This window comes from Blastopirellula sp. SH421 (assembly GCF_057808535.1).
Genome location: NZ_CM173712.1, coordinates 692,060 through 922,745, shown reverse-complemented (window position 1 = coordinate 922,745; position 230,686 = coordinate 692,060). Strand labels below are relative to the sequence as shown.

The 230,686-nt window shown below is 55.7% G+C and carries 197 protein-coding genes (2 of these 197 cut by a window edge); 105 read left to right on the top strand and 92 right to left on the bottom strand.

What is annotated here, in order from left to right; genetic code table 11:
- The 7 genes from SH421x_RS03750 to SH421x_RS03720 all read right to left on the bottom strand — a co-directional run.
- Positions 1 to 580, bottom strand: partial view of a DUF1501 domain-containing protein gene (locus tag SH421x_RS03750; RefSeq protein ID WP_488854057.1) — the 5' portion only. Its footprint begins 878 nt before the window's first position; 580 of the gene's 1,458 nt are visible here — the first part of the coding sequence; the start codon lies at positions 578 to 580; its stop codon lies off the left edge, out of view.
- Between the two features lie 11 nt (positions 581 to 591).
- Complete coding sequence (locus tag SH421x_RS03745; RefSeq protein ID WP_488854056.1) at positions 592 to 2,829, bottom strand: PSD1 and planctomycete cytochrome C domain-containing protein; 2,238 nt, start codon at positions 2,827 to 2,829, stop codon at positions 592 to 594.
- A gap of 231 nt (positions 2,830 to 3,060) precedes the next feature.
- Positions 3,061 to 5,382: a methyl-accepting chemotaxis protein gene (locus SH421x_RS03740; RefSeq protein ID WP_488854055.1), complete on the bottom strand. Its 2,322-nt coding sequence runs from the start codon at positions 5,380 to 5,382 to the stop codon at positions 3,061 to 3,063.
- Positions 5,383 to 5,463: 81 nt separating this feature from the next.
- Positions 5,464 to 6,576, bottom strand: coding sequence for a vWA domain-containing protein (locus SH421x_RS03735; protein WP_488854054.1), 1,113 nt, complete (start codon positions 6,574 to 6,576; stop codon positions 5,464 to 5,466).
- A gap of 8 nt (positions 6,577 to 6,584) precedes the next feature.
- On the bottom strand, positions 6,585 to 7,124 hold the full coding sequence (locus SH421x_RS03730) for a TadE/TadG family type IV pilus assembly protein (RefSeq protein WP_488854053.1): 540 nt from the start codon (positions 7,122 to 7,124) through the stop codon (positions 6,585 to 6,587).
- 8 nt (positions 7,125 to 7,132) lie between these two features.
- The gene (locus SH421x_RS03725; RefSeq protein WP_488854052.1) at positions 7,133 to 7,522 is read right to left on the bottom strand and encodes a TadE family protein; all 390 of its coding nucleotides are present in this window, start codon (positions 7,520 to 7,522) and stop codon (positions 7,133 to 7,135) included.
- A gap of 13 nt (positions 7,523 to 7,535) precedes the next feature.
- Entirely contained in the window at positions 7,536 to 7,958 is a 423-nt protein-coding gene (locus SH421x_RS03720; protein WP_488854051.1) for a hypothetical protein, read from the bottom strand.
- Positions 7,959 to 8,183: 225 nt separating this feature from the next.
- On the opposite strand from SH421x_RS03720, the gene SH421x_RS03715 reads away from it, so the two are divergent.
- The 3 genes from SH421x_RS03715 (at position 8,184) to SH421x_RS03705 (ending at position 11,149) form a co-directional block, all read left to right on the top strand.
- Positions 8,184 to 9,389, top strand: a complete 1,206-nt coding sequence (locus SH421x_RS03715; RefSeq protein WP_488854050.1) for a hypothetical protein — start codon at positions 8,184 to 8,186, stop codon at positions 9,387 to 9,389.
- A 72-nt stretch (positions 9,390 to 9,461) separates the two neighbouring features.
- A complete protein-coding gene (locus tag SH421x_RS03710) occupies positions 9,462 to 10,568 on the top strand; it encodes a pyridoxal phosphate-dependent aminotransferase (RefSeq protein WP_488854049.1) in 1,107 nt (368 codons plus the stop codon).
- A gap of 71 nt (positions 10,569 to 10,639) precedes the next feature.
- Entirely contained in the window at positions 10,640 to 11,149 is a 510-nt protein-coding gene (locus tag SH421x_RS03705) for a hypothetical protein (RefSeq protein ID WP_488854048.1), read from the top strand.
- Between the two features lie 27 nt (positions 11,150 to 11,176).
- Here SH421x_RS03705 and SH421x_RS03700 read toward each other — a convergent pair whose 3' ends face one another.
- Both SH421x_RS03700 and SH421x_RS03695 read right to left on the bottom strand, forming a co-directional pair.
- Positions 11,177 to 11,830, bottom strand: coding sequence for a hypothetical protein (locus SH421x_RS03700; protein WP_488854047.1), 654 nt, complete (start codon positions 11,828 to 11,830; stop codon positions 11,177 to 11,179).
- A 201-nt stretch (positions 11,831 to 12,031) separates the two neighbouring features.
- Positions 12,032 to 12,724, bottom strand: a complete 693-nt coding sequence (locus tag SH421x_RS03695) for a hypothetical protein (RefSeq protein ID WP_488854046.1) — start codon at positions 12,722 to 12,724, stop codon at positions 12,032 to 12,034.
- Positions 12,725 to 13,173: 449 nt separating this feature from the next.
- Here SH421x_RS03695 and SH421x_RS03690 point away from each other — a divergent pair, with 449 nt between their 5' ends.
- On the top strand, positions 13,174 to 14,784 hold the full coding sequence (locus SH421x_RS03690) for a transglutaminase-like domain-containing protein (RefSeq protein ID WP_488854045.1): 1,611 nt from the start codon (positions 13,174 to 13,176) through the stop codon (positions 14,782 to 14,784).
- Between the two features lie 93 nt (positions 14,785 to 14,877).
- Positions 14,878 to 15,690: an RING finger protein gene (locus SH421x_RS03685; protein ID WP_488854044.1), complete on the top strand. Its 813-nt coding sequence runs from the start codon at positions 14,878 to 14,880 to the stop codon at positions 15,688 to 15,690.
- Here SH421x_RS03685 and SH421x_RS03680 read toward each other — a convergent pair.
- Positions 15,680 to 16,123, bottom strand: coding sequence for a bis(5'-nucleosyl)-tetraphosphatase (locus SH421x_RS03680; RefSeq protein WP_488854043.1), 444 nt, complete (start codon positions 16,121 to 16,123; stop codon positions 15,680 to 15,682). The genes SH421x_RS03685 and SH421x_RS03680 overlap by 11 nt on opposite strands.
- Positions 16,123 to 17,178 carry a TolB family protein gene (locus tag SH421x_RS03675; protein ID WP_488854042.1) on the bottom strand — a complete coding sequence of 352 codons (1,056 nt, stop codon included), beginning with the start codon at positions 17,176 to 17,178 and terminating at the stop codon, positions 16,123 to 16,125. The genes SH421x_RS03680 and SH421x_RS03675 overlap by 1 nt, the downstream gene beginning before the upstream one ends.
- 91 nt (positions 17,179 to 17,269) lie before the next feature.
- Here SH421x_RS03675 and SH421x_RS03670 point away from each other — a divergent pair, with 91 nt between their 5' ends.
- Entirely contained in the window at positions 17,270 to 17,848 is a 579-nt protein-coding gene (locus tag SH421x_RS03670; RefSeq protein ID WP_488854041.1) for a cob(I)yrinic acid a,c-diamide adenosyltransferase, read from the top strand.
- A 94-nt stretch (positions 17,849 to 17,942) separates the two neighbouring features.
- Here SH421x_RS03670 and SH421x_RS03665 read toward each other — a convergent pair whose 3' ends face one another.
- The 5 genes from SH421x_RS03665 to mnmG form a co-directional block, all read right to left on the bottom strand.
- Positions 17,943 to 18,686, bottom strand: a complete 744-nt coding sequence (locus SH421x_RS03665) for a hypothetical protein (protein WP_488854040.1) — start codon at positions 18,684 to 18,686, stop codon at positions 17,943 to 17,945.
- Between the two features lie 248 nt (positions 18,687 to 18,934).
- Entirely contained in the window at positions 18,935 to 20,551 is a 1,617-nt protein-coding gene (locus SH421x_RS03660; protein WP_488854039.1) for a Na+/H+ antiporter NhaC family protein, read from the bottom strand.
- A complete protein-coding gene (locus SH421x_RS03655; RefSeq protein WP_488854038.1) occupies positions 20,551 to 21,390 on the bottom strand; it encodes a sensor histidine kinase in 840 nt (279 codons plus the stop codon). Before SH421x_RS03655 ends, SH421x_RS03660 begins: the two co-directional genes overlap by 1 nt.
- A gap of 112 nt (positions 21,391 to 21,502) precedes the next feature.
- Positions 21,503 to 22,084, bottom strand: a complete 582-nt coding sequence (locus tag SH421x_RS03650; protein ID WP_488854037.1) for a response regulator — start codon at positions 22,082 to 22,084, stop codon at positions 21,503 to 21,505.
- 566 nt (positions 22,085 to 22,650) lie between these two features.
- Positions 22,651 to 24,483: a tRNA uridine-5-carboxymethylaminomethyl(34) synthesis enzyme MnmG gene (gene mnmG, locus SH421x_RS03645; protein ID WP_488854036.1), complete on the bottom strand. Its 1,833-nt coding sequence runs from the start codon at positions 24,481 to 24,483 to the stop codon at positions 22,651 to 22,653.
- On the opposite strand from mnmG, the gene SH421x_RS03640 reads away from it, so the two are divergent.
- Together SH421x_RS03640 and SH421x_RS03635 are read left to right on the top strand one after the other, a co-directional pair.
- Entirely contained in the window at positions 24,470 to 25,462 is a 993-nt protein-coding gene (locus SH421x_RS03640; protein WP_488854035.1) for a phosphorylase family protein, read from the top strand. The two genes, mnmG and SH421x_RS03640, sit on opposite strands and share 14 nt — an antisense overlap.
- Positions 25,463 to 25,547: 85 nt before the next feature.
- Positions 25,548 to 26,525: a tetratricopeptide repeat protein gene (locus SH421x_RS03635; RefSeq protein ID WP_488854034.1), complete on the top strand. Its 978-nt coding sequence runs from the start codon at positions 25,548 to 25,550 to the stop codon at positions 26,523 to 26,525.
- A gap of 38 nt (positions 26,526 to 26,563) precedes the next feature.
- Here the strand turns inward: SH421x_RS03635 and SH421x_RS03630 are convergent, their stop codons facing one another.
- The 7 genes from SH421x_RS03630 to SH421x_RS03600 form a co-directional block, all read right to left on the bottom strand.
- Complete coding sequence (locus SH421x_RS03630) at positions 26,564 to 26,977, bottom strand: hypothetical protein (protein ID WP_488854033.1); 414 nt, start codon at positions 26,975 to 26,977, stop codon at positions 26,564 to 26,566.
- A 112-nt stretch (positions 26,978 to 27,089) separates the two neighbouring features.
- On the bottom strand, positions 27,090 to 28,025 hold the full coding sequence (locus SH421x_RS03625) for a DUF1559 family PulG-like putative transporter (protein WP_488854032.1): 936 nt from the start codon (positions 28,023 to 28,025) through the stop codon (positions 27,090 to 27,092).
- A 485-nt stretch (positions 28,026 to 28,510) separates the two neighbouring features.
- Positions 28,511 to 29,167, bottom strand: coding sequence for a methyltransferase family protein (locus SH421x_RS03620; protein WP_488854030.1), 657 nt, complete (start codon positions 29,165 to 29,167; stop codon positions 28,511 to 28,513).
- Positions 29,164 to 30,231, bottom strand: coding sequence for a hypothetical protein (locus SH421x_RS03615; RefSeq protein WP_488854029.1), 1,068 nt, complete (start codon positions 30,229 to 30,231; stop codon positions 29,164 to 29,166). The genes SH421x_RS03620 and SH421x_RS03615 overlap by 4 nt, the downstream gene beginning before the upstream one ends.
- Positions 30,232 to 30,414: 183 nt before the next feature.
- The gene (locus SH421x_RS03610) at positions 30,415 to 30,753 is read right to left on the bottom strand and encodes a P-II family nitrogen regulator (protein WP_488854028.1); all 339 of its coding nucleotides are present in this window, start codon (positions 30,751 to 30,753) and stop codon (positions 30,415 to 30,417) included.
- 76 nt (positions 30,754 to 30,829) lie between these two features.
- The gene (locus SH421x_RS03605; RefSeq protein WP_488854027.1) at positions 30,830 to 32,269 is read right to left on the bottom strand and encodes an ammonium transporter; all 1,440 of its coding nucleotides are present in this window, start codon (positions 32,267 to 32,269) and stop codon (positions 30,830 to 30,832) included.
- Between the two features lie 275 nt (positions 32,270 to 32,544).
- Positions 32,545 to 33,738 (bottom strand): sulfotransferase family protein, encoded by a 1,194-nt coding sequence (locus SH421x_RS03600; RefSeq protein WP_488854026.1) that lies wholly within the window; start codon positions 33,736 to 33,738, stop codon positions 32,545 to 32,547.
- Between the two features lie 263 nt (positions 33,739 to 34,001).
- Here SH421x_RS03600 and flhA point away from each other — a divergent pair, with 263 nt between their 5' ends.
- The 9 genes from flhA (at position 34,002) to SH421x_RS03555 (ending at position 43,766) form a co-directional block, all read left to right on the top strand.
- Positions 34,002 to 36,089, top strand: coding sequence for a flagellar biosynthesis protein FlhA (flhA, locus tag SH421x_RS03595; RefSeq protein WP_488854025.1), 2,088 nt, complete (start codon positions 34,002 to 34,004; stop codon positions 36,087 to 36,089).
- An 8-nt stretch (positions 36,090 to 36,097) separates the two neighbouring features.
- Complete coding sequence (gene flhF, locus SH421x_RS03590; protein WP_488854024.1) at positions 36,098 to 37,273, top strand: flagellar biosynthesis GTPase FlhF; 1,176 nt, start codon at positions 36,098 to 36,100, stop codon at positions 37,271 to 37,273.
- A 32-nt stretch (positions 37,274 to 37,305) separates the two neighbouring features.
- Positions 37,306 to 38,163, top strand: coding sequence for a MinD/ParA family ATP-binding protein (locus SH421x_RS03585; RefSeq protein WP_488854023.1), 858 nt, complete (start codon positions 37,306 to 37,308; stop codon positions 38,161 to 38,163).
- 184 nt (positions 38,164 to 38,347) lie between these two features.
- Positions 38,348 to 38,614 carry a hypothetical protein gene (locus tag SH421x_RS03580; protein WP_488854022.1) on the top strand — a complete coding sequence of 89 codons (267 nt, stop codon included), beginning with the start codon at positions 38,348 to 38,350 and terminating at the stop codon, positions 38,612 to 38,614.
- Positions 38,615 to 38,798: 184 nt separating this feature from the next.
- Complete coding sequence (locus tag SH421x_RS03575; RefSeq protein ID WP_488854021.1) at positions 38,799 to 39,584, top strand: FliA/WhiG family RNA polymerase sigma factor; 786 nt, start codon at positions 38,799 to 38,801, stop codon at positions 39,582 to 39,584.
- A gap of 217 nt (positions 39,585 to 39,801) precedes the next feature.
- Complete coding sequence (locus SH421x_RS03570) at positions 39,802 to 41,397, top strand: sensor histidine kinase (RefSeq protein WP_488854020.1); 1,596 nt, start codon at positions 39,802 to 39,804, stop codon at positions 41,395 to 41,397.
- 490 nt (positions 41,398 to 41,887) lie between these two features.
- Positions 41,888 to 42,178: a hypothetical protein gene (locus tag SH421x_RS03565; RefSeq protein WP_488854019.1), complete on the top strand. Its 291-nt coding sequence runs from the start codon at positions 41,888 to 41,890 to the stop codon at positions 42,176 to 42,178.
- A 67-nt stretch (positions 42,179 to 42,245) separates the two neighbouring features.
- The gene (locus SH421x_RS03560; RefSeq protein WP_488854018.1) at positions 42,246 to 42,653 is read left to right on the top strand and encodes a hypothetical protein; all 408 of its coding nucleotides are present in this window, start codon (positions 42,246 to 42,248) and stop codon (positions 42,651 to 42,653) included.
- Positions 42,654 to 42,770: 117 nt separating this feature from the next.
- A complete protein-coding gene (locus tag SH421x_RS03555) occupies positions 42,771 to 43,766 on the top strand; it encodes a hypothetical protein (protein ID WP_488854017.1) in 996 nt (331 codons plus the stop codon).
- A gap of 27 nt (positions 43,767 to 43,793) precedes the next feature.
- Here SH421x_RS03555 and SH421x_RS03550 read toward each other — a convergent pair whose 3' ends face one another.
- Complete coding sequence (locus SH421x_RS03550; RefSeq protein ID WP_488854016.1) at positions 43,794 to 44,501, bottom strand: metallopeptidase; 708 nt, start codon at positions 44,499 to 44,501, stop codon at positions 43,794 to 43,796.
- Between the two features lie 149 nt (positions 44,502 to 44,650).
- On the opposite strand from SH421x_RS03550, the gene pyrE reads away from it, so the two are divergent.
- Together pyrE and SH421x_RS03540 are read left to right on the top strand one after the other, a co-directional pair.
- On the top strand, positions 44,651 to 45,208 hold the full coding sequence (gene pyrE / locus SH421x_RS03545) for an orotate phosphoribosyltransferase (protein ID WP_488854015.1): 558 nt from the start codon (positions 44,651 to 44,653) through the stop codon (positions 45,206 to 45,208).
- Positions 45,209 to 45,220: 12 nt separating this feature from the next.
- On the top strand, positions 45,221 to 45,499 hold the full coding sequence (locus SH421x_RS03540; RefSeq protein ID WP_488854014.1) for a (2Fe-2S)-binding protein: 279 nt from the start codon (positions 45,221 to 45,223) through the stop codon (positions 45,497 to 45,499).
- A gap of 3 nt (positions 45,500 to 45,502) precedes the next feature.
- Here SH421x_RS03540 and SH421x_RS03535 read toward each other — a convergent pair whose 3' ends face one another.
- Complete coding sequence (locus SH421x_RS03535) at positions 45,503 to 45,862, bottom strand: STAS domain-containing protein (RefSeq protein WP_488854013.1); 360 nt, start codon at positions 45,860 to 45,862, stop codon at positions 45,503 to 45,505.
- Between the two features lie 393 nt (positions 45,863 to 46,255).
- Here SH421x_RS03535 and SH421x_RS03530 point away from each other — a divergent pair, with 393 nt between their 5' ends.
- On the top strand, positions 46,256 to 47,332 hold the full coding sequence (locus tag SH421x_RS03530) for an LOG family protein (RefSeq protein WP_488854012.1): 1,077 nt from the start codon (positions 46,256 to 46,258) through the stop codon (positions 47,330 to 47,332).
- A gap of 5 nt (positions 47,333 to 47,337) precedes the next feature.
- Here SH421x_RS03530 and SH421x_RS03525 read toward each other — a convergent pair whose 3' ends face one another.
- Both SH421x_RS03525 and SH421x_RS03520 read right to left on the bottom strand, forming a co-directional pair.
- On the bottom strand, positions 47,338 to 47,874 hold the full coding sequence (locus SH421x_RS03525) for a DUF2617 family protein (RefSeq protein ID WP_488854011.1): 537 nt from the start codon (positions 47,872 to 47,874) through the stop codon (positions 47,338 to 47,340).
- Positions 47,875 to 48,118: 244 nt separating this feature from the next.
- Positions 48,119 to 48,856 (bottom strand): CPBP family intramembrane glutamic endopeptidase, encoded by a 738-nt coding sequence (locus SH421x_RS03520; RefSeq protein ID WP_488854010.1) that lies wholly within the window; start codon positions 48,854 to 48,856, stop codon positions 48,119 to 48,121.
- Positions 48,857 to 48,958: 102 nt separating this feature from the next.
- On the opposite strand from SH421x_RS03520, the gene SH421x_RS03515 reads away from it, so the two are divergent.
- The gene (locus tag SH421x_RS03515) at positions 48,959 to 49,624 is read left to right on the top strand and encodes an endonuclease III domain-containing protein (RefSeq protein WP_488854009.1); all 666 of its coding nucleotides are present in this window, start codon (positions 48,959 to 48,961) and stop codon (positions 49,622 to 49,624) included.
- A 95-nt stretch (positions 49,625 to 49,719) separates the two neighbouring features.
- Here the strand turns inward: SH421x_RS03515 and lpxB are convergent, their stop codons facing one another.
- The 5 genes from lpxB to trpB form a co-directional block, all read right to left on the bottom strand.
- Complete coding sequence (gene lpxB / locus SH421x_RS03510) at positions 49,720 to 50,937, bottom strand: lipid-A-disaccharide synthase (protein ID WP_488854008.1); 1,218 nt, start codon at positions 50,935 to 50,937, stop codon at positions 49,720 to 49,722.
- 21 nt (positions 50,938 to 50,958) lie between these two features.
- The gene (locus tag SH421x_RS03505; RefSeq protein WP_488854007.1) at positions 50,959 to 51,723 is read right to left on the bottom strand and encodes a glycosyltransferase family 2 protein; all 765 of its coding nucleotides are present in this window, start codon (positions 51,721 to 51,723) and stop codon (positions 50,959 to 50,961) included.
- Between the two features lie 159 nt (positions 51,724 to 51,882).
- Complete coding sequence (locus tag SH421x_RS03500; protein ID WP_488854006.1) at positions 51,883 to 53,538, bottom strand: formylmethanofuran dehydrogenase subunit A; 1,656 nt, start codon at positions 53,536 to 53,538, stop codon at positions 51,883 to 51,885.
- A 31-nt stretch (positions 53,539 to 53,569) separates the two neighbouring features.
- The gene (gene trpA, locus SH421x_RS03495; RefSeq protein ID WP_488854005.1) at positions 53,570 to 54,376 is read right to left on the bottom strand and encodes a tryptophan synthase subunit alpha; all 807 of its coding nucleotides are present in this window, start codon (positions 54,374 to 54,376) and stop codon (positions 53,570 to 53,572) included.
- Positions 54,377 to 54,676: 300 nt separating this feature from the next.
- A complete protein-coding gene (trpB, locus tag SH421x_RS03490; RefSeq protein ID WP_488854003.1) occupies positions 54,677 to 55,903 on the bottom strand; it encodes a tryptophan synthase subunit beta in 1,227 nt (408 codons plus the stop codon).
- 178 nt (positions 55,904 to 56,081) lie between these two features.
- On the opposite strand from trpB, the gene SH421x_RS03485 reads away from it, so the two are divergent.
- A complete protein-coding gene (locus SH421x_RS03485) occupies positions 56,082 to 56,936 on the top strand; it encodes an Fpg/Nei family DNA glycosylase (protein ID WP_488854002.1) in 855 nt (284 codons plus the stop codon).
- Positions 56,937 to 57,118: 182 nt separating this feature from the next.
- Here SH421x_RS03485 and SH421x_RS03480 read toward each other — a convergent pair whose 3' ends face one another.
- The 4 genes from SH421x_RS03480 to SH421x_RS03465 all read right to left on the bottom strand — a co-directional run bounded on the left by SH421x_RS03480 (position 57,119) and on the right by SH421x_RS03465 (position 63,505).
- Positions 57,119 to 58,582 (bottom strand): AAA family ATPase, encoded by a 1,464-nt coding sequence (locus tag SH421x_RS03480; RefSeq protein ID WP_488854001.1) that lies wholly within the window; start codon positions 58,580 to 58,582, stop codon positions 57,119 to 57,121.
- Positions 58,583 to 59,437: 855 nt separating this feature from the next.
- Entirely contained in the window at positions 59,438 to 60,184 is a 747-nt protein-coding gene (locus SH421x_RS03475; RefSeq protein ID WP_488854000.1) for an RHS repeat-associated core domain-containing protein, read from the bottom strand.
- Positions 60,177 to 61,217 carry a transglutaminase family protein gene (locus tag SH421x_RS03470; protein ID WP_488853999.1) on the bottom strand — a complete coding sequence of 347 codons (1,041 nt, stop codon included), beginning with the start codon at positions 61,215 to 61,217 and terminating at the stop codon, positions 60,177 to 60,179. The genes SH421x_RS03475 and SH421x_RS03470 overlap by 8 nt, the downstream gene beginning before the upstream one ends.
- A 206-nt stretch (positions 61,218 to 61,423) precedes the next feature.
- Positions 61,424 to 63,505 (bottom strand): carboxy terminal-processing peptidase, encoded by a 2,082-nt coding sequence (locus SH421x_RS03465; protein ID WP_488853998.1) that lies wholly within the window; start codon positions 63,503 to 63,505, stop codon positions 61,424 to 61,426.
- A 302-nt stretch (positions 63,506 to 63,807) separates the two neighbouring features.
- On the opposite strand from SH421x_RS03465, the gene SH421x_RS03460 reads away from it, so the two are divergent.
- The 3 genes from SH421x_RS03460 (at position 63,808) to SH421x_RS03450 (ending at position 68,421) form a co-directional block, all read left to right on the top strand.
- Positions 63,808 to 65,691, top strand: a complete 1,884-nt coding sequence (locus SH421x_RS03460) for a sigma 54-interacting transcriptional regulator (RefSeq protein WP_488853997.1) — start codon at positions 63,808 to 63,810, stop codon at positions 65,689 to 65,691.
- Entirely contained in the window at positions 65,688 to 66,743 is a 1,056-nt protein-coding gene (locus SH421x_RS03455; RefSeq protein ID WP_488853996.1) for a YheT family hydrolase, read from the top strand. Before SH421x_RS03460 ends, SH421x_RS03455 begins: the two co-directional genes overlap by 4 nt.
- 523 nt (positions 66,744 to 67,266) lie before the next feature.
- The gene (locus SH421x_RS03450; protein WP_488853995.1) at positions 67,267 to 68,421 is read left to right on the top strand and encodes a sodium:calcium antiporter; all 1,155 of its coding nucleotides are present in this window, start codon (positions 67,267 to 67,269) and stop codon (positions 68,419 to 68,421) included.
- A 68-nt stretch (positions 68,422 to 68,489) separates the two neighbouring features.
- Here the strand turns inward: SH421x_RS03450 and SH421x_RS03445 are convergent, their stop codons facing one another.
- Positions 68,490 to 69,470, bottom strand: a complete 981-nt coding sequence (locus SH421x_RS03445) for an aldo/keto reductase (protein WP_488853994.1) — start codon at positions 69,468 to 69,470, stop codon at positions 68,490 to 68,492.
- Between the two features lie 66 nt (positions 69,471 to 69,536).
- Entirely contained in the window at positions 69,537 to 70,610 is a 1,074-nt protein-coding gene (locus tag SH421x_RS03440; RefSeq protein ID WP_488853993.1) for a PDZ domain-containing protein, read from the bottom strand.
- 262 nt (positions 70,611 to 70,872) lie between these two features.
- Between SH421x_RS03440 and SH421x_RS03435 the strand changes: the two genes are divergently transcribed.
- The 3 genes from SH421x_RS03435 (at position 70,873) to SH421x_RS03425 (ending at position 75,160) form a co-directional block, all read left to right on the top strand.
- Positions 70,873 to 71,730: a class I SAM-dependent methyltransferase gene (locus SH421x_RS03435; protein ID WP_488853992.1), complete on the top strand. Its 858-nt coding sequence runs from the start codon at positions 70,873 to 70,875 to the stop codon at positions 71,728 to 71,730.
- 17 nt (positions 71,731 to 71,747) lie between these two features.
- Entirely contained in the window at positions 71,748 to 72,557 is an 810-nt protein-coding gene (locus SH421x_RS03430; RefSeq protein WP_488853991.1) for a TrmH family RNA methyltransferase, read from the top strand.
- A 206-nt stretch (positions 72,558 to 72,763) separates the two neighbouring features.
- Positions 72,764 to 75,160, top strand: coding sequence for an autotransporter outer membrane beta-barrel domain-containing protein (locus SH421x_RS03425; protein WP_488853990.1), 2,397 nt, complete (start codon positions 72,764 to 72,766; stop codon positions 75,158 to 75,160).
- A gap of 119 nt (positions 75,161 to 75,279) precedes the next feature.
- Here the strand turns inward: SH421x_RS03425 and folD are convergent, their stop codons facing one another.
- Positions 75,280 to 76,164: a bifunctional methylenetetrahydrofolate dehydrogenase/methenyltetrahydrofolate cyclohydrolase FolD gene (folD, locus tag SH421x_RS03420; protein ID WP_488853989.1), complete on the bottom strand. Its 885-nt coding sequence runs from the start codon at positions 76,162 to 76,164 to the stop codon at positions 75,280 to 75,282.
- Between the two features lie 282 nt (positions 76,165 to 76,446).
- Here folD and SH421x_RS03415 point away from each other — a divergent pair, with 282 nt between their 5' ends.
- From SH421x_RS03415 to SH421x_RS03385, 7 genes are all read left to right on the top strand, one after another.
- Positions 76,447 to 78,144, top strand: coding sequence for an NADPH-dependent assimilatory sulfite reductase hemoprotein subunit (locus tag SH421x_RS03415; RefSeq protein ID WP_488853988.1), 1,698 nt, complete (start codon positions 76,447 to 76,449; stop codon positions 78,142 to 78,144).
- A gap of 40 nt (positions 78,145 to 78,184) precedes the next feature.
- On the top strand, positions 78,185 to 78,628 hold the full coding sequence (locus SH421x_RS03410) for an MgtC/SapB family protein (protein WP_488853987.1): 444 nt from the start codon (positions 78,185 to 78,187) through the stop codon (positions 78,626 to 78,628).
- Positions 78,629 to 78,866: 238 nt separating this feature from the next.
- Complete coding sequence (locus SH421x_RS03405; RefSeq protein ID WP_488853986.1) at positions 78,867 to 79,340, top strand: PA2169 family four-helix-bundle protein; 474 nt, start codon at positions 78,867 to 78,869, stop codon at positions 79,338 to 79,340.
- A 104-nt stretch (positions 79,341 to 79,444) separates the two neighbouring features.
- Complete coding sequence (locus SH421x_RS03400; protein ID WP_488853985.1) at positions 79,445 to 79,600, top strand: DUF3309 family protein; 156 nt, start codon at positions 79,445 to 79,447, stop codon at positions 79,598 to 79,600.
- A gap of 35 nt (positions 79,601 to 79,635) precedes the next feature.
- A complete protein-coding gene (locus tag SH421x_RS03395; protein ID WP_488853984.1) occupies positions 79,636 to 79,830 on the top strand; it encodes a hypothetical protein in 195 nt (64 codons plus the stop codon).
- Between the two features lie 344 nt (positions 79,831 to 80,174).
- A complete protein-coding gene (locus SH421x_RS03390) occupies positions 80,175 to 80,678 on the top strand; it encodes a YciE/YciF ferroxidase family protein (RefSeq protein ID WP_488853983.1) in 504 nt (167 codons plus the stop codon).
- Between the two features lie 164 nt (positions 80,679 to 80,842).
- Positions 80,843 to 81,139, top strand: a complete 297-nt coding sequence (locus tag SH421x_RS03385; RefSeq protein WP_488853982.1) for a Rho termination factor N-terminal domain-containing protein — start codon at positions 80,843 to 80,845, stop codon at positions 81,137 to 81,139.
- Between the two features lie 102 nt (positions 81,140 to 81,241).
- Here SH421x_RS03385 and SH421x_RS03380 read toward each other — a convergent pair whose 3' ends face one another.
- Positions 81,242 to 82,000 (bottom strand): formylmethanofuran dehydrogenase subunit C, encoded by a 759-nt coding sequence (locus SH421x_RS03380; protein ID WP_488853981.1) that lies wholly within the window; start codon positions 81,998 to 82,000, stop codon positions 81,242 to 81,244.
- 77 nt (positions 82,001 to 82,077) lie between these two features.
- Between SH421x_RS03380 and mobA the strand changes: the two genes are divergently transcribed.
- Together mobA and SH421x_RS03370 are read left to right on the top strand one after the other, a co-directional pair.
- Complete coding sequence (mobA, locus tag SH421x_RS03375; protein ID WP_488853980.1) at positions 82,078 to 82,716, top strand: molybdenum cofactor guanylyltransferase; 639 nt, start codon at positions 82,078 to 82,080, stop codon at positions 82,714 to 82,716.
- 19 nt (positions 82,717 to 82,735) lie between these two features.
- A complete protein-coding gene (locus SH421x_RS03370; protein ID WP_488853979.1) occupies positions 82,736 to 83,239 on the top strand; it encodes a DinB family protein in 504 nt (167 codons plus the stop codon).
- Between the two features lie 193 nt (positions 83,240 to 83,432).
- Here the strand turns inward: SH421x_RS03370 and SH421x_RS03365 are convergent, their stop codons facing one another.
- Positions 83,433 to 84,623 (bottom strand): amino acid aminotransferase, encoded by a 1,191-nt coding sequence (locus SH421x_RS03365; RefSeq protein ID WP_488853978.1) that lies wholly within the window; start codon positions 84,621 to 84,623, stop codon positions 83,433 to 83,435.
- 331 nt (positions 84,624 to 84,954) lie between these two features.
- On the opposite strand from SH421x_RS03365, the gene SH421x_RS03360 reads away from it, so the two are divergent.
- The 6 genes from SH421x_RS03360 to SH421x_RS03335 all read left to right on the top strand — a co-directional run bounded on the left by SH421x_RS03360 (position 84,955) and on the right by SH421x_RS03335 (position 89,317).
- Positions 84,955 to 86,148 (top strand): inositol-3-phosphate synthase, encoded by a 1,194-nt coding sequence (locus SH421x_RS03360; protein ID WP_488853977.1) that lies wholly within the window; start codon positions 84,955 to 84,957, stop codon positions 86,146 to 86,148.
- Positions 86,149 to 86,299: 151 nt separating this feature from the next.
- Complete coding sequence (locus SH421x_RS03355; RefSeq protein ID WP_488853976.1) at positions 86,300 to 86,692, top strand: hypothetical protein; 393 nt, start codon at positions 86,300 to 86,302, stop codon at positions 86,690 to 86,692.
- A gap of 235 nt (positions 86,693 to 86,927) precedes the next feature.
- Positions 86,928 to 87,458 carry a hypothetical protein gene (locus tag SH421x_RS03350; RefSeq protein ID WP_488853975.1) on the top strand — a complete coding sequence of 177 codons (531 nt, stop codon included), beginning with the start codon at positions 86,928 to 86,930 and terminating at the stop codon, positions 87,456 to 87,458.
- Between the two features lie 262 nt (positions 87,459 to 87,720).
- A complete protein-coding gene (locus SH421x_RS03345; protein ID WP_488853974.1) occupies positions 87,721 to 88,662 on the top strand; it encodes a sugar phosphate isomerase/epimerase family protein in 942 nt (313 codons plus the stop codon).
- 95 nt (positions 88,663 to 88,757) lie between these two features.
- The gene (locus tag SH421x_RS03340; protein WP_488853973.1) at positions 88,758 to 88,961 is read left to right on the top strand and encodes a hypothetical protein; all 204 of its coding nucleotides are present in this window, start codon (positions 88,758 to 88,760) and stop codon (positions 88,959 to 88,961) included.
- A 119-nt stretch (positions 88,962 to 89,080) separates the two neighbouring features.
- Positions 89,081 to 89,317 carry an ExbD/TolR family protein gene (locus tag SH421x_RS03335; protein ID WP_488853972.1) on the top strand — a complete coding sequence of 79 codons (237 nt, stop codon included), beginning with the start codon at positions 89,081 to 89,083 and terminating at the stop codon, positions 89,315 to 89,317.
- Between the two features lie 122 nt (positions 89,318 to 89,439).
- On the opposite strand, the gene SH421x_RS03330 is transcribed toward SH421x_RS03335, so the two are convergent.
- A complete protein-coding gene (locus SH421x_RS03330) occupies positions 89,440 to 90,453 on the bottom strand; it encodes a GGDEF domain-containing protein (protein WP_488853971.1) in 1,014 nt (337 codons plus the stop codon).
- Between the two features lie 334 nt (positions 90,454 to 90,787).
- Between SH421x_RS03330 and SH421x_RS03325 the strand changes: the two genes are divergently transcribed.
- Together SH421x_RS03325 and metF are read left to right on the top strand one after the other, a co-directional pair.
- A complete protein-coding gene (locus SH421x_RS03325) occupies positions 90,788 to 92,035 on the top strand; it encodes a putative sugar nucleotidyl transferase (RefSeq protein WP_488853970.1) in 1,248 nt (415 codons plus the stop codon).
- 13 nt (positions 92,036 to 92,048) lie between these two features.
- Positions 92,049 to 92,930: a methylenetetrahydrofolate reductase [NAD(P)H] gene (gene metF / locus SH421x_RS03320; RefSeq protein WP_488853969.1), complete on the top strand. Its 882-nt coding sequence runs from the start codon at positions 92,049 to 92,051 to the stop codon at positions 92,928 to 92,930.
- A gap of 108 nt (positions 92,931 to 93,038) precedes the next feature.
- On the opposite strand, the gene SH421x_RS03315 is transcribed toward metF, so the two are convergent.
- Together SH421x_RS03315 and SH421x_RS03310 are read right to left on the bottom strand one after the other, a co-directional pair.
- A complete protein-coding gene (locus SH421x_RS03315) occupies positions 93,039 to 93,404 on the bottom strand; it encodes a hypothetical protein (RefSeq protein WP_488853968.1) in 366 nt (121 codons plus the stop codon).
- Positions 93,405 to 93,508: 104 nt separating this feature from the next.
- Entirely contained in the window at positions 93,509 to 94,282 is a 774-nt protein-coding gene (locus SH421x_RS03310; RefSeq protein ID WP_488853967.1) for a YceH family protein, read from the bottom strand.
- A 150-nt stretch (positions 94,283 to 94,432) separates the two neighbouring features.
- On the opposite strand from SH421x_RS03310, the gene SH421x_RS03305 reads away from it, so the two are divergent.
- From SH421x_RS03305 to SH421x_RS03295, 3 genes are all read left to right on the top strand, one after another.
- Entirely contained in the window at positions 94,433 to 94,975 is a 543-nt protein-coding gene (locus SH421x_RS03305; protein WP_488856409.1) for a type 1 glutamine amidotransferase domain-containing protein, read from the top strand.
- Complete coding sequence (locus tag SH421x_RS03300; protein WP_488853966.1) at positions 94,972 to 95,355, top strand: VOC family protein; 384 nt, start codon at positions 94,972 to 94,974, stop codon at positions 95,353 to 95,355. Before SH421x_RS03305 ends, SH421x_RS03300 begins: the two co-directional genes overlap by 4 nt.
- A gap of 144 nt (positions 95,356 to 95,499) precedes the next feature.
- Positions 95,500 to 97,074: an NAD(P)/FAD-dependent oxidoreductase gene (locus tag SH421x_RS03295; protein WP_488853965.1), complete on the top strand. Its 1,575-nt coding sequence runs from the start codon at positions 95,500 to 95,502 to the stop codon at positions 97,072 to 97,074.
- Positions 97,075 to 97,107: 33 nt separating this feature from the next.
- Here the strand turns inward: SH421x_RS03295 and SH421x_RS03290 are convergent, their stop codons facing one another.
- Together SH421x_RS03290 and SH421x_RS03285 are read right to left on the bottom strand one after the other, a co-directional pair.
- Positions 97,108 to 97,932 carry a purine-nucleoside phosphorylase gene (locus SH421x_RS03290; RefSeq protein WP_488853964.1) on the bottom strand — a complete coding sequence of 275 codons (825 nt, stop codon included), beginning with the start codon at positions 97,930 to 97,932 and terminating at the stop codon, positions 97,108 to 97,110.
- A 204-nt stretch (positions 97,933 to 98,136) separates the two neighbouring features.
- Positions 98,137 to 98,970, bottom strand: a complete 834-nt coding sequence (locus SH421x_RS03285; protein ID WP_488853963.1) for a purine-nucleoside phosphorylase — start codon at positions 98,968 to 98,970, stop codon at positions 98,137 to 98,139.
- Between the two features lie 266 nt (positions 98,971 to 99,236).
- On the opposite strand from SH421x_RS03285, the gene SH421x_RS03280 reads away from it, so the two are divergent.
- The 4 genes from SH421x_RS03280 to SH421x_RS03265 all read left to right on the top strand — a co-directional run bounded on the left by SH421x_RS03280 (position 99,237) and on the right by SH421x_RS03265 (position 104,173).
- Positions 99,237 to 99,980 (top strand): SDR family oxidoreductase, encoded by a 744-nt coding sequence (locus SH421x_RS03280; RefSeq protein ID WP_488853962.1) that lies wholly within the window; start codon positions 99,237 to 99,239, stop codon positions 99,978 to 99,980.
- A 473-nt stretch (positions 99,981 to 100,453) separates the two neighbouring features.
- Positions 100,454 to 101,506: a DUF1559 family PulG-like putative transporter gene (locus SH421x_RS03275; RefSeq protein ID WP_488853961.1), complete on the top strand. Its 1,053-nt coding sequence runs from the start codon at positions 100,454 to 100,456 to the stop codon at positions 101,504 to 101,506.
- Positions 101,507 to 101,611: 105 nt separating this feature from the next.
- Positions 101,612 to 101,932: a hypothetical protein gene (locus SH421x_RS03270; RefSeq protein WP_488853960.1), complete on the top strand. Its 321-nt coding sequence runs from the start codon at positions 101,612 to 101,614 to the stop codon at positions 101,930 to 101,932.
- A gap of 111 nt (positions 101,933 to 102,043) precedes the next feature.
- Complete coding sequence (locus SH421x_RS03265) at positions 102,044 to 104,173, top strand: hypothetical protein (RefSeq protein ID WP_488853959.1); 2,130 nt, start codon at positions 102,044 to 102,046, stop codon at positions 104,171 to 104,173.
- A 150-nt stretch (positions 104,174 to 104,323) separates the two neighbouring features.
- Here SH421x_RS03265 and SH421x_RS03260 read toward each other — a convergent pair whose 3' ends face one another.
- The 4 genes from SH421x_RS03260 to SH421x_RS03245 form a co-directional block, all read right to left on the bottom strand.
- Entirely contained in the window at positions 104,324 to 105,787 is a 1,464-nt protein-coding gene (locus tag SH421x_RS03260; RefSeq protein ID WP_488853958.1) for a glutamate synthase subunit beta, read from the bottom strand.
- A complete protein-coding gene (gene gltB, locus SH421x_RS03255; RefSeq protein WP_488853957.1) occupies positions 105,780 to 110,387 on the bottom strand; it encodes a glutamate synthase large subunit in 4,608 nt (1,535 codons plus the stop codon). The genes SH421x_RS03260 and gltB overlap by 8 nt, the downstream gene beginning before the upstream one ends.
- A gap of 132 nt (positions 110,388 to 110,519) precedes the next feature.
- Positions 110,520 to 111,536 carry a LysR family transcriptional regulator gene (locus SH421x_RS03250; RefSeq protein WP_488853956.1) on the bottom strand — a complete coding sequence of 339 codons (1,017 nt, stop codon included), beginning with the start codon at positions 111,534 to 111,536 and terminating at the stop codon, positions 110,520 to 110,522.
- A gap of 389 nt (positions 111,537 to 111,925) precedes the next feature.
- Positions 111,926 to 113,278: a peptidylprolyl isomerase gene (locus SH421x_RS03245; protein WP_488853955.1), complete on the bottom strand. Its 1,353-nt coding sequence runs from the start codon at positions 113,276 to 113,278 to the stop codon at positions 111,926 to 111,928.
- Between the two features lie 163 nt (positions 113,279 to 113,441).
- Here SH421x_RS03245 and SH421x_RS03240 point away from each other — a divergent pair, with 163 nt between their 5' ends.
- Genes SH421x_RS03240 through SH421x_RS03230 form a run of 3 tightly spaced genes read left to right on the top strand, consistent with a single transcriptional unit; the run spans position 113,442 to position 116,477 of the window.
- On the top strand, positions 113,442 to 113,780 hold the full coding sequence (locus tag SH421x_RS03240) for an ArsR/SmtB family transcription factor (RefSeq protein WP_488853954.1): 339 nt from the start codon (positions 113,442 to 113,444) through the stop codon (positions 113,778 to 113,780).
- Positions 113,777 to 116,029, top strand: coding sequence for a heavy metal translocating P-type ATPase (locus tag SH421x_RS03235; protein ID WP_488853953.1), 2,253 nt, complete (start codon positions 113,777 to 113,779; stop codon positions 116,027 to 116,029). The genes SH421x_RS03240 and SH421x_RS03235 overlap by 4 nt, the downstream gene beginning before the upstream one ends.
- Positions 116,030 to 116,042: 13 nt before the next feature.
- Positions 116,043 to 116,477, top strand: a complete 435-nt coding sequence (locus SH421x_RS03230) for a Fur family transcriptional regulator (RefSeq protein WP_488853952.1) — start codon at positions 116,043 to 116,045, stop codon at positions 116,475 to 116,477.
- A gap of 235 nt (positions 116,478 to 116,712) precedes the next feature.
- On the opposite strand, the gene SH421x_RS03225 is transcribed toward SH421x_RS03230, so the two are convergent.
- Together SH421x_RS03225 and SH421x_RS03220 are read right to left on the bottom strand one after the other, a co-directional pair.
- A complete protein-coding gene (locus SH421x_RS03225; protein WP_488853951.1) occupies positions 116,713 to 117,447 on the bottom strand; it encodes a hypothetical protein in 735 nt (244 codons plus the stop codon).
- Between the two features lie 287 nt (positions 117,448 to 117,734).
- Complete coding sequence (locus SH421x_RS03220; RefSeq protein ID WP_488853950.1) at positions 117,735 to 118,463, bottom strand: hypothetical protein; 729 nt, start codon at positions 118,461 to 118,463, stop codon at positions 117,735 to 117,737.
- A 587-nt stretch (positions 118,464 to 119,050) separates the two neighbouring features.
- Between SH421x_RS03220 and SH421x_RS03215 the strand changes: the two genes are divergently transcribed.
- The 7 genes from SH421x_RS03215 (at position 119,051) to SH421x_RS03185 (ending at position 128,790) form a co-directional block, all read left to right on the top strand.
- A complete protein-coding gene (locus SH421x_RS03215) occupies positions 119,051 to 119,515 on the top strand; it encodes a peptidase associated/transthyretin-like domain-containing protein (RefSeq protein WP_488853949.1) in 465 nt (154 codons plus the stop codon).
- Between the two features lie 99 nt (positions 119,516 to 119,614).
- A complete protein-coding gene (locus SH421x_RS03210; RefSeq protein WP_488853948.1) occupies positions 119,615 to 120,667 on the top strand; it encodes a DUF1559 family PulG-like putative transporter in 1,053 nt (350 codons plus the stop codon).
- A gap of 1,132 nt (positions 120,668 to 121,799) precedes the next feature.
- Positions 121,800 to 122,795, top strand: a complete 996-nt coding sequence (locus SH421x_RS03205) for a TolB family protein (RefSeq protein WP_488853947.1) — start codon at positions 121,800 to 121,802, stop codon at positions 122,793 to 122,795.
- 1,098 nt (positions 122,796 to 123,893) lie between these two features.
- Positions 123,894 to 125,081 (top strand): phosphoglycerate kinase, encoded by a 1,188-nt coding sequence (locus SH421x_RS03200; RefSeq protein WP_488853946.1) that lies wholly within the window; start codon positions 123,894 to 123,896, stop codon positions 125,079 to 125,081.
- A 146-nt stretch (positions 125,082 to 125,227) separates the two neighbouring features.
- Positions 125,228 to 126,118: a metallophosphoesterase family protein gene (locus SH421x_RS03195; protein ID WP_488853945.1), complete on the top strand. Its 891-nt coding sequence runs from the start codon at positions 125,228 to 125,230 to the stop codon at positions 126,116 to 126,118.
- Between the two features lie 507 nt (positions 126,119 to 126,625).
- Positions 126,626 to 126,913: a DUF4212 domain-containing protein gene (locus SH421x_RS03190; protein WP_488853944.1), complete on the top strand. Its 288-nt coding sequence runs from the start codon at positions 126,626 to 126,628 to the stop codon at positions 126,911 to 126,913.
- Positions 126,914 to 126,921: 8 nt separating this feature from the next.
- Complete coding sequence (locus SH421x_RS03185; RefSeq protein WP_488853943.1) at positions 126,922 to 128,790, top strand: sodium:solute symporter family protein; 1,869 nt, start codon at positions 126,922 to 126,924, stop codon at positions 128,788 to 128,790.
- 142 nt (positions 128,791 to 128,932) lie between these two features.
- Here the strand turns inward: SH421x_RS03185 and SH421x_RS03180 are convergent, their stop codons facing one another.
- The 10 genes from SH421x_RS03180 to SH421x_RS03135 form a co-directional block, all read right to left on the bottom strand.
- On the bottom strand, positions 128,933 to 129,199 hold the full coding sequence (locus SH421x_RS03180; protein WP_488853942.1) for a hypothetical protein: 267 nt from the start codon (positions 129,197 to 129,199) through the stop codon (positions 128,933 to 128,935).
- Positions 129,200 to 129,573: 374 nt separating this feature from the next.
- Positions 129,574 to 130,287, bottom strand: a complete 714-nt coding sequence (locus tag SH421x_RS03175; RefSeq protein WP_488853941.1) for a response regulator transcription factor — start codon at positions 130,285 to 130,287, stop codon at positions 129,574 to 129,576.
- A gap of 74 nt (positions 130,288 to 130,361) precedes the next feature.
- Positions 130,362 to 131,030 (bottom strand): phosphate signaling complex protein PhoU, encoded by a 669-nt coding sequence (gene phoU, locus SH421x_RS03170; protein ID WP_488853940.1) that lies wholly within the window; start codon positions 131,028 to 131,030, stop codon positions 130,362 to 130,364.
- A gap of 135 nt (positions 131,031 to 131,165) precedes the next feature.
- Positions 131,166 to 132,080 carry a phosphate ABC transporter ATP-binding protein PstB gene (pstB, locus tag SH421x_RS03165; RefSeq protein ID WP_488853939.1) on the bottom strand — a complete coding sequence of 305 codons (915 nt, stop codon included), beginning with the start codon at positions 132,078 to 132,080 and terminating at the stop codon, positions 131,166 to 131,168.
- A 27-nt stretch (positions 132,081 to 132,107) separates the two neighbouring features.
- On the bottom strand, positions 132,108 to 134,648 hold the full coding sequence (locus tag SH421x_RS03160) for a phosphate ABC transporter permease PstA (RefSeq protein ID WP_488853938.1): 2,541 nt from the start codon (positions 134,646 to 134,648) through the stop codon (positions 132,108 to 132,110).
- Positions 134,645 to 137,341: an ABC transporter permease subunit gene (locus SH421x_RS03155; RefSeq protein ID WP_488853937.1), complete on the bottom strand. Its 2,697-nt coding sequence runs from the start codon at positions 137,339 to 137,341 to the stop codon at positions 134,645 to 134,647. Before SH421x_RS03155 ends, SH421x_RS03160 begins: the two co-directional genes overlap by 4 nt.
- 120 nt (positions 137,342 to 137,461) lie before the next feature.
- Complete coding sequence (locus tag SH421x_RS03150; RefSeq protein ID WP_488853936.1) at positions 137,462 to 138,433, bottom strand: PstS family phosphate ABC transporter substrate-binding protein; 972 nt, start codon at positions 138,431 to 138,433, stop codon at positions 137,462 to 137,464.
- Between the two features lie 304 nt (positions 138,434 to 138,737).
- Positions 138,738 to 140,513, bottom strand: coding sequence for a hypothetical protein (locus SH421x_RS03145; protein ID WP_488853935.1), 1,776 nt, complete (start codon positions 140,511 to 140,513; stop codon positions 138,738 to 138,740).
- A complete protein-coding gene (locus SH421x_RS03140; RefSeq protein ID WP_488853933.1) occupies positions 140,497 to 141,813 on the bottom strand; it encodes a DUF1501 domain-containing protein in 1,317 nt (438 codons plus the stop codon). Before SH421x_RS03140 ends, SH421x_RS03145 begins: the two co-directional genes overlap by 17 nt.
- A gap of 15 nt (positions 141,814 to 141,828) precedes the next feature.
- Positions 141,829 to 143,376, bottom strand: coding sequence for a DUF1549 and DUF1553 domain-containing protein (locus SH421x_RS03135; RefSeq protein ID WP_488853932.1), 1,548 nt, complete (start codon positions 143,374 to 143,376; stop codon positions 141,829 to 141,831).
- A 181-nt stretch (positions 143,377 to 143,557) separates the two neighbouring features.
- Here SH421x_RS03135 and SH421x_RS03130 point away from each other — a divergent pair, with 181 nt between their 5' ends.
- Both SH421x_RS03130 and SH421x_RS03125 read left to right on the top strand, forming a co-directional pair.
- A complete protein-coding gene (locus SH421x_RS03130) occupies positions 143,558 to 145,453 on the top strand; it encodes a heavy metal translocating P-type ATPase (protein ID WP_488856407.1) in 1,896 nt (631 codons plus the stop codon).
- Positions 145,454 to 145,499: 46 nt separating this feature from the next.
- Positions 145,500 to 146,072, top strand: coding sequence for a hypothetical protein (locus SH421x_RS03125; RefSeq protein WP_488853931.1), 573 nt, complete (start codon positions 145,500 to 145,502; stop codon positions 146,070 to 146,072).
- Here SH421x_RS03125 and SH421x_RS03120 read toward each other — a convergent pair.
- The 5 genes from SH421x_RS03120 to SH421x_RS03100 all read right to left on the bottom strand — a co-directional run bounded on the left by SH421x_RS03120 (position 146,044) and on the right by SH421x_RS03100 (position 151,028).
- Positions 146,044 to 146,589: a hypothetical protein gene (locus SH421x_RS03120; protein WP_488853930.1), complete on the bottom strand. Its 546-nt coding sequence runs from the start codon at positions 146,587 to 146,589 to the stop codon at positions 146,044 to 146,046. The genes SH421x_RS03125 and SH421x_RS03120 overlap by 29 nt on opposite strands.
- Positions 146,590 to 146,636: 47 nt before the next feature.
- A complete protein-coding gene (locus tag SH421x_RS03115) occupies positions 146,637 to 147,167 on the bottom strand; it encodes a hypothetical protein (RefSeq protein WP_488853929.1) in 531 nt (176 codons plus the stop codon).
- Between the two features lie 483 nt (positions 147,168 to 147,650).
- Positions 147,651 to 148,298 carry a hypothetical protein gene (locus SH421x_RS03110; RefSeq protein ID WP_488853928.1) on the bottom strand — a complete coding sequence of 216 codons (648 nt, stop codon included), beginning with the start codon at positions 148,296 to 148,298 and terminating at the stop codon, positions 147,651 to 147,653.
- A gap of 28 nt (positions 148,299 to 148,326) precedes the next feature.
- Positions 148,327 to 149,397, bottom strand: a complete 1,071-nt coding sequence (gene rlmN, locus SH421x_RS03105) for a 23S rRNA (adenine(2503)-C(2))-methyltransferase RlmN (protein WP_488853927.1) — start codon at positions 149,395 to 149,397, stop codon at positions 148,327 to 148,329.
- A gap of 221 nt (positions 149,398 to 149,618) precedes the next feature.
- Positions 149,619 to 151,028, bottom strand: coding sequence for a sulfatase family protein (locus SH421x_RS03100; RefSeq protein WP_488853926.1), 1,410 nt, complete (start codon positions 151,026 to 151,028; stop codon positions 149,619 to 149,621).
- A gap of 335 nt (positions 151,029 to 151,363) precedes the next feature.
- On the opposite strand from SH421x_RS03100, the gene SH421x_RS03095 reads away from it, so the two are divergent.
- The 3 genes from SH421x_RS03095 (at position 151,364) to SH421x_RS03085 (ending at position 153,650) form a co-directional block, all read left to right on the top strand.
- Positions 151,364 to 151,936: a DUF2179 domain-containing protein gene (locus SH421x_RS03095; protein ID WP_488853925.1), complete on the top strand. Its 573-nt coding sequence runs from the start codon at positions 151,364 to 151,366 to the stop codon at positions 151,934 to 151,936.
- Between the two features lie 175 nt (positions 151,937 to 152,111).
- Complete coding sequence (locus tag SH421x_RS03090; protein ID WP_488853924.1) at positions 152,112 to 152,546, top strand: hypothetical protein; 435 nt, start codon at positions 152,112 to 152,114, stop codon at positions 152,544 to 152,546.
- A gap of 147 nt (positions 152,547 to 152,693) precedes the next feature.
- Positions 152,694 to 153,650 carry a DUF1559 family PulG-like putative transporter gene (locus tag SH421x_RS03085; protein WP_488853923.1) on the top strand — a complete coding sequence of 319 codons (957 nt, stop codon included), beginning with the start codon at positions 152,694 to 152,696 and terminating at the stop codon, positions 153,648 to 153,650.
- Positions 153,651 to 153,671: 21 nt separating this feature from the next.
- Here the strand turns inward: SH421x_RS03085 and SH421x_RS03080 are convergent, their stop codons facing one another.
- The 3 genes from SH421x_RS03080 to SH421x_RS03070 all read right to left on the bottom strand — a co-directional run bounded on the left by SH421x_RS03080 (position 153,672) and on the right by SH421x_RS03070 (position 156,906).
- Positions 153,672 to 155,381 carry a DUF5722 domain-containing protein gene (locus SH421x_RS03080; protein ID WP_488853922.1) on the bottom strand — a complete coding sequence of 570 codons (1,710 nt, stop codon included), beginning with the start codon at positions 155,379 to 155,381 and terminating at the stop codon, positions 153,672 to 153,674.
- Between the two features lie 65 nt (positions 155,382 to 155,446).
- Positions 155,447 to 155,998, bottom strand: a complete 552-nt coding sequence (locus SH421x_RS03075; RefSeq protein ID WP_488853921.1) for a hypothetical protein — start codon at positions 155,996 to 155,998, stop codon at positions 155,447 to 155,449.
- Between the two features lie 11 nt (positions 155,999 to 156,009).
- Positions 156,010 to 156,906: a metallophosphoesterase gene (locus SH421x_RS03070; RefSeq protein WP_488853920.1), complete on the bottom strand. Its 897-nt coding sequence runs from the start codon at positions 156,904 to 156,906 to the stop codon at positions 156,010 to 156,012.
- Positions 156,907 to 157,162: 256 nt separating this feature from the next.
- On the opposite strand from SH421x_RS03070, the gene SH421x_RS03065 reads away from it, so the two are divergent.
- Positions 157,163 to 158,053 carry a hypothetical protein gene (locus SH421x_RS03065; protein ID WP_488853919.1) on the top strand — a complete coding sequence of 297 codons (891 nt, stop codon included), beginning with the start codon at positions 157,163 to 157,165 and terminating at the stop codon, positions 158,051 to 158,053.
- Positions 158,054 to 158,240: 187 nt separating this feature from the next.
- Entirely contained in the window at positions 158,241 to 158,477 is a 237-nt protein-coding gene (locus SH421x_RS03060; protein ID WP_488853918.1) for a hypothetical protein, read from the top strand.
- 204 nt (positions 158,478 to 158,681) lie between these two features.
- Here SH421x_RS03060 and SH421x_RS03055 read toward each other — a convergent pair whose 3' ends face one another.
- Positions 158,682 to 159,026, bottom strand: a complete 345-nt coding sequence (locus SH421x_RS03055; RefSeq protein ID WP_488853917.1) for a hypothetical protein — start codon at positions 159,024 to 159,026, stop codon at positions 158,682 to 158,684.
- Between the two features lie 412 nt (positions 159,027 to 159,438).
- Between SH421x_RS03055 and SH421x_RS03050 the strand changes: the two genes are divergently transcribed.
- The 7 genes from SH421x_RS03050 (at position 159,439) to SH421x_RS03020 (ending at position 172,110) form a co-directional block, all read left to right on the top strand.
- Entirely contained in the window at positions 159,439 to 162,510 is a 3,072-nt protein-coding gene (locus SH421x_RS03050) for a Tex-like N-terminal domain-containing protein (RefSeq protein WP_488853916.1), read from the top strand.
- A 128-nt stretch (positions 162,511 to 162,638) separates the two neighbouring features.
- Positions 162,639 to 163,127: a hypothetical protein gene (locus tag SH421x_RS03045; protein WP_488853915.1), complete on the top strand. Its 489-nt coding sequence runs from the start codon at positions 162,639 to 162,641 to the stop codon at positions 163,125 to 163,127.
- A 109-nt stretch (positions 163,128 to 163,236) separates the two neighbouring features.
- Positions 163,237 to 164,394, top strand: coding sequence for a DNA cytosine methyltransferase (locus SH421x_RS03040; RefSeq protein ID WP_488853914.1), 1,158 nt, complete (start codon positions 163,237 to 163,239; stop codon positions 164,392 to 164,394).
- The gene (locus tag SH421x_RS03035; protein WP_488853913.1) at positions 164,355 to 164,828 is read left to right on the top strand and encodes a very short patch repair endonuclease; all 474 of its coding nucleotides are present in this window, start codon (positions 164,355 to 164,357) and stop codon (positions 164,826 to 164,828) included. Before SH421x_RS03040 ends, SH421x_RS03035 begins: the two co-directional genes overlap by 40 nt.
- Positions 164,829 to 165,023: 195 nt before the next feature.
- Positions 165,024 to 165,659, top strand: coding sequence for a hypothetical protein (locus SH421x_RS03030; protein ID WP_488853912.1), 636 nt, complete (start codon positions 165,024 to 165,026; stop codon positions 165,657 to 165,659).
- An 87-nt stretch (positions 165,660 to 165,746) separates the two neighbouring features.
- Positions 165,747 to 167,471: a HEAT repeat domain-containing protein gene (locus SH421x_RS03025; protein ID WP_488853911.1), complete on the top strand. Its 1,725-nt coding sequence runs from the start codon at positions 165,747 to 165,749 to the stop codon at positions 167,469 to 167,471.
- Positions 167,472 to 167,685: 214 nt separating this feature from the next.
- Positions 167,686 to 172,110: a PAS domain S-box protein gene (locus tag SH421x_RS03020; RefSeq protein ID WP_488853910.1), complete on the top strand. Its 4,425-nt coding sequence runs from the start codon at positions 167,686 to 167,688 to the stop codon at positions 172,108 to 172,110.
- A 25-nt stretch (positions 172,111 to 172,135) separates the two neighbouring features.
- On the opposite strand, the gene SH421x_RS03015 is transcribed toward SH421x_RS03020, so the two are convergent.
- From SH421x_RS03015 to SH421x_RS03005, 3 genes are all read right to left on the bottom strand, one after another.
- Positions 172,136 to 173,062, bottom strand: a complete 927-nt coding sequence (locus SH421x_RS03015) for a malate dehydrogenase (RefSeq protein ID WP_488853909.1) — start codon at positions 173,060 to 173,062, stop codon at positions 172,136 to 172,138.
- Positions 173,063 to 173,560: 498 nt separating this feature from the next.
- A complete protein-coding gene (locus SH421x_RS03010; protein WP_488853908.1) occupies positions 173,561 to 174,820 on the bottom strand; it encodes an NAD(P)/FAD-dependent oxidoreductase in 1,260 nt (419 codons plus the stop codon).
- 67 nt (positions 174,821 to 174,887) lie between these two features.
- Positions 174,888 to 175,394, bottom strand: a complete 507-nt coding sequence (locus SH421x_RS03005) for a MarR family winged helix-turn-helix transcriptional regulator (protein WP_488853907.1) — start codon at positions 175,392 to 175,394, stop codon at positions 174,888 to 174,890.
- Positions 175,395 to 175,567: 173 nt separating this feature from the next.
- On the opposite strand from SH421x_RS03005, the gene SH421x_RS03000 reads away from it, so the two are divergent.
- Complete coding sequence (locus SH421x_RS03000) at positions 175,568 to 176,839, top strand: exo-alpha-sialidase (RefSeq protein ID WP_488853906.1); 1,272 nt, start codon at positions 175,568 to 175,570, stop codon at positions 176,837 to 176,839.
- 44 nt (positions 176,840 to 176,883) lie between these two features.
- On the top strand, positions 176,884 to 178,374 hold the full coding sequence (locus tag SH421x_RS02995) for an SAM-dependent methyltransferase (protein WP_488853905.1): 1,491 nt from the start codon (positions 176,884 to 176,886) through the stop codon (positions 178,372 to 178,374).
- 7 nt (positions 178,375 to 178,381) lie between these two features.
- Here the strand turns inward: SH421x_RS02995 and SH421x_RS02990 are convergent, their stop codons facing one another.
- The 4 genes from SH421x_RS02990 to SH421x_RS02975 form a co-directional block, all read right to left on the bottom strand.
- Positions 178,382 to 178,639, bottom strand: a complete 258-nt coding sequence (locus SH421x_RS02990) for a hypothetical protein (RefSeq protein WP_488853903.1) — start codon at positions 178,637 to 178,639, stop codon at positions 178,382 to 178,384.
- A gap of 306 nt (positions 178,640 to 178,945) precedes the next feature.
- On the bottom strand, positions 178,946 to 180,226 hold the full coding sequence (locus tag SH421x_RS02985; protein WP_488853901.1) for a hypothetical protein: 1,281 nt from the start codon (positions 180,224 to 180,226) through the stop codon (positions 178,946 to 178,948).
- A gap of 170 nt (positions 180,227 to 180,396) precedes the next feature.
- Positions 180,397 to 183,066: a protein kinase domain-containing protein gene (locus SH421x_RS02980; RefSeq protein WP_488853899.1), complete on the bottom strand. Its 2,670-nt coding sequence runs from the start codon at positions 183,064 to 183,066 to the stop codon at positions 180,397 to 180,399.
- A 20-nt stretch (positions 183,067 to 183,086) separates the two neighbouring features.
- The gene (locus tag SH421x_RS02975; RefSeq protein WP_488853897.1) at positions 183,087 to 183,683 is read right to left on the bottom strand and encodes an RNA polymerase sigma factor; all 597 of its coding nucleotides are present in this window, start codon (positions 183,681 to 183,683) and stop codon (positions 183,087 to 183,089) included.
- A gap of 335 nt (positions 183,684 to 184,018) precedes the next feature.
- Here SH421x_RS02975 and SH421x_RS02970 point away from each other — a divergent pair, with 335 nt between their 5' ends.
- From SH421x_RS02970 to SH421x_RS02960, 3 genes are all read left to right on the top strand, one after another.
- Entirely contained in the window at positions 184,019 to 184,651 is a 633-nt protein-coding gene (locus SH421x_RS02970) for a hypothetical protein (protein ID WP_488853895.1), read from the top strand.
- A gap of 70 nt (positions 184,652 to 184,721) precedes the next feature.
- Complete coding sequence (locus SH421x_RS02965; RefSeq protein ID WP_488853893.1) at positions 184,722 to 185,528, top strand: hypothetical protein; 807 nt, start codon at positions 184,722 to 184,724, stop codon at positions 185,526 to 185,528.
- A complete protein-coding gene (locus SH421x_RS02960) occupies positions 185,525 to 186,538 on the top strand; it encodes an HTTM domain-containing protein (RefSeq protein ID WP_488853891.1) in 1,014 nt (337 codons plus the stop codon). The genes SH421x_RS02965 and SH421x_RS02960 overlap by 4 nt, the downstream gene beginning before the upstream one ends.
- 166 nt (positions 186,539 to 186,704) lie before the next feature.
- Here the strand turns inward: SH421x_RS02960 and SH421x_RS02955 are convergent, their stop codons facing one another.
- Positions 186,705 to 187,844 (bottom strand): GNAT family N-acetyltransferase, encoded by a 1,140-nt coding sequence (locus SH421x_RS02955; RefSeq protein ID WP_488853889.1) that lies wholly within the window; start codon positions 187,842 to 187,844, stop codon positions 186,705 to 186,707.
- A gap of 454 nt (positions 187,845 to 188,298) precedes the next feature.
- Here SH421x_RS02955 and SH421x_RS02950 point away from each other — a divergent pair, with 454 nt between their 5' ends.
- Genes SH421x_RS02950 through SH421x_RS02920 form a run of 7 tightly spaced genes read left to right on the top strand, consistent with a single transcriptional unit; the run spans position 188,299 to position 195,059 of the window.
- Positions 188,299 to 189,444, top strand: coding sequence for a CpaE/TadZ family protein (locus SH421x_RS02950; RefSeq protein ID WP_488853887.1), 1,146 nt, complete (start codon positions 188,299 to 188,301; stop codon positions 189,442 to 189,444).
- A gap of 37 nt (positions 189,445 to 189,481) precedes the next feature.
- The gene (locus tag SH421x_RS02945) at positions 189,482 to 190,744 is read left to right on the top strand and encodes a TadA family conjugal transfer-associated ATPase (protein WP_488853885.1); all 1,263 of its coding nucleotides are present in this window, start codon (positions 189,482 to 189,484) and stop codon (positions 190,742 to 190,744) included.
- Between the two features lie 24 nt (positions 190,745 to 190,768).
- Positions 190,769 to 191,722: a type II secretion system F family protein gene (locus SH421x_RS02940; protein WP_488853883.1), complete on the top strand. Its 954-nt coding sequence runs from the start codon at positions 190,769 to 190,771 to the stop codon at positions 191,720 to 191,722.
- Between the two features lie 13 nt (positions 191,723 to 191,735).
- The gene (locus SH421x_RS02935; RefSeq protein ID WP_488853881.1) at positions 191,736 to 192,701 is read left to right on the top strand and encodes a type II secretion system F family protein; all 966 of its coding nucleotides are present in this window, start codon (positions 191,736 to 191,738) and stop codon (positions 192,699 to 192,701) included.
- Entirely contained in the window at positions 192,698 to 193,108 is a 411-nt protein-coding gene (locus tag SH421x_RS02930; protein WP_488853879.1) for a TadE family protein, read from the top strand. Before SH421x_RS02935 ends, SH421x_RS02930 begins: the two co-directional genes overlap by 4 nt.
- 11 nt (positions 193,109 to 193,119) lie before the next feature.
- The gene (locus tag SH421x_RS02925) at positions 193,120 to 193,563 is read left to right on the top strand and encodes a TadE/TadG family type IV pilus assembly protein (RefSeq protein WP_488853877.1); all 444 of its coding nucleotides are present in this window, start codon (positions 193,120 to 193,122) and stop codon (positions 193,561 to 193,563) included.
- Positions 193,564 to 193,571: 8 nt separating this feature from the next.
- Positions 193,572 to 195,059 (top strand): pilus assembly protein TadG-related protein, encoded by a 1,488-nt coding sequence (locus tag SH421x_RS02920; RefSeq protein WP_488853876.1) that lies wholly within the window; start codon positions 193,572 to 193,574, stop codon positions 195,057 to 195,059.
- Between the two features lie 23 nt (positions 195,060 to 195,082).
- Here the strand turns inward: SH421x_RS02920 and SH421x_RS02915 are convergent, their stop codons facing one another.
- On the bottom strand, positions 195,083 to 195,904 hold the full coding sequence (locus SH421x_RS02915; RefSeq protein ID WP_488853874.1) for a class I SAM-dependent methyltransferase: 822 nt from the start codon (positions 195,902 to 195,904) through the stop codon (positions 195,083 to 195,085).
- Positions 195,905 to 196,222: 318 nt separating this feature from the next.
- On the opposite strand from SH421x_RS02915, the gene SH421x_RS02910 reads away from it, so the two are divergent.
- The 3 genes from SH421x_RS02910 to SH421x_RS02900 all read left to right on the top strand — a co-directional run bounded on the left by SH421x_RS02910 (position 196,223) and on the right by SH421x_RS02900 (position 200,571).
- The gene (locus SH421x_RS02910) at positions 196,223 to 197,542 is read left to right on the top strand and encodes a sulfatase family protein (protein ID WP_488853872.1); all 1,320 of its coding nucleotides are present in this window, start codon (positions 196,223 to 196,225) and stop codon (positions 197,540 to 197,542) included.
- 125 nt (positions 197,543 to 197,667) lie between these two features.
- On the top strand, positions 197,668 to 198,408 hold the full coding sequence (locus tag SH421x_RS02905) for a peroxiredoxin-like family protein (RefSeq protein ID WP_488853870.1): 741 nt from the start codon (positions 197,668 to 197,670) through the stop codon (positions 198,406 to 198,408).
- 246 nt (positions 198,409 to 198,654) lie between these two features.
- Entirely contained in the window at positions 198,655 to 200,571 is a 1,917-nt protein-coding gene (locus SH421x_RS02900; protein WP_488853868.1) for a DUF5060 domain-containing protein, read from the top strand.
- Positions 200,572 to 200,578: 7 nt separating this feature from the next.
- Here the strand turns inward: SH421x_RS02900 and SH421x_RS02895 are convergent, their stop codons facing one another.
- The 5 genes from SH421x_RS02895 to SH421x_RS02875 all read right to left on the bottom strand — a co-directional run bounded on the left by SH421x_RS02895 (position 200,579) and on the right by SH421x_RS02875 (position 204,568).
- Positions 200,579 to 201,445 (bottom strand): GntR family transcriptional regulator, encoded by an 867-nt coding sequence (locus tag SH421x_RS02895; RefSeq protein ID WP_488853866.1) that lies wholly within the window; start codon positions 201,443 to 201,445, stop codon positions 200,579 to 200,581.
- 13 nt (positions 201,446 to 201,458) lie between these two features.
- Positions 201,459 to 201,839: a hypothetical protein gene (locus tag SH421x_RS02890; RefSeq protein ID WP_488853864.1), complete on the bottom strand. Its 381-nt coding sequence runs from the start codon at positions 201,837 to 201,839 to the stop codon at positions 201,459 to 201,461.
- 90 nt (positions 201,840 to 201,929) lie between these two features.
- Positions 201,930 to 202,901, bottom strand: coding sequence for a DUF1559 family PulG-like putative transporter (locus tag SH421x_RS02885; RefSeq protein ID WP_488853862.1), 972 nt, complete (start codon positions 202,899 to 202,901; stop codon positions 201,930 to 201,932).
- 167 nt (positions 202,902 to 203,068) lie between these two features.
- A complete protein-coding gene (locus SH421x_RS02880) occupies positions 203,069 to 203,515 on the bottom strand; it encodes a hypothetical protein (RefSeq protein ID WP_488853860.1) in 447 nt (148 codons plus the stop codon).
- 60 nt (positions 203,516 to 203,575) lie between these two features.
- Positions 203,576 to 204,568, bottom strand: a complete 993-nt coding sequence (locus SH421x_RS02875; protein WP_488853858.1) for a DUF1559 domain-containing protein — start codon at positions 204,566 to 204,568, stop codon at positions 203,576 to 203,578.
- A gap of 248 nt (positions 204,569 to 204,816) precedes the next feature.
- Here SH421x_RS02875 and SH421x_RS02870 point away from each other — a divergent pair, with 248 nt between their 5' ends.
- The 6 genes from SH421x_RS02870 to SH421x_RS02845 all read left to right on the top strand — a co-directional run bounded on the left by SH421x_RS02870 (position 204,817) and on the right by SH421x_RS02845 (position 212,995).
- Positions 204,817 to 206,079 (top strand): Gfo/Idh/MocA family protein, encoded by a 1,263-nt coding sequence (locus SH421x_RS02870; protein ID WP_488853856.1) that lies wholly within the window; start codon positions 204,817 to 204,819, stop codon positions 206,077 to 206,079.
- A gap of 99 nt (positions 206,080 to 206,178) precedes the next feature.
- Positions 206,179 to 207,903 (top strand): SLC5 family protein, encoded by a 1,725-nt coding sequence (locus SH421x_RS02865; protein WP_488853854.1) that lies wholly within the window; start codon positions 206,179 to 206,181, stop codon positions 207,901 to 207,903.
- 5 nt (positions 207,904 to 207,908) lie between these two features.
- Positions 207,909 to 209,087: a galactonate dehydratase gene (dgoD, locus tag SH421x_RS02860; RefSeq protein WP_488853852.1), complete on the top strand. Its 1,179-nt coding sequence runs from the start codon at positions 207,909 to 207,911 to the stop codon at positions 209,085 to 209,087.
- A 37-nt stretch (positions 209,088 to 209,124) separates the two neighbouring features.
- On the top strand, positions 209,125 to 210,552 hold the full coding sequence (locus tag SH421x_RS02855; protein WP_488853850.1) for a neutral/alkaline non-lysosomal ceramidase N-terminal domain-containing protein: 1,428 nt from the start codon (positions 209,125 to 209,127) through the stop codon (positions 210,550 to 210,552).
- 57 nt (positions 210,553 to 210,609) lie between these two features.
- Entirely contained in the window at positions 210,610 to 211,539 is a 930-nt protein-coding gene (locus SH421x_RS02850; protein WP_488853848.1) for a dihydrodipicolinate synthase family protein, read from the top strand.
- Between the two features lie 250 nt (positions 211,540 to 211,789).
- On the top strand, positions 211,790 to 212,995 hold the full coding sequence (locus SH421x_RS02845) for a hypothetical protein (protein WP_488853846.1): 1,206 nt from the start codon (positions 211,790 to 211,792) through the stop codon (positions 212,993 to 212,995).
- A 32-nt stretch (positions 212,996 to 213,027) separates the two neighbouring features.
- Here SH421x_RS02845 and SH421x_RS02840 read toward each other — a convergent pair whose 3' ends face one another.
- From SH421x_RS02840 to SH421x_RS02830, 3 genes are all read right to left on the bottom strand, one after another.
- Entirely contained in the window at positions 213,028 to 214,938 is a 1,911-nt protein-coding gene (locus SH421x_RS02840) for a potassium transporter Kup (protein WP_488853844.1), read from the bottom strand.
- A gap of 227 nt (positions 214,939 to 215,165) precedes the next feature.
- On the bottom strand, positions 215,166 to 215,774 hold the full coding sequence (locus tag SH421x_RS02835) for an RNA polymerase sigma factor (protein ID WP_488853842.1): 609 nt from the start codon (positions 215,772 to 215,774) through the stop codon (positions 215,166 to 215,168).
- A gap of 151 nt (positions 215,775 to 215,925) precedes the next feature.
- Positions 215,926 to 216,627 carry an RNA polymerase sigma factor gene (locus tag SH421x_RS02830; RefSeq protein WP_488853840.1) on the bottom strand — a complete coding sequence of 234 codons (702 nt, stop codon included), beginning with the start codon at positions 216,625 to 216,627 and terminating at the stop codon, positions 215,926 to 215,928.
- 171 nt (positions 216,628 to 216,798) lie between these two features.
- Between SH421x_RS02830 and SH421x_RS02825 the strand changes: the two genes are divergently transcribed.
- The 7 genes from SH421x_RS02825 to SH421x_RS02795 all read left to right on the top strand — a co-directional run bounded on the left by SH421x_RS02825 (position 216,799) and on the right by SH421x_RS02795 (position 225,461).
- Entirely contained in the window at positions 216,799 to 218,448 is a 1,650-nt protein-coding gene (locus SH421x_RS02825) for a protein kinase domain-containing protein (protein ID WP_488853838.1), read from the top strand.
- Positions 218,445 to 220,076: an FHA domain-containing protein gene (locus tag SH421x_RS02820; RefSeq protein ID WP_488853836.1), complete on the top strand. Its 1,632-nt coding sequence runs from the start codon at positions 218,445 to 218,447 to the stop codon at positions 220,074 to 220,076. The genes SH421x_RS02825 and SH421x_RS02820 overlap by 4 nt, the downstream gene beginning before the upstream one ends.
- Positions 220,073 to 221,167 (top strand): hypothetical protein, encoded by a 1,095-nt coding sequence (locus SH421x_RS02815; protein ID WP_488853834.1) that lies wholly within the window; start codon positions 220,073 to 220,075, stop codon positions 221,165 to 221,167. The genes SH421x_RS02820 and SH421x_RS02815 overlap by 4 nt, the downstream gene beginning before the upstream one ends.
- A 454-nt stretch (positions 221,168 to 221,621) precedes the next feature.
- Positions 221,622 to 222,680: a DUF1559 family PulG-like putative transporter gene (locus tag SH421x_RS02810; RefSeq protein WP_488853832.1), complete on the top strand. Its 1,059-nt coding sequence runs from the start codon at positions 221,622 to 221,624 to the stop codon at positions 222,678 to 222,680.
- A 130-nt stretch (positions 222,681 to 222,810) separates the two neighbouring features.
- On the top strand, positions 222,811 to 223,119 hold the full coding sequence (locus tag SH421x_RS02805) for a hypothetical protein (RefSeq protein WP_488853830.1): 309 nt from the start codon (positions 222,811 to 222,813) through the stop codon (positions 223,117 to 223,119).
- A gap of 174 nt (positions 223,120 to 223,293) precedes the next feature.
- Positions 223,294 to 223,812 carry a sigma-70 family RNA polymerase sigma factor gene (locus SH421x_RS02800; RefSeq protein WP_488853828.1) on the top strand — a complete coding sequence of 173 codons (519 nt, stop codon included), beginning with the start codon at positions 223,294 to 223,296 and terminating at the stop codon, positions 223,810 to 223,812.
- Entirely contained in the window at positions 223,809 to 225,461 is a 1,653-nt protein-coding gene (locus tag SH421x_RS02795) for a LamG-like jellyroll fold domain-containing protein (protein WP_488853826.1), read from the top strand. Before SH421x_RS02800 ends, SH421x_RS02795 begins: the two co-directional genes overlap by 4 nt.
- Before the next feature lie 93 nt (positions 225,462 to 225,554).
- Here the strand turns inward: SH421x_RS02795 and SH421x_RS02790 are convergent, their stop codons facing one another.
- The 3 genes from SH421x_RS02790 to SH421x_RS02780 all read right to left on the bottom strand — a co-directional run bounded on the left by SH421x_RS02790 (position 225,555) and on the right by SH421x_RS02780 (position 228,557).
- A complete protein-coding gene (locus SH421x_RS02790; protein ID WP_488853824.1) occupies positions 225,555 to 226,811 on the bottom strand; it encodes an esterase-like activity of phytase family protein in 1,257 nt (418 codons plus the stop codon).
- Positions 226,812 to 226,952: 141 nt separating this feature from the next.
- Complete coding sequence (locus tag SH421x_RS02785) at positions 226,953 to 227,927, bottom strand: DUF1559 family PulG-like putative transporter (protein WP_488853822.1); 975 nt, start codon at positions 227,925 to 227,927, stop codon at positions 226,953 to 226,955.
- Positions 227,928 to 228,023: 96 nt separating this feature from the next.
- Complete coding sequence (locus tag SH421x_RS02780; RefSeq protein WP_488853820.1) at positions 228,024 to 228,557, bottom strand: hypothetical protein; 534 nt, start codon at positions 228,555 to 228,557, stop codon at positions 228,024 to 228,026.
- A gap of 421 nt (positions 228,558 to 228,978) precedes the next feature.
- Here SH421x_RS02780 and SH421x_RS02775 point away from each other — a divergent pair, with 421 nt between their 5' ends.
- Positions 228,979 to 230,358 carry a PQQ-binding-like beta-propeller repeat protein gene (locus SH421x_RS02775; protein WP_488853818.1) on the top strand — a complete coding sequence of 460 codons (1,380 nt, stop codon included), beginning with the start codon at positions 228,979 to 228,981 and terminating at the stop codon, positions 230,356 to 230,358.
- A gap of 168 nt (positions 230,359 to 230,526) precedes the next feature.
- On the opposite strand, the gene SH421x_RS02770 is transcribed toward SH421x_RS02775, so the two are convergent.
- Positions 230,527 to 230,686, bottom strand: the final stretch of a protein-coding gene (locus SH421x_RS02770; RefSeq protein WP_488853816.1) for a type III polyketide synthase. Its footprint extends 926 nt past the window's final position; 160 of the gene's 1,086 nt are visible here — the last part of the coding sequence; the start codon falls outside the window, past its right edge; the stop codon is at positions 230,527 to 230,529.

The window sequence follows — 230,686 nt, the reverse complement described above, 5'->3', positions numbered from 1 at the left end:
CCACAAAGCCAGGCAAGTCGAGATTTTCGCTTCCTAATCCATAAGTAACCCACGAACCGACGCCGGGAAATCCCATCCGGGCCATGCCGGTGTTCATCATAAACAGCGCCGGGCTATGATTGTTTGATTCGGTGTAGCCAGAATGAATGAAGGCCATCTTGTCGACATGCTCACCCAGTTTCGGGAAGATCTCCGAAACCATCTTGCCGCACTCGCCGCGCGGAGTGAACTTGAAAGGTGATGGCATTAGCTTGCCAACCTGGTGCTGAAAAAAACCGGTCGTATTCTCAAACGTACCGTCAAACTCTTTCAGCGATTTGCCGGCCCATTTGTCCAGCCCCGGCTTGTAGTCCCACGTATCGACTTGGCTCGGTCCGCCGTTGACAAAGATCCAGATTACCCGCTTAGCTTTGGCCGGAAAGTGCGACTGTTTCGGCGCCAGCGGATTGAGCGCAGCGTCTGGCTCTGCCGCTAACAGACCTTGGTCTTGCAGCAGTGTCGCTAAGCCCAACAGGCCAGCTCCTCCACCGCAGCGAGCCAACCATTGGCGACGAGTTTGCATCGCAGATAAATCATACATAGGGATTACTCTTAATCGATGTAAATAAACTGGTTCAAACCAAATAACGCCTGACACAAGTCGACCAACGCCGCTTGTTCGCCAGGCATCCCGTCGCGATCGGCCTGAGCCGCAATAAACGCGGCGGCCGTTTTCAATTCTTGTGCGGTAGGATCACGTTGAATCGCTTTTTGGTAGGCGGCTGTAATCCGCACTTCGCTGGTTCCACTTGGCAAAGAAGCAGCAAAGCTTTCCGCATAACGACGCGTGTAGGGGCTGTTCATGATTGACAACGCTTGAGGCGCGGTGGTCGTCTCACTACGACTGCCGATGCTGACCAGATGCTCGGGCCAATCAAACAGCATCATCGTTGGGATCAATTGGCTCCGTTTGATGAAAAAATAGAGACTGCGGCGTTTCATCCCTTCATCCAACGTGCCGGGTCCAAACATCGTCCGATCAAGCTCACCGGAGACTGACAACATCGTGTCGCGGACTGCTTCCGCTTCTAAACGCTGCGGAGCATGTCTCCAGAGCAATACGTTCTGAGGATCAGCGGTCAATTGCGCAGCGTTTGCGGCTGCCGATTGTCGGTAGGTCTGGCTGGTCATGATTTGCTTGTGCATTCGCTTTAGCTGCCAGCCGTTGTGGATCAAATCAACGGCCAGCCATTCCAGTAATTCAGGATGACTAGGGGGATCTCCTTGCACGCCAAAGTCACTGGGGGTCGCGACTATCCCGCGACCAAAATGATGATGCCACAGCCGATTGACCATCACGCGGGCCAGCAGGCCGCCGGCGCCGTCCGCGGGATCAGTCATCCAGTTGACTAGCGCCGTGCGCCGATAGCTAAGCGATGATTCGCTGGGGATTTCTTCCGCTTTCCAATAGTCGCGTGGATGTCCACTGCTTAACACGGTCGGAAAACCGAACTCGGCGACTTCTCCCTTTTGCGTAGCGTCACCACGCGTCAAATAATGGGTCGTCGTGTAGAAATGAGGAAACCCCCGACCGTCGGCTAGATGCGGAATCTTTTTGCCACCTTCGGTCTCGACTTGCACGGTAACCGGTTCCGTTGCCGCGTCGGTCGGCACGTCGATCTCGGCCAAAGCTCGTGTTGTCGTCGTAAAGGTCGACGCCATGCGGTAATAGTCGGCGCTGGTGATCGGATCGAATTTATGATCATGGCAACGAGCACAACCAATCGTTAGGCCAAGAAACGCCGTGCCGGTCGTCGCGACGATATCATCCAGTTCGTCGTAGCGGGCTTGCTCAAATTCGGTTTCGGTTAATTGCGTCGGAAAGGCTCCCGCGCCGAGAAAACCGGTCGCCATCTGTGCCAGCGGATTGTGTGGAGCTATCTCGTCACCGGCCAACTGCCAGGCGACAAATTGATTGTAGGGGAGATCGTCGTTCAGCGCCTGGATTAAAAAGTCACGATAGTGATAGGCATGCGGACGATCGGTGTCTTGCTCATAGCCGAACGACTCTGCAAACCGAGCGACATCCATCCAGTGCCGCGCCCAGCGTTCGCCATACTGGGGCGAAGCGAGTAAGCGGTCAAGTAGTTTCTCGTAAGCCGCTGGATCTTCGTCCGCAAGAAACGCAGCGACTTCTTCTGGTGTCGGCGGCAAGCCGATTAAGTCAAAATAAGCGCGACGAATCAGCGTGCGTCGATCCGCAGTAGGATTGGGCGCGATCCCTTGCGCGGCTAATTTCTCCCACACAAATTGATCGATGGGAGACTTCACCCAGTCTGAAACAACTGTTGGGGGAGCAATGGTCGCGAGCGGTTGCAGCGACCAAAAGGCGCTCGCTTGGCCTGGACTAGTTTCTCTCTGCGCTTCGGCGCCAATCAGCGGTTTGTCGTAGGGAGCCCCCAGGTCGATCCACTTGGCGATCAAAGCGATCGTTTCATCCGAGAGCTTATCGGCGCGCAACGGCATGTGCGGCTCTTCGTCATGACGCAGCAGCGAGAGTAAATAGCTGTCAGCGGCGTTCCCTAATTCGACGTAGCCTGAGGCAAGCAGTTTGTCACGCGTCGAGAGATCAAAGTCCGCTTTTATCGTTTCACCGCCGTGACATTCCAGGCAACTGGTCGTCAGAATTTTTCCGACGCTTGACTTGAACAGTTCCAGCCCTGCTTTCATCTCGGTCGCATGTTGCGGAGAAACCTTGGTCGGCGGCCTCGCTTCGTCAGCGCCAAGCGGCGAAACGCAGGCAAGCGTGATCATTGCGCAGAAACATTGGTTGGCAAAGCGCAGATACATGAAAGTGCCTGGGGGAGCAAAGGAGGGAGCGACCGGCGGGAACGTCGACTGACTGACTTTAGTTTCGGTGAAACCCAGACGCTCGTCTAGTCATTTTTCATGCATTTTATGCTATGCCGGATCGATACGCCCCCTTATTTACGTGCGCAACGTCGTCAACTTGCCATAAAAAAAGACGACTGCACAAGTGCAGGCGTCTCTTCTAAGCCTCAATCCAAATCACGCATCGCGTTATTTGTTGCTGACATCGAAGTTTTCAACCAGATCGCGAAGTGCGGTCGCCTGGGCGCCCAATTGTTCGCTGCTGGCGGCAAGCTCTTCACTAGCGGCCGTCGCTTGTTCGGTCACATCGGCCACTTGTTGAATCGCGCCATAGACCTCGTTGGCCATATTCATCTGCTCATCAGCAGCCGTCGCGATCTCGGTAATCTTGCTCGAGGTCGATTCGACCGCGGCGACAATCTTCCGCAGCGCGCCGCCGGCTTGCGAGCTTAGCTCGACGCCGTTGTTGACGCGAGCGGTCGACTCTTTGATCAGCGACGAGATTTCTTTCGCGGCGTCGCTTGAGCGTTCGGCCAATTTGCGAACTTCGTCCGCAACCACCGCAAAGCCCAAACCATGCTCGCCAGCGCGAGCCGCTTCGATCGCCGCATTCAACGCGAGCAGATTCGTTTGGCTAGCGATCTCCGAAATCACCTGAATGATCTCGCTGATCTGTTCTGACGAAGCTTTGATCAGGTCCATCGCTTCCCCCGACTTGGTGACCGCGTTGCCCCCTTCGACCGCAATCTCACTCGTCTCCGCAGCTAGGCGATTCGTTTCGGCCGATCGATCGCGGATCCCGCCGATCGAAGTGATCAGTTCCTGCGTCGACGCACTGATCTGTTCCACTGCGGCACTTTGCGTTTGCGCGCCTTGTGCCAGCGAGTTTGAAGTTTCGCTGACCGAACCGGCACTGGACGAAAATTGGTTCGCGTTTTCGATCACGTCGGCGATCAAGATCGCCATGTCATTCCGCAAGTTGACCTGACGTGTGATATCGGTCGCGTACTTGACCACTTTAAACGGTTTGCCGTTGAGGTCGAGAATCGGGTTATAGGAAGCCTGAATCCAGATTTCTTTGCCGCCCTTACCAATTCGCTTGTATTCCGCAGCGTCGTATTCACCCCGGTTCAAGCGATTCCAAAATTCCTGATACTCACGCGTCCGAGCGTACGATTCCTCGACAAACATTCGATGATGCTGACCGACGATTTCTTTCGCGGTGTAACCCACGGCCGCCAAAAAGTTTTCGTTGGCGCCGATGATCGTGCCGTCCATGTTGAACTCGATCACCGCTTGCGATTTGCCGATCGCATTGATTTGACCTGCGTAGTTGGCGTTGGCCAGTTTCTGTTCGGTGATATCGGTCGCGTACTTGACCACTTTAAACGGCTTGCCGTTCAGGTCGCAAATCGGGTTGTAGGAAGCCTGAATCCAGATCTCTTGGCCCCCTTTGCCGATCCGCTTGTATTCCGCAGCGTCGTATTCGCCCCGGTTCAAGCGATTCCAAAATTCCTGATACTCACGCGTCCGAGCGTACGATTCCTCGACAAACATTCGATGATGCTGACCGACGATTTCTTTCGCGGTGTAACCCAATGCCGCCAAAAAGTTTTCGTTGGCGCCGATGACCGTGCCGTCCATGTTGAACTCGATCACCGCTTGCGATTTGCCAATCGCATTGATCTGGCCTGAGAAGTTGGCGTTCTCCAGCTTCTGGCGAGTAATATCAGAGGCGTACTTCACCACTTTGAACGGCTTGCCGTTCAGGTCGCAAATTGGATTGTAAGAGGCCTGAATCCAGATCTCTTGGCCCCCTTTGCCAATCCGCTTGTATTCGCCGGAATCGTACTCGCCACGATTCAAACGGCTCCAAAATTCTTCATATTCGCGACTGCGACCATAGTCGGCGGAAACGAACATGCGATGATGCTTGCCTTCGATTTCGCTCAGCGAATAACCGACCGCCGCGAGGAAGTTGTCGTTCGCTTTAATGATCGTGCCGTCCATATTGAACTCGATCACCGCCTGCGACTTGTCGATCGCTTTGATCTGGCCCGCGAAGTCGGCGTTTCGCATCTTCTGATCGGTCACGTCCGACGCGTACTTGATAACCTTCAGCACACGTCCATTGTCGTCCAGAATTGGATTATACGAAGCTTGGATCCAAATCTCTTTGCCATCCTTGCCAACCCGTCTGTACTGCCCGGAGTCAAACTGACCACGATTCAAGCGGCTCCAAAACTCTTGGTATTCGCGGCTGCGAGCATCTTCAGCGGTGACGAACATCTGGTGATGTTGTCCTTGAATTTCGTCGAGCGTATAGCCAATCGCATTGCAGAAATTTTCGTTGGCCCACAGGATGACGCCGTCCGGCGAAAATTCGATGACCGCTTGCGATTTCCCAATCGCCGCGACATGTGCTTTCAGCAAGTCCAACTCTTGCTGCAGCGCATCGCTGTTCGGCTTCTTGGTTGTCTTAGGTTTCGCTAAAGTTGCTGCGCTGACCATAGAATTGATCCTACTCAAAAAAAATGTGTAAAATGTGTGCGTGTGTGAAACAGCGATTCAATCGCAAACGGCGAAAGAGCTTTAGTACGTCAACAACGTTGGCGCGTTACGAGCAATCTCGCGAAAAATCTCCTCTAGTTCATCTCCGCCCGGCGCGTGCCAGTGTTGGCCGCCGCCGATCCTCGCAACCTCTCTCATCAAGTATTGATTCGCATCGTTACTGTAAGTGATCGTATGGACGACAATGTCGTCATCTGCCGCATCGTAAGCGGCGGTTGTTGGGCTGGTGCCGTAGTTATGGTTTCCGTCGGTCATCACCACCATCGTTTTTGAAGCGTAAGGTCGGGCATACCGTTTGTTTTGCAACGTCTCAATTCCATCCTGCATCCCAGCAGTGATATTCGTCGAACCATCAGGATATTTTTTAGAGTATCTGTCGATCACCTGAGAGATCTTGTTGTACTGATCAGTCAGTTGCTGATTGATCGTCGCGCTGCTGTTGTAGGTAGAAAGCGAAACCAACTCCAACTGCGGCGTCGACTCCAGTTCGTTTAGAAAACCATCCACCGAAGTGACCAGCGCCCACCAGCGTGCAGTCGCTGGCACCGGGTCGTTACTTCTCCAGCCCGATTCATAATTCGATCGGTTAATCCGAAACGTCATTGATCCCGAACGATCGACAACCAACGCAATATCGCGATCAATTTGTGAAGCTGTCGCATTGGCGACCGGCTGAAATATTTCGTGTCCAAAAATCGCCGCCAAATACAATCGCACTGCTCCATCCGGCGAGGCTTGCGTACGGCGACCTGTCACGTTTACCGAGTTAAGCAGCTTACCTCCGCTGGAAAACTCAAAGCGGCCTTCGTCATTGGTGCGGACCGACAATCCAATCTGCACGTCGCTATCCGCCAATGTCAAAGTGTTGCCGGCGACATTGTTTTTGGCGGCATAGGTGATCGCTGAAGCGTGCGCCAGTGCGGAGTCTTGCTCAAGACTCAAAGTCCGTGCACCGGCTCTAGCGGCTGAGTCAGTAGCAATTCGCAGTTCGGTACGCGTCAGCTGCATGTACGCGACGTCAACGCAAAACGCAGCCATCCATAAGATGACCGGCAGCAGGATCGCGATCAGGATCAACACGGCTCCGCGGCGACGTGGATTGCGGCGTTTTTTTTGCTGGAGCAATTTTGACATCGTGATCACTATTCGGGGTTATAGCGTTCGGTGGCCAAATGCGACTTGGCTTCGATCGCCGAATTGCTAAAGTACTTCGGCACAACCCAGCTGTTGCCGGTGATCGGCACGCGGACGGTTACCGTAATAAACTTAGTCTCTGGCGCAAGCACCGAGGGATTCACATCCACTTCAACGTTTCGAGCGCCGACCGTCGCCAACAACTGCGTCGCTTTCGCTTTGGCTTCAGACGCCGTTGCGCCCGGCACCATCGCATACCGAGCAGCCTCGTAAGCGGCGTTGTCCGCCGTATGACGAATCATCGTCAAACGTCCAAACTCCATGCAGGCGAGTATGAACATAAACAGAATCGGGGCGGCGAAGGCAAATTCAATAATTGCGGCGCCGCTACGTTGCGTCAGGCGAGCTCGCTTGGTTGTCTGAATCTTGCGTCCTTCGGTTGGCTGCAATTTCCGGCAGCCCGATTCACTGCCCAAGCAGCTACGCAGGCCTTGTCGGCAGCGTTCGGCCAAGCGGCAAAGGACAAATGATTGGCTAGTGTGCGACATATAACCTCTCAATACTCCTTCATCATCGTGACTGAGGAGGTAATTGTAGGAGGCGAAAACATCCAACCTCGCAGCGTCGAGTTACGCGCGACAGGGATCGTGATCGAGATCGTCACATCGCTGCCAACTTTGGCTTTCGGGAAGTTGGACGGGTCAATGGCAGCGCCTTGGATGTTGCGATCAGCCAATATCGTCGAAGCGGCAGTTGTCGCAGCCGCCGTTGTGGCGTTTGGTTGCAACGCAGCGCGACATCCTTCGTAGGCGGCGATTGCGACCGATTGTTTCAAAAACATCATTTCTGCGCCTTGAATCGCGGCCATCAAAATCAGGACCACCACCGGTAGGCAGATCCCTAATTCGGCGACGGCCATCCCGCGACGTGATCGATGTTGCAACATTCTCCGCATCGTTCTATTTCTCCTGCGGCGTGTTGTGGTCACGCATGCGATCGAACAAACGATTTAAATCGTTCGCAAATTCTTTCCAGTAGTCTTTGTCCCGCAGATGAAACGGCGCCGGGACTTCCCCTTCGACCGCCTCGCTGACGACGCTGCGAAACCGGACGATCGGTCCGACAAAGCGGTGACTAAATCGAATCAGGTCGTAGGCGAAAATCGGTAGCAAACAAAACGCCGCTAGAATGAACGGCCCTTGGTTTTGCCAAACGTTCGCCAAATGGGTTCCGAGTGGTTCGAGCGGGTTCGACAGCACCTGAACGGAGAAGGCGATTAGCAGCCCCACCAGAAAGAAGGCGATCCAGTAAAACAGCATCCGTAGGACGATTCCCCCTTGGACTGAGGGATCGACGTATCGGACTCCGCGACGTTGGTTCATAGAATTTCTCACGATAAAATCGAGCGCGCAAGTCATGCGCTAGACCAGCAAACGTAGGTCGCGGCGAATGACAATCCGCCCCAACGCCAATTTTCTAGCCAAGATTCCCGCAGATTTTTCTTTCCTGCGATCCGCATAGGTGCTGCAATCAGCATTTCCGTTACTGATTTCCAGGGCTGATTCCGTTGACCTAGAGAGACCGATCAGGGTAGAGTTCCCGTCACAATGAGCGACAAACTCGACATTTTGAACTTCCACTGTCCCGGCCAGACCGCCCCGATCGACCGGGCGACCCACTTATCTCGCTTAGCTCAGTTCTATCCTGGGTGCCGAAACTGTCCTCAGCGAGCCGATCAGGCCGGACTGCCGCAGCGAATCGTAGAAGCCTGGAACCTGCTTCCCCCCCAGCCGCCGCTCGAACAGCGGTTTCATCACGAGGGGCTAACGGCCGACTTGTCCGACGGCTTCACCACGGACGATGCACAGCGTGTCGCCTCGGCGTTTGTCCGCAGCCAACAGACTACGATCACCGCTCCGCTGCTGCTGGGGATGGCCCAGTCGGCGGCGATTGATCAAGCCGAAGCGATCATCGCAACCTGGAGACGCGCCGGAATCGCCGTCGAATTACTGAACGACGCGACTGCCGCGCTGGTCGCTTGGACCATCGACCAGCGAAACCTCGCAGGCGGAATCTTGCTCAGCACGCCATCCGGGGATTTGCGACAGCTCGAACTCTCACTGTTCGGTCCCCACGGAGCGCCGATCGCGGGCGACGGCCTCGCGAAGATCCAGCGCCGGCTGCAGCCGTGCGACCGGCTTCCCCCGGCTCGTCGTCAGGGTACGCTCACCGAGATCGAGATGTCGTCTCCCTATCTCCAACAATTTGCTCCGTTTCATCGGGCGCTGCGTCCGTTACGCCTGGTTGTGCAATCTCCGGCCCGTGGTTCGGTGAACTTGTTGCGTGAGTTGATTGCGCGTTCGGTTTGTGAACTCTTGGTGATTCCCAGCGGGGGAGATCCCAACGCTCGGCTGGCCGCCGCTATTGGGCAGCATCAGGCCGATTTCGGCGTCTGGATTGACGGCAGCGGCGAAACCATCGAGGTCTTTGAAGAACGGGGCTATCCGGTCCTGCAACCGCAATTGACCAGACTGCTGATCCAGGAAGCGGCGTATTGGGAAACTGGACCGCTGCGCATCGCTTGCGGAGCACCGCTTGAACTGCCGACCGGCGCAATCCAGGTACGCTGCTCGGCCGGTCGCGGCGAAATGGCCGCGGCGATTCGGATGCACCAGTGCCAGCTGGGGATCGAATCCAACGGTCGCTATTGGTGGCGAAATCAATTGCCAGCGGCGGACGGATTGGGGGTCGTGACCCTACTATTAACCAGCCTTAACCGCAGCAATCGCAGCTTGTCGAGCCTGTTGATCTAAGTCATACTGCGGGTCGCTGTTTGTTTCTTTCGCCGGCGCCGCAAAGCGGCTTCTTTTTTTGCTTGATGCCCCATGACTCACCCTTGGATCGCCGATCGTACCGCCGCTTTTGACTCCAGCGGCATTCGCAAAGTTTTTGATCTTGCGGCAAAGATGACCGACCCGATCAATCTATCGATTGGGCAGCCTGACTTCGACGTTCCGGAAGAGGTCAAAGAGTCCGCGATTGCTGCGATTCGAGCAGGAAAAAATGGCTATGCGTTAACCCAAGGGATGCCGGTCCTGCGCGACAAGCTGCAAGCGTCGATCGAAGCCGAGTTCGGCCACAGTGATCGCACAACATTCATCTGCTCTGGCACCAGCGGCGGTTTGGTGCTGTCGATGTTGGCCTTGGTCAATCCCGGTGACGAAGTGATCATCTTTGATCCTTACTTTGTCATGTACGAATCTTTGGTGAAGCTGGTTGGCGGCGTGCCGGTGGTCATCAACACCTATCCCGACTTTCGCATCGATCTCGAGAAAGTTCGCGCCGCGATCACACCCCAGACCAAGCTAATCCTGCTCAATAGCCCGGCCAATCCAACCGGCGTCGTCGCAAGCGAAGCCGAAGTCAAAGGGCTAGCCCAGCTGGCGGCCGAAAAGAACATCGCGTTGATCTCTGACGAGATCTATCGCACGTTCACCTACGGCGACTTCGTGTCGCCTGCCAAATACAACGCTCAAACTATTGTGATTGATGGATTCTCAAAAAGTTACGGCATGACCGGCTGGCGGGTTGGCTATGTGCATGGCCCGGCGGCGGTGATCGAGACCATGATCAAACTTCAACAATATACGTTTGTCTGCGCACCGCAGCCGGCGCAGTGGGCCAGCGCAGCGGCCCTGGATGTCGACATGAGTGAGCACGTCGCCGCGTACGCACGCAAACGAGACCTAATGCTGGCCGGGATCGGCGACCTGTACGAAGTTTCTCAACCAGACGGCGCCTTCTATATTTTTCCCAAAGCGCCCTGGGGAACAGGCAGCGAGTTTGTCGCCAAAGCGATTGAGAACAATCTGTTGATTATCCCCGGCAAGATTTTCAGCAAGCAAGATACGCACTTTCGAATTTCCTACGCAGCACCCGACGCGACGCTCCAACGTGGGGTCGATACGCTGCGTAAACTGGCGAAAGGTTAATTCGATTCGCCTATCCAGCTCGATATCGCTACACTAGAAGGACGAACTGTTTCTTCGACGGAGCGATCCGAATGAGTCTTGAGCTACGCTTACTGTCGCGACACTGGAGTTGCGCAGCGATGGAGCGAATCGATGCAACTACGGGTCTATCCGTAATCGAGCGCCCCCATCTACCGATGACGCCTGCCGAACAAGCAGCGGTCAAAACATTGCTGGATGAAGCGGCTGGCCAGCCAATTGAACAAGCCCAGGGAATCGTTCGCCTGAGTGATGGCGGCGATTTTCAAGTCTCCTGCGGTGGTCAACCCTCAGGGTTTATCGAAGAATTCACCCTCCGTGTCGAGCATGATCTGACGCCTCATCTGCTTGGCTTTCTGATCTGCCTACTGGATGCCGGCAACTTGATTTTGCGTACGCCAGGCGATGGCGCGGCGATCAGTTTGAATGAAGCGAATTTTGAAGACGCACCAGCAGAGATGCAGCCCCGTGCGATTTGCCATAGCCCAGAAGAGCTAAAAGTGCTGCTGCAAAACGGCGTCTCTTCGCAGGACTTGCTCTCGGATCGCGAGATTCGACTGTAAACGGCCTGACCCGTTGAAGGCGTTCAGCTACTCGACCGGAGGCAATCGCAACGGCATGCGTTCTTGCGGCGGAGCGCCACAGGCAGCCAAGCGAGCACGAATATCATGAAGTAGACGCTGCTCTAGCTCCAGATCTCGTCCGATCGGAATCCAGCCGAGCGTGACCGTATCTTGCTTGATGCCGCTATCTTCACGCCGGATCGTCCCATCATGTCGCAGCAAATCGAGATCGCCAAGATCGTTGCGCTGGCCACGCATGTCTTCCAGCTCTTTGCGAACTTCGACCTCGATCAAAAAGCCCCCCTGCTCTGGCAAGACCCGGACCAAGACGATGCGGCGAATCGTTTGCAAAGTGCTTTCTAGCTTCTCGTAGCCGCGCGTCGAGTCGGTGCGCCAGGGTTCGAGCAAGGTCGATCCAATCGCAGGGTAAGTCTCCAAGCGTCCTTCGGTTAGTTGCCCGGCGATGACGCGAACGCGCTGCTCGTCTTTGATTTTAAAATTATCGTCGATCGAATCGACAATTTGCTCCCACAACACCTCGTAGTCGCCAAACTGCACAAAGGTCGGATTCTCCACAATCGTCGCCGCCGGCTTCCCGGCGCCAAACCAAGCAGGTAACCGCAGCGCATGGCACCCCACGGCGATTGTCAGAATCAGAGAGAATATTGCGAGTCGCACCACGCCGTATGCGCCCTTTTGGGAAGTTTAGCCAGTTGCACAGTAGGCCCCGAGAGATCCGCGGGGCGGAGAAGTGTCGCGAAAAGCGCCGGCGGCGACAAGAGCAGCTTCACCCGGTGCTAGCATAAAAAAGCTTTCGGCGGCGGCCGAAAGCTAAAACCTGAGCAACTGTGGGTCGAAGGTTGTGGGTCTGCGAGCTGCGTACTAACAGTAGTGTCCGTCCATGCCGAGACGCATTTTCAGCTCTTCAAACTGTTGTTGATACTTTTCGCTGGAAGAGTGAACGTGTTCTGCTTCGGTGATGAAGCGAATTTCGTCGCTATTGCGGACGCAGCGATCGTCTAGGATCTCCGCAAACGAATTCAGCTCATTCCCGTACACAATCAATAGTTTGTGTTCATCAAACTGAACTTCCAACGGAATGTTCGGATTGAGGACCGCGATTCCCGTGCAGCCGTCATTCAGCAGCAGGTCTTCGTATTCCCACAAAATGCTTTTCAGCACCGGCATATCGATATGTTCACGATACAAATCAACATGCCCTACGTCATCGCGCGTGTGACTCGTTTCGAGTACGACATCCACTTCGCTGCCGAGTGGCTCGAGCAAGTCCATAAAGACTTCGAACAACATCGACTTGGTGGCTGCCGCCATCAGCACCGGCACGCTGGCACGGGTCTCTTCGTCGTGATAGACGTCGCGACGATAGCCTTGGCTCGGCACGACTTTCAGGTCGTACGAAGGGCGCACCGCATCTGTCAGTTCAAAACTGTTATAGCGATTGACGCCCAGGTGGGCTTCGATCTGCTCTTCCGACAAATGCTCAAAGCTATTGCCGGTCGGAGCTGTGGCGCCGTCGTGAAAGACGTTTTTGAAAAATCGTTTTAAGAAGCCCATGTTGACCTCTACCGCCTCTTCCGGTGATGTCGAGAAGTGAAACGCCGTTGTTTCAAATCCACGAAATCTGGTTGATAGGAAAAACTTAGAGCGACCGTTGTTAGCTTGCCCGTGAAATCAATGAACTCGAAGCTGGATTTGTAATAACCGCATCCAACAATCCGAGTGATCGCGCTATTCGACAACGAGCTGGCCTCCCAGCAATCGACTAATTAGTAATCAGTCGCCAACTGCAAAAGGGAACGTTTCCGATGTCGTATCTGTAGAGATCATAGCACCGTGAATGGAACCTACTTGAGCCTTCTTACGAACAATTTGAAAAAGATCGACGTCAATTGGCTGACTCCAGCGATGCGGTGAAGTTTTCCTACAACCAAGTTGTTGAAGTGCCTCAACTCGTAGTTTGATATACTGCCGGATGTCCCGTTTGTAACGAAGGAGCCGCCTTGGTGAGTACGATCCTACGCCCCACGCAACTGGTAATGGTTGTTCTGCTGATAACGTTTCTAACGATCGGCTGCACGACAGAAGTCGCTCAGTCAGATCGAGTCCCTAAGCTCGAACGAAATCAGCTCCAACAACCCCCAAAAAAGCAGCCTGCTTTCCTAGCCGAAGACCAGGCATCCGAAACTATTGAAGAGCATTGGTCAGCGATCATTCAACAAGGACGCAAGATCGGCGATTCGCACGAAGTCGTCCGTCGCGTTCAGCAAGCCGGCCGAGAGCTGATCGAGACCATCTCAACCGAGAAAATTGCGCTGCGACGCCAGGATCAGACAATCGAAATGAAGGTCGTTAATCGCTTCCTGGAAACTCCCGACGGCGGACTTGTCGCTTACGAAACCACGATCGAACAAGGAGACAGTCGCTCTGCATTCGCCGGCGAGGTCTCTGCAGAAGGGACGCAACTGACCATCACAACCACCACCGCAGGACGCAGCATTGTTGCGCCGTCGATCCCTTGGAAACCAGAGTGGGGCGGCGTCTACGCTGCGTCGCAGTTGTTGCAAAATCCGCCGATCCAGCCCGGCCAAACCCGGGAAACAACGGCTCTGGTTCCCACCATCAATCAGGCGTGTCAAATCCGATATGTCGCCGGCAACCTGGAGCCGGTCAAGTTGCTGGACGGTAGCGAAGTCGAGCTGCTGCGCGTCACCAATGCGATCTCCCTGCGAGACATGACCGTGCTAGAGATCCCATTGTGGGTCGATCTCGATGGCAACACGGTTAAGATGGCGCCGCCGGGCCCCGATATGGTGATCTATCGCTGTACGCAAGCATTCGCCGAGTCACCGATCGAAGCGATTCAATTTGATCTCGCCGCCGAAACGATTGTGCCAATGCCGCAGCCGCTGGTCGGCGTCCATACCGACAAAACGTCAGCGGATTATTTAATCACGCTGCAGAAAAACATCTCCCCTACTCTCTTTCCCAGCAGCGGCGGCCAATGGACCAGCGACCTCACCGAGACGACGCTCCATCTGCACCGGATCGCCGTTCGCCCTGAGACCAAATTACCGCCGCAACTTGCCCAGCCAACTCCACCGACCGACACCGACCTTGCGGCCAGCAGTCTGGTGCAAGTCGACGATCCGCTTGTGCAACAAATGGCCGCACTAGCCAAGACGCCGCAAAGCGAAACCTGGAAGCTGGCGGTTGAGCTGGAAGGACTTGTCAACCGCTCGATCCAACAGAAAGACTTCTCTCAGGCATTTGCATCCGCCGCCGATGTCGCTCGGTCGAAAACAGGCGACTGCACCGAACATGCGGTCTTGCTGATCGCTTTGCTTCGCGCCCACAAGATTCCGGCTCGTGCGGCGGTCGGTCTGGTGTATTACGACGGCAAGTCGGGCCGCGGCTTCGCCTATCACATGTGGACCGAGGCCTGGATCGATGGTCGCTGGATTCCGCTTGACGCAACCTTGGGCCGCGGAGGGATCGGAGTCGGACATATCAAAATTGCCGATTCTGACCTAGCCGGAGGAGGCGCACTGGCCGCATTTTTACCGGTGACGCAAGTCATTGGCAACATTGAGATTAAGCAGCTAAGCATCGAATAGTGACCAAATTTCGCCAAGAGGAGGTCGTCGCGAACGAATTACTTCTAGCGGCGATGATCGTGCTGCCTCGACCATACGAAGGAGCGAAATTCAATGACGATCTTCATTCTGATTTTGATCACGATTTGCCTGGCGATCGCAGTCGCCTGGTGGTCTGGTCTCCGTTTTCGCGCTGACCCGATCCAAGCGATGCGAGCCGTCGCCCAAGCATACGACGGGAAGTTCACCCAAACCAAAAACCCCGCTCAAACGGCGGTCTCTTTTGACCTACATGGTCAGCAAGCGATGCTGCGAATCAAGCCGCCGGTCGGATACGCTGGACAATCTTTGACCGAGTTTCGCACCACCTGGCCCGAGCCGCGTCTGCGTCTGCAGATTCAGCCGCGCAAGACGTTGCGGCCCGACTTCTTTTATGACGAGTCGCCGACCATCGAGTCAGGCGACGCACACTTTGACGCTAACTATCGGCTCTACGCCGAACAACCAGAGACGGCTCGCAATCTAATTGCCGCGGGGCTCTTCTCGGCGCTGGATGAACTGAACCAAATGACTCGGCCAGGCTCCGCCTACATCGAGATCCATGACGGCTTTTTGTTTGTGACGCTCGAGAAGACGTTCGGCTCTAGCGAGCAGTTGGAAGTTCTGGTCGCCAGGTGCTGTGAGATTCGGATCCCCTCCACGACCATCACCGCTAGCGACAACCAAGCGAAGTCCGCCGCGACTTCGCCAGTATCCGACGCACTGCGAACGATTTGTAACGCCTGTGGTGACATCGTAAAAGAAGATGGGGTGGCGTGTACCGACTGCGGCGCGATCTATCACCGCCGCTGCTGGGACCCCAAAGTTGGCTGCGTTCTTTACTCGTGCGAAGGAACCCAAGCGAGCGAAGCGGCGCTTACTTCTTGAGGTGCTGTGCAACCGCCGCTAACAGTGGATCAATCGTCTGCTGCTGGATTGCATGCGGCGGATTCCAGGGAAACCACTCAGCGCCTTGATGCTCGGTCAATTTCAACTTAACTTCTTTGGTCAACGTCGCCAGAAAATAGACGGCAGTTTTGAGCGCGGTGACACCGTCCATTCGCTTTTTGTAATGCACCACGTACTGCAATGTGAAGCGAAAGTCAGAGTCGACCGTGATCTCATTGGACTGAATGCCAGTCTCTTCTTCCAACTCACGCAATGCGCAGGTCATCTCATCCTCGCCAGGGTCGACATGCCCTTTGGGCAAGTCCCAGCGATCCTTGTGCCGCATTAGCAGAAACGACTTGATTGGATCGCCTTGCACGATCAAAAAGCCGCAAGCCTTGGTTTCTGGCAGATCGGCATGGGAATCCTGCATTACGGTTGATCTTCCTGCGGCAGCGTGAAATCGGCGATAAACAACTGGCTGCTATGATCGTCGGTTCGCGTGCTGGTCCACATCAGTTGTTTTCCATCCGGCGAAAAAACCGGCAATACGTCGGCCGCATCCGAATCGGTGATTCGCCAAATCTTGCCTGGCTTGATCCCGTCGGCCGTTTCTTCATACTTCATCAGCCACAGGTCATAGTTGGGACGTCCCGGCTTGGAATGATCGGCGCCGGCCCAAATTATGTACGGCTGAGTCGGATGCCAATAAGGAGCCCAGTTCACGCCGACATTGTCGGTCAGCAACGTCTCGTGCTGACCATCCATACCGATCGCATACAACTGGAGGAAGCCTTCTTCTTTGCGATCACTGCGAAAGACAACCCACTTGCCGTTGGGCGAAATGAATGGCCCGCCATCGTAGCGGACGGCGTCGGTCAATTGCTTCACGTTGGATCCGTCGGCATCCATGATGTAGATATCAGGGTCGCCGTCGCGATCGCTGCAAAACGCGATCTGCGTTCCCGCTTTGTTGTAGGCGCCTTCGGCGTCATAACCTTTTTCGGTCGTCAGCGGAGTTAGCTCGCCGGTCTTCAAATCTTTGACGAAGATGTCGGTGTAGGGATCAAAGTCCCACGAGTAGCGGCGCCGCGCCCCTGATTTGCGATCTGCTTCCTGCTGAGCGATTTCGGCCTGCTCGGTCTCCGTCATCATCGGATCGAGATGGCTGCTGGCGAACATGATTTGCTTTCCGTCGGGCGAAAAGTAAGCGCAAGTCGTTCGCCCTCGGCCGGTGCTAATCAGCGTCGGCTCGCCCCCGGTCAGAGGCTGCGTGTAAATCTGGTAGAATGGGTACTGCGGCGGGACGGCTTGATAAACAATCGTCTTGCCGTCAGGCGAAAAATAGCCTTCGCCTGCTTTGACCATGCCGCTGGTTACCTGGCGAACATTCGTCAGGAAATGGCCTTCGATCGAAGCCGGCTCTGCAGCTTGGCCGCAGGATATCATCGATAGGGCCAATACCAAACTTCCGCTGATCCAACGCATATTGCTAACCTCGCAGGGGTCAAGTCGCGTACTGTGGGTCGATAAACCAATTCTTTTATTATAGTAGCCCGGCAGGCCGGGATTCGATGCCATGAAGATTTATACGAAAACCGGCGATGCCGGAGAAACGGGGCTCTATCGCGGGGGTCGCGTCCGCAAAGATGATAGCCGAATTGTCGCGATCGGCGATGTGGACGAGCTTAACGCATTGCTGGGCCTCGTGCTGTCGATGGCCGCGTCGCCCGAAATTGCCGAGCCGATTGGACTGATCCAAAACGATTTGTTTGCTTTAGGCGCACAGCTTGCATCGCCCGACCCAGCGGCGGCCGGCACAGCGCTTCTTACGGACGAAAACATCACACGGCTTGAGCAGACGATCGATCTGGCCGAATCGCATCTTACGCCGCTGACCTCTTTCATTTTGCCTGGCGGTTCGACACTGGGCGCCCATCTGCATCAGGCCCGAGCTGTCTGTCGCCGCGCCGAACGTCATCTCGTAACGCTCTACAACGGTCAATTCGACACGGCCGCGCATGTGGCGCTGCGCTATGTCAATCGACTGGCCGACTTGCTGTTTGTGCTGGCTCGCTGGGCGAATCAGTTAAGCGGGCACCATGAAACAGAATGGCATCCCGCCGTAGCTGCTCCCGAGCTTCCTAGCAATTCTTAGCCACCGACAAACCGCTGCACCAAGAAATGATCGAAGCCGATGGACCGGAGAAATCCATCGGCTTCGCCCTCCTGGGAACTGGGGGAATGTTGCGTTACGGCAGCATGTAGCGAAAGAAGTTTCTCACCGGCTGATTGTCAACGTAAACCCGGGGCTGGCCGTACAACCCCTGGCCAACGCTAAAATCAGCAGGAATACCGGCAACCGGTAGCATCGGTCGGTAAGTTGTATTGAATCGTACCGGCGGAGGCGAAACCACCGTTGGACCAGTCACGATCGGCGACTGCGTCACAATGGGGGATTGAGTCGTAATGATCGGAGCAGGCGCCGAATAGGTGACCGGCGCGACGCTGGGCGCCGGCGAATAGCAAACCGCGGGGCGAACGCCAGAGGTGGATGGCGCCGGAGCCGAGTAAGCCGGGGCTGAGTAAGTTGTCGACGGCAGCGGCGCGGCATAGCTAGTCGACGGAGCTTGCGAGACTACCCGCGGCGGCAGATAGTTGGGCGGAGCTTGTTGATTTTGCGGGTTGGGTGCGAGAGATGGAGCATAGTCGGCTGCATCGGCGTTACCCGTGGATGACTGGCTGGTCGAGAAAACCGTTCGCTGGACTTCGCTAGGGGCCGAGTTGGACGTTTGCAGCGGTCCTTGTTCGTACCACGGCGCCGCCGTCGAACCGAGCGAAGTTCCGACCGGTTTGGCTGTCACAATGTTCTGGGCGATCGGCTGCACATATTGCGGGGCCACCTGATGAAAACGATCAGGCCGCGACGCCTGAGCGTTTGCGATCGCGGGGATCATGACAGCGGCAGAAAGTGCAAGCAATATCGAGCGTCGCATTTTGGTTCTCCGTGGCGAAGGCCTTTTCAGATTTCATTGTCGGCAGAAACATAGTGCAACGTTCATGCCGACGGTCAAGCAACTCTTGTTGCTATCTAGATACGCGGCAAACATCATCGCCGCGGTTAATCACCGATAAAGGCAACGCCGCGTTAGGGTTGTCCACGCTATCGCCCAGAGCTAGCGATCCGTGAAAAAAATTTATCCCACGTAAAGTTGGTCACTTGCAACGATGATGACGCGCGTAACTATTTCAAACTTGCACTTCTGCCAAGGAAATAAACGACCATGACGAGCGCTGCGCCGCCAACCAAATGGCAGATCCAAACCGACGCCCCCAACGCAACCGGCAAAGTCCCGCACAAGATGCTAGCCCCACCGACCGTCAAAGCGTACGGCATCTGGGTATTCACATGGGCGATGTGATTGCACCCGCAGGATTGCGACGACAGGATGGTCGTGTCAGAGAGCGGCGAACAATGATCGCCAAAGATAGCGCCAGCTAGCACGGTGCCGACCACCGCCGACAACAGCGGCGAGGTCTCTAGCGTAAGCCCTGCGTCAATCATCAAGTCATAAGTCAAGGGAATCGCCAGCGGCAAGATAATCGCCATGGTCCCCCAACTTGTTCCGGTCGAGAAAGCCATCGCTGCAGCCAAAGCAAAGGTCACGGTCGGCAGCAGCCACAGCGGAATCGAACCGCTGGTAAGCTCTGCGAGATAGGTCCCTGTACCTAGTCCCGGCACATTTGGATCGCTGCTGGTGGTTGTCGCCAACGCGCCTGAGAACCACAAGATCGCCAGCGCCGGCGTCATCGCCCAAGCCCCCTTCAGCATTCCCCAACCCATCGTCCTCAGAGGAACAATTCGCTGCGGTATCACCATCAGCAGCGCCAGCGAGATGCCGGCCAACGCCCCCAACACCAGCGAGTCGTAAGAAGCCGCGTTTCCAAAAATATTGATCAGCGTTGGCTCTAGCGGCGGATTCATGGCATTGACCGCCTGCAAACCAGAAGCGTACAGCCAATAAGAGACGACGGCGACCGTGGTCAAAATCGGCAAAGCGGCGTTCAGCCAATGGCTGGTGACGTCTGCAATATTGGTGGGCACGTCAAACAAAGGATCGCGTTCCGCTTCATCATTCAGACTCTTCCGTTCGGCGGTCAGCATCGGACCAAAGTCTCGTTCTAAACTGGCGATCAAAAACACAAATAAGAGGGCCCAGATTGGATAAAAGCGATAAGGCATACTCGCTAAAAAGAGCTCAATTCCACTCATTTGCACGGCGTTCGGCAAGCTGTCAATGCCGCTGATGATGTACTGAATTTCAACTGCGACCCACGTCGAAACCAGCGCCATGCCTGCGACCGGAGCAGCCGTCGAATCGATCAAAAACGCCAGCTTCTCGCGAGAGATTTTTAAGCGGTCGGCCAAGGGACGCGTGGTCCCCCCTAGCAGCAGCATGTTGGCGTAGTCGTCAAAAAAGATCGCCAGACCAAGCAGCGAGATTAAGACTTGTCCGCGGCGGCGCGAACTAGCCCAGGGCAAAACCCGTTCGACCAATCCTCGCATGCCGCCTGTCACGGTGATCAATCCGACCATCGCTCCCATCGACAGCGTAAAGCAAAAGGCCTTCAGCTTGCTAAAGTCCTTGTCGGCAAAATTGGGGGTCTTAAAGTCGTAGAGGTTGGCCAATAGATAGTCGACGAAAAATGTATGCACCGCGGCCAGCGGCTGACCCTGATTGTAGAGCAGCGCACCGATCGCGACCCCGATCAATAACGAGAGCAGAATCCGCCGAGTCGTTAGCGCCAAGACAATCGCCGTCAGCGGTGGAAGCAAGCTGACCCAACCGAAATGTTCCATCAATCCGCTTTCTCATGACCATCGGCCGACAAAGTCCAAGGGATTTGCAGACAAAGCTGCGCCCCCTGCTTGTCGTAATTTTGGAAAGTTACCGTGCCATGATGGGATTGGGCGATTGTCCAGCATTTGGTCAGACCGAAGCCGAGGCCACGGCCTGCTTCGCGCCCCGAATAAAAGGGGTCGAATGCTTGACTGCGAACTTCGGCCGGGGCGCCGGGTCCAGTGTCAGCGATCGTGATTGCGCAGTACTCGCTTTGGGCCGTGACGCTGACGATGATTTCTCCGTCATGACCGACCGCTTCTAAACTATTTTGAATCGCCGCAGCGACAGCTGCCGAGATCTGAACTCGATCGGCGACTAGCGTGAGCGCAGCCGGCACGTGACAGCAAATCGCCGTCGACTGCTTTTGGGCAGCTGCGGCCAAAGAGCCCAGCACCTCGTCGACCGCCGCGACCACGTCAAACGGCGCTACCTGCGGGGCGGCAGGTCGCGCAAACAGCATTAGGTCGGCGATCATCGCGTGCCCGCGCATCGCCTGAGCGTAGATGGTCGCCAACTGACGTCGCCGCTCGGGGTCGGCTTCGTGCAGTAGCAGCGACTGAGCGCGGCTGGCGATATTGGCCAGCGGGTTGTTGATTTCGTGGCTCGCGCCATACGCGAGCTGCTTGACGGCAGCCAATTTGGCGTCGCGAAACAGGGTAGACCAAGCGGCAGCCAGCGTGGCGTTCTCCTGCAATTGCTGCGAGACTTGCAATCGCAAATCAGGCGATAGCTCGGCTAGGACGGCTTCGAGCAAACGGCCGACTAACGGATCATCATCGCAGGCGAATTGCAACATCGTGCTGCCAAATCATCGTATTAACAAAAACGCGTATGCCGAGTTGAAACTCGGCATACGCGCGAAGAATTTGGTCATCGGCCCGGTAAAGCATGGGCTTTGGACAGTTGCGTTACAAGGAAGTAACCGACTCTAGATCCAACATGCCGCAAGCGCGATCGAGCAAAGCTTCGACCGAGAACGGCTTTTGGATAAAATCGTTGGCGCCGGCATCTTTGAGGTCCGCGACCTTGTCTTGCTCAACCATGCCGCTGATGCAAAGGATTTTGACATCCTCCATCGTGCGGTCTCCCCGAACTCGCTGGCAAACTTCTTTGCCGTTGATATCAGGCAGCATAATGTCGAGCACGACAATGTCAGGGTGGAACTCTTTGACCAGCATTCCGGCGTCAAAACCATTATTGGCGGTTTTAATGTCGAAACGACCGTCCCGTTCAAAAGCGTCAACCATCAATTCGACCAGATCTTGGTCATCGTCGACGATCAGCACTTTGCGTTTACCGCTTTCCAACGCGTCAGTTGGAATGCCGTTTTCTCTCATAAAACTGAAAAGTTGATCACGCGGGATACGGCGGAAACGACTGCCGGGAACGCGGAATCCTTTCAATTGGCCCGAATCAAAGCATCGAATGATGGTTTGTTGGCTGACTTTGCAAATTTTGGCTGCTTCGCCAGTCGTAAAAACAGTCTTCATCAGATAACACCCTCTCCCTAGCCACAGCCGGTACGGTACCGAAGAGACCTCCCGCCCAGTGTGTATGAGCTTGTGATGCAGCTCCGTCGTCCGTGTAAATCGAGCTGGAAGCTCGCTGATCGCTTTGTTCTTTGAAAGGTGTGTATTCGCCACACCCTTCAGGTTTCGTTTATTTCCGCTGACCATCCGGTTGTACCGAAACTACCGAATTTGCCAACTGACGGAATTATATCGTTCCAAAACAACGCGTCAAGATTGATCTTTGAATCGCAAGCTCTTGCCTTTTAACGACTTGCGAGACGGCTTCAGAATTCGTCCCAAACTTTCTGCCAGCGACTGCTCGTCAGACGACCAGCAATGACAGCGCTAGCACGCATCCGTCTAGAGTGCCATTTTTAGGCTGTAAATCCTGTCGTCCGCGTAAGTTTCGTCGATCAGGAGGTTAGGGCGAAACAGATCCGATGGCGTGGGAAAAGCAGGCCCGGCAAGTGGCGCTTTCCCTGCCGTATAAAGGAACCACCGCAAGCCAAGAAAGTTAGAAATCGCGCTTGGACCACCGCTGGAAGCTACGCCGCCGGCATCCGGCCATCTAAATAAACCAGCAGCAAAGCGATGTCCGCCGGGGTGATGCCGCTGATCCGTTCGGCCTGCGCCAGCGTGCCGGGGCGATGCTTGGCCAGCTTCTCCCTGGCCTCGGCTCGCATTTGCGACAGCGCAGCATAGTTAAACGTATCGGGAATGCGCTTGCCTGCCAGCCGCTTTTGCCGCGCGACCTCGGTTTGCTGCCGGACAACATATCCGGCGTATTTAATGTCATAGGTCACTTGCTCGGCGACTGTCGAGCTGAACTGGGCAAGTTGCGGTTCGGCGGCGACCATCATTTCCCAGGTCGCCTCGGGACGCTTTAGGTACTTCTCAAGCGGGGCCCCTTCAATGCGTCCTTTGTCCAACAGCTTTCGGGCCAATTGAATGTCGGCTTCTTTTTGCTCCAGTCGCTGCCAGCGTGCGGTCTCGATCAGCCCGCACTCTTGCGCCAGCGGCGTCAACCGACGATCGGCGTTGTCTTGGCGGAGCATCAAACGGAACTCGGCGCGGCTGGTAAACATGCGATACGGCTCGTCCACGCCGCAGGTCACCAGATCGTCAATCAGCACGCCGATATAGGCTTGATCGCGCGACAGGATCAGCGGCGGCTTGTTTGCCGCGGCCAATGCGGCGTTGGCCCCAGCGATCAAACCTTGCGCGGCAGCTTCTTCGTAGCCGGTGGTGCCGTTGATCTGACCGGCGAAATAAAGTCCGTCCACATCCTTGGTTTCCAGCGTCGGCCGCAACTGGTCAGGCGAGCAATAGTCGTACTCTACCGCGTAGCCGTAACGCATGATTTCGGCCTTCTCTAGGCCGGAAATCAGTTTCAGCATTCCGTCTTGAACATCGCGCGGCAGACTGGTCGAGATGCCGTTGACGTACACTTCGCGCGTTTGTCGACCCTCTGGCTCTAGAAACAGTTGATGCTGCGTCTTTTCACTGAAGCGAACGACTTTGTCTTCGATCGAAGGGCAATAGCGAGGGCCGCTCCCTTGAATCTGTCCAGAGTACATCGGCGCCCGTTGCAAATTGGCCCGGATCAACGCATGGACCGCTTCGTTGGTGTGCGTGATGTGACACGGCATCTGCTCGAGCGACAGATTGTCAGTCAAATACGAGAACGGCTGCGGATCGTCATCACCAGGCTGAACCTCGACGGCCGCATAGTCAATCGTATTTGCGTTCAACCGTGCCGGCGTGCCCGTCTTAAAACGCTCGACCCGGAAGTTAAGTCGTTTTAGCGCCTGACTGATGCCGGACGAGGTACCTTCTCCACCGCGACCGCCAGGCGTTTTCGCTTCACCGGTATGCATAATCGCTGACAGAAACGTCCCGGTCGTCAGCACCACGCGCGAAGCACGATAGATCACGCCGCCGTGGACCAAAACGCCGGTCACCTGCTGGCGACCGTTGATTTCTTCGGTCAGCAAGTCCGCAACGATCTCTTGCCGCAGCGAGAGATTCGGCTGGTCTTCGACCATCAGCTTGACCAGATTTTGATACGCTTTCTTATCGGCCTGCGCCCTGGGGCCATGCATCGCCGGGCCTTTGCGGCGATTGAGCAGCCGAAACTGGATGCCGGTCTGGTCAATCGCGCGTCCCATGGCGCCCCCCAGCGCGTCGACTTCGCGGACAATTTGTCCTTTGGCGACGCCGCCGATCGCCGGATTACAGCTCATCTGGGCGACGGTATCCAGATTGGTCGTCAGCAGCGCCGTTTTGGCTCCCAAACGGGCTGCGGCAAGCGCCGCTTCGGTCCCCGCATGTCCGGCGCCGATGATCAAAACGTCGTAGTGATAGATGATTTCGGTCATCGTTGCCCAGTTTACGATAGGTCGCAGCCGCGAAACGGGTTATTTTAGCTGGAGAGAGCGTGCCGCAACAGGTTCGCCTTGGTGCGGTTTCACCGCGTCCTCTGACTCTGTCTTTCAAGCGAACGAGAATTACATGCTGTTGCGGTGGTTGGTCGGCAATTGGATTCAAACCCAGGGACGCGGCCTGATTCAAGAGAAATTAAAGGCCCGCGTCGCCGGAGAGGGAGAACCGATCCATACCCCCGAGACGATCACTGTCGCCTGCTTTTTCGCGTTGGGGATCGAATCTGGCGGGCTCTACGACCTGCTGGAGACGCCCGAGACGATCCAACATGACGGTTTTGTCGAGCATCTCGGCCTGCTCGACGGCCGCCTGATCGCATTGGTTGAAACCGGGGTCGGGAGCAAAAAGGCGCGGCAAACGACCGAAAATTACATCGCACTGCGAAAGCCCCAGTGGATTGTCTCCAGCGGGTTTGCTGGCGGATTAGCCGACTCGGTAAAAAAGGGCCAAATCGTCATGGCCAATTCGGTGCTACGAGCCGAACGGGACGAACTATTGATTCCGTTCTCCATGACCGAAGAACAAGCAGCCAGCCAACCGGGCCTGCACATCGGACGTTTGTTGACGGTCGACAAGATCATCCGTACCCCCAACCAAAAGCGTGAATTGGGAACAGCGCATGCGGCGATCGCCGTCGATATGGAGACCTACGCCATTGCCGCCGCCTGCGCCGAACTTAAGACCCGCTTCCTGTCGGTTCGGGTTATTACCGACGCGGTCGATGACGAGCTACCTAAGAACCTAGAGCGACTTGTCGAACAGACCAGCACCGCCAAAATGATCGGCGCTGCCGCAGCGGCTATCATCAACCGCCCTTCTAGCGTGCAAGATATGTGGCGCCTGCGCGAAACCGCGATGAAGGCGAGCGACCGGTTATCACGGTTCCTTCAGGGGGCCGTGCAACAACTGAGGTAGGGTTTATGGCTTTAACGTTTGCTCATGCTTCCTTAGCCTGATATCTTCGAGTCGTTCTTTTTCATTGCGCGCGGATAAGACTACTATGGATGCTCAGCAAGCGGTTGATGCAGGTCTTGCTTTATTGGACCAAGGACGACGCGATGAGGCGCTCGAAAAGTTTGAGCATGCACTTGGTTTAGAGCCCAAACATGGCCAGGCATGGTTCGTCAAAGGCTGCGTAATGAGCGAAGCAGGCCGCGTTCGCGACGCCGCCGAGTGCTACTTACAGGCGCTGCAATATGCTCCCGCCTATGCGGCGTTGATCCTGTTCAATCTCGGCAACTGCTTCCGCGATCTGGGGGAAGCTGAGCGAGCCTTGGAATGCTTTGAGTCCGTGACCGAGCTTGAGCCAGATCACGCCGATGGCTGGATCAACCAGGGAGTGGTGCTTGATAAGTTAGGCCGAGCCGAAGAAGCGATCGCTTGCTATGACAATGCAATCCGTCTTGCTCCCGACGATGTCGACGCGTGGGCGAATCGCGGAAATTGCCTGCGCGCGTTACAGGAGTTTGCCGAAGCGATCGAGTGCTACGAAAAAGCGCTGGAGTTAAATCCCAAAAGCCGAGCCGCGTTGGCCGGTCGTGGAATCTGCGTCGCCGAGCTGGGCGAACCAGAACGCGGCTTGAAATTACTCGATCAATGTCAGAGCGATCCCCCCTTTCCACCGTTGTTGATCGAACGGGCGATGATCCTCTCCAAGCTTGATCGCTTTGAAGAAGCGATTGCCGACATCGATGAAGCTGTCCGACTGGGGGCCAATTTTCCCGAAGCTTGGAGCAACCGCGGCGAATGCCTGGTCCGATTGGGTCAATTTCCCGAAGCGGTTGTTTCGTTTGAGACGGCGCTGGCTCGTAGCTCGATGTTTGTGCCGGCGCTTTACGGCAAAGCTCGAGCGCTCTGTCTGTGTCAACAAATGGACGCCGCGCGCGAAACGTTAGAAATTTACTTCACCGTCGCCGACGAAGAAGACCGCCGCTGGCAAGCAGCCCAGCAGCTACGCGAATTTTGTGTCGAGGAGTAAAGCAGTCGGCAGCACAGCTTGTCGTTTGGTCGCACTGGTTACGGTGAAGTCAACGGGAAATCGATCTGATTGGCCCCTGGCTTTACGGTTTTGTTCAATTTGGTTTGCTCTACCACTTGAACGCCGGCCGGCAATCGCAAGTCTTTTCTAGTCGCCGCGCTCATATCTTCGGCAGGCCGGATTGTTACTTTGTATTCGCCGATTCTGACCCCCTGTTGGCCGCGACCTTGGATTAAGACGTAACTGCCATCCTCTTTTGTATAGCCAGCCGCAGTTCCCTGCGTACCGTCCTCGGAGGAAAACATCACTTCCAGTCCTTCGACCGGGTCGCCGTTGACCGTGACGACGCCGCTGACTTCCCCTCTTCCTCCTGAGAAGCAACCGAGAGAGGATATCAGCAGGGCGAATGCGATCCCCTGCAAGCAGCGAGTTGGGATGTGTTTACAAATCATTGCTCACTCGACATACAGTTGGATGATAGAAACAAGACCAAGATGCGTGCTCATCGCTATTGAGTAGCACGCGATTGGAATGCCGATCACGATCGGATTTGAGCGACCAACATTAGGGCAGCTCGAATACGATTCCGTCGGCACGTTTACCTAGGGGGATGATTACATTGGTACGATCAGCCGTGTCGGGCAAAAACCGCACCGAGGCGTCGCATAACAGAATGTTAACGCCGCCGGGGTGTAAGCTTGACATCCCTTTTCCTCGGTTGACGTTATCTCCGTAATCATGGTTGATAATAAATCCAACTCGAGCTCCCGTTCGGCTGACGCCATTTTCCGAGCCGCTACCGCTGCGACCGACGCCGGCCCAGACAGCTGCACCAAAGGGATAGTTGGAGTCACTCATCGACGGGCCGCCATCTCGCTCTCCGACCAGCAGCGTATTGCTTGTGCCGTCTAGGACGTCACGAAGGCCTAAATAACTACTGCCGTAAAACATGCCGTCGCCGGGAGTGGAATTGGTTACAGCGTCGAAGCCCAAATTGCAGACGTAGTTGGAGGTGGCGACGTCAAAATGATCGTTCACTCCGAAATCCACGCGATCGTTTAGGTCGCCGGTAACATCACTGGGGCAGCGGTAGCCTTTAATGGTCGTTTGCAGCAGCGCTTTATCGGTGTCGCTCGCCGAGGAAGTGTAACGTGTCGCCAGGCGAATCGATCCGGGCGAAAGTTGGTCATAGAGTGCGCCTTGTTCCATCTGAGGCAAGATGTTGGTCGCCCAGCCATACTGGGGACTGTTGACGTCGCCGCGTCGAAGCCAGCCCGGTGGAAGACTGTTGTAAGTGTCGTGATAGTTGTGCATCGACAACCCAATTTGCTTTAGGTTGTTAATGCATTGCATGCGACGAGCCGCTTCGCGCGCTTGTTGCACGGCCGGTAAGAGCAGCGCGATTAACACGCCGATGATCGCGATCACGACCAGTAGTTCAACCAGGGTGAATCCGCGCCGTTGCTCCGGTGGCCAACGTAAAGCGAAGTTACTTTGCATGATATGCCTCAGATTATAGGGCAACAAATGAAAATGATTTGAAACAGCCAGGCACGATAACGACAACATTTGCCGCCTATTTTGTCGGGCGATCCAGACCTCACCGCTCCCGGAGCATATCAAAGAATTCGCAAAAAAACAATGTTTTCTTGTGAGCTATGGCGAATTAATCGCCAAGAACAGGCGATAAGGGACGTTTACTGATGCGTTGAGAAGAATGCCCCAGCGGTCATCTCATCCACAGAGGGCAAGCAGATGTCGCCGAGAACGAGCGAATCGTATCCCGCTGCCCTAGCAATCTGCTTTGAAATCAAAACTCTCTCGAAAGCGCGCCGCGGCTTCGCTTTGATCCTAGAGCGGATACATGTTGCATATAGCGGACCGAGTCCGCTCGTATTAGGCTTCTCACCCGAATTGTAGGGATCGAATTCGCCGCAAGCGACGCGACACAATCGTGTAACCGCTCTAAAGAGTCGGTCAGGCAGCTAAACCAACCCCGGGATCAGCTTCCAACGAACTCGTCCGGCATACTCGCGATAGCCTGCGTCTTGCGTCAGCAATCGTTCTTCGGCCAGGATCCGCAACATCCACAGCAGCACGGCGCCACAATAGACGGCGGCGTTCCAGTAGCTGAATTGATTAATTAGGTAACCGCCAAAAGCAACAACATAACTGAGGTAAAGCGGGTGTCGCACCCAGCGATACATGCCGCCGGTTTTGATCCCACGATTGGCCGCGACCACGCCGATGCTTCGATTGAGCGACGCCATTGCAAAGATCTGTAGCCCCAATCCCAAGCATTGCACGATCTGGCCAAACAACGTGTCATGACTGCCGCTGGCCGGCAAGAACAGGATCACCGAATAGGTGCCCATCAGCGCGACCGTCCAGTCATAAAGCGACATCGACACTTTCTCTGGCGGCTTGCGGATCAAATAAAAGAAGACGTCACTTGATACTTTTATCAGCAACAAAAAAGTGCTTAAGCGATACCAAGTAAAAAAGGCTTCCCCTTGAACCCACGCGAACCGAAAGAAAAATGCGGCCAACACGACGTTGGTGCACATTTCCCACACCAAGCGCTTGAAACGCGGCAGATCGGATTCCAGCGGCGAGAATGAAGTGGTAGCGTTGGTGGTCACTGGGCAATCTCCATCGGCGCCTGAACCTGCTTCTTGCGAGCTTTCCAGATCAGGCTATCGACAACGTAATGGTGAAAATTAATCGTTTGGTAGATCACCATCGCCACTAAGGGGATCGCGGCGAGGATGCTCATGTTGGTCAGCATATAGATCACGCCGTAGACGAAACTGGTCAGTCCCAAGCAGACGGCAAAGTAACAAACAACGTTAAACGGATGCGTTTGACTAATCGCTGACAACAGCATGTGCTTGGGATCGGTCCCTTGCTTGAAGCGATTCGCGTTGAACATCCAAACGATCAAGATGTACTGCGCGTTGTGCCAGACATTTAGCACGAGCCAGCCATGATCGATGTCTCGCACAAGCACGTAGCCGACGGTAAAGATCGTCAGATGCGTAAACATGTACAGCACCAGCCCCAGCGAAGTCTTCCCGGCGCGATAGGCGATCGCCTGACGGACCATCCAGACGGCGGTCACAATCGCCGCGATAACTCCCGTAGCGACGACCAGCCAATAAGGAGTCGGCAGGTACATCACTTCTGAACCGAGAAACCGCGGTGAAGCCTGATACGAGCGATACAAAATTCCCCACAACGGCACCAGATAAAGCGACCAGGTGGTCAATCGTTCGTCGATCGGCAACAGCCCGCCTGCTTTGCGGCTGTAGAATCGCGAGATTCCATAGCTCTGCCGCGTGTAATGAAACCATTGCCAGTAGAGATAGATCGTCGCCAGCGCCCACATGCCCAGCGTCAGGCCAATCACGGCGGTAGCCGCCAAGACGACCCACGGAAGCACCGTCAGCAAGCGCCGGTTCTCGCGGACGCTGTCGGCGTCAAAGGCGAGCCGCGTAAAGGTGGCGACCACATGGTGATAGCCGAGCAGCCACAAGTCGAGAATCAGAATGATCGGAAACCATTCAGGGCGAATGGTCACGATCGCACCAGAACCCAAAGCCAAGATCGCGACGCCAAAGATCAGCGTCATATCGAACTTCGCGTTACGAAGCCAACCGTATCGTACTTCCGCGACGGCGCTGTCGGTCAGGGCGGCGGTGCTCATGATCACTCATTCAAATTAGGGCCTGCATTACGAGAAAAGGTAGGTTGCAGTTTCCAAGACGGAAATCAAAACGAGTTTTTGACGATCGAATACAGCAACCGTTCGCAGGGATGAAAACGATTGTGACGATTGTGCGTCTTCGTAGCCGTAGGGTCCACACAGCGGACCCTACCCCTCAGGCAGTCACACAGCATCTTCTCCCATTTCGCCGGTGCGAATGCGGATCGCCTGTTTGACGTCGTAGATAAATAGCTTGCCGTCGCCGATCTGGCCGGTTTGGGCCGACTTCAAAATCGTATCGATCACCAACTGCAGGTTGCCGTCGCTACAGATAATCTCAATCTTGTGCTTCGGCACAAAGTCGACCGAGTACTCGGCGCCGCGGTAGTTCTCGGTGTGACCTTTCTGGCGGCCGTAACCTTGCACTTCACTGACGGTCATGCCGTGAACGCCCATGTCGTTGAGCGCCGTTTTGACATCTTCCAGCTTGTGGTGCCGAATAATCGCTTCCACTTTTTTCATATCGATCCGATCTCCTGCAAGCGAGCGCCCGGCGTTACTTGGCCGGGCGCATCTTGATGTAGTCTAAAAAGGGAGCTTAATAGAAGATATAGCCCTCTTCTCCATGTTCGGCCAAGTCGAGTCCGCGAATTTCGCTTTCTTGCGGCACCCGCAGGCCAATCGTAAAGTCAATTAGCTTCAGCAAAACGAAAGTCACCACCACCGAAAAGAGGATGGTAATCCCTACGGCCGCGATTTGGCCAATCAGAAGCGAAATTCCGCCCCCTTCGTACAAACCAATCGGCTCGCCTTCGGCGCCAGCAAAGACATTTCGCGTGGCGAACACGCCGGTCAAGATTGCTCCCAAAGTTCCGCCAACTCCGTGGACGCCAAACGCATCCAGCGAATCGTCGTAACGCAATTTGTGCTTCAGATGAATCACGGCCCAGTAGCAAACGGCGCCAGCGATTGCTCCCATCGCCAATGCCGGCATCGGCAGCACAAAGCCGGCGGCCGGCGTGATGCAGACCAATCCGGCGACCGCGCCCGACGCACAACCCAAGACGCTCGCTTTGCCGTGATTGATCCATTCCATCACCGCCCAGGCGACCGCGCCGGCCGCGGCCGAGAAGTGGGTGACGGCAAACGCATTGGCGGCCAGACTATTCGCCGATAAGGCGCTGCCGGCGTTAAAGCCAAACCAGCCAAACCACAACAGACCGGCTCCGAGCGTCGTGTAGGTCAAATTGTGCGGCCGCATGTCATCGTTGCCATATCCCAGCCGATTGCCGATCAGCAACGCGCACATCAGCGCCGAGATGCCAGAACTGATATGAACGACCGTCCCCCCGGCAAAATCGAGTGCGCCCCCGAGGATCGCCGTATCACCACCGTAAAACAAGATCCCTTCGTCCCACACCCAATGGCACAGCGGGCAATAAACAAAGGTTCCCCACAGCACCGAGAAGAGCGCCATGCTGCTGAACTTCATACGCTCGGCAAAGGCGCCGCAAATCAGCGCCGGCGTGATAATAAAGAACATCCCCTGAAACAGCATGTGCGTATATCGGGGAATCGTTCCTTCCATCGGCGTGACAATCTGGCTTGCGCCGACGTCATAGTGCGATTGCACATTATTCATGAACAAGTAATCAACGTTGCCAAAATAGGGATCATTGCCGCCGAAGGCGAGCGAATAGCCCCACAACGCCCAGACGATGGTCATTAGCCCCATCAGAAACATGCACTGCATCATCACGCTCAGCACATTCTTTTTACGAACCAGCCCGCTATAGAACATCGCCAAGCCGGGCGCGGTCATCAGCAGCACCAGAGCACTGCTCATCAACATCCAGGCATTATCGCCGGTATCGAGGTCAACCCCGGCCGCAGCGTCCTGTTCAATCATCTCCGCCACATCGGGAGAACCGACGGGCAAATCATCCGCAACCGGCGAGCCGTCTTGGGCATAAACCGCGGCAGTAAAAATCAGTAAGAGCGCGCATAGGCTGAGCGCGCTGCGAACATGGGTGCGCATCGAAATACCTCGTATAGGAGTGCCTGGGCCATGAATAGGAAATAAGAGCGCCGCCTAACGTCCGCCAGGATCGTATTTTCGCTCAGCTTTCCAAATCAGGAAGTCGGAACAATCGCCGCCCTCGCCCACCGGGCCCAGACGTGCCTATGCAATCACTCCAAACTCGAAGCTACCCAAGCTATTTCTCCCCTCAACCCGTGTAAAGGGTGGAATATGCACAACCCAGAAAAATTCCACGGTTCCCCGGGGCACTCCCTCCACTGTTCTTCCCGCTTTCAGCTTTCCGCTTTCCGCTCTTCTTCCCGCTCTGTCCCCCCCACCGTTCCATCCGCCGCATAGCCGTACCGCTGAAAATAATGGCTCCAACGCCGCTGGATTTCAGCAGCCAAGTCATCTTCCATCTGGTGCTTGTTCCGCTCAAACGAACGGCTCTCAGCGGTCGCGGCTTCCAATGCGGGGCGAACTTTTTCAAAGTTTCCCAGCCCCAGAGCGGCGTAAATCTTTTCTAGCTCACCCACCGGATCGGCCACGATATCTTCATACCGCGTTTCCACCAGCTGATCAGGGCCCAACTTGTCGGCATCCCGAAAATAGCCGCCGTACATTCGGTCGAAGCAGTCAAAAATGTACTGCCGGTACTTGGGATTTTTCGGATGCTGCAGCGACTGCACTTCATCCATGGTTTGCCACAACCGCTCGGTCGACGCAAAAATCTCCAGCGGGTTGCGGGCAATATGTATGAACTTGGCGCCGGGATACATCTCTGACAGCAGCCCAATCCGCCCGGTGTGCGTCGGCGACTTCAGGATGATCGGTTTGCCGCGTTGCACGGTGACCATCCGGATGAACAGATCCAAGGTCTCGCGCCACTTGGCCACGTCGGCCTCGTCGAGCCCTTCCATGTCCAGGAACTCAGTCCCTTCGGCCGGATGATGGTCGGGAAACGCCATACGATAGTAAGGCGACGAGGCTCCCAGGGCGACCAACGCAAACTCATCTTCCTGGGGCTTGCTCCAGCCGACCTTCATATTATCCATCGGCCGCTTGCTAGGCATCAAAAAGTTGAACCAGCGACTGACAAAGTCCCCCATCAACAGAAACTGACATGGTCCCATGCACTGGATGGTGGTCGGCGACGTATACGCTTCGTCCAGCGACATCAGCTCGTGCAGAAAAGTCGTACCGCTGCGCCAATGCCCTACGATAAAGACCATCGGCATCTGCGGGTCCACGGCCGCGATCTGCTTGCCATACAGTGCTAGCTGCAGCCGGTAGGACAGGCTATTGAATACGGTGAACGGCGTGACCAACAGGGCCATCGTCACGCGCAGCGGATGCAGCGCAAAGCGATTCCGAGCTAGCAACCGCATCCACGGACGAAATCGCATCCCGTGCCAGATGCGAGGGCTGTACCAAGGATAGGCGTTCGCCTTCTGTTTGCGATGCGGTTTCGCGGCGGGATCGGTCACGGGTCAGTCCTAAGCAGCAAGCGGAAGCGGAAGCGGGAGACAGAAACAACCTATGGTAGCTGAAATTTTTGCTTTCGCGCTGGGGGCAATTCTGAGCGACCCTGTCAATTTCTCGGACAAGTCGCCATTGACACGATAAACATAGCAACGTCAACGACTTTGCTCGCTTGATCGGCCTGGACTCGAAGTTCTGATTTCAGTAGTTTTCGCCCCGCATGACACGGAGAGGGTTCTCCGCGGCGTTCCTTTCGTCTCTTTACTGAATGACTTACGTGCTGCCAGCGTTGGAACGAATTCGAGATCTAATTTTGCCTGTCGGCATTATCGCCAGTGTTCTGGTGATCTTGGTGCCGTTGCCGAATTGGCTCATGAACTTGTTACTAACGGCCAATATCACGGCCGGCGTGATCATTCTATTGACGACGATCTATGTGCAAACGCCGCTGGAGTTCAACGTTTTCCCGTCGCTGCTGTTGGCCACAACGCTAGCTCGACTGGTGTTGAACGTCGCGACTACACGCTTGATTTTGACCAAAGCGGCCGAAGACGGCATGGATGCGGCCGGCGGCGTGATCGAAAGCTTCGGCGAGTTTGTCGCTGGAGATAAAATAGCGGTCGGCATCATCATCTTTGTGATCATTATCGTGATTCAGTTCATGGTAATTACCAAAGGTGCTACGCGTATTAGTGAAGTCGCCGCCCGCTTTGCGTTGGACGGCATGCCAGGTCGCCAGATGGCGATCGACGCCGACTTGAACGCCGGGATTATTGACGAACACGAAGCCCAAGCACGCCGCAGCGAGATCACGCAGCAGGCCGACTTCTTTGGGGCGATGGACGGCGCCAGCAAGTTTGTGCGCGGCGACGCGATCGCCGGCATCATCATTACCTTGATCAATATCGTCGGCGGTTTCATCATCGGCATGCAAGCCGGCATGAGTCTGAGCGAAGCGGCCGAAGTTTATACCAAGCTGACCATCGGCGACGGTCTGGTGAGCCAGGTTCCGGCCTTTTTGATTTCGTTAGCGGCTGGTTTGTTGGTGACGCGTAGCAGTCAAAAGACCAACTTGCCGCTTGAGTTCGTCCAACAGCTCTTGTCTCGACCGCCGGCCTTGATCGTCTCCGGCGCCTTCCTGGGGTTGCTGGTTTTCACTGGATTACCGACGCTACCGCTCTTAACCTTGGGGGGCGGGTGCTTAGGTATCGCCTTCTTCATCAAGAGGCAAGACAAGCAGGATATCGTCGACAAAAAAACGGCGGAGCATAAACAGCAGGAACAAGAAAAAGCAGCCAAAAAAGAAGATCGTATCGAGGACTATCTCTCGATCGATCCCATGGAAATGGAATTGGGAGTCGGCCTGGTTCGGCTCGCGGCGCCAGATCGCGGCGGAGATCTGCTGCATCGCGTAACCGGCGTTCGTCAAAACATCGCGACCGAAGTCGGCATCATTCTGCCGAAGGTCCGGATTCGCGACAACATGCGACTTACCGAAAACCAATACCGCATCAAGATCACCAACAACACCGTCGCCGAAAATACGATCTATCCCGATCGCTTGCTCGCGATCAGCAGCCCCAACTCGCAAGGCAATCTGCCGGGCGAGCAGACGCGTGACCCCGCCTACAACCAACCAGCCGTTTGGATCGAAGCCGGCCTGCGTCCGCAAGCCGAGATGCTGGGCTATACGATTGTTGAGCCGTCGTCCGTATTGGCCACCCACCTGCAACGCGTCGCCAAGAAGCATGCCGACGAATTGCTGACACGCGACGCCACCAAGCATTTGCTCGACGATTTGAAAGAAGATTCGCCGGCAGTCGTCGACGAATTGATCCCCGGCGTCATGAAGCTGGGGGATGTTCAAGCCGTGCTGCAAAATCTACTGCGAGAAGAAGTCCCGATTCGGCAGCTGGCGATCATTTTGGAAACCCTCGGCGATCATGCCGGACGCACCAAAGACCCGATCTGGTTGACCGAGTTCGTTCGCCACCGCTTGGCCCGCACCATCTGCACCAAGTATCGCGACCGAGAAAACAAGCTGTTTGTCATTCCGCTCGATCCGGCGATGCAAGATCGCATCGCCGCCGGCATCGACACCGAACGTGGCCCCTACGCTCGCATGTCGCCGCAAGCAATCGAGCTGACTTGCCGCGCGGTCGCCGCCGGTATCGAAAAACTGTTGGCGGTTGGTAAGCCGCCGATCGTGCTGGTGAACCCACAAATTCGCCCAGCGCTCAAACAACTCACCATGAATCACATCCCTGACTTGATCGTGCTTAGTCACAACGAAATCACCCGCGATACGCTGATCGAATCGGTCGGTATCATCAGCGACATCGTACCGGGTAAATAAATATCACCATGGACATCAAAACATTTCGCGCCAAATCGATGCCCGAAGCGCTGGAGCTCATTCGCAAAGAATTGGGCCCCGACGCCGCCGTTTTGCACACCCGGATGATGCCGCGACGCGGGCTGGCGGGACTGCTGGGATGTCGAGAATTCGAGTTAGCCGCATCGACCAGCGTGCCGGTAAAGAGCCGCTTCCAGATCGAACCGCCAACCGCAGAGCCAACCCCAGCGACGCATGCTGAGTTTGTCGCGCGACGCTTTGAAGTGGACCTTCCCACCGCCAAGCCAGCCCAGACCAAGCAGCGAGCCGATGCCGAAGATCATTCGCAACGTCTGGCCGAAGGGCTGGTCGATGATCAAGGAGAATCCATCCTGGACGCATTGGCCAACTACGCCGGCGGCTCGCACCGCAACTATTCGCCGATCGTCGCTCGCTTACATGACGAACTGCTTGCGGCCGAAGTCGCGCCGCAGATTGCCGCACAACTAGCCAATCAGCTAGAGGAACTCGCCCCCGTCACGCACGAACGTGATTTGCGTCAACATCTGCACCAATGGATCGCCGCAACTTTTCGGACCGGCAGCGACCTTGAGGATGCGCGTCGCGGACCGCTGCGGATCGCGTTGGTCGGACCAACCGGCGTCGGCAAGACGACCACGATCGCCAAGCTGGCGGCTCGCGCTAAGTTCACCCAAAAGCTGCGTGTCGGTCTGATCACGATTGACACCTATCGCATGGCTGCCGTCGATCAACTACGAGCCTACGCCGAGATCATGGATCTGCCGATGCAGGTCGTCTCGTCTCCCAGCGAGATGCGCGACGCCGTCGATCACCTGGCCGGCTGCGATCGAATTTTTATTGATACCGCCGGACGTAGCCCGCGTGACGCCGTGCAATTGCAACAGTTGCAATCGGTGCTCAAAGCGGCCGAAACCGACGCCCGCTATTTACTGTTGTCGGCGACCACCGGCAATCGTTCGATCCAAGACGCGGAACGCCGTTTCGCGTCGATCACCCCCACCGCGTTGATCGCCACCAAACTGGATGAAGTCGAAACGCTCGGAGCGATGTTTAACCTGATGCATCGTACGACGCTGCCGATCAGTTACGCCACGCACGGACAAGACGTGCCGCATTCGATCGCAGTCGCATCGGCGGATGAACTCGCCAAACAGTTGATTTAATCTCCGAGCCCCTTCCCCCAACTACAGCTATTATGGACCGTCCTTTCCCTGACCAAGCATCGTTATTACGAATGCTCGCGCGTCAGAACTCCAACTCGAACGCTTCACCCAAGGTACCGCTCGCCGTGTTCTACGGCGCCGAGCGTCGCGTTGGCGTGACGACGCTCTGTTTGAACATGGGCGCCGCAATCGCTGAATCAGGACATCGCGTCGTCATCGTCGATCTCGATTTCGAGAGCGCCGGACTAGCGGAATTATGCGGGCGGAAGACGACTGCTTCAATTGGCGATCTCGCCAATGCACGCGTCGATCTGCACGAATCCCTTTTGCCAGGCGTCCATGGCGCTTTGTTGCTGCCGACAATGGCCGAAACCGGCTCGCTGCATGCAATTCAGCCGCCTGCTCTGCAGCATTTAATCGATCAATTGCAACGGCTCGGCCGGCATGCGGACGTCGTGTTGATCGACGCCGGCAGTCGTCCGACTCCGCTGGCCGAAATCCTCTGGCGCCGAGCCGAACATTTCATCCTGACTGCTTGCTCGGCTCGCAGCTCGCTGACCGCCGGATATGCGGCGGTGCGACACCTGCTAGAGTCAGCGCCGCGTAAAAACTTTGGCCTGTTGCTAAACCGCGTCTCGGCTGCGCAGCCCGAAGAACCAATCATTGACGGTTTTGATCGGGTCTGCCAGCGTCATGCTGGCGCCGCCGCTATCGGAGTTGGCGCCGTGCGTCAAGCTTTGGAAGTTGGCGCGGCGCAAGCTGCTTGCGATGCGTTCAGCGTTCGCTATCCGCAATCGGCGGTTGCAGGCGATCTGGCCAACGTCGCTCAACGATTGTCGTCGTTAGTATTCGACGCACCCACCACACAACTTTATCGCCACGCGGCGTAAGAAAGGCTAGCACTGATATGAATGCACGCCTTGCCGCGACGCGAGTTTTTTTGACGACTTCGCTCCAATCGGAAAATTCGGCTGAACATCAAAGTGATCGACGTCGATACCTAGATGTAACGCCGCGTACGCCTGCGGCGGATTGGAATCGCGAATCACGTCAACTTAATAGACCGAACGCAAGATGGCGCGCAACTACGCGGGCGTCCTGGGCCTTATCGCTTTCATCACAGTCATGGTGCGTGGATACCTTGATTTTGGTGGGATCGAATCGACCCTTCAAATCGCGTGTGTTGCGATGGCATTATTTGCGGCCACAGGCTGGTTCATCGGCGGCGCTGCGGAGCGTATCGTTGACGAATCGGTTCGCGAGAGAGTCAACCAAGAGCTGGACAAACTGCAACGCGAGTTGCAAGCAGAGAGTACCAGTTCTGGAAAGGCGGCGGCGTAAATTCGCCTCCACGTCCACTGCGGAGGGGACGCGGCGAAGTTGCGCCAACCGACGGATTATGAGTAATCATGCCGGCGGAGGTTTTGCGGCGAGACCGCTGTAAAACGCGGGTCCTGAAGGATTCAGGCGAAACGAGAAGGATCTCACGAAACGTAGCCATAGACGGCGTTTCACGGAGGATTGCATGGCGACAACCACAGCAGTCGACGACATTGCGGAAGTCTGGAAGTCCTACAAGGAAGATCAGACGCGTAAGGAATTACGCAACCGTCTTGTTGAGCGATATCTGCCGCTGGTCAAATACAACGGCGAAAGAATTTGGGCTCGCTTACCGGAAGGGGTCGAACTAGACGACCTGATTTCGGCGGGAGTCTTTGGTTTGATGGACGCGATCGACGCGTTCGACATGACGCGCGGCGTCAAGTTCGAAACGTATTGCGTACCGCGTATTCGCGGCGCAATGCTCGACGAACTTCGTACGATGGACTGGGTCCCTCGGTTGGTGCGCTCGAAAGCGAGCAAGCTGAACGAAGCGAACAAACAGCTCGAAGCGAAGTTCGGTAGACAGCCGACCGAAATTGAATTGTCCGCCCATATGGGCATGAGCGTGAAAGAACTGGAGAAAATGATCTCCGACGCGAATGCCGTAGGGCTCATCAGTCTCAACAAAAAATGGTATGAGACTGACAGCTACAAGGATGTCCGCGAGATTGATATTCTCGAAGACATCAAAGGGGAAGATCCTACGCGGCGGATCCAGAAAAACGATCTGATGCGTCTGGTCACCAAAGGCTTGAATCGCAATGAGCGCTTGATCATCATTCTCTACTATTATGAAGAGTTGACGATGAAGGAAATCGGCGCGACGCTCGACCTCAGCGAAAGCCGCGTGAGCCAGATGCACAGCAGCATCGTGCAACGTCTGCAATCGCAGCTAGGACGTCGTCGCCCTGAGTTTGGCGCCGTTTAAAACGTCCCCCCCTCAGACTGGCAAACCAAGTAAACGCTTCCGGCGACGGAAGCGTTTTTTTCTGCGCTATCGAACTACCTCGATTGGCCCTACAATACCCTATTGTTGGGGCATAGCCGTCGGCTGCGCTCGCAGCGCTCTTCCTGGTTGGCTTGAGTTCTCTTCGATGGACCAAAAGTCAGAGCAATCTATAAATTCAGCGACTCCCAGATTACGATTGGCTCCTTCTGGCTGGGGCGTATTCGCCGGCTTCCTCGGACTGGCCCTACTCGCGGCCTGGTTCACGTGGCGCTACCAAGAGAGTCGCCGCACCATCCTCTTTCTCGAATACGAACGCTCGATCGAAAACGCCATCGAGGGCCAGTTCAATGACATTCGCAGTGCCGCTGATCGCGCACAAACTTTGTTTGTTTCGAGCGAAACCGTCGAGAAAAGCGAATGGGATATCTTCGTCACCCGCATGCGCCAATCCGAAAAATACGACGTGGTGGATGAACTTCTCTTCGTCGATCGAGATCCCCAAGCTCCGGCGGGAGATTGGCGCATTGTCCTCGCCGAACCGAACGGCAAACTGGCGGGGATCGAAGGAAAATCGATTGCCCGCAATCAGTCGTTCGCGCGTACGCTGGATACCGCCATCCAGACAGGTGAACTGACGATTGACGTGATCTCCAGCGACGCCCCATTTCCTCTGTCAGGGGCAGGCTTGATCGCCTGCTTTCCGGTTTCCATGGTCGGCAGCGACAGTGACACTCACCTAACCGGATGTGTTGTCGCATTTTCGTCTGAACATTCCATCGAACGGAAGATCGCCGCTAAACTACCGCCTCATTTTGGCGTGCATGTCATCGCCCGCAGCAAGACGGCGGCCGGACTCGAGATTCTTCGCTTGCCCAAAGGCCCCAGCGGCCATATCCAAAATTGTGCTCGTCATTTCGACGCGACGATTAAATTTGATGACCTCCCGATGACTGTGACCTTTGAAGCGAGCCAAGACTTCGCCGCCCAAGGGCTCTACTTCTGGCCCGCAATCCTCTTTGCCTTGCTGACTTTGCTGGGGTTGGTCGGCGGCGTAACGATCTCGTACATCTTTGATAGTCGCCGCGCGGTCGAATCGCTGCTGAAAGAAGTCGAAAGTCGTAACGCCGAACTCGAACGCTTCACCTATACCGTTTCGCACGACCTCAAGAGTCCGCTGATTACGATCCGCGGATTTGTCGGCGCGCTGCAAGAAGACCTGTTGCGCGGAGATGAAAAGGCGATCCGTGAAGACATGGATTTTATCGCCAGCGGATGCTCTTCGATGAACAGTTTGCTCGATGATTTGCTGGAGCTCTCCCGCGTGGGACGCGTCGTAAATCCGACCGAAAAATGTCAGCTGCAAGACCTGATCCAGGATGCGATTCGCTCTCTGGGCCTGCTGTCGCCCCAGCGCGGACTCGATCTCCAAATCAGCGGCGACCCGACCATGCTCGAAGGGGATCGCATCCGGCTGGTCGAAGCGTTTCAAAACGTACTGGATAACGCCGCCAAATTCGCCAATCCCCAAGCGCCACAGATTCGCATCACTTGGAGCACGGCCGGCAACCAGCTACGGATCATTTTTACCGATAACGGACCCGGCGTCCCGCCAGCGTTTCATGAAAAGATCTTTGGACTATTTGAAAAACTCGATCCCAAATCTGATGGTACCGGCATCGGTTTGGCCATTGTCCGCAGAATTATCGACCATCACCACGGCCGAATCGTGATGGAACCATCCAGCACCGGCGCCCGTTTTGTGGTCGAACTGCCGCTCCGCCAACCCAGCTAAGGCGCGCCATCATCCGCGACGCGACGAGCACCCAGGACTCGACTGAGACGGCCGCTTCGGACCTAAGTCACTGAGAGCGTGACAGGGATTCCTACCCCGTTTTTCCGCTCTTTCTCTGTGGCCCGGCCGGGTTCCCTTCTTTCTTTGTCCTCAAAGAGCGCAACCTCAAGACTGGCGCTGTGGGCAAGTGTTCAATCGGTTCGAAATAGTGCAACGGCAACACTTGTAGTCAGCGACGAAGGAAATGTACTCGCCTGATTGAAGTCGTGAAGAATTTGCGGATCTTAACCAAAACTAGCGGCAAACTAAACCTAATTCATGATTTCGTCACGTATTCTGAGCAGCTTTCCAAGTCTGCTGAATCGATGGGTGAAAAATAAGTGGACGACTATTCCTGATCGATGGCGAAATAGCTTGGTTATTTGGCGACATTTCTTCAGCAGTGATGGATTGGCTGGTTGAACCACATCCGAGGGAGAGGAGCGAAATCATGGTGAAAAAAAACAGCAAAGCAAAAACGAATCCGAAAGGAGAGGATGGGGGGGAGCGTGTCCGCCGAAAAGAGCCTTATTCTAGTGAGAGAATTGCCCGGATCGTTGATCGCCTGCGTGAACAAGCGGCCCGCTTGTCGAGCCTGGTCCGCTCGATGGAAGAGAGCGAAGTGGAGGATGTCATCGTCGATGGGCACGCAATGTTGCTGCGAGGGTTGAATCAGGTCGACAATTTCGCCGACAATACGGCTAGAGCGGTGCGCGAGGCGCGAACCGCCAAATTCGAGTAATCTCAACTTGCCTGTCTCCGCTTTCGGCGGCTAGGCGAGTCGATTGGCGAGGCCGCGTCGCTTTTCTATGACCAAGATCACCCCTTCGGATCGTACCAGCGGTTCTCGATTTCAGGTTTGGCTGGCGCGGCTGCTGTTGCTGTTGCTAGCGCTGCTGATTGTCATTCCGCTAGCAATGTTGGCGATCGCGCGAGCCAGTGAAGCGGCTCAACCCACATTCTCGCTGTTGGTAGGGGGCGCGATCGGCTTCGGGGTTTGCTATGCGATATGGTCGTGGGGGTTTGACTCTTCGATGCAAATTCTCTCGCTGATCTTTGGCGTGGTCGTCGCCGCAATGTGGTTTGCCGACAACTTCTTTGTCTATGTGGTGGGGCTGATTATTGGGGTGACCGGCTACTACCGGAGTGAGTGGTTTTGGGTCGGCGCCAATGTGACGGCGCGGTTTGTCTCAGAACGAATTTTCCGCAGAGAGTAGGCGTCATGGGGCATATCGGGGGATTTTCTCTAGAACCATTGCTCCGCAGTCGATCAAAATGAATACGTTGCGCTCGCGGCGGAAAATCGTGTTCACTGCTCAACGAGCTTTACCCTCTTGCATCCTGACACTCTGACTCGCGATCGGCTTCTGCACGGGCTCTGCCTGCCGATCGCTCCGATCGCGATGACCGAGGGGCGATTTGAGCCGCAGCGGCAGCAGTTGCTATGGCGATATTATGCGACCGCCGGAGCCGGAGGCGCCGTCCTCGACTTGTTGCATCAGCCGGCGGCATTGCGTCGAGAGCTGTTGGAGTCATTCCGCAGCGCACCTGAGGTTGTCAACGGCGAGCTATTTTTGCGGATCGCGCTGGTCCGCGAAGCAGACTCGCTGCAACTTGCCGGCGAGTTGCGCTCAGGCGGGATTCAGGCGATCGCCGTCGCACTGGATGAAACCGCGACGGGATCGCGTGATGATCTGCTGGGGCTGCTGAACGCGGTGGGAGAATCGCTGCCGTTGATCCTTTACCCACAAGCGACCAGTTTCCTGCGGTTAGCGGAGGTCGCCCACTGGCGGCGCCTGTTGGAACTGCCGCAAGTAATGACTGTTTGCTTACCGGCCCCGCGACAAACAACGATTGCAGTCGTACGCGCCTTGGCCGAAACACGCCGCAAAGATCTCGGCGTGTATACCTCCAACGAGATCAATCCGGTCGTCGATTTGGTGACCCCGTTTCGTTACTCGCAGGGGAACAAGTCGCTAGAACGCCGCGTGGTCGGAGGAATGCTGCGATTGTGGGGCGTCTTTACCGCGCGCGCGGTTGAGTTGCTGGAACGCTGCCATGTGGTCGCCCAACGGGGCGCGATTCCAGACGAGTTGCTGCAAGTTTCGGTCGAAGTCTCGGAGCTATCGATAGCGCTGGCCGAAGAGAACTATGCCGGAGTTAGAGAAGTATTGGCGCGGCAAAAGTTTTTGCTCGACAATCGTGACGCCGAGGGAAAACGCCCTACTCCCGCGGTGCTGGAGAGAGTCGCCAGTACGATCGAAAGTCATCCGCATCTGACCGACTTCGCCTATGTCGCCGCGCGGCTAGCGCAATGGTCCGAAACGTAACCTGCTGTTGGCGTTGTTCGCCGCCGATTACTTGCTCCAAATCTCGCCAAGCAACTTGTGCAATTGCGGGTCGTGCTTTTGCAGCTCGACTTTGACAAACGGGTAGAAGTCGTTGGCGCCGAAATAGGCTTCTGTCCCTTCGGCGAAATATTCCATTGGGTTGTTCATGGCGTAATGCTTTTCTTCTTTGCCGTTAGCGCGGAGCACTTTTTCATACTCGCCGCTTTGCTGGGCCCGCTCGTAGGCTGCTTGGATTACCGCATCGTCATAGCCCAGGACGCGATCATGGTAACTGTGCGCCAGCTCGTGCAGGATCATATATGGTTGTTCTTTGGACCAGTTAAGAAACGTCTGCGCGTTGGAGATCTCGACGCATTTTTCTTTCTTTTCGAGAAAGCCATTGTTGCGTAGCCAGTCGGCCGACACGTGGTAGCAAGCACAGGGGTTCGCTTTGTCGTTATCGACTTCTAACCAGATCGGCGTCTTTTGCAGTTCGGCCAACGCACGCTTCGGGATGAGGCGGCAAATCTCGCGCAGCTTGTCTTGCAGCAATTGCGTCGCTTCGTCTCCCAGTTGTTTCTCTTCGCGGAGCAGACGTTTGTTGACGTAAACGTCCCACCCTTCAAAGTTGGTCAGATGGTAGGCGGTGACCGGCTCGAAGGCAGGCTGTTTCTCGGCCGAGTTTTCAGCCGGGTCAGCGGCGCAGATCGCACAAATGACAAGGGAGACGAGCATGGCGCGTGGGGGGACAAGGGAGCAGGAAATGGTTAAAAAAGGCCCTGCGGCAAAATTGGTCGCTGTTCCAGTGTAGCGTACTACGGCGGCGCGGCGTCGCTTGATAACATAGGGACTTGATCTTCTTCGCGACGACGGATACCAAAATCATGAAATACGATAAATCACGACTGATCGAAATTGTACGCGAAAAAGGGCTCCAGTTTGGCGATTTTACGCTGGCGTCAGGCAAGAAAGGAACCTACTACCTAGACTGCCGTAAAGTCACGCTGAGCAGCGAAGGAGCATTGCAGGTCGCGCTGGGGATTCTCGAAATGTTGGAAGGCCAACTGCCGGACGCGGTCGGCGGCATGGCGATTGGCGCCGATCCGATTTCGGCGGCGGTCATCACGATGGCGGCGGTTCAGCAAAAGTCGCTGGCGGGATTTATCGTCCGCAAAGAAGCGAAAGCGCACGGAACGGGACGAGACGTCGAAGGTCCGGTCACGGCGGGACAGTCGTGCGTGATCGTCGAGGATGTAGTCACGACCGGCGGCAGCTCGCTGCAAGCGATCGAAAAAGTGAAAGCGGCCGGCTTAGAAGTGCGGGAAGTGATCGCGATTGTCGACCGCTTAGAGGGGGGCAGCGCCGCCTTTGCCGCCGCTGGTTATAAGCTGCGGACGTTGCTGACGATCGAAGACTTCGGAATCAAGCCGCCGCAAGCCTAAGCGAGTGAAGCGATGGAACCCGACGACGAACTTTGCCTCTGCTTTCATGTGACCAAACGCAAGGTCGTGAACTATCTCCGTGTTGAGAAACCGCGTCGCGTCGGGCAATTGAGCGACTGTTTTGGCGCAGGGACCGGCTGTGGTTGGTGCCGTCCCTTTTTGCAGCGACTGTTTGACCAAGCGGTCGCCGCCGGAGCAACGTCGGACGAATTACCGACGCCGGAAGAGTATGCGTTGCTGCGAGCGAGTTACATTCGCGAAGGAAAGGGGAAACCTCCTAGCGATCGGTAACCATTACGCCGCTGGTTCGTCGAGCAGCGCAGTGACTGCTAGATCGGCTGTCTCAAATCGATCCCAGAGCGAGTCAATCTTCGACTTCCGCAAAACGCTCAAGCAGGGCTCGTCGATTCCGGCCAAGACCAACCGGCCGTTTCGCTTCTTGACCAGTTTCCAGGTGCGAATCAAGAACTGAATGAAGTACGAACCAAATAGCTTGGTGTACGTGAGGTCAAAGACGACGAAGGGTGGATCGGCGTGCTTGGCTACCTCGATCAGCTGTTGAGCGGTTTTACCGAGGTTGGATTCGTCCAGTGTGTCGTATTCACGGCCGAATTCAATCACCGTGACATCGCGCTTCCTCAGGATGTTAACCATGCTGTCTTCGATGCACTACTCTCGCACATAGGAGCGATTGGATTAGGTTGATAGCGAAAACGAGGGGTGTGATTAGGCAGGCCGCTTCTTGTCGAGTCGTTTTCCGTAAGAATTCGAAAAACGCTAATCGACTCAGTCTACATGTGGTTGTCTCGATTTACAACCCCTTAAAAACAAAGCAGTTGCGCTAATATTTTGTCTCTAAATGGGTAGTGTAATGACCGCAATCAGAGGTGGCTCCCAAAGAGGTGTCAGCGAGTCCTGCCGGTTGGAGTAGCTCACAAGAGGGTAGATCGGCTACCAAAGTGCTGGCAACCGAGGAAAGCTCGATTTTGTAGGAATCAATAAGGCAAGCTTGCCCTCTCGGCTATGATTGTGGTGGGAGATTATCACATGACAGACATCGATGAAGAATCGTTGGATCCAGTTAAAAGCAAGCAGGTTCCGGCTGCACGGCGCGCGGCGCTGACCGCCGAACACCTGATTCAGCATATTCACGACACCGCCGACAAATTGGCTGCCGACGAATCGTCTCGCGGCGATCTCAAATTATTGAGCCGCTCGTTGCGTGAGCTGCGATATGCGTTCAAAGTTTTCGCGCCTTATCGCGATCGTCGCAAAGTGACCGTCTTTGGGTCGGCGCGGACGCCGGAAGGGGATCCCAGCTTTCAGCAGGCGCTGGAGTTTGGTCAGAAAATCGCCGCCCAAAATTGGTTGGTGATTACCGGCGCCGCCAGCGGAATCATGGAAGCAGGGCATTTGGGCGCTGGACGCGAGAACTCGATGGGGCTGAATATCATGCTCCCCTTTGAGCAAGACGCGAATGACGTGATCCTGGGGGACGAGAAGCTCGTCAACATGAAGTACTTCTTCACGCGGAAGTTGATGTTCGTCAAAGAGTGCGACGCCGTCGCCTGTTTCGCAGGCGGGTTCGGCACATTGGACGAAGCGTTTGAGGTGCTCACCCTGCTGCAAACCGGCAAACGGGACATGTGCCCTGTGGTCCTGGTCGACGAGCCAGGCGGATATTACTGGAAACGATTCCACGAGTTCATCCTGGATCCGCTGCTCAAGCAAAAGCTAATCTCGCCTGACGATCTGGCGATCTACAAGGTGACCGACAACTGTGACGAGGCGATTGCCGAAACGGTCGGTTTCTATCGCAACTATCACAGCATGCGATACGTGCGCAACAAGTTAGTGCTGCGGATGCAACAGGCGCCTTCCTTAGAACTTTTTGCGGCAATTCAGGAAGAGTTTCAAGACATCTTGGCGCGCGGCAAGTTCAAATTGAGTGATCCGCTGCCACATGAAAGCGATCAACCAGAGCTGGCGCCGCTGCCGCGATTGGTGTTTGAATTCAATCGTCGCAGCTTAGGGCGGTTTCGGATGTTAATCGATTGTTTGAACCAACAATCGATTGAGCCAGCCCGACGCGATTTTTTGGCTGGCTTGGATGCCGTAGACTGATGGCGCTACGGCAGCTGAAAATAGGATTCGGTTTTGACGATCGCGTTGTCGTCTGGGAAGGTATGAAACGCTTGCACAAATACGCTGCGACTGCGGGTCTCGGCGTTGATATAGCTGAGAGCGCCAAAGTTCATGCGTCCGCTTGACTGAAATTGATGGACGAGCCCTTGCTTGGGATCGTACGAGAGCTCGCGTTGGCACATGCGGAAGAGCTTGGTCGAGACCGGCTCTAGTTCAAACTCGGCTTTGTAGCCGACGCCGCCGCGGCAATCGAGCTGATCGACGCGTCGCCCTTTCAGTTGGTAGGCCATCACGCGGCGACGTTGCGGGAGCGGCTGATGAGCGCTGGCGCAAACTTCAGTCAACGTCATCCCTTCGTACCGCCAGGTGATGATGTGGCCGACGCTGGTGATATCGAGCTTCAAAGTGTAGCCGCCGCGCTGGATCGTGCGAGACTTGTAGATCTCGAACAACTCCGGGTGGAGCGAACGACTGTAGAGCTGGAAAACCAGCTCAGCAACTTTGGGACGAATCGATAGCACGCGGTGAGCTTCCTCTTCTGAGAGCATTGCAAGCCAAGCAAAGTGCTGGCTAACAATCCTACGGTTGAGTGAGACTGTCGAGCGACGGTAGCCGGCGTCGACGTCCCGATTATACGTTGGGTGTCGACTCGCTACAAAGAGAGCTTTTTACTTCTCCGCCGTATTGATTATGTTCGGCAACTCTTTGTTCACAAGCACTTGACATTCGCATTTGCAGTGCACTGCGCTTCGCTAGCAGCCAACGCTAGACCAACGCGACGAACACGTCATACAGCGCGTGCGTACCGGCGGCGACGCCAAATCCGCGAAACGTAAACAGCAGGCCAAAAATCAATCCGGCCGAGCAGCGAAACAGAAAGCTATACCACTGAAAAGCTTCGCCGGCCGAAGTAAAAAAATCGTAATGCGCCGCCGAAAATATCAGGCTAGAGCCGAGAATCGCAAGCGCGGTCGCCGCCGGTTTCGGCATTCCCAACATGATGGCGATTTGCCACAAAATCGGAATCAACATCAGTCGAAACAGAAGTTCTTCATAGATGCCGGCGCCAAAATAAGCAATCAATTGACGAATTGTTTCGCTCGGCAACGTACCGGCGATTTCGGCGGCAATTTCTGCTTTTATTAGCGAAGCTTGCCAGTGCGCCAGTCCCAGCAAGATCAACCCTAAGATTGCGGATTCCAGCAGCATCAGCGGTAAGACCCCAGGCGAGATTCGCCAGGGCTGTTCTTTCAGGTGATGCCAGGCCAGCAAGCAGCAGCAGGTCAACAGCGGCAGCAAAAAGTATTGGCCAAATCCAATCACAATCAACAGTTCACGTAGCCAGACGTCGACCCCGTTGCGGATTGCCTGGGGCCCCAAGACAAACACGCCGACTTCATAAATGACCAGCATCGGCACGACAAACGCCAAGCTGACAAGCGGGCGCGCTGATTCGGCAAAATAGCTGGGCGGTGGTGGATCAGCGGAAGTCGCTTCAGGCATCGAATAAACAGACCGGGTTGCCAACGGAATAGGAAAGTCGGTATTGTCGAAGTGAAAGTGGAAAGCGATCTATTCTACCTATCTACACCCTCGCCTGCGCCCATGTCGATATCATTGCTGGAGGTCTATGAGCGTTTGCTCGCCCATTACGGGCATCAGTCGTGGTGGCCCGGCGATTCGCCGCTGGAGATCATGGTTGGCGCCGTGTTGACGCAAAATACATCCTGGAAAAATGTAGAAAAGGCGATTGTCAATTTGAAAGAAGCGGGGCTGCTTGATCCCTTCAGGTTGCAGGCGACGAGTGTAGAGGAACTGGCCGAAATCATTCGCCCCGCAGGCTACTATCGCCTGAAAGCGAAACGCTTGCATAATCTGATGCGCTACCTCGTCGACGTCCACAGCGGCGATCTAGAGGCCATGTTCGCTGGCAGCCTCTCTTCGCTACGTGAAGATTTGCTGGCGATCAACGGAATCGGCCCTGAGACTGCCGATGCTATCTTGCTATACGCCGGCAATTTGCCAACTTTTGTCGTCGACACTTACACGTCGCGCGTGCTAAAACGGCACGGCTGGATCGAGCAGGAAGCCGACTATCATCAGATCCAGGATCATTTTGTCAGCCAACTGCCAGACGATGTTGCGCTGTTCAACGAGTTCCATGCATTGCTAGTGCGTGTCGGCAACAGCCATTGCCGCAAGACCCCCAAGTGTGAGTCGTGCCCGCTATGCGATCTATTACCGCCAGGCGGAATCGATGAAGGATTTTGAGGCAAGACAATTCAAAATCACGAATGTCGAAACTCGAATGTCTAATGAACCAGATGCAAATCCTGCTGGCTTGATTAGACAATAGGATTTGCATCCTACGCCGCGCACTTTTGTGGTGCGGCCGCTTCGCCTTCTAGCTTGCCTAGGATGTACTCGGCGCCGCGCATGGATGCTCCGCCGCCGGCGACTCTTTCTCGTAGCGTATGCAGGGCTTGCACGCGGCGCGTGTAGGCGGCGTCGTCATTCAGCCAGTTGACGATCCGCGTCGCCATGTCGCCGGTTCGATCTTCGCAAGTCAGATACTCGGGAAAGAGAACCTGTTCGGCGTTTAGTGCATCGGGATCGTAGGTGTAGTATTCGTCCTCGTAAAACGGCTTGTCGGTCGACAAGATGTTGACCAGGGTGATGTAGCGAACCTTGCGGAAGAAGCTTTGCACCCATAGTCCAAACGGACTGATCTTGTAATGGATGACGGTCGGCTTTTCGTGGTACAGCAGTTCCAACGAAACGCTTCCGCTGCATGCCAGACAGCAATGCGCCGTATGAATCAGCTCGGGCGTGCGGTCGACTTGGACTTCGATATCCAAGCCGCTGGCGATGATCCGCTCGAAGGCGTAGGCGGCCTGGTTTTCGTTGTAGGCGGCCACGGCAAAGCGAACATTCGGAACTTGCTCGGCGATTTTTTTGGCGGTCTCTAAAAAGGCTGGAAGATTTGCAGCGACTTCCTGCGTGCGTGAGCCCGGCAGAATGGCGACCAGCTTGCCAGGCTTTGCTTGTTGCTCGGCGATGAAACCTTCGTGCAATTGATGCGAGCGGAGTTGATCGAAGAACGGATGTCCGACGAAGGTTGCGTTGCAATCGCGCTGGCGATACCACTCTTCTTCAAATGGCAATTTGCAGAGGACATGATCCACGTAGCGGCGCATCTTTTTGACGCGCCAGCCGGCCCAAGCCCACAGTTGTGGAGTGCCATAGTAAAAGACCGGGATTCCGTGCGACTTCGCCCGAGCGGCGATCCACCAGTTAAAGCCGGGATAGTCAATCAATACGACGGCGTCGGGACGCGATTCGCGAAAGTAGCGATTGGCTTGCAGCATCAAACCAATGAAGCGATGCAGGTTTAAAAAGACCCGCAAAAACCACATGATGGCCAGCTTGGTCAGATCGGCATGCAGCTCGCAGCCTGCTTCCGCCATTTTGGGGCCGCCGTAGCCGACAAATTGCAGGTCACTGCGTCGCGCTTTCATGGCGCGAATCAAGTTGGCTCCATGCAAGTCGCCGCTAGGTTCACCGACACTGAAAAAGATCTTCATTATTTCTTCCTGGGATCTGCTTCAGCCAGCACGCTTTGGTTCGTACATGTCATCGAAAAAAGCGACCCGTAGTTCTGGTAGTAGATTTTCGGTTTGACGTAGTTCTGCATAGTTCGGCTCTTGCCAACGCCGGCATAGCCACCAGGCGCACGCCAAATTCATAGGGGAAGGCCAACCGTCGTCGAGCGGTTCGTCAGGAGCCGCCAAGCCGTCGTACTCGATCGGCAGTTCGGTAACACGGTAGCCGCGCATGGCGACGTATGCAGCCAAGTATTGATACGATCCACGCGGCAGCGGCGTATTGACCAACGCTTCACGTCGCGCTGCCCAAAACTGACTGCCGGGATCGCGAATGTCCATGTTTAGCAGAATACGGCGCGGCGTGCGTGCAATCCGATTTAGCCAACGCGCCGATGTCGAAGCATTGCGACGACCGATCACCAAGTCGCCGCGTGACTGTGCCGCTAACAAATCTTTGATTTGGTGGGGGGGATACTCGAGTCCGGCCGATACAAATACCAGCTTGGCGCCGGTCGAAACACGAATCCCGGCAACGACCGTTCCTGAGAGTCCTACGCGTCGCTGCAGGCGAATCGCACGCAGCGGGGGAATCTGACGACAGAGATTTTCGATCGTATCTACGGTCGAAGCGCGTGAAGCGTCATCGACCACGATGATCTCGAACGATTGGTCGAGCGCATCCAGTTCGGCGATTAAAACCGGCAGTTGTTCAACCAACGCGCCGCCGGAGTTGCGTTGGGAAATGATGACCGAGATTTCGGGCATGCGCAGCGGTATCCTTCCTATTCGACCGAGCATCGGCGCGAAGTATGTCAGAAATGCTGGGAAAGGTGTAGAGCAATTTTGGTCGCGAACAGCGCATACCAACCACCCCTTCGCCGTGTGCTAGCAGGTCGAATCAACCGGGGCTGATCCGCTGCGGAGTTATCCGCAAGCAATCACCGAGGTCGCGGCAAGCGACTCGGCGGCGATAGAGTAATTACGGAAGCGGATCGTGTAATGTTCGTTGAACCAATTTTCGATATGCGGAAGAAAATCAGCGTCAAAATCAGGTTCGGCGTAGATGGTTCGTCCTGCGAAATCCCCCAACACTTGTCCCTCTTCGCAGATCACGCGACCTGCTTGCAGCACGTATCGCGGCCGCTCGAACATTGCGCGAATATCTTTCTGCGGCGCATACACCGTGACGTCGGCGTCGGCCCCAACCCCCAGATGCCCTTTGTCGCGCAGCCCCAAAGTTCTGGCTGGCGCCGCTCGGGTGATGATCGCGATCTCTTGCAGCGAGTACTCTCGATCAAGGTCGGCCAGCGTGGTTCGTCCTGCTAGTTCGCCGTGCATGCGGCCGATCGCTTCCCGGCGGAAATCAGCGTCCATCAGCAAGTGAATGATTTCGGGATAGCGGTAGATCGCGCCGCCGTTGGGGTGGTCGCTGCTCATGCAGACGCGCCACGGATCTTCAATCCGTAAATACCATTCGAGCGCAATCGCCCATTGAACCGCATGGACCAGCACTTTTTGCGGATGGAACTCCATCGGGATCACGCCGCAGCTGCTCTCTTGCTCGCAGTCCGCCGCAAACCAGCGGTTGCCGGTCATCTCGGCCAGATGCTGCGCGAAGGGAGCGTCGCCGGTCATACCCAATGTGCGACCTGGATTCACATGGCCGACGTCGACGGTGATGTTGTCATGCTCGTTCACATAGTCAATCAGCGCCGGCGCGGCCGAAGCAAAACTGCTCGCGTCGTTTTCGTCACCGCCGTAGCTATGAAACTGCACGTGAGCAAAGTGCCCTCGCGAGCCTTCTAGCGACTCCATGGTATGCAGCGCTGTGCGGTAGTTGCCTGGGATCCCCAGGTTGTTGCAGTGAATGTGCAGCGCATGCGGCAATCGCAGCCGGTCGGCCGCCGCGGCCAACTCACGCACTACTTGTCGCGGCGTCACGCCAAAATGAGGCGTTGGCTCATCCAACTGTTGCAGCGTCTTGCGGCTGATTTGCTTCCAGTTTTCGACGCCGCCGGGATTGACGATTTTCATTGCATAGGCCTTCGCCGCATGCAGCGCCCAACCAAGATAGGCGTCCAACTCGCCGCGGCGACCTTCGCGCAGGTGATCTAGTACAAAGTGATTGTTGCCAAACAGCAGGTAAAAGCCTTTGTCGACTAGCGGCGTGTCGGCCAGTTCTTCGTGCGCGTGTCGGGCATGCAAGCCGGGGATCGCGGCGTCCATCGCCGTGGTGTAACCAAGCCCGGCAAACATGTAACCGGTGCCATAGGTGCTGGGAACCAAGCCGCCGGTCGCCGACCGCGTCTGTGCAGTCCGCGCGATCCGATGGTCGCGGCGATACTCGGGCGTCATCTTGCGGCCGGCGTTCACCTTGGGACCGGCGATGTGGCAGTGGAGATCGACTCCGCCAGGCATCACCACATAGCCGCGAGCATCAATGCGACGACTGATCTCGGGATTGGGCTCGGTCGGGGGCGCGACGACTTTGCCGTCACGCAGCCAGAGAGTTTGCGTTTGCCCGTCAATGTGGTTGGCCGGGTCGTGCAGCGTTCCGTTTTCGATGACGATGTACGACACGTGGGCGACCGACCTTGCTAGTGGATGTTGGCTACTCGTTCAGCGCTTCGATCAACGACTCGGCGTAGTCACCCACTTCGGCGATCACTTGCTCGGCAGATTTGTTGTCGCCGATCTCGCTTAGTCGGCGGACAATGGCCGAGCCGACGATCACTCCATCGGCGACCTTCTTCAGCGTGCGGACATGCTCAGGCTGGCTGATGCCAAAGCCGATGCAGATCGGCACTTTGGTTTGACTGCGGAGCCACGAGACGTTATCGAGCAGATCCTTTGGCAACTCGGTCCGCTCACCGGTGATGCCAGCGACCGAGACGTAGTAGATAAAGCCGGTTGAAGTTTCCGCGATTCGTAGGGCCCGCTCTCGCGATGTGGTGGGTGTGACCAATTGAATCAAGCTGAAATCGTGTTGCTGACACAGCTTGGCGAAGTCGCCTGACTCTTCGACCAACAGGTCCGGCACGATGGCTCCGGCAACGCCGGCCGCTTTGGCGTCACGCAGATAGGCTTCGGGGCCGTGACGCAGGATGATCGCGTAGCTGACCATGGTGACCAACGGCGCCGTCATCTGCGGCGTTGTTTGGCCGGCCATTTCTAAGATCTGGCTCAGCTTGATCTTGCGATTGAGAGAACGCGTGTAGGAAGCCTGAATCACCGGGCCATCCGCGATCGGATCGCTGTACGGGATGCCGAGTTCGCAGACGCTGCCGCCGCGCGACGAGAGTTCTTTCAGCACAGCCGAAGTAACGTCAAGCGAAGGATCGCCGGCAGTGACGAAAGGGATGAACGCTTTGCGGTTCGCGGCGCGAAGTTCGGCGAATACCTGGTCGATGGAGGACATACGCGAAGAAAACTTTCAGTGTCAGCAGTGGATGGAAGTTTTGAAGTTGCGTGATTTGGCAGGACCACAAGAATTAGAGCACGGAGGGCACGGATAAATCACGGGATTACGCGGTAAGAATACCTATCCATGGGCGTTACTCTTCCCATTTGAATTACCTCGAAAGTTCACCGTATCGGCATCCATTAATTCCCAGCTCTTCTTTCTTTCCGTGTATTCCTTTTCCTCTCGTGGCATCCGTGTTCCATTCTTCATCAACTGCGAAATCGCACAATCTCAAAATATGGAAGAGGGGAGAGCTTATTGCCGTTCTGCTTTGAGTCGCGCGATTTCGGCGGCGTCTTTGTCGCCGCGACCCGAAAGGCAAACCACTACGATTTGATCGGCTGGTTTCTCGGCGGCGATCTTCATACCGGCCGCGATGGCGTGTGACGATTCCAGAGCCGGCAAGATCCCTTCGTAACTGGCGAGCGCATCAAACGCGTCGAGCGCGTCGTTGTCTTTGCAATTGGTGTAGCGAACGCGATTGGTCGCTTTCCAATAGCTATGCTCAGGGCCAACGCCGGGATAATCGAGTCCGGCCGAGACCGAATGGACGTCGCAAGTTTGGCCATCTTCGTCTTGCATCACATAGCTGAAGCTGCCGTGCAACACGCCGGGACTGCCAAACGACAACGGTGACGCATGATCGCCGGCGTCGTCGCTGCGACCGCCGGCTTCGACGCCGATTAGTTCGACGCCGGTATCCTGAATAAAGGGATAAAACATCCCGGCCGCATTGCTGCCGCCGCCGACGCACGCAACGACCGAATCGGGCAAACGACCGAAACGGGCCAGCGATTGCACACGGGCCTCCGTACCGATCACCGCTTGAAAGTCGCGGACGATCTGCGGAAAGGGATGAGGCCCGACGACGCTCCCTAGAATGTAGTGCGTCGTATCGACGGACGACATCCAGTCACGCATCGCCTCGTTGATCGCATCCCGCAAAGTGCGTGAGCCGGTCGTCACGGGGCGAACTTCGGCGCCCAGCAGTTTCATGCTGAAGACGTTGGGCGACTGACGACGGATATCTTCTTCCCCCATATAGATGACGCAGGGGATGCCGAAATGAGCACATGCCGTCGCGGTGGCGACTCCATGTTGGCCGGCGCCGGTTTCGGCGATGACTCGCTGTTTGCCCATCCGCAACGTGAGCAGCGCCTGGCCTAGCGTGTTGTTGATCTTGTGGGCGCCGGTGTGATTGACGTCTTCGCGCTTCAGCCAGATTTGGGCGCCCCCGCACTTTTCGCTGAGCCGTTTGGCGTGATAAAACGGCGAAGGGCGACCGACAAAGTCTTGCAGCAGCAGATCCAGCTCGGCCTGAAACGCCGGATCGGCTTTCGCTTTGGCGTACTCGACGGTCAACTCGTCCAAGGCGCGCGTCAACGTCTCAGGCACGTAGCGACCGCCAAAGGGTCCATATCGTCCGGCTTGGTCCGGAACATTCGCCGAGGCCGCGCCGAGAGATTCACTAGCAGGGTTCATGCGCACTGTGCAGGGGTAGAGTCGAGGGAAGGCGTACTGCGTAAGGACGCCAGCGTGAAGCAAAGGTTCGAGTATCAATCGAAGCCTTCGGGGGGTCAAGTAGTGACGCAAGACGCGGCGCCGGCGCCCGCCTACAATATAAACAGGTTTTCACCTTCTTTTTCCCACCCCAATAGCAATGCCAGAACTGCCTGAAGTCGAAACGATGCGCCGCGGGATTCTCTCGATTATCGGCGGCAAAGTGGCCAATGTGGTGAAGCCGCCGTGTGCCAGGCGGCCGATTCTGTTGTCACCGGGGATCGCCGCATTTCGCCGCCGCACCGTCGATCGCCGCGTGACGGCGATTGATCGGGTCGGCAAACGGGTGGTGATTGTGCTTGCGGGGGGAGACCGGATTGTGCTGGAACCGCGGATGACTGGGCTGGTGCTGCTCGCCGATCCCCCCACGCGAGAACATCTGCGGTGGGAGATGCAGCTGGCCGACTGTGAGGTCAAAAAAGTGTGGTTTTGGGATCGCCGCGGCCTGGGATCGGTCCGTCTATTTTCAGAAAGAGAATTTGTCGCCGAGTTTTCTGAAAGCGGCAAGATCGGACCGGACGCATTGGTGATCTCCTGGCAAGAGCTACGGGATCGTTTAGTAAAAAGCCGCCGCGCGGTGAAAGTGGCGTTGCTTGATCAAAAAGCGGTCTGCGGCGTCGGCAATCTTTACGCGGCCGAGTTGCTGCACGTCGCCAAAGTCCACCCCGAGACCCCGTGCGACGCGCTGTCGGCCGCCGCTTGGAAACGAATCCATGCCGCGATGATCGACGTGCTGCAAGAAGCGATCAAATACGAAGGCTCGACCCTCGGCGACGGCACCTATCGCAACGCGCTCAACAAAGACGGCGGCTATCAAAATTGTCATCGCGTGTACGGCCGCGAAGGAAAACTTTGCCCCACGTGTGGGAAGCAAGAAGTGACCCGAATCGTGCAAGCGCAGCGAGCGACGTTTTATTGTGAGCGATGTCAGAAGCGGAAGCTGGTTTTGGTCTGATCTTTTCAGACCCAACGGGGCGATCCGTTCAATGCGCAGAGGTCCAGCAGGTTGCGTTTCGTTCACCCCGGTGGGGCTCGATCATCGTGGCCGATGCGTACCCCGGACTGCGTCCCCTGCGGGGGACTTAACCGGGGCTACTTTAGGTCGGTCCGTTGGACCTATTTTGGCTAGATGCAAACTCACCGGCGTCGTTTGAGAGCTTTCGCCCTTCGCTGACGCAGCTTTCTTACCGACTGGACTGGACTCGCCGGTTCATTATTTTCGAGTGGACTCGAGTGCGCATTTTTTTCGAGTGGACTCTCGCCTAACATTTTTTCGGACGCTCGGAGTTGAGCTTGCAGCGAGGCGATTTCCGCCACTTCGCTTGCGGCACGACTTGGCGGGGCTGGCTGTTGGACTGGACTCTGTTGGACTGGACTGGCCGGCGATTCTTTTTCGGCGTAGCCGAGTAGTTCGGCCGTTGTTAGCGTGATGAAGTGATTGTCGAGCGGGTCAAACTTGGGCGCGTTGGGATCGTTCAACTCGGCCAGATCGAGCAGGCGATAGCGGGGCTCGCGCGGCCATTGGCCGTCGCTAGGATTGGTATAGGGTTCGGTGACGACTCGGATTTCGCCGGCGTTGAGCATGCGCTCCCACGTGACGCCGAACTTGGCGCCGCTCATCCCGCTTTGCTCGCGGATTTTTAGTTTGGTCGCCTGGGCGGGTTCGATCTGCGACATTACGGCGCGCAGCTTCCACCGCAAATGATCGGCCCGCGACTCTGCGGCCAGTTCGGCGTTTTCCTTGGTGATCGACTCAAGCGAGCGGAGCGTTACTCCCCACTTTCTGTCGGTTGTATTTCCTTCTTCGATATCCACGCCCCACGCGCCGCCGGGGACGCGGTCTCCTCCCAAGCTTAACCACAACGGATGTCGCCCGGTCCCTTGCTGGTACTCTTGGCGGCGGTTGACCAGCAGCCATTGCCGGGCCAAACCGTAACAAGGGGCGCTCGCCAAATCGGCCGCGGACAGCAAACGCGGCTTGAATTCGGTCCGTGTCGGACAGCAGATAATCGGCGTGGCGCCCTGCTTCACGCAACAGTGGATCAGCGCGCGAATCTGCGCCGCCTGGACGCGCCGCGAAGTGGTGGTCAGATCGGCGACGTCAAACAGCACCACTTCTAGCTCATGATCCTTCATCCAGTTTTGTATTCGCTGCAGATTGGCGGGATTGGACAAATCGGCGACGCTGAGCGACCAAACAAGATTGTCGAGCTCTAGCAGGTTGATATCGGCCGCCGCGCTCCACCGCTGGGCGAGATCGGTTAAAGCAGAACGCGCAGCGCCCCCGCCGACAAAACCAACGCGAAACGCACGTTCCGCCGCAAACTCACCCAGAAATTTGCCCCCGGTCGCCAGCGCACCGCACAAGTCGACGGCCAGCGAAGTCTTTAGGCTTTTGGTCGGCCCGGCAATCACCGCAGGCTCAAACTGCTGCAGCATCCCCGGCACCAACCACCTTGGCAGCGGTTGTTCTGCGATCAGCTGAGCGCTGGTGAACTCCATGAACAGATCGGTGTTGTAGGGATCAAGCGGCAGCAGAACGCTTGGAGTCTCGCTGCGCGAAGCTTGATCGGTCCGAGATTGAATTTCGGCGACTTGCATGTCCGTTTCCCCCATCATTGGCTGCGTACTTCGTGGCCCAGCTTTGTGTACATAAGTATAGTTATTCCTTGGAGAACAAGCAAGGCTTTTTTGGACCGCTTTTGGGGAGGGCGGCCCGTTGGGTCTGAGGGGAGGCGCCTGCTTGCGGTTGGTGGTGCGCGCACGGTTTGAAGTAGAACGCGGATTTCCTCGCTGGCGCTGCGGGCTGGTGTTTGGGTGGTTGAGAATTGTGCAACACAAAAGGATACGGGACTTGCGTCAATCGAATCCGAATTCGGTGCGTTTCGTCAAGAGACAAAATTGGGCGATATCGAGTTATCTAGAGAGCGGGTTGGTCGCTTACTTCCGACTCTCTATGACTCCTGTTGAGTCTGCCGTTTCGGGTAAGTCTTTGTCAGCGCTAAAATTGCGAGTCCCCAGAGGATGCAATAGGCGAGCAGCGAAAAAGAAGATCTCCAAAAGAGTGCTCTCTCGGTAAGTTGTCTGGCGCTTCTTTCGTCCGCCAAACCCCAAATATTACAAACGGCCTGAACCAGCACCAAACTGAAAATCATGACTGCACAAGATCCCAAGAATCGCCAAGAAATGCGAAAGTCGGCTGCCAGGCACTCTCTAGCTGGTAATGTTCCTAGCAGGGCGACGCCCCAAAGCACTGCCATATACCAATCCGTAATCGATATCCAACCGTTCAACCCTACCGAGATCGATGCGATAAATAGCATAAAAACATAGTAGGAGACGACCCCAGTCGCCAGATAAAGCAGACTGCTCGTCAAAAGATTCTTGCGCCGCTCTGGCGTCGGCTGAGACGCCAGGGGTGACTCAAAAGGATTAGAATCACGAAATTGATCGTGACTATTCATAAGGTAGATATCCACCTGCACCACCGGGATGCCAACCTGGCCCTGCAGGCCCATTGATTTCAAACCCTGTTTCATCCGATTTCAGCGGTCCCTGCTTAGGTGGAGGAATCGTGATGATGTGTCCTTCTCTGAATCCCATGTGATTTACCACCTCCGGGATATTCTGGCAATGCTCTGCTGAATAAGGCATGAGATTTGTCTTGACATAGGGAGGAGCAATCGGTTTCTCGCGATGCACCGTTCCGGGATGTTTGGGAGTCATAAATCCATCGTCAACATAGACAACACCGCCAGTTTCCTTGGAGGTAATTATGATAAACTCATGAACAAGATCCCCCTCTACAGTTTCGGCGCTTCCCAGCTTTACATCGAAGTGTTTTGAATTCTCTCCCTCTACTGCTCGCTTAAATGCTACCGCCCACTCGTAGCAAAAATAACCCTTCGCCTTTTCATCCTTTCGTGAAAAAAGCGTGAGAAAGTCGATTCTGGAATTTCGCTCCCACGTATTGCGGACCGCTGCAGCAATACGACTGGCTTCCTCGATCGCCTCTTTTGACTTGGAAATCCTAATTAGTTCGGCATCGAGCTCATTCATACCCAGTGTTATTTTCTCTTCCAACCCGCTCGGATCCGTCGCATTCGTCGGACTGTTCTCCACATAGCGAGAGAGATTCTCGTCACCAGCGTCAAAGCCAATCGGATCTTCACTTAGCCAGCGGCCGATGCTTGGGTCATACATGGCTTATTCCTTCCATGGTTGTTGTGGTGAGTTCTTCGATTGCCGCTGCATGTCGGGCCGATTGATCCCGTTGGCGGCGATTGTTGATGATTCGCAGTAAGTTTGTGACCGCGTGTCGGCCGAAGTAATCGGATTCTGGGCCAGTTAGCTGGCCAGCTGCCATATTCAATCCCGCTTCGAGCGGGACGTGCATGATTTCGTGTTGTATGCGCCGGCTGATCTCCCAAAGCTTGGCAGTGTAAACGGCTAGTCCCCAACCGTCTCGCAGAGATTGCTTATGGGGCGCGAGTAGGTAACCGAGGTGGAATGCTTCGATCGCAGGACCAAACTGAAAATTGTCAATCAGACAGGCGCCGCGGTTGACAGCTAGATAAGCAATTTCTTCGCTCTGCGTCATCCACCGAATGAATCCGTTGTTTTGCTCTTCGTCGGGAGCAACTGATGTCGGCCATTGCCGGTAGCGGTCTTCATTGTAAATGCAGCACCCGCGACCTGCGGCGTCGAAGCAGAAACTTTCGCCGCTAGTGTCATCCCAGCGACAGAACGCATGATCCTTGGTTTCCGCCAAGTTGATTGGATAACCAAGTCGGCGCCCTAAGGCGCAGAACAGGACGGGGAGCGACGCGCAGGTGCCGCCGAAGCCGGTCAAGATTCCATGAATAAAGAGATTGCGAGAATCGCTTGCATCGTAATCGCCCTCAGCAAACGCGAAGTTATACTGGACGCCCAAATGCCGCTGCAGACAATCGGTCATTGCAATTGCTTGAAATTGGGCTTCGCTATTTCCGAAGGAAGCCGGGGCACGCTTAAATTGCGGTCGGGCGTAGTTGACGTATCGCTCTACCAACGTCGCCCAATCGTCGACTTTTTCTAGGCAAGGTTGCAGTAACTGATTCTCTGTGCCGGGCAGATTGGCCGCACATCGCAAACTGACTGCGGCGATGTCATAGTCAGAAAACTTGTCGCGATGAATGAGGTCGTGAAAATCACGACCCCAATTTGTTATCGGCCTAAAAATTACATTGTCTGTCAACTGGTCCAATCCTTTGGAGATGAACGATTTCTCGATGGATGGCGAGTCTATACGAGATGCAATGCCCAGTCAAACAAATCGGATTTAATCGATGTTAATTCATTGGTGACGATATGTGAGAGCTGCAATCGCTGCGAAGAAACATAAAAAAAGCCCGCGTGTTTTTTTGCGCGGGCTTTTTGATTTTAGCACTTGTCGCTGAACGCTTATTCGCGGGTAGCGACGCGGTCTTTTTCTAGGAGTTGGACGTAGTCCGAGGTAACGTCGATGACTTCTTCAAAGTAGAAGTCTTTCTTGACCACTTCGTCGCTGTCATCGGTGTCTTCCTTGAACGTGTCTTCTTCGGTCTTGTCCTTGTCGAGTTCTTTACGCTCGGCCAGGTATTCTTTTTCGTTCAAGTTGACCGCTTTTCGATTTTTTTGCACGACGTAACGCTCGATGTTCTTTTCGACCTTCTGGAAGTCTTCTGACTTTTTGATCCGGTCGTCGACGTCGGTCTGCAACTGCTTCAGCAGGTTGGGATCGACCATGTTGTAGAGCGTGTACTGGGCTTGGGGGATTTTGTCCCAAGCGATCGCGTAGTCGAGATCCCCTTCGCCGATGTCCATGTGGGTGGTGATCCACGGCAGGACGACGTCGGCTTCGACGCCGCGACGCTGCGTGCTTTCGCCGTTGGGGCGATAGAACTGCTGCATCGTGATCTTGAGGGCGCCATAGTTGGGCGGGTTCGGGACCGGGAAGAGTTGGCTTCCCAGGTCGAGCAAGCTTTGCACGGTACCTTTACCGTGGGTCGCTTGATCGCCGACGATGATGCCGCGCTTGTAGTCTTGGATGGCGCCGGCGAGGATCTCACTGGCGCTGGCGCTCAGCTTGCTGGTCAAAACAACCAGCGGGCCCTTCCAAACCATGCCGCGATCGGTGTCGTCGTAGGCTTGAATGTTGCCGCTGGAATCTTTGACCTGGACGACCGGACCTTGATCGATGAACAAGCCGGTTAGATTGATCGCTTCGGTCAAGCTGCCGCCGCCGTTGCGACGCAAGTCAAGCACGACCGCTTGAACCTCTTTTTCGTTGAAGTTGTCGAGCAATTTGCGGACGTCGCGGGTAGTGCTTTTAAAGTCGCCCAAACCGCGGCGTGCGGCGTCCATGTCCATGTAGAAGCTGGGCAGGTCGATCCAGCCGACTCGCAGAGTGCGGCCATCTTCGGTCTTGTGATCGATGATTTCGCCGCGGGCTTCGCTGTCTTTCAGTTCGATTTTGGCGCGGGTCACGTTGTAGATGACCAGCTCGCCGGTCCCTTTGGGTTTGACGCCAAGTCGGACGATGGTGCCGGCTTTGCCGCGGATCATGTCGACTACGTCATTGAGCTTCATGTCGACCACGTCCAGCATGTCGCCGTTTTCGCCTTGGCCGACGCTGACGATGGTGTCTTCGGGATGAATTTTTCCCTGTTTGTCAGCGGCTCCGCCGGGGATGACTTTGGTCACTTTGACGACGCCATCTTCGGACAACAACGCGGCGCCGATGCCGTCCAACTGCAGTCGCATGCTGATGTTGAAGTTTTCCAACGTCGACGGCGACATGTAAGTGGTGTGCGGATCGAATGACGAGGTCATCGCGGTCAGAAACATTTCCAGCAATTCGTCAGGGCTGGTTTGCGACATTCGATGCGCAAAGCTTTCGTAGCGGCGATGAATCTTTTGCTGGGCTTCTTCTGGCGTTTTGCCATCCGCTTTTTCAGACAAGATGTCGTACTTCACGCGTTGACGCCAGCGATCGTACGCTTCGTCTTCGTTTTTCGGATACTGGACTTTGTCGGCGTCCGTGATAAACATCTCTTGCTTCTCAAAGTCGAGATCCGCCGCCAAGACGCGATCGACCACCGCGACTCGCTCGTTGACGCGTTGCAGGAAGCGATCAAAGACGGTGCGCGAGAAGCTGACATCGCCGGCATTGATCATGTCATCCAGCTTGTCGCGGTTTTTCGTAAATTCGTCGATGTCGCTTTGATAGAAGTAGAGCTTGAGCGGATCGAGGGTCTTGAGGAATTGATCGAAGGCCCGCTGCGACATTTCGTCGTCAATCGGGTGATTGGACAAATGGTCCTTTTTCATGAGCTGCGTCACGGCGAAGGCGACGCGGCGTTCGCTGACTTTGGGAGCGATCTGTGCCGATGATTGATCTGGCAAGCAGACAAAAATGGCGGAGAAAAGAAACGACGCGAACGTCAAGACGCGTAGTGCGCCAGGGCGACGCCAACTATTCCCGGTTACGGTCGTTGGGTGCATGCCAATCCCTTAGGGTTGAGTTTTAATGTGTGGTTGGAGTGGCGAAGAGGGCCAAGTGTGGGGCTGGGACGGGGTTATAACCGATCCTATCTACAGGGTCTACGTCACTCAAGCTAACGTGGTTTGCCCGATTTAACCCCGTTCTGGTGAGATGTTCTCAATTTTTACGTGGGATAGTTGCGCGCGGCAAGTTTTTCTTGCTTCCCTTTTCCAGATCGGGCAAAAACAGGTCGCCTAGCCCCCTATTGCGGCTGGCGACTTAAGGTGGGTTTGACGTAAGATAAAGGAAGCTATCGATTTAAATGCGAAAATCCTCTCTCGGCGACTGCCCAACCGAGCGGCACGATATGGCGAATTACAGTTATCTGAAACTACTTTCTGGCACTGGCCCCGGCACCAATTTTGCGTTGGATGCGGATGCCGAAAATTTGATTGGCCGCGGTCTGGAGTGCCATATCACGTTGACAGACCCCCTCTGTTCGCGGGTTCACGCTTCGATTTTTCAGCGGGATGGGGCTTGGTGGGTCAAAGATTGCGAGAGCCGCAACGGCTGCTATCTGGATGACCAGCGGATTGCCGAAGGGAAGCTGTTTGATGGAGGGCGCCTGCGGGTTGGCGCTACCGAGTTCAATTTCAACAGCAGCAGCCAGCCGCCGACGTCGTATGACTCGGACGACAATAACATGACCCAGACGATCGTCCGCGATCTGCCGGTCGATCCGCAAGATACCAATCTGATCGCGCTGCGCGAGCTCAAGGATTACAAGCAAGCGCAGCGACTGATTTTGCTGTATCAGTTTGCGATCAAGCTGCTGGGGAGCGACGATCCGGACGTCATCATCCACATTGCGCTGGATCTGCTGAAAGATCACTCCAAAGCGGCGGTCGTTGGTTTTCATTGGCTGACCGAAGATGGCAAGTTGAAATTGAAACGGCAACTGCCGGAGGATGTGGAAGATGCGTTTAAACTGAGCGAATCGCTGACCACGATGGTTTGCCAGCAAGGGCACGCCGTCTGGATCGCCAACGAAGCGAGCCAGGACGAGACAAAACGGCTTAAGCACTTCGCCGATGCGATTTGCGTCCCTCTGATCCATAAGAAGCAGACGCTGGGGACGATTCATCTGTATCGCGAGCAAGAACGCTTCTTGCAGAACGACCTTGATTTCACCATCTCGCTGGCCAATATCTTGGTCATTGCGCTGTCGCGGGCATGGGAACTAAGCAAGCTGCAGGCCGGTTACGAACGTCTAGTGCAGGAATCGGCGGCGTTTGACGAGCTGATCGGCGAGAGCCGCCCGATGGTTGAATTGAAGCAAAAGATCTCGCGAGTCGCCAAAGCCGGGGGCGCCGTCATGGTGCGCGGCGAAAGTGGCGCCGGCAAAGAGTTGGTCGCTAGGGCGTTACACAAAACATCGAGTCGCAGCGATCGCCCGATGCTGAGCGTGAACTGTGCTGCGCTGCCTGAGTCGCTGATCGAAAGTCAGTTGTTTGGTCACAAGAAGGGGGCGTTTACTGGGGCGGATGCTGATCATGTCGGCTTTTTCCAGCAAGCGGACGGCGGCACGTTGTTTTTGGATGAAGTGGGCGAAATGACGCTCGACGGTCAGGCCAAGCTGCTGCGGATCTTGGAAGGGCATCCTTTTTTGCCCCTGGGGGCGACCAAAGAAGTGAGCGTGGATGTGCGGTTGATTGCGGCGACTAACCGCGATTTGGCTGAATTTGTGCGGGAAAAGCGTTTTCGAGAAGATTTGTATTACCGGCTCTGCGTGTTCGAGTTGTATATTCCTCCGCTGCGTGATCGGGGAGACGATATCGAAACATTGGCGAACCACTTTCTCGATCACTTCAAACGTCAACATGGTCGCCCAGAGCTAATTCTTTCGGATGCGGCGAAGAAAAAATTGTTGAATTATCAGTGGCCCGGCAATGTGCGTCAGTTACGCAATGTGCTGGATAGTGCCGTGGTTTTGGCCGATTCGGCGATGATTGAACCGCGAGATCTGGGGCTACGAGACGCCGGTCTAGGGGAGCCAGAGTCCTTGCGTTTTGACTTCTGGGAAAAGAAACTAATTGAAGAAGCGATGGAACGCACCGGAGGCAATGTTTCCGAAACGATCAAATTGCTGGGCGTAAGTCGCGCCACGTTGTATCGCAAGCTGGACGAGTACAACATCAAACGATGAGTAGCAGGATCGACGAGCTAGATGCCTCGCAAAGCGACTACCGACCTCATCCCTTTCTGCGCGGTCCTCACCTGCAGACTATCTTGGGCGCCTATTGGAAGGGGGCCACGCTTCCGTACTCTGCTCGGCCGCACCTTGTCACGCTAGCAGATGGCGACCAAATCGTCTTGCATGACGATCAGCCCCCGAGTTGGCGAACAGGCGATCGAACCGCGCTGCTGATCCATGGATTGGGAGGCTGTCACTCAAGTCCCTATTTGGTCCGAATCGCCGGCAAGTTGAATGCACTGGGAGTGCGCACTTATCGGATGGATTTGCGCGGGTGCGGGGCCGGAGCCAAGCTGGCGAAAAAGCCGTTTCATGCCGGCTGCAGCGATGACGCCGCGGCGGCGATTCGTTTTATCGCAACGATTTGCCCCGGTTCTCCTTGTACGGCGATTGGGTTTTCGCTGGGGGGGAACGTGGTGTTGAAGTTGGCGGGCGAAGTGGGGGTAGGGACATGCGGCGGGATGGACTCGGTCTTTGCGGCGGCGCCGCCGATTGATCTAGCCTTTTGCTGTGAGAATATGAGCCGCGGCTTAAATCGGCTGTACGATCGCGATTTTGTCCGCCGGTTGATTCGCCGTGTCGAAATGCAACGCGAGTACGACGATCTATCGGCGATTTTTCGCTTTGCGCAGCGACCACGTCGGATTGTCGAATTTGATCGCGACTACACGGCGCCTATGGCCGGGTTTGGCAGCGTCAGCGAGTATTACGAAAAAGCAAGCGCTGGTCCGTTGCTGGCCGAGATCGCGATGCCGACGCACATTTTGACCGCTGCCGACGATCCGATCGTGCCGCGGGAGATTTTCGACAAATTTCCTTTTTCTCCGCTGATCAGTCTAGAAGTGACCAGCCACGGCGGACATTTAGGCTTTCTAGCTCCCCGCAATATTGCCGCCGATCGCCGCTGGATGGACTGGCGCGTTGCGAGCTGGGTCGCTGATTTAATGCAGCGGACGGCAGTTTTGGGCGCCTCAACATCGCTTGCCGCAGTACTGCCGACGTAGTATCCCGAGACGCGAATATTCAGGCTGCGTTATTTGAGGCCAAAGAAAGAATGGAACACGGCCAAGCCACCGATAAAGAGCGGAAAAACGCGGCAGGAATCCCTGGCACGCCCTCAGTGACTTAGTCCCAAAGCGGCCGTCTTCAAAATAGCCCAGCGGCGGAGCCCTGGGTAAATGATCTAGTTTAGAACAGCCTGGTGGGCTTAAAGCACTGGGCGACTCTCCTGATTTTCTGACCGTATTCCGCCGCGATTTATCCGTAGCTTGGCCGTGTCCCATTCTTATTGAGCCCAATAGCGCAACTTCAAAAATCGCCAGCGCGGGCTAGAACGTTTTTCAGCAAGCGGAACCAATAGTCGCCTTTCACTGCCGCGCAACCAGGCGTCTTGCTACCGCGTTAGCAAACCGCCTTGGGCGCGTGCTCCATCAGGTCGAAATCGTGCAAGTTCAACCGGCAGAAGTTATCTGCTAGAGTAATGAAGTAATCATGCCAACTCGAATCGCGACAGGGAGTTGAATCGCTTTGGAATTGTTGACGCTATTCGGACAGTTTGGCGGACTCGCGGTAATCATCGTGTTCGCCGGCAGTTTCATGACCAAGGCCGCAGACGTCATCGGCGAGAAATCGGGGATGGGACGTTCGCTGGCCGGGCTAGTCCTGCTGGCCGCTGCGACGAGCCTGCCTGAGTTTGCGATCAACGTTAACGCAGTGCAGTTGCCTGACTACATCAACGGCGTCGACCTGGCGATGGGCAACATCCTGGGAAGTTCGCTCTTCAATCTACTGATCCTGGGGATCATCGATCTCGCGTTCCGCTCGAAACAGCGGATGTTTAGCTCGGTCTCGGCGGCCCATGCTTTGTCGGCGCTCGCCAGCATTGCGTTGACTTCGATTTTGCTCCTCTTCATGATCTTGCACCAGCTACCGCTCGACTTCGACTTGTCGGTGGCGCATATCGGGTTTGGATCAATCGGCGTCGGCCTGTTTTATCTGTTCTCGATCCGCCTGATTTACCTCGATCAACAAGTCGCCGCCCGACTCGAAACGCCGATTGTCGAGCAAGCGACCGCCGAAACGATGTCGCTCTGGCGCGCGGTCGTAACCTATCTAGTTGCGACGGTCATCATTTTTGTTGCGGCCCGCTATCTGTCGATCGTCGCCGATCGGGTCGCCGTCGTGACCGGCTTGGGCGGAACCTTTGTCGGCAGCACGTTTCTGGCGCTGACCACCAGCTTGCCTGAGTTCGTCACGACCATTGTCGCGGTCCGCATGGGCGCCTCCGACATGGCGATCGGCAACATCCTGGGGAGCAACGCGTTCAATATCGCAATCTTGCTGCCTGTTGACGCGTTTTATACCCACGGCGCAATTTTGCAAGACGCCAGTCTGGTTCACGCATTCACCGCCGCCGCCGTGATCTTTGTCACGTGCGTCGCAACAATGGGCATCCTGTATCGCGCCGAGCAGCGCTACTGGCTGATCGAACCTGACGCGTTGATAGTCGTTGTGTTGGTGCTCGCATCCTTGTGGATGATTTATCGCCTGACGAATGTAAATACGCCGCCAGAGGCTGATGCGGCAGCAGGAGAAGTTTCGCTGCTTCACGAACCGGGCCGAAAACAATTTCTTAGGCCCGAAGCGGCCGACCTATTCCAGTCCAGGGTCAGTCGCTTTTAGCGACGCAGCCCTGGGTCAGCGCTATAGGTCGGCCTGTTGGAATTGAAATTGGCGACTGATTTTCCGCTCTAGTCATAGATCGGAAAAAACGTATTGAACGCCGCTTCGCCAAACTGGGCCGGGTCGTTGAACCGGCGATGTCGATCTAACTGGCCAATCGCGGTCATTTCGCTTTCACTTAGAGAAAAGTCGAACAGCGCCAGATTCTCGGCCAACCGTTCGATGCGACTTGTCTTGGGGATCACCGCAGCGCCGCGCTGCACATTCCAGCGCAGTGCAATCTGCCCTGTCGATTTGCCGTGCTGCTCGGCGATTGCGCGAATCGTCTCTTCCTTCAGCAAATTTTCGTCGGCGCTGGCCATCCCTAGCGGAACGTACGAAGGAGCGCCCAGCGGCGAATAGGCGGTCACCGAGATTTCCGCTTGTCGGCAATAACGAAGCAAACGCTCTTGCGCCAAATAGGGATGCAACTCTACCTGCAGCACATCGGGACGCTGCGACGTGGCCGCGGTGATCTCGCGAATCAACGCGATATTAAAATTGCAGACCCCCAAATGCCGCGCCAGCCCGGCTGATTTTAGCTGTTGCATCGCGTCCCAGGTCTCGGCCTGCGAAACCGCCACCGGCTGCATCCTTGGCTCGGCCGCATCAGGATCAAAGAACCACTCTGGCGGATACCGTGTTTCAAACGGAACAAATTCAAGCGCGACCGGAAAGTGAATGTGGTACAGGTCAAAATAGTCGAGCTGCAAGTCGCTCAGCGAACGCTCGGCTGCGGCCCGCACATGCTCTGCGCGATGATAGGTGTTCCACAGTTTCGACGTGATCCACAGATCTTCGCGACGACATAGTCCTTGGTTGATCGCTTGCCGAATCCCGACGCCAACCGCCGTTTCGTTTCCGTAATCGCAGGCGCAATCAAAGTGGCGATAGCCTGCTTGGACCGCCGCGACAATCAAGTCGGGCAATATCGCCGCATCAATCTTCCATGTCCCTAGACCCACTAGCGGCAGTTTGCCGCCGCTAGCGAGAGTCAGCGTATCGCTCATTTAGAAATCACTTAGAGTAGAAGAAGCGACCTAGCCTAGCGATGGTCGCGAGATCCAGAACGGACATTACCGATAGCTGGGAAGCATCGGCCATTTCCCTAAAGTCACGGTCAACTCGATTGTCTGATCACCGCGGAGGATTTTCATCTTGACTTGGTCCCCCACTTTTTTGTCTCGCAAGAGATCGGTGAGACCCGTGAAATTTTCAACCTTGGATCCATTGACCGCCTGAATGATGTCGGCCTTACGAACTCCCGCAGCAAATGCACTTCCGTCGCGGGGAACCTCATCCACCAGACAATAGGATCCTTCAGCCATCGATCCTTGCACGCCCAAAAAGGCCCCATCACGGATATCCATCCGACTTCGATCGCTGTCAAATTGTGCGAAGAGGTCCGCTTCGCCGGCATCGGACAACTCAACTCCATACAATTTTGCATTGATTAAGCGGGGCATCCTGGTAAAAATCGGAATCGACTCATCCTTGATCGGCAGATAATAAAGTCGAATATTCTCGATCTGCGAAAACAGGGGCGCCAACTGCAGCATCGCAGCGTCGTCAATTGCTGGAGCATCGCTAATGCTCAGCAAACGCACGTTGGACATCGCCGCAACTTGCTTCAGATACTCGGGCGTAATTTTTGCTCCCGATAGCTGCACGTCTTCGATAAAGCGGAGCTGTCGCAAGTAATACAACTCTTTCGCCGTTCCCTTGAAGCTATCGTCAATCGTCACACTGGGTCCGCGCGACGATTCGATAAAACCAGCCGCTGGCAGAAATTCGCTGAACTTGACCCCCAAGCTGCGCAAAACGCGTCGCGAACGTTCTTCTTGCAATGCGGCGACCCGATTAAGCATCTCTTGCGCGTATTGAGAAACTCGGTCATGGCCGGCGGCCGAAATCAGCTCTAACCGTTCGGTCGCAGCGATCTCAGCGTTGATATCACTGCCCAGCGTGTACTGCTTCAAAATATGAATGCAGCGGATCGATTTTTCTAGACTTCCGCTGGTCACCGCCGCGGTCAATTCGTCAATCGCTTCGGGCCCAGCGTGTGACAGCTTTTCGGTCGCATCTTCCCGAATCAAAAACCGCTCTGAATCAAGTCGCGCAATCAAGCGGCGAATTTCGTCCGTGGACATCGCCACAGACGGCTTTTTTTCGACGCTCGCTTGCTCCTCTGGATTCGTTACATCCGGGGGGGGCACAGCTTCCGCAGCCGGATCGGCAGGCGGTTGCGCAAAGAGATCGCTGGAACAAAAAATCAGAAAAACGAGCGGGATGAAGAGGAGAGACGGTCTCAACGGCCGTTCCTTGGTTAGCGGCATTTTTGCAGGCGGTCTTTCGTATTCTCCCCCGATCTTCACAATAATGCCAGAGGAAATCAATTGTACACGCCCCTTTATGCTACGGGTCGCCTTGTTTACGCCTGATCAATATCAACTGCTCGACTTTGGCGATGGACGCAAACTAGAGCGTTTTGGGGCTTTTTTGCTCGATCGCTTGTCGCCCGCCGCCGAATCAACTCGCCCGCATCGCAATGACCTGTGGCGAGACGCCGCGTGCTGCTACGAGCGGACCAACGGAGACCGGGGAGCGTGGCGCCCTGCAAACGCGTTGCCAGCGACCTGGACGATCGCGCACCGCAACTTTGGTTTTGAGCTAAAACCGACCGAATTCGGACACTTGGGCATTTTTCCTGAACAGGCCGAAAACTGGGATTGGCTCGCTGATTGGGTCTCGCAGCGCGAAGCGCCCAAAGTTCTCAATTTGTTCGCCTACACCGGGGGGAGCACCCTGGCCGCCGCCGCGACCGGCGCCGAAGTGACGCATGTCGACGCCGCGAAAAATGTGGTCGCATGGGCTCGCCGCAATGCCGAGATCTCGGGACTAGCCGCGGCCCCGATCCGCTGGATCGCCGATGACGCCCGCAAATTTGTCCGCCGCGAAGTAAAACGAAAAGCCCGCTACGACGCAGTTATCCTGGATCCCCCCAGTTATGGCCACGGCGTCAAAGGAGAGGTCTGGCGCGTCGAACAAGACTTGCCGGCGCTGCTGCAAGACTTGCGGGCCATCACGACCGCAGACGCTGCGATCTTGCTGACTTGCCATTCGCCGGGGCTGGGAACGGCAGAACTACGGCAAATGCTGGAACTTCATTTTTTTGGAGGTCGAGCGGCCGGCCTCGAAGCGCGTCCCCTGTTTCTCACCTCCACAGACGGTCGACGTCTGCCGAGCGGCATTTTAGCTCGCTGGTCTTAACCTTACGGAATCGATTTATGCCCGAGCGCATCACGAGCGTGCAAAACCCGCGGATCAAAGCAGCATCCAAACTGCGACAACGTCGTGCGCGCGAGCAGCAAGGGCGAACCATCATTGACGGCGTCCGCGAAATCGATCGTGCGCTGGCGACGGGGTTTCCCTTGCTCGAGCTGTTCATTTGCGAAGAGTTGCTAGTCGGCGCCGAAGCCGAAGCGCTGCGCGAGCGCATCGCGCAGCATCGTGATTTGAATCTGTTTGAGATTACCCGCGACGTTTGCGAAAAGTTATCGTTTGGCGAACGCGCCGAGGGCGCCGTGGCTGTGGCTAACTATCCCGATACGATGCTCGACCACGAACAACTCTCGGCCTGTCCGCTGATCGTGGTGCTGGAAGGAGTTGAAAAGCCCGGCAACATGGGTGCGATCTTGCGCACAGCCGACGCGGTTGGCGCCGATTGCCTGATCGCGGCCGACCCGCGGACCGATATTTTTAATCCCAATGCCATTCGCGCCAGTCTCGGCACCATCTTCGCCGTCCCGACGTTTGAAGCGACCACTGCCGAGACGCTGGCGTTTTTACGCGCCGCAAACGTCAAGATGTTCGCGGCCCGAGTTGAAGGCGCCGTCTCGTACGAGCAGGTCCAATTTTCTGGACCGACGGCGCTCATTTTGGGAAGCGAAGCCGAGGGGCTCTCCGATCGCTGGCTTGCCGACGACGTCACCAACATCCGCCTGCCGATGCGCGGCATCGCCGACAGCTTGAATGTCTCGACCACCGCGGCGGTGTTGCTATACGAAGCGAATCGGCAACGAGCCGGGAGCGAATAGTTGCTACCAGCAGTAACCAATCTTAGGGCGCTCTGGCTATCATTCTAGCAATCGCTGGCTAGCAGTGAGAAACGGTAAGCTGCGGCAACTGGGGTAATCTAGAAGCATGGAATAAAAACCATCGATCTTCGCTCATCAGTACGCGATAAATGATTGGCAAGCAAAGCTTTTCAGTCTTATCGAATCTACTTCAGATTGAGCGAACTTTGAGATCACTGCCAAGAAACGTTGGTTCAACCGCTAGTTTGTTTCGCGCCGCGACGATCGCATACATCTGCTTGCTATCACTGCTGGCGAGTGCTAAGGCCCAGCAACAGAACGACGAGATCACGCCTGGTATGATTTCCGGCTCGTCCACTTTCGCGAGTCCCTATGCCGACGGACTTTGGGGAGAGTACTTTCCGCGAGTGTCGGTTCAGCACCGGACCGAAGGGGCTGGTTATGATTATTCGTTCACCGACTTTCGTGCTTGGGTGCCGTTATACGAATCGGCTGACGCGAAGTCGCTCACCTTCTTTGACGGCGCCTTTTTGTTGGCGAACGACGAGAATGTCGGTATGAACGCCGTCGTCGGACAGCGGTTTTATTCAGATAACTTTGGCCGCACTTTCGGCGGCTATGTGGGCTATGACAATCGTGACACAGGTAATCAAACTGTCGGGCAAGTGGTGACCGGTTTCGAGTCGCTCGGCCGGATCGACTTTCGCGTCAACGGCTATTTGCCGATCGATAGCGATCCCACCACAACCGGCGGCTCAGAAGTCTTTAACCCCAGCTACGTCGGCTACAACATTCAACTCTCGCAGCTGACCCAATACGAAGTTGCGATGAAAGGGTTCGACGCCGAGTTTGGCGGAGTGTTGCCGCATGTCGGCGATTACTTACGCGCTTACCTAGGGACTTATAATTTTCAAGGGACAGGCTCGCCGCAAGCTTGGGGCGTCAAAACTCGCTTCGAGAGTCACGTCACCGATCGCATGCGGTTCTATCTGACGGTCAGCAACGATCAGGTGTTTGACACCAACGTGGTGTTTGGCGCCGCCTTCTTCTTTCCCGGCAGCTCGGCACGTCGCGTTCCGAATTATGACAGCTACGTCAATAAGATGGACGAGCCGATCATTCGCAACGAAGCGGTCGTCGTCAACAACGTTAGCAGCACCACGGTCGTCAATGCGACCAATACCGTGACCGGCGCAGATCAACAGGTCATTCACGTCGACCCCAACGCCACCGCTATGGGCGATGGTACCGTCGAAAATCCTTACAACGCATTGCAATTGGCTCAGGCTGGATCGCAGCCCAACGATATCATCTTTGTCCACCCGCGGGCCGACAACACGGCGACCAATCTGACCCAAGACCTGACGCTTCAGGATAATCAACGGTTGTTGGCCTCGACCACGCAACACACGTTTACCGCAACGCAAGGGACGTTTGCATTGCCAGGATATGCAGCGGGGAATCGTCCGAAACTTGATTCATCCGGCAATACAATTACGCTGGCCAACAACAACGAAGTCTCCGGCTTCCACTTTGACGATTCGGGGGATGACGCCATTGTCGGCAGCTTTAGCGATGGCTTCAACATCAACAACAACTACTTTGATCACTTTGGCGGTTTTGGCCAAGCGAGTATCAATCTAACTTTCGCCAGCGGTACCGGCGTCATTCGCAACAATACTTTCCGAAACTTCGCAACCGTCGGGGATGCGGGCATTACCATGAGTTTGTTGGGTAACTCCAACCTAACGATCGCCGACAATACGTTCTCGCGCGTCATCTCAGGCGGCGGCAGCGACGCGATCTATATCTTTAATAACGGCGGTGGCGGCGACACGACGGTTAACATCTTGAATAACAATATCTCCAGCTACCTAGGTGGCGCGGGCGACGGGATCGAAATCTCTTCGAGTGACAATCTGATCGCCAATATTGTCGGCAACGAGATTTATCAAGGGGCGACCGTCGGCGTGCTTGACTACGGAATCAATGTCCGGCTGAACGGCGGAACCGCGCTGGTGACAATCGATCAAAACACGATTGGTACGATCGCATCGGCGGAGGCGCTCGATCGCGGGATCGCCGTTAGCACGTACACTTCCGGCGATACGACGACCTACATCACCAACAATACGGTCAGCGACTTCCTGACGGCGAGCGTGTTTGACGTCGGCATTGCCTATAGTGCGATCGGCAGCGGGACCAATGATCTTGTCATGACCGGCAACAGCGTGAACCATTCACTGAGCGGAACCGCGTTAGCCGGGTATTCTATCGATGTCTTCGGCGGATCGAACGCCAACGTGAACTTCCAATACAATACGTCGTCCACCGACTTCAGCTCGAATGTTACTGAGTTTAACACGGCAGGGTTGCTCAACATGCGGATGTTGAATAACTCACTTTCCGACAGCGTCTACATTGGTTCTCAAAGTGCCGGCGTGATCAATTTCGAGGTCTTCAACGGCCAAATGGTCCCAGCCGCGTTGGTCAATACCGACGTCACGGGGCAAAATACGATCGGCGGGACGGCGACTATCCAGAACATCTTGGGCGGCACCAGCAACCGCGTCGCTCCCAACAGCTTGCCAATACCGGAGTAAACGATCGTGGGGTAGGCCACGGCCTGTCGTGCGGCTCAAGCGATACCGCTTTTTGTGCTATCGCTTGAGCGATTCGGCGCCGAGACTTGCAGACGCATTTCGCGCGCTGGCGCTGCGCCCTACGAAGCAGCGGCTTGCCACTGGGCGGCTCTGAGCGTGTTTTCCATCAGCATGACGACGGTTAGCGGACCGACGCCGCCGGGGACCGGGGTGATCGCCGACGCGACTTCTTTGACGTTGTCGTAGTCGACGTCGCCGCACAAGCCGTCGTCGGTGCGGTTGATGCCGACGTCGATTACGGCAGCGCCTGGCTTGACCATGTCGGCGGTCACAAATTTTGGTTTGCCGATCGCCGCGATCAAGATATCGGCGGTGCGGCAGATCGCAGCCATATCCGTAGTGCGGCTATGACAGACGGTGACCGTCGCGTTGGCGGCCGACGATCCGCAGGTTGAGTCCTTTTGCATCAGCATCATCGCCATCGGCTTGCCGACGATCTCGCTGCGACCAATAATCACCGCATGCTTGCCGGCGGCCGAGATCCCGCTGCGATGCAGGATCTGCAACACGCCGTGCGGGGTGCACGGCAAAAACCGGGGTCGACCTTGTGACACTAGCCCGACATTTTGGGGGTGGAAACAGTCGACGTCCTTGGCCGGATCAATCGCATCCAAGATCGGCGTCGGATCAATCCCAGCCGGCAGCGGCAGTTGAACCAAGATTCCGCTGACTGCCGGATCGGCGTTCAGTTGGGTGATTAGCGCTAATAGATCCACGGCGGTGGTATCGTCCGGTAACCGGTGCATCTGGCTTAGGATCCCGACCCGAGCACAGGCCCGTTCTTTGTTCCGAACATAGACCTGACTGGCCGGATCGTCCCCGACCAAAACCGCCGCCAGACAGGGCTGTTGGCCCGTTTTGGCCTGAAATTCGGCGACCCGCGTCTGAAGTTCGACCTCGATCTGTTGGGCGATCGCCTTACCGTCCAAGATTTTCGCCGTCATATCGAAGGCTCCTTACCACTTCAGAGAGACTCAAATCGCCGTAAAACAGGGCTTCCGCCCAGAGGCCGCTATTGTATCTGCGCCTCGCATTGGGGGTATCCCCCGCATTTCGAGCTGAATTAGAAAAAAACAGAACGCAATTTCGTGCAGCCCTGCAAACCGGCGTCCGATCGCCGTTACGTCTAATTCAGATAACCGATATACTACCCGTTTGTTGGCCGGATCGCCGCAACCTACCCACTTCCCCAGACTCACAAATCCCTCCATCTACAACGGATCCCGATGTCGACTGATCAAGCTCTCAGCCCGGTGGACGAATTCAAACGTGATAGCAACTACTTGCGCGGTGAGATCGCCGAGGAGTTTGTGGACGGCAGCGATCATTTCGGCAAATCGAGCATCCAGCTGATGAAGCATTTCGGCGTCTATCAACAAGACGACCGCGATGCGCGTTCTTCCAATCGAGCCGCTGGCGGGGGCAAATCCTACATCTTTATGATCCGGACCCGGATCCCGGCCGGCGTGCTGACCTCCCAGCAAATGCTGGTCGAGCTCGATCTGTGCGACGAACTGGGGAACGAGACCCTGCGCATCACCAGTCGTCAAGGTTTGCAGCATCACGGCGTCATGAAAGAAGGGCTACAGCCGCTGGCCCAAAAGTTGAAGCAAGTGGGCCTGTCAACGCTGGGCGCTTGCGGCGACGTCAATCGTAACGTGATGTGCTGCCCTGCTCCGCTGTTTGGCGATAACGTTCGTCGTCAGATGCAGGAAACGGCTTCGCAGTTGGCCGACCATTTTGCTCCCAAGACCGCCGCCTATCGCGAGATCTTTTTGCAAGATCCCGAAACCGGCGAGAAAGAAAAGATCGCCACCGGCGAAGTGGTCGAACCGCTCTATGGCAAACAGTATCTGCCGCGCAAATTCAAAATGGGCATGGCCCTGCCCGAAGACAACTGCATTGATGTCTACACGCATGACTTGGGGATGATCTGCGTCCATGAGAACGGCGAGATCCTGGGCTACAACATCTTGGTCGGCGGCGGTCAAGGTCGCACGCCGAGCGCCGAGAAAACCTTCCCTGCTTTGGGACAACGGCTCACCTTTGTCACGCCGGACCAGTTGATCCCGGCCATCGAAGCGGTCATCAAAGTCCAACGCGACTTTGGCAACCGCGAAGATCGCAAGGTTGCCCGGATGAAGTACCTGATCCACAACTGGGGTCTAGAGAAGTTCAAAGCCAAGGTCGAAGAATACTACGGCGGTTCGCTGCCTGAGCCGCACCCGGCCGACGTGCATGGCTTTGACGACCACAAAGGTTGGCACGCTCAAGGAGACGGCAAGTGGTTCTACGGCTTGAATGTCGAGAACGGCCGCATCAAAGATGACGAAACAATGCAACTGAAGACGGCGATCCGCAAGATTTGCGGCCAGCTGAACCCAGGCATTCGTCTGACCAGTCACCAGGATATTATCTTTAGCGATATCAACGAAGCCGACAAAGCGACGTTGATCGATATTCTGAAGTCGCACCAAGTGCCGCTGACCGAAGAGATCTCGAACGTCCGTCGCTGGTCGATGGCTTGCGTCGCCTGGCCAACTTGCGGCTTGTCGATCACTGAAAGCGAACGAGCCTTGCCTGGCATCCTGGATGGTCTCGAAGCAGAACTAGCCAAGCTAGGTCTGGCGGCCGAAGAATTCACCGTTCGCATGACCGGCTGTCCCAATGGTTGCGCACGTCCTTACAACAGCGACGTCGGTCTGGTCGGTCGCGCCAAAGAAAAGTACACCGTCTTTCTCGGCGGCCGCTTGCTCGGCAATCGATTGAGCTTTATCTACAAAGACATGGTTCTGGCTGACGACGTCACTCCGGAACTGACCAAGGTCTTTGCGTTCTTCAAAGCGGCGCGGGAAGAAGGCGAGAGCTTCGGCGACTTCTGCCATCGCCAAGGCAAAGAAGCGATCGAAGCGGCGGTTGGCTAATCAGCTGGCCAACTGCAAACCAGCGCGATAAACTGGCGACATGCTAGAAATTATTTTCAAATTGGTCGCCGCCGTGCTGGTTGGCGGTGTGCTTGGCTGGGAACGCGAGAAGCGTCAAAAGTCGGCAGGCCTGCGTACTTACATGCTGGTCTCGCTCGGCTCCGCCGCTTTCATGATCGCGGGCCTTCAACTTCAGGAAGATATTGGACCAACGGATCTGCCTGCGGTCCGCACCGATGTGCAACGAATCTTATCCGCGATTATCGGCGGAATCGGCTTTTTAGGAGCCGGGTCAATCATCGAGGGACGCGGCGGCGTCTACGGCATCACTACCGCCGCCGGCATTTGGGTCGCAGCGTCCGGCGGTATCGCCTGCGGATGCGGTTACTACGACCTGGCGATCGTGGCCAGCATCCTAGCCTGGGCTGTAATTGATCTTGGGGGACGATTTGAGCACTGGTATTTCGGCAGCGAAGCAGATTAACGCAATCGCTTTGCTCTCTTCGCTTTTCGGATGATATTTCCCTCTGTTGGCGGTTGTGGGCCGATCGCGCGACGACCAGCCTGATCTGCCGACCACACAAATTGGGCTAGCACGCGGTCCGATTTCCGGCGAAACCGCTTGTTTCTAGGCACTTCTCTGCTTTTTTTCTTCTGGCACAGCGTTTGCCTTTAGTCAGGGTGCACGAACAACCAACTGCACCTGTCAGAAGGAGATGAAAATGTCATTGGAAACCAAAAACAACCTTACCGATAAGACGGTCTCGAAACTGCAGAAACTGATTCGATCGAACATTGATTCGTACGACGGCTTCCGCGAGTCGGCAGACCAAATTGACGATCCGATGGTTGCAGCGCTATTCCGCGAAATGGCGGCCGACCGTTCGACCCTTGCGGCCGAACTGCAAGACTATGTCACCTGGAATGGTGAAGAAGCGACGGAGGATGGCTCTTATGCGGCCGCAATCCATCGTACCTGGATCGATATTCGCAGCATGCTCAGCGGCGGCGACCCTTATGCGATCTTGTGTGAAGCCGAACGAGGCGAGGATCAGATCAAAGCCGCCTACGAAGACGTGCTGAAAGAGACCGCCGGCAGTGCGATGAATGACGTGCTGCAACAACAGTACGCCCAGGTCAAAGCAGGCCATGATCGGATCCGCGATCTCCGCGACGCCTTCAAAGAGAAGTCGTAACGCTACTACTTCAGGCAACGGCCGCATCGTTGTCGACCGTCAAGAATGCGGCGTTGCCTGGCTTTATTTCCCATCCCACACTTGTGTAAACTAGGAACCGTACGATGCTCGGAACCATTCTTTTAATCATATTAGTCTTGATGCTTCTTGGCTCTTTCCCCGCTTGGCCGCACAGCCGATCATGGGGTTATGGTCCAAGCGGAGGGTTAGGACTGGTTGTGGTCATCCTACTGATTCTCGTCCTTATGGGACGTATATAACCGCGCAGCCGCTGCGCTACCTTTGGAGAAACGAAATGTTGAATGCAACTTGGAAACTACTGACTCCGACTCTCTTGGGCTGCACGCTTCTGCTAGGAGCGACGGCGCTAACTAGCGGCTGCGATCGCAAAGAAAAAATCATCGACATCGAAGGGCCCAACGGCGAAGTCGAAGTCACTCGTGACTTAGACGATGGCGATGTGGATGTGAACGTTGACCGAGATCAATAAAAGCGAGTGATTCTCGTTAGTATTGAAACTCGTTTTTCATAGATGTAGCGAGCCCCTCTGGGGCTCGCTTTTTTGATGCGCAATACGCAGCTGAACGCCTGCCGATCAATGCGTTCGTTCGCAAGGCAATCTTATGCCGCAAAGGCGCGATCTTCACTCTGCCGCCGATACAGCTCAACTGGCCGATTTAAAACAAAAAGTCGTCGCTTTACCGGCAATTGCCATCTCTGTAGCCGGATGACGCCAGAAAACAGGCCGCTTCCTCCCAACTGGCATAAGAGCTGCACTTTCGTAATTTGCATTGCTAAGTGATTCAATCTCCCCAAATCTTGGAGACGTCTACCGTGAAACTTGACTCCCTGCAAAAGCTCTACGTTCAAGAGCTCAAAGATCTCTACAGTGCTGAAAATCAATTGTTGGAAGCGCTGCCAAAAATGGAAGCGGCGGCCAACCATGCAGAGCTCAAGCAAGCGTTCAAGGATCATTTGGCCGAAACCAAAACGCATGTGAAACGCTTGGAGGAAATCTTCAAGAAGCTCGACTTTCAGCCAGGAGGGCACAAATGCGCCGCGATGGAAGGCCTGATTGAAGAAGGCTCGGAACTACTGAAAAGCGATATCGAGCCGAAGGTGCTAGACGCCGCGCTGATCGCCGCCGCCCAACGTGTTGAACATTACGAAATGGCTGGCTACGGCACAGCTCGTACCTTTGCGGATCAATTGGGCGATCATGATTCGGCCGATATCTTGCAACTAACGCTCAACGAAGAAGGACATGCCAATCGGCTGCTCACGCGCCTGGCCGAGCGTAGCGTGAACTTTCTCGCGACGACTGCAAAGGGATCCTAACCCAATCCGAAGACTGGGGTCTTTGAAAAGGTGCAAGCTGCGGACTGAACCCGAAACGTTCGTTCATGACTAGAAGATTGGTTACGGTCTCGATGAGTTGATACAACCATTCCAGCTTTGAATCGTCGGCTATTAAGCCCAAAGACTAACCAAGGAGAAACATCATGCCTAAAGCATGGAGCGACAAAGACGAGCGGCAATATAAACACATCAAAGAAAGTGCGTTGGACCGCGGCAAGTCAACCGACAAAGCCGAAGAGATTGCTGCTCGCACCGTCAACAAACAGCGTCGCAGCGAAGGCCGCACGCCTAACAAAACGACCCAAGGAACCGGCAATCCCAATCATCGGCTTGAAGATCGCACGGTCGACGAATTGCGCAATCTAGCCGCTGATAAAAACGTAACTGGCCGCAGTCGAATGCGCAAGGCGGAGTTAATCCAAGCCTTACGCGACAAGTAAATCTTCAGACGTTCGCACTTAGCCCATGAAAGGCTATTTATCTCGAAGGGAATCGAACTGGCGGCCGCACTGTCGGCCGCCAGATTTTTTTGCGCTGTCTGCTTAGGCGACCGGCGTCAATATCTCTCCGCGCGACATCTCCGCTGCATCGCCCGAATAAAGCCGAAAGGGAAGCTCCCATTGTGGGCACTCTATCGGAAATCCAGCTTGCTTTAATTCACGGCGAATCAACGGCAACATCGCTGGGCGGAACACGCAATCCGTCTGAAAGGTGGCCGGCAACTCGCTCACTGCAGAGAGTGCAATGATCGTTCCTCGCTTCATCCGCAGACCAACATGTGGGCCCAGTGATCCCCCGACAACAATCGTGCCGGCTAACATTCGATAGCCGCACAGCTCACCAACAACACCTGCAATCGCAATCATCCCGCGGCGCATCCGCGTCCCTAACTCTCGGCCCGCATTGCCGTGAATGAGGATCAAACCTCCTTGCAGACCCCGCTTTTCTCCCGGCTGGGGACTACCCACAAAGTCACCGGCGCTGCCGGTGATGACCAGCGTTCCGCCGGACATAGCCGAGCCGGCATGATCGCCTACGTTTCCTTCGACGGTTAAACAACCACCGCTAAGCTCAGCCCCCAGGTAGTCGCAACGAGAGAAATCTCCAATCAATCGCAACTGTTGATCTGCAGCGCTGCCTGACAATTGAAAGAGTTCGCCTAAGGCGACCCGGTAATCTCCACAGTCGAGTTCCAGCTGGGCGACCTGGGGCAACGAGAACGCAGCCAGACGCTCAGGCGTCAGCTCTCGCAAATCGCAGCCGGGAGGGATATCTTTTACAAGCGTCAGAATCAGCGGCATCGCCAATAGCTTTCAATGGTGGCCGAATCAGATCGATGAATCCAACATAGCTGGGAACCCGTCGCGAGTGAACCAGGATGCAACGACCAATTCCACATAGTGCCGCCGTGATTTTGTGCGGTGGTCAAAGTCGCCGGATGGGGGTCGCCAAAGCTGCGCTCCCCTTCGGTGAAGAAACTTTGCTAGCGCGTGCGGTGCGGATCATCGCACCCACCGTGACCGAGATCGTCGCGGTCACCGCGCCGGGACACACACTTCCCCGGCTTCCAGTCGCGGTGCGTGTCATCCAGGACGAGAATCCAGGCCTTGGACCGCTCGAGGCAATCCGCTGCGGACTTGCGGCGGTTGGCCCAGACATCGATCGCGCTTTGGTCTGCGGGTGCGATACGCCGCTGATCACCGCCGCAGCGATCCGAATTTTATTTGAAAATCTGACTGCATCGTGTGACGCAGCAGTCGCGACCGACATCCAACGGATGCATCCAACTTTTGGCGTTTATCGTGTTCATCTGGCCAGCGTCGCCGCCCAGCAACTAGCGGCAGGCGAGCGTTCGCTGCATGGCTTTGTAAAGCAGATCGTCGTTGCTGCCGTTTCTCCCCATGAACTGGGGAGCGACAATCTGCTGCACAACGTTAATACGCCAGAAGAGTACGCATCCGCACTTGCGGCGGCAGGCTTGCCGCCTGCGGAGATTCCGCCTGCACCCGCTCCTTAAGTAACAGAAAGATTGACTTATGCCTGATGCCGCCGCCTGGGAAGCTTTGAAGCAAAACATTTTGGCCAGCTTCCAAATGTTTGATGGCCACCTGAACGACGTCGACAAAAACGATTGGTTCCGTATGCCGACCGAAGGAGTCACGCATGTCGCTTGGCAAGCAGGGCACATTGCGGTTTCGACCTATGGAATCGGTCTCCGTTTGCAGCGGGGCGAGCGTCCTACCGACGCCGAGTTGGGCCTGACCAACTACAAAGAATTATTTGGCCAAGGCTCAACTCCCTCGAGCGACACCAGCATCTATCCGTCAGCCGAAGCAATTCATGCGACGCTCAAAAAAGTGTTTGCTCAGGTCGAACAAGAGATGACCGAGTGGCCGTTGACCGAACTGGATAACGCGATCGAACATCCCCGTTTTAAGACGCGGCTGGAGTTCCTCAATTTTCTCCCGTTCCACAACTACATGCACTTCGGTCAAGTTTCGCTGCTGCGGCGCCTGCATGGCAACGCTCCGCTGCGTTAAAGATTTAACGCAACCGTAGATGAAACGCTGCTTGGTGGGTTGCACAAGCGATTGGTACGTATCGCGCATGGTAAAGACAATCGCGATTGTTCCATCCACCCTACGATTTTTCATTTGCGTTTTGTGATCATGGAAATGAAAAAAGGCTCCGTAATGTTACGGAGCCTTTTCATTGTTATGATCTTGCAGCAGCTTAAAGAACCGCTTTGATCGCGGCGCACAGTTGGCCGACATTGTTTTCAGAGATCCCCGCGACATTGATGCGGCCTGAACCGACGATGTAGATCGCAAATTGATTGCGTAGCTCGTCCACTTGCACCGGCGTCAGACCCGAGAATGAAAACATCCCCTTTTGATCAGCGATGAACGAAAAGTCACGATCCACGCCGGTCGCTTTCATCGTCTCGACCAGCAGCGTTCGCATGCCGTTGATCCGATCGCGCATCGCGGTCAGTTCTGCTTCCCACTGGGCGCGTAACTTTGGATCGGCCAAGACGGTTTCAACCACTGCACCGCCGTGCGTGGGGGGATTGGAGTAATTGGAGCGAATTACGTTTTTTAGCTGGCTAAGCACCGCCTGAGCGGCGCTGGCGTCCGTCGCGACAGCCGTCAACGCGCCAACTCGCTCGTTGTACAGTCCAAAGTTTTTGCTGAACGAACTGCAAACCAACAGCTCTTTACCGGGTTGGCTTAATGCGGCCAGACCGACGGCGTCTTCGCACAAGCCGTCCCCAAACCCTTGATAGGCGAAGTCGACCAGCGGCAGCAGCTCACGACGGTGGACGAGCTCGGCGATCAATCGCCACTGATCGGCGGTTGGATCAATCCCGCTGGGGTTATGGCAGCAACCATGCAGCAACACGACATCGCCGGTCGGTATTTTTTCAAGCGTCTCCATCATCTCGGCAAACGCCAAGCCGTTGGCCGCTTTGTCGAAATAGGGATAGCCGGCAGTTTCAATCCCGGCGGCGGCGAAAATACTGGGATGATTGGGCCAGGTTGGTTGGCTGAGCCAGACTTTGCGACCGGGAAAATTTTTCGCCAAAAAGTCGGCGGCGACTCGCAGGCCGCCTGTCCCGCCAGGGGTTTGAACCGTCACGCCGCGAGCCGAGGTGACGATCTCGTGATCGGCGCCCAGCATTAGCTCGCGAACCAAGCGACAATACTCGGGGCGGCCATCGATTGGCAGATACGACTTCGTTTTTTCTTCGGCGACCAGGCGTCGTTCGGCCTCTTTCACGCAATCCAGGACCGGCGTAACGCCGCTCGCGTCCTTAAAAACCCCAACGCTGAGATTGATCTTGGCGGGATTTGGATCTTTTCGAAATGCCTCGTTGAGGCCCAAAATCGAGTCGGGAGGCGCGGTTTGAACGTTCTGAAACATACCTGTGATTCGCGGTTTGGGGGAAGTAACGGAGTTGTCGGCAGCTTAGGACGCTGTGCCGTGGGTAAGGTTCACTTGGCGCCCTAAAATCAACCAGAAGGCCAACTTCTGTCGATCCCGTCCGTTCGCGTCCTTGACGAACCGAATTAGTCGTGCCAACAATTAAATGGTACTTGCGAGCGTCTCTTCCAGACAGACCCCACCAGATCGGCCGCTAGCCTCTGAACATGTTGGGCGGCCCGCGGAACTTGCCCGCTTGTTTCTGTTCGACCATTGAAGCTGGTCGCATGGCAAACCTTCCCTCCCACCTCCTTGAAAGACGATTGACGCGATGGCACGTTCTCGAGTCGGTATTTGGCTTATTGGCGCTCGCGGCGGAGTTGCTGCGACCACGATCGTTGGCTTAGCGGCCCTGCGCCGCGGATTGGTCGACACGGTTGGACTGGTCAGTGAGTTACCGCAATTCGCCGAGCTCGGTTTGACCACCTGGGACAATCTGGTCATCGGTGGACATGAGATCCGCAACGTCACGCTGTTTGAAGCGGCCCAGCAACTGGTCGACGTCAGCCGAGCGCTTGACTCGCGTCTGGTCGCCGCCGTCAAAGAAGATCTCGATGCAGTCGACGCTAACATCAAAGATGGCACGCTGCTCAATGTCGGCGCCAAAATCGCCGGGCTCGCCAAAAGCGAACTGCGCGAGAAGACCGAGACGCCGCGGCAAGCAATCAACCGCATCCAAGCCGACATCGCCGCATTCGCCCAACAGCACGAACTATCCGACGTTATCGTAATTAACGTTTCGTCGACCGAACCGCCGTTTGACGAAAGCAAGTTGCCGAGCAGCTGGAAAGAATTGGCCCCGCTGCTAGAGACCGGCGATTGTCATCTGCCGGCCAGCAGTTTGTATGGCGCCGCCGCGCTGGAACTTGGCTTTCCGTACGTCAACTTCACGCCGTCGGTTGGCACGTCGATTCCGGCTCTCTGCGACCTGGCCACGCAACAGAAAACCTGTCACATGGGACATGATGGCAAGACCGGCGAGACTTTGCTGAAGAGCACGCTGGCGCCGATGTTCGCCCATCGTAACCTGCAAGTGATGAGTTGGGTTGGTCACAACATCTTTGGCAACATGGATGCCGTTGTGTTGGATGACCCTGAAAACAAAAAGACCAAAGCAACCAGCAAAGATCGCCTGTTGGGCGAGATCTTTGGCTACCAACCTCAAACGCTGGTCACGATCGAACGCATCGACAGCATGGGAGACTGGAAGACCGCTTGGGACCACATCCACTTCAAAGGCTTCCTTGGCACGCCGATGGTAATGCAGTTCACCTGGCAAGGCGCTGACTCGCTGTTGGCCGCGCCGCTGGTGATCGACCTGGCCCGCTTCGCCGAACTGGCGCATCGCCGTGGCGAAACTGGTTTGCTTACTTCGCTGGCCTGTTTCTTTAAGTCTCCGCACGGGACCAAAGAAAATGATTTCGCCAAGCAGTTTGATATGCTCGAAGCCTGGACAAAAAGCTAGCGACATTGCTGCGTTAGCAGTGAGCAACCTTAAGAAGGTTTCATCTTAATTGGTTCGCCTTGCAGGCAAACAATGTCTATAGTTGAAATTCAACGAAGTCACTCGCAGAAGAGCGGCTTCTTTGAGTTCCTGCCTATCGGACGGGGCCGCAATGAAACGAATCTACACGCATCTGCTGGTCTGGATGGTAATTGTCAGCCTGTTGGCTGCGACGCCGCTGGACTGCATCTCTGCGCTGGCAGGTTCATCTCAGACTGCCCGCTCCACTCCCGCAACGCCCACTGCGGCCGTGTTACCAGGCGAATACAATGCGCACGCCGATGATACGCACGCAGACTCGGCTGAACATCGCAACGATTACCTCGGTTTCCGCCAACTCAAAACGGCAGAAGAGTCGCGCGAAACTCTGCAGCACGCCAAACAGCTATTTCTTTTCGTTGACTCGCTCCCCGGCATGCAGTCAGTCGCCGCGCGTCAACTTCTGCACTCGGTAAATCGCAACCATCTTGCCGCGTCAAAAGTGACGCTCCATCTGCGGCTATAAATCTCCTCTCCTCATTTCTCCTTTCGCAACAGACTCACGCATTCAAAATGCGTCGTCATTCATTGGATTTCACCTGCGCCGATGCTTGCGCAGAACTGCGATCTGATCGGTATGCGAAAGGCTGAACATGTCCCTCTGCATGGCTCGTTTTGCCGGTCGAACTGCGCACGATCACGCGATTGGTACTGCGAGACTGCTTGCACTTACCCAACCTTCTCAGAGAGAGACGCCAATCATGAACTATCGAAACCTCAATGTAATTATCAACCGTCACGCGATCCCAACGCCGCGTCGTCCGCAGGATCCGGTAGGCGATACCATTCGCCTGGTCGCCGACTTATTGAAACAAGGTCGCGCAGACAAAGCGTTGCCTTTACTTAAGCCGAGCAAGAGCCATCACGACGCGCGCTTGATCAACGCCCGGGGAGTCTGCCAAATGCGACTTGGTCTGATCGATCCAGCGTTGACAACTTATCGCACGCTCGTTTTTGAAGCAGTCGGCATGGGCATGGCGGTCCGCAGTTCACTTCCTGATCCCTATAAGACGAATCTAGCGACCGCGTTGTTGCTGAAGGGGGATGTCTCCGGCGGCGAACAAGTCCTTAACGAGATCGAAAACCAAGACTATCCCATGGTTGGCCAGTTGCGCAACGTGATCGCCGCTTGGCGACAAGAGCTCTCCCTGTGGGAAAAAATCGAAGATCAACTCGGCGTCACCACCTTCCATCCCGTGTCGCTCCCCTTCAAGCCTGGTGAGCTTGCCTAAGCGACTAACTGCGTGCAGCTGCCCCTGCTGATCGTAAGACCAAGGCGGGACGATCCCCCATCCAGTCGTCTCTCTTGGTTTTACGTCAGCAACCAGGCAGCTTTTCGGGAAGTGCCGAGACTGCAATCCCTTTCGCCAAAATTGAGAAATAGCTCGACTTCGCCTCCAAAAACCTGCCGTTCCCCTCTTGGAATGCGTAGGCGGCATGTAACGCGTCTATTACGATGGAAGATCGCCTTGCACTTCTTAAGAGAGACGCAATATGAACCGATCGAGACGCGAATTTTTGTCTGTCGCCGCTGCCGCCGCGGCGTTTGCTCCCCTCAGCTCAGCGGTGCTGGCGGCTGAACCTCTCGCGGCCACAAACGCCAAGATCGTCAATCGCATCGCGGTCTCGACCTACTCGTTTTGGCAGTTTCGTCACGAGCATCTCCGCGATGTCGAAAAGTGCATCGCCCTTGCTGCCGAAATGGGTTTTGACGCCGTCGAGATTTTACATCGTCAGATGACCGATGAGTCCCCTGCCTATCTGCAAAAGCTAAAACGAACCGCGCTGGTCAACGGAGTCGATCTCTGCGGCTTCTCTACCCACCAAGGCTTCTTATCCCCCGACAAAGCCAAGCGTCAAAAGAATATCGATGAGACCATTCGTTACATCCGCATGGCCTATGACATGGGCATCCCCACGCTTCGCGTGAACACCGGTACGTGGGGAACCAGCAAAGACTTTGATGATCTGATGGCGAATCGCGGCATCGAGCTGCCCCTAGAGGGCTATACCGACGAAGATGGCTTCGGCTGGGTGATCGAGAGTCTTGAGCAGTGCCTGCCGGAAGCGGAAAAGTGCGGAGTGCTGCTTGGTCTCGAAAATCACTGGGGCCTCGGCCGAACCCCCGAAGGCGTGCTGCGAATCGTCAATGCAATCGACAACCCTTGGCTGCAGGTCACACTGGACACTGGGAACTTTTTGGAAGATCCGTACGAGCGTCTAGCTCTGATGGCGCCCAAAACGATTTACGTCCAAGCAAAAACCTACTTTGGCGGTGGTCTTTGGTACACGCTCGATCTGGACTATCCCCGCATCGCAAAGCTCTTACAGGACCAGGGTTACCGCGGTTATGTCTCGCTGGAGTTTGAAGGCCAACAAGATCCGCTGATCGGAATTCCCAATAGCTTAACACTGCTCCGCTCTGCTTTTGGCTAACCAATGGAAGCGGAACCTCCTATAATTAAGAGTGTAGGGGCGACAGGTTGATTTAATGCAATTTGTCCCCCCTTACATTACGTAGGAGACTTCCGATGAGTCGCACTACCGTTGCGTTGATAATAATTCTGGCTGCGATCTTTGGTTACTTCGCCATGGCATCTGTCGCGATTTTGGTGCGCGGCGTTCCCGAAGAAGAACTCCAGACGCCGCAGGACTTTGACACGCCATCCGTTTACCCGACGGAAAGCCAATCTAACGCGACTGGGGAGCCTGCAGGGAGCGGCGTTCAAGATTAAACCTTGAGGAACGTCCTCACTACGTTGCGGGTCCCCACCTTTCTGGAGATGCGAACCAACCGTTGCCGAATTCGGTCTTTCCGGTTGTGTACAAGTCTCTTTAAACGTTTAACCTTGCCATGAAATTGCCAACTGAAAATCAGCCGCTCGATGTCGTCTTGTCGAGCTCCGGAAAGATCTTCATCAATGGAGTCGAAGCGCTCCTTGATGCTCACCTGCGCCGTCTCTGTGATCGAGCCAGCTGCGCTCGTAGCGTTCGCATCTTTGCCGGCGAAGAATGTCGCTTCGATCACGTGGCCGAAATCTTCCGCGTCTGCCGCCAATGGGGCGTCGCTGAGATTTCGCTCGCCAGCTAACGGGTCTTCTTCGCCGTAGGAAATGCAGCCTGCGGCGAAGGTTGAAATCCCAATCTCAAAGGCAAGACGAAATCAGACGATCGTATGCGCTTCGACATTCGACATTTCTGCACAGCAATTACTTAGTGCGTCGCTTCCATCAATCGCGTCCGCAGATCTGCGCAGACTTCGTGGAACTCACGGACCGGCTGAAGCGGTTGGCCGGTCTCAGGCAAAATCGATAAGATGCGCTGGCCGTTGAAATAGTAGCCACGATCACGGCCTGCAGATTTCGCGGCGTACAGTGCTTCATCCGCTTTGGCGATCAGTTCTGATGGCTCATTAAAACCGACCACTTGCGCAATGCCGATGCTGAGCGTAAGCGGAATTTCGGCGTCCCCTTCGCGAAAGACATGCTCGCGAACGGCATGGATAATCCGCAGTGCGGCGTCATTGCCGCTGCCAAACTCGGTTTCGGGCAACAGGATCGCAAACTCTTCGCCCCCGTATCGGGTCACATAGTCCGCATCCCGCGTCGTATGGACCAGGGTCTTGGCGATGGACTGCAACACGGCGTCCCCCACGAGATGGCCATGCTTGTCGTTGATTTTTTTAAAGTGATCGATATCGGCCAACAGCACGCAAAAGGGACGCTGGTTGCGGCTCCACAACGCCCACCGCTTTTGCAATTCTTCATCAAAGGCGCGGCGATTGAATAGCTTGGTCAGACTATCGGTGCGAGCCTCGGACAAGGTCGCTGCAAGCTGCTCGGTCTGTTCGTTGATCAAGGTTTCGGCTCGCTTCAGACGGACTTGCAGGCCATCGTTGGCGTCGTTCATCATCTTCAGCAGTTCGATCGCTTGCTCTAATGATTTCGAGCCCGGCGAAGCCCGTCTGGCGTGATCAATCCGCTCTTCGATGGTCGCCATGACGTCACGTTGTTCGTGAACATCGCCGGCCAAGCCATGCATGAAACGTGACATCCGCTGCAAGATCACCGCCGCTTTTTCTGATCCCTCTGTGGAAACTTCGGACGGTGGCTGAGAGTCGCGCATCAGCTTGATCCCGATCCACAGCCCCGCTAGCAGCGGAAAGACGCCGCAGGTCATACCGATCAGGAATGTCGAAAACTGAACCGTGGCAACCGATTCCATCATTACCGCCGAGCCTCACTGGATCAAAGTTGGGTGATCAATCCAAAACTAGATCATTGCCGGAAAAATATGGACGAAACCGAAGGCTTTTTGTGCCATCCTTCGGTAGATCGCAGCCCCAGGGCGCCGAATGTTTGGGTTAGTCGAAACAGTCCGATCGCGCCGGCAAGGCTAGATTTCGCTGAATTCAGGCTTTAAGCGGCCTAGAAAGGGGCCAGCCGCCGTTGACCCTCCCCGACTGGGCGCCTATCGTATCGTGCTGAACCGCCGCTTGTTGAAAAACGGTGACCTACCCGCACTTCACTGCGGTTATCTTCAGGGAATGAATCCCTTGCCCATGAATATCGTCCTATTTGAAGACTCCGGCGTCGCCAAGCTTTATCCGATCACGGTCGGCCGGCCGGCTTACGCCATCACCTGTGCCAGCTACACGCTGGTCGATCTATTGGCCCCTTGTAGCGAAACAATCCGCGGGGTAGTTCGCCCCCATCTGATCGAGCTACAAAGATGCGATCGCCCGGCGCTGCATCAAACTGCGCTAGAGAACTCCCAGCCAACTTTGCTGCTGAACGCCAGCATCGCGCCGACTGCCGCCAATCGACAGACGCTGGTCAAGTGGGCCGCTGCGAAGACGCCGGGGGCAATCTATAGCGGGGATCGTCTGATCGCTGCTCTGCTGCCGGCCCAAGCTGCGCTTCCCAGTCGCGAGGCCAACGCTTATGAACTGCGTGACTATTTCAGCAGTTCAACCATCACCCAACTGCCGACCGCCCAACACAAGCTCACCTGGTTCGCCTATCCGCATGACGTGGTCCAGGCCAACCTGGATACGTTCACGGCCAATCTCGAACTTCGCCTGCAAGAAGGCGCCTATCACGAACAACAGGACGGAGTCTACTTGGCCGGCGCGGCCAACATTGGCCAGCATGTTGTCTGGGACTCGTCGACCGGGCCGATCATTGTCGAGCCAGACGCAACCATCGGGCCCTACTGCTACATACGGGGGCCGGTTTATATTGGACGAGGAGCTCGCCTGCTGGAACATTCGGCGATCAAAGATTCGGTCTCGCTTGGCCATACGACCAAAATCGGCGGCGAGGTAGAAGCAACGGTGATCGAACCTTATTCCAACAAACAGCATCATGGTTTTTTGGGGCACAGCTATTTGGGTAGCTGGGTCAACCTGGGCGCCGGCACTTCCAACAGCGACTTAAAAAATACCTACGGCAACGTGAAGATGGAGTACCGCGGTGAGAAGGTCGCCACGGGGATGCAGTTTCTGGGGGCGATCGTCGGCGACTACGCCAAAACGGCGATCAACACCGGCATCTTCACCGGCAAGACCGTCGGCGTTTGCAGTATGCTGTATGGCTTTGTCACGACCAATGTCGCGAGCTTCGTCAACTATGCTCGCTTGTTTGGTCAGGTGACCGAGATGACCGCGGACGTGATGATCGCGACGCAAGAGCGGATGTTCCTGCGGCGCAAAGTAACGCAGCGCGCGTGCGACATCCAACTGATTCACGATATGTATTTACTGACTCAAGACGAACGGCAGCTAGCCGGCGAACCGCTGGCTCTTTAACCGAAGCACGATTATGAATCTCGCAGACTATTACTCGCCGGGTCGACTCGGCCTCTCTTTTGAACTGTTCCCCCCCAAGACCGACAAGGGGGACGCATCGCTGATGCAGCATGTCGAAAAGCTGATGCAGTTCAAACCTGACTACATCACCTGCACCTATGGCGCCGGCGGTTCGACCCGCGGCAAGACGCTGGATATTGTCCAGCAGGTGAAGCAGGCGTTTGACGTGCCGGTTGCTTCGCACCTGACGGTGGTCGAATCAACCGTCGACGAACTCCGGCTGTATCTGGCCGAAGCAAAAAGTCGCGGTGTGGATTACATCGTCGCGCTGCGCGGCGATCCCCCGCAAGGCGAGCAAAAGTTCCGCGCCGCCGCCGAAGGCCTCAGCTACGCCAGCGAACTGGTCCAACTGATCAAGGACGAGTTCCCCGAGTTCGGTGTCGCCGTCGCCGGCTATCCTGAGAAACATCTCGAAGCGGTCTCGTTCGACTTTGACATCGAACGCTTGAAGCACAAAGTTGATTGCGGCGCCGACATCATTATCACGCAGCTCTTCTATCGCAATCAAGACTTTTACGAATTCCGCGAAAAGTGCGCCGCCGCCAACATCAACGTGCCGATCATTCCCGGCATCTTTCCGGTGGTCAACGCGGCCCAGATCCAGCGGATCGCCACGATGTGCGGCGCCAAGTTCCCGCCGGCGTTGGTCGAAGCGCTGCAGAAAAAACCGGAAGACACCGACTATCACCTACAAGTCGGCGTAGAATTCGCAAGCAAGCAAATCGAAGACCTCACCGAAGCCGGCATCTCTGGCCTGCACTTCTACGTGCTCAACCGGTCAGAATCAACCGCCGCGATCCTAGAGAACGTGCAGTACGCCAAAAGCCGAACCTAGAACTGCGTGCCACGGCTCTGTGAGCCGTGTGCCCTGCTATGTGCGCTGAAACAAAAACAGCCCTGCGTGAAATCACGCGGGGCTGTTTTTGTTACAGAGGTAATAAACTCACGCACTTTGAATGTGCGTCACCAGAATCTCTGCAGGCCACATCGAAAAGTGTCCGCACCCGGCCAAGATCGAACCTTGAAAACTCGGATCTGGTGCGGATAGCAAGCCCTGCACAATAACATGCCGAGAATCAAACTGAGCGAGCTGCCGCTCGTCCATCTTTAAGGCCAACAAGTCAAAATTAACCCAGATACGGGATGCATACGATCCTCCAAAAGCATGACCCTCTCTCCGTTCTAACTTAGGCAGATGAATCAGCTCTGTCCCTTCAAACTCCAATAACAAGAGACCGAAGATCGCAGCTTGCTGCCCATTTAAATCGAGCACGCGGTCAATCGCATCATTGACGGAGATGACATTCATGTCGGTAACGCTAAGCAAATCTGAAATGGAATTCGACGTCTCCGCCCTTCAGCACGGCTCACAGAGTCGTGGCACTCATTTGCTTTCGCTGGCCGTCTTAATGCCTAACTCAAGTTCGACCACAGATCCTCAATATCCTTCTTCATCTTCCCCATCTCCCCCTTCAGATCCTCAATCTCTTTCCGCAGTTCTCGCACCAATGGGCTCTCATTGGGCCCATCGGTCGCTTCGACTGCCGGTCGAGCTGTCGGCACGGCCGTTGCGCCGGTTTGACCAACGGGATGGGCTTGAACCACCGGGCGCTGCGCAGCCGGGGTGGTGATCACCGCGCCGCCGCCGAACTGGCGGCGTTGATCTTCCATCTCGCGTTCGGGGAACAGTCCGTGCGTAACGACTTGGCCGCGCCCCTCAGGCGTTAGCGCCACGACCAGTCCTTTTTCCATCAAGCCGCGCAAGATTGGCTGCAAGGTCGCCATGTCTGGAATCCTCCCCATGCGGCCCGCACGTCCGCGGAGGTCACCGACCGTTTGCGAACCGCGGAGCAATAGCTCGGCCATGATCGCTAATTCGTTTCCTTCGCAGCCGAGCCAATCTTTCATGTAATGGCGAAACTTGACGACGCGACCATCGCCGTGGACTTCGGCCACGGCGCCCATCTCGCGCAGTTGCTCGAGCGCTTCTTCGATATCGTCGGTATCCAGATTCATTTGCGGATCGCGGTTGCTCTTTTGATTCGAGCCGGTCGTCAGCGCGTTCAGCGTCATCGGATATGCGTCAGGCGTGGTCTTGGCCTTTTCGATCAAGACCCCCAAAACACGGCGCTGAATCGAGGTCACAGGGCGCCACTGCTTTTCGCCGCCAGAGTTTTCATTGTCCACGGGGCCCAAGCTCCTTCTTATCGGGTTGCAGATTCTCGTCACGCCGCAGAATAGTGCGCCGCGAAAGTTGGTGCAAGTCGACGCATGGCCAGACGATTGTTCGCGCGGTACAAAGAACCTTTTCCCCCGCAACAACTACCCGAGGATGCGATGAACGCAAGCAAGCCGCTGACCGGCAAACGGATCGTCATTTTCGTCGGCGATATCTACGAAGACCTAGAGCTGTGGTATCCCCACCTGCGGTTGATCGAAGCGGGCGCCGAGTCCATTTTGGCCGGCCCCGAAGCCAAAGTCACCTACGCCGGCAAGCATGGTTACCCCGCCAAAAGCGATGTCGCAATCGCCGATGTGGATCCCAGCAAGTTTGACGGCGTGATCTGCCCCGGCGGGTTCATGCCTGACAAACTGCGCCGCGACGACAAGGTGAAGGAGATCATCCGCCATTTCGATCAAAAACAACAACTGATCGCTGCGGTTTGCCACGGCGGCTGGATGCCGATTTCGGCCGGCGTTTATAAAGGAGTCCGCACCACCGGTTCGCCGGGGATCAAAGATGACCTGATCAACGCCGGCGCTACCTGGGAAGATGCATCGGTCGTCGTTGATCGGCATCATGTCACCAGTCGCAAGCCGGACGATTTGCCCGACTTCTGCGTCGGGATCTTCCAGGTATTAACCGGCAGCCAGCAATGAGCCTGGCCCACTTCACACTAGCGACGCGGGACGCCGAGACGACCGCGTCGTTTTTTACGCAGATCTTTGGCTGGTCGCGGATCAATGTGCCGGGCAATACCAACGTGCTGGCGATCTGGCTCGACATTGGCCAGGATCAGCAGATGCACGTGCTGCAGATCGAAGGATTTGAAGTTTCGCCGTGGGAGCGAGAATTTGGCCGGCATTTCGCCTTTTTCTTTCCGGCCGCCGAGCTGCCGCACATCCGCGCTCGACTGGCTGCGGCCGGCGTCGCCGTGATCCCGCCGATTCGAGAAACGCCGTTTGAGCGTTTCTTTTTTCAAGATCCCAACGGCTATATGTGGGAAGCGATCGACGGCGATCACTTTGTGCGAGAATAACCTTTGCACCGGTTGTAGCGAAGAAGCTGGGGAGCCGCGACAAAAATTTGACCTACTCTTTACCGAGTTCGCGCAGCAACGGCGAACAATAGAGAGTGATTAAATAAAGTCCCCACCTTCATTCGATGAATCAGGCTACACCCCATGGATCGCCCAACAGCCGTAATTATTGGCGCCGGACCTGCCGGCTTAACCGCCGCCTACGAACTGTTGACGCGGACTAAAATCAAGCCGATCGTGCTGGAAATGTCCGACATGGTTGGCGGCATCTCGCGCACGATTAACTACAAGGGGAACCGCATCGACATCGGCGGGCACCGCTTCTTCTCGAAGTCGGACCGCGTGATGGACTGGTGGGTCAATATGCTGCCGATCGAAGCAGGCGCCGACGCCAGCTTCACCATCAAATATCAAAATCAATCGCGCGATATCGCGCACAACGGCCAAGGCGCCGATCCCGATCAGATTGACGATGTGATGCTGGTTCGCCCTCGCAAGAGCCGCATTTACTTCCTGCGGAAGTTCTTCGACTATCCGATCTCGCTGAGCATGACAACGATCAACAACCTGGGGCCGATCCGCATGGCCAAGATCGGGACCAGCTACATGCAAGCGCGGCTCTTTCCGATCAAAAACGAGCAGAACCTCGAGCAGTTCTTTATCAATCGCTTTGGGAAAGAGCTGTACCTGACCTTCTTCAAGTCCTACACCGAAAAAGTCTGGGGCGTGCCGTGCGACGAAATTAGCGCCGCTTGGGGAGCCCAACGCATCAAAGGGCTCTCGATCACCAAAGCGATTATGCACGCGGTCAAAAAACCGTTCCAAAAGAAAGACGTCAGTCAGAAAGGGGTCGAGACCTCGCTGATTGAGCAGTTCCTGTATCCCAAGCATGGCCCTGGTCAAATGTGGGAAACTTGCGCCAAGAAAGTAGTCGAGCTGGGCGGCGAACTGCATCACGGCGTCAAAGTCGATCAGTTGCATATCGAAGGGGACAAGATCCTCGGCGTGACGGTCGTCAACCAACAGGGCGAAAAACGCCGCATCGATGGAGACTATGTCTTTTCGACGATGCCGGTCAACGAGCTGATCCGTTCGATCGATAGCGAAGTTCCGGCCAATGTCAAAGAGGTCGCCGCAGGCCTACAGTTCCGCGACTTTATCACCGTCGGCATGTTGGTCAACAAGCTGAAGATCAAAGAAAACACACCGCAAGGCGAACAACTGGTCCGCGACAACTGGATCTATATTCAAGAACGCGATGTACTGATCGGCCGTCTGCAGATCTTTAACAACTGGAGCAAATACCTGGTGGCCGACCAAAATACGGTCTGGATGGGCCTGGAGTATTTCTGCTACGAAAACGACGACCTTTGGAACAAGTCAGACGAGGAGATGGCCGAGCTAGGCAAAATGGAATTGGCCAAAATCGATATCATCGACGAAAACGAAGTGCTGGACGCGACCGTGATTCGCGTCCCCAAAACTTATCCCGCCTACTTTGGCACTTACGATCGATTTAGCGAAATTCGCGAGTATGTCGACAAGATTAACAACTTGTATCTGATCGGCCGGAACGGGATGCACCGCTACAACAACCAAGACCATTCGATGCTCGCAGCCATGACCGCTGTCGATAACATCTGCGCCGGCTCGACCCAAAAAAACAATGTCTGGGACGTCAACACCGAGCAAGAGTACCACGAAGAAGCGAAGAAATAGTCTTCGCTAGACACAGCTAACAGATCTTGCGGATCACGCTTCGCGGATCACTTCACGCACGATCCGCCGCAACTTTGGCTCGGCCCCTTTGGCGGCATTGACCACATCATATTTGCCGACGCGTCCCAGATCGTCCGGCAGGCAGACATTCGTCACCGTCGACAGCGCCAAGACCTTTAAGCCGCATTGCCGCGCGACAATCACCTCAGGCACAGTCGACATGCCAACCACGTCGCCGCCGATGCTGCGCAGAAAGCGATACTCGGCCCGCGTTTCGTAGTTTGGTCCGCTCATCGCAACGTAGACCCCTTGATGCACGCGAATCTCTTCACGACGCGCGATCTCGGCTGCGCGGTTCAGCAAGCAACGATCGTAGGGAGACGACATATCCGGAAACCGCTCAGCCTGCTTCGCTTCGCCCGCATGCCCTTGCAGGGGACTGCGCCACATCATGTTGATGTGATCTTCAATCAGCATGATGTCGCCTGACTCATAGTAAGGATTCATCCCACCTGAGGCATTGCTAACGACCAACAGTTTGGCGCCCAGCGCCTTCATCACGCGCACCGGCAAGGTGATCTGATCGAGCGAGTAGCCCTCGTAAAGATGAAAGCGCCCTTCCATCACCAGGACGTCAACGCCAGCCAACTTGCCGCCGATCAATCGCCCTGCATGGCTCAGTGCGGTTGTTTTGGGAAAGTACGGCAGGTCGTCGTAGTCGATTGACGCTTCAACATCGATCCCTTCGGTCAGACTTCCCAAGCCGGTGCCCAGAATCACGCCCGCTTTGGGACGACGATTCCAACGGCGGCGGACCGCGGCGGCAATTTCCTCTACTTCAGCAGACAGTCGAAACAAATCCCGGCCTCTTCCTTAGCACGAAATGCTGTCGCACAAAATGTGAAATTGCGCCCATCGAACCAGCTAGACACTAGCCCGCAGCGCCAGCGAGGGAATGCGGTTGGTGACTCCAACAAGGATTGTAGTGGCGATCCGCATTCCCTCGCTGGCGCTGCGGGCTAGTGTTGAGCCTGATGGCGACTTCCAAGTTTTAAGCAAACGTTAACCTTCGGCTTGCACGCGAGCCAATACACCCTTGACCAGCGTACACAGTCGCGGCTGGGCTTCGTTGGCGGTCGCGATAATCTCGGCGACGTTGGCCGGCTTCAAAGCGTCAGGCAAGCACATGTCGGTAATGATCGACATCGCGACTACTTTCATCCCGCAATGCACTGCGACAATCACTTCCGGCACGGTCGACATGCCGACTGCATCGGCGCCGATCTGGCGGAGGAAGCGATACTCGGCCCGCGTTTCTAAGTTGGGGCCGGCGACCGCGACAAAGACTCCCTTGTGCGCGATGATATTTTCCTGCCGAGCGATTTCTAGCGTCATGTCGACCAGCGAAAGATCGTACGGTTCGCACATGTCGGGAAAACGGGGCCCCAGGCGATCGTCGTTGATCCCAATCAGCGGGTTATCTCCCAGCAGATTGATTTGATCCTCGATCACCATGATGTCGCCACAGTGAAAATACGGATTCATTCCACCGGAAGCGTTGGAGCAAACCAGCAACCCAGCGCCGAGCGCCTTCATCACACGAACCGGCAGCGTGATCTGCTTCAGCGAGTACCCTTCGTACATGTGGAAGCGACCCTCCATCGCGACCACCGGCAGTCCATTCAACGTGCCGCAGACAAGTCGACCGCGATGGCTAACCGCCGTCGAAGAAGGAAAGTGGGGTATTTCTTCGTACTCGAGTGAGGCTTCGACTTCGATTTCCTCGACCAATCCGCCCAAACCGGTTCCCAGAATGATGCCGGCGGTCGGGACTTTGTCCCATTTCTTGCGGATCGCGGCGACCGCTTCTTCGATTTTGTCGAACAGGTCGAGCATGACCGATACCTCAGAAGACGTGCAAAATTTCGTGTCAGAGTCAGCCTCCGATTATGCGGATTGCCGACTCCGCCACAAGTAGCGGCCAACAGGCGGGCCGCCTCCCTAGGCATACGGGCAAACAGCCGATAGTTGATACGAAAAGTTTTTTCCGCCAGCGCGAATCCCGGCCGAGTCGTCGGCATCGTAGGTAGCAGACAGACGGACAATTCAACAAAACATGTTTGACGCGCTCGCGTTTTCCTTTTCCTTCCAGGAACAGTCCAATGAGTTTCGATGTAAACGGCAAAGTTGCTTTGGTTACCGGCGCCAACCGGGGAATTGGCAAAGCGATCGTTGAATCGTTGCTCTCGCATGGCGCCAAAAAGGTCTACGCCGCGGTTCGCGATTTGAAGTCCGCCGATTCGTTGGTCGCCCAATATGGTGATCGCGTCGTTCCGGTCGAAGTTGACTTGCAGAAGCCGGCCACCATCACCGCCGCGGCCCAAACTGCTAGCGATGTCGAACTGGTCATCAATAACGCTGGCGTTTACGACGGCAAGTCTCCGCTTTCACCGCAAGCGATCGAGTCTCTCCAGTTTGAACTGAACGTGAATGTCTTTGGCTTGATGCATATCGCTCAAGCCTTCGCCCCGGTCCTAAAACAGAATGGAGGCGGCGCATTTGTGCAGCTAAACTCCGTCGTCTCGATGAAGACATTCGGCAGTTCGGCAACTTACGCCGCTTCAAAGGCGGCTGCCTACTCGATTACCCAGGGACTGCGAGAAGAGCTAGGCGCCCAAGGGACTGCCGTCGTGAGCGTTCATCCCGGCCCGATCGATACCGACATGGCCAACTCCGCCGGCTTTGGCGATATGGCCGAACCACCGACACTGGTCAGCGAAGGGATCATCGACGCTTTGAAGAAGGGGGAATTTCATGATTTCCCCGGCTCGATGGCCAAACAAATTGGCGTCGGATACGAAAGCTACGCCAAGAATTTTATCGAAACCAACCTGGCCGAAGCGTAAGCCGAGGCCCCCAAGTCAATCCTCCGCGAAAGGACGCCTTCTTCCCCCAGGCGTCCTTTTTTTGCGCTATCGCGGTTGATCACTACTTCCTCCAAGGGGGCTCGATACTGGGAGCTTCTGAATTTGGGGGGGCACAAATGGTCAGCGAAAAACCTAACAATATGCATTTCAATAATGGAAGTTCAAAAACAGAAGTCCTCGACGACAGGCAAACACCCCTCGACTGACTACACAGCAGCATCAGCCAATAGCTCTATGGGGTGTTCGCCCCTCGTTTCTGGCCATTTTTGCTGACAATTTCTGTATTGGCATCTACCAATCCCTGCAAGTCAGATAGAATACAACGTACACCTTTTTTATGGCTTTTTTGTCAGGCCATCCCACCCAAACCCCACCAAGCACGCGTATTGCCTGAACTTAAAATTCAGCATTCGCCCTCTACGTATATTTACTCTTACCAGAGCTGAGGCCCCATGCGCTCCTATGTTTTCTCTGCTCGACGCCGCGGTTTTACGCTGGTCGAGCTTTTGGTTGTGATTGCGATCATCGGCGTGTTAATCGCACTTCTGTTGCCAGCAGTCCAACAAGCTCGCGAAGCGGCTCGACGGATGCAATGCGCCAACAACCTGAAGCAATTCGGCTTGGCGATGCACAACTACCACGACACCCACAAATCGTTTCCGCGAGCGAACTTTAACACTACCGCCTCGGGAACCAATTCGTATTGGGGCTGGAGCGCACATGCTTGCATGCTGCCGTTTTTTGAGCAAACTGCGATCTACGACGAGATTGACTTTTCGTTGACCGCAAACGGCGGCGGAGCAGGCATCACCAATGCAGCGTTGCTAAGAAACCGAATCGAAGCGTTTCGATGCCCTTCCGATCAAGGCCCAACCGACCTCAATGGCGGCGGCAATAGTTATGCCGTCAGCGCCGGGCCGAGCCTGTTCTGGGGGAATGTCGCTGCGGTGACGGAAGCGCACCAAGTTGGCGTCTTCAATTATCGCAAAGACGTTCGCATGGCCGATATTACCGACGGCACAAGCAATACCATCGCCGTAAGTGAGCAAATCGCCGCCGGCAACGACAGCGGCGCTTCTCTGTTGGCCGAAACCTGGGGCCCCGCCACCTTTGGCTCGAGCGTGAACCCCTCGTATCCGACCCTCGCCCAGTTGCAAACATTGTCGACTTCCTGCACCGCGCTGGTCAATCCGTCTTCAACCTCAGGCTCCATTCATCGTCGCTCTTCCACCAAAGAAGAGCTTCATTGGGGACAAGGAACCGGCGGTCAAACCGTCTTCAATACGATCTATACGCCCAACTCGAAAACCCCCAACTGCGCCGCATGTAGCGGTTGCTGGTCAGGCGACAACGTCGGCGTGTGGACCGCTCGCAGCCGACATCCCGGCGGCGTCGAAGGCTTGCTGGCCGACGCGTCGGTTCGCTTTTTTTCCGATACGATCAACGCTCAAACCTGGCAATATCTCGGCGGTCGCAATGACGGCAACGTCATCAGTCTGGATTAAGTTAGAAGCAAATTCCAACTTTCAAGAGCGTCGGCCGCTGCTGAGCGGTCCGACGTTTTTTTTACGGATCATCTTTATCATGCACCTGCTAGTTGAGGAATTCCCATGTGGATCACCCGCATCACGTTGATTGTTGTTCTCACGACGACCTGGGGCTGCGGTCCCCAAGCGATCGCTCCGCCAGATCCTTCGCTCAAAGCGTTTGCTGATCGCGTCGCGCTGGTCGCTCAGTCAGGCGAAGGAGGGAGCGGATTGGAAGGACTAAAATTCTCGATGGAGGCGTTGCAGGCTTCCTCGCCAGAATTGGCTAGCTCGATCGAAAAAGATTACAAAGCAGTCATGACCGCGCCCAGCGACGCCAAACGCAAGACCGCGGCCATCGCTCTGGAGAAAAAGCTGCAAGCGGCTCAGTCGACGCCCCAATAGCAGGCACACTTCGCGAGCGGGGGCAATCAACCAAACGCTGGAGGTATTTTCCTCTGGCTTGTAGAATGAGCGACGCTAGTCGTTTCTCTTCTCCTCTTCGTTGGCCCGCTTATGAACCGTCTCGCGCGCTGCTTCTGGATCGGCGGGCTTAGCTTGGCCGCAGTGCTGGCGGTTCGCCTGGTTTGGATCGCAAGCGTCACGCCAACCGCCTGGTATAGCTTGCAGCAACAGTGGCGACCGGCGACCCTGGATTGGCTGGTGCAGCGTGAAACCCCAATCGCATCCCGCATGCCGATTGATCAGGCCAATTATTGGTTGACGGAGATTGATCGAATCGTCCGGGAAAATCCGACCGACGCCCAATTGGCGATTGGCGCCGCGATGGTTCTGGACACGCAGGGGGAGGATTTCTGGCAGCCCTATCGCGTTCGTTTCCACGGCCCGGTGCGGGAAATGAGGGACCAATTCGAGATGCTCTGTTACCAGCGACGCTGGAAGCTGATCCAACAAGCGGTAGCGCTAGAACCAGAAAACGCGGAGTGGCGACGCTTGCAGGCGCTGATGCTGATTCGCCCTGGATCGTATTGGTCCACAGACGATCCGCCGCTGGCCCAGATGCAGGACTGGCAGTCGGTATTGGATCAATGCGCCCAGCATGATCCGGGCAATGCGCTCTATCATGACATCGCGGCGATCCTTGCTTGGGATCACGGATTCGAAGACTGGACGATCAGCGGCGTGCCTAAGATTGTCGATCAACAATCGTACGATCAGGGAATGCGAGAGTTCGAACAAGGCCTACAGCTCCCGCTGAAGACGACAGGCCCTCGATTGGGCGAAGCGAAAATCGCGTTCTTGGATCAGACGACTCTTTCCCCATCCGATCGACAACGAGCGTTGGCGCACGACCCGATCAGAAAACGAATCCACTTCATCTTCCGAGGCCTGTTCGACCGGCATGATTTGCCGAAGTATCCGCTGTTGGATCCACTCGCGTCACCAGGCATATCGCTCACGCCTGCCGAACAGCAATCGCAGTTGCGGAAAAATGCCGAAGCCTCGCTGGCAAATCTGCGGCGCGATATGCGGCTGCGCGAGCAGTGGGAGGAAACGCCGGTCGCATTGGTCGATCTGGCGGCGCCACCTACGCAATTAGAAATTGCGATCTTTCGCATGCTGAATATTGCGACAGGAAGTCCCAGCCCCTTTTCGCCTGACGAACAAGAGGAGTTGCTGCAGTTCTACGAAGCGGAGTTGCGCCGCAATTCGCTCCATCTCCATCTCCAACTCCAACTCCCGAACAACCGGCAGCCGTCGGCCCCGGGCCACCAACTGCCTGCCATGCGTCGCCGCCTAGCCGTCGACGCCTTCGCCATGTTGATTCCGCCGCTGCTTCTGATCGCACTCGGCGGATACTTCGCGAGCCGAAAACTGTCGGAGACGACTCCGCTGGCTGGACCAATCGTATCGCTCCTCTGTTTCGTGTTGGCCGCCGCGGCCCTCTTTGCAGTCTACGGGATGGGAACTGCGTACATCATCGATCAAGTGGTCCTCTCCCGCACCATGAGCGTCTTGCTGTTCATCGTTCCGACGTTGGCTACCGTCTTCGTATCCATCCTGTACATTCGTCGGCATGGCGCTCCTTTGACGCGGATCCAGTTTCTGCTCTTGCTGTTCGGTATCGGGCTCGCGCTGCGGTTTATCATTCCAGCGACCGTCAACATGGACGCTTGGGTGAATTGGGCATCGTATTGGGCAACGCCTGACCAGCATCCGCTCTTGGACTATTGGTTGCAATTACTCGAGCGGTTCGGCGATTGGAACGAAGCCCTCGTGCAGTGGCTAAGCTATGGCGGACCAGCGCTAACCATCGTGTCTTGGGCGATTTTACTTGCGGCGGTCGCCTGGACGAAACTAGCAATCAAGACGTCAGCCGCAGTACCCTGGACGCTGCGTGAGATGTTCTCAGCGATCTTGCGAACGCTAGGCAAACGGGGGGCCGAACTGGCGCTCGTCGCCACGATCTGCTATTTGCTGGCGGCGCCATGGACGCTCGATATCGCTCAGCGGGATGAGCAGTTCTGGCGAAACGTGGCGGTCCATCCTGCCGCCGACCTGGAAGCAAAACGGCAAAAGATTCTTGACGATCCCACCTTCACGCAGTGGCTTGATCAACATGTAGCGGGGAACGTTGCTCCGCTGAAAAAGTCGCTTCAAAATCGGCCAGGCGAATCGCAATAGGCGCTACGTCGGCAACCACCCGCGCAGCAAAAAGGGAAGCCCTTAGTAGAGCTTCCCTTTTTCATTGCCAATCAAGGCAAGCGTAGCGCACCGTAGCCGTTTGGCTATTGCCGGCTTCCGACCCGTGCGCGAGTCGGTCACCATGCTTTGTTACGGAAGTTCCGTCTTCCCCATCAAGTAGCGATCACATTCGCGGGCGGCGCCGCGACCTTCGTTGATCGCCCAGACGATCAGGCTTTGTCCGCGGCGGCAGTCGCCGGCGGCGAAGACGCCGTCAATGTTGGTTGCGAACCGGCCGTACTCGGCTTTGAAATTGGACCGCTGGTCGGTTTCCATGCCCAGCTTTTCGACCAGCGTTTCTTCTGGACCTAAAAAGCCCATCGCCAGCAAAATCAGGTCGGCTTTCCATTCCTTCTCGCTGCCGGCGACTTCCTGCATGTTCCAACGACCGTTGTCGTTTTTCCATTCGACATTGACCGTGCGGATGCCGGTCAGGTTTCCCTTGCCGTCACTGAGAAACTCTTTGCTGAGCACGCAGTAGGTGCGTGGGTCTTGCCCGAACTTCGCTTCCGCTTCCTGGTGACCGTAGTCAACGCGGAAGATCCGCGCCCATTGCGGCCAAGGATTGTCCGGCGCTCGTTCGGCCGGCGGTTGCGGCAACAGCTCAAAATTGACGACGCTCTTGCAACCATGCCGAATCGACGTGCCGAGACAGTCGGTGCCGGTGTCACCACCGCCGATGACGATCACATCTTTGCCTTTGGCCGAGATGTAATTGCCATCTTTCAATTCTGAGTCGAGCAGGCTCTTGGTATTTGCTTTCAAAAACTGCATTGCAAAATAGACGCCGTTGAGATCGCGCCCCGGGATCGGTAGATCACGCGGCTTGGTGGCGCCAACCGCCAAGACAATCGCATCGTTCTCTTTGCGTAGATCTTCCATCGTGACGTTAACGCCGATATGGGCGTTGGTCACAAACTCGATCCCTTCGGCCCGCATCAAGTTGACGCGCCGCTCGACGACGCGTTCTTTTTCGAGCTTCATGTTCGGAATTCCGTACATGAGGAGCCCGCCGATTCGATCGTCACGTTCGTAGACGGTGACCAAATGGCCCGCTTTGTTCAACTGATCAGCGGCGGCCATTCCGGCTGGGCCTGATCCGATCACAGCGACCTTTTTGCCGGTTCGCTTGGTCGGTGGTTTCGGGGTAATCCACCCTTCTTCCCAGCCGCGATCAATGATCGCCGCTTCGATATTTTTGATCGCTACCGGCGGATTGGTAATGCCGAGCACGCAAGCGTTTTCGCACGGCGCCGGGCAAACGCGACCAGTGAACTCAGGGAAGTTGTTGGTCTTATGCAGACGATCGAGCGCTTCTCGCCATCGTCCTTTGTAGACCAAGTCGTTCCACTCTGGGATCAAATTATCAACAGGGCAACCGGTTGCGCTTTGGCAAAACGGCACTCCGCAATCCATGCAGCGTGCGCCCTGAGTCTTCAGGAATTGCTCGTCAACATGAACATGAAATTCATCGTAATCGTGAACGCGAAGCAACGGATCCCGATACGGGACCACTTCGCGTTTGTATTCCATAAATCCGGTGGGCTTACCCATGGCTTTCCGCTCCGCTCAGTTGGACGTCTTCTTCTTCTTCATGCTGCATGCGTTCCATGAGCACCCGTTTGTAGTCAATCGGCATCACTTTCACGAAGCGATCGATCATGTTATCCCAGTCGCTTAGGATCTGCTCAGCGATGAGCGAGCCTGTGTAGCGTTGGTGCAACTGAATGAGCGTACGCACTTCGGTCATGTCATTCTGGTTTTCGAGCCGTTCCAGCTCCACCATGCCAAGGTTGCAATTCTTCAGTAGCTTTTCTTCAACATCCCAGATGTAGGCGATGCCGCCTGACATGCCGGCTGCAAAGTTGCGACCGGTATTGCCCAGCACAATCAAACGTCCGCCGGTCATGTATTCGCAACCATGATCGCCGACCCCTTCGACCACGGCTTGGGCGCCGCTGTTACGCACGCAGAACCGCTCGGCGGCGCGTCCGTTGAAGAAGGCCTGACCCGCGGTGGCGCCGTACAAGCAGACGTTACCGACGATCATATTCTGATTCGCTTGGAAGGAACTAACCTTCGGAGGATAAATGACGATGCGGCCGCCAGAGAGACCCTTACCGACATAGTCGTTCGCGTCCCCTTCCAGCTCGAGCGTCACGCCGCGAGACAAAAATGCCCCGAAGCTTTGCCCGGCCGAACCGGTGAAATCGATATGAATGGAATCATCCGGCAGACCATGTTCGCCATAGCGTTTGGCGATCTCATGGCTGAGCGTGGCGCCAACCGTACGATTGATATTGATAATCTTCGAGCTGAAGCGGATCGGCTGACGCGACTCGATCGACGGCATCGCTTTGGCGATCAGCTCGTTATCGAGCGCAAATTGCAGCCCGTGATCTTGCTTCATGGTGTTGAAGATGCCGACTTTGTCGTGCGCTTTAGCAGGCGGCGTCAGCAGCGGCGTCAAATCAATGCCGTCACTCTTCCAGTGCTGGATCGCAGCGTCAGTTTCCAACAAATCGACGCGGCCGATCAGTTCGTTGAGCGTCCGGACGCCTAGGCTAGCCATCACTTCGCGCGCATCCTCGGCGACCATAAACAGGTAGTTCACGACATGCTCTGGCTTGCCGCTAAACTTCTTGCGCAGCTCCGGATCTTGCGTGGCGATCCCAACAGGACACGTGTTGAGGTGACACTTCCGCATCATGATGCAGCCGAGCGTGATCAGCGGCGCTGTGGCGAAACCGAATTCTTCGGCCCCCAGGATTGCAGCGATCACCACATCGCGGCCGGTCTTCAAACCACCGTCGGTTTGCAATATTACGCGGCTGCGTAGGTCGTTCATTACGAGCGTCTGGTGCGCTTCGGCGATCCCCAACTCCCACGGCAGACCGGCATGCTTGATGCTGGTCAACGGCGAGGCGCCGGTACCGCCGGTATCGCCCGAGATCAAAATGTGATCCGCTTTCGCTTTCGCAACGCCGGCTGCGACCGTCCCGACGCCGACTTCAGAGACCAGCTTGACGCTGATGCGGGCCGAAGGGTTGGCGTTCTTCAGGTCGTGAATCAATTGCGACAAGTCTTCAATTGAATAAATGTCGTGATGCGGCGGAGGACTGATCAGACCGACGCCCGGCGTCGAGTGCCGGATGCGGGCGATGTTTTCGTCCACCTTCTTGCCTGGCAGCTCGCCACCTTCGCCTGGCTTGGCGCCTTGCGAGATTTTGATCTGCAATTCATCGGCATTGGTCAGGTAGTTGATGGTGACACCAAATCGTCCCGACGCGATCTGCTTGATCGCCGAACGCTTCGAATCGCCATTGGGCATCGGAGTATAGCGAGCGGTATCTTCGCCCCCTTCGCCGGTGTTACTCTTACCGCCCAAACGGTTCATCGCGATCGCCAACGACTCGTGCGATTCGGCCGAGATCGAGCCAAAGCTCATCGCACCGGTGCAGAAGCGTTTGACAATCTCGGCCGCCGATTCGACTTCGTCCAGCGGAACCGGCGGCGTGTTATCCAGGAACTTCAGCAGCCCCCGGAATGCACAGCGATTACGTGAATCCTCGTTGATCGTACGTGCGAATTCTTTATAGCTGTCGCGGCTATTGGTACGCGCGGCAACTTGAATGCTGGCGATCGCCTGAGGACTCCAAGCATGATGCTCTCCTTCGGCTCGCCAATGGAATTCGCCCTGGTTGGGCAATACCGGCAGGCGGTTTTCGCTTCGTTCGGGATAGCCCAAACGATGACGACGGATATGTTCTTCCGCCAACACGCCAAAGTCGACTCCTTGCACGCGGCTAGCGGTGCCGGCGAAGCAACGATCGATCACTTCGGTTTGCAGACCTAGCGCTTCAAAGATCTGGGCGCCCTTGTAGGACTGGAGCGTCGAGATCCCCATCTTGCCCATGACTTTGAGAATCCCCTTAGCAACCGCTTTGCGGTAGGCGGAGACAATCTGATCGTCTTCGGCGAACTCTTCGTCGCATAGTCCGTCTTGGCGAGCTTGCCAAAGGGATTCAAATCCCAAGTAAGGATTGATCGCATCGGCGCCGTAACCAACCAGCAGGCAGAAGTGATGCACTTCGCGTGCTTCGCCTGTTTCCAGCACAATGCCGATCCGAGTTCGTTTGGCCGTTTCGACCAAACGATGGTGCGCCGCTCCGCAAGCTAACAGCGTGCTAACCGGAACGCGATCGGCTGCAATGGCGCGATCCGACAAGACAATCAACGAAAAGCCTTCGTCAATCGCTTCTTCGGCCTCATCGCAAATGCGATCGAGCGCCGCGGTCAGGCCTGCTTTGCCTTCGGCCAGCGGGAAGGTGATGTCGATCGTCTTCGACTTCCAACCACGCGTGTCGATATGCTTGAGGGCCGCCAGTTCTTCGTTGGTCAAAATCGGATGCGGAATCAGCAACCGATGGGCGTGCTCCGCCGTCGTTTCCAGCAGATTCCCTTCGGGACCGATATAGCACTCTAGCGACATCACCACTTCTTCGCGGATCGAGTCAACCGCCGGGTTGGTGACCTGAGCGAACAGCTGCTTGAAGTAGTCGTACAGCATCCGCGGCTTGTCGCTTAAACAAGCCAGCGCCGAGTCGTTACCCATCGAACCGACGGGATCACGTTTTTGATGGATCATCGGCAACAGCATAAACTGCATCGTTTCGCTGGTGTAGCCAAACGCCTGCATCCGTTCGAGCAATGTCTCAGGCTCAAAGCCATGCGGCTCGCTGCTTGGGCTGAGCTCTGACAATTCGATCCGTTGCTCACGCAACCATTTGGCGTAAGGACGCTGTTTCGCGAAGGAGTCTTTCAACTCTTCGTCCGGAATCAAGCGACCTTCTTCAAAGTCGATCAGGAACATGCGTCCCGGTTGCAGACGTCCCTTCTCTTTGACGATCGCCGGATCAACCGGCAACACGCCGACTTCGCTGGCCATGATGACGCGGTCATCGTGCGTCAGATAATAGCGGCTGGGGCGCAGACCGTTGCGGTCCAACACGGCGCCGATGTAGTGTCCGTCGGTAAAGACGATCGACGCCGGTCCATCCCACGGCTCCATCAGGCAGCTATGGTATTCGTAGAAGGCGCGCTTCTCTTCGGACATCGTCTCATGTTTTTGCCACGCTTCCGGCACCATCATCATGACCGACTCTTGCAGCGAGCGGCCCGACATCTGCAGGAACTCTAGCACGTTGTCAAACGAGCCCGAGTCAGAACAGTCAGGTTCAATCACCGGGAACAATTGATCGACGTCGGCGCCAAAAATTTCGCTGGCGACAACACCCTGACGAGCGGCCATCCAGTTTTTGTTGCCGCGTAACGTGTTGATTTCGCCGTTGTGCGACATAAAGCGACACGGTTGAGCGCGATCCCACGAAGGGAACGTGTTGGTGCTGAACCGCGAGTGAACCATCGCCAAGTGCGTGGTGAAATCTTCGTCCGACAAGTCGGGATAATACGGCACCAACTGAGCCGGGGTGAGCATCCCCTTATAGATGATCACTTTGGTCGACAAGCTGCAGATGTAAAACATCTTGGCTTGCGGCAAGTTGTCATTGGCCCGCAGTTGGCTCGCCCGCTTACGAATGGTGTAAACGCGCCGCTCGAAGTCTTCCTGATCGGCCACATCATCGCCGGCGGCGATGATCAGCATCTCCATGCAGGGTTCGCAGGCCAGCGCGGTGGGACCGATGTCGGCCTTCTTCGAGTCGGTCGGCACGCCGCGCCAGCCGACCAGTTTCTGGCCAGCTTCGGTGATGTACTTCTCTACCGCCGATTTGCAGAAGGCGCGCGATGCGTCATCTTGCGGCAAGAAAACGACGCCGGCCGCGTACTGACCAGCCGCCGGCAAGACGGCGCCGAGATCGCTTTTGGCGACCTTGGTCAGAAACTCATGCGGCAACGCAGTCATCATACCGGCGCCGTCGCCGGTGTTCGGCTCACAGCCGCACGCACCGCGATGGTCCATATTGATGAGAATCGTTTCGGCGTCGAGAACCATTTGGTGCGAGCGTTCGCCTTTGATATGGGCGACAAAACCTACACCGCAGTTCTCGTGCTCGAAAGCGGGGTCATACAAGCCTTGTTTGCCTGGTCGCTCAGTGCGACCTTGCTGACGCGGCGAATCACTCGCAAAAGCCATGCCTACAACCTTCGTTTGAAAACTCAATCTACTTCGTGTTTTGGTTGGTGCGCCATCCCTGGCAGTAGCGCCGCGCCGGTAGAGACCCCGACCGCGAAAGATTCGCAGACCGAGTCCATCCCGCTCGGCAACTTACGCGCGACTCGAGACTCCATGCTCGACATCGCTTTCCGCAGCGGAGACTTCCGCGGCGGAATACTCTTCCGATTCGGCGAAGAGGGGCGCCGTTTCGGTAGCGACCAGCGCCGCCTTCGCCGCTTCGCTTAGTTCCGCTTTATCATGCAGCAGTTGAATAAAGCGTCGGGCAGTTTTGCCCAACTCTTTTCCTTGACGCGTGATTATGCCAAGCGGACGCACAAGCGGACGACCTTCCAGCTCGATGCAGACAAGCGTACCTGACTGTACTTCACGGACGACCGTCGACGTTGGCAACAAACTGATACCGGCATTGATCTCAATTGCCCGTTTGATGGTTTCGATGTTATCGAACTCCATCACCACATGTGCTTCGGCGCCGTGCGCGGACAAAACCCGATCCATTTCACGACGAATCTGCAATTCAGAATCGAAGCCGACAAAATCGAGCCCATCCAGCTCATCGAGCCAGACCGAAGAACGCGCCGCCAGTTCGTGCTGAGGAGAGCAAACTAGCGCCATCGGTTCTTCACGCCAAGCGACCGCTTTGATCGTTTTGGTATTCCGGGGGTAACTGACCAGACCAAAGTCAACCTGATCCGAAGCAACCATCCGGACGACCGTTTGCGGATGCTGATATTGCAACCGGACGTTTGCTTTGGGGTGCTTCGACAAAAACTCTTGCACGCAGTCATTCATGTGACTGAGGCCGACCGAGTAAATCGAAGCCACCGCGACGCGGCCCCCCACTTCCTCATGGAAAGTGCGAATATCTTCTTCTAACGCATAGTACCGCCGCACAATTTGGCGGCAACCGTGATAGTACAGTTCGCCTTCTGGGGTTGGCACCAACGGCCGCTTCGAGCGGTCGATCAACTTCACCCCCAAGCGTTCTTCTAATTGATGAACAACCTGGCTGGCCCCTGACTGCGAAATGCCGTTCTCATCTGCCGCCCTCGAGAAACTGCGCTGCCCAACCACATCGCAAAACACTTTGAGCGATTTGACGTGCATGGCAATGTTTCGACCGGGACGGATATGACAACCAGTATTTTTAAAACAAATACTGTGATGGACGCAGAATTAAAAACAGACATACGAACCTATTCGGGGCGCGAAGGAGCGTCAAGCGTGCTAACTAACATTTTCGGCAACATTAGTGCCACATTGCGCACGCATCGATCGCAACTTGTACGTGCACAATGCTTTAGGACAGACCAAGAAATGGTCGCTTTCCCTTTACTACATGCCGAAAAGATGCAAAAAAATACCCGACAGGAGGGATCTCGACCCCAACGATCTACTCCCGAAATGCAAAAAATGCCCGGTTATTGCAAAAAAAGGCCGTAACAGGAGCCCTGCTACGGCCACAAATCGTCATGCTAGCAAAAAAGAAGGGAAACTTATTGCACCTTAGTCGGCTGATAGTCGTGTCCTCGATCGCGTATCACTTCGGCCTTGATGATCTTGTCAGGTGCCGGCGCGTTCAGATCCTCGGGATCCCGACGCTGAATCTCGGTCAAAACGTCCATCCCTTCGATCACCCGACCGAAAGCCGTATGCTTGCCGTCGAGCCCCGGCGTAGGGCGAAACGTGATGAAAAACTGCGAGCCTCCGGTGTCTCGACCGGCGTGCGCCATGCTCAGCGTGCCGCTAAAGTGTCGCCGAAAGTTTGGCTTGTAGCATTCGCAAAAGATCGTGTAGCCGGGGCCGCCTGATCCATCCCCCTTAGGATCTCCCCCTTGGGCCATAAAGTTCTCCAGCACGCGGTGGAACGTTAATCCATCATAAAAGTTCTGCTTCACCAGCGAGATGAAGTTGGCGACGGCTTGCGGCGCTTCGTTCTCGAACAGCTCAATGACGATCTCTCCTTTTTCGGTCGTCAAGCGAACACGCGGCAGATCGTCCGCAGCGGCCTCTTTGGCGCGAATCTCTTGCTCGGTCTTCCAGTAGTCGCGATAGACCGTCGAAGCTTGCGCTTCGCCGAGCGCTTCTTCACTTGGCTGAAACTCTTTGTCGCCCGACGTTTGCTTGTATTCCGCGGCTTTTTCCAGTACTTCGAGCGTTTCATCAAACCGATCAGCGCCAAAAGCAGCACGCATCGTCAGCGAATAGATCGTGCTATTCTGGATCCCATTATCGATCAGCAAACGCCCAATTTTGTACGCTTGATTGTTCTTGTCTTTCTTCTGGTCATCCTGAAGGCTCAAGATCATAAAGTTGATCGCGTCGTTATTTGCGCCAGGCGCCTCCTTAAAAGAGGCGACGGCAGCTTGCTTGATCTCGCCCATCAGCTGTTCGCCCTGATCCAGGGCATCGTCATACTGCTTATGAATCGCAACCAACTCACTTTCGTCCGCCAGTCGATACTCTTCCTGCAAGCCGCGCAGCTTGGCCAGCAGCGACTTCCACTCGCCAAACTTCTTGACAAACGCTGCAGTCTCTTCGCCTGGCATCGGAACCGGCTTCGCTTCCTTGGTTTCCTCCGGTTGCTCGGCGGCTGGCTTCATTTCGGCCGCCGGCTTCATTTCGGCTGCCGGCTTCATTTCGGCTGCCGGCTTTTCGGTTGCGACCGGCGGTTTCTCCTCTGCTGGCTTCCCCTCCGCCGGTTTCTCTGCCGCTGCTTTTTCGGCGGCCGTCAGGGGAGCAATCGGGGCTTCCGCATCGTCGGCCAGGGCCAACAACGGGCCGCTGATCGCCGTCAGCGTTACTAGCACGCTCCACAAACTCAGAGTCTGCAACAACTTCCGTAACATCGGATATCCTCTCGTTTCGTCGTAAACGCTTGCAGCGCAGGCAAACCCTCAGCTTATCAAAACGTACGCAACGTGCGAATCGTTCGTTGCCGGGTTTGACCTGAACCGATTTCCATCCATAATTCACTTAAACAGTTCATGAATTGTTGAATTATGGCGTCTTATGGCAACCCTCCCCCACGAAAATATCGCCGCAGACTCCCCGGCCTTGGCCCAGGACGAAGGCGCCCGCATCAGCGCGGCGGCCCTCTTTCATGCATTGGGCGACCCAGCTCGGCTCCATCTAGCCACATTATTAATTCATCGCGAAATGTGCGTTTCGCAATTGGCCGAACTGGTGAATGACAGTTTGCCGGCCGTTTCGCAGCGTTTGAAACTACTCAAGCAAGAACGGATCGTGCGTGCTCGCCGCGAAGGGAAGCACGTCTACTATCAGTTAGATGATGATCATATCGCCGCTTTGGTGATCAACGCGTTGGCCCACGCCGAGGAATCCGCATGAGTACGCAGCAAATCGCGGACATCACGCTCAAACGGGTCAGCCTGCACGTCCCTGAACTCGACTGCGCAGAAGAAGTTCGCCAACTCCGCGTCGGCCTAGAGCCGATCGCCGGGATTCAGCAACTGGACTTTGACGTCCTTAGCGGGCGTATGGACGTCGCCTATGACGACAATCGCTTGACCTACGATCAGCTGGTCGACGCCGTCAGCCATCTGGGGATGACAGCCAAGCCGTTTCGCCAAGGAGGTCAAAGCGAAGCGCAACAAGCGAGCCTGACGCGTGGAAAAGAAATCGCCACGGCAGTCGCCGCGATTTTCATCGCCGCCGGCTTCGTCTTGCATGCGATCACCGCCGGCAGTTTGTTGGCGGCATTCTCAGGCGAACTATTCCCAGCAGCAGCGAAGCATTCGGTCACCTCCTACATTGCCGCTGCGATGTATCTATTCGGCACAATCAGCGGCGCCTGGTACGTCGCCCCCAAAGCGCTGATGTCGGTGCGCCACTTGCGCGCAGACATGAACGTCTTGATGTGCGTCGCCATCTTGGGAGCCTGTTTGCTGGGTGACTTTTTTGAAGCGGCGATGGTCGCGTTTTTGTTCTCAACGTCACTGCTGCTCGAACAATGGAGCGTCGCTCGCGCACGGCGTTCGATCGCTGACCTCATGACCCAAACGCCGCCGCTCGCGCATGTTCGCTGTTGCAGCGATGACTGGAAAGATAAGCCGCTGGCCGAAATCAAAGTCGGCGCCATCTGCCTGGTCAAGCCGGGCGAACGCGCGCCGCTCGACGGTGTGATCACTTCTGGCAACCCTGCAATCAATCAAGCCCCGGTCACCGGCGAGTCGATCCCGGTCGAAAAGAACCTCGGCGACCAGGTCTACGCCGGCACGATCAACGGCGGCACTTCGTTTCAGTTTAAAGTGACGCACGCCGCCGGCGATACGATGCTGGACCGAATCGCGCGGATGATTGAAGACGCCCACAAGCAGCGTGCCCCCAGCGAACAATGGGTCGAAAAATTCTCGGCCTACTACACGCCGGCGATGATGCTGCTGGCCGCGGCGGTAATGATCTTGCCGACGCTGGTCTTGGGGCTCATGTTTGAACTGACTTGGACGCTCGCGACCGAGTGGTTCTACAACGGGCTGGTCTTGCTGGTGATCGCGTGTCCTTGTGCTCTGGTGATCGCGACACCGGTCAGCATCGTCTGCGGCTTGACCGCCGCGGCTCGCAACGGCGTGCTGATCAAAGGAGGACTCGCCCTAGAAACCCTCGCCCGCGTCAATGTATTGGCGCTAGACAAAACCGGCACCATCACCACCGGCGCCCCTGCGGTCACCCAAATCGCCGCTCACAACGGCAATGACGAAAACGAAGTGCTGCGAATCGCCGCGTCGCTCGAACAACACAGTACGCATCCGCTGGCGCTGGCCATCGTCCAAGCGGCTCATGAGCGCGGCCTGACGCTGGTGGAACCTGGCGACTTTGTCGAGACCGCAGGCCGCGGCGCGAGCGGAGTCGTCGATGGTTCGCCAGCTTGGGTTGGCAGCCCAGCGCTGGCGCGAGAACGACTCTGCGACCAAGCACAACTCCAAACGGCTGCAGACGCCGCCAAAATTGGCTCACTGGTCGTCGTGGGGCGACAACATCAATTGCTGGGCCTGATTGTGCTCGGCGATCAAGTTCGCCCCGGCGCCGCCGACGTGATCGCCCAACTGCACCAACTCGGTTTCAAAAATATCGCGGTCATCTCCGGTGACAACAAAGCGGCGGTTGAACAGGTCGCCGCTGAGGTGGGCGTCGACAGCTGGCGCGGCGAACAACTGCCGCAAGATAAGATCGCCGCGGTCCGCCAACTCCGCGGCGACGGCGTGATCGCGATGATCGGCGATGGCATCAATGATGGACCAGCGCTGGCGGCGGCAGATGTCGGCATCGCAATGGGGGCCATCGGAGCTGACGCCGCGATCGAAACAGCCGACGTCGCGCTGATGTCCGACGAGATCAACAAGCTCCCCTGGCTGGTCAGTCTCTCGCGGCGGACGTTGCGAATGATTCAATTCAACATTGGGTTCGCACTCGCCGTCAAAGCGATCTTTGTTCTGCTGGCGATCGGCGGCATGACCAATCTATGGCTAGCGATCATCGCCGACACCGGCGTCTCGCTGCTGGTGATCGCCAACAGCTTGCGACTGCTGCGATCAAGCAATAAGCAAATTTACAACGATTATTCACTGAGCAGTATTTAGAAGGACGGCAATCGTGGCCAAGATCACCGAAATCACCATGAGCGAAGCTCGCGAACTGGTCCGCGGAGCAGGCCTCCGCGGAACATCCTGCCGCTTGAGCGTGCTGCAATATCTATCGGCCGCCACGACGCCGCTGTCGCACGCCGAAGTCGCCGACGAACTTGACTCGCATGGTTACGACAAATCAACCATCTATCGCAGTCTGGTCGAACTCTCCGAAGCCGGCCTCCTCTCCCGCTTCGACGTCGGCGACCATACTTGGCGCTTCGAGTTCCGCCGCGGCGAAACGCATGACGAAGGAACCGAACACCCCCACTTCATGTGCGTCACCTGCGGCAAAGTCTCTTGCCTGGACGATGTCGACATCAAGCTGAAAGCCTCCAACAAAAAGAGCTATAGCAACATCACCGAAGTCCTGCTCAAAGGGCACTGCCGCGAATGCGGCTAAAGCAAAGCGGAAACGGGAAAGCGGAAAGCGGAACAAAACCACACCACACCAACCGGGTGGCCCATCCAGTTCGTACAGAACTGGTTGGGTTGCGTCAGCAACAAGATGCCAGCGCCATGCGATCGCAAACCCGGTGAGATCCGTGGTTCAAATCCAACTGCACTCAAAGCCTTCCCCCTGCAACTCTGCTTAGCAAAAGCAGAAAGGAAGGGGACTTGCCGTCCCTGCAGAAAATTCAGCCCCCAAACAGATCCGGCCGCGCCAATCGCAGACAGACAATTAACATCGCAAACGGCAGCAAGATCATGGTCGCTTCGTAGGCGTAGCCCAGATCGGGGCGCTCATCGAGAGTCTTTCGCGGATCGGTTCCGGCCCAGTAGATATTCAGCACAAACAACAGGGCCAAGACAACCAGCGCAGCATAGCCGGCTGCGGCGTTGAAAAGATCTCCGAGCTCGAACAGCTCGCGAATCAAACTCAACGTGATCATGTTCAAAATGGCGTACGGCAGGATCCCGACTTGCAACACGTGATCGCAGCCTGTCTCACAAAGGGCATCCTTCTCAGGCGGCGGATAAATCAATCTCGCGGCATAGATTGCCGGAAGTGCAAACAGCGCCGCCAATACCGGCAACAGCCCAGGAGCATAAGCCGGGGTAAAGAGCCCCGCGGCCCCGATCATCAACACGACCGCCAAGTTGAAGCGTGGTAGGTCTCTAGCACGCGTCCACAGCACCGCCCCAAACAGGGCGAAGCAACTCAGAATACAGCACCAAGTGTTGTATTCGAACCGCCGATGCACCAACAACAACGGCAACGGCGCCACGGCCGTCGCGATGATCAACCGAGTCAGCGAGAAGCGAACCCGAGAAGAAGCCCTCTCCGGCAACAATGGCGCAACATGCTGAGCAGGCGCCCAGTTCTCTTCCTCTTCATCCGGCAAAGTCGGCGGTTGCGTGGATGGGGACATGAGATCTTGGGGGATGCTGACGATCAGAGTTTTACATGCTGCCTTCACTCTATCGGCAAGCGGGAAGTTCGTCCCCGTTTCGGCAAGATTTTTAAAAGGGCCGGCCATGCTGCCAGGCGGCTGTGAGCCGGATGTTTTCGCGTGGGTTTCAATGTCGCTTGCTGGAGCTACGGGCGGCTGATTTATTGATAGTTATTGGCGATCGATTTTGTCTCAAGACAAGCTACACGGAATTTGGATCGAATCGGGGTATCGTCTTCAGTCAGTTCTGGTAAACCATTCAAGGTTTACTCCTGCAGCAGCCTAGCGAAGAAGACCATTAGCGCGAAAGGAATCAACACCATGGTTATTTCGTAGCGATAGCCCAGGTCAGGGCGATCTCGCAAATCCTCACCGCGATCAATGATCGACCAGTAGACGTTTACCACCAGTAGCAGCACAAAGCTTAATAAGATCGCCGACGCCAAGATCACTTCCCACCAGGAATTCAAAAGCGGCTTACTGTGAGGATGCAAGTTGGCCAGCACTACTGCCCCGAGAGCGAAGCCCCCGAAAGGAAAAATCGCCGTTTGTAGTACTTGAATGCAGTTGGCGGGTACGTAACCCTCTTTTCTCGGCGACGGAAAATAAGATTGAGCGACCAGCATCGCCGGTAGGGCGCATACAATCGCCGCAAAAGGAATGGCGACCCCGTTACCGAGGGATAGAAAAGTGGAAGCGCCCAGGATAATTACGGCTGTCGTATTCAAACGCGGAATTTCCTCCGCCCGAATCCAAAGAATCGTACCAAAAAGCGTGAAACAGCTCCCAATAAAGCACCATGCAAACTCATCATTACGTCGATGCACCAACAACAACGGCAACGGCGCCACGGCCGTCGCGATGATCAACCGAGTCAGCGAGAAGCGAACCCGAGAAGAAGCCCTCTCCGGCAACAATGGCGCAACATGCTGAGCAGGCGCCCAGTTCTCTTCCTCTTGATCCGGCAAAGTCGGCGGTTGCGTTGATGGGGACATGAGATCTTGGGGGATGCTGACGATCAGAGTTTTGCATGCTGCCTTCACTCTATCGGCAAGCGGGAAGTTCGTCCCCGTTTCGGCAAGCTTTTGAATGCCGTCATGCTGCTAAGCAGTTATCAGCCTAGTGCTTTCGCGCGGGATTCGACGTTGCTTGACCAGCCATCGTCCACTTGCTGTCAACTAAAACAGATGGAGCCGGATGGTCAATCTAAGATCAAAACGAAATTAGTCCCCACCACTCTCCACTCAGAAAAAACGCGACAGGCCGATCCGATGGCCGCGTTCAAAGTCCGTGATAGACAGAACCGCTCCCAGCTCAGTCAGTAAACGTCTAGTAAAACACCGAGGCCCACCCCAAGACTAGGTGACTTAAAGCCCCACTTCACGGCAATCTTCCGCTATTAGCGAATATTTCGTACCACAAACCAGCTGTTAAAAGCCTTTTGCACAACCCCAATTGATAATGCTTTTAAAATAAAATAGACTTGCATTCCACCCATAGAGTACAATAGGCACCCACCTAAGATAAGTATTTCCGCAACATCCCCCATATCTCCCACTCTGCTTAGAAAGATGCCGCCTTTATGATCGTGCGAACCTTTGCGGCCATGGTTTTGGCCTGTTTAGTAGGGATGAATTGCGCCGGTTGCAATTCGTCGGATTCAGCCAAGTCCCTTGGGGCCTCTGCGCATGGAGTGGTCACACTGGATGGTGAAATTGTCTCGGATGCCACGATTACGTTTCATCCGGCCGGCACCGTAGAGGACGGAGCGTTTGGGAAATCGAACGCGGAGGGGCGATATGAACTGCGGACATCGGCCAACGCCACGGGTATCGCCCCCGGCGATTATGTGGTGACCGTAAAGAAGGTGAGCTTTCCCCAAAGCAGTGGCCCCAGCACGGATGACCCGAACTACGACGGGGCATCCACCGATAGCGAAACGCCTACCTACCTCATCCCCAAAAAGTTTGGCGAAAAAGGGCCTTCCGCGCTGAAGGTTACCGTCACCCCGGGCGATAACGATATTCCCTTGAAGCTCGAAAAGTAACTTCTTGGCCGTGCGATCGGCGATCTCACGCTTCAAGATATTCACTTCTGCATGCGTATTTCTATTTCTTAATCCCAACCATGCTTTGGAGAACTGTCTATGAAATTTCCTAAACCTCGTTCTAGTGGTTTCACGCTGGTCGAATTACTTGTGGTGATCGCCATTATTGGCGTTTTGATCGCCTTGCTTTTACCGGCCGTGCAACAAGCGCGCGAAGCAGCGCGCCGCATGCAATGCTCAAACAAGCTCAAGCAGCTAGGTCTGGCGCTGCATAACTATCACGATACATTCGGTTCGTTCGTGCCGCGCAAGCAAGGCACGGGAACCGGCGGCAATGAAAACCGTGTAAGCGGTTTTATTGGCCTGCTTCCATTTCTGGAACAAAACGCGATGTACGAACAGATTCAAGCCGGAGATCCGACGGCAGCGACCCCGATTCCGCCGGGGGGACCATCTGGATGGAGTGGTTTCGCGGCTTGGAACAACGCTCCGGATGCATTGGAGTGCCCTTCTGCGAACACGGAAAATCCCACCACATTGCGAACCAATTACGTTTTCAGCGTGGGGGATACTATCACAAACAATCGAGATGTTTCGACACTGCGCGGCATGTTTGCGTATCGCATCGGCGTTCCGTTTAGCGACATTACCGACGGGACCAGCAACACGATTGCGATGAGCGAAACGCTGGTTAACAACTACGGCATCGGCGGCAAAACAGGCAGCATCAAAGTAAACCGAGGAACGCAGACCGGCTTGACCGGTTTGGCAGGCTCCCCTTCGCAGTGCATGGCGACAGGCAACGGTTCGTTCTATACCGACGCATCAACCTTGAAGGGCAGGTCTGGCTCGAGGTGGCAAGACGGCCAAACCGAAAATGTCGGCTTCACGACGGTCCTGCCGCCCAACGCACCCTCTTGCATCGACGGCACCAATGGAAGCGCCGATGGCTCGAACACCATCATGACACCGAGCAGCAACCATCCCGGCGGCGTGCTGGGAATGTTCTGCGATGGTTCGGTCTCGTTCATCGCCGAAACTATCGACACCGGCAACCTAACTGCCGCTTCGGTCACCTCGGGCCCCAGCCCCTACGGCGTGTGGGGCGCGCTAGGATCGAAATCCGGTGGCGAAGCAACGGCTCGACCTTAGCCGATGCGTTGCTAAGCAGAGCAATACATGTTGAAAACAAAGAACGGGCGAAGCAATTCGCCCGTTTTTTTATCGAGTCAGTGGCGCCATGCGATAATATCCGGCCGCTCCCTTTCACTGGCGCGGCGTTTAGAAACCATATCGCCACGACGGGATGCGGCTAAGATCCCTCTGCGTTTTGATCAGCCAATTAATTCCGCCTAAGCATTGCTGTCGAGCCTGGGCCAAGTTTACGCGGCGACGATTTCGCGCCAGAAACTCTCCGTTTTCAAAATCGCACGGGAGGAGCGATACTCAAGCTCTACCCCCAACAACAGAACTCTCGTAAACGCGTTTTACCTAAGTTCTTTGTCGCGTTCGCGAGGAACGTTCTGCGCTCGCTGGAGAAGACCGCTTTGGGCCTCCGTCAGGGTGTGCTGGAAAGACTGCCCATCGAAAAAGACTGACCATGTTGTTAACATATACCCAGACAATATTGCACACCGTGCGGCCTGCTGTTTTCAGTCTGGCGGCGCCTTGTCGTTGATAGCCGGCAACTTCGAGAGAGATTGCCGGGCTTGTTTGCTGCGCCTGGTGCGGGTGATGCACGCAATGCTAAAAAACGGAGAGTTGTGGCACGAAAGCGTCGCAGCGTAAACTCAACTCGGGCTCGACAGCAGGGCCCGCCCTACCGACTTCGCCATCGCATCGTCCCAGTCGTTGCGAGGACGATGCGACGGCGAAGACGGCAGGGCTTAGCGGAAATAATTGGCTGTTCAAGACATAGTGGGATCTCAGCCGCATCCCGTCGTGGTGGCATGGCGAACCAACGCCGCGTCTGTGAATGGGAACGGCCGAATTTTATCGCATGGTGATCCGCAAAAACGGATATGCCGAATGGATGCTTGGGTAGATCCCCTAGAAAATCCCGCTATCGACTTGACGGGGGCTTCCTCATGGATGCCACCCCGCCGGTAGTTCGGCGCTAGTCAGTGAAGTGACGCAGGCTGGGTTAGCCGACAGGCGTAACCCAGCCTGCTTTGTTGGAATATGCGGCAAGAAAACCTTATTATGTCTGCATGCGACGTTACATTCGTTCTCTGGAATGATTGCTGGGTTACGTCTCTCGGCTAACCCTGCCTACGCGACTGCAATGAAACGATACATTACCTACCTCACAGTTGTCGCTCTCTTCGTCGTTCAGGGATGCTTTGGCTCACGGGTCGAGCATGCCTACGTCAGCTTTGACTTGGCCAGTGACGGAAGAACGATTGTTTTTTCGTCGGCCGATGGTGAGTTGTTCATACTTGATTTGACGACCGAGCAAGTTACTAGACTAACGAAGACGACTCGCATAGAAATGTCGCCGTCTTTCTCACCCGACGGAAGTTCGATTGTTTACATGGGCTCCGACGATGACGGCCAATCGTTTCACTTGTTTAACATTGATATTGAATCACGAAGAACCGCAGCGCTGACGGACACGACGGAAGTTTCGGATTCCTGTCCTCGCTACGGGCCCCAAGGGGATGAAATCGTGTTTACCCGCGGACATACGATGAGAAATCACTCACTTGGCGGCACGACATGGGATCATTGGGATGCATACGTGATGAGCGCAGACGGTTCAAATCTGCGCCGCTTGACGGACGAGAAGTATCGCTGGGCTGGTCCCATCGCTCAACGCCCTGACCGAACAGTTGTATTTAATGCGACGGCCTACCGTGATGATGCGTTACATTCCCAACTTTATTCTTGTAAACCGGGATCCCAGTCGCAGTTGCTTGAAACTCAACCCAGCGAAAGGGATCGATCCGGCGAAATTCGGTTCTGGGACCCAGCACTTAGTCCAGATGGATCGTGTCTAACGTATATCTCGGATCGTACGGAGGAATGGAAGTTTGCGATTTGTATTGAATCCGAAGGGGGCGAAGCGGAAGTTGTTGTTATTGATGACTCCCCTATCAATAAGTCGCCTGATTTTGCTCCCGACAATCAAACGATCTATTTCCTGCGTGAGATCAAAAAAAACTACCAGAATCGCAGCATCTTCGGTCTGTGGAGGCTATCGCTCGATACTGACGAATTTCGCGAAATCGCATCCGACGAACTTTTCACTAATCCCGAGAATTGGCAGCCATCCGGTTAAGGATAGTTAGCAGCTTTCGCATGCAAGCCGCGAGGGCGACCATTTTGGGTTTACCTTCGGCCACTAAGCGGTCGTAAAACGCTTGGCTGTTTGGGTTACGCTTTGTCGCGACCAGCGTCGGCATAGAGAGGGCGTTTCGCACATGTGCTCGTTCTCCGCCGGTCGTGCGTTTACCGCGTAGAGCTCCGCTGTTGCACCCTCCTCATAAGCACCCGCTAGAAAACAAAGCCCCCCCCCTCTTTGTTTCGTCGGAGGGAATGGAGATGCTTGCAACGACAAACGGCAGTCGTACCGCAAATTCACTTTGGTTTGAGTAAGTTGGCGAAGGCAGCCCCTTGACAATGTCTCAGTGTTTTGTTATTATACATTCACACATTTTAGTGCGTCGAGCGGCCTGCTGTTTTCAGTCTGGCGGCGCCTTGTCGTTGATAGCCGGCAACTTCGGGAGAGGTTGCCGGGTTTGTTTGCTGCGCAGGGAGAGGGACTTGGCGGTTCGGCAATTCAGCGCGAAAAAAATTGCCGCAGTCCGGTCCGATCGACCGCTCAAAAAAAACGTGGCTGTCCAGTCCACATTGTGAAACTAGTCACGAAGTTTGAAATCGGGTGACACAGTTCGATCGCAGCGATGGGTGTGGTGAGCGGCGCGTAACGCATCCACGCCTATTTTTACGCTGCGCTTCTTCATGGATGCCACCCAATTTGTGCAGATTGTAAGGTGGATCCATCGTGAAAAATGCGATGCAGTCCGGTCCACTCTGACTGTTCAGAAAAAAACAGAGTCCGGTCCGGGCGACCAATCATAAAAACGTGGCAGTCTAGTCCACTCTCCGCGCAGAAAAAAACGGGCGGTCCGGTCCGGTGGTGGTTGCGGTTGCAGTGAAGCTGTGAGGGGGGATCGATTTGGCGCTGGTGATTTGCTTGCGGCCGTTACTTAGCTCGCTTGCGCAACCGGCTAGGAAAGATGAATGTCATTCCACAGAGGCCGCTTTCCTGGTTTGGCTGGCTTGGGTAAAGTGGCGGTTCCGATCGTGATAAAATACGCAACCAGGGCAGATGCTTCGCCCGCCCCGATTCCACCCTCGTACTGAGAGAAGTTTGATGGCCAAAAAATCAATCGCCGACATCGACGTCGCTGGCAAAACCGTGCTGATGCGGGTCGACTTCAACGTTCCGTTGGATAGCGACGGCAACGTGACCGACGCCCGCCGTGTCGAGATGGCTTTGCCGTCGATTAAATCGGTGATCGACCGCGGTGGACGCGTGATTTTGATGAGCCATCTGGGTCGTCCCGAGCCGGGCGCCGACAACTCGAAATATAGCCTGAAGCCTGCCGCCGAAGCGCTAGCCGGTCTGCTGGGCAAACCAGTTGCTTTTGCGACCGATACGGTCGGCGCCGACGCCGTCGCCAAAGCAGGCGCGCTGACCGATGGCGATGTGCTGGTGCTGGAGAACCTTCGCTTTGAAAAGGGCGAAAAGAAGGGGGACGCCGAGTTCGCCGGCAAGCTTGCCGCGATGGCCGATATTTACTGCAACGACGCGTTTGGGACTTGCCACCGCACCGACGCTTCGATGGTCGCGGTGCCCGAAGCGATGGGGAGCAAGCCCAAGGTGGTTGGCTTTTTGGTCGAAAAAGAGATCAAGTATCTGACCGACGCGATCAAGAGCCCGCAGCGCCCGTTTGTGGCGATCCTGGGTGGCGCGAAGGTCTCGGACAAGATCATGGTGATCAAAAACCTGCTGGGCATTTGCGACAAAGTGCTGATCGGCGGCGCGATGGCCTATACCTTCTCACTGGCCCAAGGGGGCAAAGTGGGCGGCAGCTTGGTCGAAAAAGATAAAGTCGATCTAGCCAAAGAACTGATCGCCGCTGGCGGCGACAAGCTGGTGCTGCCGGTCGACACCCACTGCGGCGACGACTTCAAGAGCAGTTGCAACAAAGTGGTGGTCAAAGCGGGCGAGATTCCGGATGGCTTTGAAGGCTTGGACATCGGTCCGGAAACCGCCAAGATTTACGCCGACCTGGTGAAGAACTCGAAGACCGTCGTCTGGAACGGCCCGATGGGCGTGTTTGAGATGCCCCCGTTTGACGAAGGGACCAAAGCGGTCGCTCAGGCCATCGCCGACAGCGATTCGATCAGCATCATCGGCGGCGGCGACAGCGCGGCGGCGGTGGCGCAGCTGGGCTTTGCCGATCAGGTTTCGCACGTTTCAACCGGTGGTGGCGCGAGCCTGTCGATGCTGGAAGGCGAAAAATTTGCGGCGGTTGAGTTGCTGGACGAAAAGTAAATCGACGCTGGACTCGCGAAATAAGAAGCAAGGACGCCTTCCGTTGGGGGGCGTCTTTTTTTTGCGGATCGCGTCGACCATGTATAACAGAGCAAGCGGTTTCGGTTCCTGGACTGCACTTTCTCCCTTTTTTTGCCGATTGATCCATGTCTGACGTTACGCTCTCAACCCTCGGTCGCCGCGCCTTTCTGCAAGGGACGACGCTGCTGCTGACCGCTACGGGGACTTCGCTGCTGCCCGCCGCCGAAAGCCAGCCGACGCTGCGGGTAGGGTTGATTACCGACTTGCACTACGCCGACAAAGAACCAGCCGGCACGCGTTTCTATCGCGAGTCGCTGCGCAAGTTGTCCGAAGCGAGCGACAAGTTAGGCGCCGAGAAGCCAGTGATGATTGTGGAGCTGGGAGACCTGATCGATGCGGCGAGTGATGTGAGCGTAGAGCTGGGGTACCTGAAGACGATTAACAATCTGTTCCAGCAGCTGAGCGACGATCGTCACTATGTGCTGGGGAACCATTGCGTCGACACGCTGACCAAAGCCGAATTTCTGGGGACGGTAGGACAAGCAAAGTCGTACTACTCGCTGGATCGCGCGGGCTTTCACTTTGTGCTTCTGGACGCTTGTTTTAACAGTGACGGGCAGCCATATCAGCGGAAGAACTTCGACTGGACTGACGCCAACATCCCGCCAGAAGAACTGGAATGGCTCGCGAGCGACCTGGCGGCGACCGACAAGCCGACCATCGTGTTGGCCCATCAGCGCCTGGATAATGCCGGCAATCACATGGTGCGGAATGCGGCTGCGGTGCGCGATGTGCTAGAAAAATCAGGCCAGGTCACAGCTGTCTTTCAAGGTCATAGCCACAAGAACAGTTATCAGCAGATTGGCGGCATCCACTATTGCACGCTGGCCGCGATGATTGAAGGAAGCGGTGAGCAAAATAACGCTTACTCGATACTGGATTTACTGCCTGACGGCTCGCTGCGACTGAATGGTTTCCGCAAGCAGGCGAGCTACCACTGGGGCGCACCGGCCTAACCTGATCGCTACAGTCGCTACAACCGGATGCGGCTGAAATCGTCCGACAGAAGTTGTAGCGGTTGGATAATCGTCGTCATCTGTTCTTGGCACGCATGCTATCACGGCTGTAGCGTCGCGCGATCTTTTTCGCGACTAGAAACAGCGGAAGCGTCGATACTCTCTACTGCCACGGACGGGTGAAGTTCGGACACGGATGGGCCAATGCTGACCACTTAGGTTGGAGACGCTATGCCTATCGATTTACTCCATGCTTGGCTCGGAATTGCGTTCGTCGCGATTTGGGCAATCATTGGACAAGTGACCCTAGAACGGAGCTGAGTTGCTGCCAGAGATCAATCAGGAACGGACACTTATCAAACACTTTCCCTTGATTTTTCCTCGCAGCAACACTTCACCCCTTTCCCCCGATTCTGGCCCCGCTACTTGACACAGGGCGGCTCTTCGATTCCCCTAGACGGCGCAAATTCAAAAAGTCTCTGAATTTCCTGTCGTTTAGGATTACGCATGTCAGCCCCCTCTGATGAACAGCCAAAGGCCGCGCCAGCGCGTCCCAATATCGCTTACTGGCGCGCCAATCTGGTCGTCATTGTGATCATGATGATCATCTGGGCAGTCGTCTCGTTCGGCTGCTCGGTCTTCTTTGTCGAGCAACTTAACGCCTGGCATTTCGGCAGTCTGCCGCTGGGTTTCTGGTTTGGCCACCAAGGAGCGATGTATGTGTTTGTGGTCTTGGTCTTCGCTTATGCGCTGATCATGGATCAGCTGGATAAGAAGTACGGGGTAAAGGAATAGATCGCACCATGTTTGACTTCCCCCCCCTGCTTGGCTTTGTCGAGCTGACGAGCACTGTCTGGACGTACATCTTTGTCACGATCACGTTTTTCATTTATCTCTACATCGGCTGGAAAAGCCGTGTGAAGGAGACGAGTGAGTTTTACGTCGCCGGCGGCGGCGTGCCGGCGATCGCCAACGGCGCTGCGACTGCCGCTGACTGGATGAGCGCCGCGTCGTTCCTGTCGATGACCGGCTTGATCGCCGCCAGCGGCTACGATGGCACGGTTTACCTGCTGGGCTGGACCGGCGGCTATGTGTTGTTAGCGCTGCTGCTGGCTCCGTACTTGCGCAAGTTTGGCCAGTACACGGTGCCTGACTTTGTGGGCAAACGCTACTACAGCGAGACGGCTCGAGTGGTCGCCGCGTTGTGTGCAGTCTTCGTATCCATCACCTACGTCGCGGGACAAATGCGGGGAGTTGGCCTCGTCTTCTCGCACTTCCTAGCGGTGCAGGTTGAAGTAGGCGTGGTAATCGGGATGGTGATTGTCGCCTTCTTCGCCGTATTGGGCGGCATGAAGGGGATCACTTGGACGCAAGTCGCCCAGTTCTTCATCCTGATCGCGGCGTTTTTGATTCCGTCGATCGCGTTATCAAAGATGCTGACCGGACATTACGTTCCGCAGATTGGGTTTATGACCGGCGATATCCATGAGCGGGTCGATGCGTTGCACGCCGAACTTGGTTTTCAGGCCTATACCCAGCCGTTCACGAATCGCTCGCAATTGAACGTCTTTCTTACGATGTTCGCTCTGATGACCGGTACGGCCGGCCTGCCGCACGTAATCGTCCGCTTTTACACGGTCGCCAACGTCCGGGCCGCTCGATTTAGCGCCGGCTGGGCGCTACTGTTTATCGCGCTGCTTTATACCGCGGCGCCGACGATGGCCCTGTTTGCGCGCTACAACTTGCTCAGCACGCTGAACGGCGCGAAGATCACCAGCATTGAAGAAGGAGCAAACGAAGCGGGCGAAAAGACCGGCAAGCAGATCTATCACTTGTCAGCGGTCGCCGCCGATGGGACCGAGACCCCGATCCATTGGATCAACGCCTGGCAGATAACGGACCTAGTCGTCTTTGACGACAAGGACGGAGACGGCGTGATCTCGTTGCAGAAAGATGGCGACAAGTTCGCCGAGGCGACCATCGACAAAGACATCCTGGTGCTGGCCACTCCGGAAGTCGCCGGCTTGCCGGGCTGGATCGTAGCGATTGTCGCAACCGGCGGTTTGGCCGCCGCGCTCAGCACCGCCGCCGGCTTGCTGCTGGTGATCTCTAGCTCGATGGCTCACGACTTGTACATCCACTTTATCGACCCCAAAGCGTCCGAAGCCAAACGGTTGCTGGTCGGTCGCATCATGATCTTGGGGGCGATCGTCGTCGCCGGCTACTTTGGGATTATCAAACCTGGGTTTATCGGTGAGGTCGTTGCATTTGCGTTCGGACTTGCGGCGGCCAGTTTCTTCCCGATTATCTTCCTGGGGATCTTTGATCGCCGGACTAATCGCGAAGGAGCGATCTGCGGCATGATCACCGGGATCGTCTTCACCGGCGGTTACATCCTGGCCTGCAAAGCGAACGTGATCCTGCCGTTCCTGTTTAGCGAGCCGCTGATCACGCCGATGCTGGCCAACTGGACCGAAGGAGGGATCTCGCCAGAGTCGATCGGGGCGGTCGGCTGCATGCTGAACTTTGTGGTGACGCTGGTCGTCAGTCGACTGACGCCTGCTCCGCCAGAAGAGATCCAGCAACTGGTCGATGACGTCCGGATTCCGCGTGGCTCGCACGCTCCAGAGGCTCACTTCGACGAATCCGACGCCGAAGCCGACAATCCCTAGGCCGTTTTGGCAAAGGCCTGAGCAAGCGCAAAGTGAAAGCCGCATCGGGGTAGATCCCGTGCGGCTTTGGCGATTTTGGTAGCAGTCTTGTGGAGACTGCGGCGACGACGGCTAACGAAACCAAGTCGAATGCAACGCGCTATTAGGCGATCTGCAGCGGCTGGCTATCGAGATGCCGTGCGGTGCGGAAATTGTCAAGGCGTTCTTCCTCGACAAAGTAATAGAGATTGTCACTAGGGCTATAAAGCCCTTTGACCGACGCGGCGCTGACATCGCTGCGTACTAGTTTGCGGCTTGAAACAGCCAGTTCGCAAAACTCTTCCGGCTCGACAAAGCGAGTCCGTAGTTCCTGGCGAAGCAAATCTCGTTTTTGGGCTAAGGTCATACCAGCCAATTTCCAAACTACCATGTCGAACTTCGTCCTTCCTAAATCCGTCGTGGCGAAGCGTAAAATCCTAGGCAGTGGAAATCCGTTTCACACACGCTGGCGTCCTCGTTGACGCCAGAATCACCGCTTTTCGCTACCCCATGATAGCAAAGCTAGCGGCGGCTTCGCATCGCCGATGAAGAACCCGAAAGTCCCGCATCCGCGAAGCGAGGAAAGATCGCAGGTTCTTATTGTCGCTAAGTTAAGACCTTCCGCAACCTGCCCGCCTGGGGATGCTTGTGGCCGACCACAGAAATGCGCGAAATGCGCAAACTCAAGACTTAGTGACCAACTGTTGACTAAGTCAAAACAAGGCAAAAGTCATTGCAACACAGTCACTTACGCCACTAAAACTTCTACTCAAAAGGAGCAACGCCCCAGACCGGCTCCCGAAATCGGTAGCCTACCCCCCGAATAGTTTCTATTAGATTTGCTTGTTCCGCCAGCTTCCGGCGGATCGTTTTGATGTGAACGTCGATCGCGCGGGATTGAGCAATCGCGCGAGAGGGAGCAGCAGGGGAACTCTCGTGCTCCGTTCGGCCTGCCTCGAAAAGATCCTCACGAGAAAAGACGTGCCCCGGTTTGGCCATGAGGGTCCACAACAATCGAAACTCGGTTGGCGTCGCACCAATCGAGATCCCGTTGAGCTCTGCAAGGTAACGCGTACGGTCCAAACGCAAGCCATGCTGCTCACGGATGACGTCATCATGCCCTGCCTGACGAGCACGGCTGAGCAACGTCTTCACTCCTTGGGCCAACAGATCAAGCGCCAAGGACTCGGCCAGCAGAGAATCGAGGGATTGACCTTCGTCGTCAATGTCGGAGGGTCCGACGCCTGGTGTTACCAGAAAGGCTGGCAGTTGCTCTGGCCGCATCCGACTGCTGATGCGGCGGCACATATCAAACGAATCCGGCGAGTGATGCCCGACCAACACAATGTCAGGGGCGTGAATAATCGCCTGCTCGAGCCCATCCTCCGAGTCAACCGCGGTTCGCACATCGCAGCCTGATTGTCGCAGATTATCAGCCAAAGCGGCGCTAAGCCTCCCCTGACGGCCGATAATAAGCACAAGCCGGTTGTTCATTGTGAAAGTGTTGCGCGGGGGGGCCAATGAAACGAAAACTAACCAGCGAACGATCGCGACTAGGGAGCTCGGTCCCCTCCGCGACGCACCAATTCACCCTCGACCAGGTAGACGACCGTTTCTGCAATGTTCGTCGCGTGATCGGCAATGCGTTCGACATGCCGCGAGATCGTTAACATCTCCATCATCCAATCGAGATCCTCAGGCCGCTGGCGAGCGCCGGTCTTAAACCAGTCGTACATGCTCAGATGCAATGCATCGACCTTATCATCGGCGGCGATGATTGCGCGAGCTTTGACCGCATCACGATCCAGCAGCGCATCCAAACTTTGTCGCAGCATCTCGACCGAAGCTTCTTTGGACTGTTGCAACAACGGCGGCAGATCGAAATGGGCGCCTGAGTTGAGCAAGCGCAATACTCCTTGGCCGATATCGTGCGCCTGATCGCCAATCCGCTCAAGTTCGTTAATGACGGTTTGCACGGTGATCACAAATCGCAAATCCGAAGCGACCGGCTGAAACAGCGCCACCAAATGCAGCGACTCTTCGGAGATCTCCAATTGCATCGCGTCGATATCGTCGTCACGATCGATCGCTTCCTGAGCCAGCGCGCGATCTTGCTCTTCGGCAGCGCGAATCGCCAACATGACATGATCTTCGACCATTGAGCCCAGCGTTAGCAATTGGCGGCGCAGTTGGTCGATCTGCTTTTCAAAATGAACCGACATTCTATTTTAATCCCTGTTTTGCGCGGTTGACGCGTCGTTTGTCGCTGATGCCGTCATTCATGTCGCCTATCACTAATACCGTGGCCAAGTATTTCGCTGCAACCGGCGGCTTGCTAGGTGATATGCAATGCTCGCTTAACCAAAGCGGCCGGTGACGTAAGCATTCGTTTCTGGCAGTTTTGGATTGGTGAAGATGTCGACAGTCGGCCCAAATTCGACAAGCCGTCCTAGATACATGAACGCCGTGTAATCGCTGATCCGCGACGCCTGAGTCATGTTGTGGGTCACGATCAAAATCGAGTACTCGCCGCTCAGCTCGCGAATCAAATCTTCAATCTTGCTGGTTGCGATCGGATCGAGCGCAGAGCAGGGTTCGTCCAGCAACAGCACTTCCGGCTCGCTGGCGATCGCGCGGGCGATACACAATCGTTGCTGCTGCCCGCCAGAGAGACTCAGCCCGCTCTCATGCAATCGATCCTTGACTTCATCCCAGATCGCGGCGCCTTTGAGACTCTGCTCGCAAACCCCTTCCAACACTCCCCGATTCCGTTCGCCATCGATGCGGAGCGGGTAGATGACGTTTTCAAAGATGCTCATCGGAAACGGGTTGGGTTTTTGAAACACCATCCCCATGCGTTTCCGCAGTTCAATCACGTCGACGCCGGCGTCGCAGATCGAGTCACCGTTGAGGACGATGTCACCTTGGATGCGAACCGTATCGATCAAGTCGTTCATCCGGTTCACGCAGCGCAGCAGCGTCGACTTGCCGCAGCCAGAGGGTCCGACCATGGCGGTGACCTGCCCTTTGGGAACCGGCATGTTGACGTTGAACAGCGCTTGCTTTTCTCCGTACCAAAGGTTGAAATCCTTGATCTCTAGTACGCACTCTTCGCGTTTCACCGACTCGTGAATCACCGAATCAAAATCATGCCCTTGGGCAATCATTTCGAGTCGGTTTTGACGCGTCTCGGCAGGCGGCTGGGAGGAAGGAATCTCGTTCACGCTGTTTCTCATCTGAGGGATATGCTCAATTTCGCTAGGCGTCGTCATCGTATCGCCGGGCCTCCGCGGACAGGATTAGAATTGCCCTGGTTGGAATCGCCGTCGCAAGCGAGCGCGAAGCCAGATCGCCGACAAATTCAATAGCGCAATCACGCCGATCAACAGTAATGTGGTGGTATAGACCATCGGTTTTGCGGCTTCGCTATTTTGACTTTGAAAACCGAGGTCGTAGATATGGAACCCAAGATGCATAAAGCTACGATCAAAATGTAAAAACGGCGGCGAGAAGTCGATCGGCAGCTCAGGCGCCAGCTTTAGCACGCCGACCAGCATCAGTGGCGCCACTTCGCCGGCGCCGCGCGCCATGGCCAGGATCATGCCGGTCATAATCCCCGGCAAAGCATGCGGCAGTACGATCCGCCAAATGGTTTGCCACTTGCTGGCGCCGCAGCCATACGAGCCTTCTCGCAGTGAATTCGGAACCGCCGCAAGCGACTCTTCGGTGGCGACAATCACCACCGGCAGCGTCAACAGTGCGAGCGTAATGCTGGCCCACGCCAAACAACCTTTCCCAAACACCGGGTTCGGCAAGTGCGCGGTAAAAAAGCCGTTAAACTCTGGAGTGGTCGCCAAAGCGACCAAAAACAGAGCGGTCGCAACCACCCACAACAACAACGCGAACTTTCCCAACCATTGATTGCGTCGGCCGGTCAATTGACGCCGACTGCCAACTGCATACATCGAGACCATAAACGCGCCGCAGGCAGTCGCCGCCAAGACGGCGAGCAGCAGATACCAGCGTCCTGATGACATGACTGGCAGATCTGCGTTCCGCGGACCGCCGTCAATAAAACGCCCTACATTGCCGATCAAAAATGCAAACCCAAAGACGCCAAACACAATGCTGGGCACGCCGGCTAGGTTGTTGATACTAATGCGGATGGCGCTGACGATCGGCCCCGGCTTGGCGAACTCGCGCAGATACAGCGCGGCCAACACGCCAAACGGAACCACCAAGATCGACATGATCATCGTCATCGCGACCGTTCCCCAGATCGCCGGAAAGACGCCCCCCTCGGAGTTCGCTTCGCGAGGGTCATCCATCAGAAACTCGCTCCAGCGCGAGACATAAACACCCATCTGGCCAAGCCAGCTCAAGCGATTGGCCGGAAAGGCGCGGACGATCTCTGACAGCGGAATATCTTTGTCGATCTCTTGTGCGGTCTGCATGTGCAACACGTAACGATCATTCTCTTCGTTCAACTGACGAATGCGATCCTGCAACTTGCCGGTACGCTCGGTTGATTCTTGGCGGATTCGCAGAAAATCATTGACCGCTGCTTGCGTGGATTCCGGCATTGCGTTGACCAACTGCTGGATCTCCACGATGCGCGCCTTGGGTTGCGCTTGCTGCTCGGCCAGATCAGTCGCTAAGCCTTGAATGATTTGTTGGGTGAATTTTGCCAGCGGCGAATCAGCCCCATCGCGCTTTTCGACTTGGCGCAAGATCGCCTGATTGTTTTCGCCCACCTCGCCCAGCAGGGCGACTTCCGCTTGCAGGCGAGCCAGTTCGTTGGCCAGCTGCACGATAAAGACGCCGGGATGTCTGATCTCTTGATCACGCAACGCCAAGCGTGCGCGTTCCTCATTGCCGTTGACTTCGCCAACTTCAAACTCTTCAATCTCTTTGCGTCGCGCCGAGCGGCTGATGACTTCGTGATGAAACTTGTTGTAGTTGTCCCAAGCAACTTCAGGACCAACCGAGGCCTGGATGATGCTAACGACGTTTTGCTCGTCCGGCTTGGCGTCAGCCAATGGAGTGATTTCGCCCGACTGCAATTGGGCCCGCAATTCCCCTTCCAGCGATTTGTGTTCGGCGATGAACGCGTTGATGTTGGCGGTCCGAATTTTGTCAAGCTCCGCTTCCACCGGCGCCAGCGCTGTTTGCAACTGCTCGGCTTGCTCGGCGTCGCTGATGCGGTAGGAGTTGCTTTGCAATAGCTGTACGATGTTATTGAGTTGCTCTTCTTCCGCCGAGATCGTCCGCTGGTGCGACAACTTAAACTCGACCGGCATGCCGTAGAACCGCCCCCAAGAGAGTCGTTCGATCACCATCGCCCACTCAGGCAACGTCACTTCGGGCGAAACCATTTCGAATTCTGAAACGGAATGGTAGTGCGTGCCTTCACGGTCAAAGTTCGCGATGATATCGAAGTTGCCGGTTCGGTACTGCCGTCGTTCGACTTCAAACGGAACATTGCCCGCCGCTGCAAATTTCTGCTGAGCGATCTCGCGCGCCTGTTTCAGCTCTGGTGGAAACGAACTGATCAACTGTTCGGTCAGCTTAAACTTTTCGACGCCGGCCGCTTCGCCCAAATAGACCGCTCCGTCCACCGTTTCGACTTGATAGAGTCGTCCTGGCCAGAAGGTGCGCATGCCGTTGTAAACCACCAACGACAGCAACCCAAAGATCATCAGCAAGCAAAGGGCCAATGAGCCGCCGGTCAGCCAGACCATCGGCTCACCCTGTGCAAGGAGCGACAGACCCGGCTTCGAGACGTGCCCTCGTTTCTCCCGCGGCGCGGCGGCAGCGTCGTTTTCAGCAGGCGAGGTCATAGTTGATAGGCTCGTTTACGGAAACGCAGCCGCACAATCTCGGCCACGGTATTGATCAAAAAAGTAAGGACAAACAGCACCAGCGCCGCCGCAAATAGCATCCGAAAGTGGGTGCTGTTCTCAACCGCTTCCGGCAGTTCAATGGCAATTGTCGCACTCAAAGTGCGGAAGCCGCTAAAGATGTTCCAATCTGTCACCGGCGTATTGCCGCCTGCCATCAGCACGATCATCGTCTCGCCGACCACACGTCCTAGCCCGATCATCATGGCCGAGAAGAGCCCGCTCATTGCGGTGGGGATCACGACGCGAACGGTCGTTTGCCACGGTGTTGCTCCACAGCCCAACGACGCCGATCGAAGATGTCTAGGGACCGTCGCCAGGGCGTCGTCTGCGATGGTGTAGATGATCGGAATAACCGCAAATCCCATCACAAAGCCAACGACAAACGAGTTGCGCTGGGCGTAGCTATCCATCAACGTCCCGCGTGGATCCCATGCCGCGGCGCCAAAAAGGGTCGGCAAATAATAAAGTAGCGCAGAAAGCAACCAGGCGGTCGCAAACGTCAGCAGCACCAGCGATGCAAACTTAACCAAGCTCAGCATCGCAAATTGCATGCGGCTCCAACGCAGCGCCCTAGCTCTTAAATAGGGATTGATGACTGCGCCATTCACAAAGAAAGCGAACATTCCCGCTAGCGGCAACAGCATCATGAGCCAGCCGACGACGCCGGTCCCGTGACCGTCGAGCCACGATTTGACATCGCCGTCAAACGCGATTTGCTCAACCCCTGGCGCTAGGAGATAGGCAATGCCTAGCCCCAGAAACAGCACCGGAATCATAAACCAGAGACGCCAAGGTTCGAGCCGCAAGCCAATCCGGCGGGGGATCAACTGCCAAAGCATCGCCGCCATGATAAAGGTGAGCGGTACAACGACGATAGTTGTTAAAAAATAGGCTAAGTAAGAATCCACGATCGGTGCAAATACCATCGCCGCCAGAAATCCCAGCACCACGCTGGGGAGACTGGCCATCATCTCGACCGTCGGCTTTACGACCGTGCGAACTTTGTGGGTCGTAAACTCGCTGGTATAGATCGCCGCCAACAGCGCGATCGGAGCGCCGAACAGCATCGAGTAGAAGGTCGCTTTCAGCGTTCCGGAGATCAGCGGGTAAAGCCCTAGCTTCATTTCCGGTTCGACGCCGGCCGACGAACTTTGCCAGATCTGTCGCGGCTTGGGATAACCCTCGTACCAGACCGGCAAGATGGCTGCGCTGACCGAGACTTCTGGGTGCCGTGGGTCAAAGTCCCACATCGAAATCCCGGCTGCCGATTCGACCAGCAGGCCGTCGTCTTTAGGCGTGATGAGTGCGGTGAGCACTGGAGTAGCTGCGGGTAAGTTGCGCTGCAGGACCAATCGTTCGGTTGTCATGTGATAGACGCGGAAGCGGCCAGTCTCGTAGCCAACCGCCAACATGCGGCTGCGCTCGGAGGGTCGCATCGAAACAACCTTTTCCCCCGACGCCGACTCCAACTCATGAACACGCGCCAGTGTGAAACCGTCACTCGTTTTTCGGTCTTGCAACGCCGGATCGATGGTTTCGGCGGCGCGAACCAAAAACCAACCGCTCGCGTTCCCTTGGCTATCGCCAACAAATATCGTCGTGTTTCCTAAGATCAAATCGCAGACCGTCAACTCGGCGGTCGTATCGGGAAGCAAATCGACCTTCTCGGCGGGTTCTAGCTGAAATCCATCGTCACCCAGGCGGCGGACAAATCGTACGGTCTGACCTGATTTCCAGGCCAGCAGTACGTCGCTTCCGCGTGCCGTCATCAGCAAAAATTGCGGGCGCTCGCCCTGAATATCTGCAATGTCGAGCTCAATCGCCTGATTCTCAAAGGTCACGTCGCCGGTGAGAAAGTCTTCGCTTTCAGTCAATGTGCAATAACGAAGTTTGCCATCGGCGGAATAGCAGGTAAAAATGCGATCCGCTACCGTGAAGGTCGCTTGATTTTCTCCCCCGCGATTGCTGGGAACATGCTCGACCAACAAGATCGCCTTCTCCGAAATCTTGATCGGATCTTGGAGTGCGGCCTGAAATGCTTGAACGCGAAACTGCCCTTGCGAGGTGACTTCTAGCACTCCAGGGTCTTCTGCTTCTGCTCCCACGCGATGAAAAGTCGCCCGTTGTCCCGGGCTCAATTCTCGCAATTCTTCGGGAACTTGAAGAACATCCTCATAGCTGGTTTTAAAGCTTATTTCACCATACTGGATCGTTCCGTCCGAGAAACCGAGCACCAAGTCGCCGCCCATGGCGACCGAAATCGCCGTTAGTCGCTTGTCAGCAAACAACTGCCGCTCTAGCAGTTTCTCGCCGTTATCGAGGCGAAACGCATCCAAACGCCCATCTTCAAACAAGACCCAGCCAATCGATCGGTATTCGTCAATGGCCAGATGAACCGGCTTTGTCTCTCCCCAATGTGATTGTCGCGTCGCTTCACCAGAGAGTGAAGCAGGCAGTCCCAGCGGCGCCACACGGGCGACCAGGACGACAAAGACAGCGAGAACAGCGACAATTGTGCCGATCCCCCCCACGGTAATCACAAACTCGGATATTACATCCGCAGCAGCGACTCCCCATCGCGTCTTCATGCGTCGGCGGCGACCGGGAGAACTCTTTTCGTCTTGCGACATGTATCTGGTCTAACTCGACGATCGAATCGCCGATTCCAAGACGCCTAATGAATAAGAAAAAACGTGCCGTTTCAGCCAATCGCAGAAACGGCGCGTAAGACAATTTTCAGAACCTAGCCGCTAATCGACGATGCCGATCATCGCAAGTTGCTTCTTTGCAACGGCGGCGGGCAACGGCAAATAACCATCTTTCACAACGGCCTCTTGCCCCTCTTTACTGAAAACGTACTTGATAAACTCGCGACGGAGCGGATCAAGCCGAGTTCCCGGCTTGTGATTAAGGCTGAGGAACAGGAACCGTGAGAGTGGATAATTTTTGACATTTTCTAGGCTGGGCTCTACATATTTATTTCCGGTCTTGGAGATCGGCACGACGCGAATCGCAGCCGTCTTGTAGCCGATGCCGCTATAGCCAATCCCTGCTTGATCATTGGCGACCCCTTGCACAACCGAAGAGCTGCCCGGCTGCTCTTTGACCGAAGTCTTGTAGTCCCCTTCAAATAGTGCGTTCTCTTTGAAGTACCCGTAGGTTCCCGAAGCCGAGTTACGACCATAAAGACTGATCGACTCGCTCTCCCATGCCCCCTTCAAACCAACTTGACCCCAAGAGGTAATGTCCTGCTTCCATCCCCCCTTACGCGTGCTGGAGAAGATTGCATCGACCTCAGGCATCGAAAGACCTTGGATCGGATTATCTTTGTGAACGAAGACAGCCAGCATGTCGATCGCCGAACCAAGCTGCGTCGGTTTGTAGCCAAACCGCTTCTCAAACTTATCAATCTCGCTGGCTTTCATCGCTCGGCTCATCGGCCCAAAGGTAGCCGTCCCGTTAATCAGCGCAGCCGGCGCCGTGGAAGACCCCTTCCCTTCAATCTCGACTTTGACGTTCGGGTAATACTTATTGAAGCCTTCCGCCCACAAGGTCATCAGGTTATTCATCGTGTCCGAGCCGATGCTGCTGACGCTGCCGGAGACGCCTTGGATCGGCTTGTAGGACGGCAGATCTTTGTCGACCTGAATCTGGGCCGAAGCGGCCAGCGGTGCGGTCAGCACCAAAGCGAGGACCAAAAAGCTGTTGTGTCTGAGATTCATGATGGGTGCATCCCTCTGAAAAATTTCACCGATAAATCGAATCCCCAGCTCTACTGCAGATCGCCGAAGCCGCTGGGTGCTGCCAGACTATGATGACGAACGATTGTTAAGATTCGATGAATGTACTGTGAACAAGCGTGAAAACGTTTTGCGGCAATTTCGGCGAAAATCGCTATCCGCCAATCACTAAGGCAGGGAGAATACGACAAGAGTTCGTAAATCCTCGGCGAATAATTCATGAAGAACGCGTGTGCGAGCCGCCTGACGGCAGCCCGATAAGCTAGGCCCTTTAAGCTAGGAAAGTTTAGATCGACTTGGTCCCCACTTCAACCACTGACAACAACCCATCCCCATCTCGGTCAAGTTCTTCAAATTGCGCTCGTTGCCCTAAAAATTCGGCCCAACTGATGTCTCCGTCCCCGTTGAAATCCATCGCCGAATGCCAAGCGGGGCGCCCCTCAACCGGCGCCCGGATTGTACGAGTCGTGAGCTCCGATCCGTCACGATCTCCCCCCCGATAGATAACCAGGCCGCCAAAAGTGGGAAATTCGTCCGGCGATACCGATCCATCCCCATCCTGATCTAGTGCATTCAACTTGTTTGTCGCCGCCCGCAGTTCCCGCGTCGCCAGGCGACCATCGCCGTTCTCATCAATTACAGAAAACAATGGGTCGATTAGTCCGACTCGCTGCACTCGAACCTGACAGGCCTTCACCAGGTTCACATTCACCAGCGCCGTCGATAGCTCGTCCAGGGTCGCTTTGCCGTCCCCATCGGCATCGATCGCAGCGAAGGTAAGTCGCTCGATCACATTCTCTGGCAGTTCCTCTTGCTCGAGATATTCATTCTTATCCCGGTCATAAGTCTGCAGCAAATTCTGGGCGCGAGCAAAGACCAAGTCCGCGACTCCCGATTCGTCCTCAACCTGGATCAGCAATTGACTATTCTCAGCAGCCAAAGCTTTGCAGGAGCGAAACACCGAATCCTGTAACTCATAATCTTGGTCAGGCAAAACAGTTAGCGTGAAAAAGTCGGCGTCCTTTGCACGTTCACCAAACCGAATCTCCAGCGTGGCGCTCGGCGGCAACTGCGCGATGCGGGGGACTTCGCGATACTCGAGATAGCCGTCTTCATCTTCATCCACCAGCTTCAGCGGTGATTCTTCGCCAAAAACGGTCGCAATCTCGACGGCTGAGCCAAAGTTGTAAATCGTCTCTATCGAACGCAGAACCTGCGGCCAAGAGGTCTCTTCATCCAGCACGAACGCTCCCAACTCGCCGCGCCAATCAGAATTCGCCGACATCCCCATCATCGGACTGCGCGGCGGCGCCAACTCGGCGGTAGAGATGATGCCATCGGCGTCGGCGTCTCGCGCACGCAACAGACGATCGGCAGCGGCGATTTCGTCGGCGGATAGCGACTGGTCGCCATCTTGATCCAGCTCGCGCAATACGTCTGACTGCTCACGACTGCGGCGGAAGGTGGAATAGGCGCGAGGATCGACCGAAAACTCCCGCGCCTTGCCGCGGTTGCGCGTTAACATCCGTGCAGTCTCATCAGCGTCAACACGGCCATTGCGATTGACGTCATATAACTTGATCAGCCGAACACGCTCTTGCGGATTCAAAAAAGAGAGATTGCCCAGTTGCCCGCGATTAAACTGCGGGTTGTCGGCCAGTTCGTCCCAGGTCGAAATTCCATCTCCATCGGTATCAGCCATACCGATCACTTTTTCGGAAAGGGCAAAGAGCGCCTCCTCAAACGGGCGACCATCAATCCAAAGATAGACCTCCAACAACAACGGTCGCCTAGCAGCCATGATTAGCAATTTCTGCGGTGCAGGCCGCATAACAGCCGGAGCTTCGACCGTTGGTTCAGCTACAGCGGCGATCACGGCTTCCTTTGGCAATTCCTTGACGGGCGGCGGCATCTCTGCTGCATCAAGCTTCTCCGGCGCGACGAATTCGCCGGTCGTATTGGCGGACGGGGATGGCGATGCCGGCTGTTGGGCAGGGCGACAGGCGCTCAAGCCAAGCAACAGCATGCAGGCCAACCAAAATGGATTAGGACAACAACGCACGGATCGGAGCTCCCTCACTGATCTTGATCGGGCGTGACAATGGCGAGACGTTCTCTGTCGCCGGATCGACTCCGACGGCTGCACACAACGTCGCGATCAGATCAGGAACCTCCGTCTTGCCGTCGACAATCTCTTCGCCCCCTGGGCTGGTCGAGCCATACGCTTGACCGCCAGCAATCCCGCCGCCTGCCAAGACGCAGCTCCAAGCGTCCGGAAAATGATCGCGTCCTGCGTTGGCGTTGATCTGTGGAGTTCGCCCAAACTCGCCCATCCACAATATGGTGGTTGAATCGAGTAAACCACGTTCATCCAGTTCGCGCATCAACGTGGCCCAGCCGCGGTCCAGCTCTTCCGACAACGTCTTTACGCCGGCGAAGTTCGCTTGATGCGTATCCCAGCCAAGCCCATCGGCGCCATGCGTGACTTCGACAAACGGCACGCCCCGCTCGATCAACCGCCGCGCGATCAAGCATCCCTGACCAAAGCGACCATTGCCATACGATTTGCGAACTTCGTCGGGTTCTTGGTGCAAATCAAACGCGGCCGCGGCGGTGGGATTCATCATGCGGACAGCGCGGCGAAAGATCGTATCATGCGACTTGGGCGCCTGAGCGTCGCGAAGCGCCAAAAAAGACTCTTGTTGGCCGCGCCACAGTTTCATCCGCGCCTCGGCTCGCTCTGGAGAAACTTCGCCCGGCAGCTGAAGATAGTCGACCCCTAAATCTACCGGACCGTTCGCGGCGGCAGCAGGATCGGCCGGACCATACGTCGCCCGTTGGCCAACCGTGGTCGCAGAGTGCTTGGGTCCTAAAAAACCTCCGCTGATAGCCGCTTGGCTAAAAGCCGAGTTGGGATTGACGGCGACAAAATTTGGCAGATCAGCCTGCGGATCACCTAAGGCTTTCGACAGCGATGCGCCGATCGCCGGATAACGCAGCGGTCCGCCGGGGCGTTCTCCGGTGTGCATCAAGTAGGCGCCGCGTTGGTGATCCCCTTCTTTGGTGCTCATCCCGCGCAAGATCGCCAAGCGATCCGCTTGCTGGGCCAGTTGCGGCAAATGCTCGCTAAACTTTAGCCCCGGCACGTTGGTTTCGATCTCTTTGTATTCACCGCCGTTCGCGTGTCCCGGCTTGAGATCAAACGTGTCGAGCTGGCTCGGCCCACCAGCCATCCACAAGACGATACAGCGGCGTTTAGCCGGTTGTTCACCGGCAGCTTCCACCAGCGCCGGCAACCACGCACAACTTGCGGCGCCAACCAGCGCCTGCTGCATAAATCGACGTCGCTTGAGATTGGCCATCGCGTGAGACTCTTGTTAATGATTCAGCATAAACTCTGCACTGGCGGCGACCGCCCACAGCAGATCGCCCAACGCTTGCTGCTTTTCGTTGGGCGAAGCGGCCGCTAGATACTCTTGAAAACGTGCTCGCTCGGCTGCGGTTGGTTGACGCGAATAGGCGGCCAGCGCAATCAACTCCACTCGCTGTTCATCGCTTAAAAAAGGTGCTTCCAGCGCCTGCAAAAAACCGCTCGTTTCAGCCTCCGTCGCCAGCGAGACCGGCGGGCCATTCATCAGCGCCAGCGCTTGCGGAGCGCCGGTTTCAAAATCGGTACGATCCAGCGAAACGGTCCGCATGCGGGCGACAAACTGCAAACGCTGCTGCGATTGATCAAAAAATTGCGGCGCCTGATTGCTCGGCTCGCCTGCCGTGCCGCGAATCAAACCGAGACGCAACACGCTGTCATACAACTGTTCTGGCGAAAGCGACTTGATTGCCATATTGGCGAACAACTCGGGACGCTGGTCCGCTACATTTTGACTACTGCGAGCATAGGCCTCCGTCTTCGCGATCGTCCGCAACAATTGTCGCAGGTCATAGCCTGTGTCGACAAAGTACTGCGTCAGCTCATCCATTAGCTCTGGATGGCTGGGTGCGTTGAGCGGCGAAAGATCATCGACCGGCTCGACCAAGCCACGACCAAACAGATGCGCCCACGCCCAGTTCACGGCTCGTCGCGCCGTATAGGGATTGTCACGCGCAACCATCCAGACCGCCAGCTTTTGGCGGCGAGTCCCTCCAAAGCGATCGCTCGGCGCGCTGCCGCCGGGATAGAGAGGCGCGACCGTTTCGTCCGATTCGGGCAGCTTCACTTCGCCCGATTCTCGATCCACCAAAGTGATTCTTCCCATATTTCCATCTTGCTTGGCGACCTGCGCAAAGAAGGCGGCGTAGCCCCAAAAGTCTCGCTGCTTCCATGAGTCAAACGGATGATCGTGACACTCAGCGCACTGAATGTGAAGGCCGAGAAAAATCCGCGACGTCTCCGCCGCCAACTGCTCTGGCTTCAGGTCCAGCGAGTTGTAAAAGTAGACCGGTCCATCCTGCTCGCTGCTGGCCGTAATAAACTGCTCGACAATGCGGTCGTAGCGAGCATTCTCAGAGAACTGTTCACGCAGCCAGGCTTGCAACGCAAACTGATTTTGCAACTGCTGGAAGTCATCGGTCGGCTTGAGGATGATCTCGCGCCAAGTGCTGGCCAGATGGGAAGAGAACGCGGGGGAAGCCAGCAAGCGATCAATCAAGTGGGCCCGCTTCTGACGCGAACTGTTGGCCAAATAATCTCGCGTGATCGCAACCGGCGGGATCATCCCGTTCAGATCCAGATAGGCGCGACGCAAAAACTCGCCGTCGTCGGCCGCAGGCCCCGGCTCAACTCCTTCCGATTGCAGACGCGTCAGCAGCAATTGATCGATGCGAGTCGTCATCGCCGCCGCATGATCCGCACTCTCTTCAGCGACCGCAATCACCGCCGGAAAAAGCAGGAGCAGGATCGTTAAGCGAACTAACGGAAAACAAGACATGGCGTATCGAGTGGAAAGAGGAGCAAGGTCCGACACTTCCGCATTCTAGCGGATCATGCTATCTATGCGAACGAAAAGGGGGGGATTTTCTCCCCTCGGCCGGAAGCCCCCACTGCTTCGCAGCTTCCGTCATTCGCTAGACTAAAGCTTCTCTTGAAAAAAAAACGTGAACCCCACCCACATGACGCCGCCGAAAAGCTGTTTGACGCGCAAAGAGTCCCTCTGGAGCCAATTTTGGCGGCGCCGGCAATTGGCAATTGCGTTACTTGCAATTCTCGGGATCGCGATCCATCTCGGTCTGCGGTTTGGCCTGCATGCGGCGCCAGCAACGTTTAACCTGCCGCTTTGGATCACTCTGACGGTTGGCGGCGTTCCGCTGATCCTGGAACTGCTTAACAAGGTGATTCAGCTCGAATTTGGCGCCGATCTGCTCGCTGGCATTTCAATCATCGCAGCGTCATTGCTGGGCGAATATCTTGCCGGTTCGATCGTCGTATTGATGCTCTCCGGCGGTGAAGCGTTAGAGTCATTCGCCGTCGGTCGCGCTTCGGCGGTTCTCCAAGCCTTAGCCAAGCGTCTCCCCTCGGTGGCGCATCGACGCCACGGTTCCGCGTTGGAGGATATCGCGGTCGATGCGATTGAAGTCGGGGACATTGTCGTCATTTTGCCGCACGAAGTCTGTCCGGTCGATGGTGTGGTGATCGAAGGGCATAGCGCCATGGATGAGTCGTATTTGACCGGCGAGCCCTATGTGATGTCAAAAACGCCGGGGGTCAGCGTCATGTCAGGGGCCGTCAACGGCGACGGCGCATTGACGATCAAGGCCGAGAAACAGGCAGTCGACTCACGCTATGCCAAAATCATGGAGGTCATGCGCAAGTCCGAGCAACAGCGTCCGCGGATGCGCCGCCTGGCGGACCAGTTGGGCGCTTATTATACGCCGCTGGCGCTGGCGATCGCCGGCGCAGCCTGGTTCGCAAGCGGCGATGCGACTCGGTTTTTGGCGGTGATCGTTGTTGCGACTCCTTGCCCTTTGCTGATCGCAATTCCGGTGGCGATCATCGGTTCGATTTCGCTGGCGGCGCAAATGGGGATCATTATTCGCCTGCCTGCGGCGCTGGAGGAGGTCGATCGCTGTCGCACAGTAATCTTCGACAAAACCGGCACACTAACCTACGGCGAGCCCCGCCTTTACGACCAATGGACTGCGTCTGGCTACGACCAACAAGAAACGCTGGCGTTGGTCGCCAGCTTGGAACGCTACTCAAAGCACCCATTGGCCGAGGCAATTCAAAAAGAGGCCGAAAAAGGGGCCGCCGCGGTCTATGAAGTGAGCGAACTCAGCGAACGTCCTGGGCAAGGGATGCGGGGGAACGTCCATAACCGTGAAGTTCGCATTACCAGCCGCAAGCAACTGCTAGCCGAGCAACCTGACGCTCTGTTGCCGCCGCAACAAGGGGGCCTGGAGTGCGTCGTCCTGGTCGATGAACAACTAGCGGCGATCTACTTCTTCCGCGATGCGCCACGACGCGAAGGGAAGCGCTTTATCGATCACCTGGGACCGCAGCATCAGATCAGCAAGTTGATGCTGGTTACGGGGGATCGTGAATCAGAGGCCCGCTTTTTGGCCGATCAAGTCGGCATTCATGAGGTCCACTACAACCAATCGCCCGAAGAAAAGCTGGAGCTAGTTCGCCGCGAAACGGCCAGCGCTCCGACCTTGTTTGTGGGAGACGGCATCAACGATGCTCCGGCCTTGGCGGCTGCGACCGTCGGCGTGGCGTTTGGCCAGAATAGTGACGTCACTACGGAAGCTGCCGCCGTGGTCGTCCTCGACAGTTCACTAGAAACCGTAGACAAACTGCTGCATATCGGTCGCCGCATGCGCATCATCGCCCTGCAGAGCGCCCTGGGAGGAATCGCACTCAGCATGATCGGGATGTTGGCGGCGGCAGTCGGCTGGCTGCCTCCCGTAGCCGGGGCAATTTCGCAGGAATTGATTGACGTGGTCGTTGTGGTAAACGCTCTGCGGGCCGCGTTTCCTCCGAGCGAGCTAACCGATTACGATAAAGAATAAATCAACCCGTTCGCCTCCACTGCTCGCATCCTGAAAGAATCGACTCATGCCCCGCATTCTGATCGCAATTTTCTGCGCGACGACAGTTTTGCTTTGCACTTCTGCTAGAGCCGAAGAGCCAGGCGAAGGCCTGATTGACGGTTTGCTGGCCGAGATCCGCCAACTGGCGCATCGCCTAGAACGCATTGAAGCCCAAGTTGATAAGAACAGCGCCGCGATCGATCGTGCCGATGCAACGCCCGCCCAAACGCCCAAAGAGAAAAAGCCCAAGCAAGCCGAGCAGCGGATTACCCTTAACTGGAAACCCAAAGCGCCGCTCGACCATTCAGGCGCCTGGCTCATGACGCTACCGCAGGGCGCCGAACATCAGGTTGTCATCGAGCAGGTCAATGACGATCAATTCAAACTCGTCCGCCCCCGCTTAAACCTGGCAGGAATCTACCAAGCCAGCGGCGCCACGCTGTCGATCGTGCAGCCAGCTGACAAGCGATTGATCGGATTTGTCTGGACGGCGATCAATCGCAACACGCTGATCCTGACCGGTGAGCCGCCGCTGGAGCGCACCGGATCAAGTTACATTGGCGCGACGCTTACGCGCCTGGTTGAATCGCCGGAATAGCAGTAATCGCTTCATTGGGCGAGCGAACCTCAGGGAAGATCTGCTTCACCCCTTGGCGTCCCAATAAAAATCGCTGACACACCAGGCCAACTCCCCCTTCGCCGTGACACACGACCTCGAAAATCGGCTCACGGTGCGGCAACACAGTCGCCCGAAAGATCGGTCCGCTGAATTGCAGTTCAAAACTGGTTGATTCGTGATAGGCCGGGTCGGTCAATACGACAACATGCCGCTTCGAGACCTCGACCGGTTTGGCCTGGTCTTCTTCGGAAGCGAACAGCATCATCTTGCGTTCTCCGCCCCCCTTTAAGACAACATCGCGCTCGGCGACCAATGCATAGTCGCTATGCCATAGATCCGTGGTCCGCTTGTACCCTTCGACCATACAGGTACGTCGAACGAACCACAACGCGTTATCGCCGCAAAGCGGATAAGCGAGGACACTCAGAACTACGGCGGCTAAAAGCGTTGTGACCCAGTTGGAAGCTGTTTTCGATTCGTTCAATTTACTTGCCATTTTCTTGATCTCTGTTCAGGAGGTCTGTGCGTGCTTAGGCGGGAGTCTTACGACGAAAAATCGAGAGAGGACGACGCCGTAACGACGTCGATATAGGCGGGGTCAAACTCAAAAGGAGCGGGGGACTCCTCACGATAGGCTTGCTCGACTCCAGTGGGAGTCAGGCGAAAATGAACCGAATGAATGTGATTCGGAGCATCTTCCAGCACGAGTTCTACAACAGGGTGAATTCGTGGAATGAGGGAGACGCCGGTCAGTTTGCCGGCGACATCCAGTTGGTAGACGCCGCGGGAGACGTAGTCCAAGTCGGTCAAGACAACTTGGCGATGCTGATCCAATCCAACCTGACTAAAGACTAGTACGCGGCCCTGACTGCCGTCGCACCAGTGATAGGCATCTTCTTTATCCAGCCGGTATTGGCCTGACATCCCGGGCAACGATTGCTGATAGCCATGCACGAGAGAGATTCGACGTGCTGCTCGCAGCACATGCTCTCCGTACATCGGTGTCGCAAGCAGCAATAAACAGGCGGCCGCAATCCAAGTCTGCGGCGTAACTCGCTTTAATCTGTTCCACATAACTTCAGCCCCTTAGTGCTATATAGGTCGCGATTGGGTTTCGCGTGGTCTCCGACGGCGATGGGGGAACCGCGTAGGAAACCGATGGCATGCTTGGCAGGCATTCGCTGATTTGTGGGGCGCCCAGCGAACGAGCATCATCATGACAAGAGAGTCAGATCGATGATTGGCGTTTGTTTGCGTGCTAGCGGCTGCGAGCCTAACGAATGCGAGACAGAAAACGCAGGTTGAGCGCTAAATGCTGCCCAAATAAAGTGCTGCGGAAAACGGCGAGCCACTGCATTGGCTTAAGAAGGAATCAGCCGCCATAGAAAATGGGCGTTTATTGACACGCGGATGCCCGAATTTTTCCCACAAAACCGAAAATTAACACCATGAAGGGAAACTTAACACACCCAAGCCCCTTCGGAAGAAATTATATCAAAATGTTTAGCATTTCACTTTGCGCAAGTTCGCGTGCACAACCAATTAGCACGGCTGTCCTCAGGCACGAATCAGATACTTGCTCAGTAGAGTTTCAATGCCGATGCAGTGACTCGCAACACGCTCGGCGTCATGCACTTCAGGATCGACCGCAACGGCTGCGATTTCGGCCTGTAGAGACTCCATCAACTCCCGAGTCGCTGCCATATTGTCGATCGCTTCAATGCTCCCCTGATCGCCCGATGCGGTCAGGTACGCTTCAGCCAACTGGCGATTGGTGAACAGGCAGAGAACCACAACTTCACGCCCCTCGGCGTCGACACCGGCAATTGAGCTAAAACCAGACTCCAACTGCAGCAGATAAACCGGATAACTCCAAGGGGAATAATCAACTTCTAGTCGATCGTTGAGCAGCGACTGAACCGTAGTTGTCCACTGGGCGTTCACCTCTGCTTCGCGAGGTTCAGGATCAAAACAGACCAGCGTCACGGGCGCCCGCAAACTTTCCAACAGCCAGGCAAATTCACGGTCGTTGTTCAACTGCCGGGGGGCGCCCAAGATTCCCAAGCTCTGCATAAAATCGAGCGTCTTGTCTTCGGTCGTTAGCGCGACCAGCAATTGCTGCGAGCCGTCTTGAGGATCGACGATCGAAGCATAGCCGCCGTTGTGAGCGATTAGATAGAGAGGATAAGTCCACGAGTACGACATCGGTTGGTTTCCTTGAAACGCAAATCAATTATTGGGCAGCGGCGGAGGAGGCGGCCGCAATGCGGCGATTTTCGCGGCGTACAAGTTGGCCACATGCGGCGTCGACATCGGCGCCCAGTGAATAGCGGATCGTCACGGTATAACCTGCGGCACGGAGAGCGGCCCCAAATGCTTCTCGCTCTTCCTTGGAGGTTCCCTCTAGATGCGGCGCCGCGTCGACAAGATTGTAGGGAATCAAATTGATATGCACCGGCAATCCGCGCAGGTATTCGGCCAGCGCTTGACAATCTTCGGGGCCATCATTGATCCCTCGCAGCATCAGATACTCGATCATGATCGATTGCTGCTGAACCGCAGCAACCTGATCGAGCGCGGCACGCAGTTCTTTCAAATCAAACTTTGCGGCCAACGGAATGATCTCTGCACGGCGCGATTGGATCGCGCTGTGCAGACTCAGCGCAAGGTTCACGCGCGGAAACTTGCGTGCGAACTCGACCATGGCCGCAGGCAAGCCGACGGTTGAAACCAAAGTTCGACGGGGAGACTGATCAAATCCATGCGGCGAAACGAGCTTTTCTACCGTTTCGTGCACCGCCGCCGTGTTATGGAACGGCTCACCCATCCCCATAAAGACGATGTTGCGGATCTTGCGACCCTCTGGCTTAAGCAATTGATTGGCCTGCACGACCTGGTCCAAAATCTGAGCCGCCGATAGACTGCGGGCGATCCCCATTTTGCCGGTGGCGCAAAAGTCGCAATTGGCTGCGCAGCCAATCTGCGACGAAACGCAGAGCGCCGTTCGCCCGGTGGCCACACGCAAGATTACCGACTCAAGCAGCAGGCCATCTGCGGTGCGAAACAGCAACTTTGAAGCGCCATCCAACTGCGAATCAAAACGCTGGTCGAGCGTCAGCTCATGAAAGCGAATCTCGGCGGCAAAACGCTCACGAACCGCTTCGGGAAGCTCCTGAAGGGCCTCCTCAGCCGAGTCTTGCAGCTTCAGCAACCGCGTCCTCAACCGGCGCAGTCGATGCGGATCGAGCGCCAATTGCTTGCGCAGCGATTCAACAGCGGCATCATCATGAATACTACTGGACATGACCGCACTTCCAACAGTCAGGCTCGGCGTATCTCGGCAGTTTGGTCAGCAAGATCATACAGGTTCTCGAAATGGCTCAGATGACCTTGCATTGTAGGTCGAATCGCCGCCGGAACCAAGGAACCCTCAAAGAGGCGAAGCGTGACCACTAAGACTTGGTCGCGCAAAAAAAGAACGCCCGCCGAGGAGCGTTCTCTAGTCTGCTTATCCGTGTTTGCCCACTATTCGTAATCCCACTTCAAGATCCAAGGATCTTGGGTACGCTTCTGAAACTCTTTTAGCTTCCGTTCCATTTCCTGCTTGATACCAGAATACTTCTCGACGTCAGACAGATTATTGGTCTCGTAAGGATCGGACGAGAGATCGAACAGTTCAAACTGGGGGCGATGGATATAGTCTTTCACCTTCCTCTGGCCGTAGTAGGCGTCAGGCCCCTGCTTGTAGATGTCTTGGAAGGTCGGAGCCTCCCACAAATCAGAAGCAAACGGATAAGGCAAGCCGTGGGCAATGTTCCAGATCAATTTGTAGTTGCCGCTACGCACGACGCGCATCGGGTAGTACATCGTAATCTCGTGGAATGTGTGGGACGCATAGATCTCATCCCAACCTGGGGGATTGGCCTGATCCAAAGTCTTTAGGAACGAGCGCCCTTGCAGCTTGTTCTGCTTCGGCGTCGCATCGGCAAAATCAAGAATCGTTGGCGTTAGATCGACCCAACTGACCAGCGCCTCGCAACGTAAGCCCCGTTTTTGGTTGTACGGGTTACGAATGACGCACGGCGAGTTCAAGCCGGGCTCATAAGTTGTCGTTTTCCCACCCGGAAACGCGATTCCATGATCCGAGATATAAAGGATCAACGTGTCGTCATAGACCCCCTTCTCTTTCAAAATTTCAACCAATCGCCCTAGCCCCTGATCGATGCGTGAAACGGACTGATAGTACTGAGCCAGTTCGGCGCGACAGGTCGGCGTGTCCGGCAAAAAAGCAGGAACAATCACATCGGCGGGATCAAACTTAACCGTCTCGACGCCGGGATAACCCTCGGGGCGATTGCCGAACGCGTCCGGCTTGAAAGGATCCTCTTTCACGACCCCGCCGCCGCGATGCGGATCGGATGTGCAGATGTACAGAAAGAACGGCTTGTCACTCTCTGCACCAATAAAGTCGGCCGAGTTATTCGCCAATTGAACGGCGTTGCGACTATCTCCCTTTAGCGCCTGCTGAAAATGATAGACCTGCTCCGGAGCGACGTGATACTTGCCGATTCGTGCGGTGCGATAGCCGGCCGCTTCCAGCATCACCGGCAAGCTTTTTACCCGGTCATGCGAACTGAAGTGATGATAGGCGTGCTCATGTCCATAGTGACCATTCGCGTGATTGAACATCCCGGTCAGAATGACGCTACGGCTTGCACTGCAACTAGCGGTGGTCGCATAGGCGTGATCAAAGATCGTGCCATCTGCGGCTAACGCGTCGAGATGGGGAGTCTTGATAACGGGATTGCCGTAGCAGCCGGCATCTTTTCCCTGGTCATCGGTTACAAACAACACCACATTGCGCGGCGCGGCGAAGACCGCTGCATTGCAGCCGAGCAACAGCAGAATCGCCAGCGAAACAATACGAAAAATCACGCGTAAACTCCCAGGAAAGACATGAGTGGGGGATTTTTACGATAACACGCCACGCTGCGAGATTAAAGCGCGTGGTGCTTCTCCCGGCAAATACTTTGGACGCGATTACGGATGATAAATCCTCCACCGCCACCATTGAAAAATGCCAAAATCCCCCACATAAACCGAATTCTAGAAGAGCTGTCGCCAGCATCGCCGGACCAGCAACGATCAATCTCTAAGTAGAAAAGCAGCGTTCTTTCCGTGAAATCAGGCAATGGGGTTAGCGCACTGAGGGATGTCCGCGACAATCCACCTTTACCCCTATCAGCAACGCCTGACGTCTTGAGCTCTATATGCAGTTTCTCGCCGACCAACCTGTATGGGTCGTCGCCTTGTTCATTTTCTGCACGCGCATTGTGGATGTGTCGATCGGGACGCTGCGCACTATTTCGGTAGTCCAGGGACGACTGGGCTTATCGGTTGTCCTCGGTTTTTTCGAGGTGCTAGTCTGGACGATGGCGATTTCGCAGGTCATTTCCGGAATCAGCGAAAACCCGGTCTACCTTTTCGCCTATGCCGGAGGGTTCGCCGCCGGTAATGCGACCGGCATTCGACTTGAGCGCATGCTAGCCTTAGGGCACGTCGTGGTGCGGATGATATCGCCTCACGATGGGCCCAAAGTCGCCAAAGCGCTGCGTGAAGCGGGTCAACGCGTCACCACGTTTACCGGCGAAGGCCGAGACGGACCGGTACTGTTGATTTATATGAACTGCCGCCGTCGCAAGCTGAAGCGCTTTCTCAAAATCGCTACCGCAAGCGATCCGACCCTGTTTTACACGGTCGAGCCTGTCCATTCGCACAGCGAAGGACTGGCCGTTCCGCTGCCGCATCGCACCGGCTGGCGAGCACTACTCAAGATGAAATAGCCAATTCTGGCTCAATCTCTCTCCGCAGCTCTCTCGGCTGCTAGCAAGCCAGCGTCTAGCTTCAGATGCACGCCCTTATTTTGCACACAAAGAGGATTGTTTCGTCCGCAAAATTGCATAAACTAGTTTTTATTAAATTTACTTCTTACTACATGCACCCCGAGAGGTAGCTCTAGTGAAAGCGAATATCCCGTTCCTCGCAGCGGTTTGCGGCTTGGCCCTCTTGCTGAACATCGGCTGCGGAGGTGCAACATCCGACGCTCACAAGATCTCAGGCAAAGTTCACAACGGCGGCGAAATTCTAAAAGTCGCCAATGCTGAAATCGGCGTCGGCAAAGTTGAAGTCATCTTCTACCGGGTCAATGAAGCAGGGAAAGCGGACGAGTCAAATCCGATGAGCGCCACCGTCGATCCAGCCAGCGGACAGTTTCAACCCGGCGGCCCAACCGGCGATGGACTCCCGCCTGGCGCGTACAAGGTCAGCGTTCGCCAATGGGATCCCTATCCCTCGGTCGATCGACTGAATGGCAAATTTGAGGCGTCAAAAACTCCTATTGAAATCGTCGTCGACGGCGCCCAGGCCATCGATATCGATCTCTCCAAATACTAAGCAAGCTTCGTGCGGCAAAGACAATCAACCCCTTTGGCGAAGACTTTTTGCGGAAAGCCCCAGCGACGGACCACGATCCTTTTTTCCTAGCAACGCGGTCCGTCAACATCCTCTCTCATCCCGATTCCCTATTTTAGGAGTTCCCTCATGCATACAACTGGGAGACAAAAGCGGCGGGCCGCTTTTACGCTGGTTGAATTACTTGTCGTGATCGCGATCATCGGAGTGCTGATCGCGTTGCTGTTGCCAGCGGTGCAACAAGCGCGCGAAGCGGCGCGACGGATGCAATGCTCGAATCAACTCAAACAAGTCGGCTTGGCCTGGCACAATCATCACGACACCTACGGCGCGTTTCCTACCGGCGGCTACTTCTGGGCGTATCACATCACCTACGTCAACGGCACGCCGGCTAGCGGCAAAGCGCAAGGCGCCGGCTGGGGCTTTCAGATCTTGCCGTTTCTTGAACAAACGGCGGTCTGGGAAGGAGGGGGCGCAAGCGACGATCTAGGGCGCTCCATTGTTTCTATGGAGTCGCCTGTTCCCGGTTATTTCTGTCCGTCGCGGCGTGGTCCGATTGGCTTTGGCCCGGTGACCGACTGGTACACCTTTGGCCCCGATAAGCTTTGCTTGGCCGAAACGCGATCGTTCGGCCATGCGCCAACCGACTACGCAGCGGCCAATGCCGAAGGAACCGGAATTCTTGCTCGTCCAGGCAGCGCTACCAGTTGCGGCTCAACGCCCAGCGGCCCTAGCAACGGAGTTCGCCAGACGATCGGCATGCAAGATGTTACCGACGGAACCAGCAACACAATCATGGTTGGCGACAAACGGCTAAACGTCGCAGCGATTGGCTCCTACCAGACGGACGATAACGAAGGATACACATCCGGCTGGGACCATGACACGGTCCGCTACACGAACCGCGTTCCGCTACCGGACCTAAAGATCAACGATGGCGAGCAACGGTTTGGATCGTCGCATGTCGGCGGGATTAACGCGGTGCTGGCCGATGGCAGCGTCCGCAATATCACTTACCAGATAGACCTGGCCACGTTCACCAATTTGGGCAACATCTCTGATGGCATCGTGATTGATTTGAACTGACGACCAGCGTAACGCGTTCGTTCATTCCACGTGCGCCTCGGCGGATTTATTTGCCGAGGCGTTTTTTTCTGCGCTGTGCAAAGGGGGGACAATCTCGCTCCAATCCTGGATGCCGATGATTGGCAAGGCAAATTCAATCGCCTCCGCTTGCTGCGGCGTCGCTAGAGCCTGAAAGACGCTCCAGGCCTGCTTTCGCTGACCGGCCTGCGTAATCGTGCCAGGTAAGACCGTCCACAGCCCCAGCTTTAAGCCCCCTTCCTGTTCATGGTCGATCCAGCGATGGTAGTGCATCGCTTCGATCATATCGAGCTGCTCGATCTTCTTCCATGCATACGCCAATGCGGCCGCTTGGACCGCTTGCGACTCCGGGCTGTAATCAGAGGAGTGAAAGCCCTGCTCCGACAGCAGAACGGTGCGTGGGGCCTGCTGAAAGCGATTTTCAGGGCGACGTATCCAACGATCGAGAACTTCCAGGTTTTTGAACGTCACCAGCGGCGAATCGTCGTTAGGGGTTGCTTTGGCGTCGAGCCAGGTTCTGGGCTCTCCCAAATTTTGCGGATAAGGATGAAACGCTACGCCCCACGCAAACTCCCCTTCCGCCGCACCAAGACGAACCAGCAAATCGAGGATCTCGCGTGAACGATAATACCGAGGACTCGGCTGATGCGGTTCGTTCCAGCAGTGCGTCAAAGAGACAAAGACCTGGGCGTGCGGATCAAACGCGCGCGCTGAATAGTAGGCGATCCGCAGCGAGCGCGCATATTGCTCCGAGTACGCCAGCGCTGACAATGGCCCGGCGCTGGTCCACTCCGGCGCCGCGTCAACTTCGTTGTGAATAATCCAATGCGTTATCCGCCCATATTTGGCGTCTGGTCGACCATAGCGGGCCGCCAAAAAACGCAGGACCGCTGCATAGGCGTCGCAACCATCTTCTTCGACCACGTTGGCCAGACTGTAATGACCTCCATCTGCCCCTGGATGCGTCAGCAACTTGCCGATTGGATCGGCGCGATCTAGCCGCGGGACCAGAATGATCGCCGACGAGACGATTTCATGCTTGGTGGCGAAGCCGAAAAGTTCGTCCAACTGCTGAAGCGCCGCGAGCCTGATCGCCAGCTGAACATTCCCGTATTGAATCTCTTCGCAGCCGGCAGTTCCCGCAGGTCGCACCAACTGCCCTAGGTTCACGTTTATCGCTAGATTCTTAACGCCCAAGTCGACAAAGTCATTCAGGTCATGCACCAGACCGATGCCGTTGAGCCCTTTTTTATTGGCCGGCGAGAGTCGCGGCAAATTCGGATATTGTGTGGCGGCGGCAATGTCGTCCGCGGCATGCGCACGACTCCACGGTTTACCGGTCGCCGTTTCGACCACCATCCATTTCGCATAAATGCGATCACGTCCGCCGACAAAGCGAGCCAACCCCAACAAAAAATCGCCTGATTCCGTCAGCTGCAACGGATACCGCTGGGCGCCGGCGGGTATCAAAGTCGAGTCATGCTGCGGGCCGATTTCGACTAGCGAAAGCTCCACTGTTGGTGACGACTTCAACTTACCTAGGACCTGCACTTGATTCTTGTCGATGGTCACACGCGCAATCTGGGCGGGATATTCGTCGGCAAGATATCTGCTCCAACGCGCATCCTGGTCCTGAGCGAATGCCTGCTCAACCAAAATCGGACCGGAAACTACTAGCATCAGCGCAAAACTGGTGAGACGAAACCAACACATGGCAGGCAATTCTGGCAAGAGGAGGAGTCAGGGGAGCAAGAGTGCGTAATCTATCGGCGGGAAGATTACATCTCGACATCGTCGTCAATCACTTCGGCGTTGTAGGGATGAGAACGACGGTGCAACCACCGCAGGGCGACGCGGCCCAAACTGACGATGATCAGCATCAGCGGAGGCATCGAGAGCGAAACAATGATAAACAGATACCGCCGCGGCAAATTATCGCTCGCGACATTCATCGCATAGTATCCAAGCGTGGCGACCGCACAGCACAGAAAGGTCGCGAACAGCAATCCGGCGATGGTAAACCGCGGCAGCCAGTTGAAGCTAAACTTCGAGAGCCCCATCCACTGGCTCACAATGGATCCCAACAACATGCCAAACGGCACACTTATCACGGCGGCGAAACTGCCGATCACAACCGCTGCCGCCCAAGGGCTATTACCTGACTGGTAGAGACTGGTCAGCGCGATAATCAATGCGGTGGTGACGAATGTCGCAAACGCCGTCAGCGCCGCGACCGCTCTCGCGACATACTTGCCGCTCAGATTCAGATCTTGGAACCGGCCCGGCGTCGGCCGCGGCGAAGTTGGCTCGCTTAATCGCGGCTCGGACATGTCGGTTTCCCTTACATTCCGTAAGGCGCTGGCGCCGGTTTGTGTAAACGTTGAACTTCGGCCAGTAACTTGCCGTAACTGATCTGATCATCGATCGGCACAATCGCGTAACAGCCGTTTTGACAACAACAGTCGAGAATCACCTGGCGCGAGTTCGGCGTCTGAAATCCGTCGGTCGATGGCTCATGTCCTGTCAGAAAATATTGAGCGCCGGTCTGCCGGGCAAACGCATCGGCATTCTCTTGACGAAAGTCACGGCCCCATACCAGCCGACCAACATCTCCCTGACAGGCCAGATCTTCGTCAACCAGCGGACGCTCAAACACCTCAGAATCAAATGGCTTTTGATCGCACTTTTCTGGCAGACTGTGGCAGATTAAGAGGCGCTCGCCCGCTTTTACCGCGATTGGCAGACTACGTAGAAAATCTAGATACGCGTCGCGGACGGCCGCGGTCCGATCGCCGTACATCTCTTGCAAGCCGGCGCGAAACATCAGATTGAGCATCTTGCCTCCCTTCAAAATCGGGAAGTCGACCATCTCGGCCAGCTCGTGATTGCTTAACAAGAAATGAACGCGATACGGAAACTGACAGACCAGCCGGGCCACGTCTTCTAACATCAAGTGGGACATACAGCCTCCCCCTTGCGGATAGGTCGGGCCGCCGTGGCAAACTTCCTGCAGCACCAAGTGTCGCTCAGGCTGAAGCTCCAAGGCGGCGAGCTCCAGAATTCGCTGGAAGTTACGCCGATTGCCATGCAGGTCGGCGGTCACCATCACATCGGCGGCGCCTTCTCCGGCCGCAAGCAAAACCAGATTACCGCGTCGGTTCGGATTGCTGAGATTGATTTCCGCCGCTTTGTGATAGCGCGCGATAACTTGATCAGCGAGAGAAGTTTCTACGGTCATTGGCTTCGACTAGCGGAATCGCGCGAGAAATGGAAACGTGAATATCACGTGATCAACTTCTAATTGTTGCCGGTTGATGCGTTTCAGGCAAACGAGATGCGGCTCAGAACGGTTGTAGCGGTTATTCCGTGGCCAAGCATTAGGGGACCCACCGGGAATTTGGTGAAATTTACGCCTCCTCTCCATTTTTAGCTTAACTTTCAGATAGGCGAATACCGCCGGCTACTCATCCTCTTTCTTTTCGGACTTTATTCCCATGCTGGGCACAGAGCGACGAACGTCGATTCGCTTTCCGGTACTGCCGGAAAACGTAACCGGGCGATTGTTGCTCGGCAAAGAGGAGTTCCGCGTACGGCTTTTGGACGAGTCGATGGCCGGATTCGCCATTGAGCTGGAAGTCGCCAAGACACGCCTGCAAACGGTAAACCCAGAGCACGAAGAAGAGTTCTTTCTCTTTGGCGAAATCGCGCAGCTAATCCTGAACAATAGCGCCTTCGAGGTCCAGATTACCAGCGTCGGCTTTAAAAACGCTTCGCCTGACCGAAAACTCCCCCCGACCAAAGCCGTGCTGCGGGTCGGCGTCCGCATCATTCGCGAGATTTCTGCAGCCGAGTTTCATCGCGCCGCCTGGCGTCGTGCGGCGGCGATCATCTTTGTCGCTGCGTCGATCACCTTTGGCGTCTCGCTCGGGATGTTCAAAGATCAACTTTTGACAGCCACCGGCGCCGAAAAGCCGACATTTAACGCGCTGGTCGCATCGATGTCGCATGACTGGAATCAAATCGCCGGGTCTACGGCCGATCCGCGTCATGACGGCTTGCAAGTTTTGGCCAGCCAAGGACAGCAACTTCATCTTTTTGCCCAGCAACTGCGAGAGGACGCTATGCCGCTGCGAGTACAGCGGATCACAGCATTGAGCTCGCCGGAAACCTGGCAAGCTATGCAATTGAGCGAGCAGCAACGGGGAGACATTCAAAAAATACTACTAGAAGCAAACACTCATTTTGAGCGGATCTGGACTGTCTACCGCGAGTTCAAAGCAGAGCTCGAAAATCGAATCGCCAACTACTTGGACGAAGTGGAGATCCGCATTCTCTCGCACTTAACGTCCGCTCAGGCTCAATCCTGGGCGCAAATCGGACAGTAATTCTTACCGACGATTACGCGCCGCTAGCACCAGCGAGTCGTTCCGATGATGCCGAATTATTCAATATTCGGGTTTCTACCGCCGATTTAGCAGATGGAGAGCAATTTGCGCCGTCGACTCCCGCCGAGCCGGACAGCGCTGAAAATACGACCCGGACCAAGGCCACACGCATCAAGAAGGTAGAGAGATGAAACAATTCGCGCTGCTCGCCGCAGTGACCGCTATGGCGGTTACAAGCGTCGGTTGCCATCAAATTGGCGCACATCCGTGTAGAAATCCATCCAGCGTCAGCGCTCCCCCGGCCCCCGGCGGCCCAGGCGGCTACGGAGCTGGCGGCTATTCGCCGGAAGTCACCTACCCGTACTACACGACGCGTGGCCCGCGGGACTTCCTCAATCCGCATCCTTACGATATCGGCTATTAATCGTTGACGTCGGATGTCCACGCATCCGCCAGCACGAAGCCCACGTCAAGCGTCGCCAGCAGCAAGCGACGCTTGACGTATTTCTTGGCCCCTTGGAGCATCGTGAATCGCGCCACGATGATTTCGGGCGAGCTACGCCTGTTTCCGCCTCTTTGCAGGGCTTCCCTGCAAGCGGTGCTGCCTGAGATGGCGGCAGAATTGGCTTTATGGCAGCGAAGCCTGGGGCTGCAACAAGGTTTGATACGCTAGCAGAGCGCGGAACAGATCTCGCGAAACCACGACTGTTTCGTGCTCTACTTCTTCCTGAATTGCAACTCCACTGCGGCGCGCCTCTTCTAAAAGCTGGAGAAATTCCTCCAAGTCGACCACGATTTCGTTGGCGGCAGGCTGAGCCGCGCCGCTTGGAGAAAGCTCCTTCGGGGCTCCAGCAAGCGGGGGCAAAGCGGCGGCTCGTGACGCATGACCGACCACGATCTCCGCGCAATCGCTCTCGGTGGAAGGGGTCGACTCGTCCTCGGGACCAAAATAAACGCGTAATTGCGGTGTCATTGCAAAAAGTCCTAGCGACGACGGCTCGAAACGGAAAGTCAGTGCGGCAAACAGCGCGCAGACCTCACTGCCTACAGCTCGGTTTCGGCATAATTCGGCCGATATATCGCACAGAATCGCTGCAACTGCGCGGCAATCTAGACTGGTCGTTCGCCGCGCCCGCGCAATCGGCAAAGTCTGCCAAAATGCGGGCGACTGGCGGTTCAAACCGAGTGAAAAGATGCCGAGTAGGCGAATTCTGTGTGAAATATTGGACCTTGCCGCTTTGCGAATCCTTGACAACAAAATCGGTAGCCCCTAGATTGCCGGTCTGGCGTCCCATGCGCAGATGCCGCTCTGGCAAGCCCTTGATTCGCGCCGTTGCCTACTTTTTTGCAATCGCGCGTCTCCCACCTGATACCTGTTGGCCAATATGGAAATCACCGTTTCTTCCGACCTCAGCATTGTGGCTCGCGAACTGGGGCTGTCGGTCGATCAAGTTCAACGAACCGTCGAATTGCTAGACGATGGGAACACCGTTCCCTTCATTACGCGATATCGAAAAGATGAAACCGGTGGATTGGACGAGGATCAGATCCGCAAAGTCCAAGCTCGTTCCGCTGCGCTTCGCCAGCTGGAAGAGCGCAAACAGACGATTCTCAAATCGATCGAATCGCAAGGCAAGCTGACTGAAAAGCTGGCCGACAAAATTCAAAAGGCGCCAACCACCAAGCTGCTGGAAGATCTCTATCTTCCCTTCAAGCCCAAAAAACAGTCGCTGGCCACCCAAGCGCGACAACGCGGTTTAGAACCGTTGGCCGACGAAGTCATGGAAGGCAATGAAGCCGCCGCCGATCTCCAATCGCGTGCCGCCGCTTTTGTAAACGCCGAAAATGACCTTCCCGATGTCGCCGCTGTGTTGCAGGGGGTACGCCACATCCTCGCCGAAGAATTCGCCGAGAACGCCGTACTCCGAGGACGCCTGCGTAAACTGATGTGGAAGACCGGCACGCTGGTCACGCTCCGCATTGAGCAGTCAGCCGATTCATCGGACGACCATGAGTCGCACGACGACGAAGAGGATGTAGAGCACGAATCAGCAGCTTCGGCGCCTGAAACGGACATGTCTGATCCGGACGCGTCAGAAACCGAGTCGATTGCCGCCGACAGCGAAGCGGAGCCCCAAACCGATTCAACCCCCGATCAGGCAGCTGGCGAAACCGCCCAGCAGCAGATCACACCGCCAACTCCGGCGGCGCCTTCCGCACTCATCGATCCCAAACGTCGCGCCTTGCAAGAGCAACGTCGTGATAAGCGTCGCAAGCAAAAAGACCGCGAACGCAGCAAAAAAGAAAAAGCGTTCAAAGACTACTACGATTATCGCGAACCAATCTCCAAGATTCCGCACCATCGCGTGCTCGCGATCAATCGCGGCGATCGCACTCGGTTCATCCGGGTCAAGATCGAATGCGACTGGGACCGTCTCTACTCGCTGGCCGAAGAGACCGCAATTCCAGCGGGTCACTCGCAATCCGAGTTTTTGAAGCCTTGCTTGCGGGACGGCTTGCAGCGTTTGATGTTGCCCAGCCTAGAACGAGAGATTCGCCGCGAATTGACCGAACATGCCGAAGAGCATGCGGTCGACGTTTTCGCCTGCAACCTCCGCAAACTGTTGCTGCAACCTCCCGTTCACAACCGTCGCGTGTTGGCGGTCGACCCTGGTTTCCGTAGCGGCTGCAAACTAGTGGCGATGGATCAATTTGGAACGATCCTTGAGCAAGGGGTGATCCATTTGATCGGCCCCGAAGATCGCGTTGCGCGTGGCCGCCAGCGCTTGATCGAATTGATCAATCAACATGCTGTAGACATTGTCGCGATCGGCAACGGCACCGCGTGTCGCGAGACCGAAAACCTGGTCGCTTCGATTATCTCCAAAGACATCACCACTCGCGAAGTCGTTTACGTCATCGTGAATGAGGCCGGCGCTTCGGTCTATTCGACCAGCGAACTGGGACGTGAGGAGTTTCCTGATTTTGACGCAACGGTCCGCGGCACGATCAGCATTGGTCGCCGGTTGCTTGACCCGCTCTCCGAATTGGTGAAGATCAATCCGTCCAACATCGGCGTGGGACTTTATCAGCACGACGTCAAATCCAAGCATCTGAAAGAGACGCTGGACAATGTCGTTGAATCCTGCGTGAACTATGTTGGCGTCGACGTCAATCAAGCGAGTCCTGCGCTGCTGAGCTACGTCTCAGGACTTAACCAATTGACCGCGCGTCGCTTGTACGAATACCGTCGCCAGAACGGTCCGTTCACCTCACGCGAAGATTTCAAAAAGGTTGCTGGATTCGGCGAATCGGCCTTCGTCCAAGCGGCTGGCTTTCTCAAGATTCGCAACGCTGAAAATCCGCTTGATGCGACTTGGATTCACCCCGAAAGCTACGAAGTCGCCGAAAAGGTGTTGGCAAAACTTGACGCGACGATCGATCAAGTTCGTACGGTAAAGCCGACTCCTGAACCTGCTGCTGAAGCGCCGAAAGCTGCCGATCCCGCCGCTGCCGATAACGCCGTGGAAACACCAGCCGCCGGCACACCAGCGGCGGAAGCGTCCGGCAGTCCCGAAGCAGTCCCCGCAGCTCCGGAGACCACCGCGGCTGACGAAACAGTCGGCTCAGAAATAGTCGCCTCAGAAGTTGCGGCCGAGACGCCGGCCCCTGTCGAACCAGCCGCGCCCGTCGAACCAACCGCGTCTGTCGTCTCCACTTCGCCAGCACCGGTCAAAAGCGAAGTCCCGTCGGCTGCACACGCTGAGTTGGTCAAGAAGATCGCTGGCGTATCCGCTACCGAGTTCGCTGCCGAACTGGAAGTGGGCGAACATCTGACGCGAGACATTTTGAATTCGCTCTCGCGACCTGGGCGCGATCCGCGTGCTGATTTTCCGCCGCCGTTGTTCCGGCGCGGCATCATGAAGCTTGAAGATCTGCGTCCAGGCATGGAGCTCTCTGGCACCGTGCTGAACGTGGTCGACTTCGGCGCCTTTGTTGACATCGGCTTGCACGATAGCGGGATGGTTCATATCAGCCGCTTGGCGAACCGCTACGTCAGCGACCCGCACGAAGTAGTGAGCGTTGGCGATGTCATCACCGTCTGGGTTGTCGAAATCGACAAAGATCGACGACGCGTCTCGCTGACGGCGATTGAGCCAGGCACCGAGAAGCCAATTCCGGCGGCTGACGAAAAGAAGCGGGTCGATCGCCCTGATCGTCCCGAACGGGCCAAGCGACCGCCACGCGACAAAAATCGCCAAGGGAACAAGTCGCAACACGCGGCTCATGGTAAACCGAAGACGAAGACATTTGTCGCCAAATCGAAGCCGACGCCCAAAAAGCCGATTTCGGAAGCGATGAAAGAAGGCAAAGAACCGCTTCGCTCGTTTGGTGACCTTGCTCAGTTCCTGAATCAAAAAGATGACACTGACAAGAAGAAGCCGAAAGGGAAATAGTCCCGCTCGGCCCGCATGACGGAATCTCCCCAGCCGCCATGTCCATCGCCTTGTTGTTCGCGGCGCGGCGGAACGTTTTGCCTATTTCCTTCGCTCCAACCAAGTCGCCGCGTGCGACTCGAAGATTCATGAACGATTTTGAAGACCGTCTAAAAAAAGCGATTCAACGGGGTGAGAAGCGGCACATTGCCCGCACCGAAGCACTTCGCGCTCAGACGCTCAGCGAAGAAGAATGCCGTGAGCTGCATAGCAAATTGCGACTGCAACTCTCGGACTACATCGAAAAGTGCGTCAGCGTTTTGCCCAACCATTTTCCCGGTTTTCAGACCGAGACGATCTTCGGCGAAAAAGGATGGGGAGCGGCTTGTTATCGCGACGACCTGGATCTGGCCAGCGGCAAACGACGCAGTCTGTATAGCCGACTAGAAATGACGATTCGCCCTTACTCTTCGGTTCATGTCCTAGAACTGACCGCCAAAGGCGCCATCCGCAACAAAGAGACGTTCAACCGAAACTACTTTGAGAAATTGGGAGAAGTCGACGTCGACACGTTCACCAATTTCATCGATGTCTGGGCGATTGAATATGCCGAGATCTACTCTGGCGCCAAAAGCTAAACGCATCGCTCGCGAAACGTCATCGCACCCTGCTAACGGACGATTGAGCATTTCGCGCAACTCCGCGATAATACGACCTCGAGATTCGCTTTGACATCGGAAGTCGATTATGTCCGCACCAGCGCCGCGCACGTTCGCCGAATTCTTTGCCGGCATTGGTCTGGTTCGCCTAGGACTAGAGCGGTCTGGTTGGGAAGTGCTGTTCGCCAATGACATTGACGCCGCCAAGCATCGCCAATACGAAGCGCATTTTGGCTCCGATGAAGCGTTCGCCCTGGGAGACGTTCATCAGCTAGATGCGGCGACGATTCCGGATGTGACTCTTGCGACCGCGTCGTTCCCCTGTACCGACTTGTCGCTGGCCGGCGGACGCAAAGGACTGGGCGGGGCTCAGTCATCGGCCTTTTGGGGCTTCTTTGAAGTGCTCAAGCGACTCGGCGGTCGCCGACCGCCGCTGGTGCTGCTAGAAAACGTCCCTGGCCTGCTAAATTCGCACGGGGGCGCCGACTTTACCGCAGTACTATCCGCTCTCAATGATCTCGGCTATCGCGTCGATCCGATCATGCTAGACGCCAAATGGTTCACTCCGCAAAGCCGATTGCGATTGTTTGTGGTCGCCAAAGCGGTCGAGGACGAAGCAACCATCGCGTCCGACCAGCTGACCCCTTCGCCGCTTCGTCCTGCGAGTCTGGTGAACTTCATCCAAGGCCATCCAGAGATCATCTGGAGCTGCGCCAGCTTGCCGGATCCTCCGACGGCAAGTCGTGAGAAACTGGCCGACATTTTGGAAAAGCTCTCCGATGACGATCCCGCTTGGTGGTCCCAAGAACGAGCCGAATATCTGCTGAACCAAATGAGCCCTCGGCATCGCGCCGAGGCCGATGCGATGATCTCGCGCCGCCGCTGGACCTACGGTGCGGTCTTTCGCCGCGTCCGCCGTGCGGCAGATGGCGAGAAACGCTCGATGGCCGAACTGCGAACCGACGGGCTGGCTGGCTGCCTGCGTACGCCCAAGGGGGGCAGCGGACGGCAGATCTTGTTCAAAGCGGGCTACGGGCGATACGCGGTGCGTCTGTTGACGCCGCGCGAATGTGCTCGGCTGATGGGAGCCGGCGAATTTTTGATCAGCGGATCAAACAATGACGCCCTGTTTGGCTTTGGTGACGCCGTCTGTTCGAGCGTACTGACCTGGATTGGTGAAAATTATCTAAACCGCCTAGCGTCCGAATGTCTCTCGCCTCGACAGCTGGAACTCTTTTGCCGGTAGCGCGAATGTCCCGCTCGACCGATATTTTTGATCCCGAAACTCGCAGCGAAATTATGCGGCGGGTTCGGTCCCATGATACTCGTCCAGAGCGGATTGTCCGCAGTCTTGCGCATCGCCTGGGCTACCGCTTTCGGCTCCGACGGAGCGACTTGCCGGGGAGCCCCGATTTGACTTTTCCTGGCCGCTGGAAAGTAATCTTTGTACACGGGTGCTTCTGGCATCAGCATGCCTGTGCCAGAGGTCAACGTCCGTTGCCGAAACAGAACGCCGATTATTGGCGTACTAAGTTAAGCAGGAATCAACAGCGTGACCGCCAAGCCCTGAAAGCACTGCGAAAACTGGGGTGGCGAACGCTAATCGTGTGGGAATGTGAGACAAAGCAGGGGAACTGGTTACGATTGGCCCAAAAACTGCATAGATTTTTGGCCGATTAGACCGAGAGATGCCCGAATCCCGTCGGGGGGGAGGATGAAAAACCTGGATTTGAGCCCGGTTTAATTGCTTTCGTCGACGTATCGGGTATTCTGGAACTAATGTCTTCTCAAACCGCGAAGACCACCTATTTCCCCAAAGCCTATCTCGCGATCCAGGTTCACTGAATCGTAATCGACTTACTCGAGGGATGCGTCATGTCGTTTCGACTACTCTTGGCTATCGGCATTGCGTCGGTGGTAGCTCAAAATGCATCGGCCCAGTGGTACTACAACACCGGCGCCCAAGCTGCAACCGTTGAGGAAAGTCAAGCACGCGGCTTGGCTGACATCGTTCGTGCTCAGGGTGAATACAACCTGAACACTGCTCGTGCGGCAATCGACATTGAAGAAGCACGCAGCCAATACATTGAAAATCGAAACCGGGCCCAGCAGGTCTATTTCGAGATGCGTCGACGCAACGATGAGTTCCGCGCTGAAAAAGCAGGTCCTAAACCAACCGCCGAACAGATCTTCCGCTTCAATCAAGAGCGAGCGCCGCAACGTCTGGCCGCTTCGCAGTTAGATCCGCTGACGGGCGAAATCAACTGGCCATTCATCCTGACCGACAAACCGTATGACGAGTTTCGCGAGAAACTGAATCTGGCGTTCGCCATGCGTGCTCGCGAAGGCTCCTACGCCAATGTGGACGAGTTTCGCAATGTTACCGCCACCGCCGATGGGATGTTCGAAGAACTCAAAGTGAGAATTCGCGAATACTCTCCGCAAGATTTTGTCGACGCCAGCAATTTCATGCGATCGCTGGTTCACGATGCCCAATTCCCGTCCGGCTAACCGCCAGACGGTGACGCAACCGACGCTCCTCTGCTGATCCCCTCTCATCCCATCGTCGCAGTGACCTACTTTTCTGCGGAGTTTGCAATGTACAAACGACTGTTGTTGTCCCTAGCCCTGCCGTTGGCAGTTGCTTCGATCGCCTGGGCCGATGCCGCCGATTCGATCAAGAATCTGTCGGACGATGGCCCAGCAGCGGTTGCTGCGGCAGACGCGCTGGCGCTTCATCCTGATGCGGCGGACAAGGCTGTACCAGCTCTGATCACGGCGATGGGAAGCAAATCGGCGGAACTCCGCTGGCATGCCGCGCGAGCTTTAGCCGAATACGAAGCCGCCGCCGCTCCGGCGCTCAACGCGTTGACGAAGGGGCTGGATGATCCCGACGCCGAAGTGCGTGCCTACAGCGCTTACGCGATCGGTGAGATCGGCGAAAAAGCGTTGCCTGCCGTTCCGGCACTAATCAAAAAAATCACCGACAAAGAAGCGATCGTGCGCCGCGCAGCGATGGGCGCCGTCCGCAAGTTGCCGACCGACTCGAACGAGACTCTGCCGCTGATCGCCAAGATTTTGGATGATGCAGACCCAAGCGTCATCGTTCCGGCACTGCACACATTGGCCGAAGCGGGCAAAAAATCGTTGCCTGTTCTGAAAAAAGCTCTTCAGACCGAACGGGGCGCCTATTGGGCCTGTTTGATCGCCGGCGAGATGGGCCCGGATGCCGAAAGCGCAGCGCCCAACCTGGCCGAAGTGCTGAAGTCCCACAAAGATCCTGATACCCGCATGCAGGCAGCCGTCGCCCTTGGCGAAATTGGCCCCGGCGCCAAGCCTGCGGTTGGCCAATTGGCCGCTAGCTTACAAGGAGACGATTCGATGGCCGTTCGCTACGCATCGGCGTATGCGTTGGGCGTGATCAAAGATGACGCCGCTGAACCGGCCCTGGAATCGGCATCCAAATCCAACGATGAATTCATGCACATGCTCGGCGAATGGGCGATTGCGCGGATTCATCCCGAAGACGCCGAAGCGGTCAAAGACGCCGTCAAAGATCTTGTCGCGGGAATGAAGAACAAGAACCCCAACATTCGCGCTGCAGCGGCTCGCTGTTTAAGCGAATTAGAAGCTCCCCGCGAGTTGCTCGCGCCGGTCTTGCTCAATGCACTGTCTGACGCCGATCCGACGGTCGTCGTGAACATTCGAGATTTGATTGTCACGCTCGGTCCAGAAGCGACTCCCCGTTTGATCAAAGCCCTCGAAATCGAAGGGTTAAGAATGCATGCGTTAGCGATCCTTCGCCAGCTTGGTCCTGCGGCCAAAACAGCGATCCCAGCCTTGATCGAAACCTTGCAAGTTTCCGATGAGGAAGTCCAAAGCGAAACGCTGATGGTTCTGGGTGGACTTGGCGCGACGGCGGCTCCCGCTACCGAAGCAATCGCCAAGTTCCTCAACAACCCCAGTGCCGGATTGCAACAAAGTGCGCTCTACGCACTGGGTAGCATCGGAACGGCAGCCAAGCCGACGATCGCTCAGATCGTTCCTCTGCTTGAAAGCGACATTGAGTTTACCCAAGTAGCCGCCGGCTGGGCGATTGCTCACATCGATCCGACCAGCGCCGCCGCGTCAAAAGCAACTCCGGTTCTCGCTGCAGCCTTATCGACGGGCTCCGATCTGGTTCGCCTTGAAGCGGCCAAATCGCTCGGCATGCTCGGTAAACAAGCTGCTCCGGCCAAAGAGGCTTTGTCGAAAGCGGCGAGCGACGACAAATCCGAGGCGGTTCGCGCCGCAGCCACAGACGCACTCACCAAAGTGCAATAGCCCCGTCACTCTCGCTACGCAGTCCACGAAAAGCCGCTCCTTCAGTTTGAGGGGCGGTTTTTTTTTCTCCCTACGATAGTTCTGAACTTACCGCACTCTCTCCTGCTCCCGTTGGTTGATCGCTTCAAGCCGCATACGATAGCATGCAGCCGAGTCCCTTTCCGTTACCATACTTTCCATTTTCCGGCGGTTCCTATTCACGCTGAGAATTGTTGTGCCAAGAATTCTGCAATCCGCCATCCTTGGTTATCTAGTAGCGATCGTCGTATCGGCCGCGTGCTTTGGCCTTGGGCTGGTTCTGGCCAATCAGCTCGGCGAGTCGGCAGGCATGATGCTGCTGGTCTTGGCGGTGCTGATCGCTTCCTGGTGGGGAGGACTCTACCCCGGCCTACTCTCTACGGCCCTCTGTGTCGCCGTCGGCTGTTACTACTTTCTGTCTCCCCTCTTTTCGCCGCGAGTCGACAGCGCAGTTGACTTGCTCCGCATCGCTCTCTTTTTTGTGATCGGGGTGACGATTGCGATTGTCAATGAGGCGAAGCGCCGAGCCGTCTTGCGCGAAATCAAACGCCGCGAAGAACTTCGCTTGATCATGACCAGCATCGGAGATGCTGTGATCACAACCGATGTTGACGGCAAGATTACGGGGCTGAATCCTGTGGCGGAAGAGTTGACCGGTTGGTCCACCCCTGAGGCCGTCGGTCGGCCGCTGACGCAAGTGTTTCGCTTGGTGCACCAACACTCGCGTATAACCATTGACAACGTCGCGCTGCGAGCCGCCGCCGAAGAAGTCACGGTCGGCGCCGCTACCGATTCGATCCTGATCGCTAAAAATGGTCGCGAGTTGCCGGTCGAGGACAGCACGGCTCCGATTCGCGACAATACCGGCGCCATCATCGGCGCTGTGCTGGTGTTTCGTGACGTCACTTCACGGCGCAATACCGAGCAACGGCTGCAGTCGAGCGAAGAACGCTTTCGCGCGTTGGTCAAAGCCACCGCTACGATCGTCTGGACCACCGCGCCCAACGGCAAGATTATCGAAGACTCGCCAACTTGGCGAGCATTCACAGGCCAAACCTTCGAGCAGTGGCAAGACAGCGGTTGGCTCGACGCGGTCTATCCTGACGATCGCGAGCGTACCTCGGCAAGCTGGCGCAATGCGACGGCCGATCGGTCCGCTTATCAATGCGAATATCGGTTGCGGCGGAGCGACGGTGAGTATCGCTGGACTTCGGTCCGGGGAGTTCCGGTCTTAAACCCGGACGGCAGCGTCCGCGAATGGGTCGGCATGAACGTCGACATTACTGAAGAGCGAACCGCCGCCGAAAGGGTGCGCGAAAGCGAGCTTCGTTATCGCCTAGTCAGTGAAGCGGCGAACGACGCCATCTGGGACTGGGACCTCCATACAAACAAGGTTCGCTGGAACGAGGGGATTCTTCGCAATTTCGGCTATACCAAGTCGCAAGTTGGCGCCGACGCAAGTTGGTGGAAGGCCGGCATTCATCCCGATGATCGTGTGCGGGTTATTGACGGAATTCATCAAGCGATTGAGGAAGGCCAGGATCGCTGGACCGACGAATATCGCTTCCAAAAAGCGGATGGCGCATACGCCTACGTCTTCGATCGTGCGCGGATCGTGCACCATGATAAAAAACCGATGCGGATGGTCGGTTCGCTGCTCGACCTGACCGAACGCAAGCGAAACGAACAGATCCTGGCCGAGCGCTCGCGACTTGCGGCCATGCGTGCCGACATCAGCGGTTGCCTCACAACCAGCGCTCCGATGTCCGAGGTCTTGCAGCTTTGCGCAGAAGCGGTGGTGCGTCATCTTGATACGGCGCTGGTCCGCATTTGGCTAATTGACGACTCTGAGCTGGCTTTGGTTTTGCAAGCCAACGCAGGCGAACGAAATCATTTGATCGAAAGTCATCAACGAGTTACCTGGGGCGAAGGCAAGATTGGCTGCATCGCCCAACAGTGCCAACCGTTGGTGACCAACCAGGTACCGTTGGATCCCAACCTGAGCGATCCACAATGGGCGCTGCGCGAAGGCATGGTCGCATTCGCCGGCTATCCTCTGACCGTCGAAGGACGCGTACTCGGCGTCTTGGCTACCTTTGCTCGACACGAGCTGTCTGACGCGACCCTCAGCGACTTGGCCCCGCTGGCCGACGCGATTGCTCAATACGTTGTCCGTAAACGGGGCGAACAGATTCTCGAGCGTCTGACCGCCGAAGCCGAACGTGAGCGCCGACTGTACCGCACGATTCTTTCGACCATCCCTGACCTCGTCTACGTGTTTGATCTGCAGCATCGCTTTACCTATGCGAATGACGCCCTGCTGAAAATGTGGGGACGTACCTGGGACGAAGCGATCGGTAAGGATTGCTTTGAACTGGGCTACGAACCTTGGCATGCCGAAATGCACGCGCGCGAAATCGATCAAGTCGTCGCCACACGTGATTCAATCCGTGGTGAAGTTCCTTTTGTTGGCTCCTCTGGCCGTCGTATTTACGACTATATTTTTCTCCCGGTGTTTGGCTCGGACGGCGAGGTTGAAGCAGTCGCCGGCACCACACGTGACATCACCGAAATAAAAGAAACCGAAGAGGCGATTCGCGAAAATGAAGCCCGGTTCCGTCAGTTGGCCGACGCGATGCCGCACATCGTCTGGTCCGCCGGCCCGGATGGAGAAGCCGACTATTTCAACAATCGTTGGCATCAATTCACCCAATTCGAACGCGGCGCCGATGACGATCGCAACTGGGAGCATTTACTGCCCCCGGATGACCTGAAAATGTTTCGAGCCACTTGGGATCAAGCGGTTCGCAGCGGAACGCCTTGCGAGCTGGAACATCGTTTTTTTGATCAAGCCAAGAACTCGAACCGCTGGTTTCTTACCAGAGCGGTGCCTGTGCGAGACGCTGGCGGCGCCGTGATTCGCTGGTTCGTTTCCAGCACTGACATTCAAAGGCAAAAGCGGACCGAGCAAATCAATCGCTTTCTGGCTGACGCCAGCGCTTGCTTGACCGCGAATCTCGATTACGAAACAACGTTCAAAGAATTAGCGCGCATCGCGGTTCCCAATTTCTCCGACTGGTGCGCCGTGGATCTGCTGGACGAATCAGGCCAACCACGTCGTGTGGCCTTGATGCATCAGGATCCGGCGCAAATCGAACTTGTTAATCGTATGAACGCACTCCATCCGCCACAACAGGATGATAAGTTCGGCATTTTGAATATCATCCGAAATGGAACATCAGAACTGTTAGAGACTGTCGCTGACGAAGGTCTCCAGGCGGCAGCGCGCACTCCAGAGCATCTACAGATTCTACAGTCCTTGCAATTAAAGTCTTACATCGGAGTCCCCTTGATCTCGCGTGGTAAAACCATCGGAGCGCTAACTTTCAGCATGGCCGAATCAGGGCGCCAATTTGATCACGAAGCTTTGCGCGCCGCCGAGGATGTCTCGCGCCGCGCCGCAGTCGCATTCGAGAACAGCATCCTCTATCAGCAGCTGCGCGAAGCCGATCGACGCAAGGACGAGTTTTTGGCGATGCTCGCGCACGAACTGCGAAATCCGCTCGCTCCGATCCGTAGCGGCATCGACATCCTAGAACTCGACTCTCCCCAAGACGCCGCAGTCCTCGACGCGATGAAAGACCAGGTCGAGCACTTGGTTCGCTTGGTGGATGACCTGTTAGACGTCTCGCGAATCATGCGTGGCAAAGTCGAGCTTCGTTCTGAGGTCGCTTCGATATCTGCTATCGTCGAACGCGCTGTGCAAGCGGTGAAATGGCTCTTCGACGAGAAAGGGCATCAACTGACCGTCGAATTGCCAGAGGAGCCGATCCCGATCTTCGTTGATCCGGTTCGCATGGTGCAAGTTGTGAGCAATCTGCTGAACAACGCCGCCAAGTACACCGACCCACGCGGTCACATCCAACTCGTCGTACAACGCATCGACGACAAAGCGCAGATTCAAGTCAGTGACGACGGCATCGGAATCGAGCCAGAGCTAACAGCTCACGTTTTCGATTTGTTCACGCAGTCGTCACGCGCCTTGGATCGTGCGCAAGGGGGACTCGGCATCGGGCTCACATTGGTCCGCAATCTGGTCGAAATGCATCATGGCGCTGTCTTTGTCAAAAGTAATGGAACAGGAAAAGGAAGCCAATTTATTGTGGAACTGCCAATCTCTGACGCTCCCCTGCCGACCGAAGTCAAGCTGGCCGATGACGCGTCCAACATCTCTCGCCGTATTCTTGTCGTGGACGACAATGTGGGGGTCGCTCGCATGCTGTCACTACTGCTGGGTAAGCTCGGCAAACACCAAATCGAACTCGCCCACGATGGCCCCACCGCGATCGCCAAGGCGACTGCGATGCGACCGGAAATAATCTTTCTGGACATCGGCTTGCCCAACATGGACGGCTATCAAGTGGGCCAACGACTTCGAGAAGACCCAGAGCTGGATCAAACGCTGCTCATTGCGCTGACAGGCTACGGCAAAGAAGAAGATCGTCGCAAATCGGCCGCCGCCGGATTCGATGAACACTTGGTGAAACCGCCGGCCCTAGAAACGTTACGCAGTCTCTTCTCGCATTCCAAACTGAGCGACGCAGATTCTTCACTCCTCTAAAGTCCCAGCTCCGTTCAACCAACGATTAGGACACAGCAACCAGAGAAGCATTCAATTGCTGAATTCCGTCGAGAATCCGATTAGCGCCCCGCAAAAACGTCACCTGCTCGGCTTCGTTCAGCTCGGGCCGCAGCACGCGTTCGATCCCTCGCCGACCGATCACCGCAGGCAACGAGAGACAAACGTCGCTCACGCCGTAGTAATCATGGATCCGCAGGCTCACCGGAGCCGTGCGGCGGCGATTGCTGCGGATTGATTCGAGAATCATCATCGCGGCGCCCGCGATCCCATAATTAGTGAACCCGCGGGTACGATAGATCCTGCCGGCTGATTCAGCCGCCTGACGAGCAAGCGACGCAAGATCGTCGCTCGGCTTCATCAATTCGCCGCCGAGCGAGGCGCTGCTGAATGACGCGACTTGATCGTCTCCATGTTCGCCGATCACATAGGCGCGGACGTCACTCGCATGCACGCTCAACCGCTCCGACAGCAAGTGCCGCAGCCGAGCCGTATCCAGCAACGTACCCACGCCAAAAACCCGTTCTTGCGGAAAACCGGACAACTGCAGCGCAAACCAGGTCATCACGTCGACCGGGTTGGTCACCATCACGCAAATTGCCTGCGGACTGGCGGCCGCCAAAATCGGAATGCGCTCACGCAGCCGCTCTAGATTGCCTCGCGCGGCGCTGTAACGATCCACATCGCCCCCTTGGTTCTGCGCAGCGTCGCAATACAAAATGACGTCCGAGCCAGCGGTATCGATGTCACCACCAGCACGCACATCGACCGAATGCTCCTCGAGCCCGGCGGCATGGTTCAGGTCATCCGCTTCCGAGCGAGCCATCTCGGTGCGCCGCGAAACGAGCACCAATTCGTCAGCCAATCCCTTCAGCACAATCGCATGCGCAACGGCCGAACCGACTCTTCCCAGCCCAATCAGTGAAACCTTCATACTCTGCATCCTCGGCGTAATAGAGTGCTCGATCGTCGCATTCTAACGCGAGAGCAGGCGACTACGTTATGGTCAAAACCTTGCGTATGATGTCTTTTGCGTTGATTTTTGCAGCAATCATGGCAGCGCGAAACATGCTTTTATTCTTTGTTTTTTCGCCACAGTCAGCCCACGGCAGATTTTTCTTTTGAATGACGAATGAGGTGGACGGTGGACCGGACCGGAAAGCGGAGAAGCAAATGACGAATGTCGAAACCAGAATGTCGAGTGAATGACCAAGCACGAATAGCGCTCATCGTCGCCAGCAAACCCAGGGCTCCGTCGCTGCGCGCCGAGCACTCTGGGCTAGGGATAGAACAGCCCGTTGGGCTTTTGAGAATTTGCGATCACTGCGTCGCAAGGTGATCACTGCGTTGACTGCCTTCCAATCATGAATTGATTCTCGGGTTCGCTGGCCGCACTCCTCTCCCCCTTGCTCGCGCTTTGAAAAGCGAGAGGCTAGTCCTGCTCTCGGGTCGCCATTAGTCGGGCTTCTTCGTCTTCGGCTTTGACCATGTCCATCGACGCGATTACTTCGTCGAGGTCGTCTTTGAAGAGATCGCCGATTAGTAGGTCGGTGACGCGGCCGGTGTACTCGGGGAAGCGGCGGATGAAGCGGCCAAAGTTGAAGCCTTCGTAGTATTCACTTACCAATCGCCGCATCCGGTTCATGCCGACGATATAGTCAGGCACCCAGTGGCCGAGTTGTTCTTTGGACGTGTCTCCTTTGGCCAGGCCATCGCAGATCGCGTCGGCCGCTTGTTCGCCTGACTTGAGCGCCAGCAGCACGCCGGACGAATAGAGGGGATCAAGGAAGCCGAACGCGTCGCCGACCAATACCCAACCATCGCCAGAGCCTTGGCTGGCGCGATAGGTGTAGTCTTTGGTGGCGAAGATTTTTTCGACCTGTTCGCCCATCTCGACGCGCTGCTTGACGGCCGGGCAGCGTTCTAGTTCTTCGGCATAGGTTTGCTCGTGACTAGTACGGCCTTTGAACAGATAGTCAAAATCGCCGACCACGCCGACGCTGACAATATCGTCATGCAGCGGGATATACCAGAACCAGCCGTTCTTGCCTTGGACGCTCAATACGACGGTGGCGCCTTCGTCCTTGCCAACGTCGCGGTAGGCGCCTTTGAAGTAGGTCCAGATGGCGCCTTTGTTGAGCTCGGGATCGGGGACGCGTAGCTTGAATTTGTTGATCAGCATCGAGCTTTGTCCGCTGGCGTCAACGACCACATCGGCGTAGACCTCGCGAGTTGCGCCGGACGAATCTGCCACTTTCACGCCGATAGCGCGATCACCATCAAACAAGACTTCCAGCACGCGTGTGCCCTGATGGACGGTGACGCCGTGCTCGGCGGCGTTTTCGATCATCATCAGGTCGAACTCGCTGCGGCGAACTTGCCAGGTCTGCGAGCATTCGTGCGGCTTGTTGTCGTGGAAATAGAACGGCGCCGAGAGCTTGCCTGACTGACCGACAAATTGCACGCTATATTTTTTTATGAAGTGGCTCCCCTTCATCTTGTCGAGCATGTTGAGCCGCTTGAGCACCCAGTACGTTTCCGGAATCATCGACTCGCCGATGTGATACCGGGGGAAGACCTCGCGCTCGAACAGCTCGACCTTGTACCCTTTTTGGGCAATCAACGTTGAAACGGTCGATCCGGCCGGACCGCCGCCGATAACGACGACATTCGGTTTCTCGCTGGCAATCATAGAGCTCTTCTTCTCAACAACAGAGATGTCGATTGGCGGGAACAGGCTTACAGGTTATAGGCGGATACTATTGATCGACCAGCGACAGATTCTCCGAATCTTCGTGCGGCTGCCGCGCCGCTTTCAATAGCAGCGCTAGCTGCTGTAGCGACTTTGCATCCAAATGCCCCAACTGCTGATCGTGGCATTTTCGCACGGCGGAATCCAGTTGGTTCACTAGCTGAAGTCCTTCTGACGTCAGGCGGACTTCGACCACGCGGCGATTCTCGGGCGGACGATGTCGAACCAACAAGCCCCGCTGCTCTAGTTTGTCGAGCAAGCGAGTCATGTCTGGCGCCCGGGAGATCAAACGCCCCCCCAGGACCAACGTAGGCATACCCTCGGGATAAACCGATCGCAGCAGCCGTAAGGTGTTGTACTGCTGAGCCGAGATCCCCGACTGGCTGAACATCTCATCTTCCAGCGCTTTGAGTCGATCGTAGGTCCGCCAGAGGTTCAAGAAAACTTCCTGCTCCAGCGAGTCGAACTTGCGACTTCGCCGGGCCGAACCGGATTTGGAACTAGGAGCGTTCATTTCCTTTCAGAATAGCCGTCTAAACAACACACGTCAAGACAACTGTTTGGCCAATCCCCGTTTCGATCAGGCACGAATTCGCCCAAAAAATGAGTTGTGATTGCGCCCCGAGTGGGGTAGCGTACAGGTGCCAGCCCCTCCCCTTTTCCTCCCTTGCTGATCACGAGCCAGCTATGATTCGACGCCGTGCTTTCTTGCAGTCTTCCCTTTGCGGCGGCGTATCGCTGTTTAGCGCCGCACTCCCCTCTTCTAGCCTTTGGGGGAGTGAAATTGTCCGGCCTCAATTTGACCTGACGCTCGACGTTCCCACCAAGCTGTACGATGGCGAAAAATGCTGGTGTCATCCCCGGGCCGGGATTGTCCCCGGCGCGGGCAAAGAGGGAAAACCGCGGGTTGTCATGACGATGAACACGCTCAACGTCTCCGGCAGTGACGTCTTTAAAGCGATGTTCTGCCTGTCGACCGATGACCTGGGAGCTACTTGGACGCCGCCGCGAGAACAGGAAAATCTGGCCATCCGCATGGAGACGATCAACGGCGTCGAGCGGCCGGTTGCGGTGAGCGACTTCTGGCCCACTTGGCACGCCGCGTCACAAACGTTGCTGGGAACAGGGCACTCGGTCGTCTACACGCCAGACTGGAAGGTGAAACATCCTCGCCCGCGACATACGACTTACTCGACTTACAATCCGCAACAAGCTGCGTGGACGGCTTGGCAAGAACTTCAGATGCCGGCAGGCAAAAAGTTTGAGAATAGCGGCGCCGGCTGCACACAAAGAGTCGATCTGGCCGACGGTTCGATTTTGCTGCCGATCTACTTTAGCCCGCTCGGCAAGAGCGCCCAGGTAACGATCGCCCGCTGCACGTTTGACGGCCAGCGATTAAAGTACGTCGAGCATGGGACTGAAATTGCGGTCGAAGGTAAGACGCGCGGCTTGCATGAGCCATCGCTGGCCCAGTTCGGCGATCGCTTCTTCTTAACCATTCGCAACGACGAGCGCGGTTTTGTCACACAGAGCGATGACGGTCTGAACTTTGAGCCGATCCGCGACTGGAAGTTTGACGACGGCAGTGAGCTAGGAAATTACAATACGCAGCAGCACTGGGTGACGCACAGCGATGGACTGTTTCTGGTTTATACCCGCCGCGGCGCCAACAACGACCATGTGATCCGCCATCGGGCTCCGCTGTTCATGGCGCAGGTCGATCCCGCTCGGCTTTGCGTGATCCGTGAAACTGAACGCATATTGGTGCCGGAGCGTGGGGCTCGGCTCGGCAACTTTGGAGTCACCACGGTAAACGAACACGAAACGTGGGTGACCGTCTCTGAATGGATGCAGGACGGCAGCAAAACGCACGTCATGCCGATCAACAACAAGTACGGCAGCGATGGCAGCGTATTTGTCGCGCGGATCCATTGGGATCGCCCGAACAAATTGGTGTAGACCGAGCCAGCCAAAATCGTCATGAGTCGATACAATCAGCAGGCATGGAATCGAGAAAGACCAAGAAGGGGCAAAATGAATTCGGCGACTTTCAAACTCCAGCGGCGCTGGCCGAGCAGGTTTGTCAATTTCTCGCCAACCAAGGCATCCGCCCGGCTACTATCATCGAGCCAACCTGCGGTCAAGGCGCCTTTGTCCATGCGGCGCTGACGCACTTTCCCACGGCCCAAGTGATCGGCGTTGAGATCAATCGCCAATATGTCGAGCAGTTGCTCGCTTCCTTAAGCAGAAAGCCTGGCGCCCAGCGGATCTCGATCGAACTCGGCGATTTCTTCGCCGTTGATTGGCAAGCGAAACTGCTCGACTTTCCGCAGCCGATCTTGATTTTGGGCAATCCACCGTGGGTCACTAATTCGCAGCAAAGCCTGTTTCAAAGCGCCAACCTGCCGGAGAAAAGCAATTTCCAAAAGCAGTCAGGCATCGATGCAATCACCGGCAAAAGCAACTTTGATATTTCAGAATGGATGCTCCGCCGCTTATTGACTTTGCTGACGGGTAGCGACGCCCAGGTTGCGATGCTCTGCAAAACGATGGTTGCCAGGAAGGTGCTGCAAGCGGCTTGGCAGGAATCAATCGCCATCAAGCGGGCCGAGATTCGTAAGATCGATGCGGCCCAGAATTTTGGTGTTGCGGTCGATGCTTGTCTGTTTGTCTGCGTCCTGGGGCGCGATCAAGGGACGACCACCTGCCAGACATTCGCCGGATTCGACGACAGCGCGTGGGAGAGCGAACTAGGACTCTGCGAAGGGACCTTGATTGCCGACCTAGGCTTGTTCGAGCAGTGGAAACATTTGGCTGGTGATTCCCCTTATCAATGGCGATCTGGTGTGAAGCATGATTGCGCCAAAGTGATGGAGCTTCGTCCCGATGGCGAGCTGTTCTGCAACGGACTGGGTGAGGCGGTCCCGCTAGAAACCGACTATCTGTTTCCGATGCTGAAGAGCTCGGAAGTTGCCTGCGGAAATGTCGCCGCACCTAGTCGTAGCATGCTGGTTCCGCAACGTAAGACAGGCGATCCGACCGAGGGTATTGAAACTGCCGCGCCGCTCACTTGGGCCTACTTGCATCGGCACGGTGAGGCGCTCGATCGTCGGCAAAGTTCGATCTATCGACGTCGCCCTCGCTTCTCGGTCTTTGGTGTCGGCGATTACACGTTTGCTCCCTGGAAAGTCGCGATTTCGGGCTTTTACAAACGGCTGCAATTTTCGGTGATTGGCAATGTTGATGGCAAACCGATCGTGCTGGATGACACCGTCTATTTTCTGGCCTGCCAAAGCGAGCGTGAAGCGCAGCTAATCGCCCTCATGCTGCATTCCGAGGCGGCGCAGCAGTTCTTCGCCTCGTTGATTTTTTGGGAGGCCAAGCGTCCGATCACGGTCGATGTATTGAAGCGGTTGGATCTTTTGGCGCTGGCGCGAGAATTGGGCGCCGAAGACGAATTGACCCACTTGAGAGCGATCGACGGCGCCTCGTAGCACAAGACTAAGCTCTTCGCACTCCAATTGCATACTTGGCGAAGTCAATCAGCCCAGCGAACTTGTAACCGGGATCTACGTAATGCTCGATCACGTAGAAGGCAAAGTAATAAGCGCGGCAGAAAGCCCAGATCGCTATCGCAAGTAATCCAGCGACTCGCCAATCGGGTGCGTACATGAGCAAGAACCCCGATGCGAACAACCCCAGCACGACAAACAAAATCCCTTTCGCCCAGATGGCGTTTCGGCTTTCGAGATCTCCCATCGCCAAGCTCCTAACCAAGCGGTGCAAAGGACACATCTGGCAGTCTAGCGACTAGCGGCGGCTCTCGCCAAGATTACGATCTAGAAATCCACGAGTGGAGAAACGCAACGAGTTTCTTGCGTCGTTGGTCCCTTCAAAAAACTATTTGTCCTGCAACAGTTGCAATTCGACGCAGTCACGGCCGCCGATGTTCCCAAGCAAACCGCGCGCAAGCTCCCATGGATTCCCCAGCCATCCAGGATGGCGTTTGGGCAACTTGAGCAGCTTCGATCGCTGCATATTGGATTCGCCGAACCGCGAAATGAATTAGAAGCCGCGGTTGATTTGCAGGAGATACTCGGCGTCAAACACGCGCTCGGCGCGCCCTGGAAAAACGGCGCCGGTCCGAAATTGCCAGCCGTTGCCCAATCCGACCTGAAGACCGGTGGTGAAATTGAGAACTTCGTATGCCGCCCCCTGCGATGTATTGACGGAAGCGGCCGCCAGCGTTCCTGCCGCCGCAAATTGGTCATCCTCTGCAAGCGGCGTGGTGTAATGCGCTTCGGCGATTAGAGCCAAGCCTTTGCCGCAACAGCAAGGAGGAACCAACCAATAGCCGCCCCCGATATCGAAGCCTAGCAGCGGCGGTTGATTTACACGGCCTATCTGGTCGTCTGCTAGCGATTGATTGAGCGTAACTCGCAGCGGATCCCCCTGGGATGCGACATCTATCTGTGTGAAGAAATGGCCAAACCAACAACCATTGCGACGGGTCGCTGCAAGGTACGGAACCAAGTGAACCGCCCGAGTATCAAGTGAAGCAAAAATCGGCCCATAGCTGATATCACCAGCAGATCCGGTTGGCAGTTCCAGCCCCAATCCCGCCGACAGCGCGAATGAGTCGTCCGCATACAGCAAGCGTTTGAGGATCAGGTTGAGATTACCGATATTGCTGCCTTGAACACCATAGGTGATAGAGTCAGCCGGAAATCCACTGACCCCATCCGTATTAAAAGCACCCCCAAACGGCATCCGCAACTCCAACGAGGTTCGCCCGCTGTCGAGCAATTTCTCGAATGCGATAACCGTCCGATGCAACGATTGTGAGCTGGCCTGTGGGGTCAGACCAAACCGATTGTCGGTCTGGACGTCGACTGCGTTATGAAAATAGTTGTAGGCGACCCAAACGCGGTCAGATGGCGACGCTTGGTTGTTCTCGGCGATGCGCAGCCCCGAGATTGCGGCGGCGATTGGAATCTCGGATTGCAAATTGGGCCCCGACCCGGTCGCAGGAGTCAACAACAATACCGGACCACCACGGCGAAAATCGCCGAACATCTCGGGAACCTCTAACAGCCGTGAGCGACTGCTAGAGCGATAGTAGGCCTGCAGGTCGTCCGAAGAGGAAGGGCCGGGGGTCGACGTAAAGAGCGATGCGAACGGACTGATATAGTTGGACTGGGCAATGAGGACGCTGGGCATCCCAGTTGGCCCATCCGCAAAGATTGGTGTTGCCGCAGGCCCCAGTTGCTGCGCCAAAGCTGGAGCGGTCAAGATCCCGATCAGCCCACTCGCTAGCACAAGCAACCTGCTAATCTGCTTGTTCATGGGCGACATCCTTTTCCACGGCCGCGACATACGGCAACGACAACTTCCAGGTTCCGATTCAGCGCAGCAGACCGCTTTCGGTCCCCGAGAGCGGCGCCTTTCTTCTATCGTCGAGACGCGGCGCCCCGCTTGCGGATACTTGCCTGATTTTTTTTCCCAGTCGGCGTAGCTTAGTCGATTGGTTTCGCCAGCTGCTCCAACAGAGCCCAATCATGGCGCCACTGAAGAGATCGGATCGAATCGTTCGCTGGCGCCTGCTGGGCTTGTTTCCAGGCCGCAATCGCCGCTTGTAACTGCCGCTGTCCTAGCGACTTATTACCCATCCCCAAGGTGATCAAGCCCCGCTGCCGCATGCTTACCAAGCGAACGCGCACCGCGTCTGGCTCGGTATCTTCGTCCGCGAGATGATCAATCAGATCTGATTGAACTTCGCCCCAACTCTTTTCGGCATCTGGATAATTTCCACTCTCTAATTGTTGCTCGATGGCCTGCTGGCAAACTTCAATCAGGCGAATTCGATAGGATCGATTGTTTGGAGCACGTTTGGTGAAATAGGGAAGCAAGGCCGCCGCTCTTTCTAACGAAGTCGAAGGTCTGCTCTCGAACAGCGACAGCGTCAGCAAGCACTCGAAATGTCGCAGCCAAAGTCTTGCATCGGTGTTTTCGAGAGCAAGCGTCTCAAATCGACGAGACGCGTCCCGCAGCAGGACGAGCGCTTCATTTGAATTCCCCGTCGACAATTCAAGTCGTGCGAGGTTGAATTGCCCCTGGGCGAAATCGCGCAGCAACTTTGAATCATTCGCCGCATTACGCAGCAACTGATGCCGTTGACGCTGTGCAGCTTGTTGCTCTTTTCGTGATTCATCCGGCTTCCCTTGCGCGGCCAGAATCAACGCATGGTTCATCCGCACGTTGGCCAACTTACGGCTCGACTCGACATCGTCCGACTGTCGATAGATTGCTTCACGTAGGGTGATTGCTGTAGCAAACGCGGCGAGCGCTTCGTCCTCTTTTCCCAATTGGTGCAGCGCCTGTCCGAGCCCGTTCCAGCTATCTCCCAAACTGATGTGGACGCCTAATGTTGCTGTCTGAGCTGCAGGCAACTGCTCTGCATCGGCAATCACCTGACGAAACAGCTCGGCCGCTTCGGTCGGCCCTTTGATCTCCAGCACCAACGTTCCCAGTTGCTTACGAGCCTCTAATTGATCGGCCGGCAGTGCTTTGTTTTCTTCGGCCAGATCGACCATCCTCTGGTAGTGCTGCAAACCTCGCTCCAGCAGTTGGGCACGGACCGCTTCCTGACCTGGCTGATTCAATAGGGGTTCGTCATGGATGAATGTAAATAATTCATTGAGCGCGGACTGTCCTTGGCGACTGTTTTGCATCACGCGTTCGAGTTGCCTCTGGGTTGCGTACCAGCCAATCCCCGCGATGACCGCAACCAACAAAAGCGTAGCGGTCAAACCGGCCGAAAGCGCCGCAACCAGCGGATTGCGCCGACGCCAACGATCGAGTCGCCCCCAGACGTTGAGCGGCCGAGAAACGATTGGCTCGCCGCGAAGATAGCGTTCTAAATCAGCCGCCAAGTCAGCAGCCGTCGCAAACCGCAGATGACGATCCTTTTGCAAACAACGCAAGCAAATTGTCTCTAGGTCACGATCGACCGCTGGATTGAGAAGTCGTGGAGAAACGGGATCGTCTTCTAACACTTGGCGTAATGTTTCGGCCGGGGTCGCGGCCTGAAACGGCGGCTTGCCGGTCAACAAGTGATAAAGGGTCGCTCCCAGCGCATAGACATCGGCGCGAACATCGATCGCATGGGAGCTTTGAATCTGCTCTGGCGCCATGTACGGCGGCGTGCCGAGCACTTCGCCGGTTTGCGTCAATTGCTGCTGAGCGGAGGCGATCCGGGCCAGTCCAAAATCGGCGACCAGCACGCGATGGTTGTGCAGATCGAGCATCAAGTTATGCGGTTTCAAGTCGCGGTGAAGTAAACCGGCGGCATGGGCGGCCTCGACGCCGCGCGACGCTTGCGCCAGGTACTGGGCGGCCAGACGATTCGACAGCGGGTTTTTGCGGATCTCAGCTGCCAAATCGCCGGCGACAATCGGCATGGTGTAGAACAAACAATCGTCCGCTTGCCCGACGTCATAGACCGGCATGACATTGTCATGCGACAACTTGGCGGCGGCGCGAACCTCGGACTGGAAACGCTGGCGAATCTCTTCACGGATTTCGTGCGGTGCGCCGGCGATGTTGGCAATCTTGATTGCTACCATGCGGTCGGCATTGGCTTGATGGGCGCGATAGACCTTTCCCATGCCGCCGCGTCCCAGCAGATCGACAAGCTCATACTTGCCAAACGGTCGAGGAAATTTCTCCGCCGCTTGCCAAGCTGGCTCGGTCGAATAGCGGCGAGTGTCTGCATCTCGTTCGCCAATCCCAAGCCCAAACGAGGAAAGTGGCAATTGCAGTTGCGGGAATCTTTGCTGATATTCGACCGGCTGGGGAGGAAAGGGAGACTGCTTTCGCGCACAGATCTCTTGATCGACCAGGCGCTGTAAGATCGTCGGCTCTTGAAGCTGCGGAAATCGACTGAGATACTTTTCGACCAACGGCTGATCATCTAGCGACAACGTTTCGAGCTTTGAATCCATCATCGCAGGATGGGAGCATAGTTGCCGCCAGCGAAACTCTAGATCAATACAGATCAGTTCTTCGAGGGTCGCCAAATAGGAGGGCGCATCCGGCGTCGGCAGATAATCGCTGATATCGCCGCCGTGGCCGCGCAGCCAATCTGATTCAAAATTGCGGCGAATCTCTTCGTCAACGGCGTTCATCACAGACCTATCCAAAGCAACTAGGTTTGAGTTAAATCGGCTTGCAAAATTGATTGCAACGACTCTCGAATCTTGGCTTGCATCCGGCGCACTGTGCGTTGACTGCAATCGATCGCCGCGGCAATTTCGTCTTGCGTCTGACCATCCAGAGTTCGTTGCAATATCTCTTGCTGCTCTTCGCTCAGATGCTTCAAGATCGAGTCTAAAAAATCGGCGAAGTCGATCTGAGCCAGTTCATCTTCCAGTGCCGAACCTTTGCCCCCAGCGGGGTCCTCGACCAGAGATTGCTCGCGATTCATCCCCCGACAAGCGCGACCATGAAAGCGGGCCTGCATCCGTGCTTTGTTTAACGTAATTGTCAGTAACAGTCGCCATAGATCGCTCCGATCCTGGATCGAGAACTCTCCCTGCCGCACGCGGCGGAAAAAGGTGCGACACGCCGACTGGACCACATCTTCTGGATCGACTCGGCGCTTCAGCTGTTGCGACAACTGCCGATCCGCAACCCGATGCAGCGGAGCAGCGTAGGTGCGCCAAAACTCTTCTTCAATGGCTGGGTCGCCTGCGGCCAATGCGGCGAACCAATCTTGATCGGGCCATACGACTTGCTCGTCCATGCGCCTCGTCTCCTGGAAATAAAGGAATGGGGAGAAACGCTGGGTCCGCCCCCGAATCAATGCCTGCCAGACGCAATTTCGTTCAGAGATTGCTTAATCTCTGGCAAACCGGACAAGAGCTCTCATTCTTCCATAGGAAATCCTCTCTAGCTATCTATTTCGGCCACTCGCCGGGCTCTCAAAGAGGCGGAAACCCTTGAAATCCGCCCCCCAGCGCAGAACCGCGAAAAATGTTTCTGGTTTTCTGTCCGGTTAAAGCCGCCCAGGTCAATCCTCTCTGTGAAGCGACACTTGCTGTGAAACGTCGCTCTGGACATTCCAACCGGAGAAAAACAATGTTTTTGAATTTGCAGAAATGGTTCGGCGCCGTCACTTTGCTGGGCGTCTCGTTTGTCACGACATCGCTGGTCCAAGCCGACCACGCACCTCACCCAACCAAGCCCCCCAAAGATCAACGGGACTTTATCTTTCGAGACTTGACTAAACCCCCAATTCCACCAAAGTCTTCAACGCGACAACCACTAGGTCTGAGCGGGTCTCGAGCCCCGATGGCCAAGGATGCCCCCGGCCCCAAAGACCCACCGAAGGATTGGCGCGACTACATCAACAAGGACTACAAGCCGAAACCGCGTCCGAAACCGTCCATGTCTCCGACCAAGTTTGGCCTGAGCGTGCCGCACAATCCGGCCGCCAAAGACGCTCCCAAGCCAACCGATCCTCCGGGTAAATGGCGGAAGTACATCTTTGAAGACATCAAAGCCCCTGCCCCCCGACCGAAACCCCAGATTCCGCCGGCGAATCAAGACAACGTCTTCGGTCGTTCAAAGAAGATTGGCTTTCCCCCGCCGACCGCGCTGCCTTCGCACAAGCCAGGCGGTCCCAGCTTCCCCAGTCCCAAAGACATCAAACGTCCTCCTTACACGCATCCCCCGCGTGATATCCGAGGTCCCCGCGGTCCCCTGAATTAGTCCTTCCTTTTGCGGCGCCCCGTCCTTCATCGAGACGGGGCGTCCCATTTTTTTCCTGGAGTCAACTTCGATGAATACGAACAACCAACTCTGGCGAAGAGGATGCAGCATCGCCCTCGGCTCGTTTATCGTTTGGCAATTGTTTTATCTGGCGGCGGCAAACAGCCTGGAAACGCTTGAAGTGGTAACGCTTCGCTTTCCCGAAACATCTTCCGCGATCACCAAGGCGCTCGACGAAAGTCGCGCCGGCAAGCGTTCGCAAGCACTCGGCGGACTCTCTTCGCTGGTCTTTGCGGTCGACAAATATGGACAACTAACCGAACAACCGCAGCGCTGGTCGCTGTTCGCTCCAAATATCAACGATCAAACGGCATTTCTAGCGTGCGAGTTTCGCTGGAACGACAGTGAGCGTTCAACTTGGCTCCTGTCTGACAACGAACCGAACGATACCACAAACTACCTGCGGTATGCCGGCAATCGAACACGCAGCGTCGAACAAAATCTAACGCTGACGTTTACCTTGGACGCCGGCGAAACCGAAGCGGAAGCTCGTGTTCGATGGGCCGAACAGATTCATGACAAACTTGCGAGAGATTTCGATATTCTGATGGCCTGGGCGTCACTTCGAATCGAAGAATTTCAAGCCGATTTTCCCGCCGCGCCATCGCCGGATGAAGTGATCATTCACGTTCGCGGCTATCAAATTGCGGCGCCGGGATCGGATTCGTCTAGTCAATCTCTCGCTCCCTACTCTATGGCGATCGCTCGTTGGCGACCAGCCGCCGAGTATCCTCGCGAATTCCTACCGATCGAAGCTTACGATCCCGTTACAGAACAATTTGTCTATCAATCCTGGGCGTCGGAGTCCGAACAATGAACCTTGCACCCGCTCAATCCTCTCACGTCGTCGGGGTTATTCCTTGGCTCCCTACTCCCTTATCACGAATGCGTTGGTGGACGCAACCGATCCCTGCCCAGTTGTATGCGATGCTGCGGATCGGGGTCGCCGCCGTACTGTTGCTCGATCAAATGGTTACGATGCTGCCGCAACTTGCTGTCCTTTATGGACGCGGCAGTACCGGTGACACTCGACTATATAGTTGGTTCTTTGAACGTCCCCAACTGCATTGGTCGCTGCTGCAAGGGATCAACGATCCCCAGGCAGTCGCCATCATCTTCTATTTCTGGGTGGCGGCGACGATCGGTCTGTTGATCGGCTGGAATACGCGAGTGTGCGCGATCGTCGTTTGGGCGCTCTCGATTTCGTTTACGAACCTGAACATGTACGCGATCAATGCTGGCGACCATATTCACGGGATGTTGCTCCTGTACGTCATGCTGACTCCGTGCGGGGCTGTCTGGTCCGTCGACGCGTGGCTTCGACCAACAGTCAACAAAACGCAACGGCTTGTGCTGGCGTCTCCTTGGGCGCTTCGACTGCTATTGATTCAACTGGCGTGCATGTACTGCGCCAGCGGACTTTGCAAACTCTCGGGGCAAAGCTGGCCTGCCGGTGAAAGCCTGTACTATGTGATGCGAGATTTAAGTCTCACCCGCTTTTCGGCTGACGTTCTGCCGACTCCTTATTGGATGACTCAGTTGGCGACCTGGTCCGTGCTGGTCTGGGAAGCAACTTTCCCGCTGCTACTGCTGTTTCGCCAAACTCGGCTCGTGGCGCTGCTGTTCGGCGTTTCGATGCACTTAGGTATCTTCATCACGATGGAGCTAGGGTGCTTTCCGCTCTACCTTTTGGCCGCTTACGTACCGCTACTTGCCTATGAATATCAAGCATGGCGAGCTAAAAGTGCTTTGCCCATCCAGGTCACTCACCAGACGCAAACCGAAACTGACCTCCTAGTCATTGGAGCGGCGGAACCAAGTGCTTGACCTTCGCCAGAGCACATAGGAACCAGGAGTTTGTGATTCGCAAAAAGGGCTCCACCGGCGTCTACTAGAAGAGAAACTTCGGACGTCACGCAACCTTCAATCGATTGCCCCCTAGCCAGTATCGTCGACCGGTTAATCGGATCGCCTCATTTTTTTCAAATTGCGGCTAGGTGATCAACCGCTTTTGGCAACGCTTCTGATAACCCGGCAAGACCCGGTCGATGGACGTTTTGAGGCGTAATGCCTGGGACCGCAATGACCTGTGAGAATAGTGGGTAAAGTTGATAGCGCGCTGCGAACCCGATGCGAACCGCATTTTATAATCTTGAGAACCGGGTCCCAGATTGATCAAACGATCGCCGCGGCAAAAGCTATCTTTCACGATTTCATGCAGCAAGACCGTCCCCAGGCTGTTCGCTTTGCAACCGGCGTCATACCCACTGCGCAGGGCATAAACTTCTGCTTTGCTAAGATAACTGTAGAGATAGGCGACCGGCTGTTGAGCGAGGTAAAGCACGTTCATGTCGATCATTCCACGGCGGCAAGCGACAGCATGCAGTTCTCGCAAAACATTTCGGACTTCGGGATTGCAAAACGATGCTCCTAGACTTGATTTCGCTTGCCAGCTCTGTTGCGAAACGCGGAGACAGTCTTCATATAAATCGATGCGTGGGTTAATCTCTCCGCTTTCTGGCTGTGTTCGATAACGCACTACTTCGAAGGCGCCATACTCAGCGATTTGGTTTTGCTCACGGCGCATATTTCGCCGCCAATTCTTTGATTTCTGGCCAACATATTGATCCCATGTGCCGGCCAAATCAATGAACGGCGCCTCCATCCGAGGATGGCGAAAAAAGATTTGCGACTGCTGCTGTGTCAAGACAGCATCCAGTTCCGCAAACTCAGCAGCTTGTTCGCGTAAGTAGCGAAGATCGATGATATCCCAGTCTCCACCGCTACGCAGAACATGCTCGATCGCTAAGCGAAAGCAGTCGACCGGTTCGCTGCCAATCGGCCCAAAAAACGGGCCCCAGTCTTCAAGTGGATACGATAGGACCCGCATTCGGCCAACCCGAAAGTTTTGCAAGCGAACGCAAAACGGCACAATCCCGATCGGGATATCATCTTCAAGAATGATAAGGAGCCGCAGCTTCTGCGGTCGGGAAAAATGCTTCCACGTTACCGCGAGCCATTCCCAAGTTTGAAAGAACGACGCCTGCGGCGTGCACTCGTGCAATTGATCCCAAATGGATGCCCATTGCGGCAACTGCTCGATATCGTTGATTTCGAGAATTCGTCGTTTCATGTGCTGCCCCCAGCATTAATGTTTTCCAAACATAGCACCACCATTGAGGAAGCAGCGTCATCCTTGCGAAGTATTTAAATTTATTTCAATTTATCAAATAAAACAAGAAAGAGACCAAAATATCTCTGTAGCCATCCAGCAGTTGGTAACTCGGTAACTCATTGCTTCAAACATCAATATGCACTTGCTCCGTGCCATTTTGGTTGAATCGACTATACCTCTACTTCTGCTTATAGGTGCCTGAATACAACGATTATGCAAAGATCAAATCAATAGGAGTTTATTCTTTTCGAGTCTGGTGCGTCACGACTTGACTTTCGGATTTCCACATCCAGATTTTAGTGACCCACCAGGTGGGACAATCGAGTCAGGCTATTGATGGGGGCAGTGCGACGCTACATGCGTTCGCATCCAATCAACGATCACGCTTCGGCGTGAGAAAGATGGACTATCAATGAACGCAATTCTGCTTGGGCCATGGAATATGGCCCAATCACTGGAAGACATTCTTGCTCAGCGAGGAGTGCGAGTTGTTAAGACAGTCAGTCCGCAACTCAACGAGGCTCGAGAAGAGCTGCTATCTTTACAGGAGAACATGGATCTTCTGTGCGTTATTGCGGAATCGGACGCCTGCGTCACGCGATCAACCTTGCAGGGGCTTCGTCTTTTCACCGATAAGCCGATTGTCTTGTTTGGCGATGCGACGAAACCAACGGATATTATGCGATTTATCCGCGCCGGTGCGACCGACTACATCAATATCATCAGCGACTTCTTGTCGGAACTGGATGAGATCCTCAGCCATGTGAAGGAGCAGACTAAACGCGCCGTTAAGACCGGCGAGGTAATCGCTTTTTGCGGAACCAGTGGTGGAGTTGGTGCGACCACGTTGGCGGTAAATTGCGGTATTTGTTTGGCGCAAGGGGGAGCCAGTGTAGCTCTTGTTGATCTCAATCTTTGCGGCGGAGATGCTTCACTACATCTGGGACTTCAACCAGAGAGCAGCATCATAGAATGCGCCGTGAGCGCCGATGACATTCACGCTGCCACCCTCAGTAAGTTGATGTCACGGCATGAGTCAGGATTGAATCTGTTGGCCGCACCGCAATTTCTAGATAGCCAGGCGGTGATGCAACCAGAGTCCATTCATCGCACAATCAGCGTACTTTCGTCCATGCACGATTATGTGATTGTCGACATGGAGGACGTCTTTCACCGCGAACAAATCGCGGCGCTTACGCTATCCAACCAGTTGTACATCACCTTTCGACTTGAATTTCCTTCGCTGGTGCGCACCCGCAGGTTACTTGATTATCTTACCGCCAACTCGATTCATAACACACATTTATGCGCAAACCGTGTGACGCCAGGCTGCGGAATCAACAAAGAACGAGCCGAGTCCGTGCTGCGGCATTCCATTGAGCAGTTGATCCAGGAAGAGACGCGAAACGCTTCCGACGCAGTGAATGTAGGAGTTCCGGTCGTCATAGAATATCCTCGTTCCAAGCTCACCAAATCATGCGTACAAATGAGTCGCGATATGAAACGTCGTCTGGAACTCAAAGCCGAGGGAAATCATGTTTCAGAATCGATCAGCTAATTTCCTGACGACTTCGGCAGCCTCTAAAAAAACGGGCTTGCCGTACGATGTAGTCAAAGACCGCATCCACAAATCTTTGGTCGACCGTATCGACGTGCGGGCGATGGACCAGATGAGCGATCAATCGCTGCGCACCGAATTGAAAGCGGCGATCGAAGACATCTTTCTCAGCAATCTCGACCTCAGCTCATTTACTGAAAAAGAGCAACTGACAGCGGAACTGATTGACGAGATGATCGGTTTTGGCCCTTTGGAAATTTTGTTCCGGGACTCCGCAATCTCTGACATCTTAATCAACGGCCCCAACGACATTTATGTCGAGCGACGGGGGGCCATTGAACGGAGTACCGTTCGCTTTACCAGCCGCGAACAACTCCTCCGGGTCATCCAGCGGATTGCCGGCAAAGCGGGGCGTAGAATCGATGAATCCAGTCCCATGGTAGATGCTCGCCTGCCGGATGGAAGTCGTTTCAATGCCGTCATCGCTCCGTTAGCGATCGATGGCGCGTTGGTGTCGATACGTCGTTCAACCACTCAAGCAATGACTCCGCTCCAATTTGTTGAAGCCGGATCCTTATCTTCTCCGATGCTTGAATTCCTCCAAGCGGCGATTCGGGGGCGGCTGAATATCATCGTCTCAGGCGGTACCGGCAGCGGCAAGACAACGCTTCTGAACATGCTCTCAGGATTCGTAGCTCTGCAAGAGCGGATCGTTACGATTGAAGACGCCGCCGAATTGAAGTTACGCCAACCACATGTCGCACGTCTAGAGACGCGTCCTGCGAATATCGAAGGTAGCGGCTGCGTTACGACTCGTGATCTGGTGAAAAACGCGCTGCGGATGCGGCCGGATCGAATCATCGTTGGTGAGTGCCGTGGAGCCGAAGCGTTTGACATGCTGCAAGCGATGAATACAGGGCACGATGGAAGCATGACAACGATTCATGCCAATGGAGCGACTGACGCACTACAACGGCTTGAAATGCTTGTAGGAACCTCTCAACAAGACCTTTCGATGTGGTGCATTCAACGTCAAATCGCCTCATCGGTAGACCTCATCGTTCATGTATCCCGCTCGCATGACGGCGTTCGTCGCATTACCGAGATCAGTCAATTGGCTCGTGGAACTCAAAACGAACTAATCGCTGAATCGATTTTTTCGTACACGGAGTCCATGAATGAAAACACCGGCGAGGTGGAAGGACGCTTCAACGCACATAACGTCATTCCGCGCGCCATCGACCAGATTAGATCCAGCGGCTGCGTGCTGTCGCCATCCCTTTTTCAGCGTCAATGCTAAACCGCCGCTCATGGAGCTATCCCGATGTCACTTTCTTCTGTAATGCTGTTTACGTTCATCGGCGTGACGCTTTCTATCGTTAGCGTTGGCTGGATAATTTACGATCTGTTTTTTAGCGTTCGGCATCGCGCGGACGATCGACTGCAAGGCGCGTTTTTCGACGAGATGCGACCGCGAGCCGATTCATCGCCGCTATTGCGAGAACTAGACGATGGCAACGATCGTTTTGCTTTCCATTCGGGATCTTGGGCGACTCGGTTTAAAAATTGGCTGGACCAGTCGGGGGCGAAGATGAACCCACGCGAGTTCTTGCTAGCTTCCCTAAGCTTGGCTGGGATCGGTTTCGGAGGAATATATTACCTGACCAGTTCCGTTTATCTGGCGCCGATTGGTCTCCTCGCTGCGACTCTGCCTGCCGCTTTTATTTGTCATCGCAAACTACAGCGAACGGATCTGTTGATGCAGCAACTGCCCGAAGCGTTTTCGGCGATGTCTCGCGCATTGCGTGCAGGCCAGGCCCTACCCACAGCGATTCAGATGGTCGCCAACGATTTTCCGAAACCGTTGGCGGAAGAATTTACGCACTACTATGAGCAACAACATCTGGGCATCGATAACGAGGTTGCGTTGCGTGAGATGGTTCGACGCGTGGATGTTATGGAATTACGAATTTTCGCGGTTGCGTTGATCGTGCAGCAACGCGCTGGTGGCAATCTTGCTGACCTGTTGAGGAAGCTTGCCGAGCTGATCCGCAAACGGGTCAAAATGAGACGCCGCGTCAAAGCGTTGACCGGTGAAGGTCGCATGCAAGCGATCGTCTTGATCGCAATGCCGATCGTGGTGCTCGCCGCGTTATCACTGATCGCTCCCGAGTATTGCAGCGTACTCTGGGACCATTACGAGATCCTGATCGGCTGCGCAATCTCACAATGTATCGGCGCCTACTTGATCTCGCGAATCGTGAACATCGACTATTAAAAAGGGGGGGGAGATGCACGCACTTTCTAATATCTGGATCATCCAGATCGCAATTTTCGCCTTTGTGTTTTGCGGCGTGATGTACGTGCTTTCCCGTTCGCGCACTGCGGTAGTGAAATCGGATGCACGATTGGAAGCTTTTTTCCGAGAAGTCGGAAGCCAACCGCCGGCCGAGACGGGGAACAACACCTTTTCGAGCGGTCTGAACTTTGTCGCGACACGGCTGCTGCCCAACGAGGAAGAGTCGCGCGGCTATTTTACACGTCGCTTGATTTTAAGCGGATTTCATAATCCGACTGCAATCTCAATGTTCATGCTCTCGCGTCTCTTGTTGATGGTGATTCCAGCGTTTCTTGCATTGCCGATCGCGCTGTGGGGAATTTTCCCGTTTCATACCACCATCCTTGTGGGCGTCTGTCTCGGCTTTTTAGGAATCATGCTGCCCGAGCTATGGTTGCGATCCTGCACTCAACAACGACAAAAACGCCTGCGTCAATCGTTGCCAGACTTTGTGGACCTGGTAGTGACCTGTGTGGAAGGAGGCATGGGGGCCCCTGAAGCGATCGGCCACGTCCATCAAGAACTTGCCACGACGCACTTGGAGCTTTCCTACGAACTCTCGCATGTATTACGCGATGCGACGCTTGGCATCTCGCTGGACAAGTCTTTCCGACGAATGGCAGATCGAACCGGAGTTGAAGAAGTGCAAACGCTCTCCACCTTTCTAGAGCATTCGCAACGCTTCGGATCGGTCATGGGCGAAGCGCTTCGCGAATTTTCTGACATGCTCCGTTTTCAACGAGAGCAACGTGCCGAAGAACGTGCGCAGCAGGCCTCCGTGAAAATACTGGTTCCAACCTTATTGTTTATCTTTCCTACGATCTTCGTCGTGCTGGCGGGTCCCGCTGCGATTCAGATTAGCAGCAAATTTGGGGGCGACGGCATGATTGTAGAAGCAAACGAGAGCAACACAAAATGACTCGCCCCCAACGGACAGCCGCTGTGGCGGTTGAATTGGCGATATGCCTACCGCTTTTAATAACAATCACGATCTTTACGGTCGACGCGGCGAACGTGCAGTATGCCAAAGTCACTTTGGATAGCGCAGTACGCAATGGCGTTCAACGCGGAGCGACAAAACAGTTCACCCCTTTTTCGTATCCGAGTTGGTGTGAAGTTGCAGAACAAAGCATTTGGGAAGAAATGGAGCTGCTGCCCGATTTCGATCCCGAGAACCTAGATGTCAATGTCGAAGCAGTGAACCTCAACGATCGCGTGACTGTTATTGCGACCGCGACCTACAAGAAGTCGACGCTGTTTAATTGGAGCGGCAGCGGAACGGAACTGACGCTCTCGCGTCGATACGAAATGCGCCAAGTACGTTAGGAGCTCATTCAATGCGAATTCCATTCCAGCGACGACATGGAGCGACAATGATCGAGGGCGTCTATTGCCTGGCGATTGTCTTCTTTCTAGTCGTGGGGATGTTGGAATTTGGCATCGCTTCGCTGCGCCGAAATTTGCTACGCGATGGCGCCGCACGGGTCGCCCGCGCAGCAATCCTACGCGGTCAAAAAAGCGAGTTGTCGGTCTGGGGATCGAATCATGTGGAATTGACGGCGGCGGCGGATGATCCGATCGCCGCTGCGATCCTCCCCTCCCTCGCGACGATGGCGCCTGAAGATGTGCGGATCATCGTTGACTGGCCAGATGGCGACAACCTGACCGAACATAGGATCAAAGTTGCCGTCGAATATGACCATCAATTCCTGTTGGGCAATGTCTGGTTGATTGATCAATTGAACTTACGCGCGGACACTCAAATGCGCATCGAACGATAGGAAACGCTATGTTCACACGACAACGTAAATCCCAGGGCGTTCATCGCCGATGCGGAAAAATCCTAGTGCTGGTTGTGCTGCTGTTGCCGGCCCTGTTCGCCACAATGTTGCTGGTTTTCGACGGCAGTCGGCTAGCAGCCGAGTCTCGTTCGCTGCAACACATGGCTGACGCCGCCGCCTTGGTCGCCGTGGACGAGCTATTTCGAGCCGAGTCAAATAGTACCGCAATCACCGCTGCAGAGGCGAGCTTCCTCGCGAATGACAACATGAGCGACGGCGCCATTCAAGTGAACATTCCACCCACCTCCGGCCATTTCGCAGGCTCCAATCGGCATGCTGAAATCGTTATCAATCGTCCACTCGACAATTACTTTGGCGGGTTCTTTCAACTAGCCGACAAGACGGCGTTATCGGTGCGTGCCGTTGCCGGCATCGAGCCCGCAACCCATGGGGCAGCGATCGTGGTGTTGGATGAAGATCCAGCTCCTTTAAAGATCTTGCAAGCACTGCCGATTATCCCCTCTTTGCCGACCTTAATCGGCGGCTTCGAGATACTTGGTCTGGGGCGTGTTACCGTCGATGGTGCTGTCCTGGTCAATAATGCTTGGGGAGGAGAAGACGAGATGGGAATGCCAGCCGGACTTTCCCAGGGGCCTCCCTATGCGATTGCCTGCACTCCGATTCTGCCGCTTGCGAAGCTGCAAGCCTCCGATATACGTGTCGCCGGTGGAGTTGACCGCCGCCAAAACTATAGTGGGACTAATGGCGACTTTTCAGCCATATTACGAGCAGGCCGCCGCCCCGTCCCCGATCCATTGCGTGACATTCCGCCGCCGACTGTCTCGGCAGATCCGATCAATGTGGTCGACGCCAATTATGGTGGCAAGACGATCATTGGATTGCCCTTCATTGGTCCTCCCATCGTGCTTAGGCCGGGAGTCTACGAGTGGATCACAATTGCGACCGGCAACATTATTTTTGAACCGGGAGTTTATGTCATCCGAGGAAAAAATCCCTTAACACAACTCTCCCTTACAATTCTGGCGGCCAACGTTCAGGCCAAGGGGGTGATGTTCTATATCACGGACAACAGCAGCTATTCCGTCAAGGCTCCCGGCATCGATGCGACCGATGGAGAAACCAAGCCAGGCAATGTGGGAGCGTTCGAACTGTTGCCGAGCACCGTTATTAATATCGGCGTCCTGGGAAGCTTGTATACGCCGCTCAATAGTCCCGGAAGCCCCTATGACGGCATGATGATCTATCAGCGCCGTCATGATCGGCGACCAATCGTCTTGGTGCAGGAAAACCTGCTCGGACCGGGCACAATCGGCGGCACACTCTACAGCAAGTGGGGACATCTGTTGCTGGCCGGCAAAGGAACGTTCGACACGCGAATTGTGGCCGGCACTCTGCGGATCATCGCGTTGCTAGATGTCGATATCTCTCCTTCCTGGAAGCTTGATCCCGCCTACGATGTCTATCTTGTTGAATAGTTGCCGGGGCGGCATGGCGGCCGCTATCCAAATCGATATCGCAACAGTCGCCCAAATCGTCGTAGCGGCGGCGTCATGTGCATGACTTTCGCCAGCGTTCGCAGCGGCCATGAGATTCGAGTGAGCTGCACAGGATCAAGGCGAGTTTGCTCGGTGACAAACTTTAGACGCGGCACTTGCATTTCTAGCCGACGAGGATCGCCCAAGCCCCAACGCAACTTGGCGCCGGTCGCTCGAATGGACGGCAGCAGATTGAGAATCTGTACGCCCAACTGACTGTAGGCGTCGAACGCAATTTCTCCTTGATCCATGTGAGTCGTGATTTGCTGGAACAATCGCGGCGGTGCTCCGCTGGGCAAATAGGGCAAGACTCCTTCGGCGACAATTAACGCTGGACGATCGCGCGGAATGGCCTTAAACCACTCACCATCCAGAATCGACGCACCAATCAAGTTGCAACCAGCACGATCCCCATAGATCCGGCGCCGCAGCGCGATCACCTCTGGAAAATCAATCTCGAACCACGCAACTTCGCTGGCGGGATTAACCCGCATGATCCGGCTATCCAAGCCGCATCCCAGATGCAGAACAGTCGCTCTGGGATGGAGATTCAAAAACTCGCGTGTCCAATCATCGAGCACCTTCGAACGCATCGCCAGACTAATCATTCCGTCGCGGGTCACGCGCAGCTTCAAAAAATCATAATCGAGGCGTTCGACCGCGGCGGCGGCAAAATGATCCTGCAATAACGAGTCTGCCAGCCGACTCTCTTGGGCTTTGCCATAGAGAGTGATCAGCAGCGTTTCCCGCTCTTTCGTCAGATCGATCGGTTCCTTTGCGGGCACGCTGGCTCTTTCGTCTGTTCACCGCTGGGTGTGGCTGGCCTGATTCCATTCTCGGGAAAGCGGTCGCCCCTCCAAGAGGGCATCTCGCCGAAATTGCGGCATTTCTGACTAGATCTCGGCAGTTTCAGCCCTCAAATCTTTCACCTGCGGCGATGAAACGCCAGAATTAGGAACTGAGTCAGCGGCGCATCGCGATTCCCAGCGCAGCGATGCTGACAATCTCCTGCGCCACTTCATCGCCCCGCGACGAGGCACGCCAGCTCGCGCTCGACTAGAATAGATGGGTAGACTCCCCCTGTGCCGTGAACGAGACTTGCCATGCGAAGTCAGTTGCTTCTCGCCGGTCTGACGTTGCTCCTAGCGCCGCTGTCCCTGGTCGACGCCGCAACGCAGCCGAACATCATTCTGATCATGGCCGATGATATCGGCTACGAATGCTTTGGTTGTTATGGATCACAGCAATACCAAACGCCGAACATCGATCAGATGGCGGCTCAAGGGATGCGGTTTATGCATTGTTATTCGCAGCCGCTCTGCACGCCGAGTCGCGTTAAGCTGATGACGGGGCTTTCCAATGCGCGGAACTACTCCGCTTTTTCTATCCTTAATCGCGATCAGCGCACGTTCGGGCATTTGCTAAAAGCCGCCGGTTATCGCACGATGATCGCCGGCAAGTGGCAGCTGTATGGCGCTGACAGTTATCCGGAGCGTTTTCGAGCCAAAGGAATGTTGCCCAGTGATGCAGGCTTCGACCAATGGTGCTTGTGGCAAGTCGAACAATTAGGAGAACGCTACGACGCGCCTCTCCTCAACATCAACGGAAAGCATCGACAATTTACGGCCCAAGAATATGGGCCTGATATCGCCCTCGATCACATCACCCAGTTTATTGACCAGAAGTCGGATCAGCCGTTCTTTGTTTACTACCCGATGATCTTAGTTCACAATCCATTTGTACCGACTCCTGACAGTGCGACGCGTGATCCGAAGCAGAAGCAAAAGAACTTTGCAGCGATGGTCGCCTACATGGACAAGCTGGTTGGCAAGGTAGTTAACCACGTCCAAACCGCAGGCCTCGCCGACAATACGCTGATGCTGTTTATCGGCGACAACGGTACGAATACCGCAATTCAATCGCAGTTGAACGGACGAACTATTCAAGGCGGAAAAGGTAAAACCACCGACGCAGGCACACGCGTGCCGATGATTGGGTATTGGCCCGGTGTGATTTCTGCCGGTCAAACCTGTGCAGATCTTGTCGACTTCTCGGACTTTCTACCGACCCTTGCTCAGCTTGCCGGCGCAGAGACGCCAGCAGACTTGGATGGTCGCAGTTTTCAGCCGCAATTGATGGGGCAACCAGGAAAGCCGCGCGACTGGATTTACTGCTATTACAATCCACGGCCAGAAAAGACGCAGCCAATCCGGTTTGTTCGTGATCAGCGCTGGAAACTGTATGGTGATGGAAGGCTGATTGACGTCGAAAATGACGTGCTGGAAAAACATCCGCTGACCGACCTAGCGGCCACGCCTGGCGCTGCTGCGGCGCACGCGAAACTGACTGCCGCATTAAGCTCGCAGCCGGCCGTTGGAGCCATGTTGCTCAAGTTTCCACCGCAACCCGACAAGCGGCCGTAGTGATCTATTTGCGTTAAACTTGAGGGTAGTTGTAGCGCAGCATACCGATCATGACCGTGCCAGCGCGTAAAGTTCGAGCTAGTTAGACTTCTCTCACTCTTCATTTCGGTGAAAGGTTACCAGTCATGCGTAAACTTGTCTTGTTTGGCTGCTTGATGATGTCAGCCGCATTTGTTCCTGGGGCGATGGGACAAGAGAGCCAAACGCAAACGCTGGAAGATCAGCTGCAACAAAAGTCGGACGAAGCTGGCAAACGCTTCCCGCCAGAGATGCTAAAGGTGATGCAAGACGCAGTCGAAGCGGTTCGCACCAGTGGAATCGAGAAATCGGCCAAACAGGTGGGGGACGCTGCAGTAGACGCCGAACTAACCGGCTGGAACGGCAAGACGGTTCGCCTGAGTGAAATGTGGAGCGAAGGACCGATCGTTCTCATGTGGTATCGCGGCGGCTGGTGTCCCTATTGCAACTTGCAGCTGCGGGCAATGCAAAAGGAGTTGAAAGCAATCGAAGGCGCAGGAGCCAAACTAGTGGCGCTGACCCCAGAACTGCCCGAAAAGGCGAAAAAAACGGCTGAAGCAAATGACCTCGACTTTATCGCGTTGCATGACAAAGAGAATGCGACTGCCAATATGTATGGATTGGTCTTTAAACTTCCCGAGTCGATCTTGCCCCTCTACCGTGATCGCTTGAAACTAGCCGATGTCAACGGCAGCGACGCAATGGAACTGCCGCTGTCGGCGACCTATGTGATCGATACCAACGGCAAAATTCGCTATGCATTTTTAAACGCCGACTATACCAAACGGGCTGAACCGGCCGATGTGGTCGCGGCAGTGAAGAAAGTTGTCGCAGACAAAGCGAAATAGTCGTCCGGCAATTATTCGCCTCTTTTTGATTCCTATCAATTAAGGGAAGTCGGGTCGGTCGCGGCTTCTTTTTTTTGTCGCGGTACACTTCCTTTTTGTATCAACAATCCTTGGTGCTCGATATTCGGCGACAAGACTATTCTCTCTCGACGCTGTGCGAGTTATTCTGACACTTGCCGATCCCCCAGCTTCTGTAGCGATCTCTCCTTCTGCTTTAACTCGCCGGTTCAACATGAGAGACATTGGATGCACTCCTCTGAAATCTTCCTCGCCCGGCTGATTGCGTTTGCGGCGATGGCCGCATTCTCACCGGATCTTCAGATCGCAGCAGCCCAACAAGCTGGAGACGCTACAGTCACCGTCAGCGGCGAGCAAAAACAATGGCACAAGGTAACGCTCACGCTGGACGGACCATTTGCAGAGGAGCATGGCACACGGCCCAATCCTTTCACCGATCTACGGCTGGAAGTTCGATTTACACATGAGTCTGGCTCACCCAGCTATCGCATCCCTGGCTACTTTGCGGCTGATGGAGACGCGGCGCACACAGGCGCCAAGTCCGGCAGAAAATGGCGAGCTCATCTCTCTCCGGACAAGCCCGGTCAGTGGAACTACGCTGTAAGTTTCACCCGTGGTCAGGACGAAGCGCTGCAAGCCAAAGCAACCGGCGAAAAATGCCTGGGAGATGGAGCGACCGGCAGCTTTTCGATTACTACGAGCGATAAGTCCGGCGTGGATCTGCGCAGCAAGGGACGCCTGGAATATGTGGGACAGCGTTATCTTCGCTTCGCTGGTGATGGAGACTATTTTCTCAAAGCAGGCCCCGACGCCCCAGAAACGTTACTCGCCTACGCAGACTTTGACGACACCGCCACGCAGAAGAAAAACGTGCCGGTGAAAACGTGGCGCCCTCATCTGCGTGACTGGCGTCCAGAGGATCCGACCTGGCGTGACACTCACGGCAAAGGACTAATCGGCGCGCTCAACTATCTGTCGGCCCAAGGCTGCAATACGGTTTCGTTTCTAACCTACAATGCGGCCGGCGACGGGGACAATGTTTGGCCATTTGTTAGTCGGGATGACAAGTTGCACTACGACTGTTCAAAACTCGATCAATGGCAAATAGTGTTTGATCATGCGACAACGCTAGGTTTGCATCTGCATTTCAAGTTGCAAGAAAATGAGATGGACGACAATCGTCTTGGAGACAAACGGAAAGCCAGAGATGTGCCGGAGTCACTAGACGGTGGCCAACTAGGCGTCGAGCGCAAGCTCTACTGCCGCGAATTGATCGCTCGGTTTGGGCACGAACTGGCGCTGCTGTGGAATATCGGCGAAGAAAACACCCAGTCATCCGCTGAGCAGCGCGACATGATTCACTATCTGCATGACGTCGATCCGTATCATCACAACATTGTGCTCCACACCTTCCCCGGAGATCAGGACAAAGTTTACACGCCCCTGCTGGGAGACCAGTCGCTGTTGACCGGCGCTTCACTGCAAAATAACTGGGATGTCGCTCATCAGCGGACGCTGAAGTGGGTGAAAACGTCGGCCCAAGCGGGACGTCCTTGGGTGGTTTGCAATGACGAGCAAGGTCCCGCGTCCGACGGGGTTCCGGCCGATCCCGGCTATGAAGCCAAAAACGGCGTCGCCAATCCGCAAGGAAAAAAGTACACACTACACGACATTCGTAAGCTTTGCTTATGGGGAACGCTAATGGCCGGCGGCGCTGGTGTCGAGTATTACTTTGGCTATCAATTGCCGCAAAATGATCTGCTGTGTCAAGACTTTCGCAGCCGAGACCAATCGTGGGCATACTGCAAAATCGCCCTCGATTTTTTCCATGACAACGCAATCCCCTTCTGGGAAATGAATAACGCGGACGATCTGGTCGGAAATCCCCAAAGCGACAACAGCCGCTTTTGTTTGGCCAAGCCAGGCACGATTTATCTCGTCTATCTACCGAGCGGCGGAACCACCCAATTGAATCTAAGCGACGCCCAAGGAGACTATCAAGTCCGTTGGTTTAATCCGCGCAACGGAGGAGCGTTAAGCTTCGGCTCTGTGTCAGCGGTCCAAGGCGGACAACGCGCTTCGCTCGGCGATCCGCCGCAAGATGTTGATAAAGATTGGTTGGTGGTTGTGCAGCGGATGCAATAGACGCAAATCACGCTTCGTTGGCAGCACGAATCTTGCTTAGCACGGGGTGGTTGTTTTGAATGTGAAATGAAAGCGCTTTGCGTGCGGCGGCCCATTTCTTTTCGATCAACGCGTTCAGAATCGCCTGGTGCTGTTCGACAGTTTCGATCGCCGCCGCGCGATCATTTTCTTCCCATTCAAACAGGATATCGTAATACTTCCCCTGGCGCTGGAAGAAGTCCTGGATGTAGATGTTGTCTCCCTTTTTGATAATGTACGCGTGCAGCGAGTTATCGATTTTGGGATGATCTTTGGGGGATGCAGGCAAACAGTTTCCGGCCAGGATCGCTTGCAGATCGGCTTCTACCAGATGCGGCTTGGCCAGGTCGAGCGCCTTGAGTTCCAGCAACTCACGCACTTCTAAAAACGCTTGCAGGTCTTTTTGCAAAAACGGGCGTAATCGCCAACCCCGTCGCGGGATATGTTCGATCAGTCCAGCGCCGGCAAGCCGATTAAAGATAATCCGCAATGCCGAACGGCTGATTCCGTACTGCTTGGCGGTTGCTTCTTCGCGCAGGTCGAGCGCCGCGCCATCCAAGCTGAGCCGGACAAAGTCGTTGGCGATCAATTCGTACATGTCTTGCGGCGGCTCGGGCAAAGCTTGATCGTCTGCTTCGGCCTGCGATCGTTTGCGCGTCGCTTTGGGAGTCAGACGCCGATCCTCTCCCTTTTCAATCAACCCTTGCTTGATGAGCCGATTAACGGCAGAGCGTACCGGCGAAAAGCTTACATCATAAAAATCGGCGAGCGATTCCAACGTTAACTGAACCGGCAATTCCTGACTGGAAGAAAGGCGGGCTTTCAGGTCTTCGTAGATATAGCTTGTGATCGACATCGGCTGGGGGGATTTAACGCTTTTTAGGCACCTCGACGTCGTAGGTAGCGTCGTCGCGGGGCAGGTCACCGCTGGTCGAATAAGGAGCGAATAACGGTTTGGGTTGCTCGGCTGTCCCCGCCATCACCGCGGCATTATCGGCTACGCCGGTATAGCCGGTGATCGAGATTAAATGCGGACCTCCAATCACCCCTTTCTCTCCTTTCACATGGTACGCCCCGGCGAGAATTGTCGCCACTGCCCCAGGGCCAGAATTTCCTTTTGCCGTATCCGGGGCAAAGCTGATTTCGCCGTACGGAATCGGTTTTCCGTTATAGGTAACGGTCCCCGACAGTTCGTGACGCTCTAATCCTTCTGTGCCAAAATTGCAGCCGCTCACAGCGATCAACAACATCCATACAGCCCCGGATACGCTTTGCCATGGTAATTGCATCGCGAAAAGTCCCCCATTGCAGCAGAAGAGAAAGAGATGAAAGCCAAGGATTTAATAGTTAAAACCGCCAACCGGTAATCCATCAGCCCGCTTGGCCAGCGTGCGATAGATCGTTAAGTCGACCGTCTCTGGGATGAAATGAACCGAAGCGTCAGCCATGGCAAATTGACAACCGCCAGGGTGATAGCTGCCAAAGGTACGGGACTGCACGTCAAACTTATGCCCCAAGGCAGGATTCGGATCGGCCGTGTTGATCGGCAAAAGCGCGGAGGCGACCTGCGCGGGTTGACCAACGCTACGGGGCCAGTCACTCGAACACCACGTGTAATACTGCAATGGAGAAGGATTGGAAGCGATCGACGATTGCACATTCGTCTCGCCGATCAAAAATACATTGGTCGTTCCGTCCAACGCGTCGCGAAACTGCGTCTTCGAATTGTGATAGATCATCCCGTCTTTGTTCCAGATGCGGGCTCCAGCACTATTCGAACAAAAAGGCGTCTCGCCACCCTGAACGCCAAAGTAGTTGTTCGAACGCGTATCCGAGTTACTGTTCGGATCTGAATCGCACTGATACTTCGGGCAATTGCGGAACCACTCGGTCCGATTGGCGGTGTTCGCATTGCCAAAGGCAGCGTTATCTTGGATCGAGATAAAACCGGCGCCAAAATTGAAGCTGTCGTAGCGAGCGCTCTCTTCCATAAACGGCAAGACCAAGACGGTCCAAGGAGCTTGTGTAAACGAGAACCCGCCGGAACCTGGCGCCATCGAACAAAAGCTGGCGCTGTCAGTTGAGATGTTGGATATCCCGCCGGCGGGAAACGAGCCAAACGTATCATGGTAGTTGTGCAGCGACAGTCCGATCTGCTTCATGTTGTTGCTGCAAGACATGCGCCGCGCCGCTTCGCGAGCTTGCTGGACCGCCGGCAATAACAAGGCGATCAAAACACCGATGATCGCGATCACGACCAGCAGTTCGACGAGGGTAAATCCGTCACGATTGCGATAGCGAGAAATCATCATCTGCACTCCGATTGGAATTAGGATTGAATGAATAGATCAATCTGGCGTGAAAAGAGATCCGCAATAAATGCGGATCCGAGTTTTAGTTAGCAAGTTTTTGCCTGCATCGTTTGCGGCGCTGCGAATGATTTAAATACGTCGCCGGCACGCTACTCTGTAAGACAGGCCTACATTTTTATTGTGGCCTTGGAATCAAGCTCGAAATCAATGGCATTGCTTCCACTCTTCACATCGACGGACAACCCGCTTGTGCCGACGTCTTGGTATTTTTTGGGAACCTTCACTGCTTCTGTCGACGTCACCGAGGACTTTGGCGCGAACGGATCCGCTGGAGGTGGGGGTGCAATTGCGACCTGATACTTGCCCGGCAAGCAACGGATCGAATAGCTGCCGTCCGGCTGCAGGAGAGCTGTCGCCAGCTTTCCGCTCGGATCAATGAGCAGGACGGATCCCTGAGAAACCAGCTTCCCGTCGAGCAGCACCGTCCCGGTGACTGACGACTCAAGCTCGTTTCGAAAAGTGCAGCCTGCACTCATAACCATTGCAAGCAAGCATGTCGCCAGCCCATACCGTCGGTATTTCAGCAACCTCGAACAAGCAAAACTAATATGCATCGCCATCCATCCTGTGTCTGATCGAATAACAGAACCTGTATCTTCGCTTCGAGCGACTACCTAAAACGGACTGTTGATGACGTTGCCATCATCACGAATACAAAGGTTACGCAAGGTCGTCGCATCCATCGTTTCCGTCCCAAATGCGACGCTGCCGTCTCCGCGCAAGACAAGCGCTCCACCGGGATGCTCTGAATGAATACTGCTATTGGATCCATCGGTATGGTTGCCGCCCCCTTCGGTCAGTGTGCCGATCGGGTAACGAATCGTGGTGGTATTACGACTCCAAGGAGAAGTCGACCATTTGTAAGGGTCGCTTGAACCTCCGGCTTGCGGCGGCGGAACGGTCGCGCCGACTCCGCCCCAACATCCCCACTCGTAACTCGTACGAATGTCGGCCAAAGCTCCGCCGCTCCCCTTACCCATCGCGGACTGCTCAGCAACGACGATGCTATTCGTCAATCCGTCTGTCGCGTCGCGCATTTTGGTCACCATGTTGGGAATCAACATCCCATTCCCGCAAGAGTAGCCCTGAACTCCAGAGCCGCAGCGACCAGAACCTGTCGGATCAGAGGAATCTGTCGCACTGGTTGTCGCCCCCGCAATCCCAACATAAGAAGTGGTCGAAAACTGATAGTCATAGTCGGTCCGTTTATTAAGTCGACTCGCGGCACTCGATGGACACCAATTGAAATCAGGCGTCCATTTGTTAAGCAGCGCCCCATTCGGACCGTTGGGAAAGCCGCCCCAATCCGCAACCTGGATCTGATCGAAAACCGTTGACTGCTCGACTTGCGGCAAGATCGCCAGCAACCAGGAACCACGAAAAAAAGTCTTTGAACCAAACGGGAACGCAGTATACGTGTCGTGATAGTTGTGCAGCGCCAGACCAAGCTGCTTCATATTGTTACTGCAAGACATCCGTCGAGCTGCTTCGCGTGCTTGTTGAACCGCCGGCAACAGCAGCGCGATCAACACGCCGATGATCGCGATCACGACCAACAGCTCGACCAAGGTAAATCCGAAACGATTGGGATAGCGAGAATTCATCATCAGCACTCCGATTGGAATAAGAAAAGATGAAAGGCATCAACCTCGGGAGAGAAGACTCCGCTGCATGCTGGGAAATCTGAGAAGAAAGAAATTTGAAGATTTCAATTTCCAAAGCTTACTTGACATTGGCACCAACCGCAACTACATTTTTGACATTGGCGCCAAAAAGCATCGATTCCCATTTGTCGGCTACTTTTGACGCCGCGACTGTGCAGCTCTACCACCACCTCCGACAAGGAACCATGCCCATGAATCCTGCCGATTTCTCCGCTCACCAAGGCGCCAGCGGCTCGCTGCCTGTGTCGCGACGTTCGTTTTTGCAGACAACCGGCGGCCTGGCGGCCGGGGCCAGCTTGGCGCTCCCTTCCTATCTTCACGCAGCTGCTGCAGAGCCCAAGAAGGTCCGCATCGGCATCGTCGGCGGTCGCTTTGGGCTGGGCTTTCAGTTTGCCGAGCATCCGCTGTGCGAAGTGACCGGCGTCGCCGAACTACGGCCAGAACGCCTAGAAGCGCTCAGCAAGACTTACAAGTGCAAAACCAAGTACGACTCGCTTGAAGCGATGCTCGCCCAGGCCAAAGACATGGATGCGGTGGCAATCTTCACGCCGGCGCCCGATCATGTGCGCCATAGCGTCGCCGCGCTGAACGCCGGCAAGCATGTACTGTGCGCCGTCCCCGCCGCGATGAACTTGGAAGAGTGCGAAGAGCTGATCGAGACGGTCAAGCGAACCGGCCTCAGCTTTATGATGGCGGAAACCAGCTACTGGCAGCAAACCACTATCTCGGCTCGCCAGATGTATCAAGAGGGAAAATTTGGCAACTTGATCTATTGCGAATCGTCCTACCAGCATGACGGCCTAGAAGACCTGTTCATGGAAAATGGCAAGCCGACTTGGCGTTACGGCTTTCCACCGATGCACTATCCGACTCATTGCACCGCGCACTATATCGGCGTGACCGGCGAACGCCTCACCGAAGTAACCTGCCAAGGCTGGGGCGATGACGCACCAGCACTGAAAGACAACGCCTACAACAATCCGTTCTGGAACGGATCGGCGATGTTCAAGACCGAATCAGGCCTAGCGTTCAATATGCGTGTCTGGTGGAAAGGCGCACATCGCGGCGGCGAACGTGCCGAGTGGGTCGGCGATCAAATGAGCTTCTACGGTCAGGCCCCCAACGGACAACGCCCGGTGATTATTCGCAAGGGCAATCAAACCGAGAAAGATGACGGCGGTTTCGTGCGTAGCTTGCCTGCCTTTGAAGAAATCACCGTCCCTGACTGGTGGAAGACCGACATGCTGCCGGCGCCGCTGCGACATGGAAGCGGGCACGAAGGTTCGCACTGCTTCATCACCAACGAGTTTATTGACGCACTAGCCAACAATCGCCGGCCGGTGGTCGACGAGTACGAAGCAGTGGCCTACACCGCGCCAGGAATCGTCGCCCATCAATCGGCGCTCAAGGGTGGCGAGCAGCTGAAAGTCCCCAACTTCGGTCGCGCCAGCTAACCGCTTCAACCAAGGTAAACTGGGGCGTTACGACTCGGTGAGTCGTGCGTCCTATGTTTACTGCTTGCGTCCTCCACAATCTCCCGAGATCATTCGTTCATGCCTTCGTTTTCGCTCGACTTCTGGGATTACGTTGTCTTCATCAGCTTCTTTGTAATGCTGGGTGTGATCGGCTATTGGGCCGGACGCGGAGAACAAGCCAGCAGCCAAGATTACTTCCTGGCCGGGCGCAAACTGCCGTGGTACGTCGTCGGCGGATCATTTATCGCGTCGAATATCAGCAGCGAACACTTTATCGGCATGATCGGTTCGGCCGTTGTCTTTGGCGTTTGCGTCTCGTTGATGGAATGGGCTAATGTTGTCACCTTCTCGCTGTTGATCTGGTTCTTCATTCCCTTTTTGCTAGCGACGAAGGTCTTTACGATTCCCGAGTTTCTCGAGAAGCGTTTCAGCTTGTCGATTCGGCAGATGTTCGCCTTTGTCACGGTGCTCAGCAATGTGGTCGCATTTCTCGCGACAGTCTTGTACGGCGGCGGATTGGCGCTGCAAAGTTTGTTTGGCTGGAGTCTTTGGTTTTCGATCATCACGTTAGGGATTGTCGCCGGAGTTTGGGCGATCTACGGCGGGCTATCGAGCGTCGCGTGGACCGATCTCTTTACGGTCGTCGTAATGATCTTGGGCGGCCTGCTCGTCAGCTTGCTGGGCTTGCAAACGTTGGCCGGCGACGAAGGCTCGCTGTGGGAAGGCTTCACCTTGATGATTGAGCGCAATCAAGGCAAAGAAGGTCTCTGGGCCGAAGCGGTCAACCGGCATCTAGAACACCTGACTGCCGGCGATTCCTACAACCGACTCTCGCTCTACCAAGGCGTCACCCATCCAATCACACCGACGATCAGCTTGATTCCGCTGCTGCTTTCGGTCGGCGTGTGGTACAACGTCCTTAATCAGTTCATGATTCAGCGCGTGCTGGGCGCCAAGGATGAATACCATGCACGCATGGGGATCGTCTTGGCGGGCTGGGTCAAAGTCTGCTTTCCCCTGATTTCGGTCTTGCCTGGCATGGTGCTGTTTGCAATGCACCCTGAAATCTTGCTCCGTCCTTGGGATGAAGTCAAACCGGCGGCCGACCAAGGCTATATCAGCTTGATTCAAACGCTGATCCCCGCCGGACTGCGCGGTTTGCTGCTCGCCGCCCTGTTTGGCGCGATCCAATCGACAATCAACTCCGTCCTCAACTCGACGTCGACCATCTTAACGCTTGACATTTATAAACGACTGTTGGTCCCGGAGGCCAGCGACAAGCAGCTAGTCCGCGTTGGCGTCATCAGCTCGGTCGTCGTCTTGGCCATCGCGATTATCTTGGGGGGATTTGTTGGAGAGATCGGAGGGAGCCTGTTTGAATACGCCCAGTCGCTCTACGCTTTTTTTGCGCCGCCGTTCGCCGCCGTCTTTTTACTGGGGATCCTGTGGCGACGGATCAATTCGGCCGGAGCGCTGGCGGCGATCTGTATTGGCTTCGCCTCCGGAATCTTGATGAAGCTTTATTTGCATCTCGATCCTGATGCGCCTGCTTGGCTCAGCCCTTATTGGAATCAAGCGTCGATCAATTGGCTATTATGCATTGCGGTCTGTATCGGCGTCAGCTTAGCGACGTCTCCGCCGCGGGCAGACCAAGTGACCGACCAATTGACGTTCAATTGGTCCCGTTTAAATCTATTCAATAACCTCGGCGATCACTGGTACACAAGCGTCGTCACTTGGTGGGGATTGTTTGTCGTGGTGATCGCCGCGTTGTTCATTACGTTCTCGGGAGTGGTGCTTTAAATCGCATGAAAATTACACGCGTCGAAACCCTGGTTTGCCATGCTCGGATGCGCAACTGGGTATTCGTGAAAATCACGACCGATCAACCCGGCCTGATCGGCTGGGGCGAAGCGACTCTTGAATGGCATACGCGTAGCGTCGTCGGAGCGATCGAAGACTTGGCTCAGTTGCTGATTGGTGAAGATCCGACGCGGATCGAATATCTTTGGCAGATGATGTTTCGCCAGCACTTTTGGCATGGAACAGGCATCGTGCGCGCCACAGCGATTGCCGGCGTCGATCTTGCCCTTTGGGATATTCTCGGCAAGATTCACAATGTCCCCTGTCACCGACTTTGGGGCGGTCCGGTGCGCGACAAAATCCGTCTCTACTCGCATCTCGGCGGCGGACGGATGGAAGATTTTTACGAAACCCCGGTCGATAACGCCAAGCAGTTTGCAGACCTCGCGCTCGAAGCGGTCGAACAAGGCTACACCGCCTTTAAATCGATGGCCGTCCCGCCGACGATGCCGATCGAAGGGAGCAAACCGGTGCGCGCCGCCGTCGCGTGCGTCGCCGCGATGCGCGAAGCCGTTGGTCCCGATATCGACATCATGGTCGACTGCCATGCTCGGCCATCGCCGGCAATGGGGATGAAATTCGCCACCGCGCTGGAACCGTATGATCTTTACTTCTTTGAAGAGCCTTGCTGGCCCGAGTCGATCGCAGGTCTGGCCAAGATCAACGCCGCCGTCGCCACGCCGATCGCGACTGGCGAACGACTCAACCATCTGGCCGCGTTTCGCGATCTATTCGCCGCCCAGGCGTGTGAGATTTGCCAACTCGATATCACGCATTGCGGCGGACTCACCGAAGCGCGGCGGATCGCCGCTTTGGCCGACGCTTATCGCATCGCGTTAGCCCCCCACAATCCGCAAGGCCCGGTCAGCACCGCCGCTTCGCTGGAGTTTGGCTTTTCGCAGCCCAGCTATATCATATGTGAGTCGGTGCAAAACGACGTTCCTTGGCGTTACGAAGTGGTGGACGAAGGATTTCAAATCGATCCAAAGACGCAAACCGTCACCCCGAATCAACGCCCTGGCTTGGGAATCAACATCAACGAGGAAGAAATCAAGCGGCATCCGTTCCAACAAGAGCTGCTGCAACGCGTGTTTTATGCGGACGGCAGCGTCGGCGATTGGTAACGACCCACTGTGACGTTTTTTTTGTAAAGCAAGCATCATGAGCCCCTCGAAATTCCAATCCGCTTCTTTCGCCCATGCTGCCTGGTCTGGCTATGCGGGGCTCGCGACGGCCGACATTACTCCGCCGATCGGCGTTTATTCGCGCTGCTGGGGCGCTGCCGATCATGATGTCGCTGAGTCGGTCCATCGTCCGCTCACCATCACCGCCCTAACGCTGCAAGCCGAGCGCGATTCGTCGCCGCTGATTTACCTCGACGCCGATCTCGGCTGGTGGCAAACCCTAGAAACGTTCCAGCAGTTCCAGGCCTGCGTCTTAGCCGAGTTCTCGCTGGCTCCCGAAGATTTTTTGTTCGGTCTGACTCATACTCACGCCTCTCCTCCGCTGGCCACGCTGGATCCCGATTTGCCCGGTCAGGCAATTCAACAGCAATGGCTCCAACAATTGCAAGTCACCGTGATCGAAGTGATTCGCGCCGCGCTCCAAAACACGCAGGCCGCGACCCTCGACTGGCAGACCGGGCAATGCAGTCTGGCGACCAATCGCGATCTGATTGATCCCAACGCAAACGCCGATCGCATTCTGTGCGGATTCAATCCGCTTGGTCAGGCGGATAACACGTTGCTAGTCGGTCGACTGAGCGACATCACCGGGATGTTGCGCGGCGTGATCGTCAACTACGCGTGTCATCCGACGACGCTGGCCTGGGAAAATCGCGCAATTTCGCCCGACTATATCGGTGCGATGCGAGAAACCATCACTCAGCAGACGGGAGCCGTGGCGATGTTTATGCAGGGAGTATCCGGTGATCTGGCGCCCCGCTATCAATATGTCGCCGATCCAGAAACGGTGGATCGTCATGGTCGCCAATTGGCGTACGCCGCTTTGGCGACCTTAGAAAACATGGAGCCTGTAGCCAGCCGCTTGGATTACCAAGGAGTCGTCGAATCGGGCGCTCCGCTCGCGGTCTGGCGACATACGCCGATTCGCCCCAATCCCCAGTTGCAAGCCGTGCAGTCCAGCGTGGATGTCCCGCTCAAGGATTGGCCGACGGCCGCCGAACTTGAACGGCAACGTGCCGCTTGTCCGAATCGGGCCATTGCCGAACGGCTCCGCCGCAAACGGGATATCCGACTCTCACTAGGCGACGACGACACTTACACGCTGCCGATCTGGGCTTGGAAGTTGGGAGATGCGATTTTGATTGGCAGTCTGGCCGAGTCGTATTCGATCTTGCAGGTCGAACTCCGCCGTCGATTTCCCGATCATACAATCATCTGCATGAATTTAGTGAACGGCTCGATCGGCTATATGGCGCCGGCGGCTCTTTACAACTTAGATATCTATCCCGTGATGCAAACGCCGTTCGACCTGGGGGCGCTAGAATTGACCATCGAGGCGATGTCGCAACTCGTCCAACGGTTGGCGACTCCGACCGAGTCGAGCCCGCTCCTGCAGAATGCTTAACACTGGGCGCTTGCCCCGTCGGCTGTTTCCTTTCATCCATCTCTCCCCGAAAGCTCGATGACCCGCTCCATCCAAGGCGTGCTGCCGGTACTGCAAACTCCCCTGCGCGACGATGAATCAATCGACGCCGACAGCTTGCAACAAGAGATCGACTGGAGCTTTGACGTGGGCGCCGACGGCGTCTGTTCGGCGATGGTCTCTGAACTGCTGCGGCTGTCGCCCACCGAGCGCCGTGAACTGGCCGAGATGATGGTCGCGATGACCGCCGGTCGCGGTACGGTGATCGCCAGCGTCGGCGCCGAAACAACGCGGCAAGCAGTTGAATATGGCCAGCATGCCGAGCGCAGTGGATGCAGCGCGATCATGGCGATTCCGCCGATCAGCGTGGCGCTGCCCGAAGCCGCGATGTGGGACTATTTTTCACAGTTGGCCCGCCGCATCGATTTGCCGCTGATCGTGCAAGATGCGTCGTCGTACGTCGGCCGAGCAATCCCAACTTCGTTTTATGCGCGCCTGGTCGCCGAGTTTGGCGCCGAGAAAATCCTCTTCAAGCCCGAAGCGTCACCTATCGGACCGAACCTTTCCGACTTGCGAGATCAAACCGGCGGAACTGCCCAGATCTTTGATGGCTCAGGCGGAATCCTGCTGATCGACTGTTATCGCCGCGGAATACAAGGAACCATGCCCGGCGTCGATTTGCTGGACGGGATTGTCGCACTATGGCAGGCGCTGCGACAAGGAAATGACGATCTGGCGTATCGCCTCTATTTTCCGATTTGCGCGATCGTGGCGCTGCAGCTTCAAGCAGGGCTCGATGGATTTTTGGCGATCGAAAAATATATCCTGTACAAGCGAGGTCTCTTCCCTTCTGCACGCCGCCGCACACCGTACTCGTGGGATCTGGACCAAGAGACAGCCGCCGAAATCGATCGCTTGCTGCTCCACTTGGAAACCGCTCTAAAATCGACCTCCGTCATCGACGTATAAAACCGCCAGCAACCCACTTGTTGTCGATTGACAACTCACATCGAATCGGGATCGAAGACGATAGGGACCTATCCCACTCGTACCGGCAATCCGGTCCGGTCAATCCTTCTCGCTGCAGCGGTCGTTTTTTAGGTGAATTACGCATTCCGTGTCGCTAGAATCTAAGTTTTGTTAGATTTTTCTCTCGGCGCAAAGCTGGGGGAACTGAAATCTGACCAGGATTGATTCAGGCCAACTCGGGAGCACTTGCATGACGGCGGATTCGATAACTATTTTGGCGTCGCGACATGCGTTACAAAGTCGTCGCGACCGTCCATTGGCTGACAAACCGACGGCGGCAATTTTGCTGGTGTCTCTGCTGCTTTTTGCGGCGACAGACCGCAGCTGCGGCGCTGAACCAGAGTCACAACATCCGCAGCTGAACGTCATATTTTTCACGCCGTCGGATGTCGAACCCCCGCCGGGCGTCGAGCGACGCTTGACTCAAGTCGCCGACTATGCCGAGAAGTTTTTGGTCGAAGGGATGACGAAAGCAGGTTATGAGCCGGCCAATAAACACCCCTTCTCGCGAAAAGCAGATGGCAGCTTGAACGTTCTCTTTGTCAAAGGAGAGAAAACTCAGGAGAGCGGCAGCTACGACAAACCAGGCTTTCAATTAGAACCAATCCAGCAAGCGGTCCGACAATACGACCTCTCTCGCTCGATGAACGTGTGGTGGATCTTCGTTTACTTGGGCGAACCACCGCTCCGCTACTCAGACTATCGGGGCTCCGGTGATTCAAAAAAAGGGGGCTGGGCGTTGTGCAATTATTCGACGGTCTCGGGAGATATCGAACCTAATGCACCGCTCGCGGCTGGTTTTAATGAGGATTTCACCTTAAAGGCTTGCATCCATGAGTTGGGACATGCGTTTGGACTTCCTCACTTGGGGCCCAAAAACCGTGACCGCCGCGGCAATAACCTGATGGGCCCGCAGACCAAAGTTTACGCCAAGAAAGTAGATCCACGTAAGAAGGACGTGTACTTGAAAGAAGCGTCGGCGGCGATGCTTTGGAAGCATCCAATCTGGTCAGGATCGATCACGGCGCGCGGCGAAATGCCAACGGTTCAAATCGCTGATTTCGCTGGCAAAGTGAACCGCATAGGTAAGTACTTCGAGATTAGCGGCAAGCTTGAATCGGATCGCAAAGCGCATAGCGTTATCATCTATGAAGATGCCGAGAATGAGGACGACACCTACTGGCGCAAGAACTTTACCAGCAAACTCAACGACGACGGCAGCTTCGCCGTACGCGTAACCGAGCTGGACCGCGCTACCGGCAAGTTGCGTCTGCTCTTCTGCTTTGATAACGGCGTTGTGACCGGCGATGGTCTCGAACATGGAGACAAAGGGGGCCTCGCCAAGGGGTTTACCGCCACCAAGCAAGGAGTCGAACTGGTCGACCCAGGCAACTAAATCCCGGCAAGTTGCAGTGACTTGGCAGCAGCTTACAACTCGACCTGCGAACCAATCTCGACAACTTTATCAGGCGGCAAATAGAAGTAGGCGGTCGCCGGTTGAGCATTGCGCGATAACCAGGCAAATAGCCGTTCGCGCCAGATCGCCATGCCGGGGCGGTGAGTCGCCAGCAAACGCTCGGTCCCCAGAAAATAAGTGACGTCGTCTCCCTGGAGATCAATTTGATCTTTGGTCAAAGTCGCAAGCGTGAGCGGAATATGGGGAGTATCCATAAATCCATAGCGGATCATGATGCGGAAGAATCCTTCGCCAATTTCTTCAAACTCGATCCGTTTGGCCAAGCGTACATGCGGCACGTTGGCGGTCTCCACCGTCAACAGCACCACTTGCTTGTGCAGCACTTTGTTGTGTCGCACGTTGTGTCGCAATGCTGGAGGAGTGCCGACCGGATTGCCGGTCAAAAAGATCGCCACCCCAGGAACACGAGCCGGCGGATCATTCATCAAGTCCGCGATGTATAGCTCCACAGACAAGGCGCGTTCATGAAGTCGCCGCGCCAACAGACGTTGCCCTGACATCCAAGTCGACATGATCGTATAAGCGCCGCCGGCCACCAGTAAGGGGAACCACCCGCCGTTGCTGATCTTGAACAGATTCGCTCCCAAAAACGCCAGGTCGACCGCCAAAAAGAGTCCGCAAACACCCAGCGACAGCGGCAGTGACCACTTCCAGTGGATCCTGGTAAGCAAGAAAAAGAGAACCGTCGTGATTACCATCGTGATCGTCACCGCAATCCCATACGCCGCCGCGAGATTGTCAGACGAACGGAAGCCGAGCACCAAGCCAATACAAGCGAACATCAAAGCCCAGTTGATCAGTGGGATGTAGATCTGCCCCTTTTGTTCGGCCGAGGTGTGACGAATCGTCATCCGCGGGCTATAGCCCAACTGCACCGCTTGCTGCGTCAACGAAAAAGCGCCAGTGATAACTGCCTGGGATGCGATGATCGTAGCGATTGTCGACAACAAAATCAGCGGATAGAGGGCCCAGTTTGGCGCCATCAGATAGAACGGATTTCGCGCTCCTTCAGGATGCGCAAGCAGGAAAGCTCCCTGGCCGAAATAGTTGAGCAGCAGCGCCGGCAGAACAATGTAATACCAACTGATACGGATCGGCTGTTTACCAAAATGCCCCATGTCGGCGTACAGCGCTTCGCCGCCGGTGACGACCAAAAAGACCGAGCCCAAAACCAGAAATCCGCTCAGTCCATTTTCAGAGAGCAACTGAATCGCATACAGCGGATTGATCGCCGCAAATACTTGCGGCGATTGCACCAAATGTGGAATCCCCATACAAGCGAGCGTCGCAAACCAAATCAGCATGAGCGGCCCAAACACTGTGCCGATACTGGCGGTTCCACGCGACTGGAACAGAAACAAACCGACCAAAATCATGATCGTGATAAGTTCGATATAAGGATCCAGTGCAGGCGTCGCCACTTCCAGGCCTTCCACCGCGCTAAGCACCGAAATTGCCGGAGTAATCATGCCATCCGCATAAAGCAAAGCGCCGCCGAGCAGGCCCAAGGTAAAAATCGCCCAGCGGCGATAAACGGCTTGGGAACCTCCCAGCGATTCGCAAGACGAGACTAGCGCCGCTAGTGCTAGGATCCCCCCTTCTCCCTCATTGTCGGCTTGCAGAATGAAAATGAGATACTTGGTCGAGATGACGATCGCCAGCGCCCAGAAAATCAGAGAGAGCACGCCCAAGACGTGGTCATGCGACGCCGCGACTGCATGCTCGGCAGCAAAGCACTCACGCACCGCATACAGCGGGCTCGTGCCGATGTCGCCGTAGACAACTCCCAGCGCAACCAGCGACAATTTGGCCCAAGCGCCACCGCGTTGATCCCCTTCTGGAGTCGCCTGAGCGTCAGACATTCACGTACTTTCCAATCCATCCGCCGGCTGCCCTTGGAACTGCGTCCACAACTTTAGCACGCATTTAACGAATTGGGCAGTCAGAACGCCGCAGGAGGATTTATGGGATTGTAACGAGAAAAGCGAGGCCGTACCTCCGCAGTAGATAGCCCCTAAAAAAAGTAGCCGGCTCGATTTTGTCGCATTTGTCTACGACTTCTACGTGGTGACCTTGCTCGAAGCGGTCGTCAACTCGACGGCGATACTTCCGGCATCATCTCGGCCAGCAACAAGCGGGCATGTAAGAAGCGGCGCTGAATTGTTTTGGCTGAGACTTCCAGCAGCTGGGCGGCGTCGGCGTGTGTCATGCTGGCATACCAGATCAACGAAAACACCTCGCGAGGTTCTTCAGGCAACTTGTCGATCGCTTCGTGAAACTCGGCCCATTGCGACAATGACAAGGGACCTTCGTCAGCGTCCTGACGTGGCAGTTCGGAAAGTGCATAGTGCGATTCATGATTTGCGGCCTCGGCCAGAGGGCCAAGATGATGGCGAGCCAGATCGATCAACGTGCGACGAATTTGCAATGTCGCTAGACCAAAGAAATGCCGAGCCGATTGCGGTTTGACTTTCTTCAGGCTCCGATACAGCCGAATCACCGCTTCCTGAAAAACATCGTCGGTTTGCTCCCAGCGAGCCAAGCTGGGATACGATCGCAACATGGTTTTGGTTTGTCGCTGGAGACGCTCCAGCGCACATTCGATGATCAAATCGTACGCCGCCGCTGGCCGTTGTCGCTCGGCGGCTAGAATCGCTTCGATATGCTGCGTAGTACCTGAGGCCGAATCCAAAATCACGATCCTTTTCGCCGATTTTTTCAATTTGCTAGAGGCGATTCTACACTGCCTAGAGGGGGGAGTCACTTGTCTCTATGAAAGGAAGCGGATCCTGGCCAACTAACTGGACATAATTTAGAAAAATTGCCAGCACTCGCTCCAGCGGTTGTGGTTACAGCAATCTCCTCAGCGACTTGATCTCATCATCGACCTCGCTTTCGCTCTCCACCTGCTCCAGCACGACCAGTCGTAGCAGTTCGATAAACCGTTGCTCTGACTTGGTTTGAGCATAACGGACCTGATCAATCGTCAGCCGTAGCGACTGGGCGATCGCTTCTTTGCTGGAGACAGCGGAAAGGTCCGGGGGATTCAGCGCGTCAAACACTAAATACCAGTCAGCACGCCCTTGGCTTTGGCACCACAAGCGGAGCTCGTCTCGTGTCGCCTGAATCACTGAACGGGCCCATTGCCGCATAAACTCTTCCTCTGGAGAAGAATCAGCACTTAAGATCTGGATATTTTGAGTTGCGGCGAGACAACTGATGGGAACCAGCTCATTTTCAAATTGGCGCTGGCGAGGCGCTCGCGAAGTGGTCTGATCCGAGACAAAGCGAGTCAGGATGGTCAGGATGTAAGTCCGAAATCGCCCTCGCTCGAATTGATAGTTGCTGACGAGCTCTTTTTCAAACAAGTGACAAAAAAAGTCTTGAGTCAGATCCTCTGCGCTCGACTGCTGAAAGCCACGACGACGCAAATACCCAAAGACTGCTGGCCAATACGATTGGACGAAACAATTACGCGAGTCCAAGCTGGCAAGTTGGCCCCCCTTCAAGGAATCGATTATATTCCATGCGGTGGTGGGAAAATGGGCCATAATCAACTCCAAATTCGTTGGTAAAGGTTAACGGCTGATCCTGCACCAAGACTGTTCAGAAAACTCTTTCCCTTAAAATGCTCGCGGCGTCCCGGTTTTTTGGAAAACACACGTAGATAGGTATAGCGACGCTCCCTTGACGGCCATTACCTGCTCCCCAGATCGAATCCTATGACGCCGACCGTTCACATTAAGGTTACCCAAGGTCCCATGAAGGGGCGAACCTATTCCTTTGATAGCCATGATATTTTTCTCTTTGGAAGGAATCCCAATAACTGTCATGCGTTTATTGAGGACGATCCTTTTATCTCGCGACACCATTTTATTCTGGAAATCAATCCACCGCTGGCTCGTCTGCAAGATTTAGGAAGTCGCAACGGCACGTTCATCAATCAGAAGAAGCATGGGGGACGAAAAGATGTCCTCGACAGCAGCCAGCTTGGCAAAGCGACCGGGCCCAGCATTGACCTCGCGAGCGGCGATACCATCAAAGCCGGTAAGACAGTATTTCTGATTTCGGTTGAGCAAGAGGAGATTGGCGCGACCAAGTTTTTTGACTCCACTTCCTATGATTCAGCGCAACTAGCGTCTCCTGCCATTGCCCCCGATGAGCAGCCAGTGATCTCGGTCGATCCCCCACGGCGGCAGACCATGGCCGAGATGGCCTCTCCGTTTGCAGAAGACCAAGAGCCAGCTTCGGCTAGAGAGAATCCTCGGCGACAAACGATGGCCGAAATGGCTTCTCCCTTCGCCGAAGACCAAGTTCCAGCGACGCCAATGGACCATCCACGGCGGCAAACCATCGCCGAGATGCAGTCCCCCTTTGCCGATGAGCCGCGATTGCCGAACGAGGGTCTGCTTGCCGCGTCGCCAAATTCAAACGACGCGAAATGCGAAATCGCGCGGGACAGTAATCCTGTCAGCAATCCGGTGCGTGGGCTTTTAGACCGCGCGGTGCAGACAAGCGAGGCTCCCCTACCGGCGATCAACGGCTACCAGTTGATTCGCGTCTTGGGCGCCGGTGGAATGGGGACGGTCTACTTGGCGAAACCTTCCGGACAAGATACTCCGGTGGCGATCAAATTGCTGAAATCGCAAATGAAAGTTTCCACCCAAGCTCGCACTGCTTTCTTACGCGAAGTGGCTGTCACCAGTCGAATCAAACACTCCAACATCATTCGCTGCGTTGATGCAGGCTGCATCAACAATGACTTTTATTTCGTGATGGAGTATTGCTCAGGTGGTCCCATCAGCCAAGTTTTTCGCGAGCGCAAAGAGTTGCCCAAACCAAAATACATCGCGCGGTTGCTCTACCAACTACTGGGCGCCTTGGCGTTCGCGCATGAAAAGGGGCTTGTGCATCGCGATCTGAAGCCTGCGAATATCTTGATGACGAAGCGAGACGCAAAATGGTGCGCCAAGTTAGCCGACTTTGGTTTAGCGAAGAATTTTGAGCGCGCCGGTTTTTCGGGCATGACAGCAACCGGAGTTTACGGCGGCAGTTTTCCTTTTATGCCGCGCGAGCAATTGACCAACTACAAATATGTCAATCCATCCAGCGACGTCTTTAGCTTGGCCGCTAGCTTCTATCGCCTGATTACCAATCAATACCCCCGCGAAGCAGCAGGTGGACTCGATCCGCTTAGCGTCATCTTGAACGGCAAGATTGTCCCGCTGCGTGATCGCGTTCCCGATTATCATCCCGGACTCGCCAGCTTTCTTGACCATTCGCTATTGGATGACTGTAATGAACGCTTTGCGAACGGCCGCGAAATGCAGACTGCGTTGAAAGCTGTCATGGTGAAAGAAGGTTGGACATGAACGATCAAGATCGCAAGTGGATCATCGGAGCCTCTGCGGAGTGCGATCTCGTCGTCAGCGAACCAACCGTTTCGTCGCGCCATTGCTCGCTGGAACGGAAGTCCGGCAAGTGGTTTCTCGAAGACTTGGGGTCGACCAACGGCGTCTTTGTCAACAGAACCAAACTGACTGAGCGACGTTCCATCACGATGGACGATCAGGTAACGTTGGGAAAAAACGTACCACTTCCCTGGCCCGTTGCGCCCGAACCTGCGCGTTTAGCAACATCCGCGCCGCCAAGCTCGGCAATCCAAATTTCGATAGGCCGGACCAGCGTCAACGATGTGGTCATCAGTCATCCCAGCGTCTCGTCCAAGCATGCCCTCTTGTTGATCGACGAAGGGAAGCTGACGCTTCGAGACCTTCAATCGAGTAACGGCACGTTCGTTGGTCCAGAGCAAACTCGCATTCAGGAAGCAAGCGTCGCCGCCGGCGATACGGTCTTTTTGGGCACCTATGAAACAACCGTAGCGAATCTGCTCCTCACGTCGGACAAGACAATCGCCGGCGTCTCGTTGAACTTGCCGCCGCTCCATGCACCGCAGACGGAAAGTAGCGATACCGGTCGTCGAAACTTGCTACTTGGCTTGGCGATGGGAGGAGCGGTCGCTTTGAGCTTTGTCGTTGCTCTCTTGATTTGGAACAAAGACTCGGCAGTCGTAGTGGATTCGCAGACAGCCGCAAAGCAAACGTCGCTCATCAACCAACCGGTGCTTGAGGAAGATTCAGTTCTGGTTTCAGCCCCCCAGAAAATGATGGAGCCGACCGACGCGATGTATGCGTTGATGTTGGCCGATTCTACTCAGCAGGAACACTATCGAATTGGGTCGGCGATCGCGATTGGTCCGCGTCTCTTACTGACTTCGGCCACCTGCAAAGCGATCGCTAATCTGGCTCACGAGCGTTTTCCGCATGTCGTTCTGCAAGGCGCAACATCCCCCAAGATCCAACAATTTATTGCACATCCCACCTATCTGCAACGGATTAAAGACGGAGACGATGCCGAGCAAAAGTTCAAAGCGCTCCTCGAAAAAGTGCGTCAAACGGGCGCCGAGAACGATGTTCAGACGCAGCTTCGCGACGCCTATCAGCACTACATGACCCTTGCGGAGTTGCCCCATCATTATGATGTCGCCGTCATTAAGGTTGACTCTGATTTGCCTGCCTGGCTGCCGATCGCGCCTGCCGCCAAACTGCCGCCGCAGACCGGCGTCTCGATTTGGAGCTTTGCGTTTGATCGTGTAGCCCCGTACTGCGATCTGCAAACTCCAGCCAAGCTGCGTAATGACAAGGGACGCGTTCGCCAGACGACTGGCGCGGTTGGCGATCCGCACAACCCGCGTTTGCTGGTCGCTCAACTGCCGCAAGTCGATCCAGCGGATCACTTGGGGTTAAACCTTACCGGCGGCGCCGTGCTTGATTCCGAACAACGACTGTTGGCGATTTATTCACGCATCACCCCAGAGCGTGAGCTGAATTCGCCTCCGACCGGCGAGCAATTTGACGCGACGGTCATTGCCGATCTTTCCGATTTCTTTCAACCATATCTTCGCTCTTCCAGCGCATCACAGACAGGGACTGGCAAATGAACGCGACTTCCTCGGTTCGACCACTTGGTCTGGCAGTCTTATTGACGGCGATCTTTGCCGCCGCGCCATCCGCGTGCCTGGGACAGGTATCCGATTTTTATTTCTATGAACGCTCTCCCTATGCGGCGTCGGCGTTGATTTTCGCCCAGGCCGATATGATTCGCGCTCAGGCCGATGCCGCGGTCGACTATCAAGTCGCACGGTCGATTGCCGCTGAAGCCTACTCGAAAGAACTTGATAACGCGCTGAAGACCGTCGAGATCTACTTCGAGCGTCGCGCCGTACGTGACGCGCATGTTTTGAAGAACCACTTGGACGAAGCCGATAAGCGCAAAGAGAAAGCGCTGCGTCGAATTGTGGATCATCCCGAATTGACCGGCGAAGGAATGTCGAACGGCCGCTCACTCAACACTCTGAAAGACGCGCTCCGTCCCACCGTCCTCTCGTTCCAATATCTCGAGGGAGAGGATCCCGAAATTGAAAAGCTCATCGCTCAGTACGACTTGCCACTGGACGTAAAAGCGAAGATTCGCTTGCGATTCACCAATGTTCGTGGCGAGAGCGGCGTTTTCTCGGCAGATACTGGTCGCTTGAATTCCTTTGATTGGTGGCCCTTTCTCTTGCGCGACGATAAGTTCAAGAGCGAACGTGAGGAGATTCAAAGTCTGCTCATCGCCATCCAGCAACGATCTTCAATGCGAACAGAAATCGACAATCAATCGATTGAAGAGTTAGAAGCTGCCGCGTTAAATCTGGCTGGCGAGTTCCTGAAGAACTTTGACCGCACGGAGATGGCCAAAGCCGGCATCGACAAGTTTCGTTTGTATCGCGCTTCAGAAATGCACATGCAAAGCATGATGCTGGCGATCAAACGATTGAAGAACGTCGGCGAAGCGGACGGCGCGTTGAACATGGGAAGTTACAATCCCGATGTCGACGGTAAAAATCTCGCGACGCTGCTGGCCTACATGGCGCGCCACGGAGTCGAGTTCGCTCCGCCCAAACCGGGGGATGAAGACGCCTATCACTTGCTGTTTGAAATGTCCAAAAACCTCTATGTCGCCGCCAGCAGCGACGAGGATTCACTCTAGGCCGAGTCGCCAAACCGCGAATTCTCCGCTTCGAGAACGTGTTTAGCAACGGGTTGCGCGGGTGCGTCCTCCCCCGTAATAGGCTAGTTGATAACGCCCCCCTGAATATCCGCCAACAAGGGGGTATCGCCAAGCAACTCGTCAATTCGCGAATCTTATATCTGCCGATCCAAGGCTCGCCGCCTGCGATTCTCCCTCACCAGGCGCCCATAAATCGCATTTGAATGCCGCTAGAGCCGTGATAAACCGCATTGGAAAATTTGCGGTTTATCAAATCTTTTCTCTTTGCATTCGTCGGATCAATCAAAACAGAGATGCTCTCCTTTTTTTTCAAATTTTCTCGATTCACCCCGTAACCTGGCGCGTAGGTGGGCTATGTGCACTTACTTCATTTTCTATTTCTTGTGCGGCTTAAACCGCATCTTTACGCTCCACCAGTGAAAGCCCCCCGCCCATGCAATTACCCAAACAACCCCGACCTTCAAATTTCGTCGCGAAGAGATCGCGACTAGGTTTTACGCTTGTCGAGCTGTTGGTCGTGATCGCGATCATCGGCGTTTTGATCGCACTACTTCTACCTGCGGTTCAGCAGGCACGCGAAGCGGCTCGCCGGATGAGCTGCTCTAACAACATGAAGCAACTGGGACTCTCGTTTCATAACTATCATGACACCTACCTAAAGTTCCCCGCTTACAGCTACCCTCCTGGCAGCGACCCTGGCTACCCTTACAAAAGCTACAGCGCCTTCACCCAGCTACTGCCGCTTGTCGAACAGTCGGCGTTGTTCGACCTCGTCGCCACGCAGTCCAACAATTTTAATCTTGAGTGGTATAACGGCGCCGTTTCCGCTTCCAGAACAAAGATCTCGGCGTTCAAGTGCCCCTCGGATCAAGACTTTCCCGGGTATGCCGGCATGAACTATGCCGTCAGCATTGGCGCCACCAAAGCTTACTCAAGCCTAGCCTCACAGAACGGTATGTTCCGCGGCGATGGAGGAGCAAAGAATGATGAGCTGGGCATGAAGGACGTGACCGACGGGCTTAGCAATACGCTGATGGTGTCAGAACAACTTGTCGGCGACAACAATGATAACGCCTACATGGCCGGCAATTCGTCCGAGCTGCTCTTCGCCAGCAGCGATCCCTCTTGGACCACCTTTCCGACGCAGGCCGATTTAAATGCACTTGGCTCCGGCTTGCCGACAGACAGTGCTCGTAACGGAGACTCGGTTCAAAACAGCAGCAATGGTCGCGAATGGATTGCCGGCTTGCCGGCTCAAACCGCGATCAATACGGTCGCTCCGCCGAACTGGCAGTACAGCAATTGCCAAATGAGCGGAAGCGGTTTCGCTGCCGATCGCAATGGCGTTTATGCTCCCCGCAGCCGTCACCCAGGCGGTGTGCTGGTGACCGCAGGAGATGGTTCGTCACGCTTCATCGCCGAAACGATCGATCTCCTGACATGGCAAAACTTTGGTGCTCGTAACGACGGAAATGTCGTGCAACTGGATTAACCAATCGACAAACGTCCAAACCTGAACAGGGGCTGAGTTGCGTCAAACAATCAGCCCCTGTTTGATCTATTCGCCCTGACGCCATGCGGCGACAATTGTCTCCCAATCAAGATTTTTCGAGGACTCCCCGATGCACACGCTGGTCCGCATTTCGCTGCTTACGGTTTCCATTCTGGCATTTATCGGCTGCGGTGGCCAAAGTGATTCGGTCCCCGCCCCGACGATCACGCCGACCGAGGCCCTCAGAAATGACCTTCAGTACATCGTCGATCATCAAACCGTGGGAAGCGAAATGATGACGATCCAAGACAACATCAATAAACTCAAAGAAACTGATCCCGAGAAGGCGGCCAAACTGCAAGCAGGATATCAGATTCTTGAGAAGTCTCAGCCCAGCCAAGCCGTAGCGCAAGCCAAGAAAATGATCGGCCAACTGTAAAGCCTGCAGTTGTCCGATCCTTTCGATGTGCAGCGGATAGATCCGCGACATCTCCAACAACCCGGCGTACCGCAGACAACGGACGCCGGGTATGCGACAATCGACTAGCTGTTTATAAGGCGGCCGACTCGTTCTCCCTTTCTTCTCTTTGGGACCTTGCGTCAGGAATTCGGTATGAACGACGCCGGGGAATTCATCCAACTTCTGACCTCCCATCAGAGTCGAATCTACGCCTACATTTTGTCACTTGTATTCGACCGCAATGAAGCGGACGATGTGTTACAGCAGACCAACGTCGTCTTGTGGCGCAGCGCTGACGAATTTGAACTTGGCACCAACTTTGTCGCCTGGTCGTTTCGCATCGCCTACTATCAGGTGCTCGCCCATCGCAAGCAAAAGCATCGTGAAAAGCTGATATTTGATGACGACATACTGAGCGATTTGGCTCAGGTCGCTAGTGACAACAATCAGACCTTCATCGCTCGCCAGCGATTGCTGCGTGAGTGCATCCAAAAGCTGAATGAGCAACAGCGCCGCGCGGTTGAGCGCCGATACCGAAACGGCGCCACGCTAGAGTCGATCGCCAACGAAACGGCGCGAACGGTCAATGCAGTCAAACAAACCCTGTTTCGTGCCCGTGAAAACCTCATCCGGTGCGTCAACAGAGGACAAACGGAGAACGCATCCGCATGACGCCGCAACAGAGAAAAGAGCTGGGCGAACTGATCAGCTCGCTACTCGACGATGGCCTCACCGACGATGATCGTCGCCGCCTCGCCGATCTATTACGGAATGATCGCGAGGCGCAACGCTATTACGTCGAACATTGCCAGGTTCATTCGATGCTCGCGTGGGAGCATGGGGTTTTATCTGAGATCCCCTTCGAGACGGCGACGCCCGCGACTCCGCTTCCCAGCGACACAAACTCAAAAATGCCGCTCTACCGTTGGCAGTTGATTGCGCTGGCGGCGACGGTCTTGTTTCTGGCGACATTCGCCTGGAACGTCTACCAAGCTTCTATCGTCCGACAATTGGATTTGCAGCCGCCGCTTGCCGTAATTCAAAACATGCCGCCCAGCACTCCTTGGGAGCAGCGAACAATTTTTGGCTCGTTTTCTCAAGCCCGCGGCGCGCAACTCTCGGTACCCGACTTGCAGTTAAAACTTCAGCAAGGAGATCCGCTGCGGAATGGTCGCTATCAGCTTTCGTCAGGCTTCGCCGAAATCAAATTCAACAATGATGTCGAAGTGCTGGTCGAATCACCAGCCGAATTTGAGATTGTAAGCGACATGCAGCTGATCATGCAGCGCGGTCGAATCTCGGCGATTGTCTCGCCCGCGGGGGAAGGCTTTCGGGTCGAGACCCCTTCGATCGAACTGACCGATTTTGGGACCGAATTCGCCGTAGAGGTCTTGCCTGACCAAACGAGCGAAGTGCATGTTTTTAGCGGAGAAGTCAAGGTCGCACCCAAGCTGGCGTACGACGGAATGGAACTGCTTCAACTGGTCTCTAACCAGGCGACCCGCGTGCGACAGTTCAGCGGAATTCCCGAAGGCATCGACATTGACCTGGATCGATTTTTGCGCCGCTTGAATGAGACGCCGCGGCTGGATATCGGCTATGAGAACTTGATGAACGAACTGAATCCCGTGATGTTATTTCAGATGGCGCCAACCTTGGATGGCATCACGTTAACCGATCACGGAAGTCGCCAGTCGCACGGGATTCTGCAGTCAGAAAACATGGAGCAAACTCCGTTCAAACCGGGCCGTATCGGAAGTTCGCTCTATCTTGGCGGACCAGGAACAAGAGCCTACGCCAAAGTTCCCCACTATCGGCCGATGACGAATGGCGCGATCTCGGTCTCTGCTTGGGTCAAAGCCGAAAGTCGACCACACTGGGCCGCAATCGCCAAACAATGGGCCATCGAATTTGATAAGCAGAATCAACCGTACGGGATTGGGGGGCAATTCCATTTCGGCCTGCATGAGTTTGCCGGAGGCTTGGAAGTGCAAGTTCGTGACGCGAATAAAAGCGTCATCAAACTGCGCGAGCAAAAACCGATCCCCCTGGGACAGTGGCAACACGTCGCGTTTGTTGCCGATGGGCGACAGTTGCGACTTTATCGCAACGGCACCGAGATTGCGTCGACCGAATGCATCGGCCTGGCGACCGATGGTCCTGACTCACTTGGGATCGGCGCCAAGCTCTCTCCTGATGGCGCCCAAGCTGACAGGTTAAACCCCGGCTATTGGCATGGCAGAATCGATGAGCTGAGCATTTTCGACCGCGCGTTGACCCCAGAGGAACTCACGCGAATCTATCAGACGACGCCCCACTAGACTTGAACGGCGGATCAAAGCGAGCGGCGCCGCCGAGCGAATCACCAAATCGGATTCGCTCTGGCGGCTTCTAATCGTGCCGATCGGCGTCAGTTACTCTGGCGCCGCGAGCGTCTTTGCGTCGACCGCAAACACCCAAAAGTTCGTCGGGTAAGCGGCTTCAAAGTCATTATCGACAGCACACACGATCGTCTGGCGGCCATCCGCCAACTTCGGGCCAAAGGTGAGCCCTTCGATTTTCTCTGGCATGTTCTTGCCGGCCAGATGAAACTCGGGCGCCATAAAATCGAGGAATAGTCGTTTCTGAACCGGCTTAATCGCGGCAGGCAACTCATCTGCGGGAATCGCATCCAGAGCAGCAATATCGGTCGCGCCTTGCAGATCAATCAAGGCCAACCGTCGATGCTTCGCCTTCTCTCCCCGTTCTCCATCTCGTTCCAATACCAAATACTGCTGAGGACCGCAGGCCAAGATCTCGCTCATCCCATTGGCCGTATCGTCCATCGGATATACAAACTCGCGAATGTTGCCGGTCGCAATTTCGATTTCAATCAAACGCGCGTTACAGCCAATTACCTTCCCCTTGGCGTCGCGCCGACCGTCTTGCAGTAGGCAACTTTGCATGATGCCGTACAACTTTTTCCCATCTTGAGAAATCGCCAGCCCCTCCATACCACGGTTGGAGACGCGTCCGATTTTATTCTGCTCGATCTCGGCCTCCTTTGAATCCGAAGCATAGCGAACGGTCAGGTGAGACGGCATCACAAACCGGCGTGTCTCATGGTCATTCGCATCAAAGGCGATCACCATCGGACCATATTCGTCGGAGATGAATTTGGTTCCATCGGCCAACACACGAACGCCTTCGGGATCGAAACGACCAGCACAAGTTTTCGAGCATTCAACAGCAGCCGCGGCTCCGGTATAGGGACGATCCTGCGAATCATGCAACACGTGCGTTTCTTTTAGCTCAACCGAGACCGCCCTCTTCGCCTTGGGATCGACGTGAATCTCAACAACCTGATAGCGACACTGATAGCCGGTCGCACCATCATCCGGGCCACGATCGGGCAGCGCGATATAACGATTTCCGCTTCCGGTGTACTCCAGGGCAGAGATCCCGCCAAAGCGGTTGTGCGGCTCGCCGTTTTCTAGCTTTTCTGTATGACCAGAAAAATCTTTCGCGGTTCCTGAGATCTGCGCTTCACCCAGAAACTCAATATCTGGCGCGGCGGCTTCCGCGGCGAATAGCTTCACCGGATATACGATAGACGCCGGGCAAACGGACATCGCCAAAACCAAACTGGCGAACCGGGTACGACAGCAATACTTGGTGAAATTTTTACTCATAGAATGCTAGGATCAACAAAAGGGAGATGGGAAATAAAATTCGATGACTCGCGGTCCGTAACGCACTGCCAAGCAGCGCAAAACCAAACTGGTCGGCAAGTGATGCGCCGACCAGTCAGGTTGATAAGACAACAGTGACAATTAGAATTCGCCGTTCACTTCGCCACCGGCTCGCGTGCAGAGATAGACAAACGTGCTGGTGTCGACGGTCTCAGCAACAAATCGAACCGATCCGTCCGACAATGCGAACTGGGCGCCGCCGCTGTGAAAACTAAAGACTTCACTGACATTGATCGCGTTAATCATGCGGGGACCATAAGGAGTTAGGCCATCGGAGGTGGCGCCGTTGATGCTGAAACCACAATCCGGATCGGCCCAGCCGGTGCCGTCATGCGCGACATACGTGCCGCTGAGGTCGGCAACTTTGTCGTCTGTGTAGCTGGCGAAAGCTGCTGAATCCATCACCCCTTTGCTGGAATAGACAAGCGGATTGCCCGACTTTTCAGCGACCATCAACGTGTTCGATGTTCCATCGGTAATGTCACGCAACTGATTCTTGACCCCCTTCGCAAGCACGCCGGCACGACTTGCATCGCCGGGATCAGGCAAGCCCAAGACGGTCGTATAAACTTTCTTTTTGATCTCGTTGATGCTGCCGTAGTCACCGGCGGCGGCGCCTTTGACCCAAAAGTCGTCTTGACGATCCGAGCCCGGCGTCGACGGACAAACAAACGCAGCCAACTGCTGGCTAACGGCAGGGCGATTCGCCGCCGAACTCCAGGCCTGTTTGTAATCAACAATATCGCTCAACGAGCCTTGCTCGATAAAAGGCAAGATCAACGTCGTCCACGACTGATAGCCGCTATCGTTGCCGGTATGGTCATAGATCTCAACATTCGGATCAAGACGGCTTGGCGGAAGACAACGATGCGTGCTTTCGTAGTTGTGCAAAGCAAGCCCAAGCTGCTTGAGGTTGTTCTGACAAGTCATCCGGCGAGCGGCTTCTCTCGCTTGCTGGACGGCCGGCAGCAGCAGTGCGATCAACACGCCGATGATCGCAATGACGACCAACAATTCAACCAACGTAAACCCGCGACGCGAAACAGACATTTTCATTTCAAACCCCTTTGATTTTTTAAGCATTGCCTCAGAAGACCAAACGCGGTCCTCTCCCTCTGAATTCGTTCTCTGCTGACAGCTAGACGCGCTGGATCACTTCAACTCAATCACCGGCAACGTCGTCTCTGAGTCGCCGACCTCAACGACAATCCCAGAAGTCCCAGGCTTCGTAAATTTGCGTGGCAGCTTTTCGGGCAGGTTATCTTTCTGGTCTTCGGTCAGCCCCTTCAGCGGCCCCGACCAAGAGACCGCAACTTGATATTTGCCGGCCGGCGCCCCATCAGCGGTTCGGTAGGTAGAGACCCGAAAGCTGCCATCTGCAGTCGACTGCGCTCGCGGCACAACCAACGCCTGGCCGGCGACTGGGGTCGTCACAGGATGCAAACTGATAAACGCGTCTTCCAGAGGTTTTCCCTGATAGGAGATACGCCCCGAGACAGGCGTAACTTCCGGTTCGCTCGCTCCTCGATTGGCGCCCGAGCACCCGGCAAGCGCCAGCACGCAGGCCAGCAAACCTACCAAAGAGCACGGCTGCACCCCGGTCCACGTGTTCTTCTGAGCAGTTTTTCTGTTAGTCCGAACCATGTTCTCACGAAGTATTAAAGCCAACTTGAGTAGTGAAGGCACACATCCTCTCTTCAACGTATTAAGATCTCGTGATGAATAGATTTATCTAACAGGAATATTGTTAATCCGATTGCCCAAGCCCTAGCCCCCTACTTTAGGCACGCATGTCTAGCCATAAATGCCGTTTTGTTCGCCAGCAAAGCAAAAAAACTTTCTGAACGGGGATCCATCTAGCAACTAATGAAGCGCCGCAACGGAAATTTGCCGAGCAGTGAGTGGACTGCGTGGCAACTTGTTTGACTGCTGGTCAAATTTTGCAGCCGAGATTGCTTCCCTCTCCTCGCAATCGCAGCAGGAAATATGGCTAGAATTTTGGGAACCCCCATCGCGAATGCGGGGTTCAATTCTGGCGTGGAGTTCTGCTTCCCCCCAACAGGTCCATCAAAAACCGCGTTTTGCGCTGCGGCAAGGAATACATAGCATGAGATCGCTCGTTTTTTTACTTTCACTGACCGCCTGTGGTTCCAGTGCTTTCGCCCAGTCGGCCCAGCCTTTCGATTGGCCGCAGTGGCAAGGGCCCAACCGTGACGCGATTTCGCTAGAACCAGGGCTGTTACCAGAGTGGCCCGCAGCTGGCCCTACACTAGCTTGGAAGGTCACCGGCCTAGGCGGTGGAGACAGCACTCCATCGATCGCCGCTGGGCGAATCTTTGCGATGAGTATTCGCGGCGATGACGAAGTGGTCTGGGCATTGTCCGAAGCGGACGGGAAAGAGCTGTGGGTTTCGCGTCTGGGGCCTGCTTACTCGCAGCGGATGCCGCAGTCCAAGGAAGGCCCTGGCGCGACTCCGACCGTCGACGGCAAGTTATTGTACGTCATGGGAATGGCCGGCAACGTCGCTTGCCTAAATGTTGAAGATGGCAAGATCGTTTGGCAACGCGACTTAAAGACGGATTTCGGCGGAGCGATTCCGGCTTGGAGCTATCGCGAATCGCCGCTGATCGACGGCGATAAACTAATCTGCACTCCCGGCGGCAAAGAAGGAAACGTAGTAGCCCTAAACAAGCTGACCGGCGAAACCCTCTGGCAAAGCAAAATGCCGGAGACCGAAAAGGTCGCCGAGGCGGAGCCTGCTCCTGCTGCTCCGCGTCCCAGTGACTCTGGCGATTCAGGCCGGGGGCGTCGCGGCGGCTTTGGCCGCGGACGTGGTGGACCCAGCGCCGGCGCTGGTTACGCTTCGGCAATCGCGATCGATGTGGATGGAGGCAGACAATACGTCCAGTTCACGGCCAAGTCTTTGCTAGGGATCGACGCTTCCAACGGCGAGCTTCTGTGGCGTTACGATCGGCCGGCCAATGCGATGGGGATCAATTGCTCGACACCGATTTATCATGATGGTTTAATCTTTGCCGCTTCCGCCTACGGAACCGGCGGGGGCGCCGTAAAGCTGATCCAGCAAAAAGACGGAAAGTACGCCGCCGAAGAGGTCTATTTCACAAGCAGCATGCAAAACCACCACGGCGGCATGATCGTCCATGATGGGGCGTTGTATGGTGGCAACGGCGGCAACGGAGGAGGCTTCCTCTGCTGTCTCGACTTCCAAACCGGCGACATCCTCTGGCGTGAACGTGACGCTCAAAAAGGATCACTCACCATGGCCGGCGATCGTCTCTACCTGCGCACCGAAGATGGCGCCGTCGTTTTGATCGAGCCGAATCGAGAAAAGTACATCGAACGAGGCCGCTTTCAACAACCAGATCGCAGCGACAGTCCTGCGTGGGCACACCCAGTGATCGCCAACGGCAAACTGTACATACGCGATCACGACGCCCTGTTTTGCTATGACGTGAAAGCGAAGTAAGACAACGCAAATGCCTATTGCCGATAGTAGCTTCCGCCCGATCGCCACGCTCGTTTAGAAGACCGGCGGCGGCCCAACAGTGAAAAAGGGGCAAAGAACCAACTGCAAAAATCCAACAGAACTCGACTCCACAAAAGCCGCCAAGCTTGGCGGTGCGATGCTTCGATCTTAGCTGCTCGCCGGTTCTAGCAGCGCCGCTTCGGCAGTCAGTCCAGGGCCAAATGCGATCATCACAATGGGTCGATCGACTTGATTTCGGAGTTGTTCAAATAGGAACAGCACCGTCGGGGAAGACATGTTGCCAAAATTTCGCAGGATTTCTCGCGAA

Coding starts and splice junctions, on each gene's coding strand:
- SH421x_RS03475 (WP_488854000.1), bottom strand. CDS start 60,184: ATGTATGACCCAAGCATCGGCCGCTGGCTAAGTGAAGATCCGATTGGC.
- SH421x_RS02890 (WP_488853864.1), bottom strand. CDS start 201,839: ATGTTGTTGATCGCTGTGAGCGGCTGCAATTTTGGCACAGAAGGATTA.
- SH421x_RS03665 (WP_488854040.1), bottom strand. CDS start 18,686: ATGCGACGCTCGATATTGCTTGCACTTTCTGCCGCTGTCATGATCCCC.
- SH421x_RS03355 (WP_488853976.1), top strand. CDS start 86,300: ATGAAACGAATCTACACGCATCTGCTGGTCTGGATGGTAATTGTCAGC.
- SH421x_RS03435 (WP_488853992.1), top strand. CDS start 70,873: ATGCTACGGGTCGCCTTGTTTACGCCTGATCAATATCAACTGCTCGAC.
- SH421x_RS03440 (WP_488853993.1), bottom strand. CDS start 70,610: ATGTCCACGGACGAAATTCGCCGCTTGATTGCGCGACTTGATTCAGAG.
- SH421x_RS02920 (WP_488853876.1), top strand. CDS start 193,572: ATGTTCACACGACAACGTAAATCCCAGGGCGTTCATCGCCGATGCGGA.
- gltB (WP_488853957.1), bottom strand. CDS start 110,387: ATGGCTTTTGCGAGTGATTCGCCGCGTCAGCAAGGTCGCACTGAGCGA.
- SH421x_RS02855 (WP_488853850.1), top strand. CDS start 209,125: ATGAGCCCCTCGAAATTCCAATCCGCTTCTTTCGCCCATGCTGCCTGG.
- mobA (WP_488853980.1), top strand. CDS start 82,078: ATGCAACGACCAATTCCACATAGTGCCGCCGTGATTTTGTGCGGTGGT.
- phoU (WP_488853940.1), bottom strand. CDS start 131,030: ATGTCGGTTCATTTTGAAAAGCAGATCGACCAACTGCGCCGCCAATTG.
- SH421x_RS02950 (WP_488853887.1), top strand. CDS start 188,299: ATGAACGCAATTCTGCTTGGGCCATGGAATATGGCCCAATCACTGGAA.
- SH421x_RS03430 (WP_488853991.1), top strand. CDS start 71,748: ATGCCCGAGCGCATCACGAGCGTGCAAAACCCGCGGATCAAAGCAGCA.
- SH421x_RS03045 (WP_488853915.1), top strand. CDS start 162,639: ATGAACGATTTTGAAGACCGTCTAAAAAAAGCGATTCAACGGGGTGAG.
- SH421x_RS03655 (WP_488854038.1), bottom strand. CDS start 21,390: ATGTTGCAATTCGCCTGCGATGATGATCCGTTAGTCGGCCGTTTGCTC.
- SH421x_RS03680 (WP_488854043.1), bottom strand. CDS start 16,123: ATGCAGGATTCCCATGCCGATCTGCCAGAAACCAAGGCTTGCGGCTTT.
- SH421x_RS03075 (WP_488853921.1), bottom strand. CDS start 155,998: ATGTCCGAGCCGCGATTAAGCGAGCCAACTTCGCCGCGGCCGACGCCG.
- SH421x_RS03300 (WP_488853966.1), top strand. CDS start 94,972: ATGAGCCTGGCCCACTTCACACTAGCGACGCGGGACGCCGAGACGACC.
- SH421x_RS03705 (WP_488854048.1), top strand. CDS start 10,640: ATGAGTCTTGAGCTACGCTTACTGTCGCGACACTGGAGTTGCGCAGCG.
- SH421x_RS02825 (WP_488853838.1), top strand. CDS start 216,799: ATGACGCCGACCGTTCACATTAAGGTTACCCAAGGTCCCATGAAGGGG.
- SH421x_RS02820 (WP_488853836.1), top strand. CDS start 218,445: ATGAACGATCAAGATCGCAAGTGGATCATCGGAGCCTCTGCGGAGTGC.
- SH421x_RS03675 (WP_488854042.1), bottom strand. CDS start 17,178: ATGCGTTGGATCAGCGGAAGTTTGGTATTGGCCCTATCGATGATATCC.
- SH421x_RS03480 (WP_488854001.1), bottom strand. CDS start 58,582: ATGCAAGTCGCCGAAATTCAATCTCGGACCGATCAAGCTTCGCGCAGC.
- SH421x_RS03715 (WP_488854050.1), top strand. CDS start 8,184: ATGAGCGACAAACTCGACATTTTGAACTTCCACTGTCCCGGCCAGACC.
- SH421x_RS02925 (WP_488853877.1), top strand. CDS start 193,120: ATGCGAATTCCATTCCAGCGACGACATGGAGCGACAATGATCGAGGGC.
- SH421x_RS03010 (WP_488853908.1), bottom strand. CDS start 174,820: ATGATTGCCAGCGAGAAACCGAATGTCGTCGTTATCGGCGGCGGTCCG.
- SH421x_RS02800 (WP_488853828.1), top strand. CDS start 223,294: ATGAACGACGCCGGGGAATTCATCCAACTTCTGACCTCCCATCAGAGT.
- SH421x_RS03025 (WP_488853911.1), top strand. CDS start 165,747: ATGTACAAACGACTGTTGTTGTCCCTAGCCCTGCCGTTGGCAGTTGCT.
- SH421x_RS03445 (WP_488853994.1), bottom strand. CDS start 69,470: ATGAGCGATACGCTGACTCTCGCTAGCGGCGGCAAACTGCCGCTAGTG.
- SH421x_RS03285 (WP_488853963.1), bottom strand. CDS start 98,970: ATGCTCGACCTGTTCGACAAAATCGAAGAAGCGGTCGCCGCGATCCGC.
- flhA (WP_488854025.1), top strand. CDS start 34,002: ATGACTTACGTGCTGCCAGCGTTGGAACGAATTCGAGATCTAATTTTG.
- SH421x_RS03220 (WP_488853950.1), bottom strand. CDS start 118,463: ATGTCCCCATCAACGCAACCGCCGACTTTGCCGGATCAAGAGGAAGAG.
- SH421x_RS02845 (WP_488853846.1), top strand. CDS start 211,790: ATGACGGCGGATTCGATAACTATTTTGGCGTCGCGACATGCGTTACAA.
- SH421x_RS02865 (WP_488853854.1), top strand. CDS start 206,179: ATGCCTTCGTTTTCGCTCGACTTCTGGGATTACGTTGTCTTCATCAGC.
- SH421x_RS03640 (WP_488854035.1), top strand. CDS start 24,470: ATGATTTCGGTCATCGTTGCCCAGTTTACGATAGGTCGCAGCCGCGAA.
- SH421x_RS03580 (WP_488854022.1), top strand. CDS start 38,348: ATGGCGCGCAACTACGCGGGCGTCCTGGGCCTTATCGCTTTCATCACA.
- SH421x_RS03695 (WP_488854046.1), bottom strand. CDS start 12,724: ATGGGCTTCTTAAAACGATTTTTCAAAAACGTCTTTCACGACGGCGCC.
- SH421x_RS03085 (WP_488853923.1), top strand. CDS start 152,694: ATGCATACAACTGGGAGACAAAAGCGGCGGGCCGCTTTTACGCTGGTT.
- SH421x_RS03345 (WP_488853974.1), top strand. CDS start 87,721: ATGAACCGATCGAGACGCGAATTTTTGTCTGTCGCCGCTGCCGCCGCG.
- SH421x_RS03330 (WP_488853971.1), bottom strand. CDS start 90,453: ATGATGGAATCGGTTGCCACGGTTCAGTTTTCGACATTCCTGATCGGT.
- SH421x_RS03395 (WP_488853984.1), top strand. CDS start 79,636: ATGTTGAATGCAACTTGGAAACTACTGACTCCGACTCTCTTGGGCTGC.
- rlmN (WP_488853927.1), bottom strand. CDS start 149,397: ATGTCCAGTAGTATTCATGATGATGCCGCTGTTGAATCGCTGCGCAAG.
- SH421x_RS02795 (WP_488853826.1), top strand. CDS start 223,809: ATGACGCCGCAACAGAGAAAAGAGCTGGGCGAACTGATCAGCTCGCTA.
- SH421x_RS03740 (WP_488854055.1), bottom strand. CDS start 5,382: ATGGTCAGCGCAGCAACTTTAGCGAAACCTAAGACAACCAAGAAGCCG.
- trpA (WP_488854005.1), bottom strand. CDS start 54,376: ATGTCCTCCATCGACCAGGTATTCGCCGAACTTCGCGCCGCGAACCGC.
- SH421x_RS02895 (WP_488853866.1), bottom strand. CDS start 201,445: ATGTCGATCACAAGCTATATCTACGAAGACCTGAAAGCCCGCCTTTCT.
- SH421x_RS03400 (WP_488853985.1), top strand. CDS start 79,445: ATGCTCGGAACCATTCTTTTAATCATATTAGTCTTGATGCTTCTTGGC.
- SH421x_RS03575 (WP_488854021.1), top strand. CDS start 38,799: ATGGCGACAACCACAGCAGTCGACGACATTGCGGAAGTCTGGAAGTCC.
- SH421x_RS03235 (WP_488853953.1), top strand. CDS start 113,777: ATGAGTACGCAGCAAATCGCGGACATCACGCTCAAACGGGTCAGCCTG.
- SH421x_RS03660 (WP_488854039.1), bottom strand. CDS start 20,551: ATGGAACATTTCGGTTGGGTCAGCTTGCTTCCACCGCTGACGGCGATT.
- SH421x_RS03275 (WP_488853961.1), top strand. CDS start 100,454: ATGCGCTCCTATGTTTTCTCTGCTCGACGCCGCGGTTTTACGCTGGTC.
- SH421x_RS03315 (WP_488853968.1), bottom strand. CDS start 93,404: ATGAATGTCATCTCCGTCAATGATGCGATTGACCGCGTGCTCGATTTA.
- SH421x_RS03115 (WP_488853929.1), bottom strand. CDS start 147,167: ATGTGGAACAGATTAAAGCGAGTTACGCCGCAGACTTGGATTGCGGCC.
- SH421x_RS03485 (WP_488854002.1), top strand. CDS start 56,082: ATGCCAGAACTGCCTGAAGTCGAAACGATGCGCCGCGGGATTCTCTCG.
- SH421x_RS03180 (WP_488853942.1), bottom strand. CDS start 129,199: ATGGTAGTTTGGAAATTGGCTGGTATGACCTTAGCCCAAAAACGAGAT.
- SH421x_RS03515 (WP_488854009.1), top strand. CDS start 48,959: ATGTCGATATCATTGCTGGAGGTCTATGAGCGTTTGCTCGCCCATTAC.
- SH421x_RS03340 (WP_488853973.1), top strand. CDS start 88,758: ATGAGTCGCACTACCGTTGCGTTGATAATAATTCTGGCTGCGATCTTT.
- SH421x_RS03565 (WP_488854019.1), top strand. CDS start 41,888: ATGGTGAAAAAAAACAGCAAAGCAAAAACGAATCCGAAAGGAGAGGAT.
- SH421x_RS03650 (WP_488854037.1), bottom strand. CDS start 22,084: ATGAAGACTGTTTTTACGACTGGCGAAGCAGCCAAAATTTGCAAAGTC.
- SH421x_RS03385 (WP_488853982.1), top strand. CDS start 80,843: ATGCCTAAAGCATGGAGCGACAAAGACGAGCGGCAATATAAACACATC.
- SH421x_RS02880 (WP_488853860.1), bottom strand. CDS start 203,515: ATGCATATTAGTTTTGCTTGTTCGAGGTTGCTGAAATACCGACGGTAT.
- mnmG (WP_488854036.1), bottom strand. CDS start 24,483: ATGACCGAAATCATCTATCACTACGACGTTTTGATCATCGGCGCCGGA.
- SH421x_RS03410 (WP_488853987.1), top strand. CDS start 78,185: ATGCTAGAAATTATTTTCAAATTGGTCGCCGCCGTGCTGGTTGGCGGT.
- SH421x_RS03465 (WP_488853998.1), bottom strand. CDS start 63,505: ATGCACCCAACGACCGTAACCGGGAATAGTTGGCGTCGCCCTGGCGCA.
- SH421x_RS03150 (WP_488853936.1), bottom strand. CDS start 138,433: ATGAATCTCAGACACAACAGCTTTTTGGTCCTCGCTTTGGTGCTGACC.
- SH421x_RS03000 (WP_488853906.1), top strand. CDS start 175,568: ATGATTCGACGCCGTGCTTTCTTGCAGTCTTCCCTTTGCGGCGGCGTA.
- SH421x_RS03005 (WP_488853907.1), bottom strand. CDS start 175,394: ATGAACGCTCCTAGTTCCAAATCCGGTTCGGCCCGGCGAAGTCGCAAG.
- SH421x_RS03540 (WP_488854014.1), top strand. CDS start 45,221: ATGGAACCCGACGACGAACTTTGCCTCTGCTTTCATGTGACCAAACGC.
- SH421x_RS02815 (WP_488853834.1), top strand. CDS start 220,073: ATGAACGCGACTTCCTCGGTTCGACCACTTGGTCTGGCAGTCTTATTG.
- SH421x_RS03455 (WP_488853996.1), top strand. CDS start 65,688: ATGAGTAGCAGGATCGACGAGCTAGATGCCTCGCAAAGCGACTACCGA.
- SH421x_RS03190 (WP_488853944.1), top strand. CDS start 126,626: ATGTCAGCCCCCTCTGATGAACAGCCAAAGGCCGCGCCAGCGCGTCCC.
- SH421x_RS03720 (WP_488854051.1), bottom strand. CDS start 7,958: ATGAACCAACGTCGCGGAGTCCGATACGTCGATCCCTCAGTCCAAGGG.
- SH421x_RS03735 (WP_488854054.1), bottom strand. CDS start 6,576: ATGTCAAAATTGCTCCAGCAAAAAAAACGCCGCAATCCACGTCGCCGC.
- SH421x_RS03225 (WP_488853951.1), bottom strand. CDS start 117,447: ATGTCCCCATCCACGCAACCGCCGACTTTGCCGGATGAAGAGGAAGAG.
- folD (WP_488853989.1), bottom strand. CDS start 76,164: ATGACGGCGAAAATCTTGGACGGTAAGGCGATCGCCCAACAGATCGAG.
- SH421x_RS03270 (WP_488853960.1), top strand. CDS start 101,612: ATGTGGATCACCCGCATCACGTTGATTGTTGTTCTCACGACGACCTGG.
- SH421x_RS02840 (WP_488853844.1), bottom strand. CDS start 214,938: ATGTCTGACGCTCAGGCGACTCCAGAAGGGGATCAACGCGGTGGCGCT.
- SH421x_RS03415 (WP_488853988.1), top strand. CDS start 76,447: ATGTCGACTGATCAAGCTCTCAGCCCGGTGGACGAATTCAAACGTGAT.
- SH421x_RS03265 (WP_488853959.1), top strand. CDS start 102,044: ATGAACCGTCTCGCGCGCTGCTTCTGGATCGGCGGGCTTAGCTTGGCC.
- SH421x_RS02870 (WP_488853856.1), top strand. CDS start 204,817: ATGAATCCTGCCGATTTCTCCGCTCACCAAGGCGCCAGCGGCTCGCTG.
- pyrE (WP_488854015.1), top strand. CDS start 44,651: ATGAAATACGATAAATCACGACTGATCGAAATTGTACGCGAAAAAGGG.
- SH421x_RS03215 (WP_488853949.1), top strand. CDS start 119,051: ATGATCGTGCGAACCTTTGCGGCCATGGTTTTGGCCTGTTTAGTAGGG.
- SH421x_RS02930 (WP_488853879.1), top strand. CDS start 192,698: ATGACTCGCCCCCAACGGACAGCCGCTGTGGCGGTTGAATTGGCGATA.
- SH421x_RS02785 (WP_488853822.1), bottom strand. CDS start 227,927: ATGAAAATGTCTGTTTCGCGTCGCGGGTTTACGTTGGTTGAATTGTTG.
- SH421x_RS03110 (WP_488853928.1), bottom strand. CDS start 148,298: ATGTCGTACTCGTGGACTTATCCTCTCTATCTAATCGCTCACAACGGC.
- SH421x_RS02940 (WP_488853883.1), top strand. CDS start 190,769: ATGTCACTTTCTTCTGTAATGCTGTTTACGTTCATCGGCGTGACGCTT.
- SH421x_RS03725 (WP_488854052.1), bottom strand. CDS start 7,522: ATGTTGCAACATCGATCACGTCGCGGGATGGCCGTCGCCGAATTAGGG.
- SH421x_RS02980 (WP_488853899.1), bottom strand. CDS start 183,066: ATGAACGCCGTTGACGAAGAGATTCGCCGCAATTTTGAATCAGATTGG.
- SH421x_RS03605 (WP_488854027.1), bottom strand. CDS start 32,269: ATGCGCACCCATGTTCGCAGCGCGCTCAGCCTATGCGCGCTCTTACTG.
- lpxB (WP_488854008.1), bottom strand. CDS start 50,937: ATGAAGATCTTTTTCAGTGTCGGTGAACCTAGCGGCGACTTGCATGGA.
- SH421x_RS02790 (WP_488853824.1), bottom strand. CDS start 226,811: ATGAGTAAAAATTTCACCAAGTATTGCTGTCGTACCCGGTTCGCCAGT.
- SH421x_RS03630 (WP_488854033.1), bottom strand. CDS start 26,977: ATGATTTGTAAACACATCCCAACTCGCTGCTTGCAGGGGATCGCATTC.
- SH421x_RS03060 (WP_488853918.1), top strand. CDS start 158,241: ATGAAACAATTCGCGCTGCTCGCCGCAGTGACCGCTATGGCGGTTACA.
- SH421x_RS03260 (WP_488853958.1), bottom strand. CDS start 105,787: ATGGGTAAGCCCACCGGATTTATGGAATACAAACGCGAAGTGGTCCCG.
- SH421x_RS02935 (WP_488853881.1), top strand. CDS start 191,736: ATGCACGCACTTTCTAATATCTGGATCATCCAGATCGCAATTTTCGCC.
- SH421x_RS03625 (WP_488854032.1), bottom strand. CDS start 28,025: ATGCAAAGTAACTTCGCTTTACGTTGGCCACCGGAGCAACGGCGCGGA.
- SH421x_RS03505 (WP_488854007.1), bottom strand. CDS start 51,723: ATGCCCGAAATCTCGGTCATCATTTCCCAACGCAACTCCGGCGGCGCG.
- SH421x_RS02850 (WP_488853848.1), top strand. CDS start 210,610: ATGACCCGCTCCATCCAAGGCGTGCTGCCGGTACTGCAAACTCCCCTG.
- SH421x_RS03560 (WP_488854018.1), top strand. CDS start 42,246: ATGACCAAGATCACCCCTTCGGATCGTACCAGCGGTTCTCGATTTCAG.
- SH421x_RS03685 (WP_488854044.1), top strand. CDS start 14,878: ATGACGATCTTCATTCTGATTTTGATCACGATTTGCCTGGCGATCGCA.
- SH421x_RS03160 (WP_488853938.1), bottom strand. CDS start 134,648: ATGACCTCGCCTGCTGAAAACGACGCTGCCGCCGCGCCGCGGGAGAAA.
- SH421x_RS03635 (WP_488854034.1), top strand. CDS start 25,548: ATGGATGCTCAGCAAGCGGTTGATGCAGGTCTTGCTTTATTGGACCAA.
- SH421x_RS02810 (WP_488853832.1), top strand. CDS start 221,622: ATGCAATTACCCAAACAACCCCGACCTTCAAATTTCGTCGCGAAGAGA.
- SH421x_RS03325 (WP_488853970.1), top strand. CDS start 90,788: ATGAATATCGTCCTATTTGAAGACTCCGGCGTCGCCAAGCTTTATCCG.
- SH421x_RS02830 (WP_488853840.1), bottom strand. CDS start 216,627: ATGGCCCATTTTCCCACCACCGCATGGAATATAATCGATTCCTTGAAG.
- SH421x_RS03730 (WP_488854053.1), bottom strand. CDS start 7,124: ATGTCGCACACTAGCCAATCATTTGTCCTTTGCCGCTTGGCCGAACGC.
- SH421x_RS02975 (WP_488853897.1), bottom strand. CDS start 183,683: ATGGACGAGCAAGTCGTATGGCCCGATCAAGATTGGTTCGCCGCATTG.
- SH421x_RS02905 (WP_488853870.1), top strand. CDS start 197,668: ATGCGTAAACTTGTCTTGTTTGGCTGCTTGATGATGTCAGCCGCATTT.
- SH421x_RS03535 (WP_488854013.1), bottom strand. CDS start 45,862: ATGGTTAACATCCTGAGGAAGCGCGATGTCACGGTGATTGAATTCGGC.
- SH421x_RS02805 (WP_488853830.1), top strand. CDS start 222,811: ATGCACACGCTGGTCCGCATTTCGCTGCTTACGGTTTCCATTCTGGCA.
- SH421x_RS03520 (WP_488854010.1), bottom strand. CDS start 48,856: ATGCCTGAAGCGACTTCCGCTGATCCACCACCGCCCAGCTATTTTGCC.
- SH421x_RS02900 (WP_488853868.1), top strand. CDS start 198,655: ATGCACTCCTCTGAAATCTTCCTCGCCCGGCTGATTGCGTTTGCGGCG.
- SH421x_RS03250 (WP_488853956.1), bottom strand. CDS start 111,536: ATGCACGTCAAATCGCTCAAAGTGTTTTGCGATGTGGTTGGGCAGCGC.
- SH421x_RS03240 (WP_488853954.1), top strand. CDS start 113,442: ATGGCAACCCTCCCCCACGAAAATATCGCCGCAGACTCCCCGGCCTTG.
- SH421x_RS03610 (WP_488854028.1), bottom strand. CDS start 30,753: ATGAAAAAAGTGGAAGCGATTATTCGGCACCACAAGCTGGAAGATGTC.
- SH421x_RS03015 (WP_488853909.1), bottom strand. CDS start 173,062: ATGAAGGTTTCACTGATTGGGCTGGGAAGAGTCGGTTCGGCCGTTGCG.
- SH421x_RS03195 (WP_488853945.1), top strand. CDS start 125,228: ATGTCTGACGTTACGCTCTCAACCCTCGGTCGCCGCGCCTTTCTGCAA.
- SH421x_RS03120 (WP_488853930.1), bottom strand. CDS start 146,589: ATGGCAAGTAAATTGAACGAATCGAAAACAGCTTCCAACTGGGTCACA.
- SH421x_RS02970 (WP_488853895.1), top strand. CDS start 184,019: ATGTTTTTGAATTTGCAGAAATGGTTCGGCGCCGTCACTTTGCTGGGC.
- trpB (WP_488854003.1), bottom strand. CDS start 55,903: ATGAACCCTGCTAGTGAATCTCTCGGCGCGGCCTCGGCGAATGTTCCG.
- SH421x_RS03095 (WP_488853925.1), top strand. CDS start 151,364: ATGCAGTTTCTCGCCGACCAACCTGTATGGGTCGTCGCCTTGTTCATT.
- SH421x_RS03550 (WP_488854016.1), bottom strand. CDS start 44,501: ATGCTCGTCTCCCTTGTCATTTGTGCGATCTGCGCCGCTGACCCGGCT.
- SH421x_RS03615 (WP_488854029.1), bottom strand. CDS start 30,231: ATGAGCACCGCCGCCCTGACCGACAGCGCCGTCGCGGAAGTACGATAC.
- SH421x_RS02985 (WP_488853901.1), bottom strand. CDS start 180,226: ATGAACAAGCAGATTAGCAGGTTGCTTGTGCTAGCGAGTGGGCTGATC.
- SH421x_RS03155 (WP_488853937.1), bottom strand. CDS start 137,341: ATGTCGCAAGACGAAAAGAGTTCTCCCGGTCGCCGCCGACGCATGAAG.
- SH421x_RS03530 (WP_488854012.1), top strand. CDS start 46,256: ATGACAGACATCGATGAAGAATCGTTGGATCCAGTTAAAAGCAAGCAG.
- SH421x_RS02955 (WP_488853889.1), bottom strand. CDS start 187,844: ATGAAACGACGAATTCTCGAAATCAACGATATCGAGCAGTTGCCGCAA.
- SH421x_RS02960 (WP_488853891.1), top strand. CDS start 185,525: ATGAACCTTGCACCCGCTCAATCCTCTCACGTCGTCGGGGTTATTCCT.
- SH421x_RS03210 (WP_488853948.1), top strand. CDS start 119,615: ATGAAATTTCCTAAACCTCGTTCTAGTGGTTTCACGCTGGTCGAATTA.
- SH421x_RS03360 (WP_488853977.1), top strand. CDS start 84,955: ATGGCACGTTCTCGAGTCGGTATTTGGCTTATTGGCGCTCGCGGCGGA.
- SH421x_RS03125 (WP_488853931.1), top strand. CDS start 145,500: ATGCCCCGCATTCTGATCGCAATTTTCTGCGCGACGACAGTTTTGCTT.
- SH421x_RS02875 (WP_488853858.1), bottom strand. CDS start 204,568: ATGATGAATTCTCGCTATCCCAATCGTTTCGGATTTACCTTGGTCGAG.
- SH421x_RS03130 (WP_488856407.1), top strand. CDS start 143,558: ATGACGCCGCCGAAAAGCTGTTTGACGCGCAAAGAGTCCCTCTGGAGC.
- SH421x_RS02990 (WP_488853903.1), bottom strand. CDS start 178,639: ATGGGAGATCTCGAAAGCCGAAACGCCATCTGGGCGAAAGGGATTTTG.
- SH421x_RS03350 (WP_488853975.1), top strand. CDS start 86,928: ATGAACTATCGAAACCTCAATGTAATTATCAACCGTCACGCGATCCCA.
- SH421x_RS03140 (WP_488853933.1), bottom strand. CDS start 141,813: ATGGCCAATCTCAAGCGACGTCGATTTATGCAGCAGGCGCTGGTTGGC.
- SH421x_RS03405 (WP_488853986.1), top strand. CDS start 78,867: ATGTCATTGGAAACCAAAAACAACCTTACCGATAAGACGGTCTCGAAA.
- SH421x_RS03280 (WP_488853962.1), top strand. CDS start 99,237: ATGAGTTTCGATGTAAACGGCAAAGTTGCTTTGGTTACCGGCGCCAAC.
- SH421x_RS02775 (WP_488853818.1), top strand. CDS start 228,979: ATGAGATCGCTCGTTTTTTTACTTTCACTGACCGCCTGTGGTTCCAGT.
- metF (WP_488853969.1), top strand. CDS start 92,049: ATGAATCTCGCAGACTATTACTCGCCGGGTCGACTCGGCCTCTCTTTT.
- SH421x_RS03055 (WP_488853917.1), bottom strand. CDS start 159,026: ATGACACCGCAATTACGCGTTTATTTTGGTCCCGAGGACGAGTCGACC.
- SH421x_RS03080 (WP_488853922.1), bottom strand. CDS start 155,381: ATGTGTTGGTTTCGTCTCACCAGTTTTGCGCTGATGCTAGTAGTTTCC.
- SH421x_RS03135 (WP_488853932.1), bottom strand. CDS start 143,376: ATGTCTTGTTTTCCGTTAGTTCGCTTAACGATCCTGCTCCTGCTTTTT.
- flhF (WP_488854024.1), top strand. CDS start 36,098: ATGGACATCAAAACATTTCGCGCCAAATCGATGCCCGAAGCGCTGGAG.
- SH421x_RS03365 (WP_488853978.1), bottom strand. CDS start 84,623: ATGTTTCAGAACGTTCAAACCGCGCCTCCCGACTCGATTTTGGGCCTC.
- SH421x_RS03585 (WP_488854023.1), top strand. CDS start 37,306: ATGGACCGTCCTTTCCCTGACCAAGCATCGTTATTACGAATGCTCGCG.
- SH421x_RS03295 (WP_488853965.1), top strand. CDS start 95,500: ATGGATCGCCCAACAGCCGTAATTATTGGCGCCGGACCTGCCGGCTTA.
- SH421x_RS02995 (WP_488853905.1), top strand. CDS start 176,884: ATGGAATCGAGAAAGACCAAGAAGGGGCAAAATGAATTCGGCGACTTT.
- SH421x_RS02965 (WP_488853893.1), top strand. CDS start 184,722: ATGAATACGAACAACCAACTCTGGCGAAGAGGATGCAGCATCGCCCTC.
- SH421x_RS03070 (WP_488853920.1), bottom strand. CDS start 156,906: ATGACCGTAGAAACTTCTCTCGCTGATCAAGTTATCGCGCGCTATCAC.
- SH421x_RS03050 (WP_488853916.1), top strand. CDS start 159,439: ATGGAAATCACCGTTTCTTCCGACCTCAGCATTGTGGCTCGCGAACTG.
- SH421x_RS03205 (WP_488853947.1), top strand. CDS start 121,800: ATGAAACGATACATTACCTACCTCACAGTTGTCGCTCTCTTCGTCGTT.
- SH421x_RS03035 (WP_488853913.1), top strand. CDS start 164,355: ATGTCTCTCGCCTCGACAGCTGGAACTCTTTTGCCGGTAGCGCGAATG.
- pstB (WP_488853939.1), bottom strand. CDS start 132,080: ATGACGACGCCTAGCGAAATTGAGCATATCCCTCAGATGAGAAACAGC.
- SH421x_RS03370 (WP_488853979.1), top strand. CDS start 82,736: ATGCCTGATGCCGCCGCCTGGGAAGCTTTGAAGCAAAACATTTTGGCC.
- SH421x_RS03670 (WP_488854041.1), top strand. CDS start 17,270: ATGAAGATTTATACGAAAACCGGCGATGCCGGAGAAACGGGGCTCTAT.
- SH421x_RS03065 (WP_488853919.1), top strand. CDS start 157,163: ATGCTGGGCACAGAGCGACGAACGTCGATTCGCTTTCCGGTACTGCCG.
- SH421x_RS03185 (WP_488853943.1), top strand. CDS start 126,922: ATGTTTGACTTCCCCCCCCTGCTTGGCTTTGTCGAGCTGACGAGCACT.
- SH421x_RS03305 (WP_488856409.1), top strand. CDS start 94,433: ATGAACGCAAGCAAGCCGCTGACCGGCAAACGGATCGTCATTTTCGTC.
- SH421x_RS03040 (WP_488853914.1), top strand. CDS start 163,237: ATGTCCGCACCAGCGCCGCGCACGTTCGCCGAATTCTTTGCCGGCATT.
- SH421x_RS03380 (WP_488853981.1), bottom strand. CDS start 82,000: ATGCCGCTGATTCTGACGCTTGTAAAAGATATCCCTCCCGGCTGCGAT.
- SH421x_RS03460 (WP_488853997.1), top strand. CDS start 63,808: ATGCGAAAATCCTCTCTCGGCGACTGCCCAACCGAGCGGCACGATATG.
- SH421x_RS02885 (WP_488853862.1), bottom strand. CDS start 202,901: ATGATGATTTCTCGCTATCGCAATCGTGACGGATTTACCCTCGTCGAA.
- SH421x_RS02910 (WP_488853872.1), top strand. CDS start 196,223: ATGCGAAGTCAGTTGCTTCTCGCCGGTCTGACGTTGCTCCTAGCGCCG.
- SH421x_RS03245 (WP_488853955.1), bottom strand. CDS start 113,278: ATGTTACGGAAGTTGTTGCAGACTCTGAGTTTGTGGAGCGTGCTAGTA.
- SH421x_RS03710 (WP_488854049.1), top strand. CDS start 9,462: ATGACTCACCCTTGGATCGCCGATCGTACCGCCGCTTTTGACTCCAGC.
- SH421x_RS03030 (WP_488853912.1), top strand. CDS start 165,024: ATGTCGTTTCGACTACTCTTGGCTATCGGCATTGCGTCGGTGGTAGCT.
- SH421x_RS03335 (WP_488853972.1), top strand. CDS start 89,081: ATGAAATTGCCAACTGAAAATCAGCCGCTCGATGTCGTCTTGTCGAGC.
- SH421x_RS03745 (WP_488854056.1), bottom strand. CDS start 2,829: ATGTATCTGCGCTTTGCCAACCAATGTTTCTGCGCAATGATCACGCTT.
- dgoD (WP_488853852.1), top strand. CDS start 207,909: ATGAAAATTACACGCGTCGAAACCCTGGTTTGCCATGCTCGGATGCGC.
- SH421x_RS03200 (WP_488853946.1), top strand. CDS start 123,894: ATGGCCAAAAAATCAATCGCCGACATCGACGTCGCTGGCAAAACCGTG.